Below are 229,229 nucleotides of genomic sequence, written 5' to 3'. Positions count from 1 at the left end.
GGCTCGCCCCCGTCCGCCCGGCGCGCGCGCCGGACCCGGAAGGTCCAGGCGACGTTGGCCGCCGCGATCGCGGTGATGCCGACGATCAGCGGAGCGAGCCCGAGGTCGGGGACGAGCTTCCTGCCCGCGACCGTTGTCGCGATCATCCCCGCGATCGCCCCCCACCGCAGCTGGATCAGCCACCTGTCGGCGGTGTCCCAGGAAGGGGGCTTCGGCCCGGAGAGCAGGACCGCGAGCCGCCGGCGCGCCGCAGGGGGCGCGCTGCTCTTGGCGGGGTCGTGCCCTGCGTCAAGCGACCATGGCTGGAAGGAGGAGTGCATCCGCGCGCGGACAGGGGGGCTTTCCAGAGCGCGGTCGAGGCGTCCGGCGTCCATCCCGGAGCAACCTTCCGACGTTGCCTTGCATCCGCTCCCTTGTACCGCGCACGAAAGCCGCGAGCACGCGCGAGGTGCGCCCCGGCCCACATCCGGGGGGTGTCAGGAAAAACCCCAGCGAATACCGGGGCTTGTAATTGTTGGCTGGATTACGTTCGGCCTCGCGCCGGCGGGGCGCTCGGCCCCGGGCCGGTCACTTGGCCTGTTCGGCTCCGTTGCCTTGCGCGCCGTGCGCGGGCGGCGGCGGCGCCTTCTGCGCCCGCTTCATCCTCCAGTCGTCGGCGGCGCGCTTGCCGTCGAACGGCGCCTTGATGTCCGCCGGCCGCTCGGCCTCGATCTCCTCGGCCCGGCCGCGGTTGGCCGTGTCGAACATCGTGAAGCCGATGAAGATCGCCAGGAAGATGAGCGACGACGCGAAGATCAGGGTGTGGAACTTATGGTCCCACTTGAGGTGCATGAAGATGAGCGCCACGACGCCCGCCTTCGTCGTCGCGATGAGGACCGCGATCGCCAGGTTGGCCGCGCCGAGGTCGACGTAGCTCGCGCCCACGGTGACGACCGTGAGCACGAGCAGCGCGAGCCACGTCGCGATGTAGACCTTGAGCGGCAGGACGTGAGGCACGTGGTCCGCGCCGTGGCCATGGCCGTGCCCGTGCCCGTGCGCGCCAGCTGCTTCTGCGTGTGTCGACATGCTGTCCTCTAGGCCTCAGCCCACCAGGTAGAGCAGGGGGAAGAGATAGATCCAGATGAGGTCGACGAGGTGCCAGTACAGCCCCACCCCTTCGACCGGCGAGTAGTAACGGCTCGAGAACTCACCGCGCAGGTTGCGGATGAGGATCCACGTGATGAGCCCCATCCCGATGACGACGTGCAGCCCGTGGATGCCCGTCATCATGAAGTAGATGGCGAAGAACGTCCCCGCGTGGGCCGTGGTGAAGCCCTGGGCGGTGAAGTACTTCCCGGGCAGGAGGCCGTCGTGGAACTTGTGCTGGTACTCGAAGTACTTGATCACGAGGAACACGGCCGCGCAGAGCAGCGTCACCACGAGCAGCCGGGTGGTGGTCTTCTGGTCGCTCTTCTGCGCAGACCGGACGGCGAGCGCCATCGTGAGGCTGGAACAGATGAGCACGATCGTGTTGATGCCGCCCATCACCTTGTCGAGGTGATGGTGGGCCTCCACGAACGAGTCGAAGAACCAGCCCCGGAAGATGGCGAACGCGCAGAACAGCCCGCCGAAGAGCAGGATCTCCGTGACCAGGAAGAGCCAGATGCCCATCCTCCCGGCGTCGAACTGCGTGTCCGCGGAATCGAAATGATGGGCGACGTGGAAGTTGGGGGACAGGACCGGACCTGCCTTGTTCGTCCGGTCGGCGGCCTCGGCGTGCGCGCTCATGCGTTCTCCGTGTTGAAATCGTAGGCGCCCTTGGTCACGACCGGGGTGCGGACGAAGTTCTCGGTGATGGGCGGGGAAGCGGTGGTCCACTCGAGGCTGAGCCCGCCCCAGGGGTTCGCCGGCGCCGGCGCGCCGGAGCGCAGCGACTTGATGAAGCAGATGGTCATCACGAGGAAGCCGGTGCCCAGGATCCACGAGCCCACGGTCGAGAACGCGTGCAGCGGCTGGAACTGGTCCAGGTAGTTGTAGTAGCGGCGCGGCATCCCGCGGCTGCCCAGGACGAACTGCGAGAAGAACGTGACGTTGAAGCCGATGAAGATGAGCACACAGGCGACGGCGGCGAGCTTCTCGGAGTACATCTTCCCCGTCATCTTGGGCCACCAGTGGTGGAGCCCGCCCATGAAGGCGATGACGGTGCCGCCCACCATCACGTAGTGGAAGTGCGCGACCACGAAGTACGTGTCGTGCAGGTGCAGGTCGACGCTGAGCATCCCGAGGAAGACGCCGGTGAGCCCGCCGATCGAGAAGAGGATGAGGAACGACAGCGCGTAGAGCATCGGCGCGTTGAAGCTGATCGAGCCGCGCCACAGCGTGGCGGTCCAGTTGAAGACCTTGACGCCGCTGGGGATGGCGACGAGGAAGGTCAAGAACGAGAACATGATCGCCGCGAACTCGCTCTGGCCGGAGGTGAACATGTGGTGGCCCCACACGAGGAAGCCGACCAGCGCGATGGCGATGCTGGAGAACGCGATCGCCTTGTAGCCGAAGATCCTGCGCCGCGCGTGCACGGCGATGAGCTCGCTGATGATGCCCATCCCCGGCAGGATCATGATGTAGACGGCCGGGTGGCTGTAGAACCAGAAGAAGTGCTGGTAGAGCACCGGGTCGCCGCCGAGCGCCGGATCGAAGATGCCGATGTTGAACGCGCGCTCCGCGATGAGCAGCAGGAGCGTGATGCCGAGGACCGGCGTGGCGAGGATCTGGACGATGCTGGTCGCGTAGATCGCCCAGAGCATGAGCGGCATCTTGTACCAGCCCATCCCGGGCGCCCGGAGCTTGTGCATCGTGACGATGAAGTTCAGCCCCGTGAGCACGCTGGAGAAGCCGAGGATGAACACGCCGAACGTGACGCTCAGGACCGACGTCGTGGTCACCGTGCTCGAGTACGGCACGTAGAACGTCCAGCCGGTGTCGATGCCGCCCGTGACGAGCGACGACAGCGTGAAGAGGGCGCCGATCCAGTAGAGGTACAGGCTGAGGAGGTTCAGCTTGGGGAAGGCGACGTCCTTCGCGCCGATCATGATCGGCAGGAGGAAGTTGCCGAGCGCGCCGGGGATGCTCGGGATGATGAACAGGAACGTCATCACCGCGCCGTGGAGCGTGAACATCTGGTTGTAGGTGTTCGCGCTCATGAGCGTCTCCTTCGGCGTCAGGAGCTCGAGCCGGAGGATCAGCGCGAAGAGCCCGCCCATGCCGAACGCGATGAACGTGCTGATGAGGTACATCAGGCCGATCCGCTTGTGATCGACCGTGGTGAGCCACGACATGATCCCGCTCTGGGCCCGGATGTAGTCCGCTCCGTGGCCGCCGGCGGGTGCCGTATTGACGTCGAGGGTTGTTACGGTCTGCGACATGACTGCTTCTCCCCGGCGCTCACTTCACCGACTTCAGATAAGCGATGAGCGCGTCCACTTCTCTGTCCTTGAGGAGCCCCTTGAACGACGGCATCACCGGCGGGTAGCCGCGAACGACCTGGCCGCCGGGGTTGAACAGGCTCTCGCGGAAGTAGTTCTCGTCCGCGATGAGCTTGGATCCGTCCACGAGCTCCTCCTCTCGGCCGAAGAGCCCCTTGAGCGACGGGCCCTGGATGCGCGTCCCGTCGAGCGAGTGGCAGGTCGCGCAGCTCCGCTTGGCGAAGAGCAGCTTGCCGAGCTCCTCGGGCGGCAGGTCGCTGTTGTTGTTGCCCTCGAGCCACTTCTCGAAGTCCGACTGCTCCAGCACCTTGACGGTCGCCAGCATGTCGGAGTGACCGGAGCCGCAGTACTCGGTGCACAGGAGCACCGTCTCCCGCGTCTCCGTCGCCTCGAACCACAGCGACGTGTACGACCCCGGGACCACGTCCTGCTTCACGCGGAACTCCGGGATGTAGAAGCTGTGGAGGATGTCCTTCGAGCTCATGATGAGCCGCACCGGGCGCCCCCGCGGCACGGCGAGCTCGTTCACCGTCGTCGTGCCGTCGGGGTAGGTGAACGTCCACAGGTACATCTCGCCCGTGACGTTGATCTCGTACGACTCGGCCGGCGCCACGGAGGCGTGCACGTAGCCGCGCAAGCCCACGAAGAAGAGCGCGATCACGATGGCGAGCGGGATCAGCGTCCACACGACCTCGACCGTCGTGCTGTGATCGATGGGGCTCGTCTTGTCGCGCTCGCTGCGCCGCCGGTACTTGAGGGCGAACAGCACGACCGCCCCGGAGACCAGGATGAAGAAGAAGACGGAGACCCAGTAAGCCGCAGCCCAGCCGGCGTCGATGTGCTCAGCGAGCGTCGAGCCCTGGCGGGGCAGCCAGAAGGAGCCGAGTTCGATCGGGTTTTTCATCACCATAGTTGTGGCTCCGCCACCTTGTATCTAGGAAGCCTCGTTTACACGCGCCCTCGTGCGGGAGCGTTCAGTCCGCCAGAAGCGAATGAGCCAGAGCCCGATGAGCACGACGGTGACGACGCCTGACGCCATCATCAGCCGCCTCGTCGCCAGGACGTACCCTCGGGCGTTGGGATCGTAATGGAAACAGAACAAGAGCACCCGATCCCAGGCGCTCCCGACCTGCCCGCTGCCCGCTTCGCGCAGCGCGAGGCCGAAGTTCTTCTGCGGGAAGGAGATGCCGTACAGCGTGCGCGACAGGCGCCCGTCGGGCGTGAAGACGAACGCGCCCGCCGCGTGTGCGTACTGCTTGGTCGTGTCGTCCCACCGGTAGTGGAAGCCCACCGCGTCGGCGAGCGCGCGCACCGACGCCTCGTCTCCGACGAGGAAGTCGAAGCCGTCGCCGGTGACCGGCTTGCCGTACGCCTCGATGTAGTTCGCCCGCTTCTTGCGCGCGGCCTCGGGCGTGTCGCGGGGGTCGAAGCTGACGACGAGGGCGCGGTACTCCTGACCCGCGGTCCAGGCGCTCTCCTTCATGGCCTGGAGCACGCCGTTCAGGACCAGCGAGCACAGCATCGGGCACTCGAAATAACCGAGCACCAGGACGAGGGGCTTGTCGCCCGCCGCATATTTGGCGAGCTCGACCTCTTGCCCCGACTGGTCGCGGAGCCGGAGCTTCTGCGGGAGCAGGGCTCCCGGCCGCTCCTCGATGTCGATGCCGGCGAGCTCGGTCGGAATGGTCGTGTCCGCAGCTCGCGCGCTCCGCGCCGGGGTGACCGTGGCCACCACGAGCGCGAGAACGGCGAGCAGGGCAGACAGCGGGCGGGACATCACTGCTCCGGAGCGGGGGTCGCCGGGGCCGCGGGCTTGGGCGCCGCGCCCGAAGGCGCGGCGGGCTTCACCGCGCCGTCCGCGGGCTTTTCGGGCTTCACGGCGTCGGCGGGCTTGGCCGTCTCGGCGGGCTTCGCGGGCGTGGCCGTCTCGGCGGGCTTGGCGGCGTCCGAGGGCTTCGCCGCGTCCTTGTCGCCCGGCTTCGCTGCGTCCTCGCCCTTCGACGGCTCGCCGGCGGCGGCGCCCTCGGCGGGCTTCGCCGCGCCGTCCGCGGGCTGCGCGCCCTCGGTCGTCGCGGCGGGAGCGGCCGCGGTCCTCACGCGCCTCTCCTGGTAGTCCTTCAGGGTGAGCGCGACGGCCTGATCGACCGGGATGCGGACGACGCCCTTCTTCTCGTCGGCCCACTGGTAGTGGCTGAGCCGCTCCTTCTCCCAGGCCCGCAGGCTGCGGACCCCGCTGCTCGGCGGCTCCAGCACCTTGGTCGAGATCTCCCGCTCCATCGTCGCCTTGAAGATCTCGTTGACGAAGAGCACGGTCACCACGATCGAGAGCAGCGTGGCGATCACGATCACGAAGATGAGCGAGTTGTTCGGTCGATCCACCTCGGCCTGGGCCTCGGCGTGATCGGTCGCTGTGTTGTCGGTCGCTTCGCTCATGGCCGGCTCCTTACGGGTTGTCGATCCGAGCCGCTTCGGCAAGGTGAGGGTCGTTCAGGGGATACAGAGGGCTCTTGGCCGCCTGGAGCGCGAGCATCCAGGCGCCCACGCCCAGGGGGCCGAGCAAGCCGGCGAGGTCGATCCAGCTCAGGTGCGCGCCGTGGTGATCCACGTTCGGCATGACGAGCCAGTAGAGGTCGACGTAATGCATCACGAGGAGGAGCACCGACGCCGCGCCGAGCACGAGCGGGCTCCGCTTCGCGTGCCGCGACAGGAGGACGAGGAACGGAACGACGAAGTGCCCGAACAGCAAGGCCAGGCTCACGACCTTCCACGAGCCCTCCCAGCGGTGCTGGTAGAAGATCGTCTCCTCCGGGATGTTCGCGTACCAGATCAGGATGAACTGCGAGAACGCGATGTAGGCCCAGAAGATCGTGAAACCGAAGAGCAGCTTGCCGATGTCGTGCTGACGCTCGACGTTGCTCACCTTGCGCAGGAGCCCCGCCTTGTGGAGCGCGATCGTGATCAGCGCGAGCGCCGAGAGGGAGCTCGTGGCCGCGCCGGCGAACACGTAGACGCCGAAGATCGTCGAGTACCAGTGCGGGTCGATGCTCATCAGCCAGTCGAACGCCGCGAACGAGATGGTCAGGGCGAAGACGATGACGGCCGGGGCCGCGCCGGCGCGCATCCTCGCGGTGGGCCGGAAATCGGCGCTCTTGTCCTGCGCGCGGGAGGTCTTGATGAACCAGAGCGCGAGGCCCGCCCACGCCGCGAGGAACACCGCGGCGCGGATGTAGAAGAACGTCGGGTTCAGGTAGGGCGCCTTCTGGTGGAGCACGTGATCGTTCGCCGCCTCGGGCCCCATCCAGTGATGGTAGATGTCGTGGGCGAGCACCGCGACCGGGAGGAAGAGCACGATGCAGGCGGGCAGGACGCCGCTCATCCACTCCATGTGGCGGCGCGCGGCCGCCGACCAGCGCGCGCGGGTCAGGTGCTGGATGATCACGAAGAACAGCGCGCCGAGCCCGATCGTCACGAGCCACGTGAAGCCGGTGAGGTACGAGAACGCAAAGCGCTTCGCGTCGGAGACCGCCGCCGCCGCCGAGAGCACCACGCCGACGATCGCCAGCACCATGCTCCCCGAGACGAGCCGCTTCGCGACCGCCGGATCGAGGACCTTCTTGTCCTCGGCCAGAGCACTTCCGTGGGACTTCATGGAGTTCCGCTCTCCTTCGCGATGTTGCCCCGCTGGGCCTCGGGCACGTCGTCGATGCGCGCGTGCTGGCTGTGCTGCAGCGCGCGCACCCACGTGACGATCGCCCACCGGTCCTTGACCGGGATCTGCTTCCGATAGGACGGCATGTTGCGCACGCCGTTCGTGATGACGTTGAAGATCTCGCCGTCGGGCAGGCCGATGGCCCGCTCGGACGCGAGGTCGATGGGGGGCGGGTACCCGCGCTTCACCACCATGCCCTGGCCGCTCCCGCTCTGGTCGTGGCACGGCGCACAGTAGATGTTGAAGCGATCCTGGCCGCGCCGGATCACCGCCTCATCGACGGTGATGGGCGCGAACGCCAGGAACGTCTCGCCTTCCTTGCCGGTGCGGTAGGCCTCGCTCTCGTCGAGCGCTCCCTGAGCCACCGTGCCTTCGACGATCGGCCGCATCGCCCGCCCGTCGGGGAACAGGCGGGTGCCCTCCTCGGGCTGGAACTTGGGCTGCCAGTCCATGTCTCCGAAGAGGTGGATCGGCGGATCGCTGCTCGCCTGTCCGCGGCAGCCCGCCAGGACGACGAGGAGGGGAATGCACCAGCGCTTCACGAGGAGACCTCCCGGATGCCCTGGGCGCCGAGGCGCTGGAGGAGGTTGCGCGTCTCCGTGGAGTCGAACTTCGGGTCGCTCGCCTCGACGCTGATGAAGAAGGCGTCGTCGGTCGCCCGCGGGAACGAGGGGTGCGTCATGGTGGGGTGGAACAAGGTGGGCAGGCGCCCGAGCGCGAAGAGCCCGAAGAAGCACGTGAGCGCCGCGAAGAGGACCGTGAGCTCGAAGAAGATGGGGATGAAGGCCTGGTACGAGAACGACGGCTTGCCGCTGATGATGAGCGGATAGTCGTAGTACTGCGTGTACCAGGCGAGCGCGATGGCGCTGGCGAGCCCCGCCGTCCCGCCGCCGAGCACGAGCCACGGCAGCGGAGACGGCTTGAGCCCCATCGCCTTCTCCAGCCCGTGCACGGGGAACGGCGTGTGCGCGTCGAAGCGGCTGTACCCGGCGTCCCGGAGCGCCTCGCACGCGTGGAAGATGTCCTTCGGGGTCGTGAAGTAGCCCATCACCCCGAACAGGGCCGACTCGCCGTCCGCCTCCTGCTCGGCCTTGCGCTCCTGCTTGCGCTCGACCGCGAGCGCGGCCTGACCGTGCGGCCCGCTCTCGCGGGGCTCGTCGTACTCCGCGTCGTCCTCGGGCACGTGGCCCTGCGGCTTGATGTCGGGCTGGCTGTCGCGCGCGGAGTCCTTGAGCGCTCGTGCCTCCTCGGCCGAGGCGGGCTTCCCGGAGCGCTTCTGGCGTCGAGCATCGCTGTTACGCTGCATGATGAGCCTCGTCGTTGCTGTGCGAGCCGTGAGGATCGGCCGCCGCCGTGACCCCCTTCACCTCGCTGATCGCGACCATCGGCAGGTAGCGGACGAACAGCAGGAAGAGCGTGAAGAAGAGGCCGAACGAGCCGAAGAACGTCGACATGTCCCAGATGGTCGGGCGGAAGTAGGTCCAGCTCGAGGGCAGGAAGTCGCGGTGGAGGCTCGTCACGATGATGACGAAGCGCTCGAACCACATCCCGATGTTGACCAGGATCGAGATGATGAACATCGCCGGGATGCTGGTGCGCACCTTCTTGAACCAGAAGAGCTGCGGGAAGATCACGTTGCAGCTCACCATGGTCCAGTAGGCCCAGGCGTACGGGCCGAGGATGCGGTTCCGGAAGGCGAACTGCTCGTAGCCGTTGCCGCTGTACCAGGCGATGAAGAGCTCCATCCCGTACGCGTAACCGACCATGGTGCCGGTCGCGACGATGACCTTGTTCATGTTCTCGAGGTGCCTCATCGTGATGAGCCCCTCGAGACCGAACGCCTTGCGCGCGAAGACCATCAGCGTGACGACCATCGCGAACCCGCTGAAGATGGCGCCCGCGACGAAGTACGGCGGGAAGATCGTCGTGTGCCAGCCGGGGACGATCGAGACGGCGAAGTCGAACGACACGATCGTGTGCACGCTGAGCACGAGCGGCGTCGAGAGCCCGGCGAAGATCAGGTAGGCCTTCTCGTAGTGGAGCCAGTGGCGGTGCGAGCCGCGCCAGCCGAGGCTGAGGATCCCGAAGACGATCTGCTTCGTCCGGGTCGTGGCCCGGTCGCGGATCGTGGCGAGATCGGGGATGAGCCCGACGAACCAGAAGAGGGTCGAGACCGTCGCGTACGTCGAGACGGCGAACACGTCCCAGAGCAGCGGGCTCTTGAAGTTCGGCCAGAGGCTCATCTGGTTCGGGATCGGGAACAGCCAGTGGGCGAACCAGATCCGGCCCAGGTGGGCCACCGGGTAGATGGCGGCGCACGCGACCGCGAAGATCGTCATCGCCTCCGCGGCGCGGTTGATGCTCGTCCTCCACTTCTGGCGGAAGAGGAAGAGGATGGCGCTGATCAGCGTGCCGGCGTGGCCGATACCGACCCAGAACACGAAGCCGGTGATGTCCCACGCCCAGTTGACCGTGGTGTTCAGCCCCCAGATACCGATACCGGTCCCGACGAGGTGAACGAGCGAGCCGGCGAGGATGAACAGGATGCTGATGGCAAGGCACAGCAGGATGAGCCACCCGGGGGGGCGCTTGCTGAGGACGATGCCCGCGACTTTGTCGGTGAGAGAGCGGAAGTCGTCCTTCCCCTGCACGAGCGGCGCCTCGTCCAAGAGGGCGGCGCGGTCCGAGAGCCGGGGGTGTTCGACCTGGAGGGGTGCTGTGGCGCTCATGCGTCGGCGAGCTCCGGGTTCTTGTTGCGGATCTTGGCGAGGTAGGTGACCCGCGGCTTGGTGTTGATCTCGTCCAGCAATCTGTAACCGCGCGGGCTAGCGGCCGTGGCGGCCACCTGGCTCTTGGGGTCGTCGAGGTCGCCGAAGACGATGGCCTGCGTCGGGCAAGCGCCCTGGCACGCGGTCACGATCTCGCCGTCCTTGATGTGCTCCCGCCCCTCTCGCTTCGCGTCGATCTTGGCGTGGTTGATCCGCTGCACGCAGAAGGTGCACTTCTCCATGACGCCCCGCGATCGCACGGTGACGTTGGGGTTGAACTGCATCTTCCGCTCCTCCGAGTCCGGCTGGCCGTACTCGAGGAAGTTGAAGCGACGGACCTTGTAAGGGCAGTTGTTGGCGCAGTACTTCGTGCCGACGCACCGGTTGTACGCCATGTCGTTCAGCCCCTCGGGGCTGTGCGTCGTGGCGGCGACCGGGCAGACCTGCTCGCACGGCGCGTTCTCGCAGTGCTGGCAGGGGAGCGGCTGCGAGATGCTCTCCGGCTCGTTCGGGTCCGTGCCCTGGAAGTAGCGGTCGATCCGGAGCCAGTGCATCTCGCGGGTCTGCCGCACGCCGTCGGCGCCGACGACCGGGATGTTGTTCTCGGCCTGGCAGGCGACGACGCACGCGTTGCAGCCGAGGCAGGCGTTGAGATCGATGGTCATGCCCCAGGCGTGCCCCTGCCGCCGGTTCGGCTCCTTGAACAGGCTGAGGAGCGGCGGCACGTGGACCTGCTTCTGGGCGAACGCCGCGTCCTTCTGGAACTCGGCGAGCGTCCCCTCCCGCGCGAGCGGGCGGCCCTCCATCACGAAGTGCTCCTGGGTGCGCGCGAGCTCGACGACCTCGCCGGTCTTCTCCAGCGAGAAGCCGCCGGCGAGCTCGAAGGCGTCGCTCTTCCGCAGCGGGGTCGTGTCGACGCCGACGCCCTGGCCGACCCGGAGCTTCGCGCGCCGCCCCTGGCCGATGGTGATGCCCACCGAGTCGTCCGCCTGCCCCGGCGCGACGAGGACGGGGATCCGCACCGACGCGCCGCTGCCCGTCAGCGTCACGACGTCGCCGTCCTTCAGGCCGAGCCGCGCCGCCGTCGAGGGCGAGAGGTTCGCGGCGCTGCCCCAGGTGAGCTTCGTCATCGGGTGGGGCAGCTCCTGGAGCCACCCGTTGTTCGCGAACCGGCCGTCCCACGCGTGCACGTCGGGCCGGAAGGTCACCTCCAGGCCCTCGCCCACGGCGGGCGCGAACGCCCGCAGCGCCTCGATCGCGCCCTGCGCCGCGGCGGCCACCTGCTCGTCCGCGAGCTGACTCCCCGCGACGAGGCCGTCGTGCAGCGCGCGGCGGAAGTCGTCCTCGGTGCGCTTCGCGCCCTCGGCGGTCAGCCAGGTCGCCCGCACCAGGTCGTACGCCGTCCGCGAGCCGCCGAGCAGGAGCTCGATGACCTCGGCGTCGGTCCTGCCGCCGAAGAGCGGCGCGATGAGCGGCTGCGCGATGCTGGCCGTCCCGTCCTCCGCCCGCACGTCGCTCCACGACTCCAGCGCGTGGGCGCGGTTCAGGTGCCATTTGGTGCGCTCGCTCGTCTCGTCGACGTGCGTCGAGACGTGCACGCTCGCGGGCACCTTGGCGAGGGCGTCGGCGAAGCGCGCGTCCGCGGGCGCGTCGAAGGCCGGGTTGCCGCCCAGGATGATCAGCGTCTCGACCTCGCCCTTCTCGATGGAGCGCGCGAGCTCGACGAGCGCCTCGGGGCCCTCGCGCGAGTCGTCGAAGGGCGCGACGAGCCGGACCGCCTTGCCCGTGTTGTCGAGCGCGAGGTTGATGAGGTGCACGAGCCCGTGGACCTCCTTCGGCAGCGAGCGCCCGGCCACGACCGCGCCCTGGCCGCGGTTCGCGGCGAGGTCGGCGGCGATGGCGGCGACGTGCCGGGTCGCCTTGGCGTCGAGCCCCTCCGATTTGCCCGCGAGCGCGCTGAGCAGCTGCGGGTCGAGCGCGACCCCGCGCTTGCCGAGCTCGGTCGCGAGGGCGAAGGCGAAGGCGGGGATCTTGCGGCTCTGGATGCGGAGCCGGTGATCCGCGGCCGCGCCGGTGATCGTGAAGGTGCTCTCGACGGAGTAGAGGCGGTTCATCGCCGTCGGGTCCTTGTCGACCGCGCGGCCCGCCGTGAACGCGCGCCCCTGCTTGAGCGGGCTGCCGTCGGAGGCGAACAGGTCGGCGTCGAGCGCGACGATCACGCGCGCCTTCGTCAGGTCGAGCGTTGTCTCGAGCGGCTTGCCGAACGCGAGCCGCGCGCCCTCACGCGCGGCGTCGCGCGAGAAGGGCTCGTACCGGACGACGCGCGCCTCGGGCAGCGTCTTGCGGAGATCGGCGAGGCGCGCGGCCAGCGTCGGCGAGCGGTGCGCCTCGGTCAGGATCGTGAGCCCCTTGCCGCCGCGGCCGCGGAGCTTGTCGCCCTCGGTGCGGAGGAACGCCGCGGCGTCGTCCCACGACTTTTCGTTCGCGCCCTCGCGCGGCGACTTGCTGCGATCGGGATCGTAGAGGTCGAGGATCGAGGCCTGGATGTGGAGGGTGGTCCCGCCGACGCTCTCGGGGTGCTTCGGGTTGCCCTCGATCTTGGTGGGCCGCCCCTCGTGGCTCTCGACGATGACGCCGAAGGCCGTGCCCATCATCGGCAGCGCCGTCGCGAAGAACAGCGGCTTGCCCGGGATGACCTCCTCCGGGGTCCGCGAGTACGGAAGGATCTGCTCGACAGGCCGGCGGCAGCCCACGAGGCCGCCGAGCGCGAGCGACGCGCCCATGAGGCTCAGGAACGTGCGCCGCCCGACGCCCTCCGGCGGCTCGAACGCCGCCGGCGGGAACTCGCGCCCGAGCGCGTCGACGAAGTCGGGCGAGCCGGAGAGCTCGCTCAAGCTGCGCCAGTAGGTCTTTCCAGAGATGTCCTGGGCGAGGGGGAGGGGAGTTCGTTTACTCATCGGTGGCACCCCGAGCAGTGGAGCGGCGCCTGCACCTGCCGCCCGGAGGAAGTGACCGCGGGCACGCGATCTTGGTAAGGCTCGTGGCTCGCAGGGATCCCGGCGCCCGCCATGGCGGCCGTCGCGGGTGCCATATCCATCTTGGTGACGTCGGCGGGATTGCGGAGGTTGGGACCCGGATCGCGGTGGCAGTCCAGACACCACCCCATGGTGAGCGGCTGGACCTGCCGGACCTTGTGCATCTGGTCCACGCGTCCGTGACAGCTCACGCAGCCGACCCCTGCGGCCAGGTGGGCCGAGTGGTCGAAATAGGCGTAGTCCGGAAGGTTGTGGACGCGCACCCAGGGGATGGGTTGATCCGTCGCCCAGCTCTCCTGCACGAGGAGGAGCTTTTCGCTGTCCCGCCGCACCTTGGCATGACAGTTCATGCACGTCTCGGTGGGGGGAACCGCGGCGAAGCTGGATACCTCTACTGTGCTGTGACAGTAGCGGCAGTCGATGCCGAGGTCGCCGGCGTGCAGCTTGTGGGAATAGTCAACCGGTTGATCCGGCTGATACCCGACCTCGAGATGTTTGTTGGTACCGTAGTACCAGAATCCGCCGATCACAGCGGCGCCGAGGGGCAGGACTCCGAAGAGCAGCCCCAGCGGAACCACTTTGTTGGCCCATCGTGGGAACAGGAACCGAGCCATAGGGTTGTGGTGGGCGTCGGAAGGACGCGCGGGCGCAGTTATGGCTTGCTGGCGGGGTGCGACAAGACGGCAAAGTGCCGCGTGAGTGCGGCAGATTGCCGCTGTGGGTAATTGAGGCTCCACGCCGCGGCAGGTCGCCGCAGGGGCGCGGCAGGTTGCCGCGGGTACGGGCGTCCGTCCTTACGACACGGGGGCGAACTGGATGCGAGACCGGCTCGAAAAATTGTCGAAACGTCGGCGCCGGCCGGGGAACGCTCCGGGGAAGCCGGGGCAAGCCAGGGGGAAGGGGAGGGATGGCGAGCGAGGGGCCGCCGGCCGCGCCGAGGCCGCCTGCCCGGGGGAGCTCAGAACACCGGCGTGAACGTGCGCGGGGCCTTCTTCTTCCGGAGGCAGCGGGTCGCCCTGTTCATGTAGCAGACGGTGAACGCTCGCCTCGGCTGGCCGCTCCGGTTCACGGCGGAGCAGTGCCAGAGGTAGTTGTGGATCAGCAGGGCCTCGCCCGCGCGCGCCGGCAGCGCGATCTTGCGGGCGTCCGCGTCGGCCGCGCGCACGCGGTCGCTCGGAATGACGCCGCCGAGCGGCGTCGCGAGCCCGTCGATGTGGCTGCCTTCCAGCACCTCCACGCAGCCGCCGCCGGCGGGCGCGTCGTCGAGCGCGGTCCAGATCTGCAGCTCGGGGTCGCGATCCAGCCCCCAGTAGCTGCCGCCGTCCTGGTGCCAGGGCAGCGGCGTCCCTCCGGACGCGGCCTTGTTGAAGAGCACGGCCCGGTAGATGGAGACCTCTCCGCCGATGAGCGCGCGCGCGATCCTCTCGAAGAGCGGGTTCTCGATCCAGGCGAGGAACAGCGGGTCCTTCTCGAGCTTCTCGAGCTTCCGGTACGACGTGCTCGGCCCCTCGTAGCCCTTGCCGTACGGCAGATCCTCGTAGCGGCCCGACGCCGCGTCGTGCTGGAAGAAGAGCCCGGGGTACGTGACGCGCCCGAGCATCAGGTCATCCGAGCGCGCGCGCAGCGCCGCGAGCCCCGCGTCGGTCATCACGCGCCCGAGGCGGGCGTGGCCGCGGGCGGCGTAGTCGGCCAGGGGGCCCGCGAGATCGAGGTCCCTGGCTCCGGGCAGCAGGAGCTCGATCATCGCGCGTAGCTCGCGTCGGTGCCCAGGTGATCGCGGTAGAGCGCGTCCATGCGCCGCGCCGCCTCCTCCGAGAGCGGGCGCCCGACGGCGTCGGCCGCCGCGTCGAGGTGCTCTGCCCGGACCGGGCCGACGAGGATGGAATCGACGACGTCCCGCCCCGCGAGCCAGGCGTACGAAAGCGAGAGCAGGCTCATCCCTTCGTCCGCCGCCACCGCGGCGTAGCCGGCCGCGAGCTCGAACATGCGCCTGCTCCAGTACCGGCGCTGGTAGAGGCGGTTGCCCTCGAAGCGCGAGCCCGCCTGCGTCGCCTCAGGCCCCGCGTGCCGCCCCGTCAAGAGCCCGCCGGCGAGCGGGTTGTACACCGCGGTGGCCAGCGCGTACCGCCGCGCGAAGGCGGCGTACTCGACGTCGAGCTGGCGGATCAGCGCGTTGTAGAGCACCTGAGAGACGGCGGGGCGCGGCTTCCCGACGGCGTCGCGGCGCGCGATGATCTCCAGGATCTGCCACGAAGCGAAGTTGCTGACCCCGTACTGCAGGATCTTCCCCTGCTCGAGCAGGGCGTCGATCGCCGACAGCGTCTCCTCGATGGGCGTCTCCGGGTCCGGCGCGTGGAGATAACAGACGTCGACGCGGTCGGTGCCGAGGCGCGCGAGGCTCTCTTCGACGGCGCGGATCACGCGCTCGCGCCCGAGGCCCTCGGGCCTGCCCCGGACGCGGCGCAGGCCGACCTTGGTGGCGATCTGCGCCTCGGCCCGGCGGCCCCGGAGCGCCCGGCCGAGGATCCGCTCGGACGCGCCGTCCTGGTAGAGGTTCGCCGTGTCGAACGCGGTGATCCCGCGCTCGAGCGCGCGCAGGGTGATGCGCTCGGCCTCCTCGGGCGGCGTGCGGCCGCCGAAGTTCATCGTGCCGACGAGGATCGCGGGCGGCGCGCCCGGGCGCCGCTTCGCCGTCATCTCCGTGTTCACGCCGTCAGCCTTCACGCCGTCAGCCTTCACGCCGTCAGCCCTCACGTCGTCAGCCTTCACGTCAGGCGCCACGCGCTGCTCCTCACGCCCGCGCGACGAGGAGCGCGAGCACGTACACGATCAGCCATACGAGCCACAGGGTGCTCGTCCGCCGCCACCCCAGCCGGAAGCCGTACATCGGCGCGAGCGGCGGCACCACCAGCGCGACGAGCCCGCGCCAGCGCGGCTGGCTCCGGAGCGCGAGCCGCGCGGCCAGCGCGACGTGGGTGGTCACCCAGGCGGCGAACGAAAGGACGAGCGTCGCGGTCGCCGCGATATCCTTCACGGGGCGAAGCCTAGCGTCGCCGGCGCGCCCCGCCTCTGGAAAACGGCGACCCTGGGCAGCGCGGTGACCTCCCGGCGCGGCCCGAGCCCCCGCTCTGTCGCGCTACCAAATCCGGGCTAAGCTTGGCCCGTGCCTCTGCGCAACATGCCGTGGTTTCGTCCGGATTCCTTCCTCACAGCGCGCGCCGCCCCGCTCGCGACCCGCAGCGCGAGGGCGATCGCGGGCGCCGCCCGCGCCCTCGTCGATCGCGACGGCCGCCTCATCCCCCTGAGCCTGCTCGCCGGCGCGGCGTGCAGCGTCGCCGTCGGCGTCGGCGCGGCCCAGGCGATCTCCGCTCCGCCCGATACGCTGCCGCTCTCCGAGGTGAAGCCGGGCATGAAGGGGTACGGCCTCACCGTCTTCTCCGGCACCACGCCCGAGAAGTTCGACGTCGAGGTCATCTCGACGCTCCGCAATTTCCGGCCGAACCAGGACCTCGTCCTCGTCAAGACGCAGCACCCGCGCCTCGAGGTCGCGCGCACCGTGGCGGGGATGAGCGGCAGCCCGATCTACCTGAACGGCAAGATGATCGGCGCCTACGCGTACGGCTGGCTCTTCGGCGCGGAGGCGATCGCCGGCGTCACCCCGATCAAGTCGATGCTCGACGAGCTCGCGCGGCCGCTCCCGCGCGGGATCGCCCCGAAGGTCGGCGGCCCGCTGCCCGCCCCGGTGAGCCGCGCCGGTGGTGCGCCGCCGCCGCCGCGCGCCGCCGCGCCGGCCCGCCTGCACGGCAGCCGCGGCTTCCTGGGGGCCGTCGACGCCTACGACCTCGCCGGCCACGCCAGCCAGATCGCCGCGCGCGTCGCGCCGTCGCTCGCCCCGCCCGAGTCGACGGGCCTCGCGCGCGCCTCGACGCCGGTGATGCTCGGCGGGCTCGGCGGGACGTCGCTGCGCATCGCGAGCGACCTGCTCGGCCCCATGGGGCTCGATCCGATGCAGGCCGGCGGCGGCTCGTCCGCGAGCCCGGAGCCGGGCGCGCCGACCAGGTACGTCGACGGGGGGGCGATCGGCGTCGAGCTCGTGCGCGGCGACATCTCCGCGATGGGCATCGGCACGGTCACGCGCGTGTCGGGCGACAAGCTGGTCGCGTTCGGCCACCCGATGATGAACGGCGGCGTCACGAACCTCCCCGCCGCGATCGCGCGGGTCCACTGGATCCTCGCGAGCCAGAACCGGAGCTTCAAGATCGGCGAGGCGGTGCGGCCCCTGGGCACGCTGGTGAACGATCGGCAGGCCGCGATCGTCGTCGACAGCTCGGCGAAGGCGCCGGTCTTCCCGATGCGCGTCCAGATCGACGGCGTGGCGGGCGCGCCGCACCCGACGTGGAACGTCGAGGTCGCGCACGATCAGTTCCTCGCGCCCGCCTTCGTCTCGATGGCCGTCGGCAACGCCGTCGAGGCGACGACGGCCGAGCGGCGCGACATGACCTGGCGGGCGGTGAGCCAGGTGAAGATCGGGCGCTACGGCACCATCTCGCTCGTCGACTTCGGCGCCGGCAACGGCACCCCGCTCAGCAGCGACGATTTCGTCCGCAGCCGGCTCGTCCGGGCGATGGGGGCCCTGCTCAACAACCCCTGGGAGGACGTCTCGATCGAGCGCGTCGACACCCGCGTGAAGGTCACCTTCGATCGCGAGGTCGTGCTGCTGCGCGGCGCGAAGGTGCTCGAGCCCGAGATCGAGGCGGGCGCGCCCGCGCGGATCCGCCTGGATCTCCAGCCTCATCAGGGCCCCGTCGAGTCGCGCGTCATCGAGGTGCCGGTGCCGCGCGAGCTCGCCGGCAGCCGGGTGGACATCGATCTCGCGCCCGGCTACGAGGTGGAGCGCCCGATGGCGACCCCGAACAACGTCGCCGAGCTCGTGGCGATGCTGCCGAGGCAGACCCACGACGCGGAGAGCGTCGTCGCGACGTTCCGGCTCCGGGAGAACGGCGCGGCGTACCGCGGCAAGGTCGCCTCGCGGCTCCCCCCGGGCGCGATGGACACGCTGCGCCCGAGCTCCGCGTCCGACGCGCCCGAGACCTTCGGCGCGCAGGTGCAGGTGCCGGTGTCCCTCAAGCGTTTCCTGGTCGGGAAAGACTCCGTGAGCGTCACGGTCCGGCCTATCCTCCGCTGAGCCCGCCGGTCTCCCGCCTCCCTCTCTTCCCTGACCCCCCTCTCCCTGACCCCTCCATCTTGCGACCCATGAGCACAGAGCGCTCTTCTGCCCATTCCCGATCGCCTCACCCTCGCGCCGTCCCCTCTCCGCGCAGGCTCCTCGCCGCCGCCGTCGCCGCCGTCGCCGCGGGGCTCGTTGCGCTGCCGGCCCACGCGGTGGGCACGCGCAGCTTCGAGCTCCGATCGCTCGAGGACCTGAAGGGCGGGGATCTCACCGGCGTCAGCGTGGACTCGAACGGCGCCGTGCGCGCCGGGCTGACGCTCGGCGCGACGCCGCTGCCGGACGCGACGTCCATCTGGAGCTCCGTGGTGCTGCCGGACGGGACGGTGCTGCTCGGCACGGGCAACGAGGGGAAGATCTACAGCGTCTCGGGCGGCCGGATCGCGCTCGTTGCCACGACCGGGCAGATGGCGGTCAGCGCGCTCGCGCTCGCATTCGATGGCGACGTCATCGCGGGGACCTTCCCCGAGGGCAAGCTCTTCCGCCTGCCGCGCGGCGCGGGCAACGGCGGTCCGGCGAAGGTCTTCGCCGAGCTCCCCGACACCGAGGACGTGTGGGGCCTCGCGTACGATCCCAGGGCGAAGGCGCTCTACGCGGCGACCGGCTCGGGGGGGAAGCTGTTCCGCGTCGACGCCGCGGGCAAGGCCCAGGTGTACTTCGACAGCGACGAGCCGCACCTCATGAGCGTCGCCGTCGGGGACGACGGCGCCGTCTACGCCGGCTCGAACGGCAAGGCGCTGCTCTACAAGCTCACGGCGCCCGGGCGCGCGACCGTGCTCTACGACTTCGACGCCGACGACGTGAAGGCCATCGCCATCGCGCCGGGCGCGAAGGGCGGCACGATCTACGCGATCGCCAACAAGTACGCCGAGGCGTTCGCCCCCCCGAAGCGCAACCGGAGCGGGCCGCCGCCGCCGCAGCCGGCGCGCGCGCCGAAGCCCGGCAAGGGCGTTCTCATGCGCTTCGATCGGAGCGGCGTCGCCGAGAAGATGATGAGCGACGACGACACCCACTACGTCTCGCTCGGCCTCGGCGACGACCTGGCGCCGTACGTCGGGACCGGCGCGGAGGGCCGGCTCTACACCGTGAGCGACAACCACGTCGCGCGGCTCGTCGCCGACACCGACGAGCGCCAGGTCGGCGCCTTCATGATGGCCGGGCGGCGCAGGTTCGTCGCGACCACCGACCCCGCGGTCTTCCACGAGGTGAAGGGCGTCGGCGGCGCCGACGCGGTGTGGACGAGCAAGGTGCTCGACGCCGGGCTGCGGGCCACGTTCGGGCGCCTGTCGTGGCGCTCCGACGGCGCGCTGGAGCTCGAGACCCGGAGCGGAAACACCGACGCGCCGGACGGCACCTGGAGCGCGTGGTCCACGGCGCTCGCCGCGCCGGGCGACGTGAAGAGCCCGCCGGCGCGCTTCGCGCAGATCCGCGCGCGCTGGCGCCGCGACCCGGGCGCGGTGCTCCGCGAGGTGAAGCTCTCGTTCGTCACCGACAACGCGCGCGCCGTGGTCACGTCGATCGAGGCCGCGCCGAAGGGGCAGACGAAGCCCTCTCGCACGAGCCTCCCGCCGTCGGGCGGCGAGGCGCCGAAGCCCGTGAGCGCGCTCCAGCTGACATGGAAGGTCGACAATCCAGACCAGGACGACCTCCGCTACCGCCTCTCCTACCGGATGGAGGGGCAGTCGACCTGGCGCAGCCTGCTGAAGCCGGGCGAGAAGGTGACGCGCGCCGAGCACGTATGGGACACGACCGCGCTTCCCGAGGGCGAGTACCGCATCCTCGTCGAGGCGAGCGACGAGCTGGCGAACCCGCCCGAGCGCACGCTGCGCCACAGCCTCGAGTCGGGCACCGTCCTTGTCGACAGCACGCCGCCGGTGTTCCGGGCCCTCGCGCTGCAGGGGCGCCGGCTCACGGGCGAGGTCGCGGACGGCCTCGGTCCGGTCGCGCGCGTCGAGGTCTCGATCGCGGGCCTGGAGGAGTGGCGGCCCATCTTCCCGAGCGACGGCGTCTTCGACGAGGCCGTCGAGCCGTTCGAGGCGGATCTCGGCGCGATCGTGCCGCCGGGCGCGCACCTGCTCGCGGTGCGCGCCTACGACAGCGCGGGCAACGTGGTCACCCGCGACATCGAGGCGCGGTAGGCGCCATCACGCACCATCGCGCGAGGCCCGGCGTTCGGTGCGACATGGGCGTCATGCTTGCGCCAGGGATGCCCGCAGGCGAGGTGCCCCCGTGCTCGCGGCGCACAGGACCGCGTCCTCACCCAGGTTGCGCTCGGCGCCCTGGCGACGACACACAGAATCGGCACATTCTGTGAATGCAGGAGGCGACATGATACGCTCATTCCGCTTGTGCTTTTCTGGTGGTCCTGGAATGAGCTCACACCACGCCCGTCTGCTTACTGGCCTCGCGGCGGCCTGGGTTTTCGCGCTCTCCGCGTGCTCGGTGGACAACGCCTCGGCGGGTGGGTACGAAGACGGCGGGGCGGCGTTCGGGAGTGGGGGAGGCGAGGGCGCTTCGACCCAATCGGGTGGCAGCCCCTCTCCGCCCGCGAGCGGCAACGGCGGTGCCGGCGGTGCCGGCGGCGTCGTGAACGAGGACGTCAACATCCCGGCCGCTCCGGAGGCGCAGGATCCCTACACCCGCTTCGCGTACCTGTGCGGCGATGGCTGCACCCCAGGCGGGGAGCCGACCGAGTGCTCGTCGGACGGCGACGCGGGCACAGGAACGGGGCTCCCTGCCGCGCAGACGCTGCACTGCCAGCTCGTGCTCGACGACGGTGATGCGATCCCGAGCTGCCGGCCGGCGGGCCGCTTCGAGGCAGGCGGCCCTTGTCACAGCGCCGCCGACTGCGCGGCTGGCCTGGGGTGCGTGGCGGCCGACGGGGAAGGCGGCGTGTGCCGGCAGTACTGCTGTGGTCACGTCGAGAGCTGCGCGGCGGGGACGTACTGCGACGAGCGACCGATGGCCGAGTCGATCGTCGATGCGAGCGCGAGGGCTCCGGTCCCGATACCCGTCTGTGTTCCCGCGACGAACTGCGAGCTCTTGAACGACAGCGTGTGCCCGACGGGCCTCACCTGCACGATCGTCCGCGAGGATGGGACGACGAGCTGCGTCGTGCCCGGCGAGGGGCGGGCCGACGAGCATTGCCCGTGCGCGCCCGGCTTCGTGTGCTCGATGCTGACGAACCAGTGCAAGCAGCTCTGCCGGATCGACAGCAGGGCGCCCGAATGCGGCGCAGGCGCCAAGTGCCAGGGCGGCAGCGCGATCTACCCCGCCGGGTTCGGCGTGTGCGTGAGCACGTCGTAGCCGCCGCCCGCCGCGTCGCTCCGTTAAGAAATGTTGCCGAGCCTGGCTCCGGCGCGATCGGAGCGGCGGGCGCGCGCCGCCGTGGTCATGCTGGACGCGTGCAGCGGCCTCTCCTCTCCTTCGTCGTCTTCATCGCTGTCTTCAGCGCCATCGTGGCAGGCGTCCACTACTACCTCTGGCAGCGCCTGATCCGCGCGCCCGAGCTCGGCCCGCTCTGGCACCGCGCCGGCAGCGTGGCCCTTGTGGTGCTCGGGTCGCTGGTGCCCCTCGGCCTCTTGCTCACGCGCGCGCTGCCCCGGCACATCGCCGGCGTCGTCGCCGGCGTCGTCTACACGTGGGTCGGGCTCGCCGTCCTGCTCTTCTTCCTCCTGCTCACCTCCGAGCTCGTCCGCCTCGGCGCTCACGGCGTCACCGCGCTGCTGAACCAGCCGCTCGACGGCGAGCGCCGCACCTTCCTCTCGCGCGCCCTCGCGGGCGCGGCCGGAATGCTCGCCATGGGCTTCGGCGTCGCCGGCGCCGCGAGCGCCCTCGGCGAGGTCGCCGTCCGCCCGGTGCGCGTCCGCCTGCGCCGCCTCCCCGCGGCCATGTCGGGCTTTCGCGTGGTTCAGCTGACCGACCTCCACATCGGCCCGACGATCGGCCGGGCCTGGCTCGAGCGCGTCGTCGCGCGCGTGAACGCGCTCGAGCCGGATCTCATCGCGATCACGGGCGATCTCGTCGACGGCTCCGTGGAAGAGCTCCGCGAGCACACCGCGCCGCTCGCCGATCTGCGCGCCAGGCACGGGGTCTTCTTCGTGACGGGCAACCATGAGTACTACTCCGGCGCCGAGGCGTGGATCGCGGAGCTCCGCCGGCTCGGCGTGACGGTGCTGCGCAACGAGCGTGTCTCGATCGGCGACGGCGAGCACGGCTTCGACCTGGCCGGCGTGGACGACTGGAGCTCCCGCGGCATGGGCCGCGGCCACGGCCCCGACCTCGCGCGCGCGCTCGCGGGGCGGGACCCTTCTCGCGAGCTCGTGCTGCTCGCGCACCAGCCCAAGCAGATCCTGGAGGCCGCGGAGCGGGGCGTGGGCCTGCAGCTCAGCGGCCACACCCACGGGGGTCAGATCTTCCCGTGGAACTTCTTCGTGCGGCTCGACCAGCCCTACGTGGCCGGGCTGTCCTCGCACGGCGACAGCCAGATCTACGTGAGCCGCGGCACGGGCTACTGGGGGCCGCCGATGCGCGTCGGCGCGCCGTCCGAGATCTCGCTGATCGAGCTCGAAGGCGCCGCCGCGGCGGAGGCCGTGGCGTGATCCGACCGGGCGCTCACGGGAGCGGGTTCGCCGGGTCCCTCTTGCAGTTGATGACCGGCGCCGGGTAGCTGCTCGGATCGGCGATTCGCTCCATGGCGAAGGCAGAGCCCTTGAGGTTCAGGGGGATCGGCCTCGCCGCGCTGCCGGTGACGACGCCACAGATGAAGTCGGCGGGCGCGCAGAGGGAGCCGCCGGTCAGCGTGATGGTGGCCTCGAGCTCGCTGCCGGAGATGGGGTTGGCGTCGCCCGGCACGACGAGCGTGGGCAGTTGCGCGGTGAACTTCCCATCGGCGGACAGCGCGAAGGGACCCACATCGAACGGCTCGCCCGTGGGCGTCTTGCGATCGGCGGCCACGAGCGGCTGGAAGGTCAGCGAGAAGCTCAGGCCGCCGTCGCTGGCCTGGGTGGTCAGGCTGGCGACGAAGAGGATAGGGGCCCGCGGGTTGAGATAGGCCGAGAGGCTGAAGAGGAAATCGCCGTCGACGGCGCCCGCTTCCGGCAGCAGGCAGTTGTCCCCGCCACCTCCAGCGCCGCCATTTCCGTCGCTGCCACCACCACCCTCGCCGCCGCTGCTCTCGCGGATCATGGTATCGCGAGCTTCGAAGTCATCGTATCTGCCTGCCGGGTCGGCGCAGCCGATGAGGAGCGCCGTGGTGGTGAGGGCAGCTGATGCGAGCGTTGTCCGGATGGTGCGGGAGAAAAGCATTTGACACCGTGCGAAAGGTGACATTTGACTTGATCGGGTAGAACCTTCCCTGACGTGGCAGGTGTTGCAACCCTACCATGCAGGGTCCGCCGCAGGCGCCGCATTCCTCCGCCCTCAGAATCGAGAACACCGGATATGTCGATCAACCGCCCCTGTTTCGCGATCTCCGTCGGCCTCCTCGGCGGTCTCGCCTGGACCGGATCCGCGCTCGCCGGCGGGTTCGCGACCGCGCGGTTTGGCGGCGAGCACGGCAACCCGATCACGAGCAATCCGACCGCGGTCTACTACAACCCCGCTGGCCTCGCCGAGAGCGAGGGGATTCATCTGTTCCTGGACGGAAATATCGCGCTGCGCGCCGCGTCCTACACGCACTCGGCGGCGGCGACCGATGACGTGACGGTGCCGCGGGCGAACACGGGGGAGGCGAGCCTGTTCAACGTGGCTGCCTCGCCGATGCTCGGCGCGTCGGCCAGGCTCGGCGATCTGGCGCTGGGCGCCGGCGTCTATGTGCCCTTCGGCGGCGCCGCGTCCTGGGACACCAACGCGGCGTTCGAGGGCAATCGCGAGCTCGCCGGGGCGGTGGACGGCGTGCAGCGCTGGCACTCCATCGAGTCTTCGCTCCAGGCGATGTTCTTCACCCTCGCCGCCGCCTACGAGATCCCGGCGCTCCGCCTCAGCCTCGGCCTCTCCGGCAACCTGATTCGAACCCAGGTGAACACCGTGCGCGCCCGCAACGCCTCCGGCGACAACTTCCTTGCGACCGAGGGGCGCTCGCTGCTCGAGGTGAGCGGCTTCCACGCGAGCTTCGGCGTCGGCGCGCTGGTCGAGGCGGTGCCGGAGCAGCTCTGGATCGGCGCGTCGTACCAGTCGCGGCCGAACGTCACGGGGGGAGAGTCGCTCGAGGGCACGCTCACCAACCGCTTCAGCGGCGTGTCGGGCTCCCCGAGCGACGTGGAGCTTCACCAGGGCCTGCCGGACATCGTGCGGCTCGGCGCCCGCTTCGTCCCGGCGGAGCGCTTCGAGATCCGGCTCTTCGGCGACTGGACGCGGTGGAGCTCGATGGAAAACCAGTGCCTCACCCAGGTCGGCGCGGCGTGCGAGATCGATCGAGACGGCTTCGCCGGAGAGGGCGCCCGCGTGGTGCAGAACATCCCCCGCCGCTGGAACGACACGTTCGGCGTGCGGGCAGGCTGGAGCCACTGGCCGCGGCCTGCGATCGAGGTCTTCGGCGGCGTCGGGTACGACTCCAACGCCGTTCCGGACGAGACCCTGGATCCATCGGGCGTCGATTTCCACGATGTCTCGTTCGCCCTCGGCGGGCGCTTCCACGTCGCGAAGCAGCTGCACCTCGCCGCGTCGTATACCCACCTGTTCTACGTCAGCCGCGACACCACGGGGGACAGCATCACCGCCGGCCTGCACCCGAACTCGAGGGCTCCCGACTCCGGCGGGCACTACGCGCAGAGCATCGGCGTGATCAACGTCAACGTCGATGTCGCCTTCTGAGCGCGGAACCTGAGAGCGGTGACCGAGCGGTGACCGAGCGGTGACCGAGCGCGAGCCCGCGTCGCGGCGGGGCCGCCGCGCCGCGGCGCGGCGCCTCAGGAGGTGCCTCGCCGGGTCCGGCGGAGCAGGCTGAAGATGCGAGCCCCCAGCTCGGGGGCGCGGAAGGGCTTCACCATGTAGTCGTCGGCGCCGCTGGCGAAGGCCTCGACCATGTCCTGCGAGGAGGCGTGCGCCGTCAGGAAGAGGACCGGAAGATCGCGGAGCCCGGGCTCCTGCCGCAGCGTCCGGCACAGGTCGATGCCGGTCATCTTCGGGAGGTTCCAGTCGAGGACCACGAGGTGAAACGGTGAGCTGCGGACCCGCGCCAGCGCCTCTTCCGCGCTGGCGACGGCGACGACGGCGAGCTCGACCGCCTCGAGCATCGCCGACAGGAGCTCGCGGATGTGGGGGTCGTCGTCGACAACGAGGACCCGTGAGCCTTTGCCCTTCAGCCGAGGCGGCGCAGGGGGCGGCGGCGCTCGGCCCGCCGGGCCGGCGCCCTGGACGCCGGATGACGCGGCGGGCCCGGCCCCGTCCGCGGCGCGGAGGAGCGCCGCGGCGTCGGTGTCGGGCACGGATCCGGGGCGGGGCGCCTCCGTCCGCGCGAAGTGGGCGAGGCGATGCCAGTCGCGCGGCTCGAACGTGAGCCGCGCCCCCTCCGGTGAGACCGACGCGCACGCCGCGGCCGACGTCGCGCGGCGGTTTTCGCCCAGCTCGAAGATGGCGAGCACCCACTCGCCATCGGCCACGACCTCCCCCGCGGGCAGCCCGAGCTCGAGGTCACGCTCCTCCGGATCACACACGATTTGCTCGAACTGCTGCAGATCCGGGAAGCGGTAGAGGACGCTCCGCACCTCTTGACGCTACACCCGCGCTAGCATCTCGCAAGGGGTCCGACTAAGCTCGCGCCGCGATGTCATTCCTGCGCTGGATGCCGCCGCTCCTCGCGTTGCCGTTGCTCGCGATCGGCGCCACGGGCTGTCCTGGGAACCCGAGCTCGAACGAGCCCAAACCCGCCGCGAGCCCGGAGGTGTCGGTCTCGCTGCCGGGCGTGGACACCTCCGCGCTGACTCCCCGCGAGCGCCGGGAGTGGGCGGCACAGGTCTCCGAGCTCCTCTCCCCTTGCCCGGACACGCCCGTGAGCATCGCGCAGTGCGTGAAGGAGCAGCGCCCGTGCAAGGCGTGCCTCCCCGCCGCGCAGCTCCTGCTCGATCTGGTCAAGGACGGCCGGTCGAAGAAGGAGCGCGACGAAGCGTTCCACATGCGCTTCGACGCGAACAAGGTGAAGACGCTCGCCACCGACGGCTCGCCGGAGATGGGGCCGCCCGACGCGCCGATCACGATCGTCGAGTGGGCCGACTTCGAGTGCCCGTTCTGCAGGCTGATGTCGCCGCTGCTCGAGGGGCTCGTGAAGCGCTTCGACGGGCAGGTGCGCCTCGTCTTCAAGTTCTACCCGCTCTCGGCGCACGTCCACGGCGAGCCCGCCGCGCGCGCGGCGACCGCCGCGCTCAACCAGGGCAAGTTCTGGGAGATGCACCACCTCCTCTTCGAGAACCAGGACAAGCTGGAGCAGGCCGACCTCGAGCGCTACGCGCAGCGGCTCAAGCTCGATATGGTGAAGTTCCGCGCCGATCTCGTCTCGACCGACACCAAGGCGCGCATCGACAAGGACAAGGTGCAGGCCGACGGCGTCGGGCTCGAGGGGACGCCCCTCGTCTTCATCAACGGCCGCGAGGTCAACCTCCAGCTCCTCTCGAACCCCGGCCAGGATCTCGAGGCGTGGGTCAAGCTCGAGCTGGAGCTCCTCGGCAAGACGCCGCGGCCTGCGCCCCCGACGCCAGGCGACGCGTCGCCTTCCGGCAGCGCGATCCCCGCGGCCAGCGCGACCCCGGCGGCCAGCGCCACCCCCGCCGCCGGGACCAGCGCGCCGGCGGGCGGCGCGGCGCGCCCCGCGATCTCGGCTGCGCCCGCCCAGCCCGTCAAGCCGAGGACGCCGTGAAGGTCGCCGACCCGTGCGGCTGCTTCCCGACGGGCCGGCACTACCCTGGGATCGCGCACCTCCTCAAGGTGCGCGCCGTCGGTGTCGCGTCCGAGATCGACGCGGGCAGCGCCTGGATCGACCAGCCCATCGCCTTCGTCGACGTCGAGACCACGGGGCGCGATCCTGCGGGCGATCGGATCATCGAGCTCGGCATCGTCATCGGCCGCTCCGGGGAGATCCTGACGCGTTACAACTGGCTCATCCACCCGGGGCGGCCCATCCCCGCGGAGAGCACCGCCATCCACGGGATCAAGGACGCTGACGTCGAGGGCAAGCCGTCGTTCGCCGAGGTCGCGGAGGAGATCCTCGGCTGCTTCAAGGGGGCGATCCCCGCGGCGTACAACGCCACCTTCGACCGCTCGTTCCTGCTCGCCGAGCTCGAGCGCGTGGGCATGCGCCCGCACGAGCCGCCGCCCGCCATGCGGCGCGAGGTCGACTGGGTCGATCCGCTCACGTTCGCCCGCGAGCTCTACAAGAACGAGGAGAGCCGCGCCCTCGGCGACATGGCCGCTCGGCTCGGGATCTCGCTCGAGAAGGCGCACCGCGCGACGGACGACGCCGAGGCGGCGCTCCAGGTCCTGTACGCGCTCGCGAAGGATCCGCGTGTGCCTCGCGCCTACGGCGGCCTGATCCAGGAGCAGCGGCGGCTGGTCCGCCTGCAGGACGAAGCGCGGAAGTTCTGGCGGAAGGCTCCTGCCGCGGCGCCGCCCCCGACCTCGAAGCCCAGCTGACGCCATGGGGGACGCGCCGAAGCGACGCCTCCCGGTCGTCGGCAGCGGCGCGGCAGGCGCGGCGCCTCCTCGGGGCGGCGCGGCAGCGCCGGAGAAGCGCAAGCTCCCCGTGCTGCAGAGCGGCGGCGACGACGAGGGTGAGGACCGGCCGCCGTGGCACTGGATCGCGCTCGGGACGGTGGCGATCTTCATCGCGTGGCTGCCGCTCGCGGGCCTCGTCAACACGCTGCTGCGCCGGATGATCGAGCGGGCGGGGGACGCCGGGGCACAGGGCTCGGTGCGGCTCGCGATGGTGGGGCTCAACGTGATCGCGTTCGCGCTCGCCGGGGTCGCCGGCGGCTACCTCGTGGGGCGGTTCGGCGGGCGCGCCGGGCGGCGCGAGGCCGCCGCGAGCGGCGCCGTCGTCGCCGCGCTCGCGTGGGCGCTCGCCCTCGCCGAGGGCGCGCCGGCGGGCGCGCTGGGGTGGGCGCTGCTTCTGGTCGTGGTGGTCACGATCGGCAGCGCGGCGTCGTACGCGGGCGGCAGCGCCGGCCTCCGCTCCCGCGCCGCTTCCGGCCCGCCGCGCTCGCGCTGAGCGCCGCGCCCGCGCGTGGCAGCCGCGCCCGCGGGCGGCAGCCGCGCCGATCAGATCGGATCGAGCTTGCGAATGGGCGCGCTCGCAGCGGGGAGCGCGGCGTACGCGACCGCCGTGCGCGGGTCGCGCGCGTCGGGGGCGACGTCGAGCAGCGGCCTGAGCGCGAACACTCGGTCGCAGAGCCGCGGGTGAGGCACCACGAGATCCGGCTCCACGACGACCTCGCCCTCGATCCAGAGCAGGTCCAGATCGATCGTGCGCGGCCCCCATCGCACCGGATCGGGGCGCGTCCGCCCGAGCGAGCGCTCCACGGCGAGGGTGCGCTCGAGGATCTGGCGCGCGGGCAGCGACGTGGCGACGAGCACCGCGGCGTTCACGTAGTCGCCCTGCGGAGGGCCGCCTGCGGGGGGGGACTCGTAGCGCGACGACTCGAGGACGACGTCGAGATCGGGATCGGCGCCGAGCGCCGCGATGGCGGCGCGGAGGGTCGCCAGGCGATCGCCCAGGCTCGACCCGAGCCCGATGACGACATGCCGGCGGGATCTCATGGCGAGAACCTACCACGCGCCGCGCGCGTCCGGCGGCCCGCGGCGCTCCGCGCGGAGAGCGGGCGCCGCTCCGGAATCGGCGCGAGGAGGGCGCCGTCGCGCGCGAGGAGGGCGCCGGCGCGGCGGTCGCGATCACTCCCCCGGATCGCTGGTGCGGCGTCCTGCACCGATCCGCCGGCCCTCCGGCCGCGGGGGGAAGACGCGCCGATCCTCGGGGTTGCGGCGCGGGATGGGGGAGCGGCGCTCGACGGACGGATCACGCTGCGCCGGCTGCGCGCCGCGCTGCGCCGGCTGCGCGCCGCGCTGGAGCCCCACGAACAGCGCGCGCATCTCCTCGAACGTCTCCGGCATGGCGACGGCCACGGTCGCCGCGTGCGTCCGGCACAGGCTCAGCGAGCGCCCCTGGATGACCACGCGCGCCATCCGCGTCCTCGCGCGAGGATCCCCGGGCGCACCGCCGTCCCGATCGCCCTGCTCGCCGTCGCTGCACACGGCACACCGCTCGAATGACTCGCCCATGGGGGAGCCTTCGCAGAGGCGGGCGCTCCGGGCCAACTTTCCGGAGCGACGTGGCTCACGCGCGCGCGGCCTGGCCGCGCGCCCGCTCCTCGGCCCAGGCGATCACCCTCGCCGCCGGATCCGCGCCGGTGAAGCGCCCGAGCTCCTGGATGCCCGTCGGGCTCGTGACGTTCACCTCGGTCAGGCGCTCGCCGATGACGTCGAGGCCCACGAAGAAGAGGCCGTCGGCGCGGAGGCGAGGCGCGACCGCGCGGACGAGATCGAGCTCGCGCGGCGAGAGCTCCGTCGAGACCACGCGCCCGCCGACGTGGATGTTCGAGCGGTGATCGTCGTCGCGGGGCACCCGGAGGATGGCGCCGAGCAGCTCGCCGTCGAGCAGGAGGACGCGCTTGTCGCCGTGGACGACGGCGGGCAGGTACTCCTGGACCATCGCGAGGCGGTGCCCCTCGTTCGTCATCATGTCCGCGATGGCGCGCGCGTTCTTGTCGCGCTCGTTGATCTGCAGCACGCCGAGGCCGCCCGCGCCGTCGAGCGGCTTGATCACGGCCGTGCCGCCGAGGGCGCGCACGAACGCGTGGATCTGCTCGCGGTCCGCGGTGACCAGCGTCCTCGGCGTCCACTCGGGGAAGTTCAGCGCGTAGAGCTTCTCGTTGGCGTCGCGCAGCCCGCGGGGGTCGTTCACGATGAGCGGGCAGCGCCGCGCGCGCTCCAGGATCAGCGTCGCGTACAGGTAGCTGCGATCGAACGGCGGGTCCTTGCGGATGAAGATGGCGTCCACGTCCGCGAGCCGGAGCCGCTCGGGGCCCCCCGCGAGCGAGATGAACGGGGGCGCGTCGCCGATGAGCACCGGCGAGGCCGAGGCGTGCGCCTCGCCGCCCTCGATCGAGAGGTCGCGCGGCAGGCAGTGGAAGCTCTCGTGGCCGCGCGCCTGCGCCGCTCGGATGAAGGCGAACGACGTGTCCTTGTCGTGCGTCACGCGGCTCAGCGGATCCATGACGAAGACGAAGCGCATGCGGTCTCTCGCGGTAGGGGTTCTTCGGGGTGGGATGATCGAGGGAGGGGACAGAACGGCGCCCGCCAGAGAGCGGGCGCCGGCGCGCTCACTGCATCGCAGCGAGGACGAGCTGCGTGCTGACGTCGTCGCCGAGATCCGAGGCGAGCGCGTAGCCGACGCCGCTGCGCTCGGCGGCGGCGACCGAGTAGCCGTTGATGTTGCCCACGTAGACGGGGCGCTCGCGCACGACGCGCGGCTGCAGGATCGGCTGCGCCTTCTGCACCGGGACCGCGCGCGAGTTGAACATGTAGACCGTCACGCGGTGGTTGCCCCGCACCACGAACTGGAGCAGCGCGGCGCGCCGATCGCGCATCGTGTGCACGCGGGCGCCCATGAAGTTCGCCGGTATCGACTGGAAATGCGGCCTGCGGACAGGGACGCCGACGAACGGATCGAAGCGCGGGAGGTCCTCCGGGTTGGTCGTCTCCGGCGGCAGCGGCTGCGCGTGCTGGGTGACGAGATCGTCGAGCAGGACCTCGACGCTCTCGGTGGACGCCGCGCGATCGACCGCCGCCCTCGCGGCGTCCGCCCTCGCGGCCTCCGCCGACGCGTCCGGCCGCCGCGCCACGCCCACGACGAAGACGACGCCCGCCGCCGCGGCGAGCGCGATCGCGTACCCCCTGTGCACGAGGCGCGGCCTCGCCTCGGCCGCCTGCGCCGCGTCGCGCGCCTGCTCGTGCGCCACCGCCGCGGCGACGCGCGCCCGCAGCGCGTCCGGGCACCCCGACGGCCGCGCCCGCTTCAGGCTCGCCCGCAGCGAGCGCAAGAGCCTCACCTGCTCGAAGCACGGAGGGCACTGGACGAGGTGGGACTCGAGATCGACGGCGTGGTCAGGATCCAGCTCGCAGTCGACGTAGGCGCACAGCGCGTGGTCGAACCGCGAACAGCTCTCGATCGATTTCGCAGCGCTCATGCGGCACCCCGCTTCCGCTTGCGGTACGCGTCCAGGTCGGCGGGCGCGTCCTTCGCCGCGCCTTCGCTGACGATGCCCATCAAGACCGCGTGCTCGCGCAGCGTCTTCTGGAGGAGCTTGCGCCCCCTGTGCAGGCGCGACATCACCGTGCCGATGGGGCAGCCCATCGCCTCGGCGATCTCCTTGTAGGAGAGCTCCTCGATGTCCGACAGCACCACGGCCAGCCGGAACTCCTCGGGCAGCGCGTCGAGGGCGCGCTGCACCTCCGCCTCCACGAGCGGCGTGAGCGCCTGGGTCTCCGGATCGCGCATCGCCCGCATCGTCGTCGCGCCGACCCACGCATCGGTGAGCGGCTCGGCGTCGGGGCCGTCGAAGATGCCTCGCTCGAGGCCCCCGCGACGGTACCGGTTGATGAACGTGTTCGTCAGGATCCGAAGCAGCCAGGCCTTGAGGTTGGTGCCCGGCTCGAACTGATCCCGGGCGCGCATCGCCTTGACGATGGTGTCCTGGACCAGATCCTCCGCCTCCGTCGAGCTCTTCGTCATCCGGCAGCTCACGCCATAGAGCGTGTCCAGATGACCCAGCAGCTCGATCTCGAAGGCGTCGGCGCGGCCACCGTCGGCGCTGGCCAACGACAGGTCCTGCGCTACGGACGCAGGTTTCTTGCTGAAGAAGAACGGCATGGGCTCGACCGGGGGAACAGAGGAGCGCCCAGGGCTATTCCAGCCTGCTCTCGCTCCCTTGACCCTCACCCGCGGGTTCGTCCGCGCCGGAGCCCGCCTGGTGCGGAGCCGCGTCCTCGATGGGTTCACCCGCGCGTCCCTGGAGCTTCGCCTCCAGCTCGTCAATGCGCTGCGACAGGCGCTTGACATCGGACTGGAGATCGCGGACCAGCCCGAGGCCCGGGAGGATGGCCCGGATGCGCTCGTCGACGGCCTGCTGCCACTGATCGAGCGTCTGCTTCGAGCTCTCCACGATCCCGCTCAGGCGCCCCTTCGCGTGGCTCGACCTGTCCGCGTCGAGCGGCGGGGGCGGATGGGACGAGGGCGACGCGGGCGCCGCCTGCTCCGTCCCCGGGGCGGGCGCCGTTCCTGGCGCTACCACGCCGCCTTCGCCAGGGACCGCGCCGGGGATGAGCCGGCCGATCGGGCCCTCGCGCAGCTGCGAGAGCAGCCGCTCGCCCCGCTCCTGGATCAGATCTCTCAGCGTGCCGAGCGGGACCGAGCGCGGCTGCGATTTGAGATCTTCCGAGATGATCAGCGCCAGCGTGACCTCGGTCTTGTCCTCCTTGGTCGCGTTGTCGATGATCTGGACCTCTTCGCCAGCCCGGACCATCTCCCCTATCTGCTGCAGGGTGACGTAACGACTGTCCTTCGTGTCGTAGAGCTTCCGATTGGAGTAGCGCTTAATAACGCGACGCGGTACCTCGCCGCCTCCCAGAGTCTCCTTCGCCGTTTCCATCTCCTCTACGCCTCGAGTCGATTGGACCACCGCAAGAAACCTCGCGCAAGGGAAGATCACTCGATATCACTCAAATCATTCGACAAAAGAGACCGCGTGCAGGGGCCGGCGATCGATCTGCGTGACGTGGCCGCGAGCTATCCCACCGGGAGGCTGGCGCTGGAGGGGATCAGCCTGGATGTGCGCGCGGGCGAGCTCTGCGCCGTCCTGGGGCCGAACGGCGCGGGAAAATCGACGCTGGTCCGGGTCCTCTCGGGGTCCCTGCGGCCGGCGCGGGGCGAGGCGACCCTGCTGGGGAGGCCGCTCGCCGGCATGGACCGGCGGGCGATCGCTCGGTGCGTGGCGGTCGTGCCGCAGGGGATCGCCTCGGCGCCCGGCTTCACGGTGCGCGAGGTCGTCATGATGGGCCGCGCGCCCCACCAGGGCGCGTGGATGCTCGCCGCCGGCCGCGACGAGGAGGCGGTCGCCCGCGCCCTCGACGCCTGCGATCTCGTGGAGCTCGCGGGGAGGCCGGTGGCCGAGCTCTCCGGCGGCGAGCAGAAGCGGGTGGCCATCGCCCGCGCGCTCGCGCAGGAGGCGCAGGTGCTGATCCTCGACGAGCCCGGGGCGCACCTCGACATCCGCCACTCGATCGAGGTCCACGAGGTCGTGCGCAAGGAGGTGGCCGAGCGGCGCCTCGCCTGCGTCGCGGTGCTGCACGATCTCAACGCGGCCGCCCAGTACGCCGACCGCGTGGCGCTCCTCAAGGCCGGGCGGCTGGTCGCCCACGGCACCGTCGAGGAGGTGATGACCTACCGCCGGCTCAAGGACGTGTTCGAGGCAGAGCTCTACGTGGGCGTGAACGAGCTCGACGGCAGCCGGTACTTCCTCCCCGTCCGAGGCAGGTAACCGGCACCGGCAGGTAGACAGACTGCGCGAGCAGGAGCGCTTTTCTCCGCATTCTCGACCGCGCGAGCGGCGCGGTTTATAAGCGGCACCATGCGCGGATCTCCTCCCTGGAGAGCTCTCTTTCGAGGCTTCTTGCCGTGCCTCCTGGCCCTCCTCGCGCTGCTCGGCGCGGCCGGTTGCGCCGAGAGCAGGACGGCGCCCGAGCTCCTGAGCGTCGTCGACGTCGTGCCGCGCGAGGTCGACCTCGGCGACCGCATCGAGATCCTCGGGACCAACCTGCCCACCGCCGAGGCGAAGGAGGCGGTCGTCACGTTCCGCGGCACCCTCCGCCGCCCCGGCCAGGCGCCGCTCACCGGCCAGAGCATCGAGATCGAGGGCGCGCAGGTCAGCAGCACGAAGATCTCGCTGGTCTTCTCCGAGGGCCTGCAGTCCCGCTTCGCCGGCCGCGGCGACGACGCGGTGCACACGACCTTCCACGGCGACGTCGTCGTCGAGATCCCCGCGGCGGCGCAGGGAGCGCTCCCCGTGAACGGCACGGTGAGGGGCGTCACGATGGACTTCCTCCCGCCGACCCCGCGCCGCGCCGTCATCGAGGCGCGCGTGAAGGAGGGGGCGCGCGCGCTCGCGTTCTTCGGCGTCGAGGTCGCGGCCGAGTCGCCGCCCGCCGGCGGGCTCGTCGTGACGGGCGTGCGCGACGGGGGCCCGGCGAGCCAGGCAGGGCTCCAGCCCGGCGACGTCATCACGCGCTTCGAGGGCGTGAAGGTGCTCTCGAAGGCCGACGTGATCCCGAGCGGCCACGAGCGGCGGTCGGCGGTCGGGATCCGCCGGGGCGGCGCGACCCCGTCCGAGATCCAGCTCTCGACCGAGGGGTTCCACGCGAGCGCACCCACCGATCTGCTCGGCGCCGGGATCCTCCTCGGCGTGGCCGCCGCGATCATCCTGCTCTTCATGGCGCCGACCGCGGGGATCATCACCTGGGTCGAGCGCCGCGTCTCGGCGCGCATGCAGTCCCGCATCGGGCCGAACCGCGCCGGGCCGCAGGGCTTCCTCGTGTGGGTCGCCGACGGGATCAAGTCGATCATGAAGGAGGACGTCATCCCGGCCGAGAGCGACAAGGCGCTCTTCCGGCTCGCGCCCTACCTCGTGTTCGTCGGCGTGTCGGCCACGTTCGTCGTCATGCCGTTCGGCCAGTACCTCATCGCGGCCGACCTCGACATCGGGATCCTCTTCGTGATCGCCGTGACGTCGCTGGTCACCATCGGCCTCATGACCGGCGGCTGGGCGTCGAACAACAAGTGGTCGCTCCTCGGCGGGATCCGCTCGGCGGCGCAGATCATCAGCTACGAGATCCCCGGCGCGGTCGCGATCGTGTGCATCGTCATGATGACGGGCTCGCTGCGGCTCCAGGACATCATCGGCGCCCAGGGCGGCGCCGGGCCCTCGCTCCTCGACGTGGGCGGCTGGCCCTGGCACTGGTTCGTCTTCCGCAACCCGATCACGTTCGCGCTGTTCTTCCTGTATTTCACGACGGCGCTCGCGGAGGGCAACCGCGCGCCGTTCGACCTGCCCGAGGCGGAGAGCGAGCTCGTGGCCGGCTACTCGACCGAGTACTCCGGCATGCGGTACCTCTTCTTCTTCTTCGCCGAGTGGGCGAACGTCTTCGTGATGTGCGGCATCGCGAGCGCGCTCTTCCTCGGGGGCTGGCAGATCCCCGGCGTCTCGCCGGCCCAGCAGGAGGCGAGCTTCGGGCTCCAGCTCGTCGGCGTCTTCGTCTTCCTGCTGAAGAGCTGGGCGCTCGTCTTCGTTGTCATCTGGATCCGCTGGACGCTGCCGCGCGTCCGCATCGACCAGATGATGAACCTGTGCTGGAAGTGGTTCGTCCCGCTGTCGTTCGCGGCCTTCCTCCTGACGGCGCTCTGGATGGTGATCGGCGTCAGCAAGACGGTCCAGCTCGTCATCAGCGTCGTCACCTTCGCCGTCTGGGCGTACCTGTTCATCCACTTCATCCGCAGGGTCCAGCACAACCTGCGGGAGGCCAAGGTTGCGCTCCACCTGAATCCGTTCCTCTGAGCGCAACCGCGGTGCCACCTCGGCCTTGCGCTGAGGTATGCTGTCGGCGTGGCGGTCCCCTCGAGCCCGGCCTCCGACTTCTGCTCCGCGTGCGGGTTCCCGCTGCGTGGGCCGCGGTGCGAGGCGTGCGGGGTGGACCGGTCGCCTGTGCTCTCCGCCTCGCGCAAGCCGCCCGCGGACGCGGACTGGGACGGGAGCTCGATCGACGCCTTTCGCACGCGCGACCCGGTGCGCTTCGTCGCGCACTGCGCCTCCGCCGAGGCCGGGGCGAGCCTCCAGGCGACGACGCTGCAGGAGGGCGTGGGGTGGATCGTTCCGCTCGGGGCGATGACGCTCTTCATCTCGCTCGACGCGGCGAACGAGCGGGTGTCGATCGACGTCCCCGTCGTGCGCGTCGCGGAGCGGCACCGGGTTCCGCTGCTCAGGACGGCGCTGGAGCTGTCGAGCGGCCCCGAGCCGTTCCGGCTGTGCATGCGGGAGGATCTGCTGCTGCTCCGCCGCGTCGGCCGCGTCGCCGCCTTCACGCCGGAGGCGCTGCGCCAGGCGCTGCGCGAGAGCGGCGAGGCGGCGCAGCGGCTGGGGGAGACGATGGGCGCGTGGTTCGACGCGCGGCCGCCGTTCTCCGAGGAGCAGCGGGCGAGCCTCACGTGGGCCTCCGCCGGCCGCGCCCGGCCGCTCAAGAGCTTCACGGTCCCGCCCGCGCCTGCCCGCCCGCAGAGCGCGCCGTCGGTGCGGGCCGGCGCGCCGGCGACGCCGGTCTCGGGGGCGCGGACGCCGCTCGAGGAGCTGGCGGCGTGGGCGGCGCCCCCCTTGCCGCGCCTGCCCGAGTCGGTCGCGCGCCCCATCCGCGACGCGGACGCGATCCCCGACATCCTGTCCCCGTCGCTGGCGTCGGCGCCGATGCCGGCGCCGAGCGTCGCGTCGTCGAAGAACGGCGGCGCGCCCGCGCCCAAGGCCGGCATCCTCCCGCCGGCGCACGACGCCGTCGCGGCGTCGAAGGCGAGCGGCGGCGCCGCGATGCCGGGGTCCGAGGGCGGCGCCGCGAAGTCGGCCTCGGGGAGCGCGGCGACGGCGGCGCCGCTGTCGGGTGAGCAGGCGGCGGCCGCGGAGGCGCCGGCGCAGATCAGCGATCGCCGCAGCGCGCGCACCGTGCCCTTTCGTCGCTCGTCCTCCATCATGGCGGCGACGCCGCTGTCGGTGCGCCCGCCCGCGCTGCCGGAGGTGGAGATCGAGCCGCCGTCGCGCCGGAGCATCCCGTCCCGCCCGGAGTCGGCGAACGCGGCGGCCGACCGGTTCTGCCAGCTGCTCCGGGACGCGCAGGTGCTCGGCGCGGCGCTCAGCTTCCAGGAGCGGCCGGGCGTCATGGTGCTCCTCATCCGGTGCACGGTCTTCCGCGCGATCTACGAGCACGGCGAGGCGATGCCCGACGCGGTGGCGCACCTCTACCGCTGCACGGCGGCCGCGACCCGCGAGCTCATCCAGGCCGAGGGCGGCGCGCGCCGCGGGAACACCGCCGGCGTCGCGGAGCCGGCGCTCCTCGCGATGGAGCGGCTCGTGGCGATGCGCGGCCAGGTGCCCGAGGAGAAGCCGCTGCACATCGATCCGCTCACCACGGCGGCGCTCGCGCGCGAGCACCTCGGCCGCTACCTGCGCGAGATCGAGCGCGCGCCGGCCGACCCGATGCTCCGCCACTTCCTCGCGATCGGGGCCCTGTCCGAGCTCCTCGTGCGCACGAAGCTGCCCGCCAAGACCGAGCAGCGGCTGCGCGACATCGTCGCCTACGCGCAGCGGGACGGCGCCAAACCCGGCACGATCGAGCTCCTGATGACGGCGCTCTCGAGGATCGTCGCGCAATGACGTCGCAGCTGGCGGCGCACGGCGACGGCGATCTCGCGCTGCTCCACGAGCGCGTCGCCCGCGCTCGCCGCTCGGTGGTGGCGATCCGCGCCGGCGCGCTCGTGACGACCGGCTGGGTGGCGCTCGGCAACGGCGTCGTGGTGGCGAGCCGGCGCGGGCTCGGCTACCCGACGGAGGTCGCGCTGACGTTCGAGGACGGGCGGGGCATGGCGGGTCGGGTGATCGCCGCGGACGTGGGCCGCGACGTGGCGCTCGTCGCGCCGGCCGATCCGCCCGGCGTCGCGGCGCTCGCCGCGCGCGCGGCGGCCGAGCCGCGGCTCGGCGAGCGCGCCGCGGTGCTGAGCTGCCTCCCGGGGCAGAGCCTGCGCCTCGCGGTCGCGCGGGTCTGCCACGTGGCGCGCAAGGTCGACGGGCAGCTCCCGGCGTTCGAGCTCGACGTGGCGGCGCCCCTCGGCGCGCCGGTGCTCGATCCCGAGGGGCGGGTGATCGGCGTGGTCGCGGCGCCGTCCGGCGCGGCCGGGGAGCTCGCGGGTCACTGCGTGGTGGTCCCGGCGGGCGCGTTCCAGCCGCTGCTCGTCCTCGGGGATCGTCCGCTCGCGGAGCTCAGGGACCGGGCGCCGGTGTACCGCTGCCCGGCGTGCGAGGAGCCGTTCGACGTCGAGTGCGACCGGTGCCTGGGCTGCGGGCGCCTGCTGCCGCACGCGTACCCGCCGTGCCCGGCGCGCGCGGGCGTCGAGCGGGTGATCCGGCAGGGCCTGTCGGCGCTCGGGCTCATCGCCAACCGGGTGCGTGTCGGTCCGAGGGCGTGGCGCATCGCGCAGCGGCCGTACCCCACGGCGGAGGCGGCGACGCAGGTGGACATCGAGATCGACGAGGCGGGGCGCCTGCTGACGCTGCGCGCGCCGGTCGTGGGGCTGCCTGCGGCGAACCACGAGCCGTTCTACCGGTTCCTGCTCACGATGAACGACCAGACGACGGGGGAGTTCCGCGTGTCGCTCACGGGCGACGAGGTGTCGGCGTCGTGCGTGGCGTCGCTGGAGGGCTGCGCGGACCACGACGTGGCGCTGCTCATCGATGGGCTCGTGCAGATGGCCGACGAGTACCGGAGGACGCTGGCGGAGACGTTCGACGCGGCGCCCAGGTTCGAGTCGGCGGCGGGGCGCTGAGGGGGCGCAGGTCGAAAGCTTCCGACGCGCTCCGGAGGTCTCCGATGCGCTCCGGAGGCTTCCGGCGCGGAGGCGGGATGTGGAATTTGCCGGGGAATTCGTCCCCCGGCGCGCGTCGGACGGCGCCGTGGGCGCGGCGGACGCCGCCAAGTAGGCGAAATTTCGTGCTCCAGAGCGCGTCGGAAGCTTTCAGAGCGCGCCGGAAGCTTTCGGAGCGCGTCGGAAGGTCTCACCGGCGCGCCGGAGGCGCTGGTTTGTGAGCCGGGTTACTCGATGTCGGTCGAGTGGGTCTCTTCGGCCGGCGAGGTCGGCTGGGATGGCGTGGCCGTGGGCTTGCCCGGGTTGGGCGGCGCGGCGGTGGGCTTGCGCTGGCGCGGTTTGCGGCTCGCGAGGCCGAGGCGGATGAGGTAACCGCGCTTCTTGATGACGGCGCGGGCCGTGGTCGACCACTCGTCGAACCAGGAGCGCAGCTTCACGAGCGCTTCGCGCCGGCGCGCGGTCTCCGGGAGCTCGGCCTGCTCGGGCAGAGGGGATGTCGGGCCGAGCGCGACGTCGACGAGCCGCTGGAGGCGCTTGCGCTCGGCCTTGTCGAGGCTGCGCGTCGCGAGGAAAGCGACTGCCTTCTTGTCGCTCTGCTTCGTTCCGGTGCGGCCCGGGTCGGTGCCATTCTCGAGGGCATCGAGCCTCGCGAGGAAGGTGGCCACTCCCTGGACGGCGGCGGTGCCGGTCGAGGGCGCGAGGTCCTTGAAGACATAAGCGTTCACATCGGGGAAACGCCGGCGGAGCGCGGCGCCATGACGGGTGAAGTTGGGCTCGTCCCACTGATCGAGCTCGCCCGTCGCGGCGCGCTGCGCCCTGGCATCGTCGGTATCGGGCGGCGCGCCGATCTTGCGGGGAGCGGCGAGGACATCGAGGAGCAGCGTGCGGCCCTCCACGATATCGTCATCGATCATCCCCGCTCCGGCCATCGACGTGCGAATCGCGGCGACAGCGCCGAGCCCCGTCAAGAACTTGGTGACGCGCTCCGGCGTCATCTCGAGGACTTCGTCTGAATAATCCATGCTGAGTTCCTCCCTGCCGACCGGGGGATCCGGACGGCGGCAATGAGAACAGAAGCTACAGTGGGTGTTTCGACGATTGGAAGAGGATTGTTGCGCGCGCGCGGCTGAGCGACCGTCGATTTTTTGCTCTACCGGCTCGGCATGGTCAGCGCTCCATGGATCTGACGGCACCATCAATGAGAGCACCCGATTCGATAACACGCGATGACACGCGATGACACGCGATAACACGCGATAACACGCGATGACACGCGGCGGACCGAGCCGGAGAAAGCCATTCCTGCAGCCATGGCCCCCGAGCGTGCAGCCACGGCTCCCGCCTGCGCGGCCATGCACTCGGGGAGCGCAGCCGCACCCGCAGGCGCCCATGATTTTCTCGAGACCGATCACTTTTCTGAGAAATCGGTCGCGCAGGGTCGATGATACCCGTGGAAGGTAGGGAGAGCGACGACCCCCTTCCGATGTCACGCCCGGGATCCGTCGCCACCACCATCTCATGCCTGCGCTCATGACCGCACTTGCTGGAGAGGAACCTGGCCGTGACCGCCCGCAGCTCGATCGAATGCTCGCTCGCGACCGTGCCCCTGGACGAGGTCCTTCGCGCCCGCGAGCGCGCCGCCGGGCCGTCGGGTCGCGTCGCGCCCCCTCCGGCCCCGCTGATCACCGCGCCGCTTCCCGTGTCGTTTCGCCCGGATTCGCCTCTTCCCTGGCAGCCGTCCCAGGCGCCGCCCGCTTCCGTGGCGACGGCGCCGGTGCCCGTGGCGACGGCGCCGTCGCCGTTCGCGCCGGTCGCACCGGCGGCCGTCACGCGGCCTGTCGTGACGCGACCCATCGTGATCGAAGTGCCCTGTCCTCCGGTCCGCCGGGCTCCACGCTCCGATCCGACGGAGGAGCGCGCGTGCTCCGCGCGGGCGCTCGCTCCGCGTCCGCCTGCGCCGGTGGCGAGCTGGCTCGCCGTCGCCGCGACCGCGGCCTTCTTTGGTATGGTCGGCGCGCTCTTGATGCGGGGGTGGCTTGGATGAGTCAGGGCGAGCGCAGCACGCGAGACGACGACGCCGGGACGTCCTCGCCGCCGGCGACCTATCTTCCGGGGAGCACCGTCGCGGGCCACAGGCTCGTGCGGACGATCGGCGCGGGCGGCGTCGGCGTCGTCTACGAGGCGGTCCACGAGTTCACGCAGCGGCGGGTCGCGCTCAAGCTGCTGCTCCCGCATTTCGCGAGCTCCGAGCAGGTGCGCGAGCGCGCCCACAAGGAGGCCATCGCGCTCTGCCGGCTGCGGCACAAGAACATCGTCGCGGTGCACAGCGCCGACACGCTGCCCGACGGCACGGTCTGGATCGCCATGGAGCTCCTGGAGGGCCAGTCGCTCCGCCGGATCTGCCAGGTGGAGTCGCCGCTTCCGATCGCGCGGGCGCTCCACATCGGGATCGAGATCGCCGACGGCCTCGCGGCGGCGCACGACCTCGGGATCGTGCACAGGGACGTGAAGCCGGAGAACGTGTTCGTCGACCGGCACGGCGAGGTCAAGCTGCTCGACCTGAACATCGCGAAGATCCGGGTCGACGGTCTGCCGAGCACCCGGCCGGGCCAGCGGTTCGGCACGACGGCGTACACCGCGCCGGAGGAGTTCGCGGGGGATCCGTGCATGCCGGCGAGCGACGTCTACGCGCTGTCGCTGGTGATCTACGAGCTCCTGGCCGGCCGTTACGTGTTCGCCACGGGCCGGGGCCTCTCGGGGATGCCCAGCGAGGCGCAGCTCGTGGCGGCGCACATGCTGCGGATGCCGGTGCCGGTGCACGAGGCGCTGCCGTCGATCCCGGACTACGTCTGGCCGGTGCTCCAGACCGGCCTGGCGAAGCGGCCGGCAGAGCGCTTCAGGCACGCCGGCGCGGCGGCGAGCGCGCTGCGCGAGCTCCGGGAGCGCTACCTGTCGGACGTGCGCGCCGGCCGGTTCGCCGCAGCGCCGGACCGAGGGGCGCCGGGGGCCCGGCGGGAGCACCACGGTCCGCGATCGCCCGAGCGGCTGATCACGGCGCCGCAGCCCGACGAGAGCCGGGTGATCGTCCCCGGGCCGGCGGCCTCGGCCGAGCTCGGCGGGAGCGATGCGCGCGAGGACGCGGACACGGCGCCGGCGGCGCGCGAGGAGGACGCGGCGCACGCCGCGCGCGAGGAGGGCACGGCGCGGCCGGCGCGGCCTTCGGCTCCTCCGTCGCATCCGCCGCCGAGCGCGCCGCCGGGGGCCGACCCGGGCTGGCCGCTGCTCGTGACCCCCGGGCCGGTCACGGTGCGATCGTCCCCGGGAGCCGAGGGAGCGAGCCTCGTGGGACCTGGCCTGCCGGCGACGGACCGCGTCGCCGACCGGCGCTGGCGAGCGCAGCTCCTGCGCCGCTGCGCCGTCGCGGCGGTGCTGGCGATCGCCGTCTCGGGCGCCGCGACGGCGCTGTACATCCATGCGCGCCGCGAGCGCGCTGCGATGGCCGCCTCCGAGAGCGGGGCCGTGCCGGCCGCGTCTGCGGGCGGGGTCGTCGCGAGCGCGCCGGCGGCGCCGGCGCGCTCCAACGCCATGCACGCCACGCGCGCCGCCCACGAGAGCGGGGCGCCGCCGGACGCGCGCGTGCCGGAGAGCGCAGCCGAACCCCTCGGCGTCGAGGCGTCCGAGGCCGCGCTGTCACCTCCCGCCGAATCCACGGGAACAGCCGAATCCACGGGGACAGCGGCCCGGCCGAGCGCGCCTGCGGAGGCGAGCACGCCGGCGCAGGCGAAGGCGCCACCGCCGCCGAGCGCGCCGGCGACACGGGCGCGTCCGGTCGCGGGGGCGGCGCGCGCGCCCGCACGGCGCCCGTGGGACTGGCTGGTCACGTCGAAGGGGCGCGGCGGGCGCGGCGGGCAGAAGGACATCTCCCCGGACGAGGAGGACATCTACCCGATGCCCTCGAGCGGGCGCGCCCCGGCGCCGGCCGGGCCGGCACCGCCCCGGGACAGACGACACGAGGAGCTGCCGTTCGGGAACAAGCCCAGTTTCTGAGGGTGAGCGCAGAGCAACGAGCAAGGAGCGAAGACATGTCGAACGACACACCCAGCACGAATGATCCTTTCCTCGACGAGGTCGTTGAGCGGGGGCTCGCGCCGTACCGCGGGAAGGTGTCGCCCGAGCAGCTCGAGACCATGCGCGAGATGCTCGTGGAGGCGCTCATCGAGGACGAGGTCGGGCGGGACTTGCTGGACCGGGCGCGGCCTCGCGCCACGCCGATCGGGAGCGGCGTGGAGACCCAGGAGGGCGCCCGGGAGCCCCGGCGCAAGGCGGGGAGCGACGAGGATGGCTGACCCCGAGGGGCGGCTCACGCCGGCGCAACAGGCGCTCGTGGCCTCGGCGCTGCACGAGGTGAGCCTCGCGGCGCGCAAGCTGGCCCCGAAGCTCCGCAAGCACCTGTCGTCCGACGAGCTGATGTCGCTCGGCCGGGCGGGGCTCGTCGAGGCGGCGCTCGCCTACGATCCGGCGCAGGAGGACAGCTTCCCGCGCTTCGCGCGGCACCGGATCCGGGGCGCGATGCTCGACGGCTATCTGGGGGAGGCCGAGGAGCAGGATCGGGTGATCGCGCTCTGCCTGAAGGGCGGATACGACTACCTCGGGCGGAGGCGGCGGCAGGGCGACGTGATGACCGACATGGACGGCAAGGCGGAGGAGCGGCTCCTCGACCACGTGGACGCCCTCGCGGCGTGCCTGTTCGCGACGGCCGCCGGGATGGCGAAGCCTCCGACCGGAGAAGAGGCGCTGTCGCGGCGCGAACAACACGCCCGGGCCCACGCGCTGCTCCGGAGCGCGCTGGCGAAGCTGACGCCGCGCGAGGCCGAGGTGCTGTCGATGCACTACCTGGAGGGGCGGCCACTCCTGGAGATCGGCGGCGCGCTCCGGCTCCGGCACCCGGGCGCGTACCGGGTCCACGACCGGGCGATCGCGCGGCTCGGCAATCTCCTGCGCGCGGCCGGGATGACCGAGCCGCCGCCCCGCGAGGACGAGCAGTGAGCGGGCGGCGGGCGGGCGGGTCGATCGGCGACGGGTCGATCGGGGATGGGAAAGATGAGAAATCGCGCGCGCAGGGACGATGGATCACGGTGAGGGGCCGGCGGCGCGGACAGGAGGCGAGGCGGTGAAGGACGAGGACCGGGACGAGCGCGTGGAGCGCGATGCGGAGGGAGGCGCGGGGAGCGAGCCGGACGCCGGCGCGCCGGCCAGCCCGGCGCCGACGCCGAACCAGCTTGTGTCGCACCCGGCGTTCCGGACGGGGGTGATCTACATCGAGCCGGAGCTGCGCGCCGAGGTGGAGGCGTACTGGAAGGCGTACGCGGCGTGGGAGAGGACGAAGGAAGGGCCGCCGCCACGAGAGCCGCGCGTGGACGTACGGGTGGACCACGAGGAGAAGCCGAGCACGGCGGCGCGGCTGCGCGAGGCGATGGCGCCGCGCAAGGGCGCGGCGGAGCGGGGCGGAGGGAAGAGCGGCGCGGAGAAGAGCGGCGCGGAGAAGAGCGGCGCGGAGAAGAGCGGCGCGGAGAAGAGCGGCGGGGGGAGCCCGTGGGCGGCGGATGCGGCGGCAGCGGCGGCGGTGATCGACAAGAGCGCGCTGCCGTCGGCGCACCGGCCGAGGAGCGAGGCGGCGGAGAAGACCGACGAGGCGGCGGCGAGGCCGGCGGTGGCGCGGCGCGCCGGGACGGTGGCGGCGGTGCTGGCGCTGGCGGCAGGCATCGGGGCCGTGGCGATGTGCGGGGCGAAGGAGAAGGCGCCGGTGGAGAGCGCGGTCGCGCGCGGCACGACGAGCGACGCGGCGACGAGCGGCGCAGCCGCGACAGCGAGCAGCGAGCGAGCGACGAGCGCTCCGGCGGCCGTCGCGGCGAGCGAGGCGGCGGCCCACGCGGAGCGCGCGCCCGCGGGCACTGCACCCGAGGCGCCCGCCGAACGCGCGGCGCCCGTCGTGACCGCGGATCGGAACGAAGCTTCGGGCGCAGCGCGCCGGAGGCCGGCGCCGGAGGCACAGCCACCGAAGCGGCAGGCTTCACCCGCGACGGCGCCCGACGCGACAGCCCAGGCGCCGGTCGCACCCAAGGCGCCCGCTGCCTCGACGGCCGAGGTGCCGCTGCCGGCGCCTGCGGGGAGTACCAACGCGTCCCGCGATCCCTCGGCGATTCGCGCCTTTCACACGGAGCCGAAGTTCTGATCATGCACAGGCACATTCGTCACATCGCTTCCATCGCCGGCTTTCTCGCGCTGCTCTCGTGGACCGCGCCAGGCAGGACACAGCCGGGCACGGCGCCGCACGAGGTGGAAACCGTCGCGATGACGCAGCAAGCTCGAAAGCTCTTCAGGGAAGGCGTCGACGCCTTCGCGCAAGCCCGCTGGGCCGAGGCGCGGGCGGCGTTCCTCGCGGCGCTGGCGCTGAACCCGCACTACACGAACCGCGGCAACCTGGGCGCTGCCGAACTCAAGCTGGGCCGCTACCGCGACGCGGCGGAGCACCTGGCGAGGTACGTGCGGGAGATGGCGGAGGACACGACGAGCACGGCGGAGGAGCGCGCCCGAGGGGAAGCGGCGTACGCGGAGGCGCGGGCGAAGGTGAGCACGCTCGTGGTGCGCAGCAACGTGGACGGCGCGCGTGTGTTCGTGGACGGCACGTTGCAGGGAGTGACGCCGCTGCCGGATCCGCTGTTCGTCGAGCCGGGGGCGCACACGATCTCGGTGGAGCACGAGGACTACGAGACGAAGAAGACGACGGTGCAGGTCGGGGCCGGCGGGCAGATTGAGAACGGAGCGGAGCTTCGGCGGAAGCCGACGGGCGCACCGCCGGAGAAGCCGCTCGACTCGACGATGGCGCCGCCGGCCCGCGGCGCGGAGGAGCACGCTCGCGGTCCGAGGACGGCGCTGCTGATCGGCGGCGCGGCAACAGCGGGGGCGGTGGCGGTCGCGGGGGTGGTGTTCACCGTGCTGGCGAACGCGAACGCCAGCGACGCGGAAGAGCAGCGAAGCCTGCTGCGCGAAGGGGGCGGCTTGGATGCGTGCAAGGCTCCGAGGGCACCTGCGCGATGCACGGAGCTGACGGACGCCGTCGCCGCTCGCTACGACTTCAGCAATGCGGCGTTCTGGAGCTTCGTCGGTGCGGGGACGGTCGCGATCGGAACAGTCGTCTATGGCGTCGTCTCCCGCCCCCCGGTGAACGAGCGGCGCGTGCATGTAGTGCCTCTCGTCGGGTCGAACGGCCTCGGGATTGGAGTACACGGTGGCTTCTGAGCAGGGCGTAGGGGATCGAGGAGAGAGAAACATGCGTCGAACTGCTCGGTGTGGCTCGGTGATCCTTCTCGGGGTGATGATCGCGGGCAGCCAGCCGCTGGGATGCTTCCCGTATGTGATGCCGGACGACTGCGCGCTCACGCTCGTGTGCGACGTAAGCAGCGGTGAGGGCGGTGGCGGCGGCAGCAACGCCGCGTGCGAGGCGGACCCGACGGGGAATGCGAGCACGGTGACGGACCAGTGCGCGGTGTTCGTGAACGCGAGCGCCGAGGCAGGTGGGGATGGAACGAAGGCGAAGCCGTACGCGTCGCTCGCGGAGGCGATCGCCAACGCGAACGGCAAGCGGGTGCTGGCGTGCACGAGCGGGGCGTTCGCGGAGAGCGTGACGATCGAGGTCGGCGTCGAGCTGATCGGGGGCTTCGACTGCGGGGCGGCGTGGACGTGGAGTGCCGAGGCGCGAAGCGCGATCGAGGGGCCCGCGGATCGGATCGCGCTGACGCTGACGGACGGCGCGAGCGGAGCGAAGGTGCGGGGCTTCGCGGTGCGCGCGGCGAACGCGACGCTGCCGGGCGGGTCGTCCATCGGCGTGGCGGTCGCGGACATCGAGGCGGTGCTCGCGCAGGTGGATGTGACGGCGGGCGATGGGATGGACGGCGAGAACGGGGCGACGCCGACCGAGGCGCCCGTGACGGGCGCGAGCGCTCCCGCGATGAGCGCGTCGAACGCGTGCAAGGCGCCGAACGAGGTTATCGGAGGGACCGCGGGAGCGACGACGTGCGAGGACGGCGAGACGCGCGGAGGAGACGGCGGGACCGGGGGCATCACGGGGACGGAGGAGGGTAACGGGCTGCGCGGCGAGGACGGCGCGCCGATGCCGGAGGAGAACCCCGAGGAGTACGGGCTCGGCGGCATGGGACAGACGGATCCAGATGGCGCCTGCAAGCCCGGCACCATCGGCAAAAATGGAGCTCGCGGCACAGCAGGCGCCGCCGGCAGCGACACGATGCTGACGCTGGCCGGGATCGCGGGGGGCGACGGCGGCAACGGCATATCGGGAAAGAAAGGTCAAGGGGGAGGTGGCGGCGGTGGCGCGAAGGCGGGGCTGTTCTGTGGGCCCGCTGCGGCCCCGGTGGTGGGCCCCGGCGCGAGCGGCGGCGGAGGCGGCGCCGGAGGGTGCGGAGGTAAAGGAGGAGGCGGCGGCAAGGCCGGCGGGTCGAGCATCGGCATCCTCAGCCTCGGAACCAAGCTCGTGCTGAAGGACGTGACCGTCGCGGTGGGCAAGGCGGGCAAGGGCGGCGATGGTGCCGGTGGAAGACGCGGCGCCGCTGGGGGCAGCGGCGCTACGGGCGGCGCTGCATCTGACCTGGTCGGCTCGAAGGTCGGTTGCGACGGCGGGAAAGGCGGAACAGGTGGAGACGGCGGCCCCGGCGCCGGCGGTCGAGGAGGCCACGCCGTAGGCATCGCCTATGCGGCGGGCCCGAGCGAAGCCCCCGCGGTGCAGTTCATGCCCGGCACGGCGGGCGACGGCGGCGCCGCCGCTCCCGGCGGCCCGCCGGAGAGCGCCGGCGCGCCGGGAAGTAGTGGGCTGTGCTGGAATGTCGCGGCGCAGTCGCCGTGTGAGGGGTCGACGCCATGAAGACCATGAAGAACATGGACGCCATCCGCGCCCAGCTGCGAGCGGATCCGGTCGCTTCGCTCGATCCGTGGATGGATCCGGTGTGGTGCGCGACGACGCCGCCGGCGGAGAAGCAGCGGGCGGCGGAGAAGCGTGCCCGACGGGTCATGGAGATCTATGGGGTCGAGGATCCCCGGATGGAGGCGCTGCTCGTGCGGCTCGCGAGCCAGGTGGAGCAGTGGGGGGCCGAGGAGCGAGGCGCCACGCAGGAGGCGGACGACGAGGCGTGGGTGAGCGCGGCACCGGACGAGGGCGAGATCGAGCAGCGCAGGTCGCGCCTGGCGCTGGTCGGCACAGTGCTCTTCGTGCTGGCGGTCGTGTGCGGCGTGGCGCTGGCAGCGCTGCGGCTGCGCTGAGGTAGCGACGTAGAAGGCCGCGCGTGGCGGGGCCTTCTCAGATCTAGAGGAACGCGCGCCGCCGTCTGCGGCGCGCCATGGCTCGGCTCGTCCCGAAGACGAGCGCGCGAGGAGGACGAAGGTGTATCCACAGCTCGCCATCGAGGCGGCGGCGCAGTCGGACGTGGGCCGCCGCAGAAGCCACAACGAGGACAGCTTCGCGGCGCTGCCGTGCGTGGGGCTGTTCATGGTGGCCGACGGCCTCGGCGGCAACGCGGGCGGCGAGGTGGCGTCGCGGATGGCGATCGAGGTGGTCAAGGGCTGCTTCGAGGAGGGCGAGGATCTGGAGGAGACGTGGCCGTACGGCACGGCGACGCCACACGACCGGGACGAGGTGCGGCTGGTGCTCAGCGTGCGGAGGGCGAACCGGGCGATCTACGAGGCGAGCCAGCGGCAAGAGGAAGTGCGCGGCATGGCGACGACCTTCGCAGGAGTGCTGCTCGGGGCGGGAATGGCGTACATCGCGCACGTGGGCGACTCGCGCGTCTACCGGATGCGCGGGGGCCGACTGGAGCGGCTGACGCGGGATCACACGCTGCTGGAAGAGCTGCTCGGCGACAGCGACGGAGCGCGGGAGGCTGTCCAGGCGCTGAGCAACCGGGCGAGGACGATCACCCGCGCGCTGGGGGCCGACGAGAACGTCGACATCGAGTCGCGCGTGGAGGCGACGGCGCCGGGCGACATCTTCCTCGTCTGCTCGGATGGGCTGTGGGGCCCGGTGCCCGAGAGGCGCATCGCCGGGATCCTCGAGGCGCATCGCGACCTGGGCTTTGCGGCGGAGCTGCTCATCGACCTCGCGAACGAGCACGGCGGACCGGACAACGTGACGTGCGTCCTGGCACGCCTGGGAGGCGAGGCGGCGGCCCATGCGGAGCGCGCGCCCGCGGGCACTGCACCCGAGGCGCCCGCCGAACGCGCGGCGCCCGTCGTGACCGCGGATCGGAACGAAGCTTCGGGCGCAGCGCGCCGGAGGCCGGCGCCGGAGGCGCAGCCACCGAAGCGGCAGGCTTCACCCGCGACGGCGCCCGACGCGACAGCCCAGGCGCCGGTCGCGTCCGCTGTGTCGGCGCCAGCGCCGCTCGCGAGTCCTGCGGCTGGAGCAGCCGAACCCCTCTCGACATCCAAGCCCTCTGCCATGCAACCCAAGCGCAAGTTCTAGCCATGACCCTGCACCGTTCCACAGCCATCGCCAGCCTCCTCGTTGCTCTCGCATGGATCCCTTCGGGGCTTGCAGGCCCGCCCGAGCGGCCCCGTGCAGATGTCACGGAGGCCATGATCGAAGAAGCTCGAAAGCTCTACGATGACGGCGTCCGGGCGGTCTCTGAGTCGCGCTGGGAAGCCGCGCACGCCCTGTTCCTGGCGGCGCGCGCGCTGCACCCGCACTACACGATCGTCGGCAACCTGGGCGACTGCGAGCTCAAGCTGGGCCGGTACCGCGAGGCCGCCGAGAACCTGGCGCTCTACGTGCGCGAGCTGAAGAAAGACACGACGAGCACGGCGGAGGAGCGCGCCCGAGCAGAAGCAGCGTACGCGAAGGCACGGGCGAAGGTGGGGACGCTGGTGGTGCGCACGGACGTGGACGGGGCGCGCGTGTTCGTGGACGGGACGTTTCGGGGAGTGACGCCGCTGCCGGATCCGCTGTTCGTGGAGCCGGGGGCGCACACGATCTCGGTGGAGCACGAGGATTACGAGACGAAGAAGACGACGGTGCAGCTCGGGGCCGGTGGCGCGATCGAGCACAGCATGCCGATGGAGCGGAAGCCGGCGGGCACACCGCCGGCGAAGCCGCTCGACACGACGATGGCGCCGCCGGCCGGCGGCGCGGAGGAGCACGCAGGCGGGCCGAGGCGCGCGGTGATCACTGGCGGTGCGGTTGCGGCTGGCGTTGCAGCCGGCGTCGGAACCGTGTTGGCGGTGGTGGCCGCGAGCAAGTGGTCCGCCGCCAGTGACCAGCGAGACCGGTTGACGAGCACAGGAGGCATTTACGCGTGCGCCGCGGGGCAGCGCACCGCGAATTGCCGCGATGCGGTGGAGCGGTATGACGACGCATCCGCGCTGTGGAATGCGGCGATCTGGACGTGGATCGGCGCGGGGACGGTGGGCTTGGGAACGGCGGCCTATGCCTGGCTGGCGACGGAGCCTGCCCAGCGGACGGGGCACGTGACGGTGAGCCCGATGTTCGCGGCACACGGAGGCGGCTTCGTGGTGACGAGCGCGTGGTAGCGCCGCGAAAGAGGCAGTGGATGGAGCGCATGGACGCGAGAGAGTGCGGGGCTGGGACGATGGCGCGAACAGGACAGGCTCATGTGACGCCGGTGGCGACATTCGCGAAGTCTCGTCAAGGCGTTCGATCTTCTTCGAGGATGGCTGCGATGCGACGCGCGCGGTGGATGAGTAGGGCGATCATGATGCTCGGGACGGTGATCGGCGCGAGCGGAGCGGGATGCTTCGTCCAGCCACCGGAGTGCTTGTTGGGCATATGTCTCGATACTGTGCCGACCGGTTCCGGCGGTGGCGGCGGCAGCAACTCCATGTGCAAAGCGAACCCGACGGAGGATGCGAGCACGGTGACGGACGAGTGCGCGGTGTTCGCGAACGCGAGCGCGATGCCAGGCGGCGACGGCACGAAGGCGATGCCGTACGCGTCGCTCGGGGAAGCGATCGCCAACGCGAACGGCAAGCGGGTGCTCGCGTGCGCGAGCGGAGCGTTCGCGGAGAGCGTGACGATCGAGGCCGACGTCGAGGTGATCGGGGGCTTCGATTGCGGGGCGGAGTGGTCGTGGAGCGCCGAGGCGCGAAGCGCGATCGAGGCGCCCGCAGATCGGATCGCGCTGACGCTGACGGAGGGCGCGAGCGGAGCGAAGGTGCGGAGCTTCGCGGTGCGCGCGGCGAGCGCGACGGTGGCGGGCGGGTCGTCGATCGGCGTGGCGGTGGCGGATGTCGACGCAGAGCTCGCGCAGGTGCACGTGACCGCGGGCGACGGGATGGACGGCGCGAAGGGCGAGACGCCCGCGGACGCGCCGCAGGCAGGCGCGAGCGCGCCGATGATGAGCGCGACGAACGCGTGCGACCTCCCCGCTGCCGTGCGAGGCGGCGAGGCCGGCGTGACGACGTGCGAGGACGGCGAGACGAGCGGCGGCGCCGGTGGTCTCGGCGGGATCTCCGACACCGACGGCGGCAACGGGCTGAAGGGTAGTGACGGCGCGCCGTTGCCGGAGGACAACCCCGACGAGTACGGACTCGGCGGAGCCGGGCAGACTGGTGGCAACTGCCGACGCGGCGAAGATGGCGCGCCCGGAGCAGCCGGCGTCGCCGGCCTCGCCGGCACCGACACGCAGCTGACACTGACCGGCATCGCTGGCGGCGACGGCGGCACGGGCACAAGCGGGAAGAAAGGTCAAGGGGGAGGTGGCGGCGGTGGCGCGAAGGCGGGGCTGTTCTGCGGGACCGCTGCGGCCCCGGTGGACGGCCCCGGCGCGAGCGGCGGCGGAGGCGGCGCCGGAGGGTGCGGAGGTAAAGGAGGAGGCGGCGGCAAGGCCGGCGGGTCGAGCATCGGCATTCTCAGCCTCGGCACGAACCTCTTCCTGACCGAGGTGACCGTTGCCGTCGGCAAGGCGGGCAAGGGCGGCGATGGCGCCCGCGGAAATGGCGGTGGACTTGGAGGCAGCGGCAGTGCCGGCGGTACACCGTCGCCGCAAGGCGGTTCGACCGGCTGCGACGGCGGAAAGGGCGGCCAAGGCGGCACGGGCGGCCCCGGCGCCGGCGGTCGAGGAGGCCACGCCGTAGGCATCGCCTATGCGGCGGGCCCGAGCGAAGCCCCCGCGGTGCAGTTCATGCCCGGCACGGCCGGCGACGGCGGCGCCGCCGCTCCCGGCGGTCCGCCGGAGAGCGCCGGCGCGCCGGGAAGTAGTGGGCTCTGCTGGAATGTCGCGGCGCAGTCGCCGTGTGAGGGGTCGACGCCATGAAGACCATGAAGAACATGGACGCCATCCGCGCCCAGCTGCGAGCGGATCCGGTCGCTTCGCTCGATCCGTGGATGGATCCTGTGTGGTGCGCGACGACGCCGCCGGCGGAGAAGCAGCGGGCGGCGGAGAAGCGTGCCCGACGGGTCATGGAGATCTATGGGGTCGAGGATCCCCGGATGGAGGCGCTGCTCGTGCGGCTTGCGAGCCAGGTGGAGCAGTGGGGGGCCGAGGAGCGAGCCACCACGCAGGAGGCGGACGACGAGGCGTGGGTGAGCGCGGCACCGGACGAGGGCGAGATCGAGCAGCGCAGGTCGCGCCTGGCGCTGGTCGGCACAGTGCTCTTCGTGCTGGCGGTCGTGTGCGGCGTGGCGCTGGCAGCGCTGCGGCTGCGCTGAGGTAGCGACGTAGAAGGCCGCGCGTGGCGGGGCCTTCTCAGATCTAGAGGAACGCGCGCCGCCGTCTGCGGCGCGCCATGGCTCGGCTCGTCCCGAAGACGAGCGCGCGAGGAGGACGAAGGTGTATCCACAGCTCGCCATCGAGGCGGCGGCGCAGTCGGACGTGGGCCGCCGCAGAAGCCACAACGAGGACAGCTTCGCGGCGCTGCCGTGCGTGGGGCTGTTCATGGTGGCCGACGGCCTCGGCGGCAACGCGGCAGGAGAGGTGGCGTCGCGGATGGCCGTCGAGGTCGTCAAGAGCTGCTTCGAAGTGGACGAAGATCTCGAGGAGACTTGGCCCTACGGCACGGGCAGCGCGCACGACCGGGACGAGGTGCGGCTGGTGATGAGCGTGCGGCGCGCCAACCGGGCGATCTACGACGCGAGCCAGCGGCAAGCGCTGCAGCGCGGCATGGCGTCGACGTTTGCGGGCGTGCTGCTCGGGGCGGGAATGGCGTACATCGCGCACGTGGGCGACACGCGGGTCTACCGGATGCGGGACGGCAAGCTGGAGCGGCTGACGCGAGACCACACGGTGCTGGAAGAGCTGCTGAGCGAGGGGGAAGGCGCGCTGGCCGCGCTGGAAGCGCTCAATGGCCGTGCGGACGCTGTCACACGCGCGCTCGGGTGCGACAAGAGCGTGGAGATCGAGTCACGGGTGGAGGCGACGAAGCCGGGCGATCTGTTTCTCGTGTGCTCGGATGGGCTGTGGGGCCCTGTGCCCGAGGCGCGGATCGAGGGCGTGCTCGGCAGGCACCGGGACCTGAGCCTCGCCGCGAGCCTGCTGGTCGACATCGCGAACGAGCATGGCGGACCGGACAACGTGACGTGCGTGCTGGCGCGCCTCGGAGGCGGGTGACGTGATGGGCGATGGCGCACAGATGAGGGTGGACGACGAGACAGAGGCGGAGCTGAAGGGTGGCGTCATGAGGAGATCCAGTATCCTGGTGTTGTGCTCGGCGCTCGCGGCGCCGCTCGTGTGGAGCCCAAACGCGGTGGCAGCGGACACGCCCGCCGACGTCTCCGCGAGGCAACGTGCCCTCTTCCAAAAGGGCATCCGCCTGTACGACCAGAGCAGGTGGGCCGAGGCGCGCGCCGCCTTCCTCGAGGCATGGGCGCTGGAGAAGAGCTATGCCGTGGCCGCCAACCTCGGGGACGTCGAGCTGATCGTCGGCGACCCACGCAGCGCGGCAGAGCACCTTTCGTATGCGCTGCGGGAGCTCCCCGCCGGTGGCAAGCCGGCCCAGCGAAAGCTGCTGACGGAGCGCCTAAAGGAGGCGCAGCGGTTCGTGGGCGCGCTGCGGATCCAGGTGACGTACCGCGCCACCGTCGGCCAAAGCCCCGAAGCTGGACCGGACGAGGTACTTCCTCGGCGAGGCGACGAAGCAGCTCGGCGTGCACCCGCCCGGGTCACGCCGCCGGAGGCCGAGGTGCTCGTCGGCGGCAAGCCGCTGCCGGTGGAAGGGGCGGCGGACGAGATCTACCTGGAGCCGGGGACGCACCGGGTGACGGCGCGGCGCGACGGGTACGCCGAGGCGGAGAAGGTCGTGACGGTGGCGGCGGGGACGCGCCGGGAGGTGACGCTGGCGCTGGTGGAACGGCCGACGACGAGCGCGGCGGGGACGGCGAAGCTGCCGGAGACGGCCGTGGTGTGGCCGGCCCGCAGCGCGGAGGAATACGCCGGCAGGCCGAGGAGGGCGGTGCTGATCGGCGGCGCGGTGACAATGGGGGCGGCGGTGGTCGCGGGCGTGGGGTTCACGGGGCTGTCGAACAGCAAGGCTGCGGACGCGGACGCGCTAGCCGCGGAACTCGCCCGCGACGGCGGCAGTTCGGCGTGCTGGTCACGCACAACGCCGACGTGCGCCGCGCTGCACGACCTGAACACGGAGAGCGATACGTTCCACGACTTGGCCGTTGCGGGCTTCGTCGGCGCAGGCGTCGTTGGCGCTGCGACGCTGGTCTATTGGCTGTGGCCGCGAGCGAGAACGGAAACGCGCGTGGCGCCGGTCATCGGGGCGAGTGTCGGCGGTGTGGTGATGAGTGGTCGGTTTTGAACATGCGGCACGAGATGGCGGTCGGAGGGAGAACGATGAAACGAGGGCGAACGCTCGCAACGTGGACGCTGGGCCTGATGGCCGCTGCGTGCGCGTTGCTGCAAGCAAGCTGCGCGACGCGCAGCGACGACTGCGCGCTGAATCTGACGTGCCCGCCGGAGGGTACCGGAGGCGACGGAGGCGGCAGTGATGCGGCGTGCAAGGCGGATCCAACGGAAGACGCGAGCACGTTGACGGACGAGTGCGCGGTGTTCGCGAGCGCAAACGCGGCACCTGGCGGGGACGGGACAAAGGAGAAGCCGTACGCTTCGCTCGCGGAGGCGATAGCGAACGCCCACGGCAAGCGGGTGCTGGCGTGCGCGAGCGGGGCGTTCGCGGAGAGCGTGACGATCGATGCCGCGGTGGAGGTGATCGGCGGCTTCGACTGTGACGCGGGGTGGACGTGGAGCGAAGAGGCGCGGAGCGCGATCGAGGGGCCGGCGGATCAGATCGCGCTCACGCTGGGGGAGGGAGCGAGCAGGGCAAAGGTGCGGAGCTTCGCGGTGCGCGCTGCGAGCGCGACGAAGGCGGGCGGGTCGTCGATCGGGGTGGCGGTCGCCGACATCGAGGCGGAGCTGGCGCAGGTGGACGTGACCGCGGGCGACGGGATGGCTGGCGTGGACGGCAAGCCGCCGAGCGAGCTCCCGCACACAGGAGCGAGCGGGTCGACGAATACCGCCCTGAGGGCGTGCTACTTGACCGTCAAGGGCCTAACCGACGACGGCGGCGTTCCCGGCGTCACCACATGCGAAGACGGCGAGACCCGCGGCGGCCAAGGCGGCCCCCGCGGCATCCCCGACATGGACGACGGCAATGGCCAGCCCGGCCAGGCCGGCACCCCCCTGCCCGACCCAATCCTTCCCAACAGCCCCGGCCTCGGCGGCATGGGCCAGACGGAGACGGGCGAATGCGAACAGGGCCAACCCGGCCGCGACGGCGCTCCCGGCACCCACGGCCTCGGCGGCAGCGACACCGTCCTGGCCCTCACCGGCATCACCGGCGGCGACGGCGCCCCCGACAGCACCGGCAAGAAAGGCCAAGGAGGAGGAGGCGGCGGCGGAGCGAAGGCGGGGCAACACTGCAACAGCCAGAGCGGCCCCGTGGAGGGTGCTGGCGCCAGCGGCGGCGGAGGCGGAGCCGGGGGCTGCGGAGGGCAGGGAGGCGGTGGCGGGAAGGCCGGCGGATCGAGCATCGGCATCCTCAGCCTCGGAACGAAGCTGGTGCTGACCGAGGTGGCCGTCGCCGTGGGCAAGGCGGGCCACGGAGGGAAGGGCGGATTCGGAGAACGTGGCGCCAGCGGGGGCAGTGGCGGGACGGGAGGTGCCGCTTCGTCACTTGGTGGTGGCGCCGCCTGCGATGGTGGTCGTGGCGGCACCGGCGGCAACGGCGGCGGGGGCGGCGGCGGTCGAGGCGGGCACGCCGTAGGCATCGCCTATGCAGCGGCTCCGGGCGACGCTCCCGCGGTACAGTTCACCCCGGGCACGGCCGGCGACGGCGGCATCACCGCGTTTACCGTGCCGGAGAGCGCCGGGGCGCCGGGGAGCGCCGGGAGCTGCTGGAATTTCGGGTCAGGTCGATCGTGTGAGAATTGAAGAGCCCTGAAGGCAATGAGCTTCTCCCGAGAAATCAAGGGCAACATCGCATCAGGAGGCTGGACGTAGAGAGCCCCCAGGCAGTACCGTCCGGCGTGCTGCGGCAACGCGGGTCGGTGGGCTGCTCGGGGCTAACAACACTGCTGGAAAAGCGTGGGTGTCGGGCGGGTGGGCCGATGGTCTGCTGAAATCCTCCACTGCTTCGTCAGGCCTATAGTCGGGATATCTATCCAAAGGCCATTGGCAGCAGCCCGGGAGAAGCGGACCCCTTTGGGGCCAGGCGCCTGACAGGGACGAGCGCGCGCCGGCGTGACTCACGCGCGCTGAGCAGGAGCCAGCGCCTCGTGCGCTGAGGTGGTCGTGAGAAGGATCGAGCGCGCCGCGATACGCGGCGCGCCATGGCTCGGCTCGTCCTGAGGACGAGCACGCGAGGAGGACGATCGTGTACCCACAGCTCGCCATCGAGGCGGCGGCGCACTCGGACGTGGGCCGGCGGCGCAGCCACAACGAGGACAGCTTCGCGGCGCTGCCGTGCGTGGGGCTCTTCATGGTGGCCGACGGCCTGGGAGGGCACGCGGGCGGCGAGGTGGCGTCGCGTATGGCGATCGAGGTGGTCAAGAGCTGCTTCGAGGAAGAGGGAGATCTGGAGGAGACCTGGCCCTACGGCGCGGCGACGCCGCACGACCGGGACGAGGTACGGCTGGTGATGAGCGTGCGGAGGGCGAACCGGGCGATCTACGAGGCGAGCCAGCGGCAAGAGGAAGCGCGCGGCATGGCGACGACCTTCGCCGGCGTGCTGCTCGGGGCGGGCATGGCGTACATCGCGCACGTGGGCGACTCGCGCGTCTACCGGATGCGCGGCGGCAAGCTGGAGCGGCTGACGCGGGATCACACGCTGCTGGAAGAGCTGCTCGGTGACGGCGACGGAGCGCGGGAGGCAGTCGAGGCGCTGAGCAACCGGGCGAGGACGATCACCCGCGCGCTGGGGGCCGACGAGAACGTCGACATCGAGTCGCGCGTGGAGGCGACGGAGCCGGGAGACATCTTCCTCGTCTGCTCGAACGGGCTGTGGGGCCCTGTGCCCGAGCGGCGCATCGCCGGGATCCTCGGGGCGCATCGCGACCTGGGCTTCGCGGCGGAGCTCTTGATCGACCTCGCGAACGAGCACGGCGGGCCGGACAACGTGACGTGCGTGCTGGCACGTCTGGGAGGCGGGTGACGTGCGTGCTGCGGCAGGCGCGACGAAGGGCGGACTCGAGGGGATGCCTCGTGTCGGGCAGCACGAGGCCTGGCTCCGCCGTACAGCGGACAAGATGGCTCACGGTTGAGGAGGGAACATGGAGGACATGGTGGGTGCAATGTGGCTCGTTTCGCCGCTCGGGCTCGCGATGATCGCGTGCGTGGCGATCGGCTTCGCGGTCACCGCGCGTGAAGCGCTGGGACGAGAGCGCGGGCTTCGTGAGGCGCGCGAGCACGCGCACGATGAAGAGGAGGCTGCCCTCACCGATGCGAAGGCGCAGGCAGCGGGGGAGCGAGATCGATACCGGCGGCTCCTGGACTGTCACGTCGACGCGGCGCTCGCCGAGCTGAGAGACGCCCGAGGGCGCCCCGTCCCCTGGCCGGGAAGGGTCCTCGAGTCGTTCTGTGCGACGACGCCTTCGTGGAGGAGAAAGCTGGGCGAGAGCACGGGGCTATCACCGAGGGAGGTGGAACGGTTGCTGAGGAGCGACCTGCCCATGACGCCTGGCCTCGCGCGGCAGCTGGAGACCTTCACCGGCACGCCGGCGCGGTACTGGGAGCGCCTGTGGCGGCTGCACGACGACCGCCGGACGGACGCGGAGGATACCGTGGTGATTCAGGTCGGCGAGCCCGTCACCAAGCGTGAGAGCTCGGCGTCGCCGGCTCCGCCGCCGATACCTCCCCGCGCGCTCGACATTCCACCTCCCGTGGTGCCGTCTCCCGAGCTCGCGGCCAGGAGCCCGCAGGCGAAGCTCCCGCCGCCTCCCCTGCCGCAGCTCCGGCCGCCGCGCCCTGCCCGCGCCGTCGCGGGGGAAGAGCTCGCCCGTCGCGCTGCCCCCCTGACGAGCTTCCCGCTACAGCCCGACGAAGGGGGGACGAGCGCTGCCAGTGCGTCCGATTGGGAGGAAGCGGAGCGCTCTCCCCTGAACACGACACTCCCGGGAGTAGGGCACCATGGGTGAGAGCATCTGTTTTGCGCCTTGGGTGCGCCAGGCAAAGCCTGGGCGAGGAGGAAGCTCATGTAGAAAGCTGAAACCTTGCCGCCAAGCGATTCGAGATCCAGCGGCTCGTCGAGCGGTCGCTCGATTCGGCGAAGTGTGCGCTTCTTCAAGAGGGCTGGGCGCTCCGCGCCTCATCCACGCCACAGTCGGCGCCAGCGATAGGCCGGTCGGTCGCGCCTGACGGCCCTTCTTCCGGGCGAGAGATGCCGCGCTGAATGGCGTCGCCAATGCCTCGACGCCGGCGTCGCAATGCTGTCCGAGCGGCCAGCGTTGCTTGCGAATACGCCAGGATCCACGCTACAACTAGGCTTCTCCAGCACGCGCGCGCTCGCTCGCCGCGACGTGCGCGGCGGCGTGCCCGGTAACCCCGGAGGGAAGGTGATGGCCCAGCTCCTCACGGCTTCGAGCGTCCTTCTGTGCCCGCATGGCGGCACGGTGAGCATCGTTTCGTCCAACGTCCGCTCCCAGGCGGTGGGCGGCGCCCTCGCGCGCGCCTCCGACACCTTCCTCGTGAGCGGGTGCGCCCTGGCCGGCAGCTCCTCCCCGCCCTGCGTGACGGTGAAATGGATCGTGCCGAGCGCGCGCAGCAGGGCTGCCGGCGACAGCGCGCTCACCACGGACAGCGTCGGGCTGTGCATGTCGGCGGCGAACGCCCCTCTGGGGAGCGTCGTGGTGGCCGTCGCCCAGCCCAGGGTGAGCGGGCAATGACCGCGGCGGACGCGCAGGACGCGGACGACTGGCACGAGGCCAACCGGCGGTACCTCGTCGCGCGCCTCGCGGCGCTCGGGTGCCTGCTCTCGCCCGGATCCGGCGGCGAGGACGAGGCCCGGCGCGCCATCGCCGAGGCGGCCGCCGCCCTGCGCGCCCCCGCGGCGATCGACCGGGTGGCGGCCCTGTTCGATCTGTCGCCGTTCGAGCGCGATCTCCTGCTGCTCTGCGCGGGGGTCGAGCTCGACGCCTCGTTCGCCGCGCGCTGCGCGGCCGCGCAGGGCGATCCGCTGCGCGTCGCCCCCACCTTCAGCCTCGCGCTCGCGGCGCTGCCGGGCGCGCACTGGGGCGCCCTCGGGCCGGGCGCGCCCCTCAGGCGCATGCAGCTCATCGAGGTCGGCCAGGGGGAGACCTTGACGCTGAGCCCGCTGCGCATCTGCGAGCGCGTGCTGCACTTCATCGCGGGCGTCGAGCAACCCGACGAGCGGCTCGCCGGGCTCGTCGCGCCCGCGGCGCCGGTCGCGGCCCCGCTCGCCCCCTCGCAGGCGCGCCTCGCCGCGCGGATCGGCGAGGCCCTCCGCGCCGCGGCGGGCTCCGGCGGCGCGCGGCCGACCGTGGGCCTCACCGGCGCGGATCCGGCGTCGCGCCGCGCGGTCGCCGCGGCCGCGTGCGCCTCGGCCGGCCTCGGCCTGCTCGCGCTCTCGGCCGACGCGCTCGCCGCGCGGCAGGACGCCCAGCTCGTGGGCCGGCTGCTCGGCCGCGAGGCGGCGCTCTCGTCCTCCGCGCTGCTCGTCGAGGCCGACGATCTCGACGCGACCGACGCCGCGCGGGCCGGCCTCGTGGGCCGCCTGCTCGACGGCCTGCCCGGCCCCGTGCTCGTGAGCGCGCGCGAGCGCCTGCGGCTCGGCCGCAGGCCGGACGCGACGTTCGAGGTGTCGCGCCCCGCCGCCCAGGAGCAGGCCGCGCTCTGGCGGCAGGCGCTCCCGGCGGCGCAAGGCGGCCTGATCGACCGGCTCGTCGCGCAGTTCGACCTCGACGAGCCCGCCCTCCGGCGCGCCGCCGCGGCCGCGGCGAGCGCGGGCGACGGCGCCGATCTGGACGCCGCGCTGTGGGACGCCTGCCGCGCCGAGGCGCGGCCCGCGCTCGACGAGCTCACCCAGCGCATCGAGCCGGCCGCGACGTGGGACGACCTGGTGCTGCCCGAGGCCGCGCGCGCGTCGCTGCGCGAGATCGCGGCGTCGCACCGGCAGCGCGGCACGGTGCACGGCGCCTTCGGGTTCGCCGAGCGCGGCGCGCGCGGGCTCGGCGCCGGCGCGCTCTTCGCGGGGCCGAGCGGTACGGGCAAGACCATGGCGGCCGAGGTGCTCGCGGCCGAGCTGAGGCTCGATCTTCATCGCGTCGACCTGAGCCAGCTCGTCAGCAGGTACATCGGCGAGACGGAGAAGAACCTGCGGCGCGTCTTCGACGCGGCCGAGCGGGGCGCCGCGATCCTCCTCTTCGACGAGGCCGACGCGCTCTTCGGCCGGCGCGGCGAGGTGCGGGACACCGTGGACCGCTACGCGAACATGGAGGTCGCCTACCTGCTCCAGCGCATCGAGGCGTACCGGGGCCTTTCGATCCTCACGACGAACCTCGAGCGCAACCTGGACCCCGCGTTCCTGCGCCGGCTCCGGTTCGTGGTGCGCTTCCCGCTGCCGGGCCCGGCGGAGCGGGCCGCGCTCTGGCGGCGCGCGTTCCCGCCCCGGGCGCCGGTCGTGGGGCTCGACGTCGAGCGGCTCGCGCAGATGAGCCTGACCGGGGGCAGCGTCCGGAACGTCGCGCTCCGCGCCGCGTTCCTCGCCGCCGAGGCGGGGACGCCCATCCGGATGGATCACGTGCTCGCCGCGGCCCGGGCGGAGTACGAGAAGCTCGGGCGAGGCGAGGTGAGGGCGGAGGGCGGCTGAGCGCCCCGGCCCGCGCCGCGCGGCGCTCGCGTCGAGCACGCGCCGCGCGGGCGAGCCTCCACGGCGCCCGGGCGCGCGCCGCCGCGACGGGCGCGGCTCATCGCGGAGCCTCCACGGCGCCCGGGCGCGCGCCGCCGCGAGGGGCGCGGCTCACCGCGGCTCACGGCTCGCCGGCAAGACGAGCCGCCCCGCGTCGACCACCTTGCCCATCTTCTGGTACTCGCGCCGCGCCGCGTGCACGAGGTGCCGCATGCCGATCGGCGCGCCCTCCTCGGCCGCGAGGAACGACGCGGCGAGCGCGACGTTGCGGATGTAGCCGCCCGACAGATCGATCCGATCCGCGAGGAAGGCCAGATCGACGTCGGGGGCGAGCGGCGCCTCGGCCGGCCAGATCTTCTGCCAGATCTTGAGCCGCTCCGCGGGCCCGGGCGCGGGGAACTCGATGACGAAGCCGAGCCTGCGCACGAACGCCTCGTCCACGTTCTTCACGAGGTTCGTGGCGAGGAGGACCACGCCCTCGTAGGCGTCGACGCGCTGGAGCAGGTAGCTGGTCTCCTGGTTGGCGTAGCGATCGTGCGCGTCGCGCACCTCGGTGCGCTTTCCGAAGAGCGCGTCGGCCTCGTCGAAGAAGAGCGCGGCGTTCGCGGCCTCGGCGTCGGCGAAGAGCTCGGCGAGGTGCTTCTCGGTCTCGCCGATGTACTTGCTCACGACGCGGCTCAGATCGATGTGGAACAGCTCGACGCCGAGCTCGCCGGCGATGACGCCCGCGGCCATCGTCTTGCCCGTGCCCGGCGGCCCCGAGAAGAGCGCCGAGAGCGGCCGGCCGGGGCCGAGCTTGCGCTCGAAGCCCCACGCGCCGAGCACGCGGCTCCGGTGCTTGAGCTGCAGGCAGACCTCGCGCAGCGCGGCCTTGCGATCCGGCGGGAGGACGAGGTCGTCCCAGCCGAACTGCGGCGGGATGCGGCGCGCGAGGGCAGCGAGCTTGCGGCCGTGGCGCAGCCGGCACGCGGCGGTGACGTCGGCCATGGACACGGGCCCGTCCGCCGCGCCGCGGAGCCGGGCGAGGCTCTGCGCGGCGTCGGCCGCGTCGCGGATCTGGCCGCCGGTGAGCCGGAAGGCGCCGGTCAGGGCCTCGAGGTCGATGTCGGGCGCGCGGCGCTCGCCGAGCGCGCGCGACCAGAGCTCGGCCTGCTCCGCCGCGCCCGGGCGGGGCAGCTCGGCCCGGACGAACGCGCGGCCGCGGAGGGCGCCGGCGGGCTCGAACGGCGCGTCGCCGGAGAGGAAGACGGGGCCGTCGTGCGCGGCGATCGCCGCGAGCGTCGCGGCGCGCGCGGCGGGGCGGGCCTCGTCGAGGGCGGCGTCGGCCGCGACGAGGTGCAGCGCCGCGCCGGCGAGCCGCGCCTCGCGCGCGGCGAGGCGCGCGGCGCGCGCGAGATCCGGCTCGCCCGCGGCGAGCAGGCCCGCGCAGTCGACCGCCACGAGCCGCGCGCCGAGCAGCCGGCAGAGCGCCTCCGCCGTGGCGCGCTTGCCCGCGCCGTAGGGGCCCTGGAGGTACACGATGGGCCCGCCCGCGCCGCCCTGCGCCGTGACGAAGCGCGCGAGGCCCTCCTTGAGGGCGGCGGGCAGGAGCAGGTCGTCGAGCCGCGCGCGGGGCTCGTCGAGGCGGGCGTGCGGGGCGAGGCGCGCGTCGAGCTGGTCGTCGCCGTGGAGGTAGGCGGCGATGCGCTCGTCCACAACGACGGCGTGCGCGAGCAGCGAGGCGCGGGGGGCCGACGGATCGGCGCGCAGGTGCACGAGCTCGTGGCGGAGGAGCGGGGCGCGCGGCGAGAGGCGGGCGCGCGCGGCGAGGCGCGCCTCGAGCGCGGGCGCGAGGCACTCGACCGCGGCGCCGGCGGTCGCCTGGCCCCCGCCGTCGGGGTCGACGAGGGCGAGCAGGCGCGCGGCGTCGCGGTCGAGCTCGGCGAGCAGCGCGAGGAGCAGGAGGTCGATGTCGAGCCGGGAGAGCGCGAACCGCTCGGCGAGCTCGGCGAGGCGCAGCGGAACGCCGCGGCGCGCGCTCTCCTCGCAGCGGCGCGCGATGTCCGCGGCCATGGCGTCCGCGGCGGCCTCGGCCTCGGCAAGGGCGGGCGTGAGGTGGGGCGGGGCGGCGCCGCCGGGGCGCACGCCCCGGTCGAGCAGCGCGAAGAGCTCTTCCTCGGGGGAGAGGGCGGGCCCGCGCGCCCCGCCGCCCGGCGGGGCCGGCCTGGCGACCGCGATGCGCAGGAGCAGCGCGATGCGGTCGAGCTCGGCGCGCAGGTGCTCGAGCGAGCTCGCGAACGGCGCGGCGGGGCGCATCGGGGGGCGGTGCTCGACGGGGGAGAGGGGCATGGGTGCGATCTCGCCGCGCCGGCTCAGCCGGCCGGAGGCGCCTCCGCGGCGGCGCCGGGGGCCTCGCCGGAGCGCTCCTGCTCGAGCATCTCGCGGAGGACCTGCATGGCCCCCTCGATGCGCAGGAGCGTGCTCGCGACGCCCTGGCGGCGGGTATCGAGGTCGGCGACCACCTTCTGTCCGGCGTCGTATTCGGCCTGGAGCTGCTTCATTCGTTCTTCGAGGCGTTGCTTCATTGGACGGGGTTTCCTTTCATCGCGTCGAGGCGGCGCTCGAGCGCCTGGAGGGCCTGGTCGTGCGCCTGCACGACCCGGGTGAGCACGGCGAGGATGTTGAAGGGCGCGATGGCCGTCCGGTCGGGGGTGCCCACGAGCTCCGGGACGTCCTCGGCGATGAAGCCTGCCTGGATGCGCTTCTCCGGGTCGTCCTTGTAGGCGTAGGTGACGGGCGCCAGGTGGCGGAAGACGGAGAGGGCCTCCTGGGCCGGGAGGGCCTGGATGCGGTCCTTCACGGCCGCGGTGGAGGTGAGCACCACGCTGCCGTTGGCCCTGACGTTCCCGATCAGCGCGAGCAAGTTGCCGGCGCCGTTGTTGCCGATGGTGACCTTGCTGCCTGAATTCAAGCCGAGGCTCGCGTCGCCGGTAACGCTCAAGCTTGTGGCGCCAAGAGGGCCGCTGTTCAAGCTGGTGAAGGTCGTCAAGCCGTCGACGGTCAAATTCCCGAGGGTCGTGTTGCCGTTGGCGGTCAAATTCCCGAGGGTCGTGTTGCCGCTGACGGTCAAGGCCCCTGCGCTCGCGCTTCCATCCGTTGTCAGATTGCCCGTGACCTTGAGATCCTGGCGGACCTCGACGCGGGACCGGCCGCCGCTGCCCGATGTGTTTCCGACAAGAACGAGCGCGTGTGGGGACGATGTGTCGTTGACGATGAACGATTCTGCGAATTGACCGCCGCTCGGCGCAGCGCCGGACGCGAGCGTCAAGTTGTCGCCGTTGCTGTAGACGACGACATTGCCATTCACCCCGAGGCGGTCGTTCGCACCGTTTGGGGACATGCCGATGCCTACCCTACCCAGCTCATCGATGGAGAGGCGTGTTGTCGCGCCCGTACCACTGCTGTCGATGTCGACTGGGGTCCCGCCCGCGTAGGATTGGAGCCGGAACGAAGGGGCTCGCATGTTCATGGTGCCCGCGGTCAAAATGACGAACTCCCTGCCGGTCCCCCCCTCCACAGGAAATTCTCGCACGCCGATGGACCCAAACCGCGACTCCTCCAGCGTGTCGATGTTGAGCTTCTGAGCGGAGCAGCTCTCAAGGACGTTCAGGTTCCCGCCGACGCTCAGGGTCGTGCTCAGATCAACCCCACCCGTGATCCCGTCGGTATTCGCCCGCAAGGTGAAGCTCGTGTTCGGGCCGGGAAACCGCGCGCCCGAGTAACTGCGCCCCTCCGGGCCGAACGTGACCAGGCCCGCTGTCCTCCGGACCGTGCCGAGCACGATCTGGTGGGGAACGTTGACGTTCAGCGCAACGACCTCGATGATCGGCGCCTGCTTGAAGCGCGTCGCCTCGGGGGCTCCCAGGTTGTCGTTCGGGATCCGATCGCCCAGCTCGTCAAAGAGCATCCTGAGGCGCCATACCCCGTTTCCAGTCGGGGTCACGTTCACCGTCCGCGCCGTCTCGAGCAGGATCTGCCGCCCCGTGTCGTCGACCGCCGCGCCCGGTGACACGGTGAGCACGCCCGCGTTGACGGTGACGTTCAGGCCCTCGAGGATCCCCGCGACGTGGAGGAGCCGCTCGTGCCGGTGCCGCCGATCGGTGTGGTGGTTCTGCTCGTCGATGAAGTCCTGGTCCTTCAGGTACTGGCCATCGAAGTAGCGGACCCGCGAGGTGACCATTCCGGGAAGCTCATACTTGGGTGACATCCATTGATCGGGCATGGTGCTTTCTCCATCCGTTCTACATTGAGTCTCGCTCGCCGAGCGCGCCTGACCTCAGCCCGTCTCGGTCCCGAGGAGCGTGTTCGTACCGACGAGGATGCCCGGACCGAACTCGGGCCTCGCCGCAGGACCGCTGTTGTTGATCTGCATCGCCGGCGCGATGGTCTCCAGCGCATAACAGGTGTGCGCCGGCTTCTCGCGGTCGATGATCGCCCGCACCCGGCGCAGCTTGCGGTTGATCTCGTGCGGGTCGCTGTCCTGCACCGTGACGATCACCTTGAAGTAGTGGGTCCGGTCCGGGTGCTCGACGATCTGCGCCGGATCGCCGGACAGCCGGAGCACCTCCGCCATCCCGAAGACGGTGCCCCGCACGTTGTAGAGCGGGACGATGGAGCGGATGAACTGGCGCTGTGTCTGGACGCTCCAGTCGTCGCGCAGGCTGGTCGCCACCCACTGCGCGAGCCAGGGCAGGAAATCCTCGGGGACCTCGTCCGGATCGAAGAAGGCCTGCACGCTCCCGAGGAGCTGCTCGATCCCGACGATCTGGCCTGCTGTGGCGAAGCCCGCCGGCAGCGAGAGGCCCTCCCTGTCGGCCGCCGCGAGGGTCTCCCGGCCCTCCTGGTCCAGCGGCAGCTCGCCTTCCGGGAGCTGGCTCAGATCGAGCCCGCTCAGCACCGCCTCGAAGGCGCGCAGGAACTGCCCGAGGAACGACCCCTGCCGCAGGACGGCAGGCAAGTAGTGCAGATAGCTGCTCACGTTACCTCCACCCACGCGTCGCCGACGCGCTCCTTGATCACGAGATCTCCCGCCTCCACCTCGAAGCGCGGCAGTTGGTGCGGCTGCAACAGGACGGCGTCCGGGCTCCCGGGCGCGCCGACGATCCGCTCAGGGGGCACGCCCGGCGCGGACAGCACGACCGCGTCGGCGAACTCCACCCCGCGGACGCCGTCGAGCGTCGCGTAGATCTCCGAGACATAGACGCCGCGCCCGAATGGCCACCCGCCGCCGCCCCGGCCGCCCTCCAGCGGGTCGAAGTACGCCTCGAGCGCCGTGGCCGCCGCGCTCCGCACGTCGGCCGCCCGCGCGTCGTCCTTGATGTGGAGCGTCGCCGTGAGGCTCATGCTCACGTACGCCGGCGCGACCGCGTGGAAGCGCGTGCCGGCGAGCAGCCGCGAGCGCATGAAGAGCTCGATCGCGTCGCGGAGCGCCTGCGCCGGCAAAGGCCACCGGGCCGCGTCGCTCCCGGGCGGCGCCCCGGGCACGTGGCGCGGGACCACGACGAGGCTCACATGCCCTGTCCTGTCCCATTGCGGTGAGAGCGCGTCCGTGAGATCGCAGCCGGACAGCGCCCGCACCTGCGCGAGCGCGCTGGCCGGCGCGCCGGGCGACTCAGCCGTCGCATCGTGCGCCGCGGCCAATGACGATATGGGCCAGTGGTGTCGCGCGATGTACTCGAAATCGTCCACGCTGACCGCGCGGTACCGCTCTCGCAGATCGACGATGGCGCCGTGAACCGCCTCGTCGAGCGGCAATGCCTCCCGCGATACGGCGCGGTCGGCGTCGAGGATTTTCAGGAAGGTGCGCGTGCTCGCCTCCGGGATCCTCCCCGTGCGATAGACGAGCATCTCCGTCAGCCAGGCGAAGAGCTCGACGAGCGCGATCCCTGGATCGGAGGGGTTGTGGTCGGTCCAGGCGGGATCGATCGTCGGAATGGCCGCACGGGCCTCCTCGACCAGCTCCTCGTATGTCTTGTTGTCGAGCTCAGGCAGCGCAATGGGCATCGAAGTCTCCTCTCCGGCTAGACGATCTCGATGGCGTGAGGCCCCGAGTACACGAGGGCGCGCGCCCTCCACGCGGGGTCCAGCGGGCCACCCGCGAGCGGCGTCTCGGTCAGGTCCACGGAGATCACGCTCTCGACGCCGGCGATCGAGAACAGCAATCGATAGATATCGGACACGTGCGGGAGCTCCCCGAACTGCCAGCCGACCCCGCCGGGCGCGCCGGTGAGCGGGTGCAAGAAGTCGGTGAGCGCGCGCAGCACCCTTCCGCGGAGATCCTCGACGCCCTCGAGCGTCGCGGGGACGAGCCGGACATGCGCGCTCATCTCCAGCCACTCGGGCCCGACGACGCGCAGCGCGGCGGTCGCGGGGCTCCGTCTTCGTAAATAGTCCTCCACATCCATCAAGAGGCCCATGCTCGGCCGCGGCGGCACCTCGGGGCTGTTCGGCACGACGAGCACGGTGACCTGCCCGTTGCCCTCGATCGCCGCCTCGAACGCGTCGTCGTCGTCCTCCAGCTCCGCGAGCTGGAACGGCGAGAACCGCGGCGTGATGGCCCGGGCGCGCGCCACGGCGGGCGAGGCCTCGCGCGCGAGATCCTCGATGTCCTCTGCCGTGACCCCGCGGCCCCGGTGGCGCAGGACCCGCGGGCCGCGCTCCGCAACGCGCGCGTCGGCCTCCCACTCCGTGCCCGCGGTCGCGGGCTCGTGGTTCAGCGCGCCGTCGACGTAGGCGACCGTGGTCTTGAGCTGCGCGAGCGCGCCCGCCGGCCGGTTGCCGTCGGCGCCGCCGCCCGCGCGGTAGACCGCGGCCCGCACGCTGCGCACCCCGCGAGGGGGCGCCATCCCGCGCTGCCCGTCGCCGAAGCGCACCTCGCCGGTCCGGCGATCCAGGCGGTAATGGCGGTCGCGCGGCCCCGAGCCGTGGAAGTCCGGCACCTCGTGCCACCGCACCCAGATCTCCTGCGCTCCGCCCGGCGCGCCGACGGCGCGCACGGCGTCCGGCCCCTCGAGCCGCTCGATCTCGGCGCGCTCCTCCGGAGGAGGCGCCGCCGGCTCGAGCACCTCGATGTGCTGGCCCTCCAGCACCGGGCGGTGCGACAGCGCGAACGTGAGGCCCGCGCCGCCGTCGCTCGATCCGAGCACCTCGCCCTTGATCGTCGTCGCGTGCGTCGCCCACACGGTGTTCGTGAGCACGCGGCCGAGCCGCGGCGCCGCCGCGAACGAGCCCTCCGCGAGCCGCGCGCGGAGCCAGCAGAGCTCCTGGCCGAACCGCGCGCAGGGCGCGAGATCGGTCGGGCCGATGAACGCGACGAGGCCGCTCTGGGCGAGGTCGCGCGTCTCGTCCGCGGGGAAGAGCGCCTTCCAGCCGAGCGCGTCGTCGCCGGCCGCGATGCCGCCGGCCGCGGCGGCGGTCGCGTATTCCCAGACGAGCTTCGCCGGCGCCCCGCCCGGGGCCTCGAGCAGCGCCGCGCCGCTCGAGATCGGCTCGACCTGGAGATAAAGCAGGTTGTCCCGGTTGGCGAAGGGCTGGTTGAAGCCGAAGTAGATGGCGCGGCCAGCCGCGAGCCGCCGCCACGGGGCGAACGCGGCGCCGGGCTGGTGCTCCACGAGCGCGAAATCGTCGCGCGAGACGCAGAATGGCGTGTTGCTCGTGACCGTCTGGGTATAGCGGAGCGAGAGCGCGGCGAGGATCGGCGGCCGGTACCCGTCGTCGGTGATCGTGGGGCCGACCTGGATCCCCTTGCCATAATCGTTCTGCACGAGGCGGATCCGCAGCCAGTGCGCCTGTTTGCCGAGCACCTCGGCGGGCGCGACGTTGGCCGGCAGCGTGAACGTGACCGTGTGAATGGCGTTGTTCTGGTGCATCGACGGGACGTTCGGGTCCGCGGCGCCGGTCTTCTTCATGTCCGGGGAGACGACGCGCACCCAGCCCGACGCCGTGGACACCTCCCACGCGAGCGTGGGGTCCTCCGTGGTGCGGAGGGGCGCCATCGCGGGGCTCGGCGTGACTTCCACGGTGACCTCCGCCCCCGCGCGCGAGAGCACCGCCGCGCTCGCCACGTAGAACGTGTCGCCCACGCGAGGGCGCTCGCCGAGCGGGCGGAAGTCCATCGAGAGGTCCACCTTGCGGAAGGCCGCCAGCGCGAGATCCGGCGCGATCCCGCCCGCCGCGGGCCACGTGATGTCCGCGTGCATCCTCACGCCCTGGATCTCGGGGATCGGATCGAGCGGCCACGCCACGAGCTCGGCGCGCAAAAAGCGCGCGGTCCGGCCGGCGACGGTGGTGGCCGCCATGTCGGCGGGGATGTCGAATTTGAGGTTCCAGTCCGTGGTCGCGTTCTCGTCAGGGATCGGGTCGCACTCGAGCTTCTGCCACCCGGCACCGTTCCAGTACGACCAGAGCACGAGCGGCGGCTCGGGCGGGCTCTCCTGGTAGGCCGCGTCGCCGGCGAGCGGGGGGAGCGTCTCCGGCTCGTGCAGGGCGTGGAAGCGCGCCCGCTCGGCCGCGGCGATCTCCAGCGTGACGGTGACTCCGGTGCCCGCGGGCGCGTCGAGGATCGCGTCATCGGCCAGGTAGAGCGCGTGCTCCACCGGCCGGTCGCCCGCGAACGCGTCGTAGAAGCCCGCGCCCGCCGCGGCGGCGGTGCGATCCGCGTAGCGGTCGCCGTCGGGATCGCGGACGAAGACGGCCCTGAGCTCCGCGCGCGTCGTGGCGAGCTCGCGGTCGGTCTCGAACACGATCTCGCGCGTGTCGCCCGGGACCGCCGCGGCGCCAACGCGCGTGCCCTCGGGCACCACGGGCTCCGCGCTCGAGCGCTGCACGAGCGTGAACGTGAGCGGGACGCGCGCCGGGCGCGGCGGCGTGGGCTCGACGCCGACGAGGTTGAGGAACGCGACGAAGCTCCGCTCCGGCACGCGGTTGAGCCGTTCGAGCGCGTGGCGGGCCATGCGGTCGAACACGCGGATGAGCGCGCGGCCGGGATCGGCCGCGTCGCCCGCGGGCGGCCTCCACGGCGAGAGCGCTTGCGCGAGCTTCTCGGTCCGCGCGGCGATGTCGTCGTGCGGCGCACCAGCGATCAGGGGGCGGTCGGGGCTCTGCATCACACCACCGGTCAGGTCGAGAGGTAGAAGGGAAAGACGAGGTTCTGGCGGCTGTTCGTCGCGCGGACCTCGTACTGGATGTCGATGAGGATCCCCGCCGGGTCGGCGGGGTGCAGCCGGGCGTCGACGCCGAGCAGCGCGACGCGCGGCTCCCATCGTTCGAGCGCCTCGGTCACCGCGCGGCGGACGTCCCCGAGCGTGCCCGTCGTGCGCGGCGCGAACACGAGATCGTGAAGGCCGCAGCCGAAATCGGGCCGCCCGATGCGCTCTCCCCGCGCCGTCGAGAGGAGGAGCCATATCGACTGGCGGACCTTGTCCTCGCCGCTCGCCGCGGCGATGGCGCTGCCCGGATCGAGGCCGACGCCGGGCGCCCCCTCGTCCAGCCCGAAGGCCCAGCCGCTGCCCAGGAAGCCGTCGTCCGTATTCTCCATCACCGCACCTCCAGCGCGCCGCTGTTCATGTCGATTCCCGCGAGGCACTCCAGCGCGAGGCCCGATTGCGCCTCCACCCTGCCGTCCTGCCCGCCCGTGATCGCGAACGACTGACTCGCCTCCACGGAGAGCGCCTTGCACTTGATGGCGAGATCGCCCTCGCCCGCGTCGATGGTGACGCCGCCCTTCGCCTGGATGGCAAGGTCCTTGTCCGAGGTGATCGCGATCGAGCCCGCCGGCCCGTCGATCACGATCGTGTTCTTGCCGGTGCCGTCCGCGATCGTGATCTTCTCCGCTCCTTCGGTGTCGTCGAGCAGGATGGTGTGTCCGCTGCGCGATTTGATGACGCGCACGTTGTTCTTGCCGTCACCGTTCCCGGCCGGCGGCCTGTCCTTGCCGTTCCAGAGCGCGCCGACGACGAAGGGGCGCTCGAGGCTGCCGTGCTCGAACGCGACAAGCACCTCGTCGTCCACCTCCAGGCCGAAATAGACCCCGCGGCCGTCGCCGGCCATCGGCGCCGCGACGCGCGCCCAGTTGCTCTCGTCGGCCTCGGCGAGCCACGGGAACTTCAGCCTCACCCGGCCGAGCCCCTCGGGATCCTGCGTGTTGGTCACGACCCCGATGGCCACGCCCTGGATCGGCGCCTCCCGGCGGCGCCCGGGCTCGTAGGAGGGCTCGAGCAGCTCAAAGCCGTTCATGTCGCGTTCCTCCTCGCGGAGAAGCTGGTCCGATAACCCCGCTGCGGGGAATAGCTGTGTGATGTCGAGGTCACGTAATACCTGCCCTCGAAGCGCCCGACGCTCTTCACCTCGATGACGATGCCGGCCCTGAGGTCGGTCCGGCCGAGGCACGCGCCGCTCGCCTGCACGAAGCCGAGCGCGGCCGCCTCGAGCTGCTCGCGGGCGATCCGGTCGGCCTCCTCCTGCGTGGCGACGTTCCTGTCCGCGACCACGAGCGGCGCGTCGCCGAGCGCCCGCTGCGCGGCCGCGGCGGCGGCGACCTTGCCCATCGACGATTGATCCGCGGCCGCCGCCCTGCCGATGATGGGCGACTTCGTCTTGGGGTCCCAGCCGCGCACCTCGACCGCGCTCGGGATGTCGCCGACCGACATCTGCGCGGAGAACTCGAGCAGGTCGCTGCCAGCCTCCAGGACGAGGTCCGGCGCGGCGCCGTGCCTGCGCGGCTGGAAGTGGAGCGTCTTGCCCCGGACGAGCACCTCGTAGCCGATCGACGACGCGCGCTGGCGCAGGAAATCATGGTCGGAGACGCGATCCTGCTCGACGTGATCGAGCTGGATGCCGCTGTCGACGACGTCCGGGGTCAGGCCGTAATCCTTGTCCCTCGCGATCTCGGCGGCGATGTCGCTGTCCTTGAGCTTGACGAACGGTTTGCGCTTCTTCCTGCCGCGCTGCATGCGGTAGCGCCGGTCGCACGCGCTCACCACGAACGACGGCGACTCGCCCCCCTGGAGATCGAGCTCCAGGCGCATGATGTCGCCGAAGAGCAGTGTCTCGAGCTTGCCCGAATAGCCGAGCTGGATCTCGATCTCTCCGCCGATATCGAAGAGATCGTCCTCGGCCCACGAGAGGCTCCGCCGCTCGTCGTTCCACGCCGACAGGCGCAGGGTGAGCTGCGAGGGCGCGTCCAGATCCTCCTGCACCGCCACGTCGCGCAGGTCACGATAGGCCTCCTCGGGCAAGGGGCGCCCGTTGAGGAGGACGGCGACGTCGGGGGTTCTGCTCTGTGCGTCAGGCATGGCGCTCGCTCAGCGGATCCGGGGGATGGTGAGGGTCTGCCCGGGCGAGATGCGCCGCGGGTCGTCGATGCGGTTCGCCTCGGCGATGCGGCGCCACGCGGACCTGTCGCCGTACAGCGCGGCCGCGATGCCCATCAGCGTGTCGCCCGGGCGCACGACGTGCTTCTTCGCCACGTCGGGAGAGTGCTGCTCGTCCGACACGAGGGGCCGCCCCGGGTGCTCCACGAAGGTGCAGCTCATGGTGGCGCGCACCGGCGTGCCATCGTCGAGGAAGAGCAGGTAGGTGCGCGAGGCTTGCTGGAGGACGCCCTGGAACAGCGTGAACGCGCCCCAGGACAGCCTGCAGACAGGGGGGCGGTGCAGCTCGATGTCCTGCTTGGCGAGGCTCGCGACGGCGTCCGTGGCCTTCACGACGCTCTCCGCGCCCGGCCCCGCGCCGAACGAGGGCAAGAGCCCGAGGAGGTCGCCCCCGGCGCCGCCCCGCGCGTACGTGTCGAAGAACAGCTCGAGGGTGAGCGTCTCGGGCGCCGAGGACTGATAGAGCATCTCGAAGCCCGGGCGGTACTTCGACGCACCCGTGGTGTAGCTCGGAGCCCACGTCACGCTCTTGCTGTAGACGAGCTGGTTCGGGTTGAAATAAGCCCCGGGCTCCAGGAGGACGAAGTTGTTCTGCTGATCCTTCTCGTGATGAATCGTGAGCTTCTCGAGGGTCATCGAAATCCTCCTCTGCGCTCGCGCTCCGCGGACATGCGCCGGACGAGCTTGCGTTGCACCTTGTCGACGAGGGTCTCGAGATCCATGCCCAGGGCGCCCGCGGCAGCGCCGGGCGCCGCCGCGAGGGGGGAGACGGATCCCGGGACGGCTTGGGTCGCCGCGGCGACGGGCATGGCGCGCGGCGGGAGCACCGGAGCGCCCGGCGCCGCGACCGGAGCGGTGCTGTCCGGCGCGGCCGCGGCCTGGGCCTCGGTGCGGCCGCCTGCGACGCGCACGTGCGGCAGGTGATCGGGCCGGGGCGCGGCCGGCTCGGTCGCCGGCGCGACGCGCGGCAGCGGCGGCGCGCCATGGGGCAGGGGCCCCGGCGCCGCAGCGACGGCAGCAGCGCCGCGCTGCGCGGGCGACGGCTGCACCACGGGGCGCCGCGGCCCATCGCGCAGCGCGAGCGGGGTGTCGTCGTCGTCCACGCCGCGCGCGGGGCGGAGGGGCGCCTGCGCGCCGCGCGACGACGGTGCATGGGGCAGCTGCGCGCGCGCCTCCAGAGGAGCGGGCGAGCGCGCCGGCGAGCGGGGCGCCACGACGGGCCGCGAGGACGGCGCGACAGCCGCAGAGGCGGCCCGCGGCGCAGCGGGCGGCGGCGCGGCCGGCCGCTGCGCTGGTGCGGCCAGGACGAGCGGCAGCGACGCACGCGACGCACCGGCCGCGCGCGTCGCGTGCGCGACGGGCAAGGGCGCTGAGCTCACGACCGGCAACGTCGCTGCCGGGCCTCCTGCGACGGGCGAGGGCGCCCGATCGGAATCGAACGCCGCGCGAGGCGCCGCCGGCGCGGCGCTCGCCGCCCGCGCCGCCCGCTCCTCACCTCCCTGCAGCGCGCCGGCGCTCGTCGCCGCCGTGGCGGGGACCGTGACATGGACCAGCGCCACGCCGGCGGTCGCGGGGGCGCCCGCCTCGGGGGCGGCAGGCGAGCCGCGCAGCCCCGCGCCCTCGCCCGGGCGCGCCGGGGGCGCGGCCTTCACCACGATGACCTCGCGCGTCGCCGCCGGCGCCAGCGCCGGCGCGCTCGGCTCCGGCCGCGCCGGCGCGACCCAGCGGCCGTGGACGATCGGCACCTCGTCCACGCGCAGCCCGCCCGCCTGGCCGCGCCGCCGCGCGAGGTGGGCGAGCAGCGGCAGCCGCGCCGAGAAGCGCTCGACGCCGCGCAGGATGCGCCGCACCAGCGCGAGCGAGATCACCCCGGGAGCGACGAGCGGCCTGAGGAGCCGCTCGAGCAGCACCGGATTCACGCTCTCTTGCCACGCAGCAGCGCTCATGGTGGTTTCGCCCTCGCTCGTCAGAGGAGCTGCCCGGCCCCGGCGCGCACCGCCGTGAGCGCGCGGCTCGCCGTGGGCTTGACGATCCCCCGGTGCACGAGCTCGATGGTCTCCGTCGCCACCTCGCCGTCGCTGCCCGCGTTCAGCGTCGGGCCGACCCACTTGACCGGCAGCGCCTCGCGGACGTTCCACCACATCGCGGGCAGCCGTCGCCCGTCGAGCAGCATGAGCGTGAGGTTGCGACGGACGATGATCCCGCGGGCGACGTCGTCGTACCAGGACCACATCGTGTCGAGATCGACGAGCCCGCGCGCGAGCACGAGGTTCGCGTGCCGCACGGGGCCCGGGAGCCTGTGCAGAAAGCCGTTCTCGCCCCCCTCGGCGTACTCCTTGATCTCCACGCTGCTCTCGAGCCCCCGCACCTCGCGGAAGCCCCCGGAGAGCAGCCCCTCGATCTCGACGAGGAAATTGCAGCCGAGGTACGGATCGAGGCGGGCCCCGAGCGTCCCTGCGGCGGCCGAGAACACCGCGCTCAGCCCGGCGGCGGCGCCGAGGCCCACAGTGGCGTTCACGTTGACGCTGGCGCTGACTCCGAAACCAAAGGCCATGATCTCGTATCCTTATCTCCAGGGTGGTCTGTGCCGGCCGCGCGCCGCCTCTACGGGCGGCGCGCGGCCTCCTCGTTGATCTGCTGGTTCATCCGCGCGACCTCCGTCACCCACCGCTGCCTCTCGCGGTGATCGAGGCGCATCACCTCGTCGTACGACCAGCGCATGTAATGGGACAGATAAGCTACCTCCTCGAACAGGCGATCCGAGGGGTAGCTCAGGCTTCCCCCAGAGGGCTCGTCTCCACCTCGAACTCTCCCTGGCAATGAGGACAGCTCACGACGAGGCGCGCGTGGCCGTTCTCGTTGATGCGCCGGTAGAGGTCCTGCAAGAACATGAGATCCCCCGAGAGCAGGCCCTCCATGACCTTCGGGTTCACGAACTCGAGGGTGCCGAGCCTGGTGACCACCCTCGAGAGGAGGATGATCACCAGATAGCCCGGGTTCGCCTGCACGCGCGGGTCCTTGAGCGGGGCGATCTCGTCGAAGGCCGTGGCCAGACGCATCGCCCCCTCGCGGTGCACGGCGCCGTCCGGGCCCGTGAACCCGTGCGGCAGCGTGAACGGGAACTCCGCGGGCGCGGCTCCTACCACCTCTGCACCTCGACGCCCTCGTGCGCGAGCTCGAGCGTCTCGACGGCCACCGCGTCGCTCGCCGCGTCGAAGCTCGGCCCCGACCACTTGATCGGCCAGCAGTTGCGGATGTTCCAGCGGATCTTCTCGTTGCCCGCGTCGTCGCGCAGGATGACCGAGATCGTCCGCCGGAGCGGCGTGCCCGTGGCCACGCTGTCGCGCCAGTCCCAGAGCGCGCGGTCGTCGGTGACGCCGCGCTGGAGCGAGATGTTCGAGAACGACAGGAGCCCCGGGAGCTGGCGCTGCGCCAGCGTGGGATCGGTGCCCTCCCGGTACTTCACCGCCGCGCTCGAGCTGTCGAGCCCCGACGCCTGCTTGAAGCCCATCCGGGTGATCCCGTCGAGCTCCACCGCGAAGTTGTAGCCGTTGAACGGATCCTTGCGATCGATTGCCATGGTTTCCCTCTCGAGTGCTTCGACGTTCTCTCGGAGCGTCCTTCAAAGTGCGTCACCGGCCGGCGGGCGCGCCGGCGATAGACGCGCCGGCGGCGCCCGAGACCAGGCGCACGACCACGAACTCACTGGGCCTCGCGAGCGAGAGCCCCACCTCGGTCACCACCATTCCCTGGTCGCGCGTCGCGGCCGGGTTGGTCTCTGCGTCGCAGCGGACGTAGAACGCCTCGTCCGCCGTCGCGCCCGCGAGCGCGCCCTTCCGGTGGAGCGCCTCCAGGAACGCGGACGTCTCACGGCCGATCCGGGCCCACAGCCGGAGGTCGTTCGGCTCGAACGCGACGGCCGTCATGGTCTGCTCGAGCCACCGGGCGACCGTGATCAGCACGCGGCGCGCGTTCACGTGGGCAAAGCTCGATCCGTGGAGCGCCAGCTGGTCGCTGCTCGCCAGCGTGCGCGCTCCCCAGACCCGGACGCCGCGCCCTGGCAAGGCGCGCAGGGCGTTGACGCCCTTGTCCTTGAGCTCGACGAGCGCCGCGTCGTCGAGGTGGGCGGCGAGGTCGACGACCCCCTCCACCACCTCGTTCGCGGGCGCCTTGTGCGCGCCGACCCTCCGGTCGGTGCGCGCATAGACGCCCGCCACGTGGCCGGCGGGCGGGACGAAGCCGTCGCCCGTCCCCGCGCAGCCGTTGCACGCCCAGCCCTCGAGCTGGCCCGATCCCTTGCAGAGCGGGCAGCCGCGCACCCGGACCCAGGGCGCGTAGAGCGCGGCGCTCTCGCTCCGGAACGGCGCGTCGAGCGCGGCGGCCGTGAGCGCGTCCCCGGGCGCGTGGAGGACGAAGAACCGCCGCGGGGGCCGCTGATCGAAGAAGCCCACGAGCGCCGCGAGCAGGCCCCCGGCCGCGGCGGGGAGATCCGGCGCGCAGACCAGATCGAAGTCCTCCACCGCGTCGAGCGCCTCGAACGCGCCCGCGACGGGCGCGGGCGGCGCCGCGACGTAGCAGCGGCGGCCGCCGTTCTCGAAGAAGCCGCGCACCGCGAAGCCGAGGTACCCCTCGGCCCACGCCGTGCCCCTGGCCGCGCCCGTGAAGCGAAGGTCCGCGACCTCCGCGGACGCGGCAGCGCGGATCTCGAGCGCGCTCCACGCCGCGCGATCCAGCGGGACCGCGCCCCCGCCGCCCTCGAACGGCGCGAGGCTCCGGCCGAGGACCGAGAGCTGCCCCAGGAAGAGCGGCACGCCCGTCTCGAGCGCCGGCGTCGGTCGCCGCGGCGCCTCCTCGAGGTAGACGCCCGGCGCGAGGATCTCGGTCGAAGCAGCCATGAGGGTCCCCGCTCAGCTCCCCGCCGTCTGCCCGAGCCGGAAGATCACGAACTCGGCCGGCCGGACGATGGCGATGCCGATCTCCGTGACGACCTGGCCGAGATCCCGCTGCGCCGGCGGGTTCGTCTCCGCGTCGCACTTGACGTAGAACGCTTGCTCGGGCTTGTCCCCGAACAGGCCCCCTGCCGCCCAGACGGTGGTGAGGAAGGCCGCGGTGTTGCGCGTGATCTTCGCCCAGAGGTCGGGGTTGTTGGGCTCGAAGACGGCCCACTGCATGCCCTGATCGATCGACCCGCGCACGAAGTTGAACAGGCGGCGGACATTGAGGTACTTGAACTCGCCGTTCTCGTCGCCGCCCAGCGTGCGCGCCCCCCAGACCTTGATGGCGCCGTTCACGGAGCGGATGGCGTTGACGCCCTGAGGGTTCAGCCCCTCCTGCTGCGATTTGCTGAGCGCGTGCCGCACGCCGAGCGCGCCGCGGATCGGCTCGTTCGCCGGGGCCTTGTGCACGCCCCGCTGCGCGTCGACCCGCGCGTAGATGCCCGCGATGTGCCCGCTCGGCGGGACGAACTTGTTCGTCTTCGAGGCGGGGTCGAAGACCTCGATCCAGGGGAAGTAAAGCGCCGTGCTGTCGGAGAACGAGGGGAGCGCGTTGTTCACGCCGTCCGGGTCCAGCGCCGTGAGCGCGTCCGCGACGTTGCCGAACTCCTCCGTCTCGAGGATCGCCACGCGGGTACCCATCTTCTCGCAATGATCCTTGAGCGCCGTGCGCGCCGCGCTGATCGCGAGCCCGGGCGACGCGACGATGGCGATCTCGTCGATCGACTCGAAGCGCTCGAGCACGCCCGTGATATCGGGCAACGCCGGCGACGCCGGGGGCACGACATAGGCGACGTAGCAGCGCGTACCGCCGTTGAGGAAGAAGCCGTTCACGGCGTGCGCGAGCGGCCGGTGCGAGCTTTCGTCCAGGAAGCCCTTGAAGGCGGCCTTGAACTCCGAGAAGTTGGTGATGAGCTTGACCTCGCCCGGGGCCGTCGGGATGGTCTCGGTGATGGTCTGGCTATGCCTTGGATCGTTCGTGTCCGTGATGCTCGAGTCGTAGATCGGGTTCGGGACCGTGAGGGTCTGGGCGAATGCGCCGACGAAGCCCGCGGTGCTCGTGCCGACGCCGGCGATAGGAGCAGAGCCGGACGGAACCTGCTCCACGTACACGCCCGGTGAACTATAGTTGGCCATGTTCTCACACTCCAGCGTTCAGTTGACGGTTGCCTGGTTCGGCGGCGCGGTCTAGACCGGAGCCGCGTCGAGCAAGACTGTGCCGATATCGGCGATGACACCCTTCGTGATCTGGACGTCGACCGTGGCGAGCAGGAAGCCTGACGCGCTGAATTGCAGCGCGCGCTCGCCCACCTCGACGCCGGTCAGGTAGAATCGACCCTGCGCGTCGCAATACGCCTCTTCCCCGGTGCCCGCGACGCGCACGCGCGCGAGCGGCAGCGCCTCGGGCGTCCCCTGCACGGGCCCGTGGATGATCCCTCGAACCCCGGTCGGCGGCAGGGCGACCTCCGCGAGCTGCGCCGCGAGCTCGCCCTCTGCGCCGCGCGCGATCGTGAAGGCCCGCGTGGCGTCCCCGTAGCGCCGCGCGCCGCCGGGGACCGTATACGATAGGACGTAATCTCCGTCGGGCAAGTCCACGAATCGATAACAGCCGTCCCGCGCGGTGCGCGTGCGATCCGGCCGCTCGACGAGGGAGCCCCACGCGCTGCCGTGGCGGAGCGCCGCCATGGCGAGCTCTCGTGAGAACGCGGTGGGCATCCCGGTGATGACCACATGGACGCCCGCGACCGGCTGCTCGGTCTCCTGATCGATCACGCGCCCCGCGATCGCGGCCTGGTGGACGCGACTCTGGATCTGAAGAAGGCTCGGCATGGTCTCCCTCGCTCCTCAGCCCTGGGTGGAGAGCACGACGCGGCCCGCGTCCTCCGGCGGGCGCGGGTCGACGGCGATGGTCACGGTGAAGCTGAACGCGGCCCGCGGCTTGCCGCCGAGGGCCTGCCAGAAATCGCCGTTCGCGCGCTCGTTCCCCGGCGCGAGCACGGCTGTCCGCACCGGGAACGCCTGCGATTTGAGGCTGCCTTGCAGCGCCTCGCGCGGGAGCTCGCGGTGGCGGTGGAGCACGCGCAGCGCCTCGCCCAGCAGGCGGTGCTCGTCCTCCTCGGGCCGCGGCGCGTTGGCCGTCCCCCACGCCGTGACGAGATAACGACAGTCGACGCGCAGCGGAGGCGGCGTGCGCGTCACCGCGCCGTCCGCGCTCCGCTCCACCCACGCCTCGCTCGCGCGCAGCTCGCGGTGCTCCGTGAGCTCGTGGAGAAAGAGATCGATGGCCGGGAGCGTCACCGACGCCGGAGGGAAGTCGTCGCCTGGCGCGGCGAACGTGATGCTCACCTGCGACACGATCTCCGGCGGGAGCTCGCGGCGGAGCAACTCGGCCAGCGTGCTGTCCAGATCGTTGAACATGCTACTCCGTGTCTCCCGCCGCCGCGCGGCCGGGGCTGAACGATGGTGTGAACATTCGCTTCCATGAGTCGAGTTGTCAAACAGGCCAGATGCCGTGAGCAGGCAGTCGACGGCGGGATCAGTACGTGAGTCGTGGCGTCGCGCTCGTGACGCCACGATCTGTGCTTATGTTTGCTCGAGCCGACAGCGCCCGTCTTTATGAGGCGGAGGCGCCGGCGCCGGCGCCGGCGTGGCCGATCATCATGTTTGCTTCATGCGACGGAGCGCGCAGCGCGTCGCGGCGCGGCGCGGGGCGTCATGGATTCACGGATGATGACGAGATGCGCTGTGCCATTCTTGCGGAAGCTTGCGAGATGGCGGGCGACGTCGATTGTTGGAACACTGCTCGTGTTGGCGTCGTCCGTCGAGAGCTGATAGGTTAGAGTCGTTCCCAAGTGGGTCTTTGCGGCAGCGGTGACATGGCGCTGTCAGGACCGGAGGATTCGATGGAGCACGCTATCGCACGTGGGCCGCGAGCCAGGCAGAGCGCTCCGGCGCAGGGGGCGCCCGCGGCGCCTTGGGCGCCGAGGAGCTCCGTGGCGGCGCGGGGTCGGTCGTCCAGGAGCCAGGCGGCGGCGCCGCTCCCGGTCGCAGGGGGTCACTCGCTATCCATCCCTGGCCGGCTCCGCCGCGCCGTGGAGCGAGCGACGGGGGCATCCACGGACGGCGTCCGGGCCTTCCGCGGCGCGCTCCCTGCCGGCGCCCCGGCGAGCATCGCCGCCACGTTCGGGCGCGACTGCTTCCTCTCCCCCTCGGCGCCGTCGCTGGGGACGCTCGAGGGGGATCTCGTCATGATCCACGAGATGGCCCACGCGGTGGCCCAGCCGAAGGTCGGCCCGGCGCAGGCCGGGATCGCGCCGAGCGGCGGCCCGGCGCCCGCCGGGGCCGAGTCGGAGGCCCATCACGTCGCGCTGGCGACCCTGGGCCTCTCGCCGCCCGCGCGGGTGCGCCCTGGCCCCACGCCGTACTGGGCTCCTTTCGACGACGCCGTGCACCGCGTGATCGAGGAGCTGGCGCTCCGTGGTGTCTTCACGAAGGAGGAGATCGCGGAGATCTATCGAGGGAATCTGATGAGGGACATGTCCCAGGTGCCCGCGATCGCGAACCCCGCCTTGATCCACGAGTACGGCGATTTCGGTGGTTACCGGCCTGTGGAGCATTTCGACAACTATGTGTGGGATCGCTCGAGCCATCGGTTCACCGGCCGCGGTCAGGGACAGGGGGATCCCATCGAGTACATCAACGACATGCTCAAGCAGAGCATGGGCAGCGCCGGACGCCCCAACCTGGTTCGCCTAGGCGACGCGCTGCACGCCATCGAGGATTTCTTTAGCCATTCCAATTTTCTGTCGCTCATCCAGATGTCCGAGGAAGAGCGCGCGAAGCACCCCCTCGTCACCGGGAGCTTCGACGGCCACGACCAGCTGGTCACCTTCCAGGAGAAGCTCGCCACCTACGCGGGCGACGAAGAGCGCCGCAAGAGGACGAACGAGGATCTGGAGAAGAGCAGGCTCCTGAAGCCCGACGGGCATTCGCACCTGAACAAGGATGGCTCCCATCGCCACGGCTTCGCGCAGGCCGCCTCCCTGGCGCTGAGCACGATCGAGGGCGTCGCGCGCCTGATGGCCGCCGCCTACCGGGAGCCTGGAGATAGAGGCGCCGCGCACCTCCTCGAAGCGCAGCGGCTCGTCGCCGAGCGGCTCCGGTTTCCGGAGGGCGCCCCCGAGGAGGGCTGGTGGGCCGAAGCGCTCACGGATTTCAACGTCCGCCGGATACAGGAGGCGTTCCGCGGGGTCGACCCGGCGTCGAACATGGGCCCGTTCAGCATCGCGCGCATGCTCCGCTGGGCGCAGGGGCCCATTCTCCCTCTCGCCCCCTTTGCGTCGATGCACTCGTTCCGCTCCGAGGCGATCCCCGGCCAGCCGATGGAGATCAACCTGGCCATGGGCCTGCTCACAATGCAGAAGCTCGCGCCTCAGGACCCGCGCTGGAAGAACACGCCGATGGAGCGCACGGCGGGCGCCCCCCTCGTCCCGGGCTGGCCCGACGGCAAGGACGACGGGTGGCCGCTCCTGGCCATGGGCTTGGCCATCCAGGGGCGATTCTGATGTCGGGCCAGGCGCCCGAGAGGGCGCGCCGGACCGTGATTGGAACGGCGATGCAGGACCGAACTCCACGTTGAAAGGCCCTCCTCGGGGAAGGATCCGCCATGCTCACGTTCGACCGAAAACCGTGCTCCTCGCCAGCCCGTTCCCCCGACCCGATGACGGCGTCGCAGCGCGCGGTGCGGTCGCCGTCGGTGAGCCCGCCCCGGTTCCGGCTGGCCTCACCGGGCGAGGGCGGCGCCGCCGGCCGGCTCGATCTCGCCCGCTTCCGCATCACGCCGCCGGTCCAGCGCAAGCCGACCATCAGCGCGCCGGGAGACGCGTCCGAGCGCGAGGCGGACGAGGTGGCGGAGCGCGTGATGCGGATGGCCGATCCTGCGCCCATCGGCGCGGCGCCCGCGGCGGTGCAGCGCAAGTGCGCGGCGTGCGAGGACGAGGAGGACGCGGCGATCCAGACCAAGCGTGCGCCCGCCGCGAACGCCGGGGCGGCGCTGGACGGGGAGGCCGCCGTCCGCGCGGCGAGGCGCGGTGGAGAGCCGCTGCCAAGGGCGGTGCGCGAGCTCTTCGAGCCGCGGTTCGGGTACGATTTCGGCGATGTGCGCGTGCACGTCGGCGGCGACGCGGCGAGCGCGGCGCGCGCCGTGGAGGCGCGGGCGTACACCACGGGGCGCGATATCGTGTTCGGCGCCGGCGAGTATGCGCCGGCCACCCTCGAGGGCCAAAGGCTCCTCGCGCACGAGCTGACCCACGTCGTTCAGCAAGCCTCCTTCGCCTCGCGGCCCTCGGGTCTGTCGGGCGCGCGCCCCGCCCGGATCGCCCGCCAGCCGGCGCCGTCCGCGGACGGCGAGGTAACGAACTTGCTCGGCGACGCCCTCGCCACGGCGATCGTCGAGGAGCGCTTCGCGTTCGTCTTCGCCGAGCTCGACATGCGCGACATGAAGCCGATGCTCGACGTGCTCGATCGGCTCGCCGCCGCGGAGATCGAAGTCCTGATCGCGCACTGCCACGCGCCGCACACCGACGGTCGCTTCGCCGAGCGGCTGCGCGCGGCGCTCACCACGGTCTGGATCGCCAAGGGCGGCGGCAGCGCCGGCATGGAGGTGGTCAAGAGCGGCGTCGAGGCGATCGCACAGACCGCGCAGACCGCGGCCATCGTCGCATACCTGAAGGCGCACGCCGCGACGGAGGACGCCAGGATCCTGCTTCATCAGCTCTCGCCCGAGGCCGACGAGGCGCCCAGGGGCGCGGCCGGCGCGGCCGAAGGCGGCGTCCTCTCGGCCTTCAAGCAGGCGGTGCGCAAGAGGGCGCTTGCCGCGCTCGAGGGCAACCTGACGGCGATCGAGCGGGAAGAGGCCAAGTACGCGGACACGCGCGAGGAGAGCGCGGCCTGGGCGAGGCTGCGCGAGATCGTCAAGCCGATGCTCGCCCGCGACCGCCAGCTCAAGCAGGCAGCGGAGGACTTCGACGCGCAGGCGGCGAGGGCGGGGGAGGCGGCGCGCGCGGTCGCTGCCCTGGTGGAGAGGAGCGAGGGAGAGGGGGGCGCCGAGGGGGGGCGCGCCGATTCTCCCATGGACCACGCGAGCGCGCTCCTCGACGAGCAGGCGCAGCTCGCCGCTCCACTGCAGGGCGCCGAGGAAGGGGCGCCGGCAGAGCGCGCGCGCGAGGCGGACGTCTCCGACGCGCAGGGGGAGCTCGAGGCGAGCGCGGCGCTGTGGAAGCAGAGGGCGGCGAGCGCGCGCGCGGCGCGCCAGGCCTTGCGCGCGGCGTATCCGATCCTGGCCGCGGGGGATCTCCTGCACGACGAAGGGCAGGAGGGCGCGTCGGGCGCGAGCGCGAAAGGCGCGGACACGAACGAGCAGCTGCTCGCGAAGATCCGGGTGCGGGTGTTTGGCGCGAGCCGCGAGGCCATCGCCAGGACCAAGGAGCGGATCCTGAGCGACAGCGTGCCGCTCGACGAGCTCGGGCCGATCGTGCGGGAGGTCGAGCGGGAGATGCGCCTCGGCGACCCGGCGCGCGCGCAGGACAAGGCGATCGTCGACGGATGGATCGCGCAGACGCGGAGCCGGGAGCGCACCCTCCAGATCGCCGTCGCGGGCGCGGCGGTCGCCTTCGGCATCGCGGCCATCGTGACCGGCGGCGCGGCGGCGGTGATGCTCGGGCTCATCGGCTCCACGGTCGGGCTGGCAGGCGCGATCCACGACGTCCGGCGCGCCGGCGCGCTGAGCGACGCGGCGACCGCCGGCGACATCGGCGCCCCGCTGCTCGACGATCCGGACGCGGCCAAGGCGGCCTACCACATGGCGCTCGTCGACCTGGTCCTGAGCGGCATCGACTTCGCGGTCGCGCTCAAGCAGGCCAGGTCGATGGCCACGGTGATGGCGCCGGAGCGCGCGGCCGGGAGGGGCGCCGGCGGCGGCGCCAGGGCCGCCGGGGGCGCGACCGCCGACGTGACCCGCGAGCAGCTGGCCGCGGAGCTCGACTACCTCGCGAGGAACGCGAAGAACCCCAAGGTCGTCCGGGGCGAGCCGCCGCGCCGCACCGCCCGCCTCGGCGAGCACGACTGGATCGAGCAGCCGGGCGGCGGGTGGTGCCGCTACTCGACAAAGCCGGCATGCACCCCGCAGAACGGCATCCCCGGAACGCTCCGAGCTGCCCCGATGGCCGAGTTCAAGCCGCAGACGCGGATCCTCGACCCGGCCGACTTCGAGAAGGTCGGCGACGTGAAACAAGGCCTCAACCCGGACAAGATCAGGCTTCGGCAGCGATCGACCGGCAAGGAGTACCTGTTCAAGCCGGCCTCGGCGGAGCAGGAGGCCAACTGGGGAAACAGCATGGGCATCTTGGCCGGCGACCGCGCCCGGAAGACGCCTGCAGCAGCAGAGCTGGCCGAGCGGCTCGGGATCCCGACGCCGAAGGCCGATCTCGTGGATTACGGCGGGGAGATCGGCTCGCTCCAGGACTGGCAGCATGATCTGGACCAGGGGGAGTCCCTGAAGGAGCTACTCACGCTCAACCAGGCGCGCTACGCCGAGGTAAAGGCGTCACAGCTGAAGAAGGACCTCGACACCTTCAATTATTTCATCGGCGCCATGGACTCGCACGAAGGCGACATGATCGTGTTCGTCGACAGCGTCGGAAAGCCGAGCCGGATCGTCCAGCTCGATAATGACATATCGCTGGGACCGCTGCCCACGCGGTACCCGTACCTGGGCAAAGCCCTCCCGGGCTACCACGAGCCTCTCCCGGGCGTCATCAGCAAGGATCTGTACGACAGGCTCTCCGCGATGAGCACGGCCAGCGGCCAGGCGGACGTGCGAAAAGCCTTGCAGGCCTGGCTGACCGAGAAGGAAATGGACAGCGCCTTCATCCGGTTGAACGAGATCCTCGACAGGGTCAAGGCAGGAACAATCAAGGTAGAGTGAGAGCAAGATGGCCAAGGTCAAATTCGTGGAGCTCCACCTCGTCAGGGCGCACCAGGAGGTCGTCCCGCTGGCTCGCTTCGTCCTCGGGTCGGAGGGCCCTCCCGTGCGGGTCGTGAAGCTCCACCCGAAGTGCATGAACGCGGTGGGCGACATCCTCGAGCAAGGGCTGCCCAGCTACGAGCGCGTCTACACCCTCGAGGATGGGCTCGATTTCCTGAAGGCCTTGCGGCGGACCTATCACTCCCTTCGGTACTACGCGACCGAGGTCGCCGAGATGGACGAAGAGGAGGCGCTCCGTGGCTGCGAGGACGCCGAGGGGTAACGCGCGGGCCCACCGCGTGGCGCGCGGTCGCCTGGCTCGGCACGCACACCCCCTGAAAGAAGTCAACCCACACGCCCCCACGCCGCCGCCGTCCGCGGGCGACGTCGCGCGGGTCCGTCCCGCACCGCCGCGCCGCCGCCTTCCGCACAGCCCGCCGGGACCCTCGCCCAGCGACGCGTGGTAGCTTCACCCGCGCCCGCACGAGGCCGTGCGGCCACCCGTCATCGAGGAGATCATGAAGCGAGAGAAGCGACTGACCAAGCGCGAGCGGAAGGCGCTCGCGCCCGCGCGCCCGGCGCAGCCCCACGAGCACAAGCACATCCACTGCGTCGCCTGCGGCAAGCACCTCGACGCGGAGGAGTTCCTCGCGCAAGGGACGGCGACCTGGATCCAGTGCCTGCACAAGTCGCGCTTCGCCACCTGTGTCGAGTGCGTCGAGATCTCGAAGCGCCTCCTCGCCGAGCACGACCGCACCGGACAGCCCGTGCAGTCCGCTCAGGCATGGCACTGAGCGACCGACCCCAGCCGACGCGCCCGCGCGGCCACGCTCGAGCACGCCCGCACAGCCACGCCTGAGCACGCCCGTACCGCAGAGGGGCGCCCTGGACAGGGCGTCCCGGGAACCCACTCGCCATCTCCTGCTCTCCCGGAAACGAAAGCGCGTCTCGCACCACACTCCCGCGCTGGCCCGTGCGGTGTCCCACGTGCGCCGCCTCTCATTGCAGCTGTCGCTCGGTGTCGTACACCCGCGCTGGTCCGCCCGGCGTCCCGCGGCGCCCCGCCGATCAGCGCGCGCCCTCGACGGCGACGCGTAACCTTGCTCGCTCTCCCGCGCGGCCGTCCACCCCGGATACGCTTGCGCTCGGGGCCCTTTCCGTCAATGGTTTGCGCCCCATTCATCTCTCTCGGAGGATCTGCATGACGAAACCAATCCGCCGCGCGGGCGTCATCGGCGCGGGCGTCATGGGCAGCGGCATCGCCGCCCACTTCGCGAACGCCGGCATCGAGGTCCTGCTCCTCGATATCGTGCCCCCGAACCTCACCGACGCCGAAAAGAAGGACCCGGCCGCCCGCAGCAGGTTCGCCGCAGGCGGGCTCGAGAAGGCCCTCAAGGCCAGGCCCGCCGCGTTCTTCCACCCGTCGAACGCCCGCCTCGTGCGCACAGGCAACACCGAAGACCACTTCGCCGAGCTCGCCCAATGCGACCTCGTTATCGAGGCCATCATCGAGAAGATGGAGCCGAAGCGCGCCCTCTTCGCGCGGCTCGAAGAGGTCTTGCGGCCCGACGCGGTCGTGGCGTCGAATACGTCCGGGCTGCGCATCGAGGAGATGATGCAAGGGCGCTCCGCGGACTTCCGCAAGCGATTCCTCGTCATGCACTTCTTCAACCCGGTCCGGTACATGAAGCTCCTCGAGCTCGTCGTCGGGCCCGACACCGATCCCGCCGTCGTCGCGCGCGTGCGGAAGCTCGGCGAGGACGTGCTCGGAAAGGGCCTCGTCTTCGGCAAGGACACCCCGAACTTCGTCGGCAATCGCATCGGCACCCACGCGATGCTGACCGCCATCCACCTCATGATCGAGGACGGCCTCGCGCCGGAAGACGTCGACGCCATCACCGGCGTCGCCATGGCCCACCCGAAGAGCGCGAGCTTCAGGACTGGCGATATCGTCGGGCTCGACACCCTCGTCCACGTCGCCGACAACTGTTACTCGTCGCTCGAGCGCGACGAGGACCGCGACGTCTTCAAGGTGCCCGCCTACATGCGGAAGATGATCGAGGCGAAGCTGCTCGGCGACAAGACCAAGGGCGGCTTCTACCGCAAGGCCAAGGAAGGCCTGGAGACGCTCGACCCGGCCAAGCTCGAGTACCGCCCCCACGGCGGCGACGAGGCCATCAAGAAGGCCACGAGGTCGTGCGAGAAGATCGAGGACCCCGCCGCGCGCGTGAAGAAGCTCGCCAGCGACCCCGGCAAGGCCGGGCAGTTCGCCTGGAAGGTGCTCTCCCGCTCGCTGGCGTACACGGCGCGGCGCGTCGGCGAGATCGCCGACAGCATCGTGGCGATCGATGACGCCATGCGCTGGGGGTACAACTGGGAGCTCGGGCCGTTCCAGACCTGGGACGCGCTCGGGTTCGCCGAGACCGTCGAGCGCATGCAGAAGGACGGCATCAAGCTGCCCGAGGCGATCCTCCGCATGAAGCAGAGCGGGGCGACGTCGTTCTACCGCGCCGATGGGGCGGTGTTCGATCTGCTCAAGGGGGAGTACGTCGCCCGGCCCGTCGATCCGCGCAACGTGACGCTCGCCGGCGCGCGCGCGGCCGCGAAGGGCGCGAAGGCCGTGCTCGCCAACGACGGCGCGGAGGCCTGGGACCTCGGCGACGGCGTGCTCGGCGTCACCTTCAAGACCAAGGCGAACAGCCTCGATCCGGACTCGATCGGGATGCTCTCGCTCGCGGCCGAGAAGGCCGAGCAGGACTTCCGCGCGCTCGTGGTCTTCAACCAGGGCGAGCACTTCTGCGTCGGCGCCAACCTGTTCCTCGTGGCCATGGCCGCGGGCAACAAGGACTGGGACGCGATCCGCAAGATGGTGAAGGCGTACCAGGACGCGACCCAGCGGCTGAAGTACGCGAGCGTGCCGGTCGTGGCCGCGCCCTACGGGATGACCCTCGGCGGCGGCCTCGAGCTCTGCTTCGCCTGCGACGCGGTGCAGGCCGCGGCCGAGACGTACGCGGGGCTCGTCGAGGTCGGCGTCGGCCTGATCCCGGGCGGCGCGGGGACGCTCAACATGCTCTGGCGCGCGCTGGAGGGGATCCCCGAGGGCGTGACGGTGCCGACGTACGACATCGTGACGCAGGTCTTCAAGAACATCGCCCTCGCCAAGGTCGCGACAAGCGCGGACGAGGCGAAGGCGCTCGGCTTCTTCCGCAAGACGGACGGCGTCTCGTTCGACAGGGCCCGCCAGCTGTACGAGGTGAAGGCGCGCGCGATCGGGCTGGCCGAGGCCGGCTACCACGCGCCCGTGCCGCGCGCCTACAAGCTGCCGGGCGAGAGCGGGATCGCGACGCTGCAGATGATGATCGACACGCTCGTCGCCGGCGGCCACGCCAGCGAGCACGATGCGAAGATCGCGCGCAAGCTCGCCGAGGTGCTCTGCGGCGGCGCCGGCGGCGCGGCGCGCGAGGTGACCGAGGGCGAGATCCTCGAGCTCGAGCGCGAGGCGTTCGTCAGCCTGTGCGGCGAGCCCAAGAGCGCCGAGCGTATGCAGTACATGCTGATGAACAACAAGCCCCTCCGGAACTAGGTGAACGCCATGGTCGACGTCGTAATTGCAGAGGCCGTCCGCTCGGCCGTTGGCCGGGCCCACAAAGGGTCGCTCGCGCTGAAGCGCCCCGACGAGCTCGCCGGCGAGGTCGTCGCCGCGCTGCTCCAGCGCGTCCCCCAGGTGAAGCCGGAGGACGTCGAGGACCTCGTCCTCGGCTGCGCCATGCCGGAAGGTGAGCAGGGGCTCAACATCGCGCGCGTCGTCTCGCTCCTCGGCGGGATGGCGCAGGAAGGGTCCGCGATCACCATCAACCGCTTCTGCTCGAGCGGGCTCCAGGCGATCGCGAGCGCGGCGGGCAGCATCGCGATGGGATCGCTCGACATCGCCGTCGCCGGCGGCGTCGAGTCGATGACGATGGTGCCGATGACCGGCAACAAGCTGAGCGCGTCGCCGGAGGCGATGGAGCGGTGTCCGACGGTGTACACGCCGATGGGCATCACCGCGGAGAACGTGGCGAACCGCTTCCAGGTGAGCCGCGCCGACCAGGACGCGTTCGCGCTGAAGAGCCACCAGAAGGCGGCGGCGGCGCGCGCGGCCGGGCGCTTCGAGGACGAGATCGTCACCGTGAAGGGGGTGCGCTTCGAGAACGGCAAGCGCGCGACCTTCGACTTCCGCACCGATGAGCTGATCCGCAAGGAGACGACGGCGGAGGCGCTCGCGGGGCTGAAGCCGGCGTTCTCGGCGAAGGGGAGCGTCACGCCGGGCAACAGCTCGCCGCTGTCGGACGGCGCTGCCGCCGCGCTCGTGATGAGCAAGGCGAAGGCGGACGCGCTCGGGGTGAAGCCGCTCGGGTACTTCCGGGCGTTCGTGACCGTCGGCGTCGATCCCGCCATCATGGGCATCGGCCCGGTGCCCGCGGTGCGCAAGCTGCTCGCGAGGACGGGGCTGAAGATGGCCGACATCGACCTCTTCGAGGTCAACGAGGCGTTCGCGTCGCAGGCCGTCTACGTGCAGCGGACGCTCGAGATCCCCGAGGAGAAGCTCAACGTGAACGGCGGCGCGATCGCGCTCGGCCACCCGCTCGGGTGCACCGGCGCGAAGCTCACCGCGACCGCGCTCTACGAGCTGCGCCGGCGCGGCGGCCGGTACGCCGTCGTGACGATGTGTATCGGCGGCGGCATGGGCGCGGCCGGCCTCATCGAGCTGGCCGGCGCGACAGCGCGCGCCTGATCCCAGCGCGCCGATCCCGCCTCGCCCATCCCGTCGCCTCGATCCCGTCGACAGCCGCCCCGCCGCGGCCCGAGCCCCGCGCTCCGGCTTTCCCGCGGCGGGGCGATGGCCTATAGATCGCCCATGCCGAGCCACCTGACGACCTTTCAGGGGTCGATCCCCGAGGCCCTGAAGCAGGCCATCGAAGCGAAGATCGAGGGTTCCACCGCCGAGGTGACCGGCGGCGGGGGCCACTTCAACCTGGTCGTGACCTCGCCGGTGTTCGCCGGCAAGAGCATGCTGGAGAGCCAGCGGCTGGTCTACGGGGCGATCGCCCACCTGATGGCCGGCGACCAGGCGCCCGTCCACGCGATCGACAGCCTGAAAACGCGCACCCCCTGAACGAGCGGGTGCGAGCGGGTGCGCCCCGCTCGGCGGGCGGCAGTCAGCCGTCGTCCTCGACGTGGCAGGTGCTGCTGCAGCCGTCACCGCTGGTGGTGTTGCCGTCGTCGCACTCCTCCGGGCCCGCCTCGATGCCGTCGCCGCAGACGGGGGCGCAGGCGCTGGCTGCCCCAACCTTCCACGGAATACTCCGCTCCGATCGTCCGGACAACTTCGCCCTACCCGGACGTCCCGGCGTTCGGCCGCGCGGTCCGCCGGCGCGCATCAGCGCGCATCTCCTCATGATTCCGGCGGATCGCGGGCCCTCGCGAGGGAGCGGCGGGCGCGCGCCGCTCCCGGGCTGAGCGCCTGGCGCCGGGCGCGCGGCGGGCCGCGTGGCACTCGCGTGGCAGGTCGCGGGGCAGGTCGCGGGGCAGGCCAACCACGCGCCGCGATCGCTCGCGCCGCGCGCTGGCCGCGTCGTCTGTTTGACACCGGAATTCGCGCGATGGTACGTGGCGCCGGGCGCCCCACGCGCTGGCCTGATAGCGACCTCACACGATCCCGAGGACCCTCCCATGACGCCTCGTTCCCCGTTGCTCCCCGCCGAACCGCCGCTCCCAGGCGCTCCTGGGGCGAACGACGCCCGGCTCCCGGCCCAGGCGCGCCCCGGCCGAGCCTCCCGCCTCGGCGCCGGGCTGCTCTCCTTCGTCCTCGGCGCAGCGATGACCGCCGCCGCCGCGGGCGACGCCGCGGCCCAGACGCGCACGGGAGACGGCGCCAACGGCGACGGCATGGACCTGCACCTGTTCCGGCCGGCGGTCGACTCCAAGGGGCTCTTCTCCGTCAACGGGGCGGACATCCTCGGCGCGAACGACATCAGCCTGGGGCTCGTGCTCGATTACGGGCACAACATCCTGCCGCTCACCAAGAACGACCGGGGAACGGACGTGATGCTCAATCACGCGTTCCAGGGGACGTTCCAGTTCGATTACGGCATCGCTAACTTCCTGGTCGTCGGGCTCTCGGTCCCGGTGGTGCTCAACGGGGGCAAGCCGGTCGACGACATCGGCCCGGGCGGCAGCGCCAACTACAACGACGACTCGCTCGACGCGGAGGCGCTCGGCAACCTGGCGATCCACGCGAAGGCGCGCATCCTCCGCCCCGATCAGGACGTGATCGGGCTCGCGGTGATCGCCCAGGCCGGGATCGGCGTCGGCGGGAGCCAGGACTTCGCGTCGGACCCGGGGTTCTTCTTCTGGCCGCAGCTCGTGCTGGAGAAGCGGCTCGGCACGACCAACCCGTTCCGGATCGCGGCGAACGTCGGCTACCGCGGCCACGCAGGGAAGAACCCCGTGTTCGGCCTGCGCCAGGACGGCGCGACCTTCCAGCTGGAGCACGGGGACCTCGAGTACTCCGACCTGATCACCGCCGGGGCCGGCATGAGCTACCGCGTCCTCACGCCGCTCGACCTCGTGGTCGAGACCTACCTGACCCAGCAGGTGGGCGGCGGCGACAGCGCCAAGCAGAAGCTGTCGGCCGAGGCGATCGGGGGCATCAAGCTCTTCATCGAGCGGAACAGCTTCCTCATGCTCGGCGCCGGCGTCGGCTACACGCCCGGGTTCCAGTCCGCGGCGCAGCGCGCGACCATCGGGTTCGTCTTCGAGCCGTCGATCGGCGATCGGGACGGCGACGGCATCAAGGACGACCAGGACGACTGCCCCGACGAGCCCGAGGACTACGACGGCTTCCAGGACACGAAGGCCGACTCGCCCCCCGGGAAGTACGGCTGCCCGGATCCGGACAACGACGAGGACGGCATCCTCGACATTGACGACCGCTGCCCGAACAACCCGGAGGACCGCGACGGCGACGAGGACGACGACGGCTGCCCGGAGGGGAGCGACGGCGATCGCGACGGCGACGGCATCCTCGACTCGCGCGACAAGTGCCCGGACGACCCGGAGGACCGCGACGGCTTCCAGGACAAGGACGGCTGCCCGGATCCGGACAACGACAAGGACGGCATCCCCGACAAGTCCGACCAGTGCCCGAACGACCCCGAGGACAGGGACGACTTCGAGGACGAGGACGGGTGCCCGGAGCCCGACAACGACAGGGACGGCATCCCGGACGTGGCCGACAAGTGCCCGAACGATCCGGAGACGTTCAACGGCCTCGAGGACGAGGACGGGTGCCCGGACAAGGGCAGCGTCGTGATCGAGGAGAACAACATCGTCATCCTCGAGAAGATCCAGTTCGCGACCGGCAGCGCCGAGATCCTCCCGGAGTCGTTCGGCATCGTGCAGGCGGTGGCCGAGACGCTGAAGCACCACCCGGAGTTCACGATGATCGAGGTGCAGGGGCACGCCGACGAGCGCTCGGCCGACGCGTACAACCTCAAGCTGACCCAGGCCCGCGCGGACGCGGTCGCCGCGGCGCTGGCGCAGCGCGGCGTCAACAAGAACAGCGTTCGCTCGATGGGCTACGGCGAGTACTGCCCGATCGATCCGGCCCACAACGCGGCCGCCTGGGAGAAGAACCGGCGCGTCGAGTTCAAGGTCGTGCGGACCGACAAGGGGCCGACCAACGTGGAGCTCGGCTGCGCCCTGGCCCGCTCCAAGGGCGTCGTCCCGCCGCCTCCCTGAGCGGAGACGCGGCGCCGCCCGGAGCAGGACCGCGGCGCCGCCGATCTGGACAGGACCGGTCGGGCCGGGAGAGAGTGAGCCCATGAAGGCCCGCGCCAGGCGCTCCGCCGCCACCACGCTCGCCGCCGCGGCGGTCGCCATGATGGCGAGCGGCTGCATCAACACCGACGCGGCCGTGTTCGTCGAGCCGTCCATCGCGGCGCCCGAGGCGACCGTCTCGGCGAATGCGCTCGGGACCGGCCTGACGGCGAGCTTCGCGCTGCAGCTCCACCTGAGCGCGCGGGCCAGCGGGCCCAGCCGCGTCGCGGTGCGCACCTTCGCGATCACGAGCGCCGATCAGAAGACCTCGATCGTCGAGCCGCTCCCCGTCGAGACCACGGCGGTGCTGCCGGTCGAGGTCGCTCCGGACAGCGACGTCACCGTGGCGTTCACCGTCGATACCGGCGCTCAGGGCGGGACGCTCAAGGCTGACGCCGCGGCGGCGCTCTGCGCCCCGGAGGGGATCCGCATCACGGGCGCGATCGAGGACTCGCTGGAGGACGGGGCGACGCCGGTCGCCTCCGCGGTGTTCCACCCGGTCTGCCCGTGATGCGGCGCACGCCCGCCGCCCTGGCGCGCTCGCCGGCATTGCCCGGCGTCAGCGCGCGCGCGGCGCGCTAAAATGCCCGCCATGGCGCCTCGAGAGATCACCCCCCCTCCGGAGACCGCGGCGGACCGAGCGGTCGGGTCCCCGGAAAACGCCGACGCGAGCGGCGGCGACGCGCTCCGTTCCACGAACGGCGGGGGCGGAGAGGGGCTCGCGCTCGACGAGGCAGGGCTCGCGGCGCTCCGGCGCGCGGTGGCCGCGTGGCGCGCGGGCCCGGTCGCCGAGGCGTCGGCGCGCTTCCCGCCGCGGAGCGAGCGCTTCACCACGTGGAGCGGCATCGACGTCCCCGACCTCGCGACCCCGGCCGACGCGCCGGTCGACCACGCGGCGGATCTCGGACTGCCCGGGGAGTACCCGTTCACGCGGGGCGTCCAGCCGACGATGTACCGCGGCAGGCTCTGGACGATGCGGATGTTCGCGGGCTTCGGCACGCCGGAGCAGACGAACGCGCGGTTCAAATACCTGCTCGCAGAGGGCCAGACGGGCCTGTCGACCGCCTTCGATTTCCCGACCCTCATGGGCTACGACTCCGACTCTCCGCGGTCGCTCGGCGAGGTGGGGATGTGCGGTGTCGCGGTCGACACGCTCCGCGACATGGAGGCGCTCTTCGACGGCATCCCGCTCGACCAGGTGACGACGTCGATGACCATCAACGGCCCCGCCGCCGTGCTGCTCGCGTTCTATATCGCGCTCGCCGACAAGCGCGGGATCCCGCGGAGCCGCATCGGCGGCACCGTGCAGAACGACTGCCTCAAGGAGTTCATCGCCCAGCACGCCTGGCTCGTCCCGCCGCGCCCGGCGATGCGCGTCGTGACCGACATGATCGAGTTCTGCGCGCGCGAGGTGCCGCGGTGGAACTCGGTGTCGATCAGCGGCTACCACATCCGGGAGGCGGGCTCGACCGCCGCGCAGGAGCTCGCGTTCACGCTCGCGGACGGGCTCGCCTACGTCGAGAGCTGCGTCGCGCGCGGCCTCGACGTCGACGCCTTCGCGCCGCGCCTGTCGTTCTTCTTCGACGTCCACAGCGACTTCTTCGAGGAGATCGCGAAGTTCCGCGCCGCGCGCCGCATGTGGGCGCGGTTCCTCAAGGTGCGGTACGGGGCGAAGAAGGCCGAGAGCATGAAGCTCCGGACGCACGCGCAGACGGCCGGCGTGTCGCTGACGGCGCAGCAGCCGTACAACAACGTGGTCCGCGTCTCGCTCCAGGCGCTCGCCGCCGTGCTCGGCGGCACCCAGTCGCTCCACACGAACTCGCTCGACGAGACGTACGCGCTCCCGACCGAGGAGAGCGTGACCATCGCCCTCCGGACCCAGCAGATCATCGCCCACGAGAGCGGGGTCGCGAACACCATCGATCCGCTCGGCGGGAGCTACTATGTGGAGTGGCTCACGGACCGCCTGGAGAAGGAGGCCCTCGAGTACATCCAGCGGATCGACGAGATGGGCGGGATGGTGGCCGCCATCGAGAAGGGGTATCCGCAGCGCGAGATCGCCGCCTCGGCCTACAGGTTTCAACGAGAGCTGGAATCGAACGAGCGGATCATGGTGGGCGTCAACCGCTACGCCGCGGTGGGCGAGAAGACGATCCCCCTCCTCCGGATCGACGAGGAGGTGCAGCGCGTCCAGTGCGAGAACCTGGCCCGGGTCAAGGCCCAGCGCGACCAGGACCGGGTGCGGCGCGCCCTGGCCGACGTGAGGAGCGCCGCGCGCGGCCGTGACAACCTGATGCCGCCCCTCATCGCGGCGGCCAGCGCCTACGCGACCGAGCAGGAGATCTGCGACGTGCTGCGCGACGTCCTGGGGACCTACAGCGATCCGGCCGAGTTCTGAGCGCGCGGGAACGCGCGGGTGAACGTGCGGGTAAACGCGCGGGTGAACGCGCGGGTAATCGCGCGGGTAAACGCGCGGGAACGCGCGGGAACGCGCGGGATCGCGCGGGCAGGAGCGAGCGCGCGCGCGGCTTGCTGCGGTGCGCCGCGGCCCCGGCGTGCGCATCCGATCAGGTCGCGGGCGGCGCGGTGGCCGGGGAATCCCTCGATTCGTCAGGTTGACACTTCTCTACGTCGGCCGGTAGAGTGCGCCGGCGTCAGGTTGCCGCAGTCGCGGCTCATCCGTGGCGCCGCCGTACGGTCTGCTGTTGTCGCTGCGCTGCGGCGCTGCGAGCTGTCGGTCGAGTGAGAGGATCGTCGTGGGCGACCGAGGTCGCCGCGTAGGAGCAAGCTTATGAAGAGTCGATCCATGTCGCGCCGCATTTTTGCCCTTTCGGCGCTCGTCCTATCTGTCGGCGCCACGGCGGCCTGCGACAACAAGTCCGAGTCCGGCGGCACGGCGCCCGCGGGCTCGGCCGGTGCCGCGGCCGGGCCGGCTGCGAAGGGCGATGCGAAGGGCGGCGCGAAGTTCGTCACCATCTCCAGGGAGCAGCAGGCGTCCTGGGTTCGTAACTTCAACCCCCTTCTCGGCGAGGGGGCCACGCGCTTCCCCACCGTCGCGGGCATCTACGAGCCCATGATCGTGTACAACACGATGAAGGGCGAGTACGTCCCGTGGCTCGCCACGAAGTACGAGTGGAGCGACGCGAACAAGAAGCTCACCTTCACGACCCGCTCCGAAGTCAAGTGGTCTGACGGACAACCCTTCTCGGCGAAGGACGTCGCGTTCACGTTCGGGCTCCTCAAGAAGTTCCCGGCGCTCGATCTCACGGGCGTGTGGAAGCTCGTCGACTCGGTCGAGGCCAAGAACGACACCACGGTCGAGTTCGTCTTCAAGGAGGCGTTCGTCCCCGGCCTCACCTACATCGGCCATCAGCCGATCGTGCCGGAGCACAAGTGGAAGGACGTCGCCGACCCGGTCACGTTCACGAACGAGAACCCGGTCGCGACGGGGCCCTTCACCGAGGTGAAGACCTTCCAGAACCAGATCTACGAGCTCGGCAAGAACCCGAACTACTGGCAGAAGGGCAAGCCGGCGGTCGAGGGCCTGCGCTTCCCGGCGTACCCGGGCAACGACCAGGCGAACCTGGCGCTCATCAACGGCGAGGTCGACTGGGCCGGCAACTTCGTGCCCGACATCGACAAGACCTACGTCGCCAAGGACCCGGAGAACAACCACTACTGGTTCCCGCTCGTCGGCGGCACCGTGACCATCTACCCGAACGCCACGAAGAAGCCGTTCAACGACATCAAGCTGCGCAAGGCCATCAGCATGGCCATCGACCGCGCCCAGATCGCGAAGGTCGCGGTCAACGGCTACACGGTCGGCGCGGACGGGACCGGGCTCGACGACGCCTACGGGCGCTGGCGCAGCGAGAAGGCCGCCGCGGCCGGCGACTGGACGACCTTCGACGTGGCCAAGGCGAACGCCCTCCTCGACGAGGCCGGCTACGCCAAGGGCGCCGACGGGATCCGCGCGAAGGACGGCAAGCCGCTGAAGTTCGACATCAACGTCGTGACCGGCTGGTCCGACTGGGTGCGCGCGGTCCAGATCACAACGCAGAGCCTGAAGGCCGTCGGCATCGAGGCCACGCTGAAGACGTACGACTTCAGCGCGTTCTTCGAGGCGCTCCAGAAGGGCACGTTCGACATGTCGATGGGCTGGACCAACACCGAGCCCACGCCGTTCAACTACTACCGCGATCTCATGGCGCCGGAGTTCGTGAAGGCCGTCGGCGAGGTCTCGAACCGCAACTGGCACCGCTTCGCCGCCAAGGAGGCCGAGCCGCTGTTCAAGAAGTTCGCGGCCGCGACGGATCCGGCGGAGCAGAAGAGCATCGTCGAGGACCTGCAGATGATCTATGCCACGCAGGTGCCGGTCATCCCGCTGTTCAAGAACCCGTCCTGGGGCGAGTACAGCACGAAGCGCTTCGTCGGGTGGCCCAGCAAGGAGAACCCGTACGCGAAGCTGTCGCCGAACAACTCGCCGGACTACCTGCTCGTCCTGACCGAGATCAAGCCGAAGTGACGGCTCCTGCGCTGCGCGCCGGGCGTCCGGCGCGCGGCGCGTGTGTCCTCGCCTAGCAGCGCTTCTCTCTCTTTTCTCTCCGACCCAGCACAAACCTTGGCCGCCGGCGGCGCCGGTGCGAAGATCGCGCTGCATGCTCCCCTCGGGCGTCCAGATTGCGCGCTTCGCTGCGCTCCTCTCCGGAGTCTTCCTCACCGCCTGCGGCGGCAACCAGCACGCGGGCGCCGCGGCGTTCTGGGAGGGCGACACCGTCGATCCCGCCGTCCCGGCGGATCAGGCGAGCGCGAAGAAGAAGGCGCCGCGCAGGGCTTTCGGCGCGCCCGACGATTTCGGCGGCGCCCCGTCGACGCCCGAGGAGCGGGCGCCCTCGGCGTGGGTGGGCGTGCGGCACGATCTCTCGCTCGCGCGCGCCGACGCGCGCAAGGAGCGCTGCAGCTGCCTGGCCGTGGAGGTGGGGGAGGCGCGCGATCCCAGGTTCCAGTGGGCGGCCGGCGCGCCGGAGACCTCGGCCAACACGCTGGCCGTCGCGCTGAGCGCGCGCGGGGTGCCCTGCCCGGGCGGCGCTCCCGACGAGGAGAGCCGGCGCCCCTCGATCTCGGCGGTCGATCAGGACGGGAACGATATCGTCATCGAGGTCGAGGAGCTGCCCGCAGGACGGCCGCTCGCGACGGGCGCCGTGATCCCGAGGCCCGCTCCGGGCGGGGCGATCTACGTGAAGGGGCGCAGCGCGAAGATCCCGTATGCGCGCGCCGCGGGCGGCGCGCGCTGCAAGGTCTACTGAGCGCCCGCGCTGCCGGGACAGGCGCTGAGCCGGGCAGACGGGCTCACTGCTGGGGAGCGCCGGCGCAGATCCAGTCGTTGATCTTCTTGATGCTGGCCTCGGGCAGGGCATTGCCCGAGTCCGGGGGGGGCATGCGCGTGTCGTCGCCGCAGAGGCCGGAGCCGCGCACCTTGTTGATGATGTAGCTCTCGCTCGGCTTGCCCGGCACGACGAGCTTCCGGCCGGTGCATTCCGTGCTGTTCCCGTTGACGAGCTCGCCATGGGCCGCGTTCGCGCGGAGATCGAGGCCGGCGGCCGCGGGGCCGGCGTTGCCGTGGCAGCCCGCGCAGGTCGTCGTCAGGATCGGCCGCACATCAGCGAAGGTCGCGGTGCCCGCGCCGCAGAGAGGGTCGCCGGCGGGAACGGAGCCGCCTTCGCCGCCTTCGCCGCCGGTCCCGGCGCCGCCGGTGCCGCCGCCCTGGCCGCCCGTGCCGACATCCGAACCGCCGGTGCCGCCGCCCTGGCCGCCCGTGCCGACATCCGAACCGCCGGTGCCGCCGCCCTGGCCGTCGGTCCCGCCGGTGCCGCCGCCCTGGCCCGCGCTGCTGCTGCTGGTGGCGCTGCCGCTGGCCGAGCTGCTGGTGCTGGTGCTGGTGCTGTTGTCGGTCTCGCCACCGTCGTCAGAGCAGGCAGCCGCCGAGAACCCGATGGTCAGACAGAGGACCAGTTGAAGTGCAGTTTTCTGGGAAAGCATGTGAGGACCCTCTTTGACGCTGTGTTCGCGCGGCGAGCGCCGCGCTGTCGATTCGCGGAGGACCCTAGATGGCATTGTGGGCATCCACAACGCATTTCATGAAGTGAAAATGGTTATCGTTATCGCGAGCTCGCGACACTGCAATGAAATGATGGTGCTGTACCGGGATCGGCTCGCCGCGTCTACGAGGAGAGCGCCTTCGAGGAGAGCAGCTCTCCGGGATCGCGCTCGGCCATGTCCTCGAAGCGCGGGAGGTCGGCGAGGCGGCGCGTCGTCGTGGCGGAGGTCTCGGGGTCGCGCTGGAACGCGATCGCGCGGCTGAGGCCCTGCTTCGACACCCCCCTGAGCAGCGCGGGCGAGTGCGTCGTCGCCACGATCTGGCAGACGGACGGCCGCGCCGCCCCCTCGAGGAGCTGCGCGAGCACGGCGGCGCGCTCGGGGTGCAAGCCGGCGTCCGGGTCCTCCACGAGGAGGAGCGAGCCCTCCGGCGCGGTGAGCACGCCGGCGATCTTGCCGAGCGCGCGCAGCGCGCCGTCCGGGAGGCTCGGCGCCGGGACGCGGGCGCCGCCCTTCTCGACGAGCACCATCATGACGTCGCCGAGGCCCGTCTCGGCGAACTCGATATCCTCGATCTCGGGCGCGAAGATCGCGCGCACCCAGCCGAGCACGTCGGCCTTGTGCTCGGCCTCCTGGCAGAGCCAGCGGAGCACGGCGGAGAGGTTCTGCCCGCCGGCGCCGAGGTTCTCTATCTCGTGCGGCACATAACCCCTCATCCGCGAAGGATCGATGTCGAGCGACAGCGTGCTCCGCATCGCGACCTGGAGCGCGTTGCAGAGCGCGATGACGTCCGCGAGGCTCACGTCCTCGCCGCGCCCGCGGTGGTGCTCTATCTGGCCGAGCAGGCTGCGCCGGGCGGGGTTGCGATCCATGGAGGCGATCCGCATCGAGCGGCCCTTCTTCGACGCCGCCTTCATGGCTCCGCCCGAGGCGAACCCCTCCAGCCCCTTCAGCGCCGACGCCGGCGTGTCGAAGAGCGAACCCCCGGCCGACTTCGCCTCGAGCGACTCGTGCTCCACGATCACGTCAGGCTCGACCTGACACGTGATCTTGTGTGTGAGCTCCTCCTTCCCGATCGCCCATCGGCTCTCGATGGTGAACGATTTGGCGCCCCTGTGCGTGGCCCCTTGCGTGCCGCCGCGCAGGCCCGGCCACACCTCGCGCCTGCCGTCGACGCGGCCGCGGAAGATGTCGCACAGGGGTAGATCCAGCCCGACGCCCTGCAGGAAGCGCAGGGCGTCGAGGAAGTTGCTCTTCCCGGAGCCGTTGGCCCCGAGCAGCAGCGTGAAGGGGGACAGCTCCACCGTTTGATCGGCGAAGCTCTTGAAGTTCCTGAGTCGGATGGATGTCAGCATGCCTGGCCGCTCGCAGCCATCATGTGACCAGGCAGTCGGCCGGATGTAAAGCGCCGGCCGACGGCTCAGCGAAAGTCGATGAGCTCGACGTCGAACACCAGCATGCCGGCGGGCGCGCCGGGCCGTGTGGGCTTGTCGCCGTAAGCGAGGTCGGCCGGTATCCAGAATCGCGCCTTCTCGCCTTTCACCATCAGCTGTAAGCCCTCCGTCCACCCCTTGATCACGCCACCCACCGGGAAGGTGGCCGGCTCGTCGCGGACGACGGAGCTGTCGAACATCTTCCCGTCGGTCGTCCAGCCCGTGTAGTGGACGACGACGCGGCTCGTCGGCTTCGGGTGCTCGGTGCCCGTGCCCTTCTGCAGGACCTGGTAGGCGAGCCCGGAGGCGGTCTTCTTCGCGGTCTTCGGCGCCGCCTTCACGTCCTTCGGCGCGGGCGGCGGCTTCGGCGCGGGGGCGAAGTCGAGCAGCTCGACGTCGAACACGAGCATTCCGGCCGGGGCGCCCGGTTGCATCGGCTTGTCGCCATAGGCGAGGGGCCCGGGGATCCAGAGGCGGCGCTTCTCGCCCTTGGTCATGAGCTGGAGCGCCTCCGTCCACCCCTTGATCACGCCGCCCACCGGGAAGGTGGCCGGCTCGTTGCGGACGATGGAGCTGTCGAACATCTTCCCGTCCGTGGTCCACCCCGTGTAGTGGACCGTCACCTTGTCGTCCGGGCCGGGATGCGCCGTGTCCTTGCCCGGCGCCAGCACCTTGGACGCGAGGCCCGATGCCGTCTTCTGCGCGTCGGCGGGCGGCGCCGCGACGTCCGGCGGCGCGGGCAAGCCGGCGGGCTCTTCAGGCTGCTGCGGCGAGGCGGCGGGCTCGGGGGTGGGCGCCGGCGGCGGGGCCGGCTTGACCGAGGCGCTCACCGGCGCGTCGGCGATCGCCTGTGAGGCGGGTTTCTGGTCGCACGCGGTGAGGGGGACGGCGAACATCGCAACGAGGACGAGAGAGAAGCGCTTCATGCGCGGCTTCATAGCTCGTCCGCCGTCGAGAGCCGGTATTTTTGTGAGCTGCACGCGTGAGGCGCACGCCGCGGTTCCGACGGCTCTGGATCGGAGTGGGGCCGTCGGCGGCCGTCCGTCCGTCGCACCTCCATTCCGCCGTTCGAGGGCTCTCGACCTGACTGCGAGGACGGTCTAGCGTGCGCCCGCCATGGGGAGATCGATATATTTCTTCGGCGCGGGGCAGGCGGACGGGGACGCACAGCAGAAGGATCTGCTCGGCGGAAAGGGCGCGGGGCTCGCCGAGATGACCCGCCTCGGCATCCCGGTGCCGCCGGGCTTCACGGTCACCACCGAGGTCTGCAACGCCTATTACGCCTCGGGCAACGCGCTCCCCGCCGGCGTCGAGGACGAGATCAAGGCGGCGATCGGCCGGCTGGAGTCGCTGCGCGGCGCGGGGTTCGGCAGCCCCGAGGCGCCGCTGCTCGTGTCGGTCCGCTCGGGCGCGCGCGCGTCCATGCCGGGAATGATGGATACCATCCTGAACCTCGGCCTGAACGACGAGATCGCGCGGGGGCTCGCGCGGCGCACGGGCAGCGAGCGATTCGCGCTCGACGCGTATCGGCGGTTCATCCTGGCGTATGCCGATATCGTGCTCGGCGTGCCCCGCGACCGCTTCGAGGAGGCGCTCAACCGCGCGCGCAGGCAGGCCGCCGCGAAGCTCGGCGTCGACGCGACGCGCCTGAACGCCGCCGAGCTCGAGCGCAAGGTGCCCGACTCCCAGCTCGATCCGGAGTCGCTCGCGGCCTTGATCCAGCGCCAGAAGGACATCGTCCTCGGGGCGACGGGCCGCCCGTTCCCCGACGAGCCGTACGCGCAGCTCTGGGGGGCGATCGGCGCCGTATTCGATAGCTGGAAGAACCACCGGGCCCAGGTATACCGGAAGATGCACGACATCCCGGAGGCCTGGGGGACAGCTTGCACCGTCCAGGCGATGGTGTTCGGCAACCTGGGCGACGACTCCGGCACGGGGGTCGCGTTCACGCGCGATCCGTCGATGGGAGAGCGGCGCTTCTATGGCGAGTGGCTCCCCAACGCGCAGGGCGAGGACGTCGTCGCGGGGGTGCGCACGCCGCACCCGCTGTCGAGGCCCGGCGCCGGCGAGGGCGGCGGCGTGGACGACGAGAGCTCGCTCGAGGCGCGGATGCCCGCGGCGTACGCGGCGCTCGTCGAGGTGCAGGGCAAGCTCGAGCAGCACTTCCGCGACGTGCAGGACCTGGAGTTCACGATCCAGCAGGGCGAGCTCTTCCTGCTCCAGTGCCGCACCGCCAAGCGCACGGGCCGCGCGGCCGTGCGCATCGCGGTCGAGATGGCCAAGGAGGGCCTGATCAGCCAGCGGGAGGCCATCCTGCGGGTGGATCCGGGCTCGATCGATCAGCTGCTGCACCCGAGCATCGACCCGAGCGCGCCGAAGTCGCTGCTCGCGCGCGGCCTGCCGGCGAGCCCCGGGGCGGCGACGGGGCAGGTGGTGTTCAGCGCGGACGAGGCGGAGCGGCGCGCGGGCCAGGGCAGGGCGGTGATCCTCGTGCGGTCCGAGACGTCGCCGGAGGACATCCACGGCATGAAGGCGGCGCGCGGCATCCTGACGGCCCGCGGCGGCATGACGAGCCACGCGGCCGTGGTGGCGCGGGGGATGGGCAAGAGCTGCGTCGCCGGCTGCTCGGCCATCAGCGTGAGCCAGGGCCGGATGGCGGTGACGATCTACGACGATCACGGGCGCGCGACCGGCTCGATCACGGTGAAGGACGGCGATCTCATCACGCTCGACGGCGGCACCGGCACGGTCTACCTCGGCGCGGTGCCGACCATCCCGGCGGCGCTGAGCGGCGAGTTCGAGGAGCTGATGGCCTGGGCCGACGCGGTCCGGCGCCTCCGGGTGCGGTCGAACGCCGACACGCCGCACGACGCGAGGACGGCGCGCAACTTCGGCGCCGAGGGCATCGGGCTCTGCCGCACCGAGCACATGTTCTTCGACGAGGAGCGCATCCAGGCGGTGCGCGAGATGATCCTCGCGGACGGCGAGCCCGGGCGGCGGCGCGCGCTCGCGAAGCTGCTCCCGTTCCAGCGCAGCGATTTCGTGGGCGTCTTCCGGGAGATGGCCGGCCTGCCGGTGACGATCCGGCTGCTCGATCCGCCGCTGCACGAGTTCTTGCCGCAGGACGAGGCGCAGCTCCAGCAGCTCTCGCGGGCGACGGGCGTCTCCGCGGAGGATCTCCAGCGCAAGAGCGAGGAGCTCGCCGAGTACAACCCCATGCTCGGCCACCGCGGCTGCCGGCTGGCGATCACGTCGCCGGAGATCTACGAGATGCAGGCGCGCGCCATCCTCGAGGCGGCGTGCGAGGTCGCGGCGGCGGGCATCGAGGTGGAGCCGGAGATCATGATCCCGCTCAGCATGACCCGGCGCGAGCTCGCCCTCACGCGCGCGCTCGTCGAGGGGGTCGCCGAGAAGGTCTTCGCCGAGAAGGGGCGGCGGGTCGACGTCCGGTTCGGGACGATGATCGAGCTCCCGCGGGCCGCGCTCAGGGCCGGCGAGCTGGCCGAGGAGGCCGAGTTCTTCAGCTTCGGCACGAACGATCTCACGCAGACGAGCCTGGGCATCTCGCGCGACGACGCGGGCCGGTTCCTCGGCGCGTACGTCGAGGCCGGCATCTTCACGAAGGATCCGTTCCAGTCGCTGGACGTGCCCGGCGTCGGAGAGCTCGTGGAGATCGGGCGGGATCGAGGGCGCGCGGCGCGGCCCGGGCTGAAGCTCGGTGTCTGCGGCGAGCACGGCGGCGATCCGAGCTCGATTGCGTTCTTCGAGCGGGCGGGGCTCGATTACGTGTCTTGCTCCCCGTTCCGCGTCCCCATCGCCCGCCTCGCCGCGGCGCAGGCGGCGCTCGCGGCCGAGGCCGCGAGGGGTCCGCGCGCGACGGACTGACACCCACCCTCCGGCGACAACCGCCCGGACAGGGCGCCGGGACATCCGTTCTCACGAGCGTGCTTTGATTATGCTCGTGCGAGCTTTGGTATCGCGCCAAGTCTGCTAAACCAGGAACCTCGCTGTTCATCGCCGGTGTCTCGCCGGGCGCCCCTGCCTGCCCGAGCCGCTCCACCGCGCGCTGGCGAGACATGGAGGTTTCATGCGTCATCTCGGCGTCTCCTCTGCGCTCCTCGCATTTCTCGGGGCCGCGACATCGGGTGCGTTCGTCGCGGTCGGCTGCCACGCCTCGGGCCCGCGCGTCGAGGTCGGCGCGAGCGGCGGTGCGCCCGGCGACGGCGGAGGCGGCGCGGGCGGCGGCGGCGCGCCCGAGGGCGGCAGCGGCAGCGGCGATTTCGTTCCGGATAACGGCCTTGGCGGGGCTGCCCCCGGCGACGACGACGCCGGCGCCGGCGACGCCGCCGTGAACCCGTGCGGGACCCAGTGCGGTCCCGAGGAGCTCTGCGATCTCAACCATCTCGGCCTCGACGACGACTGCGACGGTCAGGTCGACGAGACGTGCTCCTGCGTCGCGGGGCAGGCGCACGCGTGCTTCATGGGTGATCCGTCGTACCGCGGGGCGGAGGGGTGTTTTCCGGGCACCGAGCTTTGCAACGAGGTGGGCGTCTGGGGGCCGTGCGTCGGCGGCAGCCACGCGACCGAGGCGTGCTTCAGCGAGAACCCCGCGGGGTGCCACGCGCTGAGGGTGCCTCCGTTCGCGAACGTGGATCTGAAGGAGGGGACAGGCACGTTCAGCGTGGACGCCGAGCCTGGCTCGGAGACCTGGAGCGTCGTTTGCCCCGCGGGCATCGACCCGTGTCCGGCGGTCTCCGGGGCGAGCCCGGCGGATGATTACAAGCCGCTCCAGTCGGGGGAGTACAAGGTCATCTACACGAAGCGCCTCGCCGACGGCGCGACCGACTCGTGCGAGTACGCCCTTTACGTCGGCGCGCCCGGCCTCCGGGTCGAGCTCGAGTGGGAGCACGACCTCGGCGGCGAAGGGGTGGATCTCGATCTGCACCTGCACAAGCCGGGCGACACGCGGCCGTGGGCGGTCGCCGGCTCGCCGGACGACTGCGGTTACAACAACTGCACCGTGGACACGCTGGGGTCGGATCCGGAGCTGCGGTGGTTCAGCGACGGCGCGTCGCCGCCGGAGCCGGTGAGCTGGTACGCGGATCCGGAGGAGGCCAAGAACACGTGTTATTACGCCCCTCGCGGCGCCGGGCAGGCGTGGCGCGATCTCGGCCAGGGTTGCTACAACCCGCGGCTCGATATCGACAACATCACGTGCGACCCCGACGTCACGAACCCGGACAGCGATGACTTTTGCGCGCCCGAGAACATCAACGTGGATTTCCCGCCGTTCGGGCAGTGGACGCGGATCGGCGTCCATTACTACTCGGCGCATGGCCGGAACTACGCGGTTCACCCGCGGATCAAGATCTTCTGCAATGGCTCCCTCGGGGCGGATCTCGGCCCGACGGGGTTCTACGACCCGGAGGCGCCCGTCACGTTCGCGCCGGCCGACGGGAGCACCCGGTACTGGCTGGTCGCCGACGTCGCGTTCGTCGAGGGGGGGGAGTGCGGGGAGGACACCTGCGTGGTGAGGCCGCTGTACGAGGACGAGACGCTGAAGACGCCGCTGCTGACGACGCGGTCGTCGGTGGAGTCGAGCTTCGGTCCGGCGTACCCGCCGCCGCCCTGATCGCCGGTCTCCCCCGGGGCCGCGGGGGGCGCCCGCGGCCCCGCGCGCGGGCGCTTTACAGGGGCGGCGGGGCGGTGCACGCTAGCGGCATGGGCATCTTCGACCGGATGGGAAAGGTCATCTCGAGCAACGTCAACGCGCTCCTCGACAAGGCGGAAGATCCGAAAAAGTCGCTGGATCTCATCGTCGAGGAGATGAAGGACCAGGTCCGCGCGGCGCGGAAGGAGCTGGTCGACGCGGTGGCGGCCGAGAAGGTGCTGCGCAAGAAGGTCGACGAGCTCGACGCCGAGGCGGAGAAGTGGGAGAAGCGCGCCGAGCTCGCGCTGAAGGCGAACGACGAGAAGCTCGCGCGCGAGGCGCTCGTGCAGAAGAAGCGGGTGGTGGGCGAGCGCGACCGCGCCGAGGCGATGCGCGCCGAGCAGCGCTCCGCGGTGCTCTCGATGAAGACCGAGCTCGAGCGCATGGAGGCCAAGCAGGAGGAGTTCCAGGCGCGGAAGGGCACGCTCGCGGCGCAGATCCAGCAGCAGCGCGCCGGCGGCGGCGCCGAGGGGCTCGGGGCGAGGGGCGGCCAGAGCGCCTTCTCCGAGTTCCGGCGCATGGAGGAGCAGGTCGAGGGGCAGGTGGCGCAGGTCGCGGCGTCGCGCGAGATCGAGGAGGCGATCTCCGGCGGCGGGCTGTCGGCGGCCGAGCTGGAGGCGAAGTTCGCCCAGCTCGAGCACGGCCGCGGCAGCTCCGACGCCGGCAGCGCGGACAGGCCGGGCGGGTCGGCGGTCGACGACGAGCTCGCCGCGCTGAAGAAGCGGATCCGGATCGGGTCCTGAGGGGCTGAAAGAAGAGCGGCGGAGGGCGGGGCGCGGCGGCCGTCCTCGCCGGACGCGCTCCGCGGCGCCGGCGATGCATCGAGCGTCATTCCGCGCCGGCGAGCATCCTTCCTTCGACAGCTGACGAAGGCTCCATCACGGAGCGGTGGGGGCGGCGTCGCTTACGCCGGCACGCGTGGGCCGCGGGGGAGCGCGCGCTGCGAGAGCGCGGGCGCAGCCGTCCGGACCGGTATTTTTTGCGCATCTATGGCTCATGTTACGCTGCCGCGCCTCACAGAGAGCCGAGGTGCGCATGAAGTGGAGTTCGATCGTCTTTCTTGGGTGCTTGCTGGTCGCCTGCGGGGATGATGAAGTTACCTTTGGCAGCGGCGGCGCGGGCGGCAGCGCCGACGGCGGTGGCGGCAGTGCCGAAGGCGGAGGTGGCGCGGGCACGGGCGGCAGCGCCGAAGGCGGCGGCGGCAGTGCCGAAGGCGGAGGTGGCGCGGGCACGGGCGGCAGCGCCGAAGGCGGCGGCGGCGCAGGCACGGGCGGCAATGCGGAAGGCGGCGGCGGCGCGGGCGGCAGCGCTGAAGGCGGAGGCGGCGCAGGCACGGGCGGCAGCGCCGAAGGCGGAGGTGGCGCGGGCACGGGCGGCAATGCGGAGGGCGGCGGCACGGGCGGCACCAGCCTCGACAGGACGGAGCTCGCGATCGCCCCCGGCGATGCCGCCACGGCGGGCTGCGCGACGTTCGTGGACGGGGCCTGGGGCGTCGGGGAGACCGACTTCATCGGCGGCGAACCCACGAACGACGATTGCGCCCTGGTGCCCGTGCTGGTCGACGGGAGTCCCTACTGGATCACGTCGCGCGAGTTCGAGGGGGACATCGATCTCGACAGCCTGGAGCACTCGTTCCCGGACGCGGCGGCGGCGATCGGCGAGGGGAGCTATTCGATCGTCCTCCGCAACTTCACGTTCGAGGAGATCTTCACCGGAAGTATCGAGGTGGCGGACGTGACGGACGAGGCCGTCACCCTCTCGATCGAATAGAGAACTTCGCCCCTCGCGCCTCGCCCGTGGCGGCGCGCAGCGATGGTGCGGCCCAGCCGGCATGCTCCGACATGTCACGGATCGAGCGTGACATGTCACGGTTCGAACGCGACATTTTGCAACCTCACCAAAGTCCCGGCGGAGCGAGGATTCCAAGGCCGGCGATGAGCGAGCGCTCGTCCCTGCGATTGCGGTCCTAGAGCGCCGAACAGGTTGAACGTTGCCTGGCTTCAATGAGTTGCGAGGCCCAGCCGAGCTGCCAGGAAGCAAGCTCCAAGGGCGAGGAATGCGGGAAAGAGAGAAACCGCGAGGGGCTCAAGGGGCGCAAGGGGCGCAAGGGACCAGAGACGAAATATTACCTCTCCTTCCCCTCGCGCTCCTCGCGGTTTCTCTTCCCTTCTGTTGATTTCTCGAGACTCCAACGTGATCGGTGCGCTAAAACGCGCTGTTCTGCCAGGAGCACCGCGACAGGACGGATTGCTGCGTTAGGAGACATGGATGGAGAGGGACATATTGGACTGGCTTCAACAATGGTACCGCTCACAGTGTGACGGGGATTGGGAGCACCAGAATGGAATCCGGATTGAGACGCTGGACAACCCGGGATGGTCCGTCGTGGCTGACGTGGGTAGGGCTGAGGCGCCGGCGCCGGTCTCGGAAGAGAGGCGTGTTGACGACTGGGTGCGCTGTGACGTGAGGGAAGGGCGCTTTCATGGTCATGGAGGGCCCGGCAATCTTCGGGAGATCCTGGAGATCCTTCGGGCGTGGATCCGCGCGTCGCACGGCTGAACTTTCGGCGCCGCGTCCGCTCGCAGCCACGATCTCCGCTACATGCTCGGTGCATCTCAGCCGTCCGAGCGGCTCGAGGCCGGCCGGCGCGGCGCCTCGAACCTCACCGGCGCTGGGAGGTCTTCGCCATCTTCACCTCCGCCTTGGCGTGGAGCCGACGCCGATGGCGCTCCCCCCTCCTCGACGACACCGTCGCTTGCGGAACCTCCGGGTCGGCGTGCGGCCAGAGCTTGGGAGTCGGATCAAGCAGCCCCCGTTCATGCTCGAACTCGCGCGTCCTCCGCTCCGTGCGAGGGGGCTGGGCCGCGGGCGCGGTCGATTTGGTGAGAAATCGCTGGCTCCAAATGCAACGCCCGGCTCGACCCCCTGGGCTGTTGCAATCACCTGGTGGCTGCGGCAGAGCTGCGCCGTGCGCCCTGCCTTGATCGAGCCGACCCGCTGGGATTCCCCGCGATGCGATGACTACGGCGATATGGACGCGGTCCGCCGGTACGAGCGCGAGGTGCGCGTCTATCGAGCGCACAGCGAGCCCTTCTCCGTCACGCCGCTCAGCGGTCGAGTCGACGGCGACTACGCGGTGGCGAGCGGGAGCGGGGGGCGGTACGTCGTCGATCTCGTGGACGAAAGCGGGCGCCACGACTCGTGCTCTTGCCCCGATTTCCTCGGCAATCAGCTCGGCACGTGCAAGCACCTCGAGGCGGTGCGCCGCGCCGTCGCGGAGCGTGCGGCGTGGCGCCGCGCGCTCGCCCGGATCGACGCGCCGGCGCGACCCACGCTCACGGTCGACGCGCGGGACGGCCTGCGCCTGCTCGCGGTCGGCGCGTGGCCCGCGTCGCTCCGCGAGGAGCGCGCGCGCCTCGTGCAGGCGGGCGGCCTGCTGAGGACGGCGTCGGAGGGAGGTCTCGGGAGTCACGCGCATGCGTGCCGGATCGTCCACGCGGCGCTGGCGGCGGCGGAGCGGCTCGCGGGGGCGATCTGGCACAAGCGCCGGCGGCGTGAGCTCGAGGCGCGGGGTGGTCGCGCGCAGGGCGCGCTGGAGGCCCTCGGGCTGCCGCTCTTCCCGTACCAGCGCGAGGGCGTGCTCCACCTCTTCCGCAACGGGCGGGCGCTGCTCGCCGACGACATGGGCCTCGGCAAGACCCTCCAGGCGATCGCCGCGTGCGAGCTCTTGCGGCGACGCGGCGAGGCGCGGCGGGTCCTCATCGTCACGGCGGCGTCGCTCAAGCACCAGTGGGCGCAGGAGATCGCGCGGTGGACGGGCGAGCGCGCCGCGGTGCTCGGCGGCTCTCCAGCGCAGCGCACGGGGGCGCTCGCGCTGGAGGCGGCGTACACGGTGCTGAGCTACGAGCTCACCTGGCGCGAGCTCTCGCGGCTGAAGGCGCTCGCGGCGGACGTGCTGGTGCTCGACGAGGCGCAGCGCGCGAAGAACTTCCGCACGAAGACGGCCGCGACGCTGCGCGCGATCCCGTCGCGCTTCCTGTTCGTCCTCACGGGGACGCCGGTCGAGAACCGCCTCGACGACCTGTACGCGCTGCTGCAGCTCGTCGACCCGGCGCTGCTCGGGCCGCTCTGGCGGTACAACGTCGACTTCCACCGCCAGGACGAGCGGGGCAGGATCGTCGGCTACCGGAACCTCGGGGAGCTGCGCCGCCGCGTCGCGCCGGTCGCGCTCCGGCGCGAGCGGGCCGAGGTGCTGCTCGATCTGCCGCCGCTCGTCGAGCAGACGCGGTACACGCCGCTCACGCGGGAGCAGCGCGAGCTCGAGGCGGACTACCGCGCGCAGGCGGCCCGGCTGCTCGCGATCGCGGAGCGCCGGGCGCTGCGCAAGGAGGAGCTGGACCGGCTCATGATGATGCTCATGAAGGCGCGGCAGGCGTGCAACGCGCTCGAGCTGTGCGATCCGAGGCGCCGCAAGAAGGCGTCGCCGAAGCTCGACGAGCTGGAGGCGCTGATCGCCGAGGTGACGGCGCAGCCCCGGAACAAGGTCATCGTGTTCTCCGAGTGGGTGGGGATGCTGGAGCTGGCCAGCGAGCGGCTCGACCGGCTGCGCGTCGGCTACGCCATGCTCCACGGGGACGTGCCGACGGAGCGCCGCCCGGCGCTGCTCGACCGGTTCCGGGACGACCCTGCGGTGCGGGTGCTCCTGAGCACGGACGCCGGCGGGGTGGGGCTCAACCTGCAGGCCGCGAGCTACGTGGTCCACCTGGATCTGCCGTGGAACCCGGCGCGCCTCGATCAGCGCACGGCGCGCGCGCACCGCCTGGGCCAGGCGCGCAGCGTGAGCGTGACCTACCTCTGCGCCGAGGAGGGCATCGAGCGAGGCATCGAGGGCATCCTGGGCGACAAGCGCAAGGTGCTGGTGGCGTCGCTGCGCGCCGACGCCGAGGTGGAGGAGCTCGCCGCGCCGAGCTTTGTGGTGGTGCTGCGCGAGATGCGGCAGGTGCTGGCTGCGGCAGAGGGAGCCGAGGCGGCGGAGGGAGCCGGGCCGGAAGGAGCTGGGGCGGAGGGCGAGAGCTCGACGGCGGCGGGGGGCGCCGCCGCGCTGCTCGTGGAGCGCGAAGCGGGCGGCCAGGGCGCGCCGACGCTGGCGTTGCTGGTGGAATCGCCGGGGCGAGGGGCCGCGCCGGCGATGGATGCCGCGGCTGGGACGATGGGAGAGGCGACGCATGAGGAGGTCGGCGGCGGCGAGGTGCCCAGGCCGCCGGCGGTCGCTCGCCCTCCGGCGGAGGCCGCGCGGAAGGCGGCAGCGGACAGGCTGCGGCTCGCGCGGGTGGTGCTGGACGCCGGCTTCGCGGCGGACGCGGCTCGCGCGGCTTACGAGGCGCTCGCCCGGACCATCGCGGGCATGCTGGAGGGGCCGGCGCCCGAGTCGCACGCGGCCCTCATCGCGGGCGTGTACCGCGACCTCGTACCGGCCGGCGGGCTGCCGGTCGAAGCCCACGCCGTGCTCGCGCGGCTCCACGATCTCGGCGCCCTCGCGCGCGCAGGCGTGCCGCTCGACGCGGCGCTCGCCAGGTCGGCCGTGGATGAGGCGACGAGCTGGGTCGAACGGCTGGGAGGCGAGGGCGTCGCGCGACCCGGCGGGCAGGCGGAGTCTCCGGGGTAGAGCGCGGTGCGGAGGTAGGCCCAGGTGAGGCGCTGGACGGCAGCCGCTCGCTCGGGGTCCTCGTCCGTGGTCTCGGCGACGTCCTCTCCCGAGGCTCCGCCCAGCCCGTGCCCTGCGTCGAACAGGGTGACCAGGGATTGGGGACCTGGGGACAGGAGGTATGGATCGGCGTGCCAGTCGGCGCCCGCGACCGTCAGGTGCGGAGAGGTGTCCTCGTCACCGGCGACCACGAGCGCGGGCGTCGTCATCCCGGAGAAGTCGACGGTCGACGAGCAGGAATACACGCGAGAGCAGCGCGAGCGCGAGGGGCATGCGAAGGGGGGCGCGCCACGGCTCCGCGTCGGCCGCGGCCGCGCGGCGATCCTCGTCTGGAGGGCGCGTCGTCCCTTCTCGACGTGAATGTCTCGGCCGCGCGCGGCATCGGAGAATCGCATGCCGTATTGACGGTGCCCAGCGGGGACCATCGGCATCGCCTGCGCGCGATGAGATCGCCGAGGAGAGCGCGATGAGAGCGCGATGAGAGCGCGATGAGAGCGCGATGAGAGCGCGATGAGAGCGCGATGGGTCGCAGCCGATCCCGCCGGGGTGACGGCTTACTAAATTGTGTTGCCATAGTCGCCTGACCCATCTATAGGGTTAATCGTGGGAGACCACGCGTGCCTGATCCTCCCGCGTCGCGGGGTTATCAGGGCGACGGCGGACTCTCATGACCATTGGACCGGTCGCTCGGAATCCAGCCGCGCTTGATTCTGCGGTTCCCGACGGTGGGAGCCGCGAAGCCCCGCGGCCTGGACCATCTCGTCCGGACCAAAATGCGCCAATGCACACCAATGCACGCCAATGTACAAACGACCAGATGCAACTAAATTACTAAATTGTGTTGCCATGGTCGACTGACCCGCCTATAGAATTAATCGTGGGGGACCGCGCGCGCATGGCGCTCCCGTGTCGCGGGGGCATCAGGGCGATGGTGGGCTCTCATGGCCATTGGACCATTGGCGGAGGGTACGATCTATGGACAAGCACATTCGATATGCTCTATCGACCCTGCTCGCGGCTGCGTCGCTGGGCACGGCGGGAACAGCTCACGCATACGTGACCATCGCGGGGGATGTGTCGCCCGGAAACCCGAGCGACCCGTGGGATCTGGGCTCGGGCACCCTCCGCGTGGGCGGCGCGAGCAACCCCTGGGAGCCCACCTTCAACAGCGGGGAGGTGATCGTCGCGAGCGGCGGGCAGCTGTTCAGCGCGGGCGCATTGTTAGGAAATGATCGCAGCGGCACGGTTCAGGTCATCGGGTACGGCTCGAAGTGGACCAACAGCGGACCCATCCAGATCTGCGTCAGCGGCGATGATTGTCAGGGGCTGCTCCTCGTCCAGAGCGGCGCCGAGGTGCTCACCGAGGATCTGGTGGTGGGCGACCGATCCTCGCAGAACCATGGGGTCCTGCGCGTCGAAGGGTATGACGCCACCGTGACGAGCCTGGGGGATACGTACGTCGGCCTCAGGGCGCAGGGCAGCGTCGAGCTCAAGCAAGGGGCGAGCTTCTTCTCGAACAATGTCTACATCGGCGGTGCGTCGGGCTGCTCGAGCTGCAACGGCCAGGTGACCGCGGCAGGCTCCGGGACGAAGTGGGTGAGCACAGGAGAGTTCGTCGTGGGGATGTACAGCCTGGGCACGCTGGACATCGACCGGGCCGAGGTCTCCACGATCAATGCCAGGATCGGCTACCGAGACGCGCTGAGGCGCCCCGCGGCCAGCGTGCGCGGTTGGGGTGGTACGTGGACCAACCAGGGGCTCTTTCGCGTGGGGACGGTGCAAGGGAATGGCGAGCTCACCATCGGGGCGTACGGGACCCTCGTGACGGAAGATACCGAGATCCACTCCGAGCTCGGCGGGGCCTTCATCAAGGTGAATGACGTCTACGCGTCATGGCTCAACAGCGGCGACGTCACCGTCTTTGCCAGCGGCAATCGGTCTCCGTCGATCGTGGTCGGCAAGGACGCCTTCGTGAGCATCGACGGCCTCCTCCGGACCGCGCCGAGGGCCGTCGGCCTCTATCCCTACCTGGGGCCCTCCGTGCGCCTCGAGGACGGCGACCTCGTCGCGGGCGCCATGGAGGTCGAGGAGGGCGACCTCGACTTTGCCGGCGGGCGCCTCGAAACCGGCAGCTTCGTGGGCGATCTCGCCAACACGCAGTCGGGCGAGCTCTCGGTCGGAGAGGCTCACCCGGCGACGGCCATCGTCGGCAGCTACAGCCAGGGGCCGGGGGCCACCCTGAGGATCGTCGTCGGGGGAGCGAGCCCCTCGCCGCTTCTCGACGTCGACGGGGACCTCCTCGTCGATGGGGCGCTGGAGGTGGTGCCGGCCGACGGCTCCGTGTCGCTTCAGGTCGGGGACACCATCGCCCTGCTGGGCTGGGGCGGTGACCTCGCGGGGACGTTCGCCGCCGTGAACATCGCCGTGCCGCTCGCCCCAGGCCTCGCCTGGGACACCTCGGCGCTCTACACGACCGGCGAGATCACCGTCGTGCCCGCGACCTGATCACGGAACGCCCCGGCGCCCGCGCCTACTTCGGCCCCGCCCTGCCGATCGCGATGACGTTCTGCTGCGCGGCCGGCTTGCCGCCCTCGTTGGCGGAGACGAACGCGCGCGGGTGCGCCCTGAGGAGCGTCACGGTGAGCGTGATGCCCCAGCCGTCGTTGGTCTTGAGCTCGGCGTGACCGTGGCTGTCCTCGACCGCCACGATCAGCCGGCCGAGCGGCTCTAGACCGGCCGGCGCGGAGCCCGGGGCGGTGAGCACGCGCTGGAGCGCGGACTCCGGCAGCCCCAGGCCGAAGCCGACGTCGAGGATCGACAGCTGCACGCCCTGGGGCGCCTCGCGCACCGACACGACGGGGCCGTGGCCAGGGAGCCCGCGGCCCGCGACGTCGGTGAGGAACGCCTCGAGCACCTGCCCGAGCTCGCCGCGGTGGCCGAGGGCGTGGGTGGCACCGCGGATGGGCTCGAGCCGCACGGCCCGGCCCGTCGCGCGGGCGGCGCTCGCGACGGCATCGGCCACGACGTCGCCGAGCTGGAAGGCGCAGAGCGGATCGGCGGCGTCGCGCACCGCGAGCGGCCGCACGTTGTCGGACACGGGGGCCGCCTGCTGGACGGGGATCAGCGCGGCGACGTAGCCCGCGATCCACGAGGAGCCGTCGGACTCGCGCCGCAGCGGGCGCACCGAGAGCACGGCCGGCTCGGGCGCGCTGACGCTCAGCTCGATGCCGTCGTCGCTCGCCATCACGCTGGAGAGCGACACGGCGGCGTCGCTCGCGGACGTGGCGCCGAGGACGTCGCCCAGCGTGAGCGAGCCGGGCGGGAGCGCGGCGCTCGCGCTCTCCGCGGGCACCGTGACGTCGCGCGCCCGCAGCCACTTCGCGAACTCCGGCGCGACGAAGCGGACGTCGCCGAAGGCGTCCGCGTACAGCAGCCCGACCGGCGCGCTGCGCAGCATCGAGCCGAAGAGCTGGAGGTCGTCGAGCGCGACGCGCGCGCCCTCGACAAGATCGTCCTCCGGCGAGCCGCCGCCGCGCGCCTCGCCCGCGCCGCCCTGCGCCGTGCGCGCGAGGCGCTTCCTGCGCAGGAGCAGCGCGAGCTCGCGGCCGACGTGCTCGGCCCGCTCCGGCTCGCGCGAGAACGTCTGCTCGGCGACCGGGCCGCAGAAGAACGCGTACCCCTCGATCTCGCCGAACGCGATGAGCGGGACCACGACCGCCGGCATGTCCTGCTTCGCCAGGAACCGGCGCGAGAGGCGGATCGCCGGCACGCCCTGCTCGCTGCTGTACGGGGGGCGGCGGACGTCGCGGCGGAGCTCGGCGACGAAGCTCTCGCCGCCGCCCTGCCTGTCGTTCCAGAACCGGAGGTGCCAGCTCCCCGCGGGCAGCTCCGCGACGAGCACGAGATCGGCCGGGTGCGCCTGCTCCGCGAGGCGCGCCACGCGCGGCCAGAACTCCTCGTCCGGCAGCGTGTGGACGCCCTGCATGCGGAACAGCGCGGCGCGCTGGATGAGCTCCGCGGCGCGATCGACGGAGCGCTGGACGACGAGCCCGCGCACGATCATGACCCCCGCGAACGCGACCGCGAGGCCGAACAGGGCGCTCGGCAGCGCGATGAGGCTCGCCTCGGCCCGCGCGGCGAGCACGCCCTGCCCCGCCGCGAGCGCGAACACGCCGAGGAACAGCGCGGCCGTGGCGACCAGGCTCCCGTAGCGGCGGCGCGCGATCCACACGAGCCCGCCCGCGAGCAGCACGAACAGCGCCGGCACCCACGCCGGCGCCGAGGCGCGCCGGCCGCCGTCGAGCAGCCCGCCGAGCACCGCGGCGACGCCCCTCGCCGGCGGCAGCGCCGACGTCGCGACCGCCTGGGGCGTAACGCCGCCGGCGCCCGCCGCGACCACGGCGACGCGGCCCTCGAGCGCGCTCGCGGGGACCTGGCCGTCCGCGAGATCGCGCAGGCTGACCGCCGGGACGCTCTGCGGCGCCTTCTTGAGCACCCAGGGCGCCGCCGAGACGCCGAGCGCGCCGAGCTCCGGCGCGCGCTCCCCCGCCGCGAGCGGGAAGAAGCCGACGACATCGCCGGCGCTCAGGCGGAGCAGCTCGGGCGGCATCCGGACGATCGGCGCGGCGCCCGCGGCGCTCGCGGCGCTCATGGCGCCGGCGCGGCTCGCGGCGCCGCCGCAGAACGCGTCGGCCGGGGGGATCAGCAGCGCGCCGCGCGCGCGCCCGCGCTCGAGCAGCCCGGGGAGCGAGCGCTCGCAGAGCCCTTCGCGCAGCGCCTCGGGCGAGGCCGTGACGAGCAGCACCTGCGCGGACGGCGCGGCGTCGGCGAGCGCGGCCGCGGTGAGGCCGCGCGCCACGTAGTCGAGCCGATCGAGCGGCGCCACGGCGGCGATCAGCGCCCCCGCGACGATCGAGAGCACGTCAGGCGTGAGCCACCCGAAGCGCGTCCCCTCCGCCTGCGCGGCCATCGGGCGCGGGATGCGAAAGGGCTTGGGGATCCGCGGACGGTAAGTCTTCGCCATAATCGCTGAAGGCCGCGGCCCTCGAGAGGGGCGCGGGACGCCCCGGGCAGCCTGAGCGTCGCATCGTGGTCGAATCAATACAATTGTCCACCCGGGTCCGCCGCGCCAAAAACATCGGCTGTGCGACGAGAAGATCGCTCCCCAGGGCCCGAGGCGCAGCCGTCGCGCCCGCCTCTCACGTCCTCCGGTGCGCCGCGATCTCCGACCTGGCCGCGGCGCCGCGGTGAATCCCGTGCCGCGGCTCCGCGGCGAAGCGGTTCGCGACAGGGTGCGACGTGGTGCTCCCAACGCTCCGCCGACGCGCGTTGTGTTGCGGGCGGCGCACGTGTGATGCGACGTCAGCGCGCTGTGACGATTCGGCTGGATCGGCCTGTCGGAAGGGGTTTGAATCCTTGGTCAGTATGCGCCGTGCTTCACCTGTGCTTCGTGCCGCGCCCGTCCTTGGTCTGCTCAGCTTGGTCAGCAGCGTGGCCTTCTCGGCCTCCAGCTGTGGCTGCGAGTCGGACGTGCAGATCGCAGATTCTTCGGGCAGCGGGGGCGCGGGCGGCGGCGCAGGCGGCGGCGGCGCGGGCGGCGCGGCCGGGAGCGGCGGCGGCGGCGCGGCCGGGAGCGGCGGCGGCGGCGCGGCCGGGAGCGGCGGCGGCGGCGCGGCCGAGGCCGGCGGCGGTGGGGCGGGCGGCGCCGGTGGGGAGGAGCTGCCGGACGAGCTGCCCGACTTCACCGAGGAAGAGCGTGAGCCCACCGAGGCCACCGACGGCATCCCGAGCCCGCTGCCGGGCGTGTACACCGACAAGGGCGTGGCCGGGGGCGACGAGGTGGTCCGCGCGCTGATGGGCTTCCCCATCCGCAACTCGGGGCTGCTCGAGCAGCGGATCGCCGAGATCTACGACCCGACGGGCCCGCGGTTCCGCCAGTACCTCACGCGGGACGAGTGGATCGCGGCGTACGCGCCGCGGGAGCGCGACGTGCACCTCGTGAAGCTCTGGCTCGAGGAGCAGGGGATGCAGGTGAACTTCACGGCCACGAACCGGCTGCTGATCCAGTTCACCGGCACGGTGAGCCAGTTCAACGAGACCTTCGACACGGAGCTCCGGGTCTTCGAGCGAGAGAACCCTCAGGCCGGGAATCCGCCCTTCGACGTCTACGGCTCCCTCGGCCAGCTCACCGTGCCGGCGTGGGTGTCCGAGCGCACGACCGGCATCATCACCGCGGATCTCGCCGCGAGCACCCGGCCGCTCCCGGGCGAGGCCGGGGAGATCGAGCCGGATCCGCCGGCCGGCGTCGAGGGGGGGCTGACCCCCGCGCAGATCGCGGGCGCGTACGACGTCGACGAGCTCTACGAGCTCGGGTTCACCGGCGAGGGCGTGAAGCTCGGGGTCACGATCGGCGCGACCTTCAAGTACAAGGACCTGCAGTCGTTCTGGCGGGCGCTCGGCGTTTCGCGGGCGAACCCGCTGGTCGTCCAGACGATGGAGCCCGTCTCGACGCGTTATGTGGAGTCGACGCTCGACGTGTCGTGGGCGGGCGGCCTCGCGCCGGGCGCGGACCTCGTGGTCTACCAGGGCCCCGACGCGCGCAACACGTCGATGGTCTACACGTTCAACGAGGCCATCGGCCGCGGCGAGGTGTCGGTCATCACGGACTCGTTCGCGCACCGCGAGGACTCCGAGCCGCCGGCCGTGCGGCTCCAGTACCACCGCTCGGCGCAGATGGCCGCGGCGCTCGGGATCACCGTTGTCGCGGCGACCGGCGACTCGGCGCAGACCGACACGCCCTCGGCGAGCCCGTACGTGACCGGGGTCGGCGGGACGTCGCTCTCGCTCGACGAGGACGGCGAGGTCGAGGACGAGCGCGCCTGGCCGGGCTCCGGCTCCGGCCCGACGCTCTCGTTCCCGATCCCCTCCTGGCAGGTCGGGGTCGTCGAGGGATCCGGCGGCAAGCGGGCGGTCGCGGACGTCGCCATGCACGCCGCGACCTCGCCGAGGCCGTACTGGGTCTACTACCTCGGCGAGTGGCGGAAGTACGGCGGGACGTCGTTCTCGGCGCCCGCGTTCGCGGGGCTCATCGCCGTGGTGAACAGCTACCGCGCCGCGCAGGGCCTGCCGCGCGCCGGGTTCCTCAACTCGATCCTCTACACGACCCCCGCGGTGCAGGCGACGTTCCGCGACGTCGTGCGCGGCGAGACGGAGTTCTTTGCCGCGGGGCCCGGCTGGGACTACCCGACGGGCTGGGGCGCGCCGAGCGCGATCGGCCTGGCCACCACGCTGCCGTAGCGCGCCCGCGCCGGCAACCGCGCCGGGCGGCGGCGCGCGCCGCCCCGCCCCGCCGCCGCCGCCCCGCCGCATGCTCGAGAACCTGCCGCTCTTTCCACCGAACGGGCTCGATCGGAGCCTCCACACCGCGGTCCTGATCGGCCTCGTCTTCGGGACGTTCTTCACCGAGACGCTCGGCTGGACGTACGCGGGGCTCGTCGTGCCCGGCTACCTCGCGACGGTGTTCTTCGCGGCCCCGGTCACCGCGGTGTTCATCGTCGCGGAGTCGATCGTGACGTACCTGTTCGTGGCGCTGATCGGCCGCTGGATCACCCGGACGGGCGCGTGGTCCACGGCGTTCGGGCGCGAGCGGTTCTACCTGTTCATCGTCGGCGCGGTGATCGTGCGGCTCTTCGTCGAGGGCTTCGTCGTGCCCGAGGTCTCGGCGCGCTACGACTTCGTGCACTCGCGGGAGCTCTACAGCATCGGGCTCGTGCTGGTGCCGCTCATCGCGAACGCCTTCTGGAACAGCGGCTTCTTGCGCGCGGCGCCGCGGCTCGCGGTCGTCACGGCGCTGACGGCGCTCGTGCTCGGCGTGCTGCTCCGGACGACGAACCTCTCGGTCTCGCGCTTCCAGGTGCTCAACGAGAGCCTGTCGCTCGAGTTCCTCGAGCTGCCGAAGGCCCACATCATCCTGGTCATCGGCGCGCTGCTCGGCGCGCGCAACAACGTCCGCTACGGGTGGGACTACAACGGCATCCTCGTGCCCGGCCTGCTCGCCGTGGCGTGGTACGAGCCGACGAAGCTGCTCACGACGACGATCGAGGCGCTCGTCGTCTTCTACCTCTCGCGCTGGATCACCTCGGTCCGCCCGTTCTCCCGGATGCTGCTCGTGGGGCCGCGGCGGATGATCTTCGTGTACGTGCTCGGCTTCCTCGTGAAGATGGCGATCGGCTTCGCCATGGTGCGGTACGCGCCGGGGCTGCAGATGGTCGACTACTTCGGCTTCGGTTACCTGCTCCCGAGCCTGCTCGCCGTGAAGATGTGGAACAAGGAGCACGTCGGCATCGTGATCATGCCGACGATCCAGGTGTCGTTCACCGCGTTCCTCGCCGGCAACGGCGTCGGTTACGCGCTCGTGGCGCTCGGCTGGGGCGGCGCGCCGCCGCCGCCCGCGGCCGCGGCGAGGCCGCTGCCGCGCATCGAGAGCGCCGCGCTGTCGCTCGTGCTGGCGGACACGGCGCCCCGGCCCGGCCCGCGCCCGAGGGCGGCCGCGATCGCCGCCGACATCGAGTCGCGGCGCGTCGCCCACCGGCTCGCGCGCGGCGTGCTGCGCGACGGGCGGCCGGCGGACGAGCTGCTCGGCGCGGCGGAGCGCGCGCGGGTGTCGGTGGCGCGGGAGGGCGACGGCGAGCGGCCGTGGTACGTGCTGAGCCCGCGGTTCGACGATCCGGACGACACGCCGAGCGCGCCGCGGGCGGCGATCCGCAAGCGCGTCGGCCGGAGCCCGACGTCCGCGCCCGAGTGGCTGGTGCTGGCCGCGCCCACCGAGCTCGGCTCGGCGCTGCCGGCGGTGGCGCTCCGGGTCGCGGAGCTGCTCGACGCGGCGGGGGTCGTGCTCCTGTCGCGCCACGGGGCGATCCGGCGCCACGACGAGGCGTTCGTGGCCGCGATGATCGACGCCATGGAGAACCCCCAGGTGCTCCTCGTCGAGCCGGGCGGCGGCGACGGGCCGGAGCTCAGCGTGGTCGGCTCGCCGGCGGGGCTGCCCGTCGTGTCGATCGGCCTGGGGCTCGGCGCCGAGACGGCGATGACGTTCCGCCCGGCGGCGGAGCCGCCCGCGCCCCTCGGCGACGCGCCGCGCCTGCACGTGCCGCGCGAGGTCGCCGAGGCGGTCGGCGCGCGCTCGCTCGGCGCGCCGGAGGCCGTGCGCTGGACCGGGACGCTGGAGGAGGAGCTCGCGAAGCGGATGGTGTCCTTGACGGAGGTCCAGCCGGGCCGCTTCCGCCCGCCGTCGCTCGAGGAGCTCAGGCTGTTCGACGCCGTGGTCGCGCCGCGGCTGATCGCGGCCGCGACGCGCCCCGGCGGCGCTTCCGGCGCGGCGCCGCCGACCGCGTGGGAGCGGGCGATCCTCGGGCGCCTCGGCTTCCGCGAGGTGCGCATCGGCGGCACCGACGCGGCGCCGGCGGCGTGGGGCATCGCGGAGCCCGGGCCGGCCGAGGGCGGCCCGGAGCGGCGCGGGAACCCGGCGTGGCTCGTGCTGGCGCATGCGTCGGCGTCGCCGCCTGCGGCGTCGACGAGCGCCATCTTGCCCGCGCCGGCCTCGACGGAGGCGGTCAGGTCGCCGCTGACGGGCGCGATGCTCGTCGAGGTGCCCGCGCCGCGGTGGCAGATCGGGGCGTTCGGCGCGGGGCTCGCGCTCGCCGACGCGCTCTCGGCGCAGTCGCTGCTGCTCGCCGGGGCGGTGCCCACGGCGGAGCCGAGCGGGGCCGCCGACGTGCGGCGCGCCGAGGGGCTGCGCAGCTACTTCCAGCGGGCGCACGAGGTCTGGGTCGGGGACGGCGGCAACGCGCTGTCGGTGCAGGCGATCGAGGCGGATCGGACCTACGAGCGGGACGCGGTGGTCTCGTTCGGGTACGAGGTCGTGCGGCCGGGGCACGTGCCGACGTTCGCGGGGCCGCTGCTGGAGACGCTGCGCGATCTCGAGCTGCGCGTCGGGATCTTCGACGGCACGCGCGAGCAGGTGCCGTTCAGCGGCGCGACGGACATGGCGATGGCCTACGCGAAGCGGTTCGCCGAGGGGCGGTTCGCGATCGTGTACCTGGGCAGCGCGGTCCGGCGCTTCTTCGAGCTCCGGCGCTTCGTGGAGCCGGGGCAGGGGGAGACGCGCCTCGAGGCGCGGCTCGCGCGGCTCGGCGTGACGCCCGAGCCGCTCGACGTGGCCGCGCGCGCTCAGGCGCTCGCGTCGTGCGCGGGGAGCGCCGGCGCAGGCGCGAGCGGGGACGAGCTCTGCCCGACCCGGGGTGTGACCGCGGCGTGCGATCTTGCCGCTGCGATGGAGCCCTTCCGGCGCTACACGACCGAGCGGAACCCGTATTACCTGAGGGCGCACTTCGCGACGCAGGCGACGCCGGCGGCGGGGCCGGCGAAGGCGGACGCGACGCGGGCGGCGGCGGACGCGACGCGGGCCGGGTCGGACGCGTCGCGGGCGGCGGTGGCGGTGGCGCCTCGGGCAGGGCTGGCGGCCGCGGCGCGCGCCGCGGCGGCGGCCGCGCTGCGTGGGAGCGCGCCGGCCGCGCCGCGGCTCGAGGCGCAGTGCCATGTGGAGATCGGGCGCGACGTGATCACGGGGCGCCCGTGGGTCATCGCGGCGCGGCCGGGGGAGGCGCAGCTGCTGCCGATCGACGGCGCGCTCGTCGCGGTGCCGGGCGCGGCCGTGCCCGGCGGTTCGCGGCTGCGGCGCGCGGTCACCGTCGGCACGAGCGCGCTCCGGGTCGAGGCGGCCGGGCCCGGGGCGGCGCCGCAGCGGGGGGCCCCGTGACCGCCCCGGCGAAGCGCCGCGCGCCGGCGGGCCACGAGGCGGCCGCGCCGCCGCGATCCCACGCGGCGCGGCCGCCGTCGCGGGCGCGCCTGGCGACGGCGGGGTTCCGCGCCCGCGACGGCGCGCCGCGCAGGGCGCTGAACCCGCGGTGGCTGATCGCGATGGCGCTGCTCGGGGTGACGGCGTTCGCGCTCTCGCAGCTGTCGAGCGCGCCGCCGCTGGGCAGCGCCCTGCCGGCCGAGGACGAGATCCTCGCCTACCACATCGAGCCGGAGCGGGACCTCGTGATCAAGGTCCCGGCCGAGATCGACGCGGTGGAGGTGACGACCTGGGGGAGCGTGAGGGCCGACGCCTGCGACTCGGCGCGGCGCTACCCGTACGGGTTCGTCGCGGCGTTCGTGAACGAGCGCGGGGAGGAGGTCGCGCGGCACGCGATCGATCTGGAGAGCCGGGTCAGCTGCGATCCGGATCGTCCGCTCGGCGAGGGCGAGTACGCGGCGCGGCTCGCGAGCGGCGGGGGCGCGGTGACGGATCCGCGCTCGACGCTGCTCATCACGCACGACGTGCTCCCGCAGGGCGGGCAGGTGCGGCTCCGGGCGAAGCCCGCGGCGGGGAGCGACGGCGGCGACGGCGCGCGCGCGCCGAGCGAGCTGACGATCCTGTCCCGGCTCGAGGGGCGCTACCAGCGCAGCGAGGCGTCGCGCGCGGTCTACGAGCAGAGCCTCGACGCGGAGGAGCGGCGGCAGCTCGGGCTCCGGGCGTCGGCGCTCGGCTTCGCCGACCTGCCGGAGCCGGCGCGGAAGGAGCTGCTCCGGGGCTGGGCGCGGCGGCTCGAGGCGGGGGGCCGCGAGGGGATCGACTACGCGATGTCGCGCCTGCTCTTGCGGCGGTTCCGGATGCCGTACCCGCGCGCCGAGGGGCGCGGCGCGTCCGAGTTCGTGATCGGCGAGCGCCGCGCGGCCGCGCTGAACTTCCGCGGCCCGCTGTCGCTCGACATCGAGGGCCCGCCGGGCCGCTCGGTGCGGGTCGCCGACGGCGCGAGCGGGTCGGCGAGCGTCGCGCTCGGCCCGCTCGGGAGGGCCACGGTGCGGCTCGCGCGGGAGGACATCCGGACGGTGGTGATCGACGGCGTCGGCCCGGATTTCGGCGTGCGCTTCGGCGCGCCGGAGGCGCAGGCGATGCAGCAGATCGGCGAGATCGTCCACCCGGCGATGCCCTCGCCCGCGGGCGAGGGCGGCCCCGGCGCCGCGCCGGGGGCGCTCCCGCCGGGGGCCGGCGCGGAGCCGCCCGCGGCGCGAGCGGAGGCGGCGCCGGCGCGGCTGCAGACGCCGCCGGACGTGCGGATCGTGCGCTACCTGGCGCTGGACCCGAGCGACCCGGTGATCGCGCGGATGGCGCCCGGGCAAGAGCTCCTCGGGCTGCTGATCCGGACGGAGATCGACGCGAGCGGGGGCGCGAACCAGGGCGACGCGACGGTGGTGGCGCGGTGGGGTCCTGGGCCGTCGGAGCGGGCCGAGCTCAAGGTGACGCTCCCGCGATCGCGGTTCGAGTGGTGGAACGAGGGGTTCGACGCGTCCGAGCCGCGGCTCGCGATCCTCCGGCCGCCGGCGGGGGTGGAGCGGATCGAGATCACGGGCGACGCGAGGACGCGCCTGCGGCTGCGCGCGATCGAGCCGGGCGTGAACGAGACGCTGTACCGGCTGCCGTACCGGGTCACGCTGGCCGAGGACGAGACGTGGCGCTACGCGCCGTTCGACGTGAGCACGTGGACGGACGTCCGCGCGTTCAACCTCGACGATCTGGAGCGGAAGGAGCGCTTCTCGGATCTGCGCGAGCAGGTGCGGATCGAGCGGGCGGGGGAGGGCGGGAGGTCGAACGCGGATCGGCCGGAGCGGGTGCTCGTCCCGGAGCACGCGCCTGTGCGCCGGCGGCTGCTGATGCCGGCGTGGCAGTCGGCGGGGGAGCCGTCGCCGGGCGACGCGTGGACGCCGCTGCTCGTGGCGAAGGACGTGCGGGTGGACGGGGCGGGGGCGCGGGCGGGGCGGCTGTCGGTGATCTACCGGGCCGCGCGCGCGTCGCTCGGCAAGGAGGTGGCGGTGCGCGTCGACGGCGAGGTGGCGCTGAAGGAGCCGATCGTGGCGCTGTCGGGGTCGCTGCGGGTGGCGGCGCCGGCGGGCGCGCGGCGGGTCGAGGTCGAGGGGCTGGGCGAGACGGGGGTGGCGTACACGGACGCGCCGCCGGCGAACGGCGGGGCGATCGTGCGCCGGCGCGACGTGTTCGAGCTGACGCGCGCCCGGCCGATGACGTACGAGTTCGAGCAGGAGGCGGGCGAGACGCTGCACCTGGTGCTGTTCGTTGTGACGCCCGGGGAGAACGCGGACTACCGGATCCGGTACCGGCTCGAGGGGGCGAAGCCGGCGTCGCGGGAAGCGGCGTTCTTCCGGCGGGTGACGATCCCGGACGGCGTGCTTGCGGGCCGCGGCGGCGACCTGACGCGCGCGACGCTGTGGGAGGCGGCGACGGAGAAGCGCGGCACGGACGGGGTGGGGCGCGCGGTGATCCGGCTGGGCGACGACCTTTCGCCGGGGGAGCGGGTGGTGCGGCTGTCGCTGCTGGGGCCGCAGCCGGGCGATACGAGGGAGCCGGCGAAGGCGGTCTGGGTGGGTGCGGTGCTGGTCGGGCAGAAGGCGCCGGGGCGGGACGACGGGCCGAGGCTGTGGGTGGAGGACGATCCGTGAGGAAGGTCCGGGTGAAGCGTGGCGCCGGGGCTCGGCAAGGGGTTGCAGTACCGTCGGGGACCGATGTCGGAGAAGGCGCGCAGCCGGCCTTTCTTGACCGAGGCCAGGTGGAAGGCGATCGAGCCCGCCCGATGAGCACTCCTTCCCCGAGTTATTCGAGCGCCCGACGAACCTGATCGCGCCGTCGCCGATTGTCCTCGTCGTCGGGTAACAGGAGCGAGAAGTTTTCGCTGTCGATCACGAGGAGTATCCCGTAGTGCCGGAGGAAATCCCGGCCCAGCAACAGATCTTCATAGCCTGACATTTCTCGGAGCTCCGGCCGCTCAGCCCCACCGACCTGCCATGCGAGCTGGGGCGAGGGTGAGAGCTGAAGCACGCAGCCGCCGATGCTGATCGAGACCTTCTCGCGGATCCAGCCCCCAGGTCCGATGAGCGGCAAGCGGAGCGTTTCGCGAGGCAACGCGGTCCTCCAGCATGCCTCGAGCCAGCGATGGCTCAGCAGCGTGCAGTCCGCTCCAGAGTCGATGAAGACATCAGCTTCTAGCGGCGTGCCCCCGAGCCACCGCTCGAACTGGATCCTGATCGGGACGACCAGACCCAGGTCATGTTCCTGAGGCTGGCCCTGGTGCTCCGTAAAGAACCGAGAGACGCCGAACGGCTGCCGCTGGACGATCACCATGCTCAGGCGCCGCGCGGCGAGCGACCACGGACTACAGGATCGCGTTCGGGTAGCCGAACCCCAGGCTCGATAAAGACTGGCGTGCCGCCGGGAACCTCCTCGAACACCGACTCGTAGCTGCGGATCGCCTCCTCCCGATCGGTGGAATGAAAGAGCACTCGCGTCCCGATCATGATGACGAACTCGCCGGGGAACTTGCTTGCTTCCTCATACTGGCGCCGGATCAAGCGTTGCCGTGAGTGCGATGGCGAGTCGTTGACATGAGTCGACGACCGCTGAGCCGCCTCTATGTCCTCTTCGGCCGCATCGTCAGGGGCGCTTTCCAGGTTCCATAGAGGTGGACTGATGAAGCTCGACAGGTTGGGCGCGGCTCTGGCCAGCAGAGCCATGGCGCGCGGCGAGAGGACAAGGACGGTGGACCCTTCGCGCGAGAGGCGGCTCCTCAACAGATCGAGGCGCTTCCAGTCGTCACCCGAGAGCGCCTCCAGCCCGGAGACGACGAGCAGCGCGCCTCGGCCCGCGCGCAGACGCCTTGCGAGCGCGGATGCATCCGGGGAAGCCTCCAGATGCTGCCCCCTGGAACGGTGAGCGATGCGCCGCGCCAGGGACAGCGTATCTCCCTCGGAGACGACGACCGCTCGGATTCCGCCAGGAGCGAGCTCCGCGTCGTTCCTGCGGCACAGCTCGTCAAGGCGAATCGACGGGAGCCCGACAGCGCTCATGCCGCCCCCTGGCGGTTGGCCATTTGCTCGAGGAGAGGTTCCAGTGTGGGCTGAACGACGAACCGCGAGCTGCCGTTCCGATACTCCAGCACGCGGCGGGTCATGAGGAGTACCATGTCGTCGTCCGACGTCGGGACGAAGGTCCCCGTCTGCCGCACGCGCTGCAAGACTTCGATTTCGGAGGGCTTGAGCCCGAAGATCAGCTGACGCCCGAAGGCGTCAGCGATGACGTCGATGTGCTCTTCCTCGACACGATCCGCGCCGCGCATATACGCCTCCTCTCCCGCCGAACGCGCCAGAGAAATGAGATCGCGGAGTACGCCGCCGGAGCGCTCGGCGAGCTTTCGACACACCGGTTCGGGGAGCAACTCCGACGGCGCTCGCCTTTGAAGGACGTCGACCAGGAAGGCGCGCCCTCGCTCGTCCTGCTGAACGTCGACCGCGTGCTGCGGGTAGAAGTGCTGAAAGTAGTCGGTGACCGTGCGGTGCGGACCGAACATGGATCGGAGCGGCCCCACAAGGACGATACCGATGCCGGCCTTCTGGATGGCGCGGACGTCCTGCTCGACCACGGTCGCGAACGCCGCCGGATCCGGCAGCCGGTCGAGTGAGTCGAACAGGAGCACGAGGTATGGGAAGCGCCTGCAGAGGCCGCTGCGGATCTGAGCGAGCCGCTGGGCCTTGTCCGCCACAGACGAATCGAGCGGCTTCTCCGGCGAGGACAGGAGCGGCTTCTCTTCAATGATGTCGTGGTAGCCGCGCTCCGGCTCATCATCATAGGGATCATAGGGCTCACCGGGGTCGTCGTCGAAGGGGACCCATACGTGACGATCATGACCGTAGGCCCAGCGTCGGAACTGCTCGCCGGCCTCGAGCGCCACCTTGTCGTCCCCGGGTTCCAGGTGCCGGCGGGCAGCAAGCCCGGCAGCGATGATCAGCGTTCCAGGTACCATGCTCTGGAGATCATGGATGAGGCTCAGGTCGATGTACTCGGCGCGCGTATCCGTGAGTTGATTCAAGCGGTCGCACGCGACCAGGAGCTGCGTGGTCTTGCCCGAGCCGATGCCACCGACAATCAGGTGCGACGAGGTGGGGTCGATCTCCAGCCGCGCGGCGACCTCGTCGGCTGTGGACCGCCCCGGTCGCGGTATGTAGAGACCGTCGCGGACCGCGCCGCGCGGATCTCCGGCGGGGTTGAACCGCGCCATGTACTCACGGAATTTTTCGAGCCGCGTGGTCACCTGGGGAGTATGGCAGCTTGCTCCCGAGCACGTCCACATGCGCGGCGCGTGAGCCCGCGAGGGGCACGGACGCGGACGTGCTCCCCTGTACGCTGCCTTGGCGCATGCCACGGCCGCGCCACCGCCTGCAAACATGCCGAGGGAGACCAGCTCCAACCCCGCCGCCGCGTTCGACCGTGACGATCTCCTGACGCGCTTCCCATCCGCGCCGACCGGCCGAGGTGGTCGCTGCTGGGGCCGCAGGCGGGCGATACGGGTGAGCCGGCGAAGGCGGTCCGGGCGGGGGCGGGGCTGGTCGGGCAGAAGGCGCCGGGGCGGGACGACGGGTCGCGGCGGTGAGTAGAGGACGATCCATGGTGTGGAGCCGGGTGGAGCGCCGGATCGATTTGGAGGGCAGAGCGTCGTCGAAGCGCCTCGTACGTGGCGCGCCCCTGAAATCTGCTCCTCGTGAGCGCTTATGTCGCGGATCGACTCGATGGGTCGCTGTCATCTTCACGAGCGGCTCGCCGCGCCGCGCGCCGCACAGCCACGTGGGAGCTACGTCGAGCGGTGCGGATGGCATTGGAGAGGGCTCTCCTGGTCAAGCCGAACCATGCGCTCGGGTTGGTCGTGCGGCCCTTTTTGTTGTAGGGTCCCCCCGCGCGCCCCCGCGGCTCGCAGCAGCGGAACGAGCACACATGGCGGACATGGCGGAAACGACGACGAGCCCGCTCGGGAAATGCCTTGTTGCGGTGCCCATCCTTCGCCTCGCCGGCGCCCGCCGCGGTGCCAGCCGCGCGCGAGTCGCGCGCGCCTTCGCCGGCCTCGCGTCTGCGGTCGCGGTCGCGCTCGGCGGCGCGGCGGCGCACGCGCAGGAGCCGGCGCGCGACCCGGTGGCCGCGGAGGCGCTCTTCAAGGCCGCGCGCGCGCTCGTCGACAAGGGGGACGACGCGGCGGGGTGCCCGAAGTTCGAGGCGAGCCTCGCGCTCAACCCCTCGGCGAGCACCCAGATCAACATCGCGCGTTGCCGCGAGCGCGAGGGCAAGCTCGCGACGGCCTGGCACGATTACCATCGGGCCCTCGTCCTGAACCGCGAGACGGCCGGGGAGCAGCGGCGGCGGAGCCTGGAGGAGGTCGCGAACAAGGGGATCGCGGCCCTCGAGCCGCGCGTGCCGAAGCTCGTGATCGTGGTCAAGGGCGCGCCCGCCGGCATGGAGGTGCTGCGCGACGGCACGGCGCTCCCGGCGGCCGCGCTCGGGGAGCCCCTGCCGGTGGATCCCGGCCCGCACGAGATCCGCGCGAGCGCGCCCGGGCACGAGGCAGAGACCCGCGCGATCACGCTCGCGGAGGGCGAGACGACGACGGTCGAGCTCACGCTGCGACCCGCGGCTGCGGCCGCGGCCAGCGCCGCGACGCCGCCCACCAGGGCGAACGAAGCGCGAGGCGGGGGCACCCCGACCTGGGCCTGGATCTCCGGAGCCGCCGGGATCGCGCTCGCCGGCGCGTCGGTCGGGTTCCTGATCGACGACCTCTCCGCGATCAGCGCGTTGCGTGAGAACTGCCGTGATGTCGCCGGCGGGACGTACTGCGACCCCGGCTATGACTTCGCGGCCGACAATGCGCGCAAGAACCGCGATTTCGGCCTCTTCGTCGGCCTCGGCGCCACGGGCCTCGTCGCGGTGGGGGCGGCGGTCTATGGGATCGTCCGGTCGGGCGGCGAAGAGGCGCCGGCGGCCGTCGCGCTCCCGTGGATCGCGCCGTCCGGCGCTGGCGCCAGCATCTCCGGGAGCTTCTGATGCGAACGGGCGAGACGAGACGCGTGGTGTTCAGGGCTCTCTCGGCGATGGTGATCCCGCTGGTCGCGGCGAGCGCGTGCATCCCTGACGTGGAGCCCACGGAGGGCGTGGTGGTGGGCGGCCAGTTCAACCGCCTGAACGACACGCGTTATCCGGCCACCGTGGCCGACTTCCGCCTCGATCGCTTCGAGGCGACGGTGGGCCGGTTCCGGCAGTTCGTCGCGGGGTACCCGGCGACCAGGCCGAAGGCGGGAGCGGGCGCTCATCGGCTCATCGAGGGCAGCGGCTGGGACCCGGCGTGGGATGCGAGCTTGCCCGCGGGGCAGGACGAGCTGCGGGCCTCGCTGCAATGCGATCCCAACTTCCGGACGTGGACCGATGAGCCCGCCGGCAACGAGGCGGCGCCGATCAACTGCGTGAGCTGGTATCTTGCGTTCGCGTTCTGCGCATGGGACGAGGGCCGGCTGCCCACGGAGGCGGAGTGGAACTACGCCGCGGTCGGGGGGAACGAGCACCGCGCGTATCCGTGGGGAGACGAGGCCCCGAGCCAGGATCTGGCGGTGTTCGGCTGCGACTCCACGATGACGGTGTGCCCGATCCCGTCCGTCGGGTCGAAATCCCCGGCGGGCGACGGGAGATGGGGACAAGCCGACCTGGCGGGGAGCTTGTTCGAGTGGGTCCTCGATTACCACGCCGATCTGACGGCGACGTGCATCAACTGCGCGACGCTGACCGACGGAGGCTTCGGGAGGGGCTCCCGCGGAGGGGCGTTCTCCCACACCGAGGAGACGCTCAGTCCGACGTACCGTATCGGCGAGCTGCCGGAGAGGACGCTGTCTTTCTACGGTTTCCGCTGCGCGCGGGGCGAGTAGGGGCAGACCGCGTCCTGGCGCAGCCGTGCTCCTCGCCCGTGTTCTTCATTCCGTGCGAGTACGTCAGGCGCTGGCAGTCGCTTGATCGGGATCACTCCCCCGCTCCGTGCAGCGTCTGCAGCCGCTCTTCGATATCGAGGTAGGAGAAGTACTCGGGGTTCTTGTCCTTGAGCTGCTTCTCGATCTCCTTCCGCCGGACGGAGTCCCCCGCCTCGAAGGCGGCCTTTCTTTCCTCCATCAGGCGCGAGATCTCCTCGCCAAACGGGTGCGTGCCATCGAACGCGGGGGAGAGCAGGATCTCCTCCACGGGCTTGTTCGCGTAGAGATCTGTGGCGTCATCGACCACGCAGGCCTTCCGCTCCCGGTCGTAGCGACAGACGAACACACGGGCGCCTGGAACCGAGCCGACAATGAAGGGAGAGTGCGTTGTGGCGATGATCTGAAGATTCGGGAAAATGCTGAGCACGTCGCCCAGGAAGCGCTTCTGCCAGCGAGGATGCAGGTGGTTCTCGGCCTCGTCGATGAGCAGCAGTCCAGGCGTTTTGCAGAGCTCGGAGGCTTCCGTCTCGCGCAGGACGTGCACGGCGTACATCTTGCCGAGCAATCCGCGCGGCGTCGCCCACGAGCTCGCCAGGCCACCGCTGGACCGCCCTGCCCTCGCTCGGAGGCTCTTCGGGCGGCGCCACGGGCGCCATCACCGCCTGCACCGCGGTCCACTCCCGCCGCGCCTGCACGAAGAGCTCTAGGGCACCGAACACGCTAGAGTCCCTTGCGGTTTGTTTCTCTCCCGTATTCCTGGCCCTTGGCGCTCGCTTCCCGGCAGAACGGTCGAGCCCCGCAACCCATTGAATTTAGATAGCTTTCAACCTGTTTGTCCCTCTAGAGGTCGACCTTGCCAGGCTACGAGGCCGAAGAGCTGAGTGCACCGAGGTTGCTCGACGGCCTGGCAGGCAGGCCTACCGCGCGGCAACAGGCGCGGGCAGCGGCTGATGCTCCGACAAGGCGTACGCGAGCCGTAGGCGGCACTTGGTGACACCTCGGGCCGGTTCAGCGAGACAGCCGCGGGTGCCCAGGCGCGGTCAAACCGGTTCCTCCAGACGGTTTCCAGTGCGCGTGGGGCGGTCGAACCGGTCACCAGCGCTCGGTTCCGGTGCGCGTGGGGCGGTCGAACCGGTCACCAGCGCTCGGTTCCGGTGCGCGTGGGGCGGTCGAACCGGTCACCAGCGCTCGGTTCCAGTGCGCGTGGGGCGGTCGAACCGGTCACCAGCGCTCGGTTCCGGTGCGCGTGGGGCGGTCGAACCGTCCCCGCACGCTGAGTCGCGACGAACGAGAAGGCCCGGTCGTTCAGGAGCACGCCGGAAGGGCGACACCGTGACCAGCCCTCCAGCACGTCCGCAACCCACGGCATGCGACCCAAAAGCGCCGCCCGCCAGCGGCAGCCACGGCGCACACCGCGCCGGCGAGGGCCGCGGCGCCCCTCGCCGATCGCGCGCTTGCACCCGAGCCCGGAAATCGGGTAGCCCGGTAGGTCACGGCGCGGGGCGTAAGTGGGCATGGTGCAAGGGTAATCGCCGTGGATCTCGACGCCTTCCCCGGGGCCGCCGCCCGCCGCGCGCTGCTCGCCGCGGCGCTCGTGCTCGCCTTCGGCGTCGCCCACGGCGTCCCGGGGGCACGCGAAGCCGCCGCCGCCGAGCCGCTCGTCTGGGTGGCGCCCGAGAGCGTCCGCGTCGCGCCGTGGAGCAACGGCCCGCAGCAGGGCGCCCCCGCTCCGGACGAGGCGCGCGCCGCGCCCGTCGCGGTCGACCCTGCCGCGCCCGTCGCGCTCACCGGGGGGCAGCTGCTCCTCGTGCCCGTGGAGCCAGGCGACCGGCTGGAAGTGCGGGGCGACGTCGCAGGGATCGGCCTCGGCTCCGGCGTCGGGAGCACGCCAGACGTGATCACGTGGATGCCGCTGCCACCCGTCAGCGCCGGCGCGCGCGACGCCGCGGTGCCGACGTGGTCGAGCGCGCGCTTCGTCGTCGTGCGCGCGGCCGCCGCGCGCGGCGCCGGGGGCACGCCGGTCGCCGTGCGGGTCGCCGCGCGGGAGCGCGCGCCGCTGGCCTGGTACCGCCTCGACGAGGACGTCGCCGCATGGCTCGGCGGCCGCGCGCCCGCGCCGGCCACCGCGCCGGGCGAGGCGGGCGCGCTGCTCCGCTGGGTCGACGCCGCGCGCGCAGCGCTCTCCGCCCCGGCCACGGCGGGCGCGCGCCTCGACCCGGCGGGCGCGCGCCTCGACCCGGCCGCCGCCGCATGGCTCACCGCGCGCTATCTCGAGGAGTCGCTGCTCGTCCGGCCGCTCGTCGAGCCGTACTTCGCGGCGCGCGGCGTCGAGCTGCACGGAGGCCGCGAAAGCCCCGATCTCCCGGCCGTCGAGCGCGCCACGCCGTGGCGCTCGCTCGGCGCCGGGGCGCGGCTCGAGCTCCGCGCGCCCGGCGCGGACGTGCTGCGCATCGCCCTCCGGGCGCGCACCTACGGGACCACGCGCGTCGTGGTGCGCGCCGGCGGCGCCGTCGTCCGGGAGCTCGTCGTGCGCACCGGGTCGCGCCTCGCGGACGCCGCGCGCTGGCGTGAGCCGCGGTGGATCCGGGTGCCCCTGCCGGTCGATGCGCGCGCGGCGACCATCGACGTCGTCGAGGGGGAGCTCGCCGTCGCCGCCAGAGGCTACCAGCTGCGCGCCAGCGTCGCCGAGCTCCTCACGCCGCAGCGCGACCGCGCCGCCCTGCTCGATCGTGCGGCGCGGCGCGATCAGGCCGGCGACGGCGAGCGCGCGCCGGTCCACGCCGAGGCGCCGCGGCTCCTCGCCGCCGCAGACCGGGCCGCCGCGCCGGACGCCGCGAAGGCCGCGCTCGACCTCGCCGCGCGGCCGGCCGTGCCGCCGCCGCTCCGGGCGCTCCTCCTCGCCGAGTCGGTGCGGTGGGCGCCCTCCTCCGGCGCGGCGTTCGCGCGCGCGGCGCAAGCCTACACGGCGGCGCAGGCGCTGGTCGCGGCGCGAGGTGATGCGGCGGCGCAGGGCCGCGCGGCGGCGGGCGCCACGTCGCTCCAGCGCGCCGTCCTCGCGCGGCTCGCCGCGGCGCACGCGGAGCCGGGCGCCGCGGACGCGCCCTGGTCCGGGCCCGCTCGGCCCGGGGCAGCCGGGCCCGGGGCAGCTGGGCCCGGGGCCGCGGCGCCGCGCGAGCCCGCCGGAGGGCGCGCGCACCCGGACGACGTCGCGGCCGTGTCCGCGCTGGGCGCGGCGATCTCGCCGCCGCGCGATGGCCGCCGGCCAGCGGGGGCGCCGCTCGCGGAGCGTTACGCGCTCGGCCATGGCGACGTCGAGAGCGCGGCGCCGCTCGCGCGCACCGCCTGGGCGCGCGAGGCCCCGTGGGACGCGCTCGACATCCCCGACGGCGTGGCCGCGTGGAGCGCGATCGCGCAGCCTCGCGACGCGCTGCCGCCGGCGGGAGGCGCCACACCGGGGCGCGCCGCCGCGGACGGCTTCTGCGAGGTGGACGCGGAGTCCGGGCTCCGCTGGACGCTCCTCGACGCCGCGCGCGCGCAGATCGACGTCGAGGCGCCGCCGGGGGCCCACGCGCGGGTGCTCCTGCGGAGCGCCTCGAGCCAGGTGGTCCCCGAGTCGCCGGTGCTCATCGACGGCGCGCCGGCCGCGGTGCACGGCGGCGCCGGGCTCACGTCGGTCGTCGCCGTGGCGCCCGGGGCGCGCACGTTCCAGCGGCCGCCGGGCGCTCCGCCGGTGCTCGCGCGCATCCCGCGCAGCGGGCGCGCGCCGTGCGCGTCGCTGCGCGAGATCGTGCAGTGGGCCTGGGTCGACGGCTCCGCGACCTTCGCGCTCCCCGACCCGGAGCGCGCCACGCTGGCCCGCGTCGTCATCGCGCCGCCCGCCGTGGCGGGCGAGGCGGCGCTGGCGTCCGGAGCTCCGGGCGCCGCTGCGCCGTCGCCTGGAGCTCCGGGCGCCGCTGCGCCGTCGCCTGGAGCGCAAGGCGCCGCTGCGCCGGCGCCCGGAGCAGCGGCGCTGGCGTCCGGAGCGCGAGGCGCGCCGCCCCCGGCCGACGGCCCCGCGCGCGTGCTCCGCGTGCGCGCTGGCGCCGCCGTCCACGAGGCCTGGGTGCGCGCCGGCGTCACGGGCTCGATCGAGGTCCCGGTCGCCGCCGGCGCGCACGAGCTGCGCGTCGAGACCGATGCGCCGACGCTGCTCCGCGCCTCGGTGCGCCTGCACCCCGCCGCGCCCGGCGCCCCGCGCGCCGTCACGCCGGTGCGCCCGCCGGACGGCGCGCCCGTCGACGGCACGCTCGAGCAGATCCGGGGCGCCACGCGCGCCCTTCGCGCCGCGCCCTCACCAGCCCGCGCCGCGCCCTCACCCGCCCGCGCCGCGCTCCACGCGCAGCGCGCCGCGGCGCTCGACGCCCTCGGCTTCCCGGCGCTCGCCGCGCTCGACCGCCCCGCCGAGGAGGATCCCTGGGACGCGGCGCATCTGCCCGGCGCGCCGACCGCGGGCGCGCCGCCGAGCACCGTCCTCACCCTGCCGCCGGGCAGCCCGGTGGCGGTCCCGCTCGGCCTGGCGGCGCGCGTGCCGCCGCTCCCGCTGCCCGACGACCGCGCGCCCCTCGCGGCCGCGCGCGGCGCGCGCGCCAGCGTCGATCCGCGGCGCGGCGTCGCGCTGCTCGCGGGCCCCGCGGGCGACAGCTCGGGCGCGGACGCGCTGCTGCTCGGCCTCCTCGCCGAGCGCTCCGGCGAGGTGCAGCTCGCCGCCGACGCCTTCACCCGGATCGGGCTCGCCCACCGCTCCTCCGCGGCGCTCGCCCGGGCCGCGAACCTGGCCACCGACGTCGCTTCCGCCGCCCCGGCGCCCGATCGACGGCTCACGCTGCGCGCCCTCGTGCTCGCCGAGCTCGCCGTCCAGGAGGCCGCCCGCGAGGCCTCCGCCGGCCAGCAAGGCCCCGCGCCCGCGGCCTCGGGGAGCGCCGCGCAGGGCCCGGCCGTGGCGCCTCCCGCCGGCGCCGCGCCGCCGCCTGTCCAGCTCCCGCCGGCCGCCCTCGCGCGGCTGGCCCCGGTGACCGGCTGGGCCGTGCCGCCGCGCGCCGACGCCACGGCCGGCACGGCCACGCTCGAGATCCGGGCCAGGGCCGATCGCGATCTGCCGCTCCGCGTGCGGGTGCGGCGCGCGCTCGTCGATGCGCCCGAGGCGTCGCTCCTCATCACCGACGGCGCGCGCGCCGAGTTCCGGCTCGACCGCGCCGCGCCGGGCGCGATCGAGCTCGACGGCGTCTGCCGGGCGCTCGACCGCGAGGAGACCCCTTGCGCGTTCTCGATCGCGCTCGACGGCGAGCCGGTCGCGTGCTCCGCGGCGTCCGCGCCGATGGCTGACCGCTGCGTCGTGCAGGTGCCGCGGGGCAGCCACCGCATCGAGGCGCGGCCTCCGGCGGACCGCAGCGTCCTCGGCTGGATCCGCGCGACCGCGGCCGGCGCGGCGCAGCCCTTCTCGGGCCGCGCCCTGTCGACCTGGAACGACATCGACCCGGCGCGCCCCCTGGAGCTCGCGTTCGTCGGCCCGACCGTCGTGCGCATCCGCGCCCGCGCCGCCTACGAGTGCGCGTCGCCCCGCGCGCGCGCCGCGCCCGCGGACGGCGGGGATCCGGCTTGCCGTCCCGAGGTCGCCGCGGCCGCGCCCTCCGGCCAGCTGCGCTTCTCGGTGGCGCCGCTCGACGTTGCCGGCGGCGAGGCCGGCGGCGGCGCGGTGGAGGAGGGGACCCTCGCGCTCGACGCCTCCGAGGACCGCGCCGCGCGCCGCCTGGGCGTCACGCGCGAGCCGTTCTTCTGGCTCGGCGGCGAGGTCGAGTCCCGCGTCGCCGTCCTCCCCGAGGGCCCGCATGTGCTGCGCGTCGCCTCGCCCGGCGGCCGGGCGCTGCTCCGCGTCGAGCTCGCCGTCGCGAACGGCGTGCCCCGCCCCCGTGTGCCGCCGCCCGCGCCGCCGCCGCTGCCCGCGCCGCCCGCGCCCGCGGACGAGCTGCTTCGCCCGGCGCCCCCGGTGGGAGAGGACCCGGACCCGGGGCCGCTCTCCGTCGGCGGCTACGCGCGCCTCACCGACAGCGAGCTCGCCGAGGAGGACCACCGTCTTCCGGTCCGCTCCCTCGAGCTCGGCCTCGACGTGCACCGCGAGCTGATCGAGCGGCGCGCCTGGATCGCGGCCGCGGGGTTCGGCCGGCTGCGCGACGGGCCGGAGAGCTTCGGCGCGGAGGCGCGCTTCGACCTGAGCTCGAGCGGCTGGGTTCCCGGCGGCTCGCTGAGCGGCCGCGTCGTGTTCCAGCCGGACGCCAGCGACGCCATGGGCGCCAGGGCGAGCGCGACCGCGTTCTGGTCCATCCCGCTCGGCGAGCTCACGCTCTCGCCGTGGGCGGGCTTCACGTGGCTCATGGTGGACGAGTCGCTGCGGGGCTTCATCGGCGCCGACAAGGACGTCTACACGCCGTACGGCGCCACGCACGACACGCAGGCCTCGCTCGGGGCGCGCCTGCGGTACCGGCCGTTCGTCGATGCGCTCCTCACGGCGGGCACGTCGCTGCGCCTGAGCCCGGTGCCGTCGGAGCTCGACCGCATCGACGCGACGCTCGACCTCGACCTGCTCCCCGGCCGGGGGCTGTGGCCGTGGATCCAGCTCGGCTGGCTCGCGAGCTACAGGCCGGTGAACGAGACGCGCGACGAGCCCTTCCTGCGCGACGCGTTCACCGCGGGGCTCACGTTCTGGAGCTGGCTCGCGCGCGGGCACCGCGCCTCGCTCGGCGTGGAAGGGACGTTCCTGTTCGACGTCCCGAGCCTGGCCGAGACCTCGCCGCGCGCCTCGGGGCTGGTCTTCCTCCGCTACGACTACACAGCCCGCCGCGGCCTCCGCGACTTCCCGCCGGCGTCGACGCCGTTCCGCGACCGCCAGGAGGAGGGGAGCGGGCGCCTCGAGCGCGAGCGGCCTGCGGTCGAGCCCTCGTGGGAAGAGCCGTGAAGTCGGCTGCCCTGCCGGCGCGGGCGCGCGCCCTCTCGCCGCAGGACGCGTGCGCCGCGTCCCCCGCGGATTGACCGGCTCGTCGTGCGGGCCGCCGCAGGCGCCTGCAGCGGCAGGAAGCGGGCCGCAGACCTGCGCGATCGTGCGACATCGACGAGATCGCAGGAACCATTGAATGAAAACAAGTCGAGCGGGAACGCACGAGCATGACACTCAGCAAGCTCTCGATTCCGCTCTTCTGCATGGCGTCGCTCCTCCTGGGTTGCCCGAGCAGCTCTCCCGAGGAGAGCGACACCACCTATGACGAGCTGCTCCAGGAAGGGGTGGACAAGATCCGCGCTGGCGGGATCGTCGCCGTGCACGCGGAGGTGCTCGACGGCGACCGGCGGATCCTCGCCCGCAGCGGCGCGGCGCAGCTCGGTGGCGAGGCGCCGATCGACTTCGACAGCTACTTCCGGATGGGCAGCAACACCAAGACGTTCGTCGCCGTCGTGGCGCTGCAGCTCGCCGCAGAAGGAGCGCTGTCGCTGGACGACACGGTCGAGCAGTGGCTCCCCGGCGTCGTGTCGGGCAACGGCAACGACGGCTCGCTGATCACGATCCGCCAGCTGCTCCAGCACACGAGCGGCCTCTACAACTACACCGGTCAGGGCGAGCCGGGCCTGGAAGCGCTGCGCTCCGCCGACGAGTACATGCAGCATCGGCTCGACCACATGGAGCCGGAAGAGCTCGTGGCGCTCGCCATGGAACACAAGCCGAATTTCGATCCGGAGACGCAGTGGGCCTACTCCAACACGAACTACGTGCTCGCCGGCATGATCATCGAGCGTGTCACCGGAAATCACTGGAGCGAGGAGGTCGAGGCGCGCATCCTCGATCCGCTCAGCCTAACCCGCACGTTCGAGCCCGGCGACGAGACGGATCTGCCTGCCCCGCACGCCGTGGCCTACCAGCAGTACGAGGTCGGCGGGCCGCTCGTCGACGTCACGATCGCGAACCAGAGCTTCGCCGACGCCGCCGGCTCCCTCGTCACGACCACCGCGGACCTCGCGAAATTCTGGCGGGCGCTGAGCGAAGGCTCGCTGCTCGAGCCGGAGCAGATGGCGGAGCTCCACGACACGGTCCCGGCGCCGGCCCTCGACCCGATCGCGCCTGGCATCGGTTATGGCCTCGGGATCGCGTGGATCCCGACGAGCTGCGGCGGAGGATACTGGAGCCACCCCGGCGACACGCTCGGGTACTCGACCCGGAACGCCGCGAGCGACGACGGCTCGCGCGTCGTCGTGATGTCGCTGTCGACGTCGACCAACGACGTCGAGGCCAGCTACGCCACGATCGTCGACACCTTCGAGATCATCGATCGGCTCATGTGCGCCGATTGAGCTCGGGTCTATTTCTTCACCGTTGAATGCACGAAGTGCAGCTTCCATTCATTCCCGACCTTCTTGAAGATCGCGCTCTCCAGAAAGTCGCGTGTGATGGTGCTCGCGTCGTTCTGCGTGAATTTGCCGTGGTTGATGTAGATCATGCTCCCCGAGCTGCTGTCGACGTCGATCTTGACGTCGTCCAATGAAAAATCGGCTTTGGCTATCGGGGATCCATTGATGATCGCGATCAGACCGTCGTTGTCGATGATCTTTCCGTTCTCGTAGATGGTAAAGTCGGGCGTCGTCAAGGTCTTCATTCGTGCGAAGTCCCTCCGGGTGACGCAGTCGAAATACGACACGATGACTGCCTTCAGCTTTTCGGGACTGTCGGGTCCAGGTCGATGGGGCTGACAGGCAGACAACGCTCCGGCGAGCGCCAGGGGAATGAACGCTGGTTTCATGGATACCGTCGACATTGCCATCGCCGGGAGCTGTTATCAATAGATATTCCCGGCGGCCGCTCACGGGTGGGAGCGGCGGCGGCGCCGGTCGCGTCGCCTCGATCGGGCGGTGCGGGCGCGGGCCGGGGCGCTGCTCGCTTGCGCCCCGTGGCCTCCAATCAACCTATCACGCCATGCGCACTGACTAGATCGGCGGCAGGTTATTGGCGACGGTCGCCCAGCCCTCTCCGACGGCTCCGGTGTGGCCCAACGGGGCGCCCGCGGCAGGACGCCATCGCGGGCGCTCACTCGCCTGGGAAGAGCTCCTCGGCCGTCATGTACTTCGCCCCGAGCGCTCGCGCGAACTCCCGGTCGCTCTCCATATCGCCGACCATGACCAGGTGCTCGCGCGCGAGCTTGTGGCGCTGGATCAGCGATATCCCGAGCCCCGGCAGGGGCTTGCGGCAGAAGCAGCCGACCGGAAACGCCGGGTGCGGGCAGTACACGACCTCGGCCACGGGCAGGCCGAGGAGCTCGATCGTCCGCGAGAACGCGGCCAGGACAGCCTCTTCGGTCACCGATCCTTTCGAGATGCCGCTCTGGTTCGACACGAAGAAGAGCGTGTATCCGCCTTCGACCCAGCGCTCCAGGACCGCGCGCCGACCGGGCAGGAGCTCGACGTCGTCGGGGTCGCGCGGGTAGATTTCGCCGCTCTTGGTCCTGCGCAGCGTGCCGTCGACGTCGAGGAGCAGGCCCTTGCCCGTGAAGAGCGGATCGACGCGCCGGGCAAACGGGATCTCCTCGACCACCGAGAAGCCCTCATCCACGTGCGGCGCCTCGAAATTCGCAGCCCACCGCGAGAGCGCCTGCGGCGGCGGCAGGTTGGGATCCTCTTTGCCGAGCGCTTTCATGTCCTCCGGCCCGAGCAGCTTGCCGTAGCGCTCGAGGAGGCGGAGGACGACGTTCGCGTAGGCCTCGTTGATGGGCGTGGCCAGGTACCGGCACCGGACCGGCACGCCGTGCGCGTGCGCCATCCGGAGCACCGCGTAGCGCGACGCGCGCGTGCCGTACGTATTGTCGAGGACCACCCGCGTCTGCCCCGAGGAGAGCAGCTCTCCGAGCTTCTTGACCACGCCGTCGAGCGTGCCGCCGAGCTCATCGCGGTTCAGGCGCGCGTACCCTCTGGCCGTGTAGCGGGCGACCTCCGACGATTTGCCTGCCCCTTGGATTCCCATGACCACGACCACCTCGGGCGCATCGCCGGGGCCCTCTCCGGGCTCGAGCTTGCGCAGGCCGGCGGGGATCACGGGCGGCGCGACCGAGGCCAGCACATCGGCCGTGGGCGCGAAGCTGGTCTTCGAGAGGTCGGCTCGATCGCGCGCGCCAAAGGGGACCCGGAGCGCGCGCAAGCAGGACTCGACGCTCTCCCGCCTGGTCGCCCCGAACAGGGGAAGGACCGGGGGGCCGAGATCGAGCAGGGCCGCGAGGGCCGCCTCCTGGGGCGTGATGCTGTGCCGCGCGGCGATGGGCTTGATCGCGCGGTTCTTGAGGAGGCCATCGACCTTGGCGTGACCGCCGAGCGGCCGGTGGGCGAGGAACGGAATGCCCATTTGCCTGGCGAGCTCGAAGAGGCCTCGGGCTGCGCTGCCGCGATCGAGGACGCTCAGCTCCTCCTGGATGGCCCGCACCGGAAAGTGCCGCTCGGCCTGGCGGACCTCTGCGATGGAGGTGTTGCTGAGGCCGAGGTGCTCGATGAGGCCCTCTTTCTGGAGCTCGGCGAGCGCGGCGAGGCTCTCTTCGAGGGGGGTCTTGGGGTCGGTCACGTGGAGGAGGAGCATGAAAATCCGCGAGACGCCGAGCGCCTTCAGGCTGCCCTCGACCGTGCGGCGCAGGTGGTCGCGGCTGCCGTTCGGGACCCATCGCCCTTTGGGTCGGGTGAGGCCCGCCTTGGTGATGACGCGCACGTCGTCGCGCGGGCCGGACCACGCGTCGAGCGCCTTGCGGACGAGGCGCTCGCCATGGTGGGCCTCACGGTCGGTGAGGCAGTAAGAATCGGCGGTGTCGAGGAGGCGTATGCCTCGATCGAGGGCGACGTGGATGACGGCTGTCGCGTCCTCTTCCGAGGGGCGCCCCTCCGTGGCCAGCCGGAGCAGGCCGAGGCCGAGGGGGACGTCGAGGGGGCCTAGGACACCGTAGGGCGAGGGGGCGGGAGTCACGGAGACGATGACGTAGCCAGGTCCGCGGATCGATGCAAGCGCTGGCGCCGATGTTGTGATCTGTCACGCCATGCGTACTGAATAGATCGGCGGCAGGTTGTTGGCGACGGTCGCCCAGCCCTCTCCGCCGTCATCGCTCACGTAGAGATTGCCCGTGGTGGTGCCGAATGCGACAGTGCCGTCCTTGTTGGCGAGCGCGTGGCGGTAGATGACGTCGTAGGCTTGCTCCTGAGGCAAACCCCAGCGGAGCTGCTCCCAGGTCTCACCGCCGTCCTTCGTGCGAGCCACGAAGAGCGCGCCGTCGACGGTGATTCGCTGCATGTCCGACTTGCCGGGGACGACCCACGCCGTGCGTCCGTCCCTCGCGTCCGCCGTGATGGGGAAGCCGAAATGCACGCCTTGCTCTGGACGGCTCACCTTGCGCCAGCTCTTTGCGCCGTCGCAGCTGTAGTAGATCCCGACGTGGTTCTGCTGCCAGACATGGTCGGGATCGCCCTCGCATTGCTCGATGTAATGCGTATCGTGGCCCCACTCGGCGTCTGGTTCGGGCGTGTGATCGAGCCGCATGCCGTTGTTGCGCGGTTGCCAGGTCTCTCCGCCGTCCGCTGTTTCGATGACGCCCGCCGTGGACACGGCGACGAGCATTCGCTTCGGGTCACGCGGGTCCACAACGATGGAGTGAATGCCCGGGGCGAACTCGCCCCCCTCGGAGGCCGGCGTGCCAAACCATTTCGTCTCGCCTTTGCCCTCGCCTGTGAACAGGTCGCCACCGCGTGACTCGTGGTTCCAGAGCGGCCGGTTGAGCTCGAAGGAGCCGCCGCCGTCGCGGCTGACGAACAGGCCACCCGGAATGGTGCCCACGTAGACCGCGCCGCCCGGGCCGAAGCCGATGATCCAGAGCTTCTGCACCGTGGCCGGGCGCGTGACGATCTTGATGCCGACGCCGAAGTCGCTGCTGGCGTCTTCGTACATGTCCTGGCCGATGTAGCGAGCGCCCTCGGGATATTTGATCTGGGCGGGGTTGTCGTTCCAGGTCTCGCCTTCGTCCGTCGAGACGGACAGCTTGGCCCCCCAATGGCCGAAGCCGAGGAGCGCCCAGAGCTTGCCCGTGTAGGGATCGCGCGCGACATAGTTGACGCCGCCGCCGGCGTGGCCCGCGAGGCGCGGCTTCCACGAGCCGTTCTTCTTCTCGACGACAAACGTGCCTTTTCGCGTGCCTACCAGGATACGGCTTGCCATTTCACCCTCCGCTCAACGCCTGCAGAATATGGACCTCGTCGTCGGCAGCGACCGCGTCCGTGAGCCCCTTGCGGTCGCGGATCATCTGCTTGCCGACGAAGATGTTGACGTGCGTCCGCAAGCGGCCGCGCTCGTCGCAGATGTAGAAGCCGATGCCGGGCGCGAGCTTCTCCAGGGCCGCTACGACCTCACCTGCTGTCGACGCCTCGACGATGAGGTGTTGACCTTCGAGGTGCGGAAAGAAGGTGTAGAGATGGCGCGTCAGGTGGACAGACGGCATGGCGTGCTTGCCGTACTCCCGATCTCGCCGCGCGTCAATTGGTTTTCAAGGCCGGCAGGCAAGGCGCAGCCACACGCAGAGCCCCGATGTTCTCAGGGCCCAGGCCTTCCCGCGCTCGTGCCCGCTTCCGCTTCCGCTACCACCTCCGCAACCGCGTTGCGTCGAGAGCGCTCTCGTCAGCGCACGGGGGGCTCCGAGGCGCGCTTCAGGCCGGTCAGCACCCTGTAGCGGGCGGCCATGGCCTCCAGCTCGCCGGGGGCGAAGACGTCCTCGATGCGGTCGAAGCCGTGGGGCGCGCGCTCATAGGCGATCTGCAAGCACTGCTCCGGACCGTTGCGGCGATTCGCCGCGACGATGGCGGCGGTGGCGGGCAGGCGCTCGGCCTCGTAGGCGGCCAGCGCCTCCACCGGATCGGCATGAGCGGCGAGCGCGCGGACCAGGGCGCGGGCGTCCAGGATGGCCTGGCTCGCCCCGTTGGAGCCGTTCGGATACATGGGATGGGCGGCGTCGCCCAGCAGCGTCATGCGCCCATGGCTCCAGCGCGGCAGGGGATCGCGGTCGACCAGCGGGAACTCGTAGATCGCCTCGGCGCTCCGGACGAGGCCGGGCACATCCAGCCAGCCGAAGCGCCAGTCCTCGAACCTGGGCAGGAAGTCGGCGGGGTCGCCCCGCCGGTTCCAGTCCTCTCGTCGCAGGCTCCTGGCGAACGCGAGATCGGCGGCCCAGTTGATCGTCTGGCGGCCGTCCGGCCCCGGTGGGGAGATCGGATAGACGACGAACTTCTGGTCCTGATGCCCGGCGATGATCATGCTGGCGCCGGTGAGGAAGGGCGCCGCAAGGGTGGTCCCCCGCCAGAGGATGTGACCGCCGTAGATCGGCGGCCCCTCGTCCGGATAGAGGCTGGCGCGCCCCGCCGAGTGGATGCCGTCGGCGCAGATCAGGAGGTCGGCGGAGACCTTCCACGCCGCGCCCGCGCGATCGAGGAAGAGCGCCTCGACGCGGCCCCCGCCCTGCTCGTGGCCCGCGAGGCGCCGATCGCAGAGCACCCGGTCGGGGCCCAGCCGCTCGACGGCGGCGTCGAACAGCACGCCTTGGAGGGCGCCGCGGTGGAGGGAGAGCTGCGGCGTGGCATGACCCGCGAAGCGGCCGCGGGGCTCGCCCCAGATGCGCTGGCCGAAGCGGTTGAAATAGATGAGCTCGCGGGTCGCCACGCTCTGGGCCGACAGGGCCTCGAAGAGACCCAGCTCGCCCAGCACCTCGGCGGCGTGGGGCAGGAGGTTGATGCCGACCCCGAGCGGCAGGATGGTGGGCGCCGCCTCGAACACCGTCACCTCATGACCCGAGCCGTGCAGCGCCAGAGCCGCGGCCAGGCCGCCGATCCCACCGCCCGCGACGATCACCTGCATACGTCCTCCTGTAGACATGCGGCTCGACGCCGCCCCTCGTTGAAGCCGCCGCCGATCGCCGGCACGGCGGCCGCGGAGGGTCATCATCGCGGCCGCCGCGCATTGAAACGAGCGCGCCGAGCGGTCCACGGTTCCTTACCACGGTGACCTCGCCGCCGCTCGAGGACAGCACGTACCTGGCGTGCAGCACCATGCCCGATCCGAGCAGCTGGTCGTCTCCTCCCGATCAGGTCCTGAAGGTCGAGCAGGAGGCCCGCGGGATCACCCGCAGGCTACATGTCCGAGAACTCGATCTTCTCGAGCTCGAGGAGCAGCGCGAGGTTCGCGGGATCGGTGCGCGACGGCGCGAAGCCGATCCACCGGAGGCCGCTGGCCCTCGCCCTCTCCCATGTCGCGCGGCACGCCGCGAACCATTCACGAATGAACTCGTCCTGGCTATCTCGGAACTCTTCCGGCCGGTACATCATGGATCGATAGGACTGGAGCATCATGATCTTCGTGAACGTGGACAGCTCGATGTCGCGCGGCTTTTCATCCGACCAGGTCAGCATCCCCTTGGTCAGCTCGTAGCCGACCCTCGCGTCCGGATCCTCCGTGAGCGCCTCGAGCTTCGCCCGGTCGGCGGGCGGGAACAGATCGTTCGAGTCCCTGTCGAACAAGTCGTTCATTCGACGAGCGTATCCAGGTGGCCATACCGCGTCCAGGGGCCGCCCGCGTCCGCTTAACGGCTCTGCTCGCATGTCGTGGGGATCGACGTCGTAGCCGGTGTCGGACGTCCCGAAATGGGACTCGAGGTTCGCCGCCGGCGCGCCCGAGACGGCGGCGCGGAAGCGCTTCGTCTTGCCGATCGCCCGCGCCGCCATGAAGCCGCCCTACGACTTGCCCGCGATGGCGACGCGATCGCCGTCAATCGTGCCCTCGGCGACCAGCTCGTCGATGGCGGCGAGGTGCTCCGGCAGGTCGCGCTCGCCCCAGCGCCCCCGCAGGCGATCGGCGAACTCCTTTCCTTGTCCGGCCGAGCCGACAGGGTTCAAGGACAGGACGGCCCACCCGCGGGACACCAGCACATACCAGTACGGCCGGTACGTGAAGCCGAACTCGACGGACGCGTGCGGGCCCCCGTGCACATGGACGAGCAGCGGTACGGGTCCCCCTCCGCCTCCCGGCGGCAGCATCAGGAGGCCGACGTTCTTCATCCCCGACGCGCCGGGGAACTCCCGCAGCGCGACGTCGGGCCACGCGCGATCCTCGCCCCACGCCTCGTTGACGTCGATGAGCAGCCGCGCGTCCGAGCCGCCCCAGCGCGCGCTCCCGAGCAGGCCGCAGAGGCGCATGGTGCTCCACAGGAACGCGATGGGGCCCTCCCGGGTCCGGCTGAGCGCGATGAGGCGCCCGTCGGGCGACCACGCAGGGTCGCGCTCGTTCGCGTCGCCGCGCGTGATCTGCCGCGCCTGTTCGTGTCCGAGCCGAACGTGATCTGCCGCGGAGCGCCTCCGCTCGCGGGGATCAGCCACAGGTTGGAGACGTAGGTGTCCGCCTCGGCGTCGATCTCCTCGAGGACATAAACGACCCAGCGGCCGTCGGGCGAGAGGACCATCTCGGTGACGAGCTTGAACGACAGCAGGTCGTCCGCCTCGAAGCGGCGGGCGTGGGGATGTCGCATGGTACAGAGAGGCGAGCCGGGGGGGCGGATGTCAAGACCTCCTCGGAGCGGCAAGGATCTCACGAGACCAGGCGCCGTGTACCGTGGACGGGATGGCGCTCAGGGAACTGCGCATCTCCCCGACAGGAGCGCCGACAGGCTCATGCGCTCGTCGCGGTCCATGGCGAGGGTGACGGGCTCGTCTTCAGACGCTCGGCCTCGCCCAGGGTGCCGCCGCAGCGTTGCTGCTCGGCCTGGCCGGCGCCTCGGCAGCACACGCACAACCCGCGAGGTCGATCTCCTCGTCGTGGCCATCCCACCGTACAGCCACGCTGCACGCGCTGGTGGACATGGAGGACCTTGCGCGATCCGCGTTCCTCCCGGAAAAGTGACGCTGGTTCAGCAACTTATCCATGCGTCGACGGGGCCGCGTCCACGCCACGGCCCGCGGGGTGAGCGCCGCGCTGCAACGGAGAGTCTTCGCCTGCGCCACCGAGCTGTCACGAGCGCGGCGCACGCTGGTTCCGAGGAACATGCAGATCGACCCGCCAGCCACACTGGGACGACACACCGTGACCCTGTACCTCGGGCCGGTGGAGGACGAAGGCCCCGAGGCCTGCGAGTCGTCGGGCGAAGCCATCTGGTTCGACCGCCGGGATCCGCAATCCATTCGCCGCGCTCAGGAGATCCTCCGGGACCGGCTGCGGCTCTCGGTCGCACCGACGCTGTGCGACGAGCCTTCGCCTGGCCTCGGGGCAGCGCTGGGCCGGATCCTCGCGGCCCTCGTCGGAATGGGGCTCGGCGCGGCGAGGGCTGCGGCGCGAGAGGGCCGCTGAGGCCGGTTGCCGTGGTCATTGGCCGGCAGGCGGCTGCCAGAGCTCTACCTTGTTTCCTTCTGGATCGATGACCCAGGCAAACTTCCCGTACTCGGAATCGTCAATCTTCTCGAGAACGTTGCAGCCTTCTTCGCGCAAGACCTTGACGAGGGCGTGGAGATCCTCGACCCGGTAGTTGACCATGAACGTCGCCGTGCTGGGCGCAAGAGCCGTGCCGCGAAGCGGCGCCGGCTCGAACGATCTGTCGGCTATCGCATCATAGGTTGGCGGATGATGGTCTTCCACTTCGCCGGATCGGCGCGACGTATGTCGCTCAGATACACCTCATGGTGCTTTCCTGCGAGCGCCGAGCGCGCAACGATAAAGTCATGGACTCGCTGAATGGTCGGCCCTTCTTCGGTGAAGGGGCCAATGTGAAGTATCTGAGCGCAAGACCCTTCGGTGAAGTCCTCCAGCCTGAGCGCGTCCAGCGCGGGGAGCGCCTTCTTTCGCCTCACTTCCGCCATGGCCGTCTGGATCACCGCTTCCTCCACGAAGTGAGGCTGCATGATCATCATCGTCCATTTCCACCTCGACCTGTCGTTGGAGGTGAAGGCGGACATGTCCTCCGACCACCAGAGGCCTTCGAGAGGCATGACCGCGTAGTCGATTCCTCGCGACGCCTTCTTTATCATGAACTTCGTCGTGTAGGCGACGGAGAACAGCGCTTCCACTGCCTCGGCATACGCCTGTGATGTGTTGGGGTCGCCCTCGCCGTCGATCATGAGGAACCGAAATGTCGGCACGTCAACCCGAACCACCTCCTTCGCGGATGCCTGGTAGAGATGTTTGAGCTCCCTCTTGAGATCAACCTTCGACACGAATGCACCTGATGATAGCCAACCTGTTGCGCTCCAGCCGGGGCGCGTCAGCGCCTCTTCTCCGTGAACCAGCCGTTGTAGTCAAAGAACGGGTGCCCCCGAACCCGGTGCCCGCTCCGTAGCTCGTCCAGCGACCACAGGTGCGGCGTGTAGTCGTCCATCGCGGCCCCGCTGAACCGGGACAGCAGCCCGGCCACGAACCCGGCCACCTGCTCATCGCCGGGGTGCCGCCCGGACACGTCGGCGATCACGCAGGCCGCCGGCTCGCCCCCGAACCTCTGGACGATGTCGGCCCAGTCCTCCGGCTCGTGCTCAAGAGGGCCGTGCCGGTACAGGTTGATGTACAGGCAGGCGTCACCGGCCACGAACACGACCCACGGGTCCCGCTGCTCCGGGTAGGCGGCGTCGAGGTACGCCGTGACCGCAGACTCCATCGTGTCCCGCAGGAAAACAACGACCGATCGCATCGCGCCCCTACCGCCTCCGCTCGCCGAAGGTACCGGCGCTCCGGCGGCGAGCGCAAGCTCGTCCGTGCCAAGCGCCATGTGGCCGCGAGGGCAACACAGCCATGCCCTCCCTTGACACCGTACGTCGCCTCGAAGCGGGCGATCGTCTTGGAGACGCTGGACATGGACATGCCGATACGCCGGCCGGTCTCGGCGAACGACCCCGCGTCCACGACCGCCATGAAGCACCGCGGCTGCGGGAGGGACATCTCGGACAGCGACGTGGACATGGCGTCGACGAGTGGTCGATCGCAGCGCGTCGCACGATTCCCGCGACCGCTCTCGGCGAGGACCAACGCGAGGAGGCTCCCCTGTACGAGCTCACGGCGCGCGCGCCCTAACGCAGCCCCTCCACGCGCCTGACGAAGGCGCTCATCAACGCGGCGCATTCGGCCGGATGGGTCTCCAGCAGGAAATGAGGGCCGTCGAGGATGTGCGCCTCCATGCGCGGGAGCGCCTTCATCCAGGAGAGGGTCTCCTCGAGATCGAAGAAGATATCGTGCCGCCCCCACAGCATCAGCGCCGGGGGTTGCCAGCGGCCGAGATAATCGGCGATCTCCCCGAATCGCGCGACATGGCTGCGATAGTCGAGCACCAGCGCACGCTGCGCCTCGAGCCGGCCGGGGAGCGACATGATCCGCCAGTCCTCCTCCCACAGCCTGGGATCGATGCGCTCGGCGATGTCCCGGGGCACGCCGCCCAGATATTGGTCGCGCGTCCCCTCGAAGGTCAGGTGGGCGGTCGCCTCGGCTTCCCGCTCCGGCGTGGGATCGTCCCAGTAGGCCCTGGTCGCCGACCATTGCGGCCCCATCCCGCTCTCATGTGCGTTGGCATTCTGGACGATGAGGCTGCGTATCCTGCGGGGCGCGCGCGTGGCGAGGTGAAGTCCTACCGCCGTTCCATAATCGTGGAGGTAGAGGTGGAAGGACCCGGCTCCGAGCCGCGCGAGCAGTCCGTCGATCATGTCCGCGAAACGCGAGAATGAGGGGCGCTCGACCGGCTCGGAGCCGCCGAACCCCGGAAGGTCCGGGGTGATCACGAAGCCGTCCCGCGCGAGGGGGTCGATCACGTTCCGGAACGATTCCGAGGAGCTTGGAAAGCCGTGGATCAGGAGAATCGCCGGCTTCTCCCGATCGCCCGCCAGGCGGACCGCGATTTCGGCACCTTCGATCTCGAACCTCACCAGCTCCGGTTTACTCATCGCACCTGGTTCCTTCGATGCCTTCAATCGTCTGACGGGCCCCCCGGCAGAAGGTGACACGCCCTTCGCGCGTCGGCCACTGTCTCCCCCCTTCAAGCGGTCTATTTCGCCTGCCCTGCGCTGCCTGAAGGCTCGCGGGTGAGCCGCGGAGCCCGCCGAGGCCGACGTCCCATCGTGCCACGCCCGTCCGACCTGTCGCGAGGCTTCGGTCATCCAGGCCGCAGGCTTCGTCGGCTCCAGCCGCTTGTTCGCCGAGCCCGGCCCCGGTCGTCATTTCAGCAGGGATACGAACCGGTTGAGGATCGGAGTGATCTGCGGAAGCTCGGGGAGCCTCGCGACGAGATCATCCGGGAGCGGCCGTCCCCCGACGGCGGCGATCTGGGCCCCGATGGCCGCAATGGTATCGGCGTCGCCGCCCAGCGAGACTGCGGTCGCGATGACCGCGCCGGTGGGATCGTCCGTGGTCGCCGCTGCGACGAACAGGGCCATCGGTACGGCCTCAACCACATGGCCGGAGCACCCGAACCGGACAGCGGCTTCGCTCGGTGAGCCTCGAAAGTCGGCGAGATCAAGCAGATGATCGCGAACCGCTGTGTCCGGCAGATCGGCCGCGACCACGGAGAGGAGATCCTGCGGAACAGCGTCATTGGAGGCGCAATGTCGTAGTGCGACGACGACGGCGAGCGCACCGGCGTAAGCTTCGTCGCTGTGGTGTGTGATCCGTGAGACATCACGAATCGTTCGACGGTCCGCCTCGACGCTCGGGTCCAGGAAGAACGACAACGGCGCTGCGCGCATGGCAGCACCCGAGCCTGAGGCGAACTCACCGCGAGCTCCAGCAAGAGCCCAGTGGGCACCAGCGGCGAGATCGCGAAGCGCCTTGAGCGTCGCAGAGCCCACGCCGGAGATGCGGCCAGCCTCGAACCAGTGACGAAAGCGCTCGGCGATCCGCTCCGGCTGTACGCGTCCTCGGCTCAGCACGATGGCTTCGCACGTGGCGAGGGTCAGCCAGGTGTCATCGGAGAGCCGCGGAGCCTCTGGAAAGACGGGCTGTACCGGCCCGGCAAGGCCCTCGTACGGACCGCCCCATGCGTCGCCGAGCGCACCAGCGAGGAGGCAGCTGCGTGCGCGCGTTCGCATCTCGACGGTCGTCATTGATCTCGATCCTACGCGAACTCCAGCCGCGCCGCTCGTCCTCCGGCCAACGTCTTGGCAATCAAGCCAGGGCGGTTATGGGGGCTCGGGGCGCGGTGGCGACTCGATCGGCCTCGCGCATCGCGCATCGCCTACCTCGACGAGGACCGGCTCACGGTCGAGGGTGTCACCTTCACGCTGGGGCCGCCGGGCAAGGGCGGCATAGGCGGGATGGGAAGGGGGAGCTTTCCGAGCGCGTGCTTGATGACGATTTCCCACGCTGTCGCTGCCGAGATGTAGACGTCAGTACCGTCTGCGACGAGCATCTCCACGACGTCGCGCCTGATCCTCTCAGGGTCGGCGACGAGCCAGATCCAGCAGTGTGTGTCGAGCAGCAACCTCATGTCTCGCCATCGAACGCTCGCTGTAGGTCCTCCGGCAGCGGCGCATCGAAGTCATCGGCAATCTGGACCGTACCCCGATCCATGCCAAGCGCTGCCCGCTTGTCGCGTGGCGCAGCCTTCTGCGGGGCGGTGACGAGGACGATCACCTCCGCTGGACCTTCTGGAAGGTCTGCGGGCACCTGCAGCTCTACCCGACGGTCTGCGGGGATGACGATGGGGATCTTGGCGGCTAGCACGCTTCTTCCTCTTGCTCCGTTACCGGCGGACTCCGTCTAGCGTCAGAGCTCCCCGGCGTCACGCGCGATGCCCGAGGCGGGCCGGGCGCGCGCGCCGAGCTCGCCTTCGGCGCCGAACATGCCGTGCGGCAGGAATGCCTGGTCCGCGAGGCGCATGGGCTTGCCGGGCTCGCGCGGGACACGCGAGGCCCGCCGTCGCCCTTCCGTGATAGGAGAGGCCGATGGATCGGCTCGACGCCATGCTCGTTTTCCTGGCCGTTGTCGACACCGGCAGCCTGTCCGCGGCGGGCCGGCGGCTGCAGGCGCCGCTGCCTACCGTCAGCCGCAAGGTCGCGGAGCTCGAACGTCATCTCGGCACGCAGCTTCTGATCCGCACCAGTCGCCGGGTCGAGCTGACCGAGGCGGCGCGGGAGTACGCGATCGCCGCGCGGCACATCCTCGAGCAGCTGCAGGAAGCCGAGCAGGCCGTCGCGGGCGAATATCAGGAGCCTCGGGGGGAGCTGACCGTCACGGCGCCGACGATGTTCGGCGAGCTGCACGTACTGCCCGTCGCCAGCGAGTTCCTTGCCGCGCATCCGAAGATCGATCTGCGCCTCTTCCTGACGGACGTGATGGTGAACGTCGTGGAGGAGCATGTGCACGTGGCGGTCCGGATCGGAGAGCTGGAGGACAGCTCGTTGATGGCGAGACGCGTCGGGTCGACACGCTCCATCACCTGCGCGAGCCCGGGCTACCTGCGGGCATTCGGCGCCCCTCGGGCGCCAGAGGACCTGACGGGACGGGACGGCGTGACCTACCGTGGGTTCGTGTCCTCGCCCTGGCGGTACGTTCAGGGCGCCTCCCACGTGATCGCGGAGCCGCGCGCGCGGGTGGCGGTCAATTCGCCCGCTGCGGCGGTGGTGGCGGCCAAGGCAGGCCTGGGGATCACGAGAGCCCTGGACTACCAGATCGCATCGGAGCTGCGAAGCGGGGCCCTCACGCCGCTCCTCGAGGCCTTCGAGGTGCCTGCGCTTCCGATCCACCTCGTCTTCTCCGGTCAGGGCCGCCTACCGCTGAAGGTCCGCGCCTTCCTGGACTGGATGGCGCCCCGGCTGCAGGCCCGGCTCGCGGCCGAAGGCGTCGGGGCGCCGGCGGGGCAACCGAGACCAGGCGCCTAGCGGCCCGCCGAGGCGACGGCAGCCTCTCGTTTTACGAGAGGGAGCCTCACGATCTGAGCCACTGCAGCGCCGCCGGCGCGACGGCTAAGTCTCCGCAAGGACGAATTGCCGTCGATGCACGGGAGGCACGAGATGATCAGTTCAGGGTTCACGACACCGAAGCGCTCCGACGCCGGGCAAGCTCTGCAGAGGCCGCGCATGCGGCGCTGGGAGCTCGATGCCCCAGGCGTCCGGAACCTGACGCTCCGCGATGCTCGAAGGCCCGAGCCTGGGCCTCGGGAGGTCCTGGTGAAGATCCAGGCGGTCTCGCTGAACTACCGCGATCTTCTGATGTGGGAAGGCCGCATGGGCGAGCTGGCGCACCCCCATGTGCCCGGGAGCGACTTCGCCGGGCAGGTCGTGGAGCTCGGACCGCTCGCGACGCGGTTTTCCCTCGGAGATCGGGTGGTCGGCGTCGACATCGAGGACTGGATCGACGGGGCGGCCCCGGGCCTTCACACGAACACCATCGCGGTCTCGGGCCGCCTGGCCGAGTACGCGGTGGTCCGCGAAGACATGCTGGTCGCGGCGCCCCAGACCCTTGGCCCCGAGGAGGCGAGCACGCTCTCGACTGCGGGTCTGACCGCCTGGATGGCTGTCGTGGAGACCGGGCGGGTCAGGGCGGGGCAGACCTGGGTCGTGCAGGGTACGGGCGGCGTCTCGCTCTTCGCGCTGCAGTTCGCGGCGGCGCACGGGGCGAAGGTGATCCTGACCTCCAGCAGCGATGACAAGCTGGCGTTCGGCCTGGGCCTGGGCGCACGCGCGGGTATCAACTATCGCGCCCGTCCCCGTTGGGACCGCGAGGTCATGGCGTTCACGAGCGGCCGCGGCGCGGACGCCGTGATCGAGATGGCCGCGGGCGAGAACCTCGCGACCTCCGTCGAAGCCCTGGCCTACGGCGGAAGGATCCTGCTCGTCGGCCTTCTGGACAGCGACCGCATCTCGACCCCGGTCGGCCCGCTGCTCCTGCGTCGCGCGACGATCAACGCGATCGGCGTCGGACCCCGGCGAGCGCTGGAGGACATGATCCGGGCCATCGATGGTCTCGGGATCCGCCCCGTCGTGGCCGCGACCTATGACCTGGGCGATCTCCCGGCGGCCGTCGCCCATCTCCAGGGGGGCGCCGTCGGCAAGGTCGTCGTGCGCGTCCAGGCCTAGGCGAACGATCAATCACGGGACGACACGGGACGACCGCGGCGCAGGCTCGCGAGCCTGGCCGCGGAGGAAGAGCGCTGCAGACCGCATGGCAGGCCGCAGAATGCGGCCATCAGGAGGAACAGAAGATGAGTGCCCAGACCTGGTTCATCACCGGAGCGTCGAGCGGACTCGGGGCCGCGATCGCAAACGCTGCCCTTCGCGCCGGCCATCACGTCGCCGTCACGGCGCGGGACAGCGCCCGCCTCGGAGGGCTCGTGGAGGCGTACCCCGACGCTGTGCTCCCGCTCTCGATGGATCTCACCAAGCCATCCGAGATCGAGGCCGCGGTGGCCGCCGCCGAGGCGTGGCGCGGCGGCATCGACGTGCTCGTGAACAACGCTGCGCTCGGCTATCTCGCCGCGGTCGAAGAAGGAGAAGATCAGAAGATCCGGACCGTCTTCGAGACGAACTTCTTCGGCGTCGCGACCACCCTGCGGGCAGCGCTGGCCGGCATGCGCGCTCGGGGGCGCGGCACGATCATCAACATCTCTTCGATGAACGGCGTCGTCGCCATGCCCGCTCTCGGGTACTACAGCGCTTCCAAGTTCGCGCTCGAAGGCCTCACGGAGGCCTTGGCGCAGGAGGTCGCGCCGCTTGGCCTCAAGGTGATGTCGGTCGAACCGGGCGGCTTCCGGACGGGCATCGTCGAACGGAACCTCCGGAGCCCGAGGATCGACGCCTATGGCGCCACCGCCCATGCGGTCATGGACCTGCTGGCGAACGACAAGGACGGCGCGCTTGCGCCAGGTGATCCCGTTCGGATGGCGGAGATCCTCGTCCGACTCGTGGATTCTGGAGCGATGCCCCAGCGCCTCAGCCTCGGCGCGGACAGCTGGACAGGCATCATGGCGAAGCTAAATGCGCAGCGCGCCGAGTACGAGGCCTGGAAGGACGTCTCCCACAGCACGTATTTCTCGTGATGGAGCGAACGTCGCGATCCTCGAGGCCGCTGGTCCGGCAACCTCTATGGGACGCTGGCGACGAGCCGGCACAGGAGCGAGAGCGGATCCTCCGCTCCCGTCAGGGCATCGGGTACACGAGCGAGAGCCCGGCGACGCACATCTCGTCGAACGTATTCCCCTCGCCGTAGGCCACGTCGATCGTCGAGATCATGTTCGCCTCCTTGAGCGCCTTGACCACGTACGGGTTCTCCGTCGAGTTATCGTACGTGCAGCGGATCTGGAGCACATCGCCCGGCTCGAGCGTCGGGAGCGTCTCGATGGGCGCGTCGTACGAGTACGAGCGCTGCCAGTCGAATTCCCACTTCGGCGCGTGCGCCAGGCACTCCTCCTTGGGTTGATCGGGTGCGCCGCTCGCCCGCGTGACCGTCACCTTCTGGTCGAAGCCCAGGTAGTGCATGTGCAGGAATTCGCCATAGACGCGCGTGCCCGGCGGGAACGGCATCATTTGCGATGCGGGCGAGTCCGGGGGCGGGACCGTGAGCTGCTGCGTCTCCACGTGGTTCTTGCTGTCCGCGGGGATCAGGAACTCGACGCCGTTCTTGTCGTCCGGACCCGGGAGCAGCCCGAAGCCGAGCTCGCCGACCGGATCATCGAAGTTGCCGATCAGGTGGTACAGGAAGCCGTACTTCGGCTTCTCCTTGGTGAGCCTGAGCTGGATGTGCGTCAGGTCCGGGTCGGCCGTCGTGCCGGCGGGGTGGTAGTGGATCTGCATCATGAGGAGCGACCCCTTCGGGATGAGCTGACCCACGCCCTCGGGCAGATCGACCGGGTCGGCGCCGGGAGCCCAGGCCGTGAGCAGCTGGAGCGCATCGATCTCCACGCCATTCGGGACCTCGCCGGCGCCGCACGAAAAGCTCCCGTCGGGGCCGGCCAGGCTCGCGGACGTCCGCTCCGGATCGATGGCGATGATCCCATGGTGAACGACCTTGGGGTTGCCGGGCACCATCTGGAGACCACTCAGGTACTGGTCCTCGGTGAGCCCGGGATCGATGACGAAGCAGCGGAACTCGTCCTGCTCACCGGAGGTGACGTAGGGCTCGTTCGGCGTGACCTTGAGGGTCATGCCCGGCAGGTCGGGGCTCTTCGGCACGAACGATGCGGGCGCGTCCTTCGGATCACCCTTTGGGGTGCCGGCCTTGCTCCAGGCCTCCAGCGTGCTGATCTCCTCGTCGGAGAGGCGGATGTCGCCCTTCCACGCGTGACGGGTCGAGCACTCGTCCGTGTCACGCACGGCGAAGGGCGGCATCGTGCCCGCCTTGGTCGCCTGGACCATGAGCGCCGCGACAGCCTTGGCGTCGTCGTACGCGGTAAGGCTGAAGGGCGCGATATTGCCCGCGGAGTGGCAGCCCATGCAGCTCTTCTGCAGGATGGGCTCGACGTCTTTGTGGAACGTGGGGTTGCTCCCGGTAGCCTGGGGCTCCGTGGGCTCGTCGCCCCCGGAGCAGCCGGTGAGCGAGGCGGCGGCTGGCAAGGCGAGGGCGAGGGTGAGGGCGGACCGCGAGACTCGGGCGATGGCACGCGAACGTGTTGAAGCAGGCATGAGACCTCCGGGCAGCCGGATCCGTCGCGAGCGGAGGGACCGGGCGCTTGGTAAGGAGCCACGTTTTGTTCGACTGCGGTGTTGATGTGTGTACTATGCATATAATTGTCCCTTTCGGAGCGTCAAGAGGATTGTGTAAAATACACAGATCTTCACAAAGAAGCTCCGCGAGCTCCACGGAGCCAGGTCGATCTGAGCGCGCTCACGAATCAGCCGCGGCGCGATCAGGCGCTGCTCGCGGAGGCGGGGATCTCCCTGGATCGAGCCCTCGTTGCGCTGCTGGTGGGGAGCGAGCGTTTCGGGCCGATCGGCGTTGTCGAGCTTTCGGACCGAGCCGGGCGCGATGACACGACCGCCAATGGTTGAGGATGGCGACGATGACCTCGCGCGTGGGCGCATCGGCGAGGCCGGCTGGGAAGCGGACTGGGCCGGCGACGGCGGCTGGGGCACGCGGGGCCAGGGCGGCGGCGGAGGCGAGCCCCAGCGAGGCGGATGAGGCGGCCGGGGCGCACCGGGCGGCGTGGTGGAGGACCGCTCGGCCTATTTCTGCAACAGGGGCGCCGGTGTGGCGACGGCGGCTACGGCGGCCCGAGGCCCTTTGGGCGGAGCTACCGCCGATCGCCTTGTCACGATGCTTTGCGAACGAGCGTCACCTCGCGCGGTGGCAGCCGCACTATCTTTCGCCCGCTCTTGGCCTCACGCGCCTTGAGCGCTTCGGCGAGCTTGTCGATATCGTATTCGTGCTCCTTGGCGATGGCGTCACGAGCAGCACGAACCTCGTCAATGATGGAATCGGAATAGCGCATGATGTTACTCCTGGACGAGCTCCAGAGGCGTGCAGATTATCGGGGGCTCGAAGCCACCAGAACGGCAGATCTCCTCGATCTTGGGGCGCATCGTGGCGTTGGCGATGTGCGCGCAGTTTTAGGTGAGCAGGTAGCGCATGCCGTGCGCCGCGGAGAGCGCGATATGAACTGCATCGCCGGCTGCCTTGGACGGGAGGGCGGAGGCGCGAACGAGCTGACGGGCGAGCCCGACAGCCTCCGGCGTGAGCTCCAGCAGCGGCAGGTCGCCGAGCGCCTGGAGCCGCAGCGCTGCCGCGCCGGGATCGCCCGCGGAAGCTTCGTCGATCACGAGCTGCGAGATGTACAAGTCGTAGACGTCGCGCCCTGCCCACCACTCGACGGTCACCTCTTGGTGCGCTGCTCGCACCAGATCGCGGCTCCGCCTGGCGGTCAGATAGCTGACGATGCTGGTCTCCACGTAGACGCTCGGCTTCATGCACAGGCCTCGGGGATGAAGCTGGTGGATCGTACAGGCCCGCGGCAAGCCAGGCAACGCTCATCGGGCCGAGATCGAGGCACTCGACGGCGGCCAAGGCGGCGACGGTGGCGAGCCCCAGCGAGGCGGACGAGGCGGCCGGGGCGCACCGGGCGGCGTGCTGGAGGACCGCTCGGCCTATTCGTGCAACGGGGCCCCGGGGGCGACGGCGCGGTCTTCGGAGGGCGAGACCACCCGACCAGCCGGGGCGCCGGCGTGGAGACGGCGTGAGGGCGCGGCGTCAGCCGAGCACGCCGAACAGCTCGCCTTCGAGCGGCCGCGAGCGGAACCCGTCGGGCCCCTGGGGCAGCTCGCCTGCGACGGTGATGCGGCGGACGACGCGCGGCAGGTCGAAGTGGGCGTAGTCGATGGGGCCGGCGAGGGCGGTGGCCTGGTTGTCCCATACGGCGATCGCGTTGGGCGTCCAGCGGAAGCGCACCGCGTACTCGGGCCGCGTCACCTCGTCGGCCAGCATGTCGAGCAGCGCCTGGCTCTCGCGCTCTCGCAGGCCCACGATGTGGCTCGTCGTCCCCGGGTTGACGAACAGCGATTTGCGGCCGGTCCGCGGGTGCACGCGCACGAGCGGGTGAAGCGCGGCGAACGGGCCTGCGGCCCGGCGGCCCGGCCTGGGCTCTCCGCTGTCGTAGCTGCTCGTGCGGTGGACGGCCTGGAGCCCGTCGACGAGCGCCTTGATCGTGTGCGACAGGCCGTCGTAGGCGCACTCGAGGTTGCTCCAGAGCGTGTCGCCGCCATAGGGCGGGATCTCCACGCCGCGCAGGATGGAGTACCTGTTCGGGTTGGCGACGAAGGTGATGTCGATGTGCCATCCCTTGTAGTCGCGCGGCGGCTTGGCGGTGGGGATGGAGAGGTCCGACCGGTGGTTCTCCTTGTACTCGGCGGCCTTTCGTTCCCAGATCTCCGGGTGCTCGGGGAGCCCCAGCGCGATCGGGTGGGCCGGCGTCAGCGGGCCGAAGGTGCGGCCGAAGGTGAGCAGCTGTTCGTTGGAGATGTCCTGCTCGCGGAAGAAGATCACCTTCCACTGGAGCAGGGTTTGCTCGATTGCCTGCACCGTGGCTGGGTCCAGCGGCTTGCGCAGGTCGACGCCGTGGATCTCCGCCCCGATCACGGGCGTCAACGGTCGTACATCCAGCCGCAGAGGGGAGGTCTGTTGTTGGGCAATGAGGGCGGACATGGCACTCTTCTCGCAGTCCTGAACGATGAGCGAGCCTGGACGCAGGCTCGCGGCTCGCCCTGAGCACGCGGCGTTCCAGTCCGGTGACCCGAGAAATTCTTGTCGGCCGGCACAGCCCGGGACATGGCGCGACCCCGCCGTGACGACGGGGGCGCGCGGTCCGTCGCGGCGAGCGCGCGTGGAGCAAGGGGTTGCGCTCGACGAGGCTCGGAGAGGTGGCGGAAGCGTGATGTGGCGCCGCGCCTGTTCCGCAGGCAGCAGCGTTGCGGGTGCGGTGTTGCGCACGAAGCAGTCCCCGGGGGGACCGATCAGCGAGGCCGGCTGGGAAGCAGACTGGGCCGGCGACGGCGGCGGCTGGGGCACGCCGGGCCAGGGCGGCGGCGGAGGCGGCGTGCTGGGCGCGCGGCGCGCACGGCAGTGAGGTGATCGCGCGGCGGGGGGACCAGCGGAGCGGCAGCGCGGCGGCCTCCTGCGCAGCGCCGCCGACCGTCCTGCGCAGCCCATTGGCCTTCCTGCGCAAGACCCGGCGCCCTCCTGTGCGGCCCCGTCGACCTTCCTGCGCAGCCTCGGGGGGTCTCCTGCGCGGCCTGGGCGCCTTCCTGTGCACCCTTGTTGGTGTCCTGCGCAACATTCGTCCCTGTCCTGCGCGGCCACCGGGCCCCTCCTGTGCACCCCCGGTGCTGTCCTTCGTTACGATCGCCCGGCTCCTGCGCAGCCCCGGTGGGGTTCCTGCGCAGCCCACCGTGCGCCGCCAGATCGAGCAGCTCGAGTCGCAGCTCGGCGTCGTGCTCTTCACCCGCGCGCCGAACGGCCTGGTGCCGACCGAGCTCGCGCTTGCCACGCTGCCCTACGCCGAGTCCATCGCCGCGAGCGCGCGCGCCCTCGTGCGCGCCGTGTCGAGCCCCACCGACGCCGACCGCGGCACCGTGCGCGTCACGTGCAGCGAGGTCGTCGGCGTCGAGGTGCTTCCCCCGATGCTCGCCCCGCTCCTCGTTGCTCATCCGCGCCTTCATATCGAGCTCGTCGCCACGAATCGCACCGAGGATCTCCTGCGCCGCGACGCCGATGTCGCCGTGCGCATGGCGGAGCCGACGCAGGCCGGCCTGGTGAGGCGCCGCGCCGGGCGCGTCGAGCTCGGCCTCTTCGCCACCAAGGCGTACCTCGCCGCGCGCGCTGCCCCGACGTCGCTCGCGGGGCTCGTGCAGGGCCACGCCCTCATCGGCGCCGACGGCTCCCGCGCCATGATCGACGCGCTCGCCGCCGCCGGGCTCGTCACCACGCCGCGCGATTATGCGTTCCGCAGCGACAGCGACGTCGCGAAGCTCGCCGCGGTGCGCGCCGGCCTCGGCATCGGGGTGTGCCAGCTCCCGCTCAGCCGGCGACCGGTGCCGCTCGTGCGCGTGCTGCCCGCGCTCGCCTTCCACCTGGACGCCTGGGTCGTCATGCACGAGGATCTGCGCGCCGTGCGCCGCGTCCGCCTCGTCTTCGAGCACCTCGTCGCGCAGCTCGGTGCCTACGCGACCCAGGCACGCGAAACACGGCCGGTGGCGAGGAAGGCCCGGCCCCCGGGCACGCGGAGAAGGCCCAGTTCGGGCTGAGCGGCGAGGAACCCTTCATGACGACCGAGGTGGGGTCTCCCACCTGGCCCACGTTGATGCTGCGCCCGCCCGCCGAACGTCGCGATCCGTCGCGTCGCAGGGCCTGGCGGCGGGTTATCGCATGCAGGCGGCGAGGCGCAGCGGCCAATCTCCTTGGCACCGCGGTGCTCGGAGCGAGCCAGTCAGGCCGCCTCTGGGCCTCTTTCTGCACGGAGGCGTCACGAGCGACGTCGCGCGGTCGGCGACCATTCGAGCCGGAGCTCCGGATACGCACGCCCAAAGGGGTCGCGCTCCAGCTGCGCGGCTTTGCTGAACTCGACATCTCGTGCGCCATCGACGTAGAGCAGCCGAAACGGGCAGCAGCTGCCGTCCACGAAGGCGACGCAGAAGGTCGTGAACGGATTCGTCAGCCCCGCGGGGCCCAGGATGAACGCTTCAAGCTCCGTACGATCGGCGAAGCCCCAGACAGAGGACGCCGGCACATGGGCCTCGTGATCGACGACGATGAAGCGATCGTTCAGCTCGAGCTCCGTGGAGAACGGTGGCTGAAGAATGCCGGCCGTCATTTCGATCCTGGAGAGCGTCTCCAGGAGGTCGCCGCCGTCGAACGCCCAGGGATCAGCGACAGCGCATGCGGTCAGGGCGTCGGCCAGCTGAATCAGGTTCATAGAAGCGCGCAGGAAGCGGTCACGTAGGTCGGCCTGACGGCTGCGCATGACCCGCGGCTCAGAAAATAGCACCTCGTGCCGCTCCCATACATCGTGGAAAGATAGCGTATCCGACGGCTGTCCCACCTTGTCAAGGAGACCGGCGCAGGACCGTGCGGGCCCTACACCGGACGAAGGCGCCTGCGGGCCCTCGAGGGCCTACCCCTCCGAAGCGAAGAAGTGCCCCTGCGCCCAACGCTCGCACGCTGCGCCCTCCCACCAGCGTCAGCGGGAGCATCGGCGCAAGGCTTCCGGCGCCATGCTGAGGCGCGCGCCAGGAAGGGGAACTGCTGACTCGTGATGGACACGTTGCGGTTCCTATTCGGTGCGCAAGGTCTGGAGGAGCGTCTCGGCCGCCGCAAACGCTTGGTCGGGCGACCACACGGAGTAGGACTGGCCCGCCCGGAGCGCAGGTGGCTCCTCCGCCGCCGCCAGCTCCTGTGCGAGGAACTGGATCAGCTTGAGCTTGTCAGCACGCGGCAGAGACTGGATATCCGGGAGCAACTCCACGAGCGACATGACGCGTCACCTCAATTGATCGTTAATTATACGATGGGTCGCTCATCGCCGCAAGCGCTGCCGCCTCGGCGAGCAGCCCGTCGGGCCGGGCTCGTGTCCACCATTCATCGGTTCGATCGACACCACGACGCCGCCCGCGATGCTCGAGTGGCCCAGTTGCTCCGCTCCGATACGTGGGTACTGGGCCTGTCCGACGCGCCGTTGGAGCAGGGCGAGAAGCTGCTGACCGTCACGCATCCCTCCGAGCGACAAGCCGGATTCTTGCCCTGCGATAGGCCGCGTCAGGGGCCGGCCGGTTGCTCCGGTGGCCCAGCCGGGGCAGTTCGGCGTTTCACGATCGCTCTGCGGATGCTCCGTGGTGCAGGAGAGGTCCCTGGCCAGATCTGAAGAGATGTCGGGGCCTCTCCAATCTTATCGAGCATCGACGAGGCACGAGACCTCAGCGATGCACTCGTCGCCCAGCCCGGGGCGCCTCTCGTCGTAGGAGATGGCCGCCGCACGAAGCTCAGCGCGCGCTTCAGGATGAAGCTCGACCCGCACGCCGCACTGTCCAGCGAGCGAGCCGCGGCGTCGAGCCCGCCGCCGAGGCCGCCGCCGAGGCCGCCGAGGGAGGGGAGGGCGGGACCTTCGGAGCGCAATGGTTCCCTCCCGCCGCCAACGGTGACACCTGCAGCCGATCATGGAGGTGCGTCGGCGCTGGGTTGGGCTTGCAGTGCCCGGGGACATAGCCGCTGTCGCGACGGCGTGCTTCGGCGCAGCGCTTGTGGTGCGCTGACATAGCTTCCACGAGGGCATGATCGCTCAGATGGGCCTCGCCCGGCCAGGGCGACGCCCGTTTGCGCGAGGTGGCCGACGGGAGCCGCGACCGGGTATAGTCGCCGCCTATGCTCGATCGCCAACAGGTGTTGCACCAGACGCGGGCCAGGCTGCACCCGGAGCGCATCGCCCGGCGGGAGGGCGCGCTCGCGCGAGCGCGCATGCTGATCGAGGGCTCCCTCGGGCAGCTCGACGAGACCGGCCTCCGGCGGCTGCTCCAGCTCTTCAACGCCGACCACGTCGACGGCCGCGACGTGAACAATCGCTTCGCCACCGGCCTGGTCGGCAACAACGCGAACCTGCTGGTCGCCGCGCTCGACGGCGTGAACGCGGCGGTGCCTTCTTTATGGCAAGCCGACGATGCCTGGCTCGCCGAGCACCTGGCCGCGCTCCGCCGCGGGGGCAGCCTGCCGGGCGGCGGCTGGCTGTTCCCGTCGATGATCCTGCACACCCGGGATCCCATGCGCTTCTCGCCGGCGACCACGACGATGGCGCGGGGGCTCGCCGCGATCGACGGCGGCCCGCCCATCGCGCTCGGCAAGCCGACCGGGTACCTCGACTACAGCGCTCGCGTCCGCAAGCTCCTCGAGGAACACACGATCTCGCCACACGGCGTCGACGTGCTGCTCTGGCAGGGGGCCCAGCTCGCCGGAGAGGCCGCGGACTCGGACGCGGGCGAGCTCGAAGAGTCTTCGGCCGCGACCCCCGCGCCGGAGCCCGCGCGGCCGACCGCCGGACGCGACGCGATGGCCGCCGGCCTGGCCGCTCGGGGTCTCGACTCCTCGGCCAACCTGTCGCGCTCGACCCGCCCTCCCGAGAAAGACCCGAGCGCCCCGCGGCCAGCGCCGTCCACGCCCGCGAGGCCCGCCTCGGTCGGCTGGCTGCACCTCACCGACCTCCACCAGGGCATGGGCGGCACGAGCTGGCTGTGGCCGAACGTCATGGCCACGCTGTTCGACGACCTCGCGCGCCTGCACGACCTGTGCGGCCCGTGGGACCTCGTGCTGTTCACCGGGGACCTGACCCAGCGCGGCACCGCCGACGAGTTCAAGAAGCTCGACGCCACCCTCGACAGGCTGTGGCGGCGCTTCGACCAGCTCGGCTCGCAACCGCGGCTGATCACCGTGCCCGGCAACCACGATCTGAGGCGCCCCAGCGATCTCGATCCGTACGTGCTCGCCCTCTCGCAGTGGCACGCCAACGCGCGCCTGCGCGACCAGGTGTTCGACGTGAATGACAGCCTCGGCTACCGCGAGCGCCTCGCGCAGATCTTCAGGCCCTACACCGCGTGGGTCGATTCCTGCCGGTGGCACGTCCGCGACCGCCGGACGCTCGGCATCCTGCCGGGCGACAGCTCGACCTCGCTGTCGCTCCACGGCCTCGAGCTCGGCGTCATCGGTCTCAACTCGGCGTTCCTGCAGCTCACCGGCGGCGACTACCAGGAGCGCCTCGCCGTGGACCCACGCCAGCTCCACGTCGTCTGCGACGAGGACGCCCCCGAGTGGTTGCAGCGCCATCACATCAACCTGCTGCTCACCCACCACCCGCCCGAGTGGCTCCACCTGCAGGCGCGCCAGGACTTCCGCCAGGAGGTCGACCCGGCCGGTCGCTTCGCCGCCCACTTCTTCGGCCACATGCACGAGGGCACCGCCACCTCGACCGCCCACGGCGGCGGCCACGCGCGTCACGCCCTGCAGGGCGCCTCCCTCTTCGGTCTCGAGGAGCACGACGGCCCCGGCGGCCGCGGCGTCACCCGCCTCCATGGCTTCAGCGCCGGCCGCTTCGAGCTGCTCCCCGGCGCCGCGCAGGCCCGCGTGCGCGTCTTTCCCCGGCGCATGTTCATGAGCGCCGGCGGGCGGAAGATCGACCGTGACGTCTCCGCCTACCACCTCGATGAGCGCGGCTCGTTCGCCTACGAGGTCCCGACCGCCCGCCGCGCATGACGCCTCGCCCGCGCCATGCTCACCCTCCGGCAACTGGTCGTGGAAGGTGGCAGTACTCACATGCCCCCTGGGCGCGCCGCTGGACCAGCTCTCGCGTGTCACTCGGCAGCTTCACGACGCCGCGCGCATGCTCCATACCTCCTCGGCCGTGCAGCCCACCCGAGCATCGAACGCATCAGCGAGGCCGGCTGGGAGGCGAACTGGTCCGGCCACGGCGGCCGGGGCACGCCGGGCCAGGGCGGCGGAGGCGGCGGCGGCCGCAGGGGCGGGCTCGGCGTGTGCGGCGTGCAGGGGAGGCGCCGGGGGAGGCTCGGGCGGGGCCAGCGGGTGGTGGACGACCGACCGTGCCGGCGCAATGGACCGAAGAAACGGCGGCGAGGAGCAACAACGCCGCGCAGCTCACCGTCTTCCGCATGCTCGATCCCTGTGCGGCAGGCGAAGTGTCCCCGATCCCTGGCAACGTTGATGGGGTCGCCCCCCCGGCGTCCCGCGCCGCTCCGCCCGCCCAACGTCCCCGCATTCAGCTGCGTGGTCCAGAGGGAGCGAGCGACCGATGGCCACGGCTGCTGCAATACGAGGTTGGCAGCCCATTGCATCTTCCGCAGCAGAGGACCATTGATGTGGTTCCGGCGCGAATGGGTTCGGGCGCGGACTCTGGCCGCGTGATCTGGCATCGCAAACCGGAACATGGTACAGTGCATCAATGAGCCTGGAAGACGTTCTAAAACAGCGTGGGGAAGAGAAGGCGACCGATCTCGAGGAATTCGAGAAGGTCGTGACAACGCTGATGGGCGACATCCGTAAGTGGGTGGAGGGGTTGCCGCTAGGGGTACAGGAGTGGAGCGTGTTCGTGCAGCATATTGACGAACGTCTCAATCTACCGGCGATTACAATCCACTTCAAAGACGACCAGGTGACCGTGCAGCCGCGGTCGTTTCTAGCGGGGCGACGACCTCAGGTCGAGGTTAGCTCGGGCGCCCGCGCCGCCCTCTTGGAATATGTTGGCGCGTCCGGATGGATGTATTCCTGGGAGGGGGTTCACGGCCCGCTCAAGCCTCTGACCGAGGAAACCTTCCGCGACGAAGTTCTCGCGGAGCTTCTACGATGAAGCACCTCGACAAGGCTAAAGCCTGGTACGATGCCCAGCTTTCTCGGCTGAAACACATTCAGGAACTCAGTGAAGAGCATGACCAGGAGATTCACTTACAAGCGCTGCTTGGCGACCTGTTGCGTCTCAAGAAGGGCGAGCGGAAGGTGCGGCTCAAGGAGGAGCGCGAGGACCTGTACCGAGTAGCCCTCATGCGACTGTTTGCAGGGTTCGAGGCGGACTTCAAGGATGGCTTCTTCGAGTACATTGCCAAGCGCAGCGGGATGTCGAAGAAGCAAGTTACAGAAACGCTGCCGGACGCGATCTCGACATGGCTAGTGATGTATCGCGTCCTCGAGCCGCAAAGCTTCTCGGAATCGTTGCTGGGTCAGATCAATCGAATTCGTGACGAGCGCAATCGACTGGCTCACGGAGGGTTCCACCAGGAGCTCGCCCATACCACGCCCGACGCGGCATACGGCGCGCTCAGGCGGCCACTCGAGACCCTTGCCGCAAAAGCTCAGGGCTAGGGATAATAGTCGTGGCCGCTCCGCAGAGCGCGTTCTGAAGCGTGCTTGTGGAAGGCGGTCGCCATCGCTTCCTCCTTCGTCGCGATCGGAACAGGTAACCGGCGTCGCGCGGACGGTCACAGGCGCCTCTGGACCGAGGAAGCGACGCGCCGGGACGCAGAGCTCGACGCAGATCCGTCCCGGGGGCGATCGGCCGAGGACGTCTTTCGTGACGCCCACGAGCGGCTTCGGTGACGCGTCGTTGAAGCGCTCGTCGGTGAGCAGGTCGATTTCGTGATCATCGACGGGCTCACGGGTAATTCAAGGCCGTCTTCGAGCGACGCGTGCGCTCCTGCATGGCAGGAGGATCGGAGGTCGGCTCCGCTGGAGCTGGCAAGGAGCCAGGATGTCGGCCGGAAGCGAGCTTAGGGCAAGGGAGGGCACCCCGCCTCGCGAGGAACCGGCGGTGAGCGCTCGTGCCAGATGTCCTCGGTGAGCGACGCGAAGCCGTTGCCCGCGCGCTCATCCGCTCTCGGAGGTGGCCCCGATGAGCCCGATGAGCCGCGCCCCCGTCGACGCCCCCGCCGAGACGGCGGCCGAGCTGCCGACCGCGACCGAGGCCGCCCTGCTCGAGATGGTGCTCGGCCTGCCCGGCGTCGGCCCGCGCATCCTCGGCACGGCCGCTCTCCCCTCGCTCGGCCGCCTCTCGCCCGCGGCGCTGGCCGAGCGCACCCAGATCGCACTGTTCGACGCGACCCGGCTCGCCGCCGCCTTCGAGCTCGGCCGCCGCTACCACGCCGTCCGCGCGCGCCGGGGCGCGCTCCTCACCGACGCCGCCCGCGTGGCGCGGTACTTCGGCCCACGTCATCGTCACGCCCAGCGGCCGCTACGCCGCCGTCCACGGGGTTGCCCTCGCGGCGCGCTGCGCCTTGCCCTCGCGGCGCGCTGCGCCCCGCCGCCGGCGCGCTGCGCCCCTGTGCACCCAGCCCGCCACCTCCAGCGCACCGCCCCGGCCAGCAGCCCGCCGCACGTTCGCCCTCGTCATCATCGCCGTTGGCCGGGGAGGGGGGAGCGGGGGTGCTCCTCGTGCTAGGCTCGACGGCGAAGCGGGCTTCCCTCCCGCGTCTATCCCAGCGCGATGTCGACCGCCACCGTCACCCTCGCTCTCCCCGAGGCGCTCTACCAGCGGCTGAGGGGGACTGCGCTCGCGACCCGACAGCCGCTCGAAGCCGTGATGCTGCGGGCGCTGAGCCTCGGCAGCCCTCCCGCCTGGGACGACGCGCCGCCGGAGTTCCAGGTCGACCTCGCCTGCCTCGACAAGCTGGACGACCAGGCACTCTGGCAGATCGCAAAGAGCCACAGGTCCGAAGCAGAGCTCGCACGCCACGACGAGCTGCTCGACCGGAACGCCCACGGACTCCTCACGCCGGCGGAGCGCATCGAGCTCGAGCGTCTTCGCCACGAGAGCGACCTGTTCATGCTCCGCAAGGCGCACGCTGCGGCGCTCCTGCGATGGCGCGGGCATACGGTCCCTTCTCCGTAGCGCTTGCCCTCCACGAGATAGAAGACGGACTGCGGTGTCAACCTACGTTTCCGAGCTGCTCCGTTCTCGTATCGAGGAGGCTGATCGGCGCCGCTGTCAATACTGCCTGACGAGCGAGGCCAATAGCGGGATTCCCCTGACCTGCGATCACATCACGCCGGTCTCGAAGGGCGGGCCGACCTCGTTCGAGAACGTGTGCCTCGCATGCCGCCCCTGCAACGAGTTCAAGGCAGGCGCCACGGAGTCGGTCGACCCGCTGACGGGAGACGTCGTGCCCCTCTTCAACCCGCGCCTCCATCGCTGGGGCGATCACTTCACGTGGAGCGTCGACGCGACCAGGGTGGAGGGCGTGACTCCGTCGGGGAGAGCAACGGTCATCGCGCTCCGGATGAACCGCGCGACGATCGTCGCCGCACGCCGGCGCTGGGCCGAGGTGGGCTGGCACCCGCCCGCGTAGCGCTGGCTACCGACCAGACGACGGCGCGACCGTGGAGCGGATGCGCCCGGTGCAGTCCGGCGACGAGCACGCTCGTATCGAAGGCGAGCTTCACGAGTCTCCCTGGATCCGGTTCGCTCGCGCATCGCGATCGGGGCGATGGTCGAACACTTCGGCCGGCATGGTGGCGTCAGCGTCGACGAGCAGCAGGCCGTGCCGCTCGGTCAAGGTGACGCCCTCACGTCGAGCTGGATGGTCTGCAGCAGGGACGTCGCCGGCGGCCTCGTGCGCGACCAGCTCGATCACGCGAAGCCGATCGGTGACAGGGAGGGCGCGGATGGCGGCGACGATCTGCTCGACGGTCATGCCCAGCAGGATGCCATCCCCGCAGCTAGGAAAAAAGTCGAGGATCGGTTGCAGATGCATTGAACAGGCGGAACGAGCGCGGCCGCGTCCTCGGCGAGCAACGCCGCCACGTCGTCCAGGAGTTCCGCAACGGGCAACTCCTTGTGCAGCCGCCTATCTGCTCGGGCTTGAGCGGCGAGCTCGTCACGCCCAGCATGTTGGCCACCTCGCAGGTGCTCGGCGGCGTGGCCGGCCTGTTGGCAGCGGCAGAGGCGCTGGAGCCCGTGGAGCGACCGACGGTGGCTTGACTGGCCCGAGCTCGGTCAGGTCGCTCCGTGCCTGCGTCATGCCAGTCGACGTCGGCCATCGCCGTCGTCGCGGCATCTCCTCGCCGATGGGGAAGCGCGCCTGCGCGGCCTCCGAGCCGCGCGGTACAATCCCCCCGTGAACCTTCCCGAGCTGGAAGCCGAAGCCCTGAAGCTGCCCGTCGCGGAGCGCGCACGTCTCGCAGAGACGCTTCTGGAAAGCCTGGATGAGCTCTCCGAGGAGGAGCACAGGCGCCTCTGGACCGAGGAAGCGACGCGCCGGGACGCAGAGCTCGACGCAGATCCGTCCCGGGGGCGACCGGCCGAGGACGTCTTTCGTGACGCCCGCGCGCGGCTCCGGTGACGCTCCCGGTCATCGTTCACCACCGGGCTGAGGTCGAGCTGAACGAGGCCAACCTCCGGCAGCGGCGGCTCAGGCTGGCGGATGGCGCCCCCGCCCCATCTGGTCCGTCCTGGTGGATGGCCATCGCGGAAGTCTCTGGTCACAACACCGGGCAGGATCCGCGCAATGAGGGCCGGCGAGACGCCTGGCGTCGCATGCCTGGCTGGAGTGCGGCACAGCCCGCCGCGATGCGAAGGCTCGTCCGTCGCATCCGTGCGTGATACGCTCCACCCTAGATGGTCGAACCTGAAGCGGCACCTCCGGTCTACAATGAGGACGGCGTCGACCTCACGCTCATCCGCTGGATGCTGAGCCTCACGCCAGCAGATCGGGTCGCCACTCTCCAGGCCCACATCGACTTCGTCACGCTCGCCCGCGAGAGCAGGCGCGCGCGAGAATCGCATGCCCGCTCCGACGAAGATCGCTGAACTCCTCGGGTTGCTCGCCCGGCATCGAGTCGACTTCATCGTCGTCGGTGGCGTCGCCGCCGTGATCCAGGGAGCCCCCGTCAACACGTTCGATCTGGACGTCGTACACGCTCGCACGCCGGACAATATCGAACGGCTGCTCGGCGCGCTGCGTGAGCTCGATGCCGTCTACCGGATAGATCTCCAGAGGAGGCTTTCACCAACCGCCTCTCATCTGGCCTCCACTGGGCACCAGCTGCTGGCGACCAACATGGGAACGCTGGACCTGCTGGGCACAATCGAGGAAGGAACATCGTACGACGAACTCTTGGCCGACAGCGAGGGGCTGGATCTCGGTGGGATCTCGATACGTGTCATCACGCTCGAACGGCTCATCGCGATCAAGGAGAAGCTCACCCGACCCAAGGATCAGCTCATGCTCCAGGTGCTCCGTGCGACGCTCGACGAACGGCGACGGACCTGAGCACAGATGCAGTTGGCATCTGCCGCCCTGCCGGCGCCGCGTGACGTCATGAGCAGCTCGACGGATGTCGTCTCCGCGTTGCGCGTGGCCGCCGCGCTCGAGAGCCTCGGCCGCGAGTGGTTCATCGGCGGCAGCCTCGGCTCGGGAAGCTTCGCTGCATCAGCGACGCTTGGATCGATCTGAGGATACTGTGTCCTCGAGGCAGCCGCTGCGACCGACGATCCCGCTTGCGCTCGGATCAGCTCGGGCTCTGTGACGCGATGAGCGATCGCAGCCAGTCGTCCGAGGCCTTGCGGTACTCGGGGACGCGGCTCCGTTCGGCCGCGGCGAGCGCCTCCTTCAGCCGAGGCGCGTCGAGGTCGTGGATGTAGCAGGGGGTACCCGGCTGCTGGCGCCACGAGTCCTCGAGGCCGCCTGCGTCGACCGCATCGAAGCCGAGCTCGTCGACGAGGCGCATGACCTTCGCCCGCGCTTCCGGCGGATCCCCCGCGATCGGGAGCGCGACGCGCCCCGGCGTGCCCTTCGGCTTGCCCTTCGCGAGCAGGCTCTCGAAGTAGATGTTGTTGAACGCCTTGACCACCGGCCGCCCGATCTGCTCGGCGACCCACGCGCTCTCGACCTGCCCCGCCTCGATGGCCGGGATGCTGCCGTCGCGGACCGGGTAGTAGTTGTTGGTGTCGATCACGACCACGTCGGCGGGCACGCCGGCGAAGAGATCCTTCGGCAGGTCCACGACTGCGCGCTGGGGGATCGTAACGACCACGATCTCGCCGCCGCGCGCGGCCTCCGCGGCCGAGACGGGGGTGGCCCCGGTCTCGGCGGCAAGCTCGCGGAGCGTGTCCGGCCCGCGCGAGTTCGCGATCACGACCTGGTGACCGAGCTTCCCCAACAGCTTCGCCAGCGACCCGCCGATGAAGCCGGCGCCGATGATTCCGATCTGCATTCGTCACTCCTTCGAGCCGAGCCGCCCGCGATCGAGCGCGGACGCCGGCGGTCCAGGTGCATCGTCTGACGCAGACGGGCGATCGCTCGCGCCGTTCACGTCGGGGATGGGCTGTACCACGACCAGCCGCCCTCGGCCCGCGCAGGAGAACGCTGCCCCGAGGACGAGCTTGCCCTCGGGGTATGACGAGCTGGCCCCAAGGTAGGGCGACCTCGTTCACGAGCAGCAAGGCGTCGTCCACGGCCAGCGCGACATCGTCCCCGGGGATGGGATGAGGGAGCAGCAAGCTCAAACGTCCGCCGGCGCAACGCCTGAGTTGAGCCGTGCCGCGAAGCGGCGTCGGTTTGAACGATCTGTCAGCTATCGCTCCATGGGTTGGCGGATGGTGGTTTTTCACTTGTTGTGCCGGGTGGATCCGGTGTTTGCCGTCAAACGGTGGGCACAGTGCCCCCGTCGATCAGGTACTCGCTCCCATGGATGGACGCCGCCCTGTCGGAGGCAAGGAATGCGACGAGCTCCGCGACCTCTTGGGCGTCGGCTGCCGTCGTGCGGATCCATCCCGGGGCGAGCTGGAAGCCGAAGCCCTGAAGCTGCCCGTCGCGGAGCGCGCACGTCTGGCAGAGACGCTTCTGGCAAGCCTGGATGAGCTCTCCGAGGAGGAGCACAGGCGCCTCTGGACCCGAAGAAGCGACGCGCCGGGACGCAGAGCTTGACGCAGATCCGTCCCGGGGGCGATCGGCCGAGGACGTCTTTCGTGACGCCCACGAGCGGCTTCGGTGACGCGTCGTTGAAGCGCTCGTCGGTGAGTAGGTCGATTTCGTGATCATCGACGGGCTCGCAGGTAACACAATGCTGACTTCGAGCGACGCGTGCGCTCCTGCACGGCAGGACGATGGGAGGTCGGCTCCGCTGGATCTAGGAAGGAGCTTGGCTGTCGGCCGGGAGCGAGCGTGGGGCAAGGGAAGGCACCCCGCCGGAACGACAGCCTCGCGAGGGACCGGCGGCGAGCCCTTCCCGTGCGAGCGGTTTCTGCTAGACTCATGTTGTATGTCGATGGTCGACACCTCGCCGCAAGCGGACGCACGCTACCACGAGCTGCTCCGGCGCATGCCTCCCGAAAAGCGGCTCGAGGCTGCGATGCGGCTGAGCCAGGCGGTCCGTGAGCTCGCCCTCGCGAGCATCCGTGCTCGTCACCCAGGGGCGGACGACCAGGAGCTTCGCGTCCGCCTTGCGGTGAGGCTGTACGGGCACGACTGCGCGCGCCGGCTGTTCGGGCATGTGCCGGCCGACGCCACATGACGTCATGAGCAGCTCGACGGATGTCGTCTCCGCGCTCGACGTGGCGTTGCGCGTGGCCGCCGCGATCGAGAGCCTTGGCTGCGAGTACTTCATCGGCGGCAGCCTCGCGAGCTCCCTCCAGGGTGAGCCGCGCGCGACGAACGATATCGATCTGGTCGTCGCGATGATGCCCCGTCATGTGCGCGCGTTCGCGGAGCTGCTTGGCCCGGACTTCGAGGTGGATCAAGAGGTTCTTCGTGACGCCCTGACCCGCGGAAGCTGCGCGAACATCTTCTACCTGCCGATGGTGACGAAGATCGATATCTTCGCTCTCGGGCCGAGCCCCTACGATGAGGTCGAGTTCGGTCGCCGGCGAAAAGTCAAGGTCCGCGCCAGCGGAGAGGAGCTGTTTGTCAAGGCTCCGGAAGATACCATCCTCAGGAAGCTGCTCTGGTACCGCGAAGGTGGTGAAGTCTCGTCCAAGCAATGGCGTGACATCGTCGAAGTGCTTCGAGTCAGCGGGGCCGAGATCAACGACCAATATCTCAGCATGTGGGCTGAGAAGCTTCGCGTCGATGACCTCCTCACTCGCGCGCAAGCTGAGGTCGCTGCGAAGCTCGGTTTGCAATAGCTTGCTTGAGAGATAGGCCGCGCACCCAGCTCGCGCTGTTCGACGCGACTCGGCTCGCCGCCACCTTCGAGCTCGGCCGCCGCTACCACGCCGCCCGCGCGCGCCGGAGCGCGCTCCTGACCGATGCCGCCCGTGTGGCGCGGTACTTCGGCTTCGCGGCAAGCGGACGTGCGCTGCCACGAGGCGTGACCATGTGCGGGAGGAGCGCGCGATCGAGACGCACGGCGGCCATGAGGTTGAGCGACAGCTCGTCGTGCCAGATGTCCTCGGTGAGCGACGCGAAGCCGCCGCCCGCGCCCCCTCCCGCTCCCGGAGGCGGCCCCGATGAGCCCGATGAGCCGCGCCCCCGTCGACGCCCCCGCCGAGACGACGGCCGAGCTGCCGACCGGGGCCGGCGCCGCTCTCTCGAGCGCCGGCACCAGGGCCAGGTTAGCCCATTGTACCTTCGTCTCGAACGCGTTTCTTCCAAACAGACGGGCTACGCCGCTGATGGAGTACGGCGAGGATGACCGCCGCCTGCTCGTTTCCTTCACCACGGAGCAGGAAGTAGACCGCATAGGGGAACCGCTTGAGCAGCGCGCGCCGGACACCACCCCGCCCGACATCGGGGAACTGCGACGGGAGGTCGCTGATCCGGCGGACGATGTGCCGTAGCTCGTCGACGAACCGTCCGCCCAGCCCGTCCTCCTCGCTCTCGTACCAGCCCGCCGCCTCCCGGATGTCCAGCTCGGCAGACGGGAGAACGAGGAGCCGGCTCATCGACGCGTTGCGAGGTGCGTACGGAGGTCGGCCTCGACCTGTTCCCAGGAGCGGCCAGCATCTGGTGCGGCCTCGTACTCGGCGAGCCGGCGATCGAGCTCGGCCTTGTGCCACTCGGGTACTGGCACATCGTCTTCCCTCGCCGCGATCCGCTCCCAGAGCGCCTGGACGTACTCGATCTGCTCGTGCACGGTGAGGTCGTCGAAGCCGGGCGGCGGACCCTGGATGGCTCGTTGCATGAGCCGCAAGATACCACGAGGTACCGCGACGACGCACCACGCGGCCCTCGCGGTCGAGAAGTAGCGGCGCCGACGGCGAACCACGCCAGCCGCGCCGGGGCCGCGGCAAGCGCCGCCTACGACCAGGCGGCTCCGGTGACGCTCCCGGTCATCTTTCACGAGCGGGCTGAGGTCGAGCTGAACGATCGCGCGCCCGACGTGCGACCTCGACCTGGATGGCGCGCGAGAAAGGCGCTCTCGAGGTCGGGCGGTGGCAGCCGCCCGACCGCTGCGACGTCCAAGGCGGGAGGGCTGCGACGGGCGTATGCACTCAGGGCGATGACAACCGGCCGGCTTCGGGAGCCATGCTCGCTCGCTTTCGTCAGGGATCCCCGCCATGGTACAGGGGTCAGGAGCCCGGAGCCGATGCTTGACCGCCCAGCCGAACGAACAGGGACTGAACCGTCCGACGCCGAGAAGAGCTGGGACCAGCGGATACTCGAACGAGTCCCCTCTGGCGTTGATGCATCGCTCATCGCCGAGAACCTGCGCTTGACTCCCACAGAGAGAGTCGAGCGGATGCGCAAGGCACTGGAGTTCATCGAGGAAGCGAAGGCAGCCCATGGTCACCGACTGCCGGCGCGTCGTTGACGCGCTCGTCGGTGAGCATGTCGATCGAGAGCGAGCTCATGCGCGTCGAACGAAGCCCCTTGCGGCTCGCGCGCGGCGGGGCTCTGCTCGCCGCATGTCCGACCTCAAATTCTATTACGCCCCCATGACGAGCGCAGACCGGGTGCACTGGGCGCTCGAGGAGCTCGGCGTCCCCTACGAGAAGGTCAAGCTCGACCTCGCGGCGGGAGATCAGCGCAAGCCCGAGTACCTCGCGCTCAACCCGAACGGCAAGGTCCCGCTGCTTGTCGCGGAGGGGAAGCCGATCTTCGAGGGGCTCGCGATCCTGCTCTACCTCGGCGAGCGCTTCGGCGTGGACAAGGGCCTCTTCCCGCCGCTCAACGCCGATCGCGCCGAGGCGTTCAAGTGGATGGCCTGGGGCAACGTCACGCTGTTCGAGGCGACGACGCGGCTCCTGCGCAACACCCTGGAGCGCTTCCCCGCCGACGAGCGCAACCCCAAGGTGGCCGAGGGCGCGAAGCAGGACCTCGCGAACGGGATCGAGATCCTCGACCGCGCGCTCGAGGGCAAGGAGTACCTCGTGGGCAACCAGTTCTCGCTCGCCGACGTGTCGCTCGTGACGGCGCTGCCGTTCCTGGCCCGCTTCGGCGTGGACCTCTCGCCTTTCGCGAACGTGAACGCGTGGATCGCCCGCTGCACGAGCCGGCCTGCGGCCCAGCGCGTCAGGCCGGGCTGAAGTCTCGCCCTGGCCGCCCAGCCGCGCTGGCGGCCATCTCATGCGCTTCATGAGCGCCAGCCGCGGCGGCGGCCACCCCGACGGCCAGGCCGACTGGATGAACTACCGGCTGCTCGCCAGGCTGCGCGAACGTCCGCTCCGGACGACGTGTATCCGGAATACCGGATACTCTTTTGCTGCGTCAGCACCAGGCGCGTGCTGCGCGTGTGCTGCTGGAGCAGCAGGCCGCGGGCGGCGCGGCGACGAGGCCGTCGCCCTGGGCCTGCTCCGGCTCGGGAGCGTGGCTTGCAGGGCGCCCGCGCGGCAGCACCACCCGACTCGGCACGGCGGACGGACACGCCGCTCGACCGGCCGCTCGCCTCGGTTCGCGTGATGACACCTTCGCCGCCTCTCCCCCAGCGTTATCTCCTCGGCTTCATGGTGCTCGGCCTGCTCGCGGGCTCGAGCAACGGCGTGGCCAAGGTGGTCCTGCCGCTGTATGCCGCCTCGCTCCACGCCTCCCCCTGGCAGATAGGCCTTGTCGGCGGCCTGCAGTTCACCGGCATGCTGCTGCTCTCGATGCCGGTCGGCGGCTTGATCGACCGCCACGGCAGCCGGCCGCTGTTCCGCTTCGGCGGCCTCGCGGGCGCGGCGCTGTACCTGATCGGCTTCACCCACATGGATCGGCCCTGGCAGCTCATCGCGGGCGTGGTCCTCTTCGGGCTGCTCAACCCGTTTCGCATGGTCGCGACCCAGACCGAGTTCCTTCACCTGCTTCCTCGCCTCGGCCCGCGCAAGGCAGGCTGGCAGCGCGCGTCCCACTCGCTCGGCATGTTCTTCGTGGGCCCGATGCTCGGCGCGCAGCTCCTCGGCCTGCTCGGCTACACTGGCGTGTTCGTGGTGACCGGCCTCGGGCTGCTGGCGACGGTCTTCGTCGGCGATCGCGTGCTCTCCGGGGCTCCCCCCGGCCGCGGGCGCTCGGCCACGCCGCTCCTCGAGCGCCTGCGCGGGCAGATCGGGATCATCCTGTCTCGCCGCGAGCTGCGCCAGAGCATGCTCATCGAGCTGTGTGGTCAGATGGCGATGTCCTACTTCGCCGTGTTCGTTGTGTTGATCGGGATCCGCGAGTTTCACCTCTCGGTGCCCCAGGCCGCGAGCCTGGTGACCCTCCAGGGCGCCGTGTTCGTGCTGACCTTGCTCCTCGCCGGGGGCGCCCTGGCGCCGCTGCGCGACTCCGCCCGCTACGCGATCGCCTTCTCGCTGCTGCTCGCGACCGAGCTGCTGCTCGCTTTCCCCCTCGGCGTCGCGTCGCTGTGGATCGGGGCGGTCTTGCTCGGGCTCGGTCTGGGCGTGCAGCACCTCACGAGCGTCAATCGCTTCGCGGCGCTCACCGCCGAGCTCGGCCGCGGCCGGGTGGGCGGCCTGTTCTCGCTCTCGGGGCCGGCCGGGGGCCTGATCGGCGCGGTGGCGGGCGGCTCGCTCGGCCAGCGCTTCGGCCTGTTCAGCGGCTTTCGCGTGCTCGCGGCGCTCTATGCGGTGCTGATGGTCTGGCACGGGCGCGGCGTCCTGATCGCGAACGCCCAGCGCGTCGCGCTCGCCGAGGGCGAGCCGGAGTGACCGCAGCAGCTACGCCAGACCACGCAAGAACGAAAGGACCACCTCTCCCAGGCGCTCGGGTTGTTGAAACGGAAGGCCGTGGCCGGCGTCCTGTACCTGTTCGATCCGTACGCGCGGATTGAGACTCCGCAGCTCCGTTGCCATCTCGAGCGTGACGACGGGGCTGTCGTCACCGATGACGAGCAGGCTCGGGACGTCGATCGCGCTCACCACGTCGCGGTACGCGGGGTTGGGCGGCGTGAGGACGTCGAACGCGTCCATGCGGGTCTTCAGCCTCGCCTCGGCTTGCAGCTCGATGATCTCGAGCGAGCGACGCGGGTCTCGGGCTCGGGCCCGCGCAACGAGGTCCGACTTCTGCAAGCCGAGGACCTGGCGGTGTTGCTCGGCGACGTCGCTGGCGTGCACCTCGCGCTGGCGCTCCGGGCTCAAGAACGTCGGGTCGACAAGGATGAGGCCGCGGAGGACCCCCGCCCCCCGGCTCGCCACCACCGCGGCGGTCATGCCGCCCATCGAGTGGCCAAGGAGGACCGGACGGGAGAGCGAAAGGCCGCGGATGAGGCCCACGACGTCGCTCGCGTGATCGTCGTACCGGTATCCGTGGGGCGGCGCGCTCGAGCCGCCGTGCCCTCGGGCGTCGGGCATGACGACGTCGAACTCCCCTTCGAGCGCCCGCGCCAGGGGAGTCCAGCAGGCGCCGCTCCCCATCAATCCATGGAGCAGGACGACGGGAACCTTGGCGCCTCCCGTCCGGAGGTAGTGGATGGTGATGCCGTTCGTCTCGCAGACTCCGCTGATCCAGGTCGTCATGGAACTGTCCCTGCCTGCCGCAGCTTCGCACGTGTGATGAAGTGGTTCAGGTCCAAGTACTCGAGAAATCTCGACGTGAGTGCTTCCGAGCGGTCCGCGCAGCGCCTTGAGTCATTGTTCAAACCTCTCGCCGCGGAATGGAGCCAAGTGCCGAACTCATACCGAGTACCCAGCCGTCGTCAACACGCACACGAGCGTGGGACGGATGCATACGGGCTGACTTCTTGCCGGTTGCCGGCGTCCCGCGGCGCGGAGCGCCCTCGGCAGCAGCGGCGTGCTCGGCGCGCGCCGCCGCGCCGACTCACGGGTACCGATTTCGGCGCAATAATAACGCACGCAGGCGAACTCGGTCCTCACCGTTCATGTCCAGGAGCTGGACTGTGGCGCGCCCCTCGGCCGTCAGGCCTTGAATGGTACCCTCAATCGCGACCATGAAGTGCTCGCGCCAAGAGTGACACCTGGGGTGATATAGCGCCACGAGGATCCCAGTCTGCGGATCAATGGAGGCGATGTTAGGTCCCTTCTTCAGGTTGCAATGGATGCAGCAAAGGCACAGGTTGGCAACATCGTCGGAGCCACGATGCTGCCTCCCGATGATGTGATCGACTTGATGGGGAAGGATTGAACCTGCTTGAGGAAGCCGGCAGTACTCACACGCGCCTTGGGCGCGCCGCTGCACCGCCTCCCGCACATCGTTCGAGATCTTCACGAAGCCGCGCGCATCGTCCAGAACTCCTCGGCCTCGAGCTTGAGGAGGCTGAGCCTGTCGTTCAAGCGGACGATCTCTGCGTACTCCCTTTGCTCCTCCGGGGTGAGCGCGCCTTCGGTGCTCTTCTGAGCGAGCTCCTGGACGCGTGGGGAGAGGTCTCTGCTGACGGCATCGAGCGCCGCCTCAAGCTGTTCGAGGGTTCGCCTTTCCATGAGGTTCTCCGTCCGACGTCGGCACGGAGAGCATGCCATCCCTCCGCCGTCGCCTCAAGCTCCGCCCGCCTCGGGAGGGCGAAGCCGCTCCACGCCCGGGCCCCCGTGTCAGTCCTCCGGCACGGGGATCTTCTCGGAGTCCCACTCGAAGAAGCCCCGTGCACGGATGGTGCGGTCCGCCAGGGCTCGCGCCGCGAGCTGCCGCTCCTCGATCGTGGAGACCCCGAAGAAGCGACGCGCCACCTCGGCGACTTCACGGTCGCTGCGCTCGACCTCGAGCAGCAGGTGTTTGTTCCCTGGTACCGTCCCGCGCTCCGCGCGGAGGTGGTACCGGAGCATCTCCATGACCGCCTCACCGAGCAACGCGCTGGCCATGGCGGGATCGCGCTCCGCGATGTCCTCGCCGTCTTCCAGGAGTGTCGCCGCTGAATAACGAGCGAACGCGTCCTCATCCGGAGTGAGCGCGGCGCGCTTCTTCAGCCACTCGGCGGCCTCCTCTCGCAGGGCATCGATCGCTTGGCCGCCGAACACAGGGAAGCCCGTGGCGATCATGTGCGCCGCGGAGGGGCGACCGAGCTCGTGCTCGCTGGCGAAGTACGCTCGAATCGCGCGTGCCGGGTTGACGAAGATCTCGACCGGAACGTCGCCGAACCGCCGCTGTAGACGCTGCTTGTACGGACGCTCCTGTATGACGAAGATGTCGAGATCGCTGTTTCGATCACCTGCGCCGCGGACGACTGACCCCGCGGCGACGATCGCCCGCGGCTCGAACGTCTCGAATACGAACGCGACGACCGCGCGGAGCGCTGTTGCATACCTCGGCGGGAGGTCGGGCCAGCTGCACATGGCAAGTTTATCGGGGCTCATTTTGTTCTCCGAGGTCGTCTCATCTGCCTGCCCAACGATCTGCGGCTCAGCCGCGCCGCGTGGCGGCGTCGGCTGCTGCCGCCGGTCGGGCAGCTGCGGAGCCGGATCTCTGGACACGGGGAGGCACGTCAGCAAAAATGGCACGTCTGGCGGAGATCGCAGCCGAGGTATCGCTCGGCGAGCGCCGTGAAGTCCGGCACAGCAAAGGGAAGACCTCGCTCGCGCGAGAACAGGTCTTCGAAGAGCCGGGCAGGCGGGAAAACATAGTTGCCAAAGGTGATGCTCACCCATGACCGCGCGGCAGCGATCCCGGCGATCACCATGTGCCCGGCCTTGTGGGGGTAATTGGCGATGGCATACGCCGGAACGTCCACGAGATCCATGCGCGCTCCGAAATCGAGCGCCGCCTCCTCGGCGTCGCGGCCTTCGGACATCGACACGGGCACCTGGGTGCGATGGCATGTGATCGCGACGTAGTAGACGTCGTCGAACTGCGCTTGCGTCATGTCGATCCGCGCCCCGCCTTGAAGCGCTTCGAGCGCAAGCAGAGGTGGTCGCTTCGGTCGGAGTTCGCTCCAGATCGTGGCTTGAACGTTGTCATCATTCTCCAGAGAATGGCAGAGCTCCTCCGCGGAGTCGGGACGCAGCCACGAGCCCGGATTGCGCCCGCGGTACTTGCCTGCCTTGGGCATCCCGCGCGACATGGTGAACACGAAGGACCCAACGGGCTCAGGGTCCGTTCGCACAAATCGCTCGGGGTCCTTCCCGACGAACCCAGCACTCATTGCGGCTTCGAGAAACGCAGTCATCGCCTCCGCCTTGAAGGCCAAGCTCGGATCGAGCGGGACGAGCAGATGAGAATAATACATGCTCATGGATTGCCTCGCGGTCCTGGGAGCCCTCCGTGAACGAGTCGCTGCGTATCGATGGGGGGCGACCCGTACGACGAAGCTGAGGCTCGAAAATGGTCATTGGCGTGCTGCCCAACGGTCGGCCGCTCGGCGGCGGGTTTGGCAGCAGTTCTCTCTTTCCACACGTGCGATCTGGGAAGACGTGCCTGACGTCGCAGGCCTTCGAAGACCTTGACCGCGGGCGACGTCACGGAGGCTCAGGCGCGTAGAGTGCCTCAATCTGGGGCAACGATAGGATGGCCTCTTCGAATGCGGAACGGGAAACGTTAAGAGACCCCTGCATGTCGAGCGTGCGCAGTGATGACATCTGCCGAATAGACTCAAGACAAGCGTCGGTGAGCCGCTCCGAGTACAGCACCAGGCTCTCGATCCGATCGAGCCATAGAAGATGCTTCATGCCTTGGTGTGACACGTTACCGTTGAGGACCCACACTCTTCGGAGTTCCCTGATGTGCTGGAGTCGCACCAAGTCGCGATCCTCGATGGTGCCGACGAGAGTGAGCCCCTCCCACTGCTCTTGAATCGGATGGTTCCTCAGGTATTTGGTGGCCTCGTCGACCGGCATCTCCTCTACTTCCCGGGGGATATTCATCGCCGGAAACAGGTCGCCGACTGTTCGGAAGAACGCGATGGCCTCTCTTCTCGCAGGTGGGTCGTCCGCGTACCACATGATGTAGGTCCGTCGTACGCCGTCGTGAGTGACCTCAATTTTCTTCTGCCGGGGCATTGTGAAATCCGTTCTTCTGCCTGCCCAACGACTTAGCGTTCCGCTGCGAGAACCCGCGTGGAGCGCCTAGAACCCCGACCCCACCCCCTCGTGCCGCTCGCACACATCGTGGGAAATTAGCGTAGCCGACGGCTGCCCTACCTTGTCAAGGAGACCAGCGCCGGACCGCGGGCTCTCCACCGGACGAAGGCGCGGCTCGTGCCGACGGCGGCGAGGGGCGCGCCCGCGTTCGCGCAGCATCGCCCCGCGCCGGAGGGCGTCCACCGGGCCGGGCGCCCGGTCAGGGGCGGCGCGGCGATTTTTTTTCAGGCGACCGATGATTCCTGGTGGGGCCGGGGGTCTACGGGGGTGAATCCCAGCACGGAGGCACCCATGACCGCGATCTCCACCAGCATCCATCATCGTGACCAGGATCTCACCACCGCGCCCCGGGCCGAGGCGCCGGCCAGCGCCGCAGCGCCCGGCGCGGCGCCGTCCAGGCGAGCGCTGTGGGCGGGACGCGTCCTGAGCGGGCTGGGCGTGCTGTTCCTGACGTTCGACGCCGCGGTGAAGGTGCTGCAGCTGTTCCCCGCGGATGCAGCCACGGCCCAGCTCGGGTTTCCCGTCAGCCTCGTCCCCACCCTCGGCTACCTCCAGATCGCTTGCCTGGTGACGTACCTGATCCCGCGCACCGCGCTGCTCGGCGCGGTTCTGTGGACCGGTTACCTGGGCGGCGCGATCGCGATCCACGTCCGGGTCGGGAGCCCGCTCTTCAGCCACACGCTCTTTCCGATCTACATCGCCGCGCTCCTCTGGGCGGGGCTCTGGCTGCGCGACCGCCGCGCGCGCGCGCTGCTCGCGAGCCCGGCGTCGCTCGACCGATGAGCTTCCCATGGGCTTCCCGCCTCCCCGCCTTCATGGTCAGATCGGGCCGCGGCCAGCCCGCCGCTCGAACCACGGATCGCGAGCAAGGAGACCACCGATGATCAAGGTCTACAACTTCGCGCGCGGGGCCCGCGGCCTGCGCGTGATGTGGCAGTGCGAAGAGATGGGGTTGCCCTACCAGGTCGAGATGGTCTCGTTTCCGCCGAGCGAAGCCTACCTCGCGCGGCATCCGCTCGGCACCGTGCCGTTCCTCGAGGATGAGGGCGGCGTGGCGATCCACGAGTCCGTCGCGATGATGCTCTACGTGGCGCAGCACCACGGGCCCACGCCCCTCCTGCCCGGCAAGGGCGATCCGGCGCTCGCGCGTGTGCTGCAAATGGCCGTGTTCGGCGAAGCGACCCTCGGGGCAGCCGTCAATGCCCTGCTGACAGCACATTTCGGCGCGCCGGAGGCGGACAAGCGCAACTGGTCGGTCCGCGCGCACGAGGCGAGCGTCGAGAAGGCCTTGCGCTTCACGGCCACCGTGCTCGGCGACATGCCCTTTCTCGCCGGCGAGCGCCTCACGCTCGCCGACATCTCCGTGAGCACCGCGATCGGAATCTATCGCGGCGCGCTCGGCAAGACGCTGCCCGACGAGCTCGTCGCCTACCAGGAGCGGATCGCCGCGCGGCCGGAGTACCAGCGCGCGCGCGCGAGGTGCCGTGGCGAGGACAGGGGCTGAAATCATGAATCGATCGTGGCCCGCGGTGGTCAAGTCGTTGATCTTCGTCCTCGCGGCGGTGCCCGCCGCGTGCGGCGACGCCGGCGTGGATCCGGGCGGGGCAGGGGGCTCGCGCCCGGGCTCGCCCGGCAGCTCGGGCACGCCGGCGTCGACGTCCACCTCATCGGCGTCCGCCTCATCGACATCCGCCGGCGGGGGCCCCGGCGTCTGGATCCCGGCGCTCCAGACGTCGTGGCACTGGATGATCGACCACCCCCTGGACCTGGACGACCCCAGGGACATGGGCCTGGTCGATCCCACGGGAGCGCCCATCGCGTCGCCGCCTCCCACGGTCTACGACCTCGACTGGGAGTTCACGCCGGCCGAGACGGTGGCCGCGCTGCACGCGAAGGGCGCCAAGGTCATCTGCTACGTCGACGTCGGCGCGTTCGAGGACTATCGGCCAGACGCCGGCGACTTCCCGGAGTCGGTCAAAGGCAACCCGGACTACCACTGGGAGGGCTCGTTCTGGCTCGACATCCGGCAGATCAATGTCCTCGGGCCGATCATGCAGGCCCGGTTCCAGGTCTGCAAGGACAAGGGCTTCGACGCCATCGAGCCCGACGAGGTCGACGGTTACGCCAACGACTCCGGGTTCCCCCTCCGCTATGAAGACCAGATCGCCTACAACGTGTTCATCGCGGATCTCGCCCACTCGATGGGCATGTCCGTGGGGCTCAAGGGCGACATCGAGCAGGCGGAGGACCTGTGGCCGTACTTCGACTGGACGCTGAACGAGCAGTGCTTCGAGTATGAAGAGTGCGAGATCCTCGTCGATACCTTCCTGGCGAACGGCAAGGCCGTGTTCGAGGTGGAGTACGACGATCCGTTCTCCGGTCACATGACCGACAGGTCGCTCTTCTGCGAACAGGCGAACGCCTGGGGCTTCAACAGCATGGAGATGCCGCTCGACCTCGACGGCGGCCGGTGGCCCTGCCGGTGACACGCGGCCTTCCGAGCGCCCGCATCATCGCCTTGTCGGTGAGCGGGACGTAGCCGGGGAAAGAACGGAGGCGCGTACCCCTCGACGTTGGCGCCCCCGACGCGCTCGGATCAGCGCCCGAGCGCCCGCGCGACGATGCGCGCGAACACCGGCCCCGCCACCTTGCCGCCCGTCGCGTCCTCCGCGGCGACGACCGCGCCGACGAGAATGACGAAACGCGGCTGCTCGGCCGGCGCGACCCCGATGAAGCTCGCGTAATTGCGCGGCTCGCCCGCCGCCGATCGCTCGTCCGTGGTGCCGGTCTTCCCGGCGACCCGCACGCCTTGCACACGCGCCGCTTTGCCCGTCGCCTGCTCGTCGCTCACGGCGCGCTCCAGCATGCCCATCACCGACCGCGCCGTCTCCGGGCGGAGCACGCGCTCATTCTCCACGTGGTGCTCGAAGCGGACGCCGCCGTCCGCGCCCCGGGCGCGCCGGGCGAGCGTCGGCGCATTGAACACGCCGTCATTGGCGATGGTGGCATAAGCGGCGGCCATCTGAAGCGGGCTGGCCATCGCGCCGCCATGGCCCGATGCCAGGGCCACGCCGCGGAGCGAGCCGTCCGCGATGACCGGAGGGACCTCGCCGACCGGCGCCCCGCGGAGCTGGATGCGCGTCGCCTCGCCGAAATGAAAGCGCCGGAGCCAGCGCCCGAGCGCCTCGCCGCCCAGCTTGTCGAAGATCCGCGAGGCTCCGATGTTCGACGAGCGCATGAGGATCTGCGGCACGTCGAGCCACTCGTTCGGGCTCGCGTCGCGGAGGACTTCCTTGCCATAGCGCCGCGCTCCCTTGTCGCAGAAGAACCGGTCGGTCACCGAAATGGCCCCCTCGTCGAGCGCGGCCGCGACGGTGAGCGACTTGATGGTCGAGCCGCTGATGCGCGGCGCCGCGGCGGTGCTCGGATCATGGATGGCCAGCACCTCGCCGGTCTTCGGATCGAGCACGATCGCCGTGGCGGCGACAGGGCGCCATTCGTCCGCCATCCGCTTCATCTCTTCCTCGACGATCGCCTGGATGTCGCGATCGATCGTGAGCTCCAGGCGATCGGCCGGGGCGCCCATCACGGAGGCGACCTCCGCGGTCAGATGGGCCAGTGAGGCCGGCGTGGAGCTAGCAACGGCGGAGGTGGAGGCCGGAACGGACGCGCCCGCCGGTGCAGGAGCGACCGGCTCCGATTTCCCGGATGGATTGGACGGATTGGCCGCCACAGCCGCGGCAGGTCCTTCCTTGCCGGCGGTGACGCACGCCACCACCCCGAGCAGCGCCGCAGCCGACGCGGTGATTGCAACGCCCCGCGCCGCCGACGTGCGCAGCGACCCCGCCCGCGGTCGCACGATGGCCTCGACCCGCGCCAAGAGCTGCGAGGGCTCCGCCATCCCGAGCGCTCCGCCCGGCACCTCACGGAGCCGCGCCGCGCTCGTCGCAATGGCCAGCAGGTGCTCGGCATATTCGGTCGGCCGGGCCCCGCTCGCCAGGACCCGCTCGTCCGCCGACAGCTCGCGCTCCATGCGAAGCCTGCGCGCCGCGAGCCACACCAGCGGGTTGAACCAGTGCATTGCACAGGCGAGCTGCCCCACGATCTGGGCAAGACAATCGCGCTGCCGGACGTGCGCCAGCTCGTGTAGCAGCACGGCCCGCCAGCGCGCCTGGCTCCACTCGAGCGCCTCCCGCGGCACCAGCACCACCGCCGAAAAGACCCCGGTCACCGCCGGCACATCGATCTCGGAGCTGACGCACACGCGGGCGTTCATGCGCGCTTCGCCGAGGGTCGCCGTGATCCCCGGAAACGAGAGCGGGGTCGCGCGCCGGGCGATCCCACGCGCCTTGGCGAGGCCATGCGCCAGGCGAGCGAGCACCGCAAATGCCCCGAGCGCCCACACGGCAAGGAGCACCGGGCCCCACGGAAAGGACTGTTTTGCCAGGGCGACAGGCGTGGAAGGAGCCTGCATTGCGGCGTGGGAGACAGGCCCGACGGAGGGCGGGGCAATGGCGTCCCCGATGGGCTCGGCGAAGGGCCTACTCGCGTCCGCGGCGCCAAGCTCGGCGACCGGCAGCACGCGCCACGCCGGAACGAGCCGCGAGGCGACCGGCACCAGCGCCGCGGCCGCGAGCCCGAGCACCAGCACGAGCCGGCGCGTGGAGGCCGGCGCGCGGCGGAGCAGCGGCATCGCCGCGAGGGCGAGCCCGAGGAGCGCGGCGCCCCGCGCGGCATCGACGAGGAACGGCAGCGGGCTCATCTCGATCGGGCTCATCTCAACCCCCTTCTTTCTTGGCGCGCTCGATCACCTGGGCGATGCGATCCAGCTCTTCGCGCGACAGCTTGGACTTTGACGTGTCGACAAGCGCGGTGACCGCTTGCTCGACCGAGCCTCCAAAGAACGTCCGCACGACCTGCGCCAGCGCGCTCCTGCGAGCCTCGCTCGGGGCCGTGACCGGCGTGTAGACGTAGCGTTGCCCTTCCTCCACGTGCTTGACGTGCCCGCGCTCCTCCAGCAGGCGCAGCAGCGCGCGGACCGCGGAGTAGCTCGGCGGATCCTCGAGGTTGTCCTTCACCTCGTGCGCGGTCGCGCGCCGTAGGCGGTACAAAATGTCCATGATCTCGCGCTCTCGGCGCGTGAGCGGCGGCTTCGGCATGGCGTCCATCCGTAGCCTGGTGCTAAGAAATTAGCAAGCATCGCGTGCTAATTTCTTAGCACGTGCGATCCGCTTGGAGACCCGACGTCCGGTCGTCCGGCGTCTGCCTGCGGGACCGATCAACCGTCCGTGAGGCCCCAATCCAGGGGTAGCCCGACGTAGTTCTCCGCCAGCGAGGTGGACGCCGAGCGCGAACGCACGATGTAGTCGAGCTGCGACCGCTGCAGGCGCTGCTGGAACACGTCGTCGCCCGGGGAGCGGTGCAGCATGGAGGTCATCCACCACGAGAAGTGCTCGGCGCGCCAGACACGCCGCAGACAGGTCGGGGAGTACCTTTCGAGCGCCGTCGTGTCGCCGGTCTTGAAATAGGCCGCGAGCGCCCGCGCCAGCACACGCACGTCAGCGATCGCCAGATTCATGCCCTTGGCGCCCGTGGGCGGCACGATGTGCGCCGAGTCGCCCGCGAGATAGAGCCGACCGTACTGCATCGGCTCGACCACGGAGCTGCGCATCCCCGTGACGGCCTTCTCGACGATGGGCCCCTCGTTGAGCCGCCACCCGTCGTCGGTCTCGAGGCGAGCGTGGAGCTCACGCCAGATACGGTCGTCGGACCAGTCCTCGATCGGCTCGTCCGGCTGGACCTGCAGGTAAAGGCGCGTCAGCTTCGGCGAGCGCATGCTGAACAGCGCGAAGCCGCGCTCGTGGTGCGCATAAATGAGCTCGTCGTGCGCCGGCGGCGCCTGCGCCAGGATACCGAGCCAAGCATACGGATACGTGCGCTCCAGCACGGAGAGCACGCCGTCCGGGATCGATCGTCGGGATACGCCGTGCGAGCCGTCGCAGCCGGCGACGAAATCACACTCGAGCTCGCACGGCGCGCCGTCATGGAGGTACCGAACGCGCGGGCGCTCGGTGTCGATGTCCAGCAGACGCACCTGTTCGGCCGAGAACTGGATCGTACCGCCGGCCTCGAGGCGCGCGCGGATGAGATCCTTGACCACCTCCTGCTGGCCGTACACGGTGATCCCGCGCCCACCGGTGAGGTCGTCGAGCGCGACGCGGTGGGTGGCGCCGTCGAACCTGAGGTGGATGCCGTGATGCACCATGCCCTCGCGGCGCATACGCTCGCCGACGCCGGTCTCGTTGAGGAGGTCCACCGTGCCTTGCTCGAGCACGCCGGCGCGAACACGACGCTCGACGTACTCGCGCGTGTGCTTCTCGAGCACGACCGACGCGATGCCCTGCCGGTGCAAGAGGTGCGAGAGCATGAGCCCCGCCGGCCCGGCTCCGATGATTCCGACTTGAGTTCGCATGGGGGCGCTAGCCTCCTTTCTCCGGCTCGCCGTCAATCTCAGCGAATGTCTCCGCGGCCAGACGGAACGCCGTGTTCGCGGCCGGTACGCCGCAGTAGATCGCCGCCTGGAGCAGCACTTCCTTGATCTCGTCGCGCGTCACGCCGTTGTTCAACGCCGAACGCACATGCAAGCGAAACTCCTCTCCACGATTGAGAGCCACCATCATGGCGAGGCACAACAGGCTGCGTGTCCGACGTTCCAGCCCGGGGCGAGTCCAGATCTCGCCCCACGCATAACGGGTGAGCAAGTCCAGGAACTCGCCGTTGAACTCGCTCCGGCTCTCGATGCTGCGTTCGACGTGGGCGTCGCCGTGCACGGCTCGGCGCATCTTCATGCCCTCGTTCAGCCGCTCGCGCTCGTCCATCTCTCACTCTCCCTGGGCCGCGATGAAGCCGAGGACGCGCTCGTTGAACAGCGGTGTGGCCTCGATGTTGGACAGGTGCGCCGCCGGCAGCTTGACGTAACGCGCCCCGGCGATGCGCGCTGCGAGCCAATGCCCCTCGGACGGCGGCGTCGCGCTGTCGCGCGCGCCCGTGATCACGAGCGTGGGCGCGCGCACTTCGACGACGTTCGCTCGCTGATCCGCGTCGCGCACGGCCGCGCACGCGGGGATGTACCCCTCGGGTCTCGTGGTGAGCAGCATCTGTCGTACGCGCTCCACGGCAGCGGGATCTCGCTGGCGGAACCTCGCGGTGAACCACCGGTCGAGCACGGCCTCTGCGATCGCGGCCATGCCGCCTCTCGCGACCGCTTTGATGCGCGCGTCCCAGAGGGACCGCGGGCCGAGCGTCGCGGCCGTGTTGCACAGCACGAGCTTGCGCAGCCGGTCCGGCGCATGAGCGCCGAGCCACATGCCTACCACGCCGCCCAGCGACAGGCCGCAGAAGTGCACCCGCGATAGCTCGAGCGCATCGAGCAGCGCCACGGCGTCCCGGCCCAGGCGCTCGATGTCGAAGGGCGCGTCCGGCACCGAGGACGCGCCGTGTCCGCGCATGTCGTAGCGCAGCACGCGGAAGTGGCGCGTCAGCGCAGGCATCTGGCTGTCCCACATCCCGAGCGCCGTGCCGAGCGAATTCGCGAGCATGACGACGGGCGCGTCCGCCGGCCCGTCCAGGCGGTAGTGCAGCTCGGCTCCGACAACGTCGATCATCGGCATGTCACCCCTCGCTCCGTCGCGCGTCCCGGGAGTACTGCGCGAGCGCGCGCTCGCTCCACTCGCCGGCGAGCCCCAGGTACGCGGTCGGGTCGCACAGGCCGTCGAGCTCGGCGACCGAGAGGTGGGTCGTTACCTCGGGCTCCGCCGCCAGCACCTCACGCAGCGATCTGCCCTCGGCCATCGCGCGTCGGCAGGCGCGCTCGACCAGCGCGTGCGCCACCGAGCGACCCATGGCTCGAGCGAGCGCCAGCCTCACCGCCTCGGCCAGGATCACGCCGCGCGTGGCGTCGACGTTCGCTCGCATCCGCTCCGCGTCGACCTGGAGATCCTCGATCACCTGCACGGCGTGCATGAGCGCGCCGGACGTCAGCAAGCAGATCTCGGGCAGCGACTCCCACTCTGCCTGCCAGCCGCCGAGCCCTCGCTCATGCTCCTGCGGCATGGCGGAGAGGAGGGTCGCGACGAGCCCTGGGATGCGCGTCGCCGCCGCCAGGATCGCGGCGGCGCCGACCGGGTTGCGCTTGTGCGGCATCGTGGAAGAGCCGCCGCGCCCGGGCGCCTGCGGCTCGAATGCCTCGGCGACCTCCGATTGCATCATCAGCGAGAGGTCGCGCGCCATCTTGCCAAGGCTGCCAGCGAGCAGGCCGAGCGCCGCGGCCACCTCGGCGATGCGATCGCGCTGGGCGTGCCACGGGAGATCCGGCACGGCGAGCGCCAGATCGTGCGCGAGGTGCGTGGCGACATCGAGGCCTCGTTCACCGAGGGACGCGAGCGTGCCGGCGGCGCCGCCGAACTGGATCACGAGCGCCCGGCCGCGCAACGCGCGCAGGCGCCCGCGCCCGCGCCCCGTCGCGGAGAGCCAACCGGCTGCCTTCAATCCGAACGTCACGGGGAGCGCCGGCTGCAGCCACGTGCGTCCGAGAACCACCGTTCGCTGGTGAGCGCGCACGAGCTCGGCCAGCGCGTCGGCCAGGCGCTCCAGGTCGGCGTCGAGGAGGTCGAGCGCGGCGCGCAGCTGCAGCACCAGGCCGGTATCCATCGCGTCCTGGCTCGTCGCTCCCCAGTGCACGAAGCGCGCGGCGTCCGGATCCTTCCGTGCCACCAGGTCGGTCAGCGCGGCGACGAGCGGTATCGCGGCGTTGCCGGCGAGCGCGGCGCCCCGGGCGAGCCGCTCGAGATCGAACCGCTCGGCGTGACATTGCGAGGCGATCGGCGTCGCGGCCTCCGGCGGGATCACGCCCAGCCCGGCCTCCGCGCGCGCCAGCGCGGCTTCGAAGTCGAGCATCCCCTGCACCCGCGCTCGATCGGAAAAGACGTCCCGCATCGCCTCCGAGGCGAAGAGCTCATCGAACAAACTGCGCGATCGAGCCGTCATGATGCCTCAATCCTCGAAGAAAACGGTCTCATCGGCGCCCTGGAGCACCACGTTCCACTCGAACACGTCGACCTCGCCCGGCCGGGGGGTTGCGATCAGGCTGCCGCGCCTCGACGCCGGCACGCGCCCGAGCACGAAATCCTCCTCGTTGGCGGCCTCGTCGGCGAAATAGATGCGCGCGACCAGCGGACGCAGGAGCCCGCGCATGAAGACATGGACAGAGATGTGAGGCGCCTGCATGCCGGCGCCCGGCGCGGGCACGCGCCCAGGCTTCACCGTGCTGAAACGAAATGCGCCGGCGTCATCCGTCGGCACCCGCGCGTGGCCCCTGAAGCCGGGCGCCGGGCGCTTGTCCTGGCGGTCGGCGGGGTGTGGGTACTTGCCGTTCGCGTCCGCCTGCCAGACTTCGATCAACGCATCGGGCACGGGCACGCCATCACCGTCGAAGACGCGGCCCCGCACCGTGATGTGCCGGCCCGGCGTGCCGGCCTCCGCGACCTGGTCGCTGAACAGCCACTTCAGTCCCATGTGAAAGAACGGCCCGACGGTCTGGGAGACCGTCGGCTGCAGCCTCACCTCGTGCTCATCCGCCATGGGCCGGATCCTCCAGGGGCGTCGCGTCGCGCCCGCGCAAGATGATGTCGAAGCGGTAGCCGAGCGCCTTTTCCGGCCTCGTCGTCTCCCAGTCGAAATTCGCGATCAATCGGTCGCGCGCGCGTTCGTCCGGGACCGAGTTGAAGATCGGGTCGAACGGCAGAAGCGGATCCCCGGGGAAGTACATCTGGGTCACGAGGCGCGTCAGGAACGCGGGCCCGAACACGGAGAAATGGATGTGTGAAGGACGCCACGCGTTGTGGTGGTTGCGCCAGGGGTAAGCGCCCGGTCTGATGGTGATGAAACGATAGACCCCTTCGTCGTCTGTCACCGCTTGACCAGCCCCGTGGAAGTTCGGGTCGATCGGCGCGTCGTGGTTGTCCTTCTGGTGCAGATAGCGTCCGGCGGAGTTGCACTGCCAGATCTCGACCAGCGTTCGGCGGAGCGGGCGTCCGTCCTCGTCGAGGACGCGGCCCGCGACGACGATGCGCTCGCCCAGGGGCTCGCCCCTGCTCTGGCGCGTGAGATCGGCGGCGTTCGGCGCCACGAGCTCCGCACCGAAGACGGGGCCCGTCACCTCCGACAAAGTCTGCGGCAAGACGACGAGCGGCCGCGTCGGCGCCCGCTTGTGCGTCGAGTTGTACGGCCGATGCAAATAGGGCGGCTGCGCACCTGGCGCGGGACGACGGTAAATGTCTTTATCGGCCATGGTTCATACCCGCTCGAGGATCATGGAGATGCCTTGTCCGACGCCGATGCACATGGTGCACAGAGCGTGGCGGCCGCCGCTGCGTCGGAGGTGATGGACGGCGGTCGTCACGAGCCGCGCTCCGCTCGCGCCGAGCGGGTGGCCAAGGGCGATGGCGCCACCGTTCGGGTTGACGAAAGGCGCGTCGTCCGGCACCCCGAGCTCGCGCAGCACGGCGAGCGCCTGCGCAGCGAAGGCTTCGTTCAGCTCGACGAGATCCATCTGGGCGAGCGTGAGGCCCGCGAGCGCAAGCGCCTTGCGCGTGGCGGGGACAGGACCGATGCCCATGATGCGGGGGGCGACGCCCGCCACGGCGACCGCGACCACGCGCGCGCGCGGCGTGAGCGCGAAGCGCTTCACCGCCGCCTCGGACGCGAGCAGGACGGCGCAGGCGCCGTCGTTGATGCCGGAAGCGTTCCCGGCCGTGACGGTGCCGCCGTCTCTGACGATCGGCTTGAGCCTCGCCAGGCCTTCTGGGCTCGTGTCGGGCCTCGGGTGCTCGTCCGTGTCGACGAGCGCGGTCGCCGACCTCCTCGGCACCGCGACGGGTACGATCTCCTCTGCCAGGAGGCCCGCCTCGACGGCGGCCGCCGCGCGGCGCTGGCTGCGGTAGGCGAAGGCGTCCTGGTCGACGCGCGAGACATTGAACGCTTCTGCTACGTTCTCAGCCGTCTCCGCCATGGCGTCCGTGCCGAAGCGCGCGTGCATCAGGGGATTCACGAAGCGCCAGCCGAGGGTCGTGTCCTCGAGCTCGAGCCCCCGGGCGAAGGCGGCGTCGGCCTTCGAAAGCACGAAGGGCGCTCGCGACATGCTCTCGACCCCGCCGGCGATCGTGAGCGACGCCTCGCCCGTCTTGATCGCGCGCGCGGCCGCGGCGACCGCTTCCAAGCTCGACCCGCACAGCCGGTTGACGGTCGCGCCCGGCACCGATTCCGGCAGGCCGGCGAGCAAAGCCGCCATCCGCGCGACGTTGCGGTTGTCCTCACCGGCCTGGTTCGCGCAGCCGTAGATCACGTCGTCCACGGCCGACCAGTCCACGCTCGGATTGCGATCCATGAGCGCGCGGATCGGCACGACCGCGAGGTCGTCCGCGCGCACCGTGGCGAGCGCGCCGCCGTAGCGACCGAAGGGGGTCCGTACCGCGTCGCAGATGTAAGCCGGCGCCGTCATCGTGCCATTCCCCGCCGGAGCGGCGCAGCCGTCATCCGTGCGAGCTCCTCGAATGAAAGGCCGTCGATCGACTCGACGGCGGTGAGTCCTTGCGGCGTGACGTCGATCACCGCGAGATCCGTGTAGATGCGCTTCACGCACGCGATACCGGTCAGGGGATACGTGCAGCGCTCGACGATCTTGCTCTCGCCCGACTTCGTCGTGTGCTCCATCATCACCCAGACGTCGCGCGCGCCGATGGCGAGGTCCATGGCGCCGCCGACCGCCGGGATGGCGTCCGGCGCGCCGGTGTGCCAGTTGGCGAGATCGCCGTTCATGGACACCTGGAACGCGCCGAGGACGCAGATATCGAGGTGGCCTCCGCGCATCATGGCGAACGAGTCGCCATGATGAAAAAAGCATCCGCCAGGCAGCAGCGTCACCGGTTGCTTGCCGGCGTTGATGAGCTCGGGGTCTTCGTCGCCTGGCGCCGGCGCCGGGCCCATGCCGAGGATGCCGTTCTCGCTGTGCAGGAACACCTCGCGGTCGCGCGGCAGGAAGTTCGACACGAGCGTCGGCAGCCCGATGCCGAGGTTCACGTACGTGCCCTCTTTGATGTCGTCGGCCACGCGTGCGGCCATTTGCTCGCGGCTGTAGCGTCGGATACTCATCGTCCCTCAGCCGGCGCGCGCCGCCTCCCGCGCCGCGCATACAACGCGGTGAACGAAGATCCCGGGCGTGACCACCGCTTCCGGATCGAGCGCGCCGAGCGCGACGATCTCACCGACCTCCGCGATGGTGCAGCGGGCCGCTGTCGCCATGATCGGCCCGAAATTGCGCGCCGCCTTGCGGTAAACGAGGTTGCCCCAGCGGTCCGCCTTGTGCGCCTTGACGAGCGCGACGTCGGCGTGGATCGGGTATTCCAGTACATAGGGGCGTCCGTTGATCTCGCGCGTCTCCTTGCCCTGCGCGAGCGGCGTGCCGTAGCCGGTCGGCGTGTAGAACGCGCCGAACCCCGCCCCCGCCGCCTGGATGCGCGCCGCGAGGTTGCCCTGGGGCACGAGCTCGAGCTCGATCTCCTTCGCGCGGTAGAGCGCGTCGAACACGTGTGAATCGTGCTGGCGCGGAAAGGAACAGACGACCTTGCGGACGCGGCGCATCTTCAAGAGGGCCGCGAGGCCCGCATCGCCGTTGCCCGCATTGTTGCTGACCACGGTGAGATCGCGGGCCCCCTGCGCAATGAGGGCGTCGATCAGCTGGAACGGCATTCCCGCCGTGCCAAAGCCGCCGATCATGATCGTCGCCCCGTCGCGGATGCCTCCCACGGCGGCCTCGAGCGAGCTCACAACCTTGTCGATCACGCGTCCCTCCCGCGTTCCATTCTCGTTTGCATCAGCCCTCCGCGGCCGCGGGCAGTCCTGTGGTCGCAGGCTCCGTTCGTGGTCTCGCCCGTCCGACGGCGGTCACCGCGATCGCGCCGAGCGCACCTACGATGGCGAAGGCATAGAAGCCCCACGGGTACGCGACCCCGGCGCTCAGCAGCGCGCCCCCGAGGATCGGACCGCAGATGGCGCCGAGCCGCCCGACGCCGGCGGTCCAGCCGAGCCCGGTCGCCCTGTTGCCGTCCGGATAGACCCGTCCCACATAGGCGTATACCAGGACCTGCGCGCTGAAGACGAAGCAGCCGGCGATCAGCACGGCCGCATAGACGAAGGCGCCGGGGAGCCGGACGCTGAGCAGCGCCAGGAACACCGCGGAGGCGACGAACCAGCCGATGACCGACGGGCGCACGCCGAAGCGGTCCGCGACGACGCCGGCGAGCAACAAGCCGATCACCGCGCCCACATTGAGCGTCAGCAGCATGCTCAGCGCCGCGCCGAGATCGTAGCCGGCCTGCCGCATGATCGCCGGCAGCCATGTGTTGAGGCCGTAGACGAGCAACAAGCCCATGAACGAGGTCACCCAGAACGCCAGCGTCGGGCGCAACAGGCCGTGCTGGAACAGGGAGGCGACCGCGCCGAGAGCGTCGCGCAGCGACCGGCGCGATCGCGCCACCTTGAGGAACGATCCGGACTCCGGCAGGTGGCGGAGCATGAGCGGGACCAGCACCAGCGCCGGCGCCGCGCCGATGACGAACATGGCGCGCCACCCGAGCGGCCTCATGACGACGATGCCGAGCAGCGCGGTCAACACCGCGCCGACGTGGTACCCGGTCATGATCGTGGTCGTGGCGCTGCCGCGCCTGTCGGCGCGCGCGTACTCGGTCACCAGCGCGATCGCGGTCGGCAGGCAGCCGCCTAGCCCGAGGCCGGCGACGAACCGGAGGAGCCCGAACACGAACGCGGATGGCGCGAACGCGCACAGGAGCGTGCAGAGGGAGAAATCGATGACGGCCAGGAGCAACGCCTTGCGCCTGCCGATGACGTCGGTGATCGTGCCGATGGTCAGCGCGCCGATCGCCATTCCGATGAGGCCGACGGTGGACAGCATCGCCGCGCTGTCCGGGTCGAGGCCCCACACCTTGCTCTGGAGCAGCACGGGCAGCACCGTGCCGAGCACCACGAGGTCGAAACCGTCCAGCAGAACGGCCGCCCAGCAGAGCGGGACGACCCAGCGCCCGCCGCTTGGTTCGCGAGTCACTTCACCGGTAGACATGGTTTCCTCTGCTGCGTCATCGCGCATGCGGGTTCGACGTAACGTAGTAGACCGCTGGTTTCTCCGCCCATTCGAGGGAGTCTCATCGGTCCGGTCCGGTCGAGAGCGTCACTCGATGTAAATATAAAGCGATGATGAATCCCGGCTCAGGCCCTCAGACCCTGCAGGCGTCGCCGTCTCGATGACGAGTTGCCACACGCAGCCGCCCCGGAGAAAGCGGCAAGATCGCCGCTCAATGGGGATGACAGATCTGTCGCCTGCCTCGCCTCGGCAGGCCTCTTCGATACCGGCCACTTCGCCCTCGAAGAGAGGCTGCCCGAGATAATTAAAGCCTCATCATAGTGGTTCGCCGCTGTGATAGCCGGCGATAGTTTTGTCACCCCCCCTGCGTGGCGATCTTGCCGCTTTCTCCGGTGCAGCGGGGCGTGGCAACTCGTCGTCGTGACGGCGACGAACCTCACCCTTGGCGGCGGCCATGCATGCGGATGCGCTGCTCGGTCAGATTTCGGCCCGCGCCATCGAGGCAGCGCGTTCATCGCAGAATCCTATTTGACGCGCGCGACAACGAATGCGCGGTTTTTCCTATCGACGAGCACACCACGGAGAACGCATGAGCACACAGACGGGGGCGTCGAGGCGCCTGGTCGATGTTAGCGCAGGTATCTTGGCCGTCATCCTCGGCATCACCTCCTTCGATCGCGCGGCGCGGGCACAAGCGCAGCCCGAAGCACCGCCGGCGCCCACGGGCGGAGATCCGCCGACCGCGGCGCCCGCGACCGCTCCCGAAGACGCAAGCGCAGCGCGAGCGCCGACTGCCGAAGCCCTCGCCGCGCCGACACCGGACAGCGCCGCAGGGCCTGGCTCAGCTTCGCCGGCGCCGCCGCCTCCGGCGGAGGAGGAGCTATGGAAGAAGCCGCTCAGCGTCGCGGCCTGGACCCGCGTCGGAGGTCGCTTACAGAACCCTGGCGCGCGGGAGAAGATGGACCGGCTGCTCGCGGACGGCGAGCTGCATCTGTTGCTTTCAGGCGAGATCAACCGGTTCATCGGCCTGCAGGGCGCGGTCGTCGCTCAGTTCGGGCCAACCCCGACCGGGGGCAACATCGCGGGCAGCGCGGCCCTCCGTGACGCCATCGCCAAGATCAAGTTCCATGATCTGCTGAACGTCTGGATCGGTCGAATGATCGTGCCGTCGGATCGCTCCGCCTTCTCCGGGCCGTGGTCGATGGGGCCCTGGAACTACCCCGGATTCTTCGAGCCCTACGCGCCGCCGCTCGGGCCGAGACAGGGGCCTTTCGGGCGCAACGATGGGGTGACCGCCTGGGGCAAGGTGGCGGGCGGCCTGTTCAAGTATTACGTCGGCGCTTACAACCTGCATGATTCTTCGGTGAGCCCGCTCTACACCGCGAGGCTCAACCTGAGCTTGCTCGACCCGGAGCCAGCCTATTACCAGAAGGCCACGTACCTCGGGGAGAAGAGCATCCTCGCGCTCGGCGTGGCGGGTGAGGTGCAGAAGGGAGGTTCGGTCGAATCGCTGCCGCCCCCTGCGGCGGGCGAGCCTGCAGGCATCCCGCGCAAGGACACCTACGGCGAGGTCAACGCCGACCTCCTGTTCGAGAAGAACCTCGGCGCGGCGGGCACCATCACGCTCGAGGGCGCGTTCTACAAGTACCTCGGCGACTTCGAGAGGTTCGACTATTCTTACTTTGCGCTCGCGAGCTACCTCACGCCGGCCAACGTCGGTGTCGGGAAGTTACAGCCTCTGGTCCGGCTGCAACAAGCGAAGCCGAAGAACGCCGACCCCTATCTGCTGATCGATGCCCAGGTGGGCTATGTCATCGAAGGGCACGCTGCGCGCGCGGCGCTCGGCTATCAAAGAAGCGATCTGTCGGGCGCGAAGGGGAATGCCCTGTTCCTCGGCGTCCAGCTGCAGAAGTGACCGGAGATCGGGGACGTCCCGGGGGGGACGCAGCACGACCGACTTGACGCGGCTACGGGGTCCTGGCGCAACGCGACCCGATGTTGCCTCGGTGCTCGGGGTAGTAGACGTGGCGGGTGGCTGACCGCAGGGTCGGGGCGAGGTCGTCGTTGCTGCCGCTCCGGAAAGCCCGGTAGGAGCCCGCTGTCACGGCGGCGCAGTCATGACATGGCATCGGGTACTGGACCGGATCCCAGTCCAGCGTCCATTCCCACGCGTTCCCGCCGAGGTCGGACTGCCCCCACTTCCCGTCGCCTCTTGGCGACGTCGAGCCGACGTTCCGCAGGCTGCAGGTGCCGCCGCAGTAAACCGCGTAGCTGTCATCGATCGTCGTGGAGGTCGCTGGCTTCGACCAAGGATAGTACCTGTGCTCGCTGCCCCCGGAGGCCGCGTAGTTCCACTCCGCCTCTGTCGCCAGCCGTCCGCCGTCCCACGCACAGAACGCGAACGCCGTGTACCAGTCCAGGCAGTTGATCGGCTTGTTTTCGTCGCTCCCCGCCGTGTCCGTCCAGCTCTGGTGCACGAAGCACTTCAGGGCGTCTTTCAGGGCAGCCGTGCTCGGCGGCAGCTTGGTATTCCACGCCGAGCTCCAGCCAGAGCCTGGGATCTTTGGATGTGCGCCCGCGCCATCCCCAGGCGGGCTGGCCTGCGTGCCCATGCCTGCGTTCACGAACGCCCGGAACCGGCCCACGGTGACCTCGTACCTGTCGAGGTAGAAGTCGCTCACCGTCGCCGGGGAGCTCCGGTCCAGATAGTCCACGCCGTCGTAGCTTCGAGCGAACGTTCCGCCGGGGACCAGCGAGCTCTCGCAGCAGTCCTCGTTCTCCGATGGCCCGCAGGTCGCCGGCAGCCCGGTGCAACTTGGCGCCGTTCCAGCCCAGGCGCCCGCGTGGCCGCTGCTTCGATCCTTCGCGATCGTCTCGTCCGCCGCGGTCCTCTCCTCGTTTCCGCAGGTGCAACCTGCCGAGAGAAGCAGCCCGAAACATGCGATGCCGACGGTGTGGTAGGGAGTGGCAAGCGAGATCATAGGTCACCCACGATGGTCAGCTCCTGCTCCCCTCCTACGGGCAGGGCTCACCGCTACTTTGCACACACATCTGTGCGGACATGCGCGCGCCCGTCGACATCGCAGCTCGCTCTCGTCGGACCTGTGCTCCGATCAGCCCCCGAAGAACGCCTTCGCCTGCTCTCCCAGCACGTTCTCGCCCTTCGGGCTGCTGGCGTGGCAGCCGTCGCTGACCTCGCCCGCGTCGTTGTTGAGGATGAACTTCCCGAGGTAGCTCATGTTCTCGTTGATGGTCGCGTCCTTGGCCAGCTCTTGCGCCTTCATGTCCGTCCAGTCGGCGCCGCCCGCCCCCGCGATGAAGCAGTCGTGCCCTGCGTTGTAGACCGGCTGGCCCACGATGTAGATATGCGTGCCCGGGTTGACGTGCTGGCGCGCCGCGTTGACCATGTCACGGAGCTCCTTGTCGGTCGCCCGCTGCGACAGGATGCAGATCTGGACCATGATGGCCTTGACGACGTCTTTCCCGCCGATCGACTCCATCTTCCGGTCGAAGAGCTGCCAGGAAGAGCTGTTCGGGTTGGTCCAGTTCTGGACCACCATGGCGCCCGTTTGGTAGTTGTCCGCGTTCCACATGACCTTGCCGCCGACGCGCTTGTAGCCAGTGCCGATGTTGTTGGCCATCGAGCAGCCGGTGTACGCAACCGAGTTGTCGCCCGTCGGAGGCAGGCCGTCACCCCCGCCGCCCGTCCCGGGATCGCCGCCCGTGCTCGTGCTGCTCACCGACGCCGGTCCGCTCGGGTCAGCGCCGCCGGTGCCGCCTCCGCCGGTGCCGGAAGCGCCGCTGGTGCTGCCGCTCGGGGCTCCTCCCGCGCCGGTCGTCCCCGTTGTCGCACCGGCAGAGCTGGAGCTTCCAACGCCTGTCCCCCCGCTCGTCGAGCTCCCGGTCGTGGAAGCGGTGGTGCCCGTCGTCCCTCCGGTTGCTGCGCTCTCCGACTCCGAACCGTCGTTCGGGTCGACTTCTGAAGCGCAAGCTCCGAGGCTGAGCACGGCCATCCCAAGAGCGCAACGGACCACCAATCGGGAGGAAAGAACAGGATAATTCATCGTCGTCACCTTCTGTTAGGGGGCGCTGGTCAGGACCTGCGGAGACCCTCGGCTCGCGTCCGACCCTCCTTGTTCTATTGCCGCTGCGACCCGCGTGAATAGACGGCGAGATCGCCGTCGCCCCCCTTGGACAGATCTGTCATCCCCCGCTCGTCGACCTGGAGAGCCATCAAGATGCCCACTCTCCGAGGGGAGCGTCACCGAAAAGTTCCGTTCGGTCTGACCTCGCGTCTGTACGCAGTTCGCGGCCCTTGCCGTCGCGCCCTTCGGTGCCCAACGTGCGCCGCCATGCGCACGTTGTTTCTCGATCTCGACGGCACCTTGACGGATCCGGCTCCTGGCATCGCCGCCTGCTTCGTGCACGCGGCCCGTGTGCTCGGGCACGGCTCGATCGGCCTCGCCGAGGTGCGCCGCTTCATCGGTCCGCCGCTGCGCGAGGCGTTCGCCGAGATCCTGGCGACGCGCGACAGCGTTCGTATCGAGGAGGCCGTGCGCGTCTATCGCGAGCGCTTCGGCACGCTCGGCCTGTTCGAGAACAGCGTGTATCCCGGTGTGCCAGAGGCGCTCGCGCAGCTCGGCCAGGCGGGCCACGGCCTCTGCCTCGTCACCAGCAAGGCGGCCGTCTATGCCGAGCGCATCGTCGACCACTTCGGCCTTCGCTCGCACGTGCCCCGGGTCTACGGCGCCGAGCTGTCCGGCGAGCGCTCGACAAAGGCCGAGCTCATCGCGCACGCCCTCGAGCGCGAGTCGCTCACCCCCGCCGACGCCTGCATGATCGGCGACCGCGAGCACGATGTCCTCGGCGCCAAGGCGCACGGCCTCGTGGCGATCGGGGTGACCTGGGGATACGGATCGCGCGCGGAGCTGGAGGCTGCGGGCGCCGACCGCGTCGTCGACACGCTGGAGGAGCTGGTGCTGGCGGTGCGTGCGCTGAGGGAGGCCCGGGGCCGAGCGGCTCGATGAGGCCGCGCCCCTCCCACGCCCGGGGGGTGTCGGGTTTGTCACTCCCCCCGCCGGCCTGTGTGGCGTTACTCTGTGGCGCGCCACGAGGCTTCTCGACGATACTTATCAACTTATGACGGTAGAGCTGATTCATGCCATCGTTCGCCAGACCACCGTCCTCATCGCCCAGCTGGCGACCTCGGGCGGCTGGCGCGCACCCCTGGCCCAGCTCGCAGACCAGGTGTTCCAGGACCTGGTCACCGAGCTCGAGCGGCAAGGGGTCAGCCGCAAGGTGAGCGCCGACATGTTCGGCATGGGGCTCCGGACCTATCAGCGCCGCGTCCGGCGGATCACGGAGAGCTCGGTCGAGCGCGGCCGTTCGCTCTGGGAGGCCGTGCTGGACCACATCCGCCGCCGGGGGATCACGCCGCGGGCCGAGATCTTGAGGGCGTTCGCCGGCGAGGATGACGTCCTGCTCCGCGGGGTGCTCTTCGACCTCTGCGAGAGCCGCCTGATCTTCCAGGCGGGGCAGGGGGCTCAGGTGGTGTATCGCGCGGTGTCCGACGACGAGCTGGGCGCGCTGCGCGCGCTCCGCTCCGGCGAAGGCGTCGACGAGCTGGTCTGGGCGATCATCTACCGGGAAGGCCCGCTCGCGCGCGACGAGCTGCTGCAGCGGACGCACATCGAGCGCGCGGAGCTCGACGCCGCCCTGGGGCGCCTCGTGGAATCGGCGCGCGTCGAGCGGACCGGGGAGGGCGCGGGCGCGACGTACAGCGCCGGGAGCCTCTACGTGCTGCTGGGCTCGCCCGTGGGGTGGGAGGCGGCGATCTTCGATCACTTCCAGGCGATGGTGAAGACCATCCTGTGCCGGCTGCGCGAGGATCGCTCCGCGCCCGGCCTCGGCGACCGCGTCGGGGGGAGCACCTATACCCTCGACCTGTGGCCCGGCCATCCGCACGAACAGCGGGCTTACGAGACGCTGGGGCGCCTGCGTGCCCAGCTGGTCGAGCTGCGCGAGCAGGTCGAGGCCTTCAACGCGGCGCACGAGAGGCCGGACAGGTACACGCAGGTCGTTCTGTACATCGGACAGTGCTTGATCCAGCAGGACAGCGGGGGCGGCGATGAGATCTAGGGTGGTCGTGACGGCGTGCCTCATCGCGAGCGTGACGGGCGGGGCGCTCCTCGGCTCGGCCTGCAGGGACATCGGCCCTCAAACGGGGAGCGAGACCAACTTTCTCAGGAGCTGTGATGCCAGCTGCGCGGACGGTCTCTCCTGCATCTGCGGCGTCTGCACGCGCGCCTGCTCGGTCGCCCGCGAGTGTACGGCGCTCGTCTTCGGCGCCGAGTGCGTGGCCGTGGCGGAGCGGCCTGCCGAGGCGGCCTGCGACGCGGCCGAGAGCGCCGCGTTCTGCGATATCTCCTGCAGCGGCGACGTCGACTGCGAGCCGCTCGGCGCGCCGTTCCGCTGTCAGGGCGGCTTCTGCCGGACGCCCGGCGACGGCGAGACGGCGACCGCCTGCCCGGCGACCACGCTTTCGCCCGGCGACAACGAGCGCACGGTGACGGTCGGGGACACCACCCGAAGCTACGTCGTTCGCCTCCCCGCGAGCTACACGGGCGCGAGCCCCATGCCGCTGGTGCTCGACTACCATACGCTGGGCGGGACCCCGGCGGAGGAGGCCGAGGCCTCGGGGTACCGCGAGCTCGCCGAGGCCGAGGGGTTCATCGTCGCGTGGCCGCAGGGCATCGACGGCGCGTGGAACATCGGTCCGTGTTGCACGACGTCGCGCGACGTCGATGACGTGGGGTTCGCGCGCGCCCTGGTCCAGGAGGTCCAGAAGGAGGCGTGTGTCGACCTCAAGCGGGTCTATGCCGTCGGCGTCGCGAACGGCGGCGGGATGGCCTACCACCTGGCCTGCAACGCCGCGGACGTCTTTGCCGCGGTCGCTCCCAGCGCGTTCGACCTTCTGGCGGCGTCGGAGCAGCCCTGCCAGCCGTCGCGGCCGGTGACCGAGATCTCGTTCCGGGGTACCGCGGACTTGCTTGTACCTTACGAAGGCGGGCCTCAGCAGGCGCCGAACGGCGCGAACATCACCTTCCTCGGAGCCGCCGGCACCTTCGAGAGGTGGGCCGAGCTGAACCGGTGCACGGGATCACCGAGCGCGGCGGACAGCGACGGTTGCTCGACGTACTCGAGCTGCGCAAGCGGCGCGGAGGTGACGCTGTGCACCACGGAGGGCGGCGGCATGACCTGGGGGAGCCCCGAGATGGGGTGGGCCACGCTGAAGCGGCATTCGCTTCCTTGAGGGCGTGACGGACGCCTGCTGTGAGGCCCAGGAGCGGCTCCGTTGAACGATAAAATGCAGACCTGAACCCAGATAGCGGTCGACTTGCGGTGCTGCTCGCTGACACGATGGTGGGCCGCCCGGTGCCGTTCGCACAGTACCCCCCGTCGTCCCCCCCTTCGCGATCGCCCCGTTGTAGCTCTCGTTCGTGACGTTGAGCCGCCCGCCCGACGCCGTGGAGCGCGCGTTCCAGAGGTTCGCCACCGTCGTGCCGCCGAGATCGACGACCATGCCCCAGGAGGTCGTGGCGGCGGTGCGGCTGAGGTTCCTGATCGTCACGTTCGCGCAGTACCCGCTACCCCACTGCGATTGAACCGTGAGCGTCGCGTCGAGCATGCCGTCCGGGCTGGCCACGCCGGACTCGAGCGAGCCGCTGTCCTCCAGATCCACCGGCTCCATCGCGCATGCGAGCAGGCAGCAAGCGAACGAGAGAGATGTGCCCAAGAAAGCGATTCATGCGCATTGATATTCTCCATGTCTGGAGCGGCCGGCTCGCAGGTCGTTGCTCAAGATGGATAAGAAGGCCGGTGGTGCGCCTGCGAGCTCGGTCGATCCATGGGTCAGGCGTCAAGGATTATTGGTAAGGAAAATTAATTCATTTATGGTGCACCACGTGGCGTCGCGACGAACGCGATGTTCGTCGCTCGCACGGCCCGGGAAGGCGCCGATTCGTGGACTCTAGTGGGAGCTCGCGTGAGGCGGGAAGTGACAGCTGGGAGACGGGGGAGGGATGTCAGAAAAGGACGAAGAGGGAGCGTCAGGGGAGTCACCCCCTCGGCGCGGCGATCTTGCCGCTTTCTCAGGGGTGGTCGGGTGTGGCAACTCCTCGTCGCGACGGCCGCGCCTGCAGGGGCTGAGGGCCCGAGCCGGGCGACGCCGACCCCAGCAAGAAGCGTTTGCCTTCGCTTCAACTTTCCGTCGAGCCGGGGCTCTCGGTCGGACAGGAAGCACGATGATGGCGCACATGAGGGCTCGGAACAGCGACGCCCACAGGGCAGCAGCTGCTCGGCAACCACGCTGTCGATTTCTTCGGTGAGCGGGATCCTACGAGGAGGTAGTTATCATGTCCAATCGCAAGGGTTGCCACTGGGTGCTCGGAGCGCTCGTGGTCGGTGTCGCCCCGTCCTGGCTGGCTGCGTGCACGACGTCGGTGGATAACATAGGTGAAGGGAGCGGCGGAGCCACCTCCGCCACGAGCGGCCAGGGCCCGAGCGGCACCGGTACTGGCGGCGCGGGGGTCGGGAGCGGCAGCAGCAGCAGCAGCAGCGCGGGAGAGACCGCGAGCACGAGCGGCGGAGGCCCGACCGGAAGCGGCGGTGCGGGGGCGACGGCCGGAAGCGGCGGTGGCACCGGCGGGTCGGGCGGGGATGTCAGCGCGCCGTGCCCCGCCTCCGCCACGTTGAAACCCGGCGACACGACGATGAAGATCACGGTGGATGGGCTAGAACGCTCGTTCCTCGTTCACGCCCCGCCGGGCTACGATGGCGTGAGCCGCGTCCCGATCGTGTTCGATTTTCACGGGCTCAGCGGCAACAGCAACCAGCAGAAGAACCTCTCCGGCTGGGACGACGTCGCCGACGCCGAGGGGTTCCTCGCCGTCTATCCTCAGGGGGTCGAGAACGCGTGGAACGCCGGGCTCTGCTGTGGCGACGCAGCCGACGACGTCGCCTTCGTCAGGGCCATCATCACGACCCTGGAGAGCGAGGCCTGCGTCGACACGAAGCGGGTCTACGCCTCGGGCTGCTCGAACGGCGGCGGCATGTCGTACAAGCTGGCCTGCAAGGCGGCCGACGTCATCGCCGGCGTGGCGCCTGTGGATTTCGACTGCGTCGACGGCGCCGGGTGCGGGGACTGCTCGCCGACGAGGCCCGTCACGGTGGTCCAGTTCCGCGGGACGAACGATAGGCTGGTGCCGTACGAAGGCGGCAACGCGTTCGCCGGCGCCGAAGAGAACTTCGCGACGTGGGGCGAGATCAACACGTGCACCGGCTCGCCGGAAGCGCTGTCCGAGCGCGCCGAGTGCGACACGTATCCAGCGTGCGGCACCGGCGCAGAGACCGTCCTCTGCACCGTTCAGAACGGCACGCACTGCGGCAGCTACACCTCGTTCATGATCCCCGAGCTCGCCTGGAAGGTCCTCCAGCGGCATGCGCTTCCGTAGCCTCGCTCACCACCAGCCGATGTCCTGGATGACGGTGCCAGCGTCGCCGTACCGTACGATCGCGCGGTTCTGGCGGATCTCGTAGGACTTCGGCGAGCTGTCGACGATGTCCTGATCGAAGGTGTGGCACTCGAGCTTGTAGGTGCCCTCGCCCTGCATCAGCGCGCCCTTCAGCTTGATGTACGTCTCGTTGTAACGGCTCCTGAGCCGCAGGATCGCCTCCTGCGTGGCGTCGATGAGCAGCTCGAGGTGGACCGTCTTCTCCCGCTTCGGGTGCGACGCGTCGAACGCGAGATTGACGACGATGCCGGCGTCGAGCAGCGCCTCGATGTCCGACTTGGAGAACGTCTCGAAGACCATGAGCTTTGCCATCGCGCGCTCCTTCCAGGGATGTGCTCGTGGGTTTGTACTACGGCGCGCACCCCGGGGCCGAGGATCCTCGCGCGGCGCGACGCCGGGGCCCCGCGATCGCCCCCGGGCAACGGGGGCCGACCGCCGCGCGCTCCACGGCCGATCGGCAGAAAATCCCTCCAGATCGCGGTCGAAATGCTGCTCCCGCCGGTCGCCCCGTGCGATGAAAATAAAAATCAATTGCATCTGTGCCGGCGCGTATGCTAGGAGGGAGCAAGCACGCTGGAGAGGGAGGAGCAGGGGCGCGGTGTGCCCTGGGGCTGCCTGTCGGATCGCGTTCGTCCGAGGAGGTGGCTTCGCGGGCACCCTGGCGCCTGCGGACGCTCACGTCTGCGCTCTCGATGTGGGGACGTCATGAAAACAGATTTCTTCCAGCTGCGTTGTCGTCGCGCGCGTGGAGGGCGGCGCGGCTGCGGCCGTGTGGAGTCGATGAGACCGAATCGACGGAGATCTGTGCCATGAACGATAGAGACACCCAGAAGCAGTTCATCCTCGAGGGGAAGCTGACGAGAGTGATGTGGGAGCTCTCGTGGCCCGCGGTGCTGGCCATGGTGCTCTACGGGCTCAACGCCTTCCTGGACGCCGTGTTCGTGGGCCAGCTGATGAACAAGAGCGCCCTGGCCGGCGTCGGCATCGCCTACCCCTTGTCCCAGATGACGCTCGGCCTCGGCAGCTTGGTCGGGACGGGCGCGGGCACGGCGCTCAGCATCTACCTGGGCGCCGGCGACAAGAGCAAGCTCCACGGCCTGCTGGGCAGCGTGAACGGGCTGTCGCTGCTCCTCAGCCTGCCTTACACCGTGCTCGCCTACGTGTTCGCTGAGCCGCTGGTGCGCATGATGGGCGGCACCGGGGAGATCCTCGCGTACGGCACCGAGTACTTCAAGGTGACGGCGCTCGGCTCGGTGTTCTGGGTTCACGGCCTGGCCGTGAACATGACGGTGCGCGGCGAAGGCAAGATGAAGACGGCCGCGTGGATGATCTCCCTCGGCCTGCTGGTGGATGTCCTCCTGAAGCCGCTGTTCATCCACACGTTCGGCTGGGGCGTGCAAGGCGCGGCGTGGGCCACCAACGCGGCGATGCTCGTGTACTCGGTCGTGGGGCTCCTGTATTTCGCGCGGGGGCGCGCCTCGTTCGACTCGGCCTGGCGCACGATCCGCATCGATCCGGCGATCCGGAAGCAGATCGTCTCCCTGGGCATGCCGGGCATGATCTTGACCATCATGGGCATCGCCCAGAACGTCGTCGTCTACAACGCGGTCTCGGGCCAGGGCACGGAGAACGACGTCGCCTTCTACGCCGCCTGCAACCGCCTCTTCCTGTTCATGCTGACCCCGATGCTCGGGCTCATGCGCGCCTTGCAGCCGGTGGAAGGGATCAACTACGGGGCGCAGCGCCACGTCAGGGTGAAGCGGGCCTTCAGCCTCTTCGGGCTCGCCGGGGTCGCGTTCGTCCTGCCGTTCTGGCTCGCGATGATGCTCGCCCCGAACGCGGTCCTCGGCTTCCTGCTGCCGGGGTCCGAGTTCACCGCGCAGCAGCTGCTCGATTTCCGGATCTACATCGTCGTGCTGCCCCTCCTGCCGTATGTCTTCAACGCGCTGGTGCTGTTCCCCTGCCTGGAGAGGGCGAAGCTCGCGAGCGTGGTCGCCCTCCTGAGGCAGGTGGTGCTCTTCATCCCCCTGATGTGGCTCCTCCCGAGGCTCGTCGGGGTGAGCGGGGTCTACTGGGGGACCACTGCCATCGATGTGGCGATGTTCCTCCTCGTGCTCGTCATGGTGAATCGAGAGTTTCGCAGGCTCGACGGGCGCGACGTCGAGACGAGCGCCGCGCTCAGGGAAGCGCCCGCCGGCTGAGCCCGGCCCGGCCTCCGGGATCTCCCGCCGGCCCGCGGCGATCACCCCGGTGATCGGCAGGAAGCGGCGCGCACCGGCCGTCCCCCGCGTGGCGCTCTCCCGACGCGCGATGTCCCCTTCTCCCTTGCCCGCCCAGAGAGCCCGCGCCGATCGCCGCGCGCGCGGTCATGAACGGCATCCTGAGTACACATGCAAAACTATTGCAACATCTTAATGGTTGCTATAGATGTCGCCGCATGAACGCCAAGGCTCCCGCGCGTCGAGGCTCGGCGCGCCCGTCCCGGGCGCGAAGGAGCGCCGGCGCCGCCGCTTTTGTCACGGCCGGAGCTCTTCTCGCGGGCGGGGCCGCGCGCGCGCAGGACGCCGGCGCGGCTTCGCCGGCGGAGCCGGCCCGGGACGCCGCGCCGGACGGCGAAGCGCCTCCGGGCGCCGCGGATGAACCCCGACAGGCGCCGGAGAATCATCCGCCGGTCCTCACCTCGTTCGCCGAGGCCGATTACCCGGCGGCCGCCCACGCGCAAGGCCGGGAGGGGACCGTCGTGCTGAGGCTCAGCATCGAGGCGGATGGGCGGGTGTCGGCGGCGGACGTGGCGCAGGCCGCGGGGCACGGCTTCGACGAGGCGGCGCAGGCCGCAGCGCAGCGCTTCCTGTTTTCGCCTGCGCGACGGGGGGACACCCCGGTCGCCTCCCGGATCCTCTACGCCTACGAATTTCGCCTCCCGAAGGCGCCTGCGAGCGGCGCGCTCCGCGGGCGCGTGCTCTCGCCCGGCGCGAGCTCCCACGGCGTCGCCGGCGCCGAGGTGCTCGTGCGGCACCAGGATGGCTCCACCGAGCGAACGCGCACCGACGGCGAGGGCCGGTTCCAGATCGAGGGCCTTGCGCCCGGGCCCTGCGTCGTGATCGCCGAGGCGAGCGGCGTCGGCCGGGCCGAGGTCGAGACCGAGATCGCCGGAGCGCACGTCGCCGAGATCGCCTTGCGGCTCGTGCCATCCGGCGAGGAGGCCCCGATCGAGGTGACCGTGCGCGGGCCGTCGGAAGCCGAGCGGCGCCGGCAGTCGGCCGAGGCCGTGACGGTCGTCGAGACGGACCGCATCAAGCGGGAGTCCTCGGACATGGGCGAGGTGCTCGCGCGCACGCAGGGGGTCGGCGTGCGCCGCGAGGGAGGCCTCGGCTCGGCCACGCGCTTCTCGCTGAACGGGCTGACGGGCGATCAGGTGCGGTTCTTCCTCGACGGCGTGCCGCTCGATCTGGCCGGCTATCCCTTCGGCGTATCGAACGTGCCGGTCGGCCTCGTCGAGCGCGTCGAAATCTACAGCGGCGTGGTCCCGGTGCGCCTCGGCGCCGACGCCCTCGGCGGGGCGGTCGACCTGATCACCGATCAGGATCTCTGCGAATCGCGCGCCGGCGCGTCCTACGAGGTGGGCTCGTTCGACACCCACAGAGCGGCGCTCGCCGGCAGCCACCTGCACAGGCCGAGCGGCTTGTTCGCCCGCGCGAGCGGCTTCTTCGATTACGCGAAGAACGACTACCCCGTCGAGCTCGACGAGGTAGAGGACGAGCGCGGGCGCTTCTCGCCGGCGCGCGTCTACCGCTTTCACGACGCGTACCGCAGCGCGGGAGGCCACGTGGAGATCGGGGTCGTCGATCGGCCGTGGGCGCGGCGCTTGCGCCTGCGCGCCTTCGTGACCGACTACGACAAGGAGTACCAGCACAGGCTCGTCATGAGGGTCCCGTACGGCGGCGTGACGTACGGAGAGACGTCGGCAGGCGTGAACCTCCGTTATGAACAGCCGCTGGGGCGCGGCGTGTCGCTCGACGCGGTGGGCGGCTATGCGTACGTCCGAGGGCGCTTCCTCGACGTCGCGACCTGCGACTACGACTGGATGGGACGCTGCGACCCGGAGGGCAGCGAGCCTGGCGAGACGGACGCTTTCCCTCACGACCAGGTCTTCTGGGACCATTCCGCCTTCGCGCGCCTCAACGTGGAATGGCGCATCCGGCCGTCACACGCCGTCCGCCTGGCCGTCGCGCCGACCTACGTGACACGGACGGGGGATGAGCGCCGGCAACGCGACCCGGATAGCCCCGATCCGCTCGCCGACCGGCGCAGCGTGCTCGCGCTGGTGAACGGCCTCGAGTACGACCTCGACCTGCTCGAGGACCGGCTCGATAACGTCCTGTTCGTCAAGCAGTACGTGCAGCGCGTCGCGAGCGAGAGCCCGGTCGCTGGTGATCTCGCGCGCGACCGCGACGGGAGCACCCACCGCTTCGGCATCGGCGACGCGCTCCGGTACAGGTTCACGCCCTGGCTCTACGGGAAGGCCTCTTACGAGTGGGCGACGCGGCTGCCCAGCCCCGACGAGGTCTTCGGCGACAACACGTTCGTCGCGGCCAACCTCGGGCTCGATCCCGAGATCAGCCACAACGCCAACCTCGGGCTCACCCTCGACGCCCGCGAGACGCCGGCGGGCGCCCTTCGCGCGACGGGCAATGGCTTCCTGCGCGCGGCGGACCGGCTGATCGTGCTCCTCGGCAACGATCGGGACCAGAGCTACGAGAACGTCCACGGCGCGCGGTCGCTCGGCGTCGAAGGCTCCGCCGGATGGACCTCGCCCGGGGAGCACCTCGCGCTCGACGGCAACGTCACCTACCTCGATTTCCGCAACACCTCGAGCGAGGGGGCGTTCGGCGCCTTCGAGGGAGATCGCATCCCGAACCGCCCGTACCTCTTCGCCAACGGCACCGCGCGCCTCCTGTTTCACCGCGTCCTCGCCGCGGAGGACGAGGTCGCGCTCACGTGGAACAGCCGCTACGTACACGAGTACTTCCGCACCTGGGAGAGCCTCGGCCGGCGTGAGTCCAAGCAGGTGATCCCCTCGCAGCTCGTGCACTCGGCCGGGCTCGGATACGTCGTCCGGCGCGGCAGCGCGAGCCTGAGCACGACGCTCGAGATGCAGAACCTCACGGATGAGCGTGTGTTCGACTTCTTCGGCACGCCGCGCCCGGGACGGAGCTTCTACGTCAAGACCACGGCGGAGCTCTGAGCTCGAGGGGCAGGTGATGGGATGAACGGCCACGCGACGAACCAACAGACCCTGCGGCTCGCCGAGCACACGAACCCGAGGAGATGAGATGCACACCGTTGTAGCCGTCAAGAACCTGCTCGTTCAGTCCGGCGCGTCCTGGGTCCTTTGGCTCCTGTTCGCGCTCTCGGCGGGCAGCATCGCCATCGCGATCGAGCGCTGGCTCTACTTCCGATCGAAGGACGACGACGTGCGAGCGCTCGCCGCCGAGCTCGACGCCCACCTGTCGAGTGGCTCGGTCGCCGCCGCGCTCGACGCGCTCCGGGCGATGCGGTCGGTCGGGGCGATCGTCGCCCGCGCGGGCCTGAGGCTCGCGCAGCGCGGGTCGGCAGCGGCGGACAAGGGGATGCAGAGCGCGATGGCCGCCGAGCGGAAGGCGCTCGAGGCGCGGCTCGCGTACCTCGGGACCCTCGGCAACAACGCGCCCTTCGTCGGCCTCTTTGGCACCGTCATCGGCGTGATCCTGGCGTTCGAGCAGCTCGGTCAGGCCACGGGGGCGGCGGGCGGCGGGGCCGCGAGCCAGGTCGCCTCCGCCGCGGTCATGGCGGCGATCGCGGAAGCGCTCGTGGCGACGGCCGTGGGCATCGGCGTCGCGCTGCCGGCGGTGGCCGCTTACAACTACCTGCAGCGCCGGATCGCCGCGATGCTCGACGACGCCGAGACGCTCTCGAACCTGGTGCTCGCCTACCTGGCGACCGGAGAGGCCGCGTCTCCGTCCTCTCGTGTCGAGCTCGCGCGCGCGGCCCATGGCGGAGCTTCGATCGACAAGCCGATGAACGGCGAGGCGTCCCGCCCGGAGGCGGCCTAGTCATGGCGAGCGCCGGGCAGAGCGCGAGATCCCGCCGCGGCGGGATCATCGAAGGGATCAACGTGACGCCGCTCGTCGACATCACGCTGGTCCTCTTGATCATCTTCATCGTCACCGCGAAGATCGTCGTCGCGCCCGCCGTCCCGCTGGATCTGCCGCACGCGTCGCAGAGCGAAGAGGTCCAGGCGGTGCTGAGCGTGGTGCTGCCCGCGGAGGGGCCGGTGCAGGTCGACGGGGCCGCGATCGACGATGCGGCGCTCCGCGAGCGCGCGCGGGCGGCCCTGTCGCGCGATCCGCAGCTCCGGGCCGTGATCCAGGCCGACCGCGCCGCCTCGCACGGCCGCGTGATGACGGTGCTCGACACGCTGAAAGCCGCGGGGATCGCGCGCGTCGCCTTCGGCGCCGTCCGCCCGGAGGCCGAGGCCCATGCGGCGGAGAGGACAGGCCACCGATGAGTCGATCGGAATTCCACCCCGAGAGCGTCGCCGGCATCGTCCTCGACGCGGCGCGCGCCCACGACCAGCCCCGGCGCGCGAGGGGACGAAGCCGCGCATTCGCGGCCGACAGCACCGCCGGGATCGTCCTGGGGGCCGTCAAGGAACACTCGGCCCGAGCGCTCGTGCTCGCGCTCATGCCGGCGGCCGTCATGCAGGGCACGGTCGGGATCATCGCGCTCCGCCTGGGACCGGACGACACGACGGCGAGCCAGCGCGAGGCGCGCCCGCCGCTGCAGGTGGAGCACGTGGTCGATCTGGTCCCACCACCGTCGCCGCCGAGCCCCTCGCCACGAGCGGAAGCTCCGGCGCCCAGGGCCGCCGAGCGCTCCCCCGCGCGCGCGGCCGCTCCTGCCGCTCCTCGGGCGCCTGACGCGCCCTCCGCGCCTCCACCGCCCGCGCAGGCAGGGCAGGTCGCCCTGGCGGAAAACGCGGCTGCGCCGCTCGATTTCACCGGGTTCGACATCGCCGTTGGACGCGGAGAGCGGTATGCCGGGGGTGTCACCTCCTCCGCGGGGACGAGCGCGCAGGCGGTGAACGCCGCGCGTGTGGACCAGAGCGCTCCTCCGGAGCGCCGGCAGGGAGGCCCCTCGCGCGCGAGGCCCGTCGGGCAGCCCGCGCGGGAGTGGAATTGCCCCTGGCCGCGCGAAGCGGACGCGCTCTCGGTGGACGAGCAAACGGTGGTCATTCGCACGGTCGTTCGTTCGGACGGCACCGTAACCTCGGCGGAGCTCCTCTCGGACCCGGGATACGGCTTCGGCCAGATGTCGCTCGCGTGCGCCCGCAGGCAGCGATTCCTGCCCGCCGCCGACGAGGGAGGCCGGCTCATCACGGCGACGTCGCCGCCCATCCGCGTGAGGTTCACGCGACATCCGCGATCCACGGGCGCGCCCTAGCGAAGCCCGACGCGAGAAAGGAAGCACGAGATGAACTCTTCAGGTACTACCAGGCTCCTCGAGGTCGAGGCCGCCGTACGCCCGAGCGCCCGGCGCGGCGCGCAAGGGCGGCGGCTCATGGAACGATTCCGGACGGGGGGCGCTCGCTGGGCTCTCGCGACGTCGTGCCTCGTTTGCCTGTCGCTCGCGGCGGGTTGCGGCAGCGACCCCGCGGAGAGCGGCGTAGAGGAGCCGGACGACGGCGGTCCCCGCTATGCCGTCGCCAGCCGTGTCGAGGACAGCGACTTCACGAACAGCACCATGTTCGTCTGGGTGGTGGACGACCTGAGCGAAGGGGCCGTCCGCCTGGACGAGGCCACCGAGCTCCCCGGGAGAGGCTCTATCTGGGGACTTCCGCGAACCGAGGTCTTCTATGTCGTGAGCTCGGAAGAGCTCACCGTCTCGAAATACGGCGTGGCTGGCGGCAAACCGGAGCTCGAAGCTCGGCTCGGACTGGGCGCAGCCGGGATCTCCTTCCTCCTCGGGGAGAGGATGATGTTCGACGGCCCGGACCGAGCGTTTCTCTTCGACCTCGTCTCGGGGCAGGCGCTCGAGCTCGATCTCGCTGCCATGGAGATCACCCGGAGCATCGACGTGTCGGACGTGCGGATCGACGCCGCGGACTACACGTTCCTCGGGGAGCCCGGCTTTCGCGAGCACGGCGGGCGGCTCGTCGCTCCGCTGTACGGCGTGAGCGCGGCGTACGATCGCGTGGCCAGCGAGTCGAAGGTCCTCTTCTTCGATCCGACCGACGGCTCGATCGAGGTGAAGGCCGCCCCTTGCGGAGGACTCTACTATACGGCGAAGGCGCCGAGCGGAGATATCCATTTTGCGTCCGATCCTTATGTCGCCTCGATCTTCATGGTCGACCCGGAGAGAGCTCCTGCGCCGTGCATGGCGCGCATGGCAGCGGGCCAGGACGAGCTCGATACCAGCGTTGTGGCGCTCAACGACGTGACCGGCGGCCCGACCGGCGGCCTGGTCCCTGGCTCCGACGGCGTGGCGTACCTGCGCGTGCTGGACGCCGGCCTCTACTCGCCCAGCGCTGACGCCACCCATCTCGAGGCTTTCTCGGCGCAGAGCTGGCAGACGTGGCGCATCGAGCTCGACGAACCAGGCTCGGCCGAGCCCCTCGATCGCCAGCCGCTCGCCGGCGGCATCAAGGTGTTCGAGGTGGACGATCAAGCTTACGTGAACGAGTCAACGGCAGGCTTCGGCTCGACCACGCTGGTGCGGACGACCGGGGACGGCGCGCCCGCGCGCGCCCTGACGATGCCTGGCGCCACGTGGGGTGTCTTGCGCGTGCGCTGAACCGGATACGGAGGGATCCCATGTCCAACTCGAACGGGCTGATCGTGAAGGGGTTGACGAAGACGTACGCCAACGGCGTTCGAGCGCTGAACGGCGTCCACCTGGACGTCGGACCGGGGCTCTACGGGCTCCTGGGCCCCAACGGCGCGGGCAAGAGCACGCTGATGCGCACCCTCGCCACGCTCCAGACGCCGGACGCGGGGACGATCACGTTCAACGGGATCGACGTCATCGCGTCTCCTGACCGCCTCCGCCGCCGCCTCGGGTACCTCCCGCAGCAGATCGGCGCGTACCCGGGGGTGACGGGGCGGTCGCTGCTCGAGCGATTCGCATGGCTGAAGGGGCGCACGGACCGGCGCGAGCGCGACGCGGAGATCTCGACGCTGCTCGCGCGCGTCAACCTGAGCGACGTCGGCCACCGCGAGGTCGCGACGTACTCCGGGGGCATGCTGCGGCGGTTCGGCATCGCGCTCGCGCTCCTGGGATCTCCGCAGCTCCTCATCGTGGACGAGCCGACCGCCGGCCTCGATCCGGCCGAGCGCAACCACTTTCATCGCGTGCTCGCGGAGGTCGCCGCGGAGGCCGTCGTGCTGCTCTCGACGCACATCGTGGACGACGTGGAGAACCTCTGCGGGCGGCTGTCGATCGTCCACCGGGGGCGCGTCGTCGCCGAGGGAGCGCCGGCCGAGCTGACCGCGCCGCTCGCGGGCCGCCTGTGGACCCGGACGTACGCGCGGGGCGAGCCGATCCCCGACGACGCGCTGAACGTCTCTCCCACGCCGAGCGGCACCCGCGCCGTCGTGGTGCGCGATGTGTCGCCCGGCGGCGGCTTCGTCGCTCACGCGCCCAAGCTCGACGACGCCTATCATTACCTGCTGGCCGGATCGCGACAGGCGGAGGCCGCATGAGCTCCGCGCGCATCTACGCCGTCGAGGCGTGGCACGAGCTGCGGGCGGGGCTGCGCACCTCGCTCGTCCCGCTCATGTTCGTCGGCCTCGTCGGCTACCTGTTCATCATGCTCTCGAGCGCGGAGTACCTGCGCGACATGGGCGGGGCAGACGTCGCGCGCAACAGCCCGCATGTGGTCTTCCTGATGACCTCCGGGCAATCGTTCTGGCTCATCTTCGCGTGGGCGTGGATCTTCGCGCAGGTCGTCACGCGGGATCGCGCCGCGGGGCTCCACGAGCTGGTGCTCTCCGCGCCCGTGTCGCTTCGCGGACTGCTGATCTCGCGCTACGTCGGCGCGGTCGGGCTCGCTTGCATCCTGGGCTCGGCGAGCTCGCTCGGCTTTCTGCTCTTCCCCGGGCTCGCCGCGCTCGGGGTGTTCCCGAAGGAGGCGGTCGGGCCCACGCCGCTCCTGGCGATCGCGTCGTCGTGGGCGCTCTTCGTGGTGCCGTCGGCCATCGGCCTCGGGGCGCTCTACCTGACCGCGGCGCTCCGGACCCGGAGCACGGCAGGGCCGTTCGCCGTGGCGGCGGTTGTCATCTTGATCTGGATGGTGGCCATGATCGTCCTGCGGGGCGGTGACCTGCACACGGACATCGCGACCGTGGTCGACGTGAGCGGCTTCGGGGAGGCGGAGGCGCAGACGAAGCGCTGGACGCCGCACGAAAAGGCGACGGCGCAGCTGGCCATGTCCACGCCGCTCCTCGTCAATCGGCTCCTCTGGAGCCTCGTCCCCCTCGCCATCCTGGCGTTCGCGCTCGTGCGGCTGGGGCGCGAGGCGCTCGTGCTGGGGCGGGCCGGCAAGCCGTCGCCGAGCGGCGAGGCGACCTCTGGTGCCGCCGCGCCCGCCGCGCCCGCCGTCGCGGCGCTGCCGCCGATCACGGCGCCATCCTGGCTCCGCGCGACGCTGTTCGAGGCTCGCTGGCACCTCTCGCTGACGACCCGAGGGTGGGCGTTCCGTACCGCGGTCGCGCTCTGGACCCTCATGAACGTGGCAGGCGCCTTCTACCATGTGATCGGGCACGCCGAGGGGCCGCTGGTCCCACGGCCTGCGCTGCTCGCGCCGTTCCTCATCCGCCTTTGTTACGTGTTCTCCGTGTTCGCCGTGGCGGGGTTCGTGGGGGCGCTCGCTCGTCGAGATCAGCAATCCGGGTTCGACGAGATGATCGACGCGACGCTGGCGCCGCTCGGAACGCGCGTGGTGGGCCGCGCCGTCGCCGCCCTCCTGCTGACGGCGATCATGGCCCTGGCGCCGACGCTCTCCGCGTGGATCGTGACAGGTCTCACCCTCCCTTCGAGCTTCGAGCCGTGGAATGCGCTGCTCGTGAACGCGCTCGTCGCCGCGCCCGCCCTGCTGGAGCTCGGCGCGATCACGTTCCTCGTCCACGCGCTCGTGCGTTCGCCCGGTACGGGGTACGCCGCGTCGATGCTGGCTGCGTTCATCGCGCTCGTGAATCACGAGATCGACATCGTCTCGTATCCACCCGCGCAGCTGGGGATCCCGGTGCATGTCGCCCTCTCCGAGCTCTCGGGGTGGTCTCCGTGGCTCGTGCCGGTGCTCGAGATGGGCGTCCTGAAGCTCGGCTGCGTCGGCCTCGCCGTGGCCCTGGCGTGGCTCGCTTACCCGCGCGGCACGGCCCTGAGGACGATCGATCGATGGCGCGGGGCGGCGCGGCAGCTCGCCCAGGGCGCGGGAGCCCTGGCGGCCCTCGGCCTCTTTGTGATCGCTTGCTCATCGACGATCTTGCGCGAGCAGATCGTGGTGCAGAGCGGCTTCGCATCGAAGAGCGAGGAGAACGCCGCCGACGCGGCCTGGGAAGCCCGTTTCTGGCCGGAAGCGTCGGCGTTCTCCGTGGAGGGCGGCGAGGTCGAGGCGAAGATCGCGCCGTCCGCGCGCGCCGCCCGCGTCCGCTGGACGCTGCGGGGAGTGCGGGCCAGCGCGGCGAAGCTGCACGGGAGCCTGCGCACCGGGATGGACATCGACAGCGCCCAGGTCGGCGGCTCCCCTCGTGAGGTCGTCACGGCGAACGAGCACTTCATGGTCGATCTGGGCAGCTGCGCGCAGCGCGGGTGCGACGTCGAGCTCGAGATCACGATCGCGTCGCCCCGCTGGTTCGCCGAGGGAGAGGCGCCGTGGCTGGACGGCTCCGGCGTGTGGGCGCGCGCGGCCGATCTCCTGCCGCGGCTCGGGTACGACGGAGAGCGAGCGCTGCGATCTCCGTCCACACGCCGCGCGCTGGGGCTCGCGGAGCGCCCCGGCGCACTCGACAGGAATGCGCTGGTACCCGCCCTCGCCGTGGCGCCGGCGGGCCTTTGGCGCTGGTCGGTGTCGTTCTCCGAGCAAGGCGTGAGCACGCCTGTCGAGGGGCGCACGACACAGGGCCTCGACTTCGCCGTGGCGTGGCTGCCCAGGGGGGCGGAGCCGAGACAGCTGCGGCAGGAGGGCCTCACGGTGTGGCATGGCCCGTCGCGCTCCGGTACCGCGCGCGAGGTCCTGGAGGACGTCCAGGTGATGGGCGCGTGTGTTCAGGCGCGGCTCGGGGCCACCCCGGAGGTGACGACGGTCGTGCAGGCGCCGCGCGACCTCGGCGAGATCCGGGCGCATGGCGCGGTCCTGTGGCTGCCGGAAGGGGACGGCTGGGACGTGGCCGCGTCCGGCGCCGGACGCCTGAAGCGGCGGGCCGCGGTGGCCGAGGCGCTCGCCGCGCGCTCGCTCGCGGACCGCGCCGATCTGCGCGCGGAGCCGGGGGCGCGGTGGCTCATCAACGGCGTCGCGGGGTGGATCGGGCTCGAATGCGTGCGGTCGTCCGACGGCGGTGACGCGTGGCTCGCGCTGCTGGATCGCCGCAGCGACGACGTCGCGGATGCGCTCGGCGCCCTCGACGCGCCCGTGTCGGGTCTGGCCGATGACGGCGCAGCCAGCTGGGTCATGGCGTACGCTCCGCTGGAGACCCTCGCATGGGCGCAGGCCACCGGAGGCGCCGAGGCGTTGCGCGCAGCGACGCGGGTCGCCGACATGGTGCGCTCCGGAGAGCCGGTCCGGGGCGCGCTCGCGCGAGCGGCAGGCCCGATCATGGCCGACCGCCTCCTGGGTCCCCCTTCGGCCTCGGATGTGACGGTCGCGATCGCCGACGGCGGCGCGCTGGAGGTTCGCGGCGAGCGCTCGCGGTGGGAGAGGGGCGGCTGGCGGCCCGTCTCCAGCTCGTTCGAGATCGTTCAACGCTTCCACGACGAGGAGACGCCGGCGCGCGTGACCCGCGTGCCGGCAAGATTGGAGAGCGATGCGCAGTTCGTCGTCTTCGACGCGTGGCCCTCATTCGAACGCTCGCCGCGGGACAACGCGTGGAAGGCAGGCCCTCATTGACGGCGCGAGCCCTCGCCGCGCCTGCACATCCCCGGGCGTCACGAGCATGAGGGCTGTGCAACGAACATGTTTCGCCGCGGCATGGAGGACCCGCTGGCTGCGCTGGTGAGCGCTGAGTAGGGCGGCGCCTGACGAGCGCATCGTCGACTCATTTCGTTAGGCTTTCGAATGTGATCTGAGAGGTCGAATTCCTCCAGATCCGCTCAAATTCAGCGCGGAGGCGCCTCCGGGGAGCGATCGTGTCCGCCGCACGAAATCGCCCTCCGCCCGGCTTGACGCTGATGCAATTAATATGTATATGCATTTAGTAAGCATCTTCAAGATGCAGGCGACTCGGCGTCGTGCCTATCGGCGCTCGCGAGGCCACGCTCCACGGGCATGGCGTCGCGAGCCGGGAGGGGTACATTTGCGATAGCTGTCCATGACAGGTCGGCGTGAGCTCCGACCCGCAGATCGCGGGGGCGGGCGCTGCCGTATCGTCATGTCGTGACGAGAATCTCGTCTGGATGGGGTGCGACCGCATGGGCCTGCGAACCTCGCAGGGCCCGCGGGTCAATGCTGGAAGGCGCGCGAAGCGGAACGCTTCGACCATCTGCCGCTCGGTCGACGTGTTTACCGTGACGCCTGTTCCCGATTCGAAGGCTCGCCACCCGAGCACGAAGCGGGGGCGCGGCCGTGGCTCGCGCCCGGAACACCGCGCGTAGCGAGCGGGACGTGGGCTGAAGAGCTCACGTGCTTCTGCTGCGACTGACGTCTCGGTTGCGGCCTCTCGTACCAGAGGTGACCTATGTTGCAAAAGCAACTTTTGTGTAAATACAACAGAAGCGATGCGGAGCGACAGGGGGGATGCGCCCTCTTTCGCGCTCCTCGAAGAGATCGAGGCGCAGGCGGCCCGGGACGGCATCACTCACGTGCGGGGCGAGCATGAACATCTCTCATCAACGGCACTATTTCGAGCGCCGCGTCTCGATCGGCGCAGACCCCATCGACCTCGCGGCGGCGCTCGCCAGGTCGGGCTCGCGCGCGACGTACTTCGTGTACGAGCGCGACGGCGAGTGGAGCGTCGCCCTCGGCGCGGCCTTCGAGCTCACTGCAGACGTGCACGGCGTGCACCGCGTCGACGCGACGGGAAAGCAGAGCTGTCCCGGCGGGGACTGCCTCGCCGCGGTCGAGGCGGCGCTCGCGTCGATCCCGCTCCGTGGCTGGCGCGCGTACGGCACGGCCTCGTTCGAGTTCGCGTACCTGCTGCACGGCATCGAGGCGAACCTCGGCACAGAGCCCCTGCTTCACCTGACCATCCCGGAGGTCGAGATCCGCCTCCAGCGCGGCACGGCGCTGGTTCGAGCGCTGAGCTCGGACGAGCTCGAGAGGATGGTGGACGTCCTCGCCTCCTCGAACCGGCGCCATGCGCGCGGGATGAGCGAGGTCGCCGGCCTCCCCCCCCTCCCCGTCCCGCCGCCGGAGGTGCTCCCCGCGAGGCTGCTCGAGACAACCGGCGCGGCGAAGTACAAGGAGCTGGTGGCCGCGGCGACGACCGAGATCGCGGCGCGCAAGCTCCACAAGGTCATCGCGTCGCGCGTCGTCCCGGTCGCCGCGCCGGTCGATCTCATCGCGACGTACGTCGCCGGGCGGCGACAGAACACCCCGGCCCGATCGTTCGTGGTCAACTGCCGCGACCTGAAGTTCGCCGGATTCAGCCCGGAGACCGTGCTCGAGGTGACCGCCGGAGGGCAGGTGATGACGCAGCCGCTCGCCGGGACCCGGGCGCTCGTCTCGGACGACGATGAAAACGCGCGCTTGCGGGCCGAGCTGCTCAGCAATTCGAAGGAGCTGGCCGAGCACGCGATGTCGGTGAAGCTGGCGTTCGAGGAGCTCAGCCGCGTCTGCAAGCAGGGGAGCGTGACAGTGAACGAGTTCATGGCGATATCCCGCCGCGGGACCGTTCAGCACCTCGCCTCACGGCTCTCGGGCATGCTCGAGACGGGCAACACGGCCTGGACGGCGTTCCAGGTGCTGTTTCCCGCCATCACCGCGTCGGGGATCCCGAAGAGGGAGGCTGTCGACTGGATCCGGAGGCACGAAGCGGAGAGCCGGGGCCTCTACTCGGGCGCGGTCCTGACGCTGGATCACGACGGCGCGATGGATGCGGCGCTCGTGCTGCGGACGATCTTCCAGCGAGGGAGCAGCGTCTGGCTGCGCGCGGGCGCCGGGATCGTCGCGGAGTCGACGCCCGAGCGAGAGCTGGAGGAGACCTGCGAGAAGCTCCAGAGCGTGGCGCGCCACCTGGTGCCGCCGGAGTTCGCCAGCGAGCCGCTGTGACGCAGGGGACATGGTGTTCCGGACTTGAGCTTGCCTTCTCACGAGTCAGCCAATGCACGAACAGACACAGCGAATGCACGACGAAGTCGCCTCTTCGGATCTGAGGGAGACGGTCGCGAGCGTGCTCGGCGTGGTGGCCGAGACCGTCCGTGAAGACAGCAACCTGATCGAGCTCGGGATGGACTCGATCACGATGATGCGCCTCGCCGGCAGGTGGCGGCGGCAAGGCATCGAGGTCGACTTCGCCGAGCTCGCGGCGAACCCGCGGGTGTCGGCCTGGAAGGCGCTGATAGGAGAGCGGAGCTGTACCAGGGGCGAACGCGACGAGCGTTCGCCCGCGGCGGCCACCATCGACGAGGCGGCGCCCTTCGAGCTCGCGCTGATGCAGCACGCGTACTGGGTCGGCCGCGAGCAAGGCCAGCAGCTGGGCGGCGTCGCCGCGCATTTCTACAACGAGTTCGATGGCGAGGGCGTCGACCCCGCGCGGCTGGAAGCTGCCGTAGGGGAGCTGCGCAAGCGGCACGGGATGCTGCGGGTGCAGATCCTGAGCGACGGTCGCCAGCAGATCCTGCCCGACAGCCGCGGGCGCGGGCTGAAGGTCCACGATCTGCGCGCCCTGTCGGCCGAGGCGGCCGAGGAGGCGCTCGCCGAGCTGCGCCGGACGCTGTCGCATCGGACGCTGGATCTGGCTGCAGGCGAGGTGTTCGAACTCCAGATCTCGCTCCTGCCGGACGCGATCCGCGCGGGCGGCACGCGCCTGCATGTGAACCTGGACATGGTGGCCGCCGACGCGCTCAGCCTGCGGGTGCTGCTGGCCGACCTGGCGCACCTCTACGCCGGTTCGCAGCCGCTGCCTCCGATCAACACGAGCTATCCGCGCTACCTGGCGGAGCGCGAGGCCAGCCGCGCGAGCGTCAAGGGCCAGCGGTCGCGGAACGCCGACCGAGCGTACTGGCAAGCTCGCTTGAGCGACCTTCCCGCTGCGCCGGAGCTGCCCGCCGCGCCCTACCACGTGAACGTGGGCGCCACGACGGTGGTGCGGCGCCATCGCTGGCTCGCTCCGGAGCAGGTGCGCGCCTTCGCGTCTCTGGCGGCGCGCCACGGCCTCACGCCGGCCATGGCGATGGCGGCGGTCTTCGCCGAGACGCTGACCGCCTGGAGCGCGGAGCCGCGGTTCTTGATGAACCTGCCGATGTTCGACCGAGAGCCCTTGCACCCGGACGTCGGGATGCTGGTGGGCGACTTCACCTCCTCGGTGCTCCTGGCCTGGGACGGCGCGGCCCCTGGCACCTTCGCTGAACGCGCGCAGCGCCTGCAGGCCCAGTTCCATGCGGACGCGGAGCACGTGGGGTATTCGGGCGTCGAGGTGCTGCGCGACCTCTCCCGGCAGCGAGGCGAGCAGGTGCTGGCGCCAGTCGTCTACACGAGCGCGCTCGGCCTGGGCGAGCTGTTTCCGGAGGTGGTGAAGCAGCGCTTCGGGAGGGCGTCCTGGATCATCTCCCAGGGGCCGCAGGTGTGGCTCGACGCGCAGGTCACGGAGCTCGACGGCGGCCTGCTGGTCAACCTGGATGCGCGTGAAGATGCGTTTGCGCCGGGCGTGCTGGACGCGATGTTCGACGCGCACGGCCGCCTGCTGGAGCGCCTGATGGCGTGCGAGGAAGCCTGGCGGCAGCCCGTACCAGCGCTGCTCCCGGGAGAGCAGCTGAAGGTGCGCGCCGCCGCGAACGCGACAAGGACGGCTGTCTCGGGCAAGCGCCTGCACGACGGCTTCTTCGAGCTCGCGAAGCGACAGCCGGAGGCGCCTGCTCTCCTCTGGGGCGAAGGCGGCAGGATCTCGTACGGAGAGCTCCGGCAGCGCGCGCTGCGCGTGGCGGGCCACCTGCGGGAGCACGGCGTGAGCGCAGGCGCCGTGGTGGCGATCCAGCTGCCCAAGGGGCCGAGTCAGATCGTCGCCGTGCTGGGCGTGCTGGCCGCCGGCGCCACGTACCTTCCGATCAGCGTGGATCAACCCGCGCTGCGCCGCCAGCGCATCCTCGACGCCGCCGGCGCCGCCCTCGTGCTCGATGACGTCCCGGAGGGGCAAGCGTCGCTGGCGGAGCCGCTGGCCGGCGCGGACTCGGATCTCGCCTACATCCTGTTCACCTCGGGTTCGACGGGCGAGCCGAAAGGCGTGGAGATCACGCACGCCGCGGCGATGAACACCATCGAGGATCTGAACCAGCGCCTCTCGCTGGGCGCGGCCGACCGGACGCTCGCGCTGTCCGCGCTCGAGTTCGATCTGTCGGTGTACGACATCTTCGCGCCGCTGTCGGCCGGCGGCGCCGTTGTCTGCGTCGAGGAGTGGGCGCGTCGCGACGCGGGGGTCTGGGTCGAGCTGCTGCGCAGCCATCGCGTGACCGTGCTCAACTGCGTGCCGGCCCTGCTCGATATAACGCTCGCCGCGGCCGGCGACGGTCCCGCTCCGCTGCCGCTCCGCGTGGTGCTCCTGGGCGGCGACTGGGTCACCCTCGATCTGCCGGGCCGCCTCGCGCAGCGCGCTCCGCGCTGCCGCTTCATCGCGCTGGGCGGCACCACGGAGACCGCGATCCACTCCACGATCTGCGAGGTCACCGAGGTGCCTCCGCACTGGAAGTCCGTGCCGTATGGCAAGCCCCTCGGCAACGTGCAGTTGCGCGTCGTCGATCCTCTGGGGCGCGACTGTCCGGACTTCGTCCCGGGCGAGCTGTGGATCGGCGGCGCCGGCGTGGCCCGCGGCTACCGTGGCGACCGAGAGAAAACGGCGAACAAGTTTCTCCACGCGGACGGGACGCGCTGGTACCGCACCGGTGACCGCGCGCGGTACTGGGCCGACGGCAGCGTGGAGTTCCTCGGGCGCGCCGACTTCCAGGTGAAGCTGCGCGGGCACCGCATCGAGCTCGGCGAGATCGAGGCCGCGGTCGGGGGTTATCCCGGCGTCAGCCAGGCCGTCGCGGTGCTGGGTGAACGTGGGCTCTATGTGGCCATCACCCCGGATGATCCGAGGATCGATGTGCCCGAGGCAGGCGAGATCATCGATCTGCGGCGACCGCCGCCGGAGCTCGCGGATCTGCGCGAGTTCCTGGTGAACCGCCTGCCCGCCGTGATGGTGCCGGATCACGTGTTGCGCTGCAGGAGCTTGCCGCTCACGCCCAACGGCAAGATCGATCGCAACGCCTTGCAGCGAGCGGTGAGCACCATGGCCCTTCAGGCCAAGGCGACCGTGAGCGCGCCGGTCGGCGAGGTGGAACGCCGGGTCGCCGGCGTCTGGGCCGAGCTGCTCGAGGTGCCGGAGGTGGGCCGCGAGGACAACTTCTTCTCCGCGGGCGGCGACTCCCTCCTGGCGACACGCCTCGTGCGCCGGCTGCGCGAGGTCGGCCTCGACGGCGTCAAGCTGGCCGATCTGTTCGCCCACCCGACGCTGGCCGGGTTCGCTGCCAGGCTGTCGCTCGGCGCGGGCGCTCCGGCGCTGCCGACGCTGGTCGCCGATCCGGAGAGCCGCCACCAGCCCTTCCCGCCGACCGAGGTGCAGCGGGCCTACTGGCTGGGTCGCGACGAGAGCTTCACGCTCGGGGGCGTCGCCTGCCAGTTCTACCGCGAGTACGACGTCGTCGATCTCGACGTGTCGCGGCTGGAGGCGGCCGTCGACGTCCTGGTGCGACGGCACGAGATGTTGCGCGCCGTCTTCGATGAGCAGGGCCAGCAACGCATCCTCGCGGACGTGCCGCGGTTCACGATAGAGGTCGTCGACGGCGGCGACGACCCGGCTCAGGCGTACGAGGCGCTGCGGCGCGACTGCTCACACCGGGTCTTCGATCCGACCCGCTGGCCGCTGTTCGGCATGCGGGCGGTGCGGTCGGGCGACAGGACGCGCCTCGGTATCAGCCTCGACAACCTCATCCTCGACGCGCTCAGCATCCTCACCTTCTACTCGGAGCTCACCGCGCTCTACGAGGCGCACGACGCTGCTTTGCCGCCGGTCGGGATGTCCTTCCGCGACTACGTGCTGACGTGCACGCCGGGATCGGAGGCGCTCGCCGCCGCGCGGGCGTACTGGGCGAAGAAGCTGCCAGAGCTGCCGCCGGCGCCGCAGCTGCCGCTCGCCCGAGATCCGGCCGAGGTGGGGCGCCCGCGCTTCACGCGCCACGAGGGCAGCGTCGACGCGAGCCGATGGCGCCGGATCGTCGAACGCGCGGGCGAGCACGGCATCACGCCGTCCACGGTCCTTCTCACGGCGTTCGCCGAGGTGCTCAGCCGCTGGTGCAGCCGCCCCGACCTCACGCTCAACCTGACGCTCTTCGATCGCCGTGAGGTGCATCCCGACATCCACACGGTCATGGGCGATTTCACGTCGCTCACGCTGGTCGGATACCGGCCCGCCGCCGGCGAGAGCTGGGTGACGCGAGCCCGGCGCGTCCAGCAGGAGCTGGGCGACGCGCTCGACCACCGCGACGTGTCGAGCATCTCGCTCGTTCGCGAGCTGGCAAGGCTGAGCGGCGCGCCCAGCCTGACCATGCCGGTGGTGTTCACGAGCGCCCTCGGCGTCCCCGGCGGCACCGCTGCGCCGTCGAGCGGCCCCTTCAGGAAGCAGGTGTGGGGCCTGACGCAGACCCCGCAGGTGTGGCTCGACCATCAGGTGATAGAGGCCGAGGGCGGCATCGCCCTGAACTGGGACGTTGTCGAGGACCTGTTCCCGGCGGGCCTGATCGCCACGATGTTCGATGCGTACCTGCGCGAGCTGAGCTGGCTGAGCAGCTCCGAATGGCACCTGCCCGCGCCCGATCTCCTGCCCGAGCCGCAGCGGCGCGCGCGCGCGCTCGTCAACGCGACCGCCGGAGAGAGCCCGCGGCAAAGCCTGCACCGCGCGTTCTTCGACCTGGCGCGCGAGCAGCCGCGGCGGATCGCATTGCGCTGGGGCGAGGCCGAGGTGATGCGCTACGGCGAGCTCGCGTCGCGCGCGCTGCGCCTCTCGGCCGCGCTGGCCGAGCAAGGCGTGGCGACAGGCGATGTCGTCGCCGTGAACCTGCCCAAGGGGCCCGATCAGATCGCCGCGGTGCTGGGCGTGCTGGCGGCCGGAGCCGCCTACCTGCCGGTCGGGGTGGATCAACCCGATGCGCGCCGCGACAGGATGCTGGGCCAGGCAGGGGTCCGGGTCGTCGTCACCGGCCCGGAGCCGAGGTGCTGGCCGGACGGCGTTCGTCCGTGCGTGTTCGGACAGGCGATGGCGTCCGCGCCCGCGCCGAGCCCCGCGGCGATCGACGCAGAGCAGCTGGCTTACATCATCTTCACCTCCGGATCGACCGGCGAGCCGAAGGGCGTCGAAATCACCCATCGCGCCGCGCTGAACACGGTGCTGGACATCAATCAACGCTTCGACGTCGCCCCGGAAGACCGCGTCCTGGCCGTGTCTGCGCTGGATTTCGATCTGTCCGTCTACGATATCTTCGGTCTGCTGTCCGCCGGCGGCTCGCTGGTCTTGATCGAGGAGGAATCGCGGCGCGATGCGAGGCGCTGGCATGAGCTCGTGTGCCGGCACGAGGTGACGATCTGGAACAGCGTTCCGACCTTGCTCGACATGCTGCTCATCGTCGGCAGCGCGGCGGAGCCGCCGGGCGCCCTCCGCCTGGCGCTCGTCTCGGGCGACTGGATCAGGACGGATCTGCCCGGGCGGCTCGCCGCGCAGCGGCCGGGATGTCGGTTCATCGCGCTCGGCGGCGCCACCGAGGCCTCGATCTGGTCCAACTTCTTCGAGGTGGATGGGGTCCAGCCGTCGTGGCGCTCGATCCCCTATGGCTATCCCTTGCGCAACCAGCTCTTCCGCGTGGTGGACGCGCATGGCCGCGACTGCCCGGACTGGGTGCCGGGCGAGCTGTGGATCGGCGGTCTCGGGGTAGCGCGCGGTTACTGCGCCGCGCCGGATCTGACGGCTCGCAAGTTCGTGGGAGACGGCGCGCGGTGGTATCGCACCGGCGACGTCGGGCGTTACTGGCCCGACGGCGCGCTGGAGTTCCTCGGCCGCACCGACACTCAGGTCAAGATCCGCGGTCATCGCATCGAGCTCGGCGAGGTGGAAGCCGCTCTGCGGTCGCACCCCGGTGTGCGGAGTGTGGTGGCCGTGGCGGCCTCCGGGCGCCTCGCCGCCGCCGTGGTCCCTGCTGCCGCGGAGCTCAGCGCGGAGCAGCTGCGCGACCATGTCACCATGAGCCTGCCGATTCACATGGTGCCAGAGAGGATCGTGGTGCTGGCCCAGCTGCCGCTCAGCGCGAACGGCAAGGTCGACCATGCCGAGATCGTCAGGTTGATCTCGGCGGAGGCCGAGCCCGACGCCCGACAGGTCGAGCCCCCGCAGGGGGAATGGGAGCATGCCGTCGCGGCGCTCTGGAGCGAGCTCCTTGCCGTCGCCGACGTCGGCCGCCATCAGAGCTTCTTCCAGCTGGGTGGCGACAGCCTCCTCGCGACGCGCTTCATCGAAGCGGTGAATCAGCGCCACGCCATCCTGTTGCCGCTGAGGCGCCTGTTCAACGGGCCGACGCTGCGCGAGGTCGCAGCGGCGCTCGCCGCCGAGCACGAGGCCTGCCAGGAGATCGAGGAGGGCGTGCTCTAGCGGCGTCCACCGCGGTGGCGCGCCGGAGCCGGCGCGCGGGAGAGCGCTTCGCCGGTGAGTTCATCGTCTGATGTGACGCTCGTCGTCAACAAGCTACAGGAGCTTACGTCCATGCCCGTTGCCGGGATCATCGAAGAGCTGAAGACGCTGGGGGTCGATCTGTGGGCGGAATCGGGGCAGCTCCGGTTCCGTGCGCCCAAGGGGTTGCTCACGGAAGACAGGATGACGGTGCTGCGCGCGCACAAGGCGCAGATCATCGATTTTCTGGCGGCAAACCAGGGGGTGGTCGTCGCCGCCGACGAGCAGGGGCGTCATGAGCCGTTCCCGCTCACCGACGTGCAGGCGGCCTACCTGCTGGGGCGCCAGAGCTCCTTCGGTTACGGCGGTGTCGCCTGCCACGGGTACCTGGAGGTGACGTATCCAGAGCTCGACCCCGCGCGCCTCGCCGACGCCTGGAACCTGCTGATCGAGCGGCATGAGATGCTGCGCGCCGTCATCGAGCAGGACGGCTACCAGCGCGTCCTGCCCGCGGTACCCCGGTACCCCATCCGGTCGACTGACCTCCGCGGCGCGCCCGCCGCCGAGGTGGAGCGCGCGTTATGCGGCATCCGCGCCGAGATGGACCACCGGATGTACGAGACCACCGCATGGCCGCTGTTCGAGCTGCGGCATACCCGCACCAGCGGCGGCGATGTCGTGCACTTCTCGCTCGACTCGCTGATTGCCGACTGGGCGAGCGCCGGGATCTTCTTCGAGGAGCTCGACCTCCTCCTCGCCGGCCGCAGCGACGAGCTGCGACCGCTGGACCTCCGCTTTCGCGATTACATCTTCGCGGAGCGGCGGCTGCGCGAGACAGGGCGTTACCAGCGTGACCGCCAGTACTGGCTCTCGCGCGTCAACGATCTGCCCCCCGCGCCCGAGCTCCCGGCGCTTCCATCGGCCGCGGAAGCCGGGCCCGTGCGCTTCCGCCGACACCACGGCCGCCTGTCCGCCGAGCGCTGGGAGCGCCTCCGCCAGCGCGCCGGCGAGCGAGGTCTCACGGCCTCGATCGCCGTGCTGGGCGCCTATGCGGCGGTGCTGCAGCGCTGGAGCCGCCGCCAGCGGTTCAGCCTCAACCTCACGCTGCTCAACCGCCTGCCGCTGCACCCGCACGTCGACCGGATCGTCGGAGACTTCACGTCGGTCAGCCTCCTGGACGTGCAGGCGGCGTCCGGGCGCAGCTTCAAGGAATGGGCTGCGCGGCTCGGCGATCAGATGTTCGCCGATCTCGATCACCGGCTGTTCACGGGGGTCGAGGTGCTGCGCGAGATGACCCGCCGGCGCGGGCGGGAAGCCGCGCTGATGCCGGTCGTCTTCACCAGCGCCATCGGCCTCGGCGCGCGGCGCCGACCCACGAGCGGCCGGCGCTTCGGCCATGGCGTCACGCAGACCCCGCAGGTCTACCTCGATTGTCAGGTCATGGATGACGCCGACGGGCTCGAGGTCAACTGGGACGTGCGTCAGGGCATCTTCCCGGACGGCCTCATCGACGACATGTTCGGCGCGCTGCAGCGGCTGCTGGAGGATCTCGCGGAGCGCTCCGAGGCATGGG

Annotated in this window: 195 protein-coding genes and 10 pseudogenes (2 of these 205 running past the window's edge); 103 read left to right on the top strand and 102 right to left on the bottom strand. The window is 71.0% G+C overall.

All coding sequences use genetic code 11. The features are described 5' to 3' along the window. From WMF22_RS41580 to WMF22_RS41505, 16 genes are all read right to left on the bottom strand, one after another. On the bottom strand, positions 1–374 hold the 5' portion of the coding sequence (locus WMF22_RS41580; protein WP_438033341.1) for a sensor histidine kinase. Its footprint begins 1,099 nt before the window's first position; the window shows 374 of its 1,473 coding nt (coding positions 1–374); it begins with the start codon at positions 372–374; its stop codon lies beyond the left edge, outside the window. Positions 375–567: 193 nt separating this feature from the next. Next, the gene (locus WMF22_RS41575) at positions 568–1,065 is read right to left on the bottom strand and encodes a cytochrome C oxidase subunit IV family protein (RefSeq protein WP_438033340.1); all 498 of its coding nucleotides are present in this window, start codon (positions 1,063–1,065) and stop codon (positions 568–570) included. 15 nt (positions 1,066–1,080) lie between these two features. After that, positions 1,081–1,767 (bottom strand): cytochrome c oxidase subunit 3 family protein, encoded by a 687-nt coding sequence (locus WMF22_RS41570; RefSeq protein WP_437295458.1) that lies wholly within the window; start codon positions 1,765–1,767, stop codon positions 1,081–1,083. Then, entirely contained in the window at positions 1,764–3,401 is a 1,638-nt protein-coding gene (gene ctaD, locus WMF22_RS41565) for a cytochrome c oxidase subunit I (RefSeq protein ID WP_437295457.1), read from the bottom strand. Before ctaD ends, WMF22_RS41570 begins: the two co-directional genes overlap by 4 nt. Positions 3,402–3,420: 19 nt before the next feature. Beyond that, positions 3,421–4,365: a cytochrome c oxidase subunit II gene (gene coxB, locus WMF22_RS41560; RefSeq protein ID WP_437295456.1), complete on the bottom strand. Its 945-nt coding sequence runs from the start codon at positions 4,363–4,365 to the stop codon at positions 3,421–3,423. 30 nt (positions 4,366–4,395) lie between these two features. Then, positions 4,396–5,238, bottom strand: coding sequence for an SCO family protein (locus WMF22_RS41555; RefSeq protein WP_438033339.1), 843 nt, complete (start codon positions 5,236–5,238; stop codon positions 4,396–4,398). Continuing rightward, on the bottom strand, positions 5,238–5,894 hold the full coding sequence (locus WMF22_RS41550; protein ID WP_437295454.1) for a hypothetical protein: 657 nt from the start codon (positions 5,892–5,894) through the stop codon (positions 5,238–5,240). The genes WMF22_RS41555 and WMF22_RS41550 overlap by 1 nt, the downstream gene beginning before the upstream one ends. Positions 5,895–5,904: 10 nt before the next feature. Further along, positions 5,905–7,110, bottom strand: a complete 1,206-nt coding sequence (locus WMF22_RS41545; protein WP_438033338.1) for a hypothetical protein — start codon at positions 7,108–7,110, stop codon at positions 5,905–5,907. After that, entirely contained in the window at positions 7,107–7,712 is a 606-nt protein-coding gene (locus WMF22_RS41540) for a c-type cytochrome (RefSeq protein ID WP_437295452.1), read from the bottom strand. Before WMF22_RS41540 ends, WMF22_RS41545 begins: the two co-directional genes overlap by 4 nt. Next, the gene (locus WMF22_RS41535) at positions 7,709–8,476 is read right to left on the bottom strand and encodes a DUF3341 domain-containing protein (RefSeq protein ID WP_438033337.1); all 768 of its coding nucleotides are present in this window, start codon (positions 8,474–8,476) and stop codon (positions 7,709–7,711) included. The genes WMF22_RS41540 and WMF22_RS41535 overlap by 4 nt, the downstream gene beginning before the upstream one ends. Then, positions 8,466–9,899 carry an NrfD/PsrC family molybdoenzyme membrane anchor subunit gene (nrfD, locus tag WMF22_RS41530; RefSeq protein WP_437295450.1) on the bottom strand — a complete coding sequence of 478 codons (1,434 nt, stop codon included), beginning with the start codon at positions 9,897–9,899 and terminating at the stop codon, positions 8,466–8,468. Before nrfD ends, WMF22_RS41535 begins: the two co-directional genes overlap by 11 nt. After that, positions 9,896–12,895, bottom strand: coding sequence for a TAT-variant-translocated molybdopterin oxidoreductase (locus WMF22_RS41525; RefSeq protein WP_438033336.1), 3,000 nt, complete (start codon positions 12,893–12,895; stop codon positions 9,896–9,898). Before WMF22_RS41525 ends, nrfD begins: the two co-directional genes overlap by 4 nt. Beyond that, positions 12,892–13,323 (bottom strand): cytochrome c3 family protein, encoded by a 432-nt coding sequence (locus WMF22_RS41520; protein ID WP_438033335.1) that lies wholly within the window; start codon positions 13,321–13,323, stop codon positions 12,892–12,894. The genes WMF22_RS41525 and WMF22_RS41520 overlap by 4 nt, the downstream gene beginning before the upstream one ends. A 608-nt stretch (positions 13,324–13,931) precedes the next feature. Then, positions 13,932–14,717: a phytanoyl-CoA dioxygenase family protein gene (locus tag WMF22_RS41515; protein WP_438033334.1), complete on the bottom strand. Its 786-nt coding sequence runs from the start codon at positions 14,715–14,717 to the stop codon at positions 13,932–13,934. Then, a complete protein-coding gene (locus WMF22_RS41510) occupies positions 14,714–15,754 on the bottom strand; it encodes an aldo/keto reductase (protein ID WP_438033333.1) in 1,041 nt (346 codons plus the stop codon). Before WMF22_RS41510 ends, WMF22_RS41515 begins: the two co-directional genes overlap by 4 nt. Before the next feature lie 10 nt (positions 15,755–15,764). After that, positions 15,765–16,007 (bottom strand): hypothetical protein, encoded by a 243-nt coding sequence (locus WMF22_RS41505; RefSeq protein WP_012240189.1) that lies wholly within the window; start codon positions 16,005–16,007, stop codon positions 15,765–15,767. 129 nt (positions 16,008–16,136) lie between these two features. On the opposite strand from WMF22_RS41505, the gene WMF22_RS41500 reads away from it, so the two are divergent. The 4 genes from WMF22_RS41500 to WMF22_RS41485 all read left to right on the top strand — a co-directional run bounded on the left by WMF22_RS41500 (position 16,137) and on the right by WMF22_RS41485 (position 22,801). Then, a complete protein-coding gene (locus WMF22_RS41500; RefSeq protein ID WP_438033332.1) occupies positions 16,137–18,158 on the top strand; it encodes a SpoIVB peptidase S55 domain-containing protein in 2,022 nt (673 codons plus the stop codon). A gap of 68 nt (positions 18,159–18,226) precedes the next feature. Next, positions 18,227–20,338, top strand: coding sequence for a hypothetical protein (locus WMF22_RS41495; protein WP_438033331.1), 2,112 nt, complete (start codon positions 18,227–18,229; stop codon positions 20,336–20,338). A gap of 304 nt (positions 20,339–20,642) precedes the next feature. After that, entirely contained in the window at positions 20,643–21,506 is an 864-nt protein-coding gene (locus WMF22_RS41490) for a hypothetical protein (RefSeq protein ID WP_438033330.1), read from the top strand. 98 nt (positions 21,507–21,604) lie between these two features. Beyond that, entirely contained in the window at positions 21,605–22,801 is a 1,197-nt protein-coding gene (locus WMF22_RS41485; protein WP_437295443.1) for a metallophosphoesterase, read from the top strand. Between the two features lie 13 nt (positions 22,802–22,814). On the opposite strand, the gene WMF22_RS41480 is transcribed toward WMF22_RS41485, so the two are convergent. Then, positions 22,815–23,387, bottom strand: a complete 573-nt coding sequence (locus tag WMF22_RS41480) for a hypothetical protein (protein WP_438033329.1) — start codon at positions 23,385–23,387, stop codon at positions 22,815–22,817. A 255-nt stretch (positions 23,388–23,642) separates the two neighbouring features. Here WMF22_RS41480 and WMF22_RS41475 point away from each other — a divergent pair, with 255 nt between their 5' ends. Then, the gene (locus tag WMF22_RS41475) at positions 23,643–25,013 is read left to right on the top strand and encodes an OmpP1/FadL family transporter (protein WP_438033328.1); all 1,371 of its coding nucleotides are present in this window, start codon (positions 23,643–23,645) and stop codon (positions 25,011–25,013) included. A 95-nt stretch (positions 25,014–25,108) separates the two neighbouring features. Here WMF22_RS41475 and WMF22_RS41470 read toward each other — a convergent pair whose 3' ends face one another. Next, a complete protein-coding gene (locus tag WMF22_RS41470; RefSeq protein WP_437295440.1) occupies positions 25,109–25,906 on the bottom strand; it encodes a response regulator transcription factor in 798 nt (265 codons plus the stop codon). Between the two features lie 59 nt (positions 25,907–25,965). Here WMF22_RS41470 and WMF22_RS41465 point away from each other — a divergent pair, with 59 nt between their 5' ends. The 3 genes from WMF22_RS41465 to WMF22_RS41455 are packed head-to-tail and all read left to right on the top strand — an operon-like array spanning position 25,966 to position 28,398. Then, positions 25,966–27,051 carry a DsbA family protein gene (locus WMF22_RS41465; RefSeq protein ID WP_438033327.1) on the top strand — a complete coding sequence of 362 codons (1,086 nt, stop codon included), beginning with the start codon at positions 25,966–25,968 and terminating at the stop codon, positions 27,049–27,051. Continuing rightward, on the top strand, positions 27,048–27,824 hold the full coding sequence (locus tag WMF22_RS41460; protein ID WP_437295438.1) for a 3'-5' exonuclease: 777 nt from the start codon (positions 27,048–27,050) through the stop codon (positions 27,822–27,824). Before WMF22_RS41465 ends, WMF22_RS41460 begins: the two co-directional genes overlap by 4 nt. A 4-nt stretch (positions 27,825–27,828) precedes the next feature. Next, positions 27,829–28,398 carry a hypothetical protein gene (locus WMF22_RS41455; protein WP_437295437.1) on the top strand — a complete coding sequence of 190 codons (570 nt, stop codon included), beginning with the start codon at positions 27,829–27,831 and terminating at the stop codon, positions 28,396–28,398. Between the two features lie 50 nt (positions 28,399–28,448). On the opposite strand, the gene folK is transcribed toward WMF22_RS41455, so the two are convergent. The 6 genes from folK to WMF22_RS41425 all read right to left on the bottom strand — a co-directional run bounded on the left by folK (position 28,449) and on the right by WMF22_RS41425 (position 32,893). After that, positions 28,449–28,946, bottom strand: coding sequence for a 2-amino-4-hydroxy-6-hydroxymethyldihydropteridine diphosphokinase (folK, locus tag WMF22_RS41450; protein ID WP_438033326.1), 498 nt, complete (start codon positions 28,944–28,946; stop codon positions 28,449–28,451). A gap of 132 nt (positions 28,947–29,078) precedes the next feature. After that, positions 29,079–29,465, bottom strand: coding sequence for a hypothetical protein (locus WMF22_RS41445; protein WP_438033325.1), 387 nt, complete (start codon positions 29,463–29,465; stop codon positions 29,079–29,081). 55 nt (positions 29,466–29,520) lie between these two features. After that, a complete protein-coding gene (gene gshB, locus WMF22_RS41440) occupies positions 29,521–30,477 on the bottom strand; it encodes a glutathione synthase (RefSeq protein WP_437295434.1) in 957 nt (318 codons plus the stop codon). An 88-nt stretch (positions 30,478–30,565) separates the two neighbouring features. After that, positions 30,566–31,432: an anti-sigma factor family protein gene (locus tag WMF22_RS41435; protein ID WP_437295433.1), complete on the bottom strand. Its 867-nt coding sequence runs from the start codon at positions 31,430–31,432 to the stop codon at positions 30,566–30,568. Continuing rightward, positions 31,429–32,115 carry a sigma-70 family RNA polymerase sigma factor gene (locus WMF22_RS41430; protein ID WP_437295432.1) on the bottom strand — a complete coding sequence of 229 codons (687 nt, stop codon included), beginning with the start codon at positions 32,113–32,115 and terminating at the stop codon, positions 31,429–31,431. The genes WMF22_RS41435 and WMF22_RS41430 overlap by 4 nt, the downstream gene beginning before the upstream one ends. A 34-nt stretch (positions 32,116–32,149) precedes the next feature. Continuing rightward, positions 32,150–32,893, bottom strand: coding sequence for a polyhydroxyalkanoate synthesis regulator DNA-binding domain-containing protein (locus tag WMF22_RS41425; protein ID WP_437295431.1), 744 nt, complete (start codon positions 32,891–32,893; stop codon positions 32,150–32,152). Positions 32,894–32,989: 96 nt separating this feature from the next. Between WMF22_RS41425 and WMF22_RS41420 the strand changes: the two genes are divergently transcribed. From WMF22_RS41420 to WMF22_RS41405, 4 genes are all read left to right on the top strand, one after another. Beyond that, positions 32,990–33,781: an ABC transporter ATP-binding protein gene (locus tag WMF22_RS41420; RefSeq protein ID WP_437295430.1), complete on the top strand. Its 792-nt coding sequence runs from the start codon at positions 32,990–32,992 to the stop codon at positions 33,779–33,781. 132 nt (positions 33,782–33,913) lie between these two features. Continuing rightward, positions 33,914–35,851 (top strand): NADH-quinone oxidoreductase subunit NuoH, encoded by a 1,938-nt coding sequence (nuoH, locus tag WMF22_RS41415; RefSeq protein ID WP_438033324.1) that lies wholly within the window; start codon positions 33,914–33,916, stop codon positions 35,849–35,851. A gap of 132 nt (positions 35,852–35,983) precedes the next feature. Beyond that, positions 35,984–37,708 (top strand): hypothetical protein, encoded by a 1,725-nt coding sequence (locus WMF22_RS41410; protein ID WP_438033323.1) that lies wholly within the window; start codon positions 35,984–35,986, stop codon positions 37,706–37,708. Beyond that, complete coding sequence (locus WMF22_RS41405; RefSeq protein WP_437295427.1) at positions 37,705–38,874, top strand: trypsin-like peptidase domain-containing protein; 1,170 nt, start codon at positions 37,705–37,707, stop codon at positions 38,872–38,874. The genes WMF22_RS41410 and WMF22_RS41405 overlap by 4 nt, the downstream gene beginning before the upstream one ends. A 266-nt stretch (positions 38,875–39,140) precedes the next feature. Here WMF22_RS41405 and WMF22_RS41400 read toward each other — a convergent pair whose 3' ends face one another. Then, on the bottom strand, positions 39,141–39,935 hold the full coding sequence (locus WMF22_RS41400) for a hypothetical protein (RefSeq protein ID WP_438033322.1): 795 nt from the start codon (positions 39,933–39,935) through the stop codon (positions 39,141–39,143). Between the two features lie 539 nt (positions 39,936–40,474). Here WMF22_RS41400 and WMF22_RS41395 point away from each other — a divergent pair. From WMF22_RS41395 to WMF22_RS41350, 10 genes are all read left to right on the top strand, one after another. Continuing rightward, complete coding sequence (locus WMF22_RS41395; RefSeq protein ID WP_438033321.1) at positions 40,475–40,957, top strand: hypothetical protein; 483 nt, start codon at positions 40,475–40,477, stop codon at positions 40,955–40,957. Beyond that, a complete protein-coding gene (locus WMF22_RS41390; RefSeq protein WP_438037321.1) occupies positions 40,954–42,960 on the top strand; it encodes a serine/threonine-protein kinase in 2,007 nt (668 codons plus the stop codon). Before WMF22_RS41395 ends, WMF22_RS41390 begins: the two co-directional genes overlap by 4 nt. A gap of 35 nt (positions 42,961–42,995) precedes the next feature. Beyond that, on the top strand, positions 42,996–43,259 hold the full coding sequence (locus WMF22_RS41385; protein WP_437295424.1) for a hypothetical protein: 264 nt from the start codon (positions 42,996–42,998) through the stop codon (positions 43,257–43,259). Then, positions 43,252–43,959 (top strand): sigma-70 family RNA polymerase sigma factor, encoded by a 708-nt coding sequence (locus WMF22_RS41380; protein ID WP_438033320.1) that lies wholly within the window; start codon positions 43,252–43,254, stop codon positions 43,957–43,959. The genes WMF22_RS41385 and WMF22_RS41380 overlap by 8 nt, the downstream gene beginning before the upstream one ends. Positions 43,960–44,038: 79 nt before the next feature. Next, the gene (locus WMF22_RS41375) at positions 44,039–45,145 is read left to right on the top strand and encodes a hypothetical protein (RefSeq protein ID WP_438033319.1); all 1,107 of its coding nucleotides are present in this window, start codon (positions 44,039–44,041) and stop codon (positions 45,143–45,145) included. 2 nt (positions 45,146–45,147) lie between these two features. Beyond that, on the top strand, positions 45,148–46,212 hold the full coding sequence (locus WMF22_RS41370; protein ID WP_438033318.1) for a PEGA domain-containing protein: 1,065 nt from the start codon (positions 45,148–45,150) through the stop codon (positions 46,210–46,212). A gap of 31 nt (positions 46,213–46,243) precedes the next feature. Further along, positions 46,244–47,848 (top strand): hypothetical protein, encoded by a 1,605-nt coding sequence (locus tag WMF22_RS41365; protein ID WP_438033317.1) that lies wholly within the window; start codon positions 46,244–46,246, stop codon positions 47,846–47,848. Next, entirely contained in the window at positions 47,845–48,243 is a 399-nt protein-coding gene (locus tag WMF22_RS41360) for a hypothetical protein (protein WP_438033316.1), read from the top strand. Before WMF22_RS41365 ends, WMF22_RS41360 begins: the two co-directional genes overlap by 4 nt. A gap of 121 nt (positions 48,244–48,364) precedes the next feature. After that, positions 48,365–49,441, top strand: a complete 1,077-nt coding sequence (locus WMF22_RS41355) for a protein phosphatase 2C domain-containing protein (protein ID WP_438033315.1) — start codon at positions 48,365–48,367, stop codon at positions 49,439–49,441. 113 nt (positions 49,442–49,554) lie between these two features. Then, complete coding sequence (locus tag WMF22_RS41350) at positions 49,555–50,505, top strand: PEGA domain-containing protein (protein ID WP_438033314.1); 951 nt, start codon at positions 49,555–49,557, stop codon at positions 50,503–50,505. A 115-nt stretch (positions 50,506–50,620) separates the two neighbouring features. Here the strand turns inward: WMF22_RS41350 and WMF22_RS41345 are convergent, their stop codons facing one another. Beyond that, complete coding sequence (locus WMF22_RS41345) at positions 50,621–50,761, bottom strand: hypothetical protein (protein ID WP_438033313.1); 141 nt, start codon at positions 50,759–50,761, stop codon at positions 50,621–50,623. Between the two features lie 88 nt (positions 50,762–50,849). Between WMF22_RS41345 and WMF22_RS41340 the strand changes: the two genes are divergently transcribed. The 9 genes from WMF22_RS41340 to WMF22_RS41300 all read left to right on the top strand — a co-directional run bounded on the left by WMF22_RS41340 (position 50,850) and on the right by WMF22_RS41300 (position 61,257). Then, a complete protein-coding gene (locus tag WMF22_RS41340; RefSeq protein ID WP_438033312.1) occupies positions 50,850–52,247 on the top strand; it encodes a hypothetical protein in 1,398 nt (465 codons plus the stop codon). Then, the gene (locus tag WMF22_RS41335; protein ID WP_438033311.1) at positions 52,244–52,642 is read left to right on the top strand and encodes a hypothetical protein; all 399 of its coding nucleotides are present in this window, start codon (positions 52,244–52,246) and stop codon (positions 52,640–52,642) included. The genes WMF22_RS41340 and WMF22_RS41335 overlap by 4 nt, the downstream gene beginning before the upstream one ends. Positions 52,643–52,763: 121 nt before the next feature. Continuing rightward, positions 52,764–53,540, top strand: a complete 777-nt coding sequence (locus tag WMF22_RS41330; protein ID WP_438033310.1) for a PP2C family protein-serine/threonine phosphatase — start codon at positions 52,764–52,766, stop codon at positions 53,538–53,540. 22 nt (positions 53,541–53,562) lie between these two features. Continuing rightward, entirely contained in the window at positions 53,563–54,735 is a 1,173-nt protein-coding gene (locus WMF22_RS41325) for a PEGA domain-containing protein (RefSeq protein WP_438033309.1), read from the top strand. A gap of 35 nt (positions 54,736–54,770) precedes the next feature. Beyond that, on the top strand, positions 54,771–56,366 hold the full coding sequence (locus WMF22_RS41320; protein ID WP_438033308.1) for a hypothetical protein: 1,596 nt from the start codon (positions 54,771–54,773) through the stop codon (positions 56,364–56,366). A gap of 442 nt (positions 56,367–56,808) precedes the next feature. Beyond that, a complete protein-coding gene (locus WMF22_RS41315) occupies positions 56,809–57,585 on the top strand; it encodes a PP2C family protein-serine/threonine phosphatase (RefSeq protein ID WP_438033307.1) in 777 nt (258 codons plus the stop codon). A 118-nt stretch (positions 57,586–57,703) separates the two neighbouring features. Continuing rightward, positions 57,704–58,567: a helix-turn-helix transcriptional regulator gene (locus WMF22_RS41310; protein WP_438033306.1), complete on the top strand. Its 864-nt coding sequence runs from the start codon at positions 57,704–57,706 to the stop codon at positions 58,565–58,567. A gap of 474 nt (positions 58,568–59,041) precedes the next feature. Next, positions 59,042–59,314: a hypothetical protein gene (locus WMF22_RS41305; RefSeq protein WP_438033305.1), complete on the top strand. Its 273-nt coding sequence runs from the start codon at positions 59,042–59,044 to the stop codon at positions 59,312–59,314. Then, positions 59,311–61,257: an ATP-binding protein gene (locus tag WMF22_RS41300; RefSeq protein WP_438033304.1), complete on the top strand. Its 1,947-nt coding sequence runs from the start codon at positions 59,311–59,313 to the stop codon at positions 61,255–61,257. Before WMF22_RS41305 ends, WMF22_RS41300 begins: the two co-directional genes overlap by 4 nt. A 150-nt stretch (positions 61,258–61,407) precedes the next feature. Here the strand turns inward: WMF22_RS41300 and WMF22_RS41295 are convergent, their stop codons facing one another. The 19 genes from WMF22_RS41295 to WMF22_RS41205 all read right to left on the bottom strand — a co-directional run bounded on the left by WMF22_RS41295 (position 61,408) and on the right by WMF22_RS41205 (position 80,116). After that, positions 61,408–63,624 carry an ATP-binding protein gene (locus WMF22_RS41295; protein ID WP_438033303.1) on the bottom strand — a complete coding sequence of 739 codons (2,217 nt, stop codon included), beginning with the start codon at positions 63,622–63,624 and terminating at the stop codon, positions 61,408–61,410. 23 nt (positions 63,625–63,647) lie between these two features. Then, entirely contained in the window at positions 63,648–63,860 is a 213-nt protein-coding gene (locus WMF22_RS41290; RefSeq protein ID WP_438033302.1) for a hypothetical protein, read from the bottom strand. Then, positions 63,857–65,515 (bottom strand): tail fiber domain-containing protein, encoded by a 1,659-nt coding sequence (locus tag WMF22_RS41285; protein WP_438033301.1) that lies wholly within the window; start codon positions 65,513–65,515, stop codon positions 63,857–63,859. Before WMF22_RS41285 ends, WMF22_RS41290 begins: the two co-directional genes overlap by 4 nt. A 96-nt stretch (positions 65,516–65,611) precedes the next feature. Next, positions 65,612–66,313 carry a phage tail protein I gene (locus WMF22_RS41280; RefSeq protein ID WP_438033300.1) on the bottom strand — a complete coding sequence of 234 codons (702 nt, stop codon included), beginning with the start codon at positions 66,311–66,313 and terminating at the stop codon, positions 65,612–65,614. Continuing rightward, positions 66,310–67,338: a hypothetical protein gene (locus WMF22_RS41275; protein WP_438033299.1), complete on the bottom strand. Its 1,029-nt coding sequence runs from the start codon at positions 67,336–67,338 to the stop codon at positions 66,310–66,312. Before WMF22_RS41275 ends, WMF22_RS41280 begins: the two co-directional genes overlap by 4 nt. Positions 67,339–67,355: 17 nt before the next feature. After that, a complete protein-coding gene (locus WMF22_RS41270; protein WP_438033298.1) occupies positions 67,356–70,439 on the bottom strand; it encodes a putative baseplate assembly protein in 3,084 nt (1,027 codons plus the stop codon). 11 nt (positions 70,440–70,450) lie between these two features. Then, positions 70,451–70,870 carry a GPW/gp25 family protein gene (locus tag WMF22_RS41265; protein ID WP_438033297.1) on the bottom strand — a complete coding sequence of 140 codons (420 nt, stop codon included), beginning with the start codon at positions 70,868–70,870 and terminating at the stop codon, positions 70,451–70,453. Then, positions 70,870–71,568, bottom strand: coding sequence for a phage baseplate assembly protein V (locus WMF22_RS41260; protein ID WP_438033296.1), 699 nt, complete (start codon positions 71,566–71,568; stop codon positions 70,870–70,872). The genes WMF22_RS41265 and WMF22_RS41260 overlap by 1 nt, the downstream gene beginning before the upstream one ends. Beyond that, complete coding sequence (locus WMF22_RS41255) at positions 71,565–72,626, bottom strand: phage late control D family protein (RefSeq protein ID WP_437295406.1); 1,062 nt, start codon at positions 72,624–72,626, stop codon at positions 71,565–71,567. Before WMF22_RS41255 ends, WMF22_RS41260 begins: the two co-directional genes overlap by 4 nt. Before the next feature lie 9 nt (positions 72,627–72,635). Then, on the bottom strand, positions 72,636–73,340 hold the full coding sequence (locus tag WMF22_RS41250) for a CIS tube protein (protein ID WP_438033295.1): 705 nt from the start codon (positions 73,338–73,340) through the stop codon (positions 72,636–72,638). Then, positions 73,337–74,650: a hypothetical protein gene (locus WMF22_RS41245; RefSeq protein ID WP_438033294.1), complete on the bottom strand. Its 1,314-nt coding sequence runs from the start codon at positions 74,648–74,650 to the stop codon at positions 73,337–73,339. The genes WMF22_RS41250 and WMF22_RS41245 overlap by 4 nt, the downstream gene beginning before the upstream one ends. A 20-nt stretch (positions 74,651–74,670) precedes the next feature. Then, positions 74,671–75,258, bottom strand: coding sequence for a phage tail protein (locus tag WMF22_RS41240; protein ID WP_437295403.1), 588 nt, complete (start codon positions 75,256–75,258; stop codon positions 74,671–74,673). A gap of 50 nt (positions 75,259–75,308) precedes the next feature. Continuing rightward, positions 75,309–75,425 carry a DUF6760 family protein gene (locus WMF22_RS41235; protein ID WP_437277268.1) on the bottom strand — a complete coding sequence of 39 codons (117 nt, stop codon included), beginning with the start codon at positions 75,423–75,425 and terminating at the stop codon, positions 75,309–75,311. A gap of 50 nt (positions 75,426–75,475) precedes the next feature. Next, positions 75,476–75,850, bottom strand: a complete 375-nt coding sequence (locus WMF22_RS41230; RefSeq protein ID WP_437277267.1) for a phage tail assembly protein — start codon at positions 75,848–75,850, stop codon at positions 75,476–75,478. Then, the gene (locus WMF22_RS41225) at positions 75,844–76,284 is read right to left on the bottom strand and encodes a phage tail protein (protein ID WP_437295402.1); all 441 of its coding nucleotides are present in this window, start codon (positions 76,282–76,284) and stop codon (positions 75,844–75,846) included. The genes WMF22_RS41230 and WMF22_RS41225 overlap by 7 nt, the downstream gene beginning before the upstream one ends. Before the next feature lie 52 nt (positions 76,285–76,336). Beyond that, the gene (locus tag WMF22_RS41220; protein WP_438033293.1) at positions 76,337–77,599 is read right to left on the bottom strand and encodes a phage tail sheath family protein; all 1,263 of its coding nucleotides are present in this window, start codon (positions 77,597–77,599) and stop codon (positions 76,337–76,339) included. 12 nt (positions 77,600–77,611) lie between these two features. Further along, positions 77,612–78,835 (bottom strand): phage tail sheath family protein, encoded by a 1,224-nt coding sequence (locus WMF22_RS41215; protein WP_438033292.1) that lies wholly within the window; start codon positions 78,833–78,835, stop codon positions 77,612–77,614. Between the two features lie 51 nt (positions 78,836–78,886). Next, the gene (locus tag WMF22_RS41210; RefSeq protein ID WP_438033291.1) at positions 78,887–79,528 is read right to left on the bottom strand and encodes an MSCRAMM family protein; all 642 of its coding nucleotides are present in this window, start codon (positions 79,526–79,528) and stop codon (positions 78,887–78,889) included. A 15-nt stretch (positions 79,529–79,543) separates the two neighbouring features. Further along, the gene (locus tag WMF22_RS41205; protein ID WP_437295398.1) at positions 79,544–80,116 is read right to left on the bottom strand and encodes a DUF4255 domain-containing protein; all 573 of its coding nucleotides are present in this window, start codon (positions 80,114–80,116) and stop codon (positions 79,544–79,546) included. A gap of 575 nt (positions 80,117–80,691) precedes the next feature. Here WMF22_RS41205 and WMF22_RS41200 point away from each other — a divergent pair. From WMF22_RS41200 to WMF22_RS41170, 7 genes are all read left to right on the top strand, one after another. After that, positions 80,692–82,263, top strand: a complete 1,572-nt coding sequence (locus tag WMF22_RS41200; RefSeq protein ID WP_438033290.1) for an eCIS core domain-containing protein — start codon at positions 80,692–80,694, stop codon at positions 82,261–82,263. A 101-nt stretch (positions 82,264–82,364) separates the two neighbouring features. Then, the gene (locus WMF22_RS41195; protein ID WP_438033289.1) at positions 82,365–85,682 is read left to right on the top strand and encodes an eCIS core domain-containing protein; all 3,318 of its coding nucleotides are present in this window, start codon (positions 82,365–82,367) and stop codon (positions 85,680–85,682) included. Between the two features lie 7 nt (positions 85,683–85,689). Then, complete coding sequence (locus WMF22_RS41190; RefSeq protein WP_437277259.1) at positions 85,690–86,004, top strand: hypothetical protein; 315 nt, start codon at positions 85,690–85,692, stop codon at positions 86,002–86,004. A 235-nt stretch (positions 86,005–86,239) separates the two neighbouring features. Further along, positions 86,240–86,515 (top strand): hypothetical protein, encoded by a 276-nt coding sequence (locus WMF22_RS41185; RefSeq protein WP_437277258.1) that lies wholly within the window; start codon positions 86,240–86,242, stop codon positions 86,513–86,515. Between the two features lie 407 nt (positions 86,516–86,922). Then, positions 86,923–89,304, top strand: a complete 2,382-nt coding sequence (locus WMF22_RS41180) for a 3-hydroxyacyl-CoA dehydrogenase/enoyl-CoA hydratase family protein (RefSeq protein WP_437295393.1) — start codon at positions 86,923–86,925, stop codon at positions 89,302–89,304. A gap of 9 nt (positions 89,305–89,313) precedes the next feature. Next, on the top strand, positions 89,314–90,495 hold the full coding sequence (locus WMF22_RS41175) for a thiolase family protein (protein ID WP_437295392.1): 1,182 nt from the start codon (positions 89,314–89,316) through the stop codon (positions 90,493–90,495). Between the two features lie 123 nt (positions 90,496–90,618). After that, on the top strand, positions 90,619–90,876 hold the full coding sequence (locus WMF22_RS41170; RefSeq protein ID WP_012240161.1) for a BolA/IbaG family iron-sulfur metabolism protein: 258 nt from the start codon (positions 90,619–90,621) through the stop codon (positions 90,874–90,876). A 43-nt stretch (positions 90,877–90,919) separates the two neighbouring features. Here WMF22_RS41170 and WMF22_RS41165 read toward each other — a convergent pair whose 3' ends face one another. Further along, complete coding sequence (locus WMF22_RS41165) at positions 90,920–91,141, bottom strand: DUF4215 domain-containing protein (protein ID WP_438033288.1); 222 nt, start codon at positions 91,139–91,141, stop codon at positions 90,920–90,922. Positions 91,142–91,433: 292 nt separating this feature from the next. Here WMF22_RS41165 and WMF22_RS41160 point away from each other — a divergent pair, with 292 nt between their 5' ends. The 5 genes from WMF22_RS41160 to WMF22_RS41140 all read left to right on the top strand — a co-directional run bounded on the left by WMF22_RS41160 (position 91,434) and on the right by WMF22_RS41140 (position 98,887). Further along, entirely contained in the window at positions 91,434–93,503 is a 2,070-nt protein-coding gene (locus WMF22_RS41160) for an OmpA family protein (protein ID WP_438033287.1), read from the top strand. Between the two features lie 82 nt (positions 93,504–93,585). Then, complete coding sequence (locus WMF22_RS41155) at positions 93,586–94,092, top strand: hypothetical protein (protein WP_438033286.1); 507 nt, start codon at positions 93,586–93,588, stop codon at positions 94,090–94,092. Positions 94,093–94,173: 81 nt separating this feature from the next. Beyond that, entirely contained in the window at positions 94,174–95,979 is a 1,806-nt protein-coding gene (locus tag WMF22_RS41150) for an acyl-CoA mutase large subunit family protein (RefSeq protein ID WP_438033285.1), read from the top strand. Between the two features lie 393 nt (positions 95,980–96,372). Next, positions 96,373–98,106 carry an ABC transporter substrate-binding protein gene (locus tag WMF22_RS41145; RefSeq protein WP_437295387.1) on the top strand — a complete coding sequence of 578 codons (1,734 nt, stop codon included), beginning with the start codon at positions 96,373–96,375 and terminating at the stop codon, positions 98,104–98,106. Between the two features lie 133 nt (positions 98,107–98,239). Continuing rightward, positions 98,240–98,887 (top strand): hypothetical protein, encoded by a 648-nt coding sequence (locus tag WMF22_RS41140; protein WP_438033284.1) that lies wholly within the window; start codon positions 98,240–98,242, stop codon positions 98,885–98,887. 43 nt (positions 98,888–98,930) lie between these two features. Here WMF22_RS41140 and WMF22_RS41135 read toward each other — a convergent pair whose 3' ends face one another. From WMF22_RS41135 to WMF22_RS41125, 3 genes are all read right to left on the bottom strand, one after another. Next, positions 98,931–99,620 carry a c-type cytochrome domain-containing protein gene (locus WMF22_RS41135; protein WP_438033283.1) on the bottom strand — a complete coding sequence of 230 codons (690 nt, stop codon included), beginning with the start codon at positions 99,618–99,620 and terminating at the stop codon, positions 98,931–98,933. A gap of 182 nt (positions 99,621–99,802) precedes the next feature. Further along, complete coding sequence (locus WMF22_RS41130) at positions 99,803–101,032, bottom strand: AAA family ATPase (RefSeq protein ID WP_437295384.1); 1,230 nt, start codon at positions 101,030–101,032, stop codon at positions 99,803–99,805. Positions 101,033–101,097: 65 nt separating this feature from the next. Next, positions 101,098–102,036, bottom strand: a complete 939-nt coding sequence (locus WMF22_RS41125) for an FKBP-type peptidyl-prolyl cis-trans isomerase (protein WP_437295383.1) — start codon at positions 102,034–102,036, stop codon at positions 101,098–101,100. 190 nt (positions 102,037–102,226) lie between these two features. On the opposite strand from WMF22_RS41125, the gene ppdK reads away from it, so the two are divergent. The 6 genes and pseudogenes from ppdK to WMF22_RS41095 all read left to right on the top strand — a co-directional run. Further along, positions 102,227–104,995 carry a pyruvate, phosphate dikinase gene (ppdK, locus tag WMF22_RS41120; RefSeq protein ID WP_438033282.1) on the top strand — a complete coding sequence of 923 codons (2,769 nt, stop codon included), beginning with the start codon at positions 102,227–102,229 and terminating at the stop codon, positions 104,993–104,995. Positions 104,996–105,197: 202 nt separating this feature from the next. Then, positions 105,198–106,742, top strand: a complete 1,545-nt coding sequence (locus tag WMF22_RS41115) for a hypothetical protein (protein ID WP_437295381.1) — start codon at positions 105,198–105,200, stop codon at positions 106,740–106,742. An 89-nt stretch (positions 106,743–106,831) separates the two neighbouring features. Next, positions 106,832–107,563 (top strand): PspA/IM30 family protein, encoded by a 732-nt coding sequence (locus tag WMF22_RS41110; RefSeq protein WP_437295380.1) that lies wholly within the window; start codon positions 106,832–106,834, stop codon positions 107,561–107,563. A gap of 292 nt (positions 107,564–107,855) precedes the next feature. Then, the gene (locus tag WMF22_RS41105) at positions 107,856–108,590 is read left to right on the top strand and encodes a hypothetical protein (protein ID WP_437295379.1); all 735 of its coding nucleotides are present in this window, start codon (positions 107,856–107,858) and stop codon (positions 108,588–108,590) included. 498 nt (positions 108,591–109,088) lie between these two features. Next, entirely contained in the window at positions 109,089–109,379 is a 291-nt protein-coding gene (locus WMF22_RS41100) for an immunity 53 family protein (RefSeq protein WP_438033281.1), read from the top strand. Beyond that, a pseudogene (locus WMF22_RS41095) lies at positions 109,303–111,585 on the top strand (DEAD/DEAH box helicase); the annotation flags it as partial. The gene WMF22_RS41100 and the pseudogene WMF22_RS41095, both read left to right, overlap by 77 nt. Positions 111,586–112,407: 822 nt before the next feature. Here the strand turns inward: WMF22_RS41095 and WMF22_RS41090 are convergent. After that, positions 112,408–112,766: pseudogene (locus WMF22_RS41090) on the bottom strand (chlorophyllase); the annotation flags it as partial. Between WMF22_RS41090 and WMF22_RS41085 the strand changes: the two are divergent. Together WMF22_RS41085 and WMF22_RS41080 are read left to right on the top strand one after the other, a co-directional pair. Then, positions 112,693–112,884, top strand: a complete 192-nt coding sequence (locus WMF22_RS41085) for a hypothetical protein (RefSeq protein WP_438037352.1) — start codon at positions 112,693–112,695, stop codon at positions 112,882–112,884. The pseudogene WMF22_RS41090 and the gene WMF22_RS41085 overlap by 74 nt on opposite strands. Positions 112,885–113,742: 858 nt before the next feature. After that, complete coding sequence (locus tag WMF22_RS41080; protein ID WP_438033280.1) at positions 113,743–115,029, top strand: hypothetical protein; 1,287 nt, start codon at positions 113,743–113,745, stop codon at positions 115,027–115,029. A 25-nt stretch (positions 115,030–115,054) separates the two neighbouring features. On the opposite strand, the gene WMF22_RS41075 is transcribed toward WMF22_RS41080, so the two are convergent. Then, positions 115,055–117,547, bottom strand: a complete 2,493-nt coding sequence (locus tag WMF22_RS41075; protein WP_438033279.1) for a hypothetical protein — start codon at positions 117,545–117,547, stop codon at positions 115,055–115,057. Positions 117,548–118,053: 506 nt separating this feature from the next. On the opposite strand from WMF22_RS41075, the gene WMF22_RS41070 reads away from it, so the two are divergent. The 3 genes from WMF22_RS41070 (at position 118,054) to WMF22_RS41060 (ending at position 126,078) form a co-directional block, all read left to right on the top strand. Beyond that, positions 118,054–119,820, top strand: coding sequence for a S53 family peptidase (locus tag WMF22_RS41070; protein WP_438033278.1), 1,767 nt, complete (start codon positions 118,054–118,056; stop codon positions 119,818–119,820). Between the two features lie 70 nt (positions 119,821–119,890). Beyond that, positions 119,891–123,340, top strand: coding sequence for a poly-gamma-glutamate biosynthesis protein PgsC/CapC (locus WMF22_RS41065; protein WP_438033277.1), 3,450 nt, complete (start codon positions 119,891–119,893; stop codon positions 123,338–123,340). Then, positions 123,337–126,078 (top strand): hypothetical protein, encoded by a 2,742-nt coding sequence (locus WMF22_RS41060; RefSeq protein ID WP_438033276.1) that lies wholly within the window; start codon positions 123,337–123,339, stop codon positions 126,076–126,078. Before WMF22_RS41065 ends, WMF22_RS41060 begins: the two co-directional genes overlap by 4 nt. A 151-nt stretch (positions 126,079–126,229) precedes the next feature. Here the strand turns inward: WMF22_RS41060 and WMF22_RS41055 are convergent, their stop codons facing one another. From WMF22_RS41055 to WMF22_RS41045, 3 genes are read right to left on the bottom strand one after another with little or no spacing between them, the layout of a single operon-like run. After that, positions 126,230–126,757 (bottom strand): hypothetical protein, encoded by a 528-nt coding sequence (locus WMF22_RS41055; RefSeq protein WP_438033275.1) that lies wholly within the window; start codon positions 126,755–126,757, stop codon positions 126,230–126,232. 2 nt (positions 126,758–126,759) lie between these two features. Next, positions 126,760–127,479 (bottom strand): hypothetical protein, encoded by a 720-nt coding sequence (locus tag WMF22_RS41050; protein ID WP_438033274.1) that lies wholly within the window; start codon positions 127,477–127,479, stop codon positions 126,760–126,762. Then, on the bottom strand, positions 127,476–128,720 hold the full coding sequence (locus WMF22_RS41045) for a hypothetical protein (protein ID WP_438033273.1): 1,245 nt from the start codon (positions 128,718–128,720) through the stop codon (positions 127,476–127,478). Before WMF22_RS41045 ends, WMF22_RS41050 begins: the two co-directional genes overlap by 4 nt. Before the next feature lie 677 nt (positions 128,721–129,397). On the opposite strand from WMF22_RS41045, the gene WMF22_RS41040 reads away from it, so the two are divergent. Together WMF22_RS41040 and WMF22_RS41035 are read left to right on the top strand one after the other, a co-directional pair. Further along, the gene (locus WMF22_RS41040; RefSeq protein ID WP_438033272.1) at positions 129,398–130,495 is read left to right on the top strand and encodes a PEGA domain-containing protein; all 1,098 of its coding nucleotides are present in this window, start codon (positions 129,398–129,400) and stop codon (positions 130,493–130,495) included. A gap of 23 nt (positions 130,496–130,518) precedes the next feature. Further along, positions 130,519–131,367, top strand: coding sequence for a formylglycine-generating enzyme family protein (locus tag WMF22_RS41035; RefSeq protein ID WP_438033271.1), 849 nt, complete (start codon positions 130,519–130,521; stop codon positions 131,365–131,367). A gap of 91 nt (positions 131,368–131,458) precedes the next feature. On the opposite strand, the gene WMF22_RS41030 is transcribed toward WMF22_RS41035, so the two are convergent. After that, positions 131,459–131,959, bottom strand: a complete 501-nt coding sequence (locus tag WMF22_RS41030) for an AAA family ATPase (protein ID WP_438033270.1) — start codon at positions 131,957–131,959, stop codon at positions 131,459–131,461. 981 nt (positions 131,960–132,940) lie between these two features. On the opposite strand from WMF22_RS41030, the gene WMF22_RS41025 reads away from it, so the two are divergent. Both WMF22_RS41025 and WMF22_RS41020 read left to right on the top strand, forming a co-directional pair. Continuing rightward, positions 132,941–138,394: a hypothetical protein gene (locus WMF22_RS41025; protein ID WP_438033269.1), complete on the top strand. Its 5,454-nt coding sequence runs from the start codon at positions 132,941–132,943 to the stop codon at positions 138,392–138,394. A gap of 206 nt (positions 138,395–138,600) precedes the next feature. Next, entirely contained in the window at positions 138,601–139,776 is a 1,176-nt protein-coding gene (locus WMF22_RS41020) for a serine hydrolase domain-containing protein (RefSeq protein WP_438033268.1), read from the top strand. 8 nt (positions 139,777–139,784) lie between these two features. On the opposite strand, the gene WMF22_RS41015 is transcribed toward WMF22_RS41020, so the two are convergent. The 7 genes from WMF22_RS41015 to WMF22_RS40985 form a co-directional block, all read right to left on the bottom strand. Next, on the bottom strand, positions 139,785–140,243 hold the full coding sequence (locus tag WMF22_RS41015) for a nuclear transport factor 2 family protein (RefSeq protein ID WP_438033267.1): 459 nt from the start codon (positions 140,241–140,243) through the stop codon (positions 139,785–139,787). 263 nt (positions 140,244–140,506) lie between these two features. Next, complete coding sequence (locus WMF22_RS41010) at positions 140,507–142,417, bottom strand: aldo/keto reductase (protein ID WP_438033266.1); 1,911 nt, start codon at positions 142,415–142,417, stop codon at positions 140,507–140,509. A gap of 63 nt (positions 142,418–142,480) precedes the next feature. Next, on the bottom strand, positions 142,481–143,656 hold the full coding sequence (locus tag WMF22_RS41005) for a WD40/YVTN/BNR-like repeat-containing protein (protein WP_438033265.1): 1,176 nt from the start codon (positions 143,654–143,656) through the stop codon (positions 142,481–142,483). Position 143,657: 1 nt separating this feature from the next. Further along, on the bottom strand, positions 143,658–143,936 hold the full coding sequence (locus WMF22_RS41000) for a MoaD/ThiS family protein (RefSeq protein WP_044966815.1): 279 nt from the start codon (positions 143,934–143,936) through the stop codon (positions 143,658–143,660). A gap of 176 nt (positions 143,937–144,112) precedes the next feature. Then, positions 144,113–145,342 (bottom strand): flavin-dependent oxidoreductase, encoded by a 1,230-nt coding sequence (locus tag WMF22_RS40995; RefSeq protein ID WP_438033264.1) that lies wholly within the window; start codon positions 145,340–145,342, stop codon positions 144,113–144,115. Between the two features lie 272 nt (positions 145,343–145,614). Beyond that, entirely contained in the window at positions 145,615–146,010 is a 396-nt protein-coding gene (locus WMF22_RS40990; RefSeq protein WP_438033263.1) for a hypothetical protein, read from the bottom strand. Between the two features lie 204 nt (positions 146,011–146,214). After that, a complete protein-coding gene (locus WMF22_RS40985) occupies positions 146,215–146,856 on the bottom strand; it encodes a prolyl oligopeptidase family serine peptidase (protein ID WP_438033262.1) in 642 nt (213 codons plus the stop codon). 541 nt (positions 146,857–147,397) lie between these two features. Between WMF22_RS40985 and WMF22_RS40980 the strand changes: the two genes are divergently transcribed. After that, positions 147,398–147,820 carry a hypothetical protein gene (locus WMF22_RS40980; RefSeq protein WP_438033261.1) on the top strand — a complete coding sequence of 141 codons (423 nt, stop codon included), beginning with the start codon at positions 147,398–147,400 and terminating at the stop codon, positions 147,818–147,820. A 15-nt stretch (positions 147,821–147,835) separates the two neighbouring features. On the opposite strand, the pseudogene WMF22_RS40975 reads toward WMF22_RS40980, so the two are convergent. The 6 genes and pseudogenes from WMF22_RS40975 to WMF22_RS40950 form a co-directional block, all read right to left on the bottom strand. Continuing rightward, a pseudogene (locus tag WMF22_RS40975) lies at positions 147,836–148,024 on the bottom strand (VOC family protein); the annotation flags it as partial. Between the two features lie 44 nt (positions 148,025–148,068). Next, positions 148,069–148,680: a GyrI-like domain-containing protein gene (locus tag WMF22_RS40970; RefSeq protein WP_438033260.1), complete on the bottom strand. Its 612-nt coding sequence runs from the start codon at positions 148,678–148,680 to the stop codon at positions 148,069–148,071. A 47-nt stretch (positions 148,681–148,727) separates the two neighbouring features. After that, positions 148,728–149,147, bottom strand: a complete 420-nt coding sequence (locus WMF22_RS40965) for a hypothetical protein (protein WP_438037351.1) — start codon at positions 149,145–149,147, stop codon at positions 148,728–148,730. A 122-nt stretch (positions 149,148–149,269) separates the two neighbouring features. Next, positions 149,270–149,368: pseudogene (locus WMF22_RS40960) on the bottom strand (LysR family transcriptional regulator); the annotation flags it as partial. 155 nt (positions 149,369–149,523) lie between these two features. Then, positions 149,524–150,369 carry an alpha/beta fold hydrolase gene (locus WMF22_RS40955; protein WP_438033259.1) on the bottom strand — a complete coding sequence of 282 codons (846 nt, stop codon included), beginning with the start codon at positions 150,367–150,369 and terminating at the stop codon, positions 149,524–149,526. 288 nt (positions 150,370–150,657) lie between these two features. Then, positions 150,658–151,542, bottom strand: coding sequence for an ADP-ribosylglycohydrolase family protein (locus WMF22_RS40950; RefSeq protein WP_438033258.1), 885 nt, complete (start codon positions 151,540–151,542; stop codon positions 150,658–150,660). Positions 151,543–151,600: 58 nt separating this feature from the next. On the opposite strand from WMF22_RS40950, the pseudogene WMF22_RS40945 reads away from it, so the two are divergent. After that, a pseudogene (locus WMF22_RS40945) lies at positions 151,601–151,821 on the top strand (hypothetical protein); the annotation flags it as partial. Here WMF22_RS40945 and WMF22_RS40940 read toward each other — a convergent pair. Then, a pseudogene (locus WMF22_RS40940) lies at positions 151,794–151,925 on the bottom strand (type II toxin-antitoxin system VapC family toxin); the annotation flags it as partial. The pseudogenes WMF22_RS40945 and WMF22_RS40940 overlap by 28 nt on opposite strands. Continuing rightward, a complete protein-coding gene (locus WMF22_RS40935; RefSeq protein ID WP_437295354.1) occupies positions 151,922–152,161 on the bottom strand; it encodes a hypothetical protein in 240 nt (79 codons plus the stop codon). The pseudogene WMF22_RS40940 and the gene WMF22_RS40935, both read right to left, overlap by 4 nt. Positions 152,162–152,382: 221 nt before the next feature. On the opposite strand from WMF22_RS40935, the gene WMF22_RS40930 reads away from it, so the two are divergent. From WMF22_RS40930 to WMF22_RS40920, 3 genes are all read left to right on the top strand, one after another. Further along, positions 152,383–153,318 carry a LysR family transcriptional regulator gene (locus WMF22_RS40930; protein WP_437295353.1) on the top strand — a complete coding sequence of 312 codons (936 nt, stop codon included), beginning with the start codon at positions 152,383–152,385 and terminating at the stop codon, positions 153,316–153,318. A 114-nt stretch (positions 153,319–153,432) separates the two neighbouring features. Beyond that, the gene (locus WMF22_RS40925; RefSeq protein ID WP_438033257.1) at positions 153,433–154,515 is read left to right on the top strand and encodes a zinc-dependent alcohol dehydrogenase family protein; all 1,083 of its coding nucleotides are present in this window, start codon (positions 153,433–153,435) and stop codon (positions 154,513–154,515) included. Positions 154,516–154,640: 125 nt separating this feature from the next. After that, entirely contained in the window at positions 154,641–155,474 is an 834-nt protein-coding gene (locus tag WMF22_RS40920) for an SDR family NAD(P)-dependent oxidoreductase (protein WP_438033256.1), read from the top strand. 100 nt (positions 155,475–155,574) lie between these two features. On the opposite strand, the gene WMF22_RS40915 is transcribed toward WMF22_RS40920, so the two are convergent. Further along, complete coding sequence (locus tag WMF22_RS40915; RefSeq protein ID WP_438033255.1) at positions 155,575–157,056, bottom strand: hypothetical protein; 1,482 nt, start codon at positions 157,054–157,056, stop codon at positions 155,575–155,577. A 148-nt stretch (positions 157,057–157,204) separates the two neighbouring features. Here WMF22_RS40915 and WMF22_RS40910 point away from each other — a divergent pair. Then, a pseudogene (locus WMF22_RS40910) lies at positions 157,205–157,416 on the top strand (MarR family transcriptional regulator); the annotation flags it as partial. Positions 157,417–157,682: 266 nt separating this feature from the next. Here the strand turns inward: WMF22_RS40910 and WMF22_RS40905 are convergent. The 3 genes from WMF22_RS40905 to WMF22_RS40895 form a co-directional block, all read right to left on the bottom strand. After that, on the bottom strand, positions 157,683–157,862 hold the full coding sequence (locus WMF22_RS40905; RefSeq protein ID WP_437295348.1) for a hypothetical protein: 180 nt from the start codon (positions 157,860–157,862) through the stop codon (positions 157,683–157,685). A 118-nt stretch (positions 157,863–157,980) separates the two neighbouring features. After that, positions 157,981–158,337: a type II toxin-antitoxin system VapC family toxin gene (locus WMF22_RS40900; RefSeq protein WP_437295347.1), complete on the bottom strand. Its 357-nt coding sequence runs from the start codon at positions 158,335–158,337 to the stop codon at positions 157,981–157,983. A gap of 280 nt (positions 158,338–158,617) precedes the next feature. Then, positions 158,618–159,511 (bottom strand): TauD/TfdA dioxygenase family protein, encoded by an 894-nt coding sequence (locus WMF22_RS40895; protein WP_438033254.1) that lies wholly within the window; start codon positions 159,509–159,511, stop codon positions 158,618–158,620. Between the two features lie 331 nt (positions 159,512–159,842). Here WMF22_RS40895 and WMF22_RS40890 point away from each other — a divergent pair, with 331 nt between their 5' ends. Continuing rightward, positions 159,843–159,989, top strand: a complete 147-nt coding sequence (locus WMF22_RS40890; protein WP_438033253.1) for a hypothetical protein — start codon at positions 159,843–159,845, stop codon at positions 159,987–159,989. Between the two features lie 256 nt (positions 159,990–160,245). Next, positions 160,246–161,166, top strand: coding sequence for a LysR family transcriptional regulator (locus tag WMF22_RS40885; RefSeq protein ID WP_438033252.1), 921 nt, complete (start codon positions 160,246–160,248; stop codon positions 161,164–161,166). 218 nt (positions 161,167–161,384) lie between these two features. On the opposite strand, the gene WMF22_RS40880 is transcribed toward WMF22_RS40885, so the two are convergent. After that, positions 161,385–161,882: a hypothetical protein gene (locus WMF22_RS40880; RefSeq protein WP_437295343.1), complete on the bottom strand. Its 498-nt coding sequence runs from the start codon at positions 161,880–161,882 to the stop codon at positions 161,385–161,387. Between the two features lie 309 nt (positions 161,883–162,191). After that, positions 162,192–162,392, bottom strand: coding sequence for a hypothetical protein (locus WMF22_RS40875; RefSeq protein ID WP_438033251.1), 201 nt, complete (start codon positions 162,390–162,392; stop codon positions 162,192–162,194). Between the two features lie 884 nt (positions 162,393–163,276). Between WMF22_RS40875 and WMF22_RS40870 the strand changes: the two genes are divergently transcribed. The 12 genes from WMF22_RS40870 (at position 163,277) to WMF22_RS40815 (ending at position 170,853) form a co-directional block, all read left to right on the top strand. Continuing rightward, a complete protein-coding gene (locus WMF22_RS40870; protein WP_438033250.1) occupies positions 163,277–165,151 on the top strand; it encodes a metallophosphoesterase in 1,875 nt (624 codons plus the stop codon). Between the two features lie 703 nt (positions 165,152–165,854). Next, complete coding sequence (locus WMF22_RS40865; RefSeq protein ID WP_438033249.1) at positions 165,855–166,259, top strand: hypothetical protein; 405 nt, start codon at positions 165,855–165,857, stop codon at positions 166,257–166,259. Further along, complete coding sequence (locus WMF22_RS40860) at positions 166,256–166,768, top strand: hypothetical protein (RefSeq protein WP_438033248.1); 513 nt, start codon at positions 166,256–166,258, stop codon at positions 166,766–166,768. Before WMF22_RS40865 ends, WMF22_RS40860 begins: the two co-directional genes overlap by 4 nt. Before the next feature lie 535 nt (positions 166,769–167,303). Then, the gene (locus WMF22_RS40855; RefSeq protein WP_438037320.1) at positions 167,304–167,840 is read left to right on the top strand and encodes a hypothetical protein; all 537 of its coding nucleotides are present in this window, start codon (positions 167,304–167,306) and stop codon (positions 167,838–167,840) included. A gap of 45 nt (positions 167,841–167,885) precedes the next feature. Continuing rightward, entirely contained in the window at positions 167,886–168,290 is a 405-nt protein-coding gene (locus tag WMF22_RS40850) for a hypothetical protein (protein WP_438033247.1), read from the top strand. A 34-nt stretch (positions 168,291–168,324) separates the two neighbouring features. Beyond that, on the top strand, positions 168,325–168,747 hold the full coding sequence (locus WMF22_RS40845) for an HNH endonuclease (protein WP_438033246.1): 423 nt from the start codon (positions 168,325–168,327) through the stop codon (positions 168,745–168,747). Positions 168,748–168,885: 138 nt separating this feature from the next. Then, complete coding sequence (locus WMF22_RS40840) at positions 168,886–169,155, top strand: hypothetical protein (RefSeq protein ID WP_437982047.1); 270 nt, start codon at positions 168,886–168,888, stop codon at positions 169,153–169,155. Beyond that, positions 169,152–169,379: a hypothetical protein gene (locus WMF22_RS40835; protein WP_438033245.1), complete on the top strand. Its 228-nt coding sequence runs from the start codon at positions 169,152–169,154 to the stop codon at positions 169,377–169,379. The genes WMF22_RS40840 and WMF22_RS40835 overlap by 4 nt, the downstream gene beginning before the upstream one ends. A 136-nt stretch (positions 169,380–169,515) precedes the next feature. After that, positions 169,516–169,740, top strand: a complete 225-nt coding sequence (locus WMF22_RS40830) for an addiction module protein (protein WP_437613523.1) — start codon at positions 169,516–169,518, stop codon at positions 169,738–169,740. Between the two features lie 275 nt (positions 169,741–170,015). Continuing rightward, positions 170,016–170,207 carry a hypothetical protein gene (locus tag WMF22_RS40825; protein ID WP_438033244.1) on the top strand — a complete coding sequence of 64 codons (192 nt, stop codon included), beginning with the start codon at positions 170,016–170,018 and terminating at the stop codon, positions 170,205–170,207. Further along, positions 170,182–170,670 (top strand): hypothetical protein, encoded by a 489-nt coding sequence (locus WMF22_RS40820; protein WP_438033243.1) that lies wholly within the window; start codon positions 170,182–170,184, stop codon positions 170,668–170,670. The genes WMF22_RS40825 and WMF22_RS40820 overlap by 26 nt, the downstream gene beginning before the upstream one ends. Before the next feature lie 6 nt (positions 170,671–170,676). Further along, entirely contained in the window at positions 170,677–170,853 is a 177-nt protein-coding gene (locus WMF22_RS40815; protein ID WP_438033242.1) for a hypothetical protein, read from the top strand. Between the two features lie 55 nt (positions 170,854–170,908). On the opposite strand, the gene WMF22_RS40810 is transcribed toward WMF22_RS40815, so the two are convergent. Next, entirely contained in the window at positions 170,909–171,613 is a 705-nt protein-coding gene (locus tag WMF22_RS40810; RefSeq protein WP_438033241.1) for an NADPH-dependent F420 reductase, read from the bottom strand. A 428-nt stretch (positions 171,614–172,041) separates the two neighbouring features. Further along, positions 172,042–172,152: pseudogene (locus tag WMF22_RS40805) on the bottom strand (SDR family oxidoreductase); the annotation flags it as partial. Between WMF22_RS40805 and WMF22_RS40800 the strand changes: the two are divergent. The 4 genes and pseudogenes from WMF22_RS40800 to WMF22_RS40785 all read left to right on the top strand — a co-directional run. Then, positions 172,141–172,326: an addiction module protein gene (locus WMF22_RS40800; protein WP_438037319.1), complete on the top strand. Its 186-nt coding sequence runs from the start codon at positions 172,141–172,143 to the stop codon at positions 172,324–172,326. The pseudogene WMF22_RS40805 and the gene WMF22_RS40800 overlap by 12 nt on opposite strands. Positions 172,327–172,660: 334 nt before the next feature. Then, the gene (locus WMF22_RS40795) at positions 172,661–172,912 is read left to right on the top strand and encodes a hypothetical protein (RefSeq protein ID WP_104985568.1); all 252 of its coding nucleotides are present in this window, start codon (positions 172,661–172,663) and stop codon (positions 172,910–172,912) included. A 4-nt stretch (positions 172,913–172,916) separates the two neighbouring features. Continuing rightward, complete coding sequence (locus WMF22_RS40790) at positions 172,917–173,522, top strand: hypothetical protein (protein ID WP_438033240.1); 606 nt, start codon at positions 172,917–172,919, stop codon at positions 173,520–173,522. A 20-nt stretch (positions 173,523–173,542) separates the two neighbouring features. After that, positions 173,543–173,674: pseudogene (locus WMF22_RS40785) on the top strand (JAB domain-containing protein); the annotation flags it as partial. A gap of 277 nt (positions 173,675–173,951) precedes the next feature. Here WMF22_RS40785 and WMF22_RS40780 read toward each other — a convergent pair. Both WMF22_RS40780 and WMF22_RS40775 read right to left on the bottom strand, forming a co-directional pair. Beyond that, on the bottom strand, positions 173,952–174,281 hold the full coding sequence (locus tag WMF22_RS40780) for a type II toxin-antitoxin system RelE/ParE family toxin (RefSeq protein ID WP_438033239.1): 330 nt from the start codon (positions 174,279–174,281) through the stop codon (positions 173,952–173,954). Beyond that, a complete protein-coding gene (locus WMF22_RS40775) occupies positions 174,278–174,520 on the bottom strand; it encodes an addiction module protein (RefSeq protein WP_438033238.1) in 243 nt (80 codons plus the stop codon). The genes WMF22_RS40780 and WMF22_RS40775 overlap by 4 nt, the downstream gene beginning before the upstream one ends. A 724-nt stretch (positions 174,521–175,244) precedes the next feature. Here WMF22_RS40775 and WMF22_RS40770 point away from each other — a divergent pair. Together WMF22_RS40770 and WMF22_RS40765 are read left to right on the top strand one after the other, a co-directional pair. Further along, positions 175,245–175,865 (top strand): glutathione S-transferase family protein, encoded by a 621-nt coding sequence (locus WMF22_RS40770; RefSeq protein WP_438033237.1) that lies wholly within the window; start codon positions 175,245–175,247, stop codon positions 175,863–175,865. Positions 175,866–176,237: 372 nt separating this feature from the next. Next, positions 176,238–177,461, top strand: a complete 1,224-nt coding sequence (locus WMF22_RS40765; protein WP_438033236.1) for an MFS transporter — start codon at positions 176,238–176,240, stop codon at positions 177,459–177,461. 9 nt (positions 177,462–177,470) lie between these two features. On the opposite strand, the gene WMF22_RS40760 is transcribed toward WMF22_RS40765, so the two are convergent. From WMF22_RS40760 to WMF22_RS40735, 6 genes are all read right to left on the bottom strand, one after another. Beyond that, a complete protein-coding gene (locus WMF22_RS40760) occupies positions 177,471–178,268 on the bottom strand; it encodes an alpha/beta fold hydrolase (RefSeq protein WP_438033235.1) in 798 nt (265 codons plus the stop codon). A gap of 301 nt (positions 178,269–178,569) precedes the next feature. Beyond that, the gene (locus WMF22_RS40755; protein ID WP_437295325.1) at positions 178,570–178,977 is read right to left on the bottom strand and encodes an HNH endonuclease; all 408 of its coding nucleotides are present in this window, start codon (positions 178,975–178,977) and stop codon (positions 178,570–178,572) included. Further along, positions 178,974–179,189, bottom strand: coding sequence for a hypothetical protein (locus WMF22_RS40750; protein ID WP_437295324.1), 216 nt, complete (start codon positions 179,187–179,189; stop codon positions 178,974–178,976). Before WMF22_RS40750 ends, WMF22_RS40755 begins: the two co-directional genes overlap by 4 nt. Positions 179,190–179,297: 108 nt before the next feature. Further along, positions 179,298–180,056 carry a nucleotidyltransferase domain-containing protein gene (locus WMF22_RS40745; RefSeq protein WP_438033234.1) on the bottom strand — a complete coding sequence of 253 codons (759 nt, stop codon included), beginning with the start codon at positions 180,054–180,056 and terminating at the stop codon, positions 179,298–179,300. A 128-nt stretch (positions 180,057–180,184) separates the two neighbouring features. After that, entirely contained in the window at positions 180,185–180,931 is a 747-nt protein-coding gene (locus WMF22_RS40740; protein WP_438033233.1) for a hypothetical protein, read from the bottom strand. Positions 180,932–181,154: 223 nt separating this feature from the next. Beyond that, positions 181,155–181,694, bottom strand: a complete 540-nt coding sequence (locus WMF22_RS40735) for a hypothetical protein (protein WP_438033232.1) — start codon at positions 181,692–181,694, stop codon at positions 181,155–181,157. A gap of 372 nt (positions 181,695–182,066) precedes the next feature. On the opposite strand from WMF22_RS40735, the gene WMF22_RS40730 reads away from it, so the two are divergent. The 3 genes from WMF22_RS40730 (at position 182,067) to WMF22_RS40720 (ending at position 184,261) form a co-directional block, all read left to right on the top strand. After that, complete coding sequence (locus tag WMF22_RS40730) at positions 182,067–182,558, top strand: DoxX family protein (RefSeq protein WP_437295320.1); 492 nt, start codon at positions 182,067–182,069, stop codon at positions 182,556–182,558. A 97-nt stretch (positions 182,559–182,655) separates the two neighbouring features. After that, on the top strand, positions 182,656–183,279 hold the full coding sequence (locus tag WMF22_RS40725) for a glutathione S-transferase family protein (protein ID WP_438033231.1): 624 nt from the start codon (positions 182,656–182,658) through the stop codon (positions 183,277–183,279). Positions 183,280–183,283: 4 nt separating this feature from the next. Beyond that, the gene (locus tag WMF22_RS40720; RefSeq protein WP_438033230.1) at positions 183,284–184,261 is read left to right on the top strand and encodes an endo alpha-1,4 polygalactosaminidase; all 978 of its coding nucleotides are present in this window, start codon (positions 183,284–183,286) and stop codon (positions 184,259–184,261) included. Between the two features lie 110 nt (positions 184,262–184,371). Here WMF22_RS40720 and WMF22_RS40715 read toward each other — a convergent pair whose 3' ends face one another. The 12 genes from WMF22_RS40715 to WMF22_RS40660 form a co-directional block, all read right to left on the bottom strand. Further along, the gene (locus WMF22_RS40715; protein WP_438033229.1) at positions 184,372–186,552 is read right to left on the bottom strand and encodes a penicillin-binding transpeptidase domain-containing protein; all 2,181 of its coding nucleotides are present in this window, start codon (positions 186,550–186,552) and stop codon (positions 184,372–184,374) included. A 1-nt stretch (position 186,553) separates the two neighbouring features. Continuing rightward, positions 186,554–186,934, bottom strand: a complete 381-nt coding sequence (locus WMF22_RS40710; protein WP_437974737.1) for a BlaI/MecI/CopY family transcriptional regulator — start codon at positions 186,932–186,934, stop codon at positions 186,554–186,556. Between the two features lie 119 nt (positions 186,935–187,053). Then, on the bottom strand, positions 187,054–188,247 hold the full coding sequence (gene pobA / locus WMF22_RS40705) for a 4-hydroxybenzoate 3-monooxygenase (protein WP_438033228.1): 1,194 nt from the start codon (positions 188,245–188,247) through the stop codon (positions 187,054–187,056). Positions 188,248–188,254: 7 nt separating this feature from the next. Then, positions 188,255–188,653: a 4-carboxymuconolactone decarboxylase gene (pcaC, locus tag WMF22_RS40700; protein WP_438033227.1), complete on the bottom strand. Its 399-nt coding sequence runs from the start codon at positions 188,651–188,653 to the stop codon at positions 188,255–188,257. A gap of 3 nt (positions 188,654–188,656) precedes the next feature. After that, entirely contained in the window at positions 188,657–189,445 is a 789-nt protein-coding gene (gene pcaD, locus WMF22_RS40695) for a 3-oxoadipate enol-lactonase (protein WP_438033226.1), read from the bottom strand. 1 nt (position 189,446) lies between these two features. Then, positions 189,447–190,820 carry a 3-carboxy-cis,cis-muconate cycloisomerase gene (locus WMF22_RS40690; protein WP_438033225.1) on the bottom strand — a complete coding sequence of 458 codons (1,374 nt, stop codon included), beginning with the start codon at positions 190,818–190,820 and terminating at the stop codon, positions 189,447–189,449. Between the two features lie 6 nt (positions 190,821–190,826). Beyond that, on the bottom strand, positions 190,827–191,396 hold the full coding sequence (gene pcaG, locus WMF22_RS40685; RefSeq protein WP_438033224.1) for a protocatechuate 3,4-dioxygenase subunit alpha: 570 nt from the start codon (positions 191,394–191,396) through the stop codon (positions 190,827–190,829). 7 nt (positions 191,397–191,403) lie between these two features. Next, a complete protein-coding gene (pcaH, locus tag WMF22_RS40680) occupies positions 191,404–192,123 on the bottom strand; it encodes a protocatechuate 3,4-dioxygenase subunit beta (protein ID WP_438033223.1) in 720 nt (239 codons plus the stop codon). A gap of 3 nt (positions 192,124–192,126) precedes the next feature. Then, on the bottom strand, positions 192,127–193,332 hold the full coding sequence (gene pcaF, locus WMF22_RS40675; RefSeq protein WP_438033222.1) for a 3-oxoadipyl-CoA thiolase: 1,206 nt from the start codon (positions 193,330–193,332) through the stop codon (positions 192,127–192,129). Next, the gene (locus tag WMF22_RS40670) at positions 193,329–193,982 is read right to left on the bottom strand and encodes a 3-oxoacid CoA-transferase subunit B (protein ID WP_438033221.1); all 654 of its coding nucleotides are present in this window, start codon (positions 193,980–193,982) and stop codon (positions 193,329–193,331) included. The genes pcaF and WMF22_RS40670 overlap by 4 nt, the downstream gene beginning before the upstream one ends. 6 nt (positions 193,983–193,988) lie before the next feature. Beyond that, on the bottom strand, positions 193,989–194,672 hold the full coding sequence (locus WMF22_RS40665) for a 3-oxoacid CoA-transferase subunit A (RefSeq protein ID WP_438033220.1): 684 nt from the start codon (positions 194,670–194,672) through the stop codon (positions 193,989–193,991). 31 nt (positions 194,673–194,703) lie between these two features. Beyond that, positions 194,704–195,966, bottom strand: coding sequence for an MFS transporter (locus WMF22_RS40660; RefSeq protein WP_438033219.1), 1,263 nt, complete (start codon positions 195,964–195,966; stop codon positions 194,704–194,706). Positions 195,967–196,576: 610 nt separating this feature from the next. Here WMF22_RS40660 and WMF22_RS40655 point away from each other — a divergent pair. After that, complete coding sequence (locus WMF22_RS40655) at positions 196,577–197,902, top strand: hypothetical protein (protein WP_438033218.1); 1,326 nt, start codon at positions 196,577–196,579, stop codon at positions 197,900–197,902. 52 nt (positions 197,903–197,954) lie between these two features. Here WMF22_RS40655 and WMF22_RS40650 read toward each other — a convergent pair whose 3' ends face one another. Both WMF22_RS40650 and WMF22_RS40645 read right to left on the bottom strand, forming a co-directional pair. After that, positions 197,955–198,968 carry a formylglycine-generating enzyme family protein gene (locus WMF22_RS40650; RefSeq protein WP_438033217.1) on the bottom strand — a complete coding sequence of 338 codons (1,014 nt, stop codon included), beginning with the start codon at positions 198,966–198,968 and terminating at the stop codon, positions 197,955–197,957. 132 nt (positions 198,969–199,100) lie between these two features. After that, the gene (locus WMF22_RS40645) at positions 199,101–199,727 is read right to left on the bottom strand and encodes a hypothetical protein (protein WP_437295314.1); all 627 of its coding nucleotides are present in this window, start codon (positions 199,725–199,727) and stop codon (positions 199,101–199,103) included. A gap of 612 nt (positions 199,728–200,339) precedes the next feature. Between WMF22_RS40645 and WMF22_RS40640 the strand changes: the two genes are divergently transcribed. The 3 genes from WMF22_RS40640 to WMF22_RS40630 all read left to right on the top strand — a co-directional run bounded on the left by WMF22_RS40640 (position 200,340) and on the right by WMF22_RS40630 (position 203,299). Beyond that, on the top strand, positions 200,340–201,014 hold the full coding sequence (locus tag WMF22_RS40640; RefSeq protein WP_437295312.1) for an HAD hydrolase-like protein: 675 nt from the start codon (positions 200,340–200,342) through the stop codon (positions 201,012–201,014). A gap of 112 nt (positions 201,015–201,126) precedes the next feature. Then, positions 201,127–202,125, top strand: a complete 999-nt coding sequence (locus WMF22_RS40635; RefSeq protein ID WP_437295311.1) for a hypothetical protein — start codon at positions 201,127–201,129, stop codon at positions 202,123–202,125. Continuing rightward, positions 202,115–203,299, top strand: a complete 1,185-nt coding sequence (locus WMF22_RS40630; RefSeq protein ID WP_438033216.1) for an alpha/beta hydrolase family esterase — start codon at positions 202,115–202,117, stop codon at positions 203,297–203,299. Before WMF22_RS40635 ends, WMF22_RS40630 begins: the two co-directional genes overlap by 11 nt. A gap of 186 nt (positions 203,300–203,485) precedes the next feature. On the opposite strand, the pseudogene WMF22_RS40625 reads toward WMF22_RS40630, so the two are convergent. Continuing rightward, positions 203,486–203,674, bottom strand: a pseudogene (locus WMF22_RS40625) (cellulose binding domain-containing protein); the annotation flags it as partial. A gap of 727 nt (positions 203,675–204,401) precedes the next feature. Between WMF22_RS40625 and WMF22_RS40620 the strand changes: the two are divergent. Then, positions 204,402–205,499, top strand: coding sequence for an alpha/beta hydrolase family esterase (locus WMF22_RS40620; RefSeq protein ID WP_438033215.1), 1,098 nt, complete (start codon positions 204,402–204,404; stop codon positions 205,497–205,499). A gap of 6 nt (positions 205,500–205,505) precedes the next feature. On the opposite strand, the gene WMF22_RS40615 is transcribed toward WMF22_RS40620, so the two are convergent. Then, the gene (locus tag WMF22_RS40615; RefSeq protein WP_437711641.1) at positions 205,506–205,871 is read right to left on the bottom strand and encodes a hypothetical protein; all 366 of its coding nucleotides are present in this window, start codon (positions 205,869–205,871) and stop codon (positions 205,506–205,508) included. A 497-nt stretch (positions 205,872–206,368) separates the two neighbouring features. On the opposite strand from WMF22_RS40615, the gene WMF22_RS40610 reads away from it, so the two are divergent. The 11 genes from WMF22_RS40610 to WMF22_RS40560 all read left to right on the top strand — a co-directional run. Beyond that, entirely contained in the window at positions 206,369–207,760 is a 1,392-nt protein-coding gene (locus WMF22_RS40610; RefSeq protein WP_438033214.1) for an MATE family efflux transporter, read from the top strand. A gap of 236 nt (positions 207,761–207,996) precedes the next feature. Further along, positions 207,997–210,804 carry a TonB-dependent siderophore myxochelin receptor MxcH gene (gene mxcH, locus WMF22_RS40605; RefSeq protein WP_438033213.1) on the top strand — a complete coding sequence of 936 codons (2,808 nt, stop codon included), beginning with the start codon at positions 207,997–207,999 and terminating at the stop codon, positions 210,802–210,804. 88 nt (positions 210,805–210,892) lie between these two features. After that, positions 210,893–211,651 (top strand): MotA/TolQ/ExbB proton channel family protein, encoded by a 759-nt coding sequence (locus tag WMF22_RS40600; protein WP_438033212.1) that lies wholly within the window; start codon positions 210,893–210,895, stop codon positions 211,649–211,651. 2 nt (positions 211,652–211,653) lie between these two features. Beyond that, entirely contained in the window at positions 211,654–212,106 is a 453-nt protein-coding gene (locus tag WMF22_RS40595) for an ExbD/TolR family protein (protein WP_437295305.1), read from the top strand. After that, positions 212,103–213,041, top strand: coding sequence for a ferric siderophore ABC transporter substrate-binding protein (locus WMF22_RS40590; RefSeq protein ID WP_438033211.1), 939 nt, complete (start codon positions 212,103–212,105; stop codon positions 213,039–213,041). Before WMF22_RS40595 ends, WMF22_RS40590 begins: the two co-directional genes overlap by 4 nt. Positions 213,042–213,071: 30 nt before the next feature. Beyond that, positions 213,072–214,391, top strand: coding sequence for a hypothetical protein (locus WMF22_RS40585; RefSeq protein WP_438033210.1), 1,320 nt, complete (start codon positions 213,072–213,074; stop codon positions 214,389–214,391). Between the two features lie 20 nt (positions 214,392–214,411). Further along, entirely contained in the window at positions 214,412–215,299 is an 888-nt protein-coding gene (locus WMF22_RS40580; RefSeq protein ID WP_438033209.1) for an ABC transporter ATP-binding protein, read from the top strand. Then, entirely contained in the window at positions 215,296–218,700 is a 3,405-nt protein-coding gene (locus WMF22_RS40575) for an ABC transporter permease (RefSeq protein ID WP_438033208.1), read from the top strand. The genes WMF22_RS40580 and WMF22_RS40575 overlap by 4 nt, the downstream gene beginning before the upstream one ends. A 924-nt stretch (positions 218,701–219,624) precedes the next feature. Then, positions 219,625–221,019, top strand: a complete 1,395-nt coding sequence (locus tag WMF22_RS40570; protein WP_438033207.1) for a salicylate synthase — start codon at positions 219,625–219,627, stop codon at positions 221,017–221,019. Between the two features lie 73 nt (positions 221,020–221,092). Beyond that, a complete protein-coding gene (locus WMF22_RS40565) occupies positions 221,093–227,638 on the top strand; it encodes an amino acid adenylation domain-containing protein (protein WP_438033206.1) in 6,546 nt (2,181 codons plus the stop codon). 111 nt (positions 227,639–227,749) lie between these two features. Then, positions 227,750–229,229, top strand: partial view of an amino acid adenylation domain-containing protein gene (locus WMF22_RS40560; RefSeq protein WP_438033205.1) — the 5' portion only. 4,061 nt of this gene lie beyond the right edge of the window; the window shows 1,480 of its 5,541 coding nt (coding positions 1–1,480); the start codon lies at positions 227,750–227,752; its stop codon lies beyond the right edge, outside the window.

The organism is Sorangium sp. So ce204 (assembly GCF_051526795.1).
Classification (GTDB): Bacteria; Myxococcota_A; Polyangia; order Polyangiales; family Polyangiaceae; genus Sorangium; species Sorangium cellulosum_B.
The sequence above is the reverse complement of the archived record's forward strand: the minus strand, read 5'-3'. Positions and strand labels throughout refer to the sequence as shown.

Coding starts and splice junctions, on each gene's coding strand:
- WMF22_RS41575 (WP_438033340.1), bottom strand. CDS start 1,065: ATGTCGACACACGCAGAAGCAGCTGGCGCGCACGGGCACGGGCACGGC.
- WMF22_RS41570 (WP_437295458.1), bottom strand. CDS start 1,767: ATGAGCGCGCACGCCGAGGCCGCCGACCGGACGAACAAGGCAGGTCCG.
- ctaD (WP_437295457.1), bottom strand. CDS start 3,401: ATGTCGCAGACCGTAACAACCCTCGACGTCAATACGGCACCCGCCGGC.
- coxB (WP_437295456.1), bottom strand. CDS start 4,365: ATGAAAAACCCGATCGAACTCGGCTCCTTCTGGCTGCCCCGCCAGGGC.
- WMF22_RS41555 (WP_438033339.1), bottom strand. CDS start 5,238: ATGTCCCGCCCGCTGTCTGCCCTGCTCGCCGTTCTCGCGCTCGTGGTG.
- WMF22_RS41550 (WP_437295454.1), bottom strand. CDS start 5,894: ATGAGCGAAGCGACCGACAACACAGCGACCGATCACGCCGAGGCCCAG.
- WMF22_RS41545 (WP_438033338.1), bottom strand. CDS start 7,110: ATGAAGTCCCACGGAAGTGCTCTGGCCGAGGACAAGAAGGTCCTCGAT.
- WMF22_RS41535 (WP_438033337.1), bottom strand. CDS start 8,476: ATGCAGCGTAACAGCGATGCTCGACGCCAGAAGCGCTCCGGGAAGCCC.
- nrfD (WP_437295450.1), bottom strand. CDS start 9,899: ATGAGCGCCACAGCACCCCTCCAGGTCGAACACCCCCGGCTCTCGGAC.
- WMF22_RS41525 (WP_438033336.1), bottom strand. CDS start 12,895: ATGAGTAAACGAACTCCCCTCCCCCTCGCCCAGGACATCTCTGGAAAG.
- WMF22_RS41520 (WP_438033335.1), bottom strand. CDS start 13,323: ATGAACTGTCATGCCAAGGTGCGGCGGGACAGCGAAAAGCTCCTCCTC.
- WMF22_RS41515 (WP_438033334.1), bottom strand. CDS start 14,717: ATGATCGAGCTCCTGCTGCCCGGAGCCAGGGACCTCGATCTCGCGGGC.
- WMF22_RS41495 (WP_438033331.1), top strand. CDS start 18,227: ATGAGCACAGAGCGCTCTTCTGCCCATTCCCGATCGCCTCACCCTCGC.
- WMF22_RS41480 (WP_438033329.1), bottom strand. CDS start 23,387: ATGATCCGCGAGAGCAGCGGCGGCGAGGGTGGTGGTGGCAGCGACGGA.
- WMF22_RS41475 (WP_438033328.1), top strand. CDS start 23,643: ATGTCGATCAACCGCCCCTGTTTCGCGATCTCCGTCGGCCTCCTCGGC.
- WMF22_RS41465 (WP_438033327.1), top strand. CDS start 25,966: ATGTCATTCCTGCGCTGGATGCCGCCGCTCCTCGCGTTGCCGTTGCTC.
- WMF22_RS41455 (WP_437295437.1), top strand. CDS start 27,829: ATGGGGGACGCGCCGAAGCGACGCCTCCCGGTCGTCGGCAGCGGCGCG.
- folK (WP_438033326.1), bottom strand. CDS start 28,946: ATGAGATCCCGCCGGCATGTCGTCATCGGGCTCGGGTCGAGCCTGGGC.
- WMF22_RS41445 (WP_438033325.1), bottom strand. CDS start 29,465: ATGGGCGAGTCATTCGAGCGGTGTGCCGTGTGCAGCGACGGCGAGCAG.
- gshB (WP_437295434.1), bottom strand. CDS start 30,477: ATGCGCTTCGTCTTCGTCATGGATCCGCTGAGCCGCGTGACGCACGAC.
- WMF22_RS41435 (WP_437295433.1), bottom strand. CDS start 31,432: ATGAGCGCTGCGAAATCGATCGAGAGCTGTTCGCGGTTCGACCACGCG.
- WMF22_RS41430 (WP_437295432.1), bottom strand. CDS start 32,115: ATGCCGTTCTTCTTCAGCAAGAAACCTGCGTCCGTAGCGCAGGACCTG.
- WMF22_RS41425 (WP_437295431.1), bottom strand. CDS start 32,893: ATGGAAACGGCGAAGGAGACTCTGGGAGGCGGCGAGGTACCGCGTCGC.
- WMF22_RS41405 (WP_437295427.1), top strand. CDS start 37,705: ATGACGTCGCAGCTGGCGGCGCACGGCGACGGCGATCTCGCGCTGCTC.
- WMF22_RS41400 (WP_438033322.1), bottom strand. CDS start 39,935: ATGGATTATTCAGACGAAGTCCTCGAGATGACGCCGGAGCGCGTCACC.
- WMF22_RS41390 (WP_438037321.1), top strand. CDS start 40,954: ATGAGTCAGGGCGAGCGCAGCACGCGAGACGACGACGCCGGGACGTCC.
- WMF22_RS41385 (WP_437295424.1), top strand. CDS start 42,996: ATGTCGAACGACACACCCAGCACGAATGATCCTTTCCTCGACGAGGTC.
- WMF22_RS41380 (WP_438033320.1), top strand. CDS start 43,252: ATGGCTGACCCCGAGGGGCGGCTCACGCCGGCGCAACAGGCGCTCGTG.
- WMF22_RS41375 (WP_438033319.1), top strand. CDS start 44,039: ATGGATCACGGTGAGGGGCCGGCGGCGCGGACAGGAGGCGAGGCGGTG.
- WMF22_RS41370 (WP_438033318.1), top strand. CDS start 45,148: ATGCACAGGCACATTCGTCACATCGCTTCCATCGCCGGCTTTCTCGCG.
- WMF22_RS41365 (WP_438033317.1), top strand. CDS start 46,244: ATGCGTCGAACTGCTCGGTGTGGCTCGGTGATCCTTCTCGGGGTGATG.
- WMF22_RS41360 (WP_438033316.1), top strand. CDS start 47,845: ATGAAGACCATGAAGAACATGGACGCCATCCGCGCCCAGCTGCGAGCG.
- WMF22_RS41350 (WP_438033314.1), top strand. CDS start 49,555: ATGATCGAAGAAGCTCGAAAGCTCTACGATGACGGCGTCCGGGCGGTC.
- WMF22_RS41345 (WP_438033313.1), bottom strand. CDS start 50,761: ATGCCCAACAAGCACTCCGGTGGCTGGACGAAGCATCCCGCTCCGCTC.
- WMF22_RS41335 (WP_438033311.1), top strand. CDS start 52,244: ATGAAGACCATGAAGAACATGGACGCCATCCGCGCCCAGCTGCGAGCG.
- WMF22_RS41325 (WP_438033309.1), top strand. CDS start 53,563: ATGAGGGTGGACGACGAGACAGAGGCGGAGCTGAAGGGTGGCGTCATG.
- WMF22_RS41320 (WP_438033308.1), top strand. CDS start 54,771: ATGAAACGAGGGCGAACGCTCGCAACGTGGACGCTGGGCCTGATGGCC.
- WMF22_RS41310 (WP_438033306.1), top strand. CDS start 57,704: ATGGAGGACATGGTGGGTGCAATGTGGCTCGTTTCGCCGCTCGGGCTC.
- WMF22_RS41300 (WP_438033304.1), top strand. CDS start 59,311: ATGACCGCGGCGGACGCGCAGGACGCGGACGACTGGCACGAGGCCAAC.
- WMF22_RS41295 (WP_438033303.1), bottom strand. CDS start 63,624: ATGCCCCTCTCCCCCGTCGAGCACCGCCCCCCGATGCGCCCCGCCGCG.
- WMF22_RS41290 (WP_438033302.1), bottom strand. CDS start 63,860: ATGAAGCAACGCCTCGAAGAACGAATGAAGCAGCTCCAGGCCGAATAC.
- WMF22_RS41285 (WP_438033301.1), bottom strand. CDS start 65,515: ATGGTCACCTCGCGGGTCCGCTACTTCGATGGCCAGTACCTGAAGGAC.
- WMF22_RS41275 (WP_438033299.1), bottom strand. CDS start 67,338: ATGCCCATTGCGCTGCCTGAGCTCGACAACAAGACATACGAGGAGCTG.
- WMF22_RS41270 (WP_438033298.1), bottom strand. CDS start 70,439: ATGCAGAGCCCCGACCGCCCCCTGATCGCTGGTGCGCCGCACGACGAC.
- WMF22_RS41265 (WP_438033297.1), bottom strand. CDS start 70,870: ATGGAGAATACGGACGACGGCTTCCTGGGCAGCGGCTGGGCCTTCGGG.
- WMF22_RS41260 (WP_438033296.1), bottom strand. CDS start 71,568: ATGAACGGCTTTGAGCTGCTCGAGCCCTCCTACGAGCCCGGGCGCCGC.
- WMF22_RS41255 (WP_437295406.1), bottom strand. CDS start 72,626: ATGCCTGACGCACAGAGCAGAACCCCCGACGTCGCCGTCCTCCTCAAC.
- WMF22_RS41250 (WP_438033295.1), bottom strand. CDS start 73,340: ATGACCCTCGAGAAGCTCACGATTCATCACGAGAAGGATCAGCAGAAC.
- WMF22_RS41245 (WP_438033294.1), bottom strand. CDS start 74,650: ATGAGCGCTGCTGCGTGGCAAGAGAGCGTGAATCCGGTGCTGCTCGAG.
- WMF22_RS41240 (WP_437295403.1), bottom strand. CDS start 75,258: ATGGCCTTTGGTTTCGGAGTCAGCGCCAGCGTCAACGTGAACGCCACT.
- WMF22_RS41235 (WP_437277268.1), bottom strand. CDS start 75,425: ATGCGCTGGTCGTACGACGAGGTGATGCGCCTCGATCACCGCGAGAGG.
- WMF22_RS41225 (WP_437295402.1), bottom strand. CDS start 76,284: ATGGCAATCGATCGCAAGGATCCGTTCAACGGCTACAACTTCGCGGTG.
- WMF22_RS41220 (WP_438033293.1), bottom strand. CDS start 77,599: ATGGCTGCTTCGACCGAGATCCTCGCGCCGGGCGTCTACCTCGAGGAG.
- WMF22_RS41215 (WP_438033292.1), bottom strand. CDS start 78,835: ATGGCCAACTATAGTTCACCGGGCGTGTACGTGGAGCAGGTTCCGTCC.
- WMF22_RS41210 (WP_438033291.1), bottom strand. CDS start 79,528: ATGCCGAGCCTTCTTCAGATCCAGAGTCGCGTCCACCAGGCCGCGATC.
- WMF22_RS41205 (WP_437295398.1), bottom strand. CDS start 80,116: ATGTTCAACGATCTGGACAGCACGCTGGCCGAGTTGCTCCGCCGCGAG.
- WMF22_RS41195 (WP_438033289.1), top strand. CDS start 82,365: ATGCTCACGTTCGACCGAAAACCGTGCTCCTCGCCAGCCCGTTCCCCC.
- WMF22_RS41190 (WP_437277259.1), top strand. CDS start 85,690: ATGGCCAAGGTCAAATTCGTGGAGCTCCACCTCGTCAGGGCGCACCAG.
- WMF22_RS41185 (WP_437277258.1), top strand. CDS start 86,240: ATGAAGCGAGAGAAGCGACTGACCAAGCGCGAGCGGAAGGCGCTCGCG.
- WMF22_RS41180 (WP_437295393.1), top strand. CDS start 86,923: ATGACGAAACCAATCCGCCGCGCGGGCGTCATCGGCGCGGGCGTCATG.
- WMF22_RS41175 (WP_437295392.1), top strand. CDS start 89,314: ATGGTCGACGTCGTAATTGCAGAGGCCGTCCGCTCGGCCGTTGGCCGG.
- WMF22_RS41170 (WP_012240161.1), top strand. CDS start 90,619: ATGCCGAGCCACCTGACGACCTTTCAGGGGTCGATCCCCGAGGCCCTG.
- WMF22_RS41165 (WP_438033288.1), bottom strand. CDS start 91,141: ATGCGCGCCGGCGGACCGCGCGGCCGAACGCCGGGACGTCCGGGTAGG.
- WMF22_RS41160 (WP_438033287.1), top strand. CDS start 91,434: ATGACGCCTCGTTCCCCGTTGCTCCCCGCCGAACCGCCGCTCCCAGGC.
- WMF22_RS41155 (WP_438033286.1), top strand. CDS start 93,586: ATGAAGGCCCGCGCCAGGCGCTCCGCCGCCACCACGCTCGCCGCCGCG.
- WMF22_RS41150 (WP_438033285.1), top strand. CDS start 94,174: ATGGCGCCTCGAGAGATCACCCCCCCTCCGGAGACCGCGGCGGACCGA.
- WMF22_RS41145 (WP_437295387.1), top strand. CDS start 96,373: ATGAAGAGTCGATCCATGTCGCGCCGCATTTTTGCCCTTTCGGCGCTC.
- WMF22_RS41140 (WP_438033284.1), top strand. CDS start 98,240: ATGCTCCCCTCGGGCGTCCAGATTGCGCGCTTCGCTGCGCTCCTCTCC.
- WMF22_RS41135 (WP_438033283.1), bottom strand. CDS start 99,620: ATGCTTTCCCAGAAAACTGCACTTCAACTGGTCCTCTGTCTGACCATC.
- WMF22_RS41130 (WP_437295384.1), bottom strand. CDS start 101,032: ATGCTGACATCCATCCGACTCAGGAACTTCAAGAGCTTCGCCGATCAA.
- WMF22_RS41125 (WP_437295383.1), bottom strand. CDS start 102,036: ATGAAGCGCTTCTCTCTCGTCCTCGTTGCGATGTTCGCCGTCCCCCTC.
- ppdK (WP_438033282.1), top strand. CDS start 102,227: ATGGGGAGATCGATATATTTCTTCGGCGCGGGGCAGGCGGACGGGGAC.
- WMF22_RS41115 (WP_437295381.1), top strand. CDS start 105,198: ATGCGTCATCTCGGCGTCTCCTCTGCGCTCCTCGCATTTCTCGGGGCC.
- WMF22_RS41110 (WP_437295380.1), top strand. CDS start 106,832: ATGGGCATCTTCGACCGGATGGGAAAGGTCATCTCGAGCAACGTCAAC.
- WMF22_RS41105 (WP_437295379.1), top strand. CDS start 107,856: ATGAAGTGGAGTTCGATCGTCTTTCTTGGGTGCTTGCTGGTCGCCTGC.
- WMF22_RS41100 (WP_438033281.1), top strand. CDS start 109,089: ATGGAGAGGGACATATTGGACTGGCTTCAACAATGGTACCGCTCACAG.
- WMF22_RS41075 (WP_438033279.1), bottom strand. CDS start 117,547: ATGGCGAAGACTTACCGTCCGCGGATCCCCAAGCCCTTTCGCATCCCG.
- WMF22_RS41065 (WP_438033277.1), top strand. CDS start 119,891: ATGCTCGAGAACCTGCCGCTCTTTCCACCGAACGGGCTCGATCGGAGC.
- WMF22_RS41055 (WP_438033275.1), bottom strand. CDS start 126,757: ATGGTGATCGTCCAGCGGCAGCCGTTCGGCGTCTCTCGGTTCTTTACG.
- WMF22_RS41050 (WP_438033274.1), bottom strand. CDS start 127,479: ATGAGCGCTGTCGGGCTCCCGTCGATTCGCCTTGACGAGCTGTGCCGC.
- WMF22_RS41040 (WP_438033272.1), top strand. CDS start 129,398: ATGGCGGACATGGCGGAAACGACGACGAGCCCGCTCGGGAAATGCCTT.
- WMF22_RS41030 (WP_438033270.1), bottom strand. CDS start 131,959: ATGTACGCCGTGCACGTCCTGCGCGAGACGGAAGCCTCCGAGCTCTGC.
- WMF22_RS41020 (WP_438033268.1), top strand. CDS start 138,601: ATGACACTCAGCAAGCTCTCGATTCCGCTCTTCTGCATGGCGTCGCTC.
- WMF22_RS41015 (WP_438033267.1), bottom strand. CDS start 140,243: ATGGCAATGTCGACGGTATCCATGAAACCAGCGTTCATTCCCCTGGCG.
- WMF22_RS41005 (WP_438033265.1), bottom strand. CDS start 143,656: ATGGCAAGCCGTATCCTGGTAGGCACGCGAAAAGGCACGTTTGTCGTC.
- WMF22_RS41000 (WP_044966815.1), bottom strand. CDS start 143,936: ATGCCGTCTGTCCACCTGACGCGCCATCTCTACACCTTCTTTCCGCAC.
- WMF22_RS40995 (WP_438033264.1), bottom strand. CDS start 145,342: ATGCAGGTGATCGTCGCGGGCGGTGGGATCGGCGGCCTGGCCGCGGCT.
- WMF22_RS40990 (WP_438033263.1), bottom strand. CDS start 146,010: ATGAACGACTTGTTCGACAGGGACTCGAACGATCTGTTCCCGCCCGCC.
- WMF22_RS40980 (WP_438033261.1), top strand. CDS start 147,398: ATGCGTCGACGGGGCCGCGTCCACGCCACGGCCCGCGGGGTGAGCGCC.
- WMF22_RS40965 (WP_438037351.1), bottom strand. CDS start 149,147: ATGCGATCGGTCGTTGTTTTCCTGCGGGACACGATGGAGTCTGCGGTC.
- WMF22_RS40950 (WP_438033258.1), bottom strand. CDS start 151,542: ATGACGACCGTCGAGATGCGAACGCGCGCACGCAGCTGCCTCCTCGCT.
- WMF22_RS40930 (WP_437295353.1), top strand. CDS start 152,383: ATGGATCGGCTCGACGCCATGCTCGTTTTCCTGGCCGTTGTCGACACC.
- WMF22_RS40925 (WP_438033257.1), top strand. CDS start 153,433: ATGCACGGGAGGCACGAGATGATCAGTTCAGGGTTCACGACACCGAAG.
- WMF22_RS40920 (WP_438033256.1), top strand. CDS start 154,641: ATGAGTGCCCAGACCTGGTTCATCACCGGAGCGTCGAGCGGACTCGGG.
- WMF22_RS40915 (WP_438033255.1), bottom strand. CDS start 157,056: ATGCCTGCTTCAACACGTTCGCGTGCCATCGCCCGAGTCTCGCGGTCC.
- WMF22_RS40905 (WP_437295348.1), bottom strand. CDS start 157,862: ATGCGCTATTCCGATTCCATCATTGACGAGGTTCGTGCTGCTCGTGAC.
- WMF22_RS40900 (WP_437295347.1), bottom strand. CDS start 158,337: ATGAAGCCGAGCGTCTACGTGGAGACCAGCATCGTCAGCTATCTGACC.
- WMF22_RS40880 (WP_437295343.1), bottom strand. CDS start 161,882: ATGCGCAGCCGTCAGGCCGACCTACGTGACCGCTTCCTGCGCGCTTCT.
- WMF22_RS40875 (WP_438033251.1), bottom strand. CDS start 162,392: ATGTCGCTCGTGGAGTTGCTCCCGGATATCCAGTCTCTGCCGCGTGCT.
- WMF22_RS40870 (WP_438033250.1), top strand. CDS start 163,277: ATGCTCGATCGCCAACAGGTGTTGCACCAGACGCGGGCCAGGCTGCAC.
- WMF22_RS40865 (WP_438033249.1), top strand. CDS start 165,855: ATGAGCCTGGAAGACGTTCTAAAACAGCGTGGGGAAGAGAAGGCGACC.
- WMF22_RS40860 (WP_438033248.1), top strand. CDS start 166,256: ATGAAGCACCTCGACAAGGCTAAAGCCTGGTACGATGCCCAGCTTTCT.
- WMF22_RS40855 (WP_438037320.1), top strand. CDS start 167,304: ATGAGCCGCGCCCCCGTCGACGCCCCCGCCGAGACGGCGGCCGAGCTG.
- WMF22_RS40850 (WP_438033247.1), top strand. CDS start 167,886: ATGTCGACCGCCACCGTCACCCTCGCTCTCCCCGAGGCGCTCTACCAG.
- WMF22_RS40840 (WP_437982047.1), top strand. CDS start 168,886: ATGGTCGAACACTTCGGCCGGCATGGTGGCGTCAGCGTCGACGAGCAG.
- WMF22_RS40825 (WP_438033244.1), top strand. CDS start 170,016: ATGGTCGAACCTGAAGCGGCACCTCCGGTCTACAATGAGGACGGCGTC.
- WMF22_RS40820 (WP_438033243.1), top strand. CDS start 170,182: ATGCCCGCTCCGACGAAGATCGCTGAACTCCTCGGGTTGCTCGCCCGG.
- WMF22_RS40815 (WP_438033242.1), top strand. CDS start 170,677: ATGCAGTTGGCATCTGCCGCCCTGCCGGCGCCGCGTGACGTCATGAGC.
- WMF22_RS40810 (WP_438033241.1), bottom strand. CDS start 171,613: ATGCAGATCGGAATCATCGGCGCCGGCTTCATCGGCGGGTCGCTGGCG.
- WMF22_RS40795 (WP_104985568.1), top strand. CDS start 172,661: ATGTCGATGGTCGACACCTCGCCGCAAGCGGACGCACGCTACCACGAG.
- WMF22_RS40790 (WP_438033240.1), top strand. CDS start 172,917: ATGAGCAGCTCGACGGATGTCGTCTCCGCGCTCGACGTGGCGTTGCGC.
- WMF22_RS40780 (WP_438033239.1), bottom strand. CDS start 174,281: ATGAGCCGGCTCCTCGTTCTCCCGTCTGCCGAGCTGGACATCCGGGAG.
- WMF22_RS40775 (WP_438033238.1), bottom strand. CDS start 174,520: ATGCAACGAGCCATCCAGGGTCCGCCGCCCGGCTTCGACGACCTCACC.
- WMF22_RS40770 (WP_438033237.1), top strand. CDS start 175,245: ATGTCCGACCTCAAATTCTATTACGCCCCCATGACGAGCGCAGACCGG.
- WMF22_RS40765 (WP_438033236.1), top strand. CDS start 176,238: ATGACACCTTCGCCGCCTCTCCCCCAGCGTTATCTCCTCGGCTTCATG.
- WMF22_RS40760 (WP_438033235.1), bottom strand. CDS start 178,268: ATGACGACCTGGATCAGCGGAGTCTGCGAGACGAACGGCATCACCATC.
- WMF22_RS40750 (WP_437295324.1), bottom strand. CDS start 179,189: ATGGAAAGGCGAACCCTCGAACAGCTTGAGGCGGCGCTCGATGCCGTC.
- WMF22_RS40745 (WP_438033234.1), bottom strand. CDS start 180,056: ATGAGCCCCGATAAACTTGCCATGTGCAGCTGGCCCGACCTCCCGCCG.
- WMF22_RS40740 (WP_438033233.1), bottom strand. CDS start 180,931: ATGAGCATGTATTATTCTCATCTGCTCGTCCCGCTCGATCCGAGCTTG.
- WMF22_RS40735 (WP_438033232.1), bottom strand. CDS start 181,694: ATGCCCCGGCAGAAGAAAATTGAGGTCACTCACGACGGCGTACGACGG.
- WMF22_RS40730 (WP_437295320.1), top strand. CDS start 182,067: ATGACCGCGATCTCCACCAGCATCCATCATCGTGACCAGGATCTCACC.
- WMF22_RS40725 (WP_438033231.1), top strand. CDS start 182,656: ATGATCAAGGTCTACAACTTCGCGCGCGGGGCCCGCGGCCTGCGCGTG.
- WMF22_RS40720 (WP_438033230.1), top strand. CDS start 183,284: ATGAATCGATCGTGGCCCGCGGTGGTCAAGTCGTTGATCTTCGTCCTC.
- WMF22_RS40715 (WP_438033229.1), bottom strand. CDS start 186,552: ATGAGCCCGATCGAGATGAGCCCGCTGCCGTTCCTCGTCGATGCCGCG.
- WMF22_RS40710 (WP_437974737.1), bottom strand. CDS start 186,934: ATGCCGAAGCCGCCGCTCACGCGCCGAGAGCGCGAGATCATGGACATT.
- pobA (WP_438033228.1), bottom strand. CDS start 188,247: ATGCGAACTCAAGTCGGAATCATCGGAGCCGGGCCGGCGGGGCTCATG.
- pcaC (WP_438033227.1), bottom strand. CDS start 188,653: ATGGACGAGCGCGAGCGGCTGAACGAGGGCATGAAGATGCGCCGAGCC.
- pcaD (WP_438033226.1), bottom strand. CDS start 189,445: ATGCCGATGATCGACGTTGTCGGAGCCGAGCTGCACTACCGCCTGGAC.
- WMF22_RS40690 (WP_438033225.1), bottom strand. CDS start 190,820: ATGACGGCTCGATCGCGCAGTTTGTTCGATGAGCTCTTCGCCTCGGAG.
- pcaH (WP_438033223.1), bottom strand. CDS start 192,123: ATGGCCGATAAAGACATTTACCGTCGTCCCGCGCCAGGTGCGCAGCCG.
- pcaF (WP_438033222.1), bottom strand. CDS start 193,332: ATGACGGCGCCGGCTTACATCTGCGACGCGGTACGGACCCCCTTCGGT.
- WMF22_RS40670 (WP_438033221.1), bottom strand. CDS start 193,982: ATGAGTATCCGACGCTACAGCCGCGAGCAAATGGCCGCACGCGTGGCC.
- WMF22_RS40660 (WP_438033219.1), bottom strand. CDS start 195,966: ATGTCTACCGGTGAAGTGACTCGCGAACCAAGCGGCGGGCGCTGGGTC.
- WMF22_RS40655 (WP_438033218.1), top strand. CDS start 196,577: ATGAGCACACAGACGGGGGCGTCGAGGCGCCTGGTCGATGTTAGCGCA.
- WMF22_RS40650 (WP_438033217.1), bottom strand. CDS start 198,968: ATGATCTCGCTTGCCACTCCCTACCACACCGTCGGCATCGCATGTTTC.
- WMF22_RS40640 (WP_437295312.1), top strand. CDS start 200,340: ATGCGCACGTTGTTTCTCGATCTCGACGGCACCTTGACGGATCCGGCT.
- WMF22_RS40635 (WP_437295311.1), top strand. CDS start 201,127: ATGACGGTAGAGCTGATTCATGCCATCGTTCGCCAGACCACCGTCCTC.
- WMF22_RS40630 (WP_438033216.1), top strand. CDS start 202,115: ATGAGATCTAGGGTGGTCGTGACGGCGTGCCTCATCGCGAGCGTGACG.
- WMF22_RS40620 (WP_438033215.1), top strand. CDS start 204,402: ATGTCCAATCGCAAGGGTTGCCACTGGGTGCTCGGAGCGCTCGTGGTC.
- WMF22_RS40615 (WP_437711641.1), bottom strand. CDS start 205,871: ATGGCAAAGCTCATGGTCTTCGAGACGTTCTCCAAGTCGGACATCGAG.
- WMF22_RS40610 (WP_438033214.1), top strand. CDS start 206,369: ATGAACGATAGAGACACCCAGAAGCAGTTCATCCTCGAGGGGAAGCTG.
- mxcH (WP_438033213.1), top strand. CDS start 207,997: ATGAACGCCAAGGCTCCCGCGCGTCGAGGCTCGGCGCGCCCGTCCCGG.
- WMF22_RS40600 (WP_438033212.1), top strand. CDS start 210,893: ATGCACACCGTTGTAGCCGTCAAGAACCTGCTCGTTCAGTCCGGCGCG.
- WMF22_RS40595 (WP_437295305.1), top strand. CDS start 211,654: ATGGCGAGCGCCGGGCAGAGCGCGAGATCCCGCCGCGGCGGGATCATC.
- WMF22_RS40590 (WP_438033211.1), top strand. CDS start 212,103: ATGAGTCGATCGGAATTCCACCCCGAGAGCGTCGCCGGCATCGTCCTC.
- WMF22_RS40585 (WP_438033210.1), top strand. CDS start 213,072: ATGAACTCTTCAGGTACTACCAGGCTCCTCGAGGTCGAGGCCGCCGTA.
- WMF22_RS40580 (WP_438033209.1), top strand. CDS start 214,412: ATGTCCAACTCGAACGGGCTGATCGTGAAGGGGTTGACGAAGACGTAC.
- WMF22_RS40575 (WP_438033208.1), top strand. CDS start 215,296: ATGAGCTCCGCGCGCATCTACGCCGTCGAGGCGTGGCACGAGCTGCGG.
- WMF22_RS40570 (WP_438033207.1), top strand. CDS start 219,625: ATGAACATCTCTCATCAACGGCACTATTTCGAGCGCCGCGTCTCGATC.
- WMF22_RS40565 (WP_438033206.1), top strand. CDS start 221,093: ATGCACGACGAAGTCGCCTCTTCGGATCTGAGGGAGACGGTCGCGAGC.